The organism is Bacillus sp. EE-W1 (assembly GCF_009760835.1).
GTDB classification, from domain to species: Bacteria; Bacillota; Bacilli; order Bacillales; family Bacillaceae_G; genus Bacillus_A; species Bacillus_A wiedmannii.
Genome location: NZ_WIPE01000054.1, coordinates 1 through 230,686 on the forward strand (window position 1 = coordinate 1; position 230,686 = coordinate 230,686).

The window sequence follows — 230,686 nt, forward strand, 5'->3', positions numbered from 1 at the left end:
AGGTACAAGGGTTATTCCCGTTGTACCTACACTCTACTAAAGAGCCTTGTAGGTATTTTGTCTACAAGGCTCTTTTTATTTTCGGTTTAGGTGAATGAAATGAGCATACATTAGAAAGGGAAAGGTGTGAGAATTTAGATGACAAAATGGAAACGGGCAAACCCAAATGGAACGAGAGACTATTTATTCGAAGAATGTACGTTAATTGAAGAGGTGGAGCAAAAATTAAGACGTACTTTTTTAGGGCGAGGTTATGAGGAAATAAGGACACCTACAATTGAATTTTATGATGTTTTTGCCTTTCAAAATAGACCGATAGATGAAGAAAAGATGTATAAATTTTTTGATGAAAAGGGACGGATTATCGTGTTACGTCCAGATATGACAATTCCTTTAGCGAGAGTGATGGGAACGCAGAGGTGGGATACGCCGCTTAAACTGACGTATGGCGGGAATGTATTTCGGGCGAATGAGTCCCTTACTGGAAAATATAATGAAATTGTACAAAGTGGTATTGAAATTATAGGTATTGATAATGTAAGAGCTGAAATTGAATGCGTCATAAGCGTCATTCAATCACTTCAAAAGGTGAAGGTACAATCTTTTACAATAGAGATTGGGCAAGTGCAATTATATAAATGTATTGTAAAAAAACTCTCCATTCATGAGGAAGAAGAGAGAGTACTTAGGACATACATTGAAAGTAAAAATTATGCGGCTCTATCAAATTTTATTAGAGAAAAGAAATTAGATCGATGTGATGAAACAGTAAGATTACTTGAGAAGTTACCAAGACTATTTGGGAACTTAGAAGTGATTGAGGAAGCAGAAAAACTCGCCTCAAGTAATGAAATGAAAATGGCGATTGCAAGAGTGAAAGAAATATATGAAGCAATTGAAAGACTAGGCTATGGATCTTACATATCAATTGATTTAGGTATGATCCAACATTTAGATTACTATACGGGAGTTATTTTCAAAGGGTATATATATGAAATAGGAGAAGAAATTGTTAGTGGCGGAAGATATGATGAGTTAATTGGAAATTTTGGAGAGATGCTGCCGGCTGTTGGACTCGCGGTGCAAGTCAATCAAATTGTGAAGGCGCTGCAAGAGCAACAAGAACCATATGAACAAAAGGGAATAGATATTATTATTCATTATGAGTTAAATAGATTAGCAGAAGCGGAAAGATTACGAAATTTACTTCAAAAGGACGGGAAAAAAGTAGAGCTATCCTTATTCTCTAATGTAAATGACACCTTTCAATTTGCAAGAAAAAATCAAATAGTAACGGTCGTTGAGGCGAAGAACGAATCATTAGTGGAATATGTATGGAAAGAGAAATGGGTAGTCCAGAAAGAAGGAGAAACTTCATGCGTAACATTCAAATTGCGTTAACGAAGGGAAGATTAGAAAAACATGTGATTCCGCTCTTTGAGCAGATTGGAATTGATTGTTCGGAGCTCAAAAATAAAGGACGAAAGCTTGTTTTTCAAAGTAAAAATACAGATATCTCATTTATTTTAGTGAAAGCAGTAGATGTTGCTACTTATGTAGAACATGGAGTAGCTGATATTGGGGTCGTTGGAAAAGATATTTTAATGGAAAACGAGAAAGATATTTATGAAATGTTAGATTTAGGAGTGGGCGTGTGTAAGTTTTGTGTTGCTTCTATTCCTACGTATAATCCGAAGAGCTACCGAAAGAAACGCATTGCGACGAAATATCCACATATTACTTCTAACTATTTTCATGATAAAGGGGAGGATGTAGAAATTATTAAAATAGAAGGTTCTGTAGAAATCGCTCCTATTCTTGGATTGGCAGATGCAATTGTTGATATTGTGGAAACAGGAAAAACATTACAAGAAAATGGGCTCATTGTATTTGAGGAAATGTATTCTATATCTGCTCGGATGATTGTAAATAAGGCTGCATTAAAAACTAAAAAAGACGAAATATTCAGTATTGTAAATATGATGGAGCAAGAAATTTTGTCAGGAAAATAGGGGGACTTGTAATGGAGATAGTTTGTGAAGATTTTCAAAAGGCGTTATCGAAAATAAAATTGCTACGAGAAAACGCTAATATAATAGAAGAAACTGTTCAAAGAAGTGTAAGCGAAATCGTTCGAAAGGTAAGGAAGAGTACGGATGAGGCTCTATCTTTTTATACAAAAAAGTTTGATGGTGTGGAGATTAAAGAGTTTCGTGTAAGTGAGGAAGAAATAAAACGAGCGGGTATGTTTGTAGAGAATTCATTTTTAGAAGCGTTACAAGAGGCGAAGAAAAACATTATTTCTTATCACGAAAAGCAAAAAAGACAATCCATGTTCGATTGCACGAGTGAAGGCATTATTAGAGGGCAAATCATTCGGCCGTTAGAAAATATAGGGGTATATGTGCCGGGCGGAACTGCTTCGTATCCTTCGTCAGTATTAATGAATGTATTGCCAGCAAAACTCGCTGGTGTGAAAAAGATTGTAATGGTAACACCACCAAGGCAAGGGGGGATTGATCCACATATTTTAGTTGCTGCAAGCCTTGCAGGAGTAGATGAAATTTATACGATAGGTGGTGCGCAAGCAATTGCTGCTTTAGCATATGGGACGGAATCGATTCCAAAAGTAGATAAAATAGTTGGACCAGGAAATTTGTACGTCGCTCTGGCGAAACGAGAAGTATACGGAATAGTAAATATCGATATGATTGCTGGACCGTCAGAAATTGTAGTTATTGCTGATGAAACCGGTAATGCAAAATATATCGCTGCTGATTTATTATCACAAGCAGAACATGACGAGAGAGCAACAGCAATTTGTATTACAACGAATATAGAGTTAGCAAAAGAAGTAGAAAGAGAGATAGAAAGACAGTTAGAAACATTACCAAGAAGCGAAATTGCACGTGAATCGATAAATAGAAATGGAGCTATCTTTATCGTTCCTTCTTTATATGAGGCGCTACAATTATCGAATGAAATCGCTCCAGAACATTTAGAGTTACATATAAAAGAACCGATGAATGCTCTAGCTTATGTGAAACATGCAGGATCTATCTTTCTTGGTCCATATGCACCGGAACCGCTCGGTGATTATTTAGCAGGACCGAATCACGTGTTACCGACAAGTGGAACGGCAAGGTTTTTCTCACCGTTATCAGTCGATGATTTCGTGAAAAAATCAAGCTTTCTGTCTTATACGGAGGAAGCGTTAAGAGATGTACAACATCATATTGTAGAACTTGCCAATAAAGAAGGATTACATGCGCATGCGAGAGCAATTCAAATAAGATTTGAGGAGGAAGAATAATGCGTGAGTGCAGTCAAATACGTGAGACGACAGAAACAAAAATCAAATTAAGTTTGCAGCTTGATGAAGGCAAGAACGTTTCTGTACAAACGGGAGTTGGATTTTTTGATCATATGCTAACTTTATTTGCAAGGCATGGAAGATTCGGTTTACAAGTGGAGGCGGAAGGCGATGTATTCGTTGATGCGCATCATACAGTTGAAGATGTTGGAATTGTACTCGGAAATTGTTTGAAAGAAGCATTGCAAAATAAAGAGGGGATTAACCGTTATGGCTCCGCATATGTACCGATGGATGAATCTTTAGGTTTTGTCGCAATTGATATTAGCGGGCGCTCACATATTGTATTTCAAGGAGAATTAACGAATCCGAAGCTAGGGGATTTTGATACAGAACTAACAGAAGAATTTTTTAGAGCAGTTGCTCATGCTGCCAATATTACATTACACGCTCGCATTTTATACGGAAGCAATACACATCACAAAGTTGAAGCGTTATTTAAAGCGTTTGGTAGAGCGCTTAGAGAAGCAGTCGAAAGAAATGCCAGCATTACTGGTGTAAATTCCACGAAAGGGATGTTGTAATTGATTGCTATTATAGATTATGGAATGGGAAATATTCGCAGTGTGGAACAAGCATTACAATATATTGGAGCAGAGTACATCGTAACGGGTGATAAAGAAAAGATTTTTAGAAGTGATGGAGTGATTTTACCAGGAGTAGGTGCATTTCCGAAAGCGATGGATGTATTGGAAGAAAAAAATTTAGTGCGTGTGTTAAAAGAAGTCGGGCGTTCAGGAAAACCGCTTCTGGGCATTTGCCTAGGGATGCAGCTTTTATTTGAAAAAAGTGAGGAACTACAAGACTGTAACGGATTAAGTTTATTGCCAGGTGTTATTCGAAAGTTAAAGGTTCCTTATAAAATTCCACATATGGGATGGAATGAGTTAAAGAAAGAGGGAGAAATAGCACTTTGGAATGGAGTAGAGGACGGTTCTTTCGTATATTATGTTCACTCTTATTATGCAGATTGTCCAAATGAAATTGTGTATGGGATAAGTGAATATGGAGTGAAAGTACCTGGTTTTGTAGCAAAAGGAAATATATACGGCGCACAGTTTCATCCTGAAAAAAGCGGTGACATTGGAATGCAAATGTTGAAAAATTTCAAAGGGGTGGTAGAGGCATGGAAATCTTCCCAGCTATCGATTTAAAAGAGGGGCGATGCGTTAGACTTTATCAAGGAGAGTTTAGTAAAGAAACCGTAATGAATGAAGATCCGGTTGCGCAAGCGATTATATTCGAAAAATTGGGAGCGAAAAAGTTGCACATTGTTGATTTAGATGGCGCAATTGCTGGCGAGTCAGTAAATTTGCTCGTTATTGAAAGAATTTGCAAGGCAGTACGTATTCCTGTGCAAGTTGGAGGAGGAATTCGATCACTTGTAGCGGTAGAGAAGTTATTGTCAGTGGGTGTAGATAAAGTGATTTTAGGAACAGCTGCTCTTTATGATAAGGAATTTTTAGAAGAAGCAGTTCTTCTATATAAAGAGAAAATCATTGTTGGAATTGATGCGAAAAATGGTTTCGTAGCAACGAGAGGCTGGCTTGATGTGTCTGAAATTTCTTACATTGATTTAGCAAAGCAAATGGAGAATGTAGGTGTTCAAACGATTGTGTTTACAGACATTTCGAAAGACGGGACACTTGCAGGACCGAATTTAGAGCAATTGGAGTTACTACAAAAAAGCGTGAGCATTCGTCTTATTGCTTCTGGAGGAGTGGCATCTATTCAAGATGTGAAAAAATTAAATGATATGAATATATACGGCGTCATAATTGGTAAGGCTCTTTATGAGAAAACGATTGATTTAGAAGAAGTGTTAGAGGTAACAAAGTTATGTTAGCGAAACGCATTATTCCATGTCTAGATGTGAAAGAGGGCCGAGTCGTAAAGGGTGTAAATTTTATAGGGTTACAAGACGTCGGTGATCCTGTTGAAATAGCTGCTTTATATAATGAGGCGGGAGCAGATGAGATTGTATTTTTAGATATTACGGCAACGCATGAAGGACGAAAAACAATTATAGATGTTGTAGAAAAAACAGCTTCGAAAGTATTTATTCCTCTTACAGTTGGCGGGGGGATTTCAAGTGTTAAAGATATGTACAATTTACTAAGAGCTGGAGCGGATAAAGTTTCAATCAACTCAGCGGCAGTGCGAAATCCAAAGCTAATTGAAGAAGGGGCAGAACACTTTGGCTCACAATGTATTGTCGTAGCAATTGATGCTAGAAAAGTAGCAGAAGAAAAGTGGAATGTTTATGTGAACGGCGGAAGAGTTGATACGGGTATGGATGCAATCGGGTGGGCAAAACGCGTTGCCGAGCTAGGGGCAGGCGAAATTTTGTTAACGAGTATGGATGCAGATGGAACGAAAAACGGGTATGATCTTCGTTTAACAGAAGAAATTTCAAAAAGCGTTTCCGTACCAGTCATCGCGTCAGGCGGATGTGGTCACGTTGATCACATTATAGAAGTTTTTCAAAAGACAACAGTTGATGCAGCACTTGCGGCATCCATCTTTCATTATGGTGAGGCGACAGTGCAGGACGTAAAGAGAAAATTAAGAAATGCAAATGTTGAGGTGCGGTTATGAAACCTAACTTTTCAAAAGGATTATTACCAGCAGTTGTAATTGAAGAAGGGACAAAAGAAATTTTAATGCTAGCTTATATGAATGAAGAAGCATATGAAAAAACGCTAGAAACGAAAAGAACATGTTTTTATTCTCGTTCAAGACAATCGTTATGGAATAAAGGAGAAACATCAGGAAATGTCCAATATGTGCAATCTCTTTATTTAGATTGTGATCAAGATTCAATTGTTGTTGTCGTAAAGCAAGTGGGACCTGCTTGTCATACAGGAGAGAAAACATGTTTTCACTACCAAATTATATAGGGGGATACATATGGAAAATGCCTTTAAATTACTATTTGAAACAATTGAAGAACGAAAGGGAAATCCACTTCCTGAATCGTATACAAATTATTTATTTTCAAAAGGCGAAGATAAAATTTTAAAGAAAATTGGTGAAGAATGCACGGAAGTAATTATCGCATCTAAAAATAATGACAAAGAAGAATTAGTGAAAGAAATGGTTGATGTATTGTATCACTGCTTTGTTTTATTAGCTGAAAAAAATATATCATTAGAAGATGTTATGGAGGAAGTGACAGAAAGAAATGGGAAGCTTTCGCGAGTAGGGGACAGAAGTGAAATAGATACATTATAAGGGGGAAATGTAGATGAAGGTGGATTATCACATTCATTTAGAAGAAGGGCCATATTCAATAGGATGGCTAGCTAAAATAAATGAAGTGTTACAACATTATGAACCACTTAAAGAAGAAAAACATTCTATGGAATGGCTTGTGAAAACACAAGAACGCCTGCAAAGACGTGTGAAAGAAGGGCCATTTACAACGAAATGGATTGATTTATATTTAGAAGAAGCTTTGCGAAAAGGTATAAAAGAAGTTGGTATTGTCGATCATTTATACCGTTTTTATGAAGCGAAAGACTACTATGAAAGATATGTCGATATTAGTGATTCGAGGCTTGGTCGTTTACAGAAGGAATGGTTAGACCAAGTAAGGGTAACATCACTACATGATTTTACAAAGGCAATTGAAGAGGCGAAAGAACGGTGGAGTAAAAGAGGTGTTACGCTTAAACTTGGAATTGAAGCGGATTATTTTATTGATGGTGAACAAGAATTACAATCTTTACTCGCATTAGGAGATTTTGATTATGTAATTGGTTCTGTTCATTTTTTAAATGGCTGGGGATTTGATAATCCAGATACGAAAGAATATTTTAAGGAACATGACTTATATGTTTTATATGATACGTTTTTCAAAACGGTTGAGTGTGCAGTTCGCTCTAATTTATTTGATATTATAGCTCATCTTGATAACATAAAAGTATTTAATTATCGGTTAGATGAAAATGAACAACTTTCTTATTATAAGGAAATTGCGCGTGCGTTAGTAGAAACAAATACGGCAACGGAAATAAATGCAGGATTGTACTATCGCTATCCTGTACGCGAAATGTGTCCGAGTCCGCTATATTTACAAGTATTAGCTAAGCATGGCGTTCCGGTTACTCTTTCCTCAGACGCTCATTATCCGAGTGATTTAGGAAAATATGTGGCAGAGAATATAAAGACGTTACGTAATCATGATATTTCTCACATAGCTACATTTACGAAACGAGTAAGAACGATGAGATTACTGGAAGAAGAAGTAACAATTTCAAAATGATCACGATTTTTTGATGAAAACCACCCTTTTTGTTCAAAATAAGAAAGAATAAAAAGGAGGGTAAGAAATGGCGAAACAACAAAATAAACAAAATGTACAAGGTGCACAACAACAAGCTCAAACTTCTGAAACGAATGCTACATCTCAATCCGTTATTGAGGAACAAATTAGTGATACAGTTGCAGAGGGAACGATCGATGTGAAGCTTGGAAAACAATCGCAAGAAAAAGCATAAGAAGAGGGGGAGACTTGCATCTCCTCTTTTTTTGTGGAAAAGTGTCGATTTTCAAAACTATAATCAAATTCCTTGGTTTTTATATGTGGATTTCTTACAATAAAAGATAAGAGATATCTTATTTTCTATAGAAGAGGTGTTAGTAGTGGCAAAAATATTAGTAGCAGGGAAAATTCCAGCAATCGGATTAGAACTATTAAAGGATCATGATGTAGAAATGTACGATAAAGAGGCGTTAATTTCTTTAGATGAATTAACAGAGCGTGTAAAAGACAAAGATGCATTGTTAAGCCTACTTTCTACAAAGGTGACAAAAGAAGTGATTGATGCGGCACCTAATTTGAAGATTGTTGCAAACTACGGTGCTGGTTACGATAATATTGATTACTCGTATGCTGGAGAAAAAGGGATTGCGGTAACGAATACACCAAAAGTATCAACTGAAGCGACAGCAGAATTAACATTTGCACTTCTTTTAGCAGCTGCACGTAGAATTCCTGAAGGCGATACATTATGTCGTACAACTGGATTTAATGGATGGGCACCATTATTTTTCTTAGGCCGCGAAGTACACGGTAAAACAATTGGAATTATTGGCCTTGGAGAAATCGGAAAGGCAGTTGCAAAGCGTGCGAAAGCGTTTGGAATGAATGTTTTATATACAGGACCAAACCGAAAGCCTGAAGCTGAAAGTGAGCTGGAAGCAACATATGTAACATTAGAAGAATTATTACAAACAGCAGACTTTATTACAATTAACTGTGCGTATAATCCGAAATTGCACCATATGATTGATGAAGAACAGTTCAAAATGATGAAGAAAACAGCGTATATTATAAATGCTTCACGTGGACCAATCATGCATGAAGCAGCACTCGCTCATGCATTAAAAACGAATGAAATTGAAGGGGCGGCTCTTGATGTGTTTGAATTTGAACCGAAAATTACTGAAGAGCTAAAAGGGTTAAAGAATGTAGTACTTGCTCCTCATGTAGGAAATGCAACATTCGAAACGCGTGATGCGATGGCTGAAATGGCAGTAAGAAATATTTTAGCAGTATTAAACGGTGAAGAGCCTGTAACACCTGTAAATCAAAAAGTATTCGTTACAAAATAAAAAGAAACCTTCCGGTTCCGGAAGGTTTCTTATTTGTCTTTATTTGCTCTTTTAGATGGTATTTGTCTAAGAAATTGAGATAGCATATACAAAATATATAGTGGAATAGCAATGAATAAGAAAACAGAAAAATTACCGAACCCTGTTTGGTACATTGTGATAATGATTCCAACTAAAAATAGTGTAATAATGATGCTATATCGTGGAATTGGTACATCTTTTAAACTTGGGATACGAATGCGGCTCACCATTAAAAATGCGAACGTTACAAATACTGTAATAAGAACGATTTTTGGAATGGTATGTGAAAATAATGTTAAGAAAGCAACAAGCCCTCCCGCTGCTGTAATCGGTACCCCAGTGAAATATTTCATTGAAGTAGAAGATGGTGTAACATTAAATCGAGCTAAACGATATGCTCCGAAAAGAGGGAATAGTCCCGCTATGTATAGTCCGATGATTCCATAATTGGAGAAAGATGTGTAATACATGAGAACAGCAGGTGCTGCACCAAATGTTACGACATCTGCAAGCGAGTCAAGCTCTTTTCCCATTTGTGAATCAACGCGTAATAATCGAGCAACACGCCCATCAAGACTATCTAACATCATCCCGATAAGTACTAAAATAGCAGCTGATTTATAATATCCTAAAGATGCATAGCCGATTGATAAGAATCCACTATATAAATTTCCGAGCGTAAATAAGTTTGGAATAGCTGCTCTATACAAAATCTGATCCCTTGCTTTCTGTAATAAATTCTTAATTAGTTTATGAAATTTTACTTATTTTATCATACCATAAATTTCTTCCTCATACGAAAAAAATTCCCAATTTGTGAAAGATTTCATAGCGGAATGATTTGAAAAATAAGTAAAAAAAGAAGCAACTTTTATAAAAGTTGCTTCTGGCGCTATTCAAATTTCGTTGTCATTGTTCCGGTTTTATAACGATTGTTAGGATCGAAACGTAATAAGTCTCCATAAATGAGTTTGTCGGAGAGTTTCAATTCAGTTTTTGCTTTTTCAATATTTGGTTGACATAATGAAATGTCCGCTTCTTCACCTGTATTTCGTTTATAGCACATGTTTTTTGTATAAACATAGTTTTCCGAAACGAAGCTACCATCACGCATTACCATAAGTGGATCTTCTTCTTTAATAAATAGGTCAGTTCCAAATTCAACTGATTGATTTGTTTTAATACCAAGTAAATGAAGTAGCGTTGGTTTAATATCAATTTGACCAGATACTTTAGAAATGACTTTTCCTTCTTGACCAGGTACATGAATAATGAGAGGGACGCGTTGTAATTGCATAGAATCAAACGGTGTAATAGCGTCTTTACCAAGGAACTGAGCCATAGCTGCATTATGGTTTTCAGAAATACCGTAATGATCTCCATAAATGACAATAACGGAATTATCATACAGTCCTTCCTCTTTTAATTGTTTAATAAATAGTTTAAGAGCTTCATCCGTGTAACGAACGGTTGGGAAGTAGCGGTTTACAACACCACTTTCCGAATTAAACTCATCAACATATTGATCTTCTGGATTTAGAAGAAATGGAAAATGATTTGTTAAAGTAATAAATTTTGTATAGAACGGTTGTGGTAAAGATTTTAGCTTTGGAATCGATTGTTCAAAGAACCCTTTATCTTTTAATCCCCAACCGACAGACATTTGTTCTGTGCCTACGTAATCATTTAAATTAAAGTAACGATCATATCCAAGTGCAGGATACATTACATCACGATTCCAAAACGTTTTATCGTTTGAATGGAAGACAGCAGAAGAATATCCGTATTTTTTTAATTGTTCTGGTGTAGCTGTATATTCATTTGTTGCGTGAGTAAAGAATACAGAACCGCGGTCTAACGGATAAAGTGAATTTTCAACGATAAATTCAGCATCAGAAGTTTTACCTTGTCCCGTTTGATGATAGAAGTTATCGAAATAAAAACTATCTTTAATAAATTCATTTAAAAATGGAGTGATTTCTTTTCCATTTATTTTTTTATTAATAACAAAACTTTGTGTAGATTCCATTGAAATCAAAATTACATTTTTACCTTTTGCAGCTCCAAATAAGTTTTTATCAACTTGCTTATCTTTTGAGTCTGTATAGTTTTTAATTTCAGAGAACCCGTCACCACTTGCAAATACACGTTCAGCCGAAGATTTAGATTGAAGTGTAATATCAAATAGATGATATGTGTATAAACCTAAATTTTTCACGACAGTTTGACGATCAAATGAGCGTGAGAACATTTGTGGCTTATAAATAACTGAAACGACAATTTGTAATGCTAATAGAGCTGTTACACCGCTAAAGAAAGTTCGCTTCTCAGAGCGAGAAAGTGGCGTCTTGTCGCAAAATGCTGGGAATTTACGTGAAAGAAACATTAAAATAATTGCATCTGCAAATAAAAGTAATGTTTTGTACGTAAAGAGTTCTTTTATACTTGTCCCTAAATCAGCCATATTATTTGTTTGAAATAAAACTGGGAACGTAACGAAATCGTTATAAAACCCATAAAACATTGCATTTCCAAATAAAATAAAGGACAGTATAAAACTGATTCCAACTATAATACGGTTTCGGTGTTTAGATGCAAGTAAAGCAAAACCGAAAAATAAAAGTAACGCAGCTAGTGGATTAATAAAAAGCATAAATTCTTCAAAGAAGTTATCAATTTTAATATCAAATGCTAGCTTGTACACAATATATGTTTTTATCCATAATAAAACGACTGCAACGAGTGCAAATCGCAGTTTTGGAAACAGACGTTGTAGCATAATATACTCCTCTCCTAAAAAGCATGACAGTTCTTGTGAGCCGGTTTGATTAGCGCCTCATTTTATATATACGAACAGTCCTTTGTTATTATGTTTATTATACTATGAGTATCATTATACGAAAATAAAAGAGAGTTGTGGACTTTTTTATAATAATTGAGTAGAAAAAGGGCAGTGGGAGACAATAAAACGGAGTTTCTATGTATGATAATTATCGTGCGCAGAAAGAATCGTGTAATAATACGGAGGTTATAATGCGAAAATTATTATATTTTATAGTATGCAGTAGTGTTATACTTTTTGCTTCACCGAGTGTGTCGGTAGCCCAATATGATGCACCTCTTATGGAAGATGCCCTTTATTCTGTTTTATTTCCGAAAATAAATAAAGCAATTGAAAAACAATATGGGAGCTTGAAGCCTTATCAATGTCCTAAAATTATTAGTTTAAAAAAAGTGTATAGCGGTACATATTTATTTCAAGCAAGTATTGAAGTAACGAAGTATGAACGAGTTGCTGGGAAAATTGCTCCACCATTTGAGAAGGTAACGATTACATTTAATAATGAAGAAGGCGAATGGGAAGTGTCAAAGATTTCAGTAAAGCGCTTACCAAATGATACGAAATTAAACTGTAAAAAAACAATATAAAAAATTGTTTGACAAATAAAATGGTCCTTTGGTATTGTTAATAGCAACAATTAGATGTTTGAAAATTAAATAGACTTACCTCATCTACTCTCAAAGGTAGAGGCCGCGATAGGAAAGAGTAAGCTATGGGAGATTTAATGGAATCTGTGATCATAGGTTGAAAGGGACTATTGCCGAAATATAAGAATAACCATCTTATTCATATATTGGGACTGCATTGAATAAATGTAGTACTGTCATAATATTTATTTTATGGAGAGCTATTTGGAGATGTTGATGCGGTTTCTTATTTTGAGGAGATAACAACTCGTTTATTTTTTCAATATATATTTTTCCTAATAAGAAACGCGTGTGAACATTGTTCCGCGCGTTTTTTGTCTATCTAAAAGCGTGCTGCAATGAATAGAAGATTGGGGTTATGAGTTTTAGAGGAAATAAGGGAGGAATTCAAATGTATTTACACGGCACGAGCCGAATCAATGGGCAAGGACACTTAGAAATTGGAGGATGTGATACGACGCAGCTAGCAAAACAATACGGAACACCACTTTATGTATACGATGAAGAGTCAATTCGAGGAAAGTGCCGCGCGTTTCATCGTGCGTTTAAAGAAAGTGGTTTCTCTTATCAAGTAGCATATGCAAGCAAGGCGTTCTTGTGCATGGAGATGTGCCGAGTGGCTCGTGAAGAGAATATGTCATTAGATGTTGTTTCTGGAGGAGAATTATATACTGCGCTGCAAGCAGGATTTCCGGCATCACGCATTCATTTTCACGGCAATAATAAAACAGAAGAAGAAATTGTGATGGCTCTTCAGGCGAATATTGGTTGTTTTGTCGTAGATAATTTCTTGGAATTAGAAATTTTGCATGATTTAGCAGTGCAACATGGGAAATTTGTGAACATATTAATTCGTGTAACGCCCGGAGTAGAGGCGCACACACATGAATATATTACAACAGGCCAAGATGATTCGAAATTTGGATTTGGCGTGTCAAATGGTCAAGCGATGCAAGTAATTGAGATTGCTTTACAAAAATCAAATTATAATGTGTTAGGAATTCATTCACATATCGGATCACAAATATTTGAAACGGCCGGCTTTGTGCGAGCGATTGAAGTTCTTCGTCAATTTTTAGAACAAGTGAGAGAGCGAACAAACTATGTAGTAAAAGTGCTAAATGTAGGCGGAGGATTCGGAATACGCTACACAGAGTCAGATACACCATTAACTCTTGAGACATATGTGCGAGCTGTAACAAGTGCTGTGAGGGAACAATTTACAGTATGTAATTATCCCCTGCCAGAAATATGGGTTGAACCAGGCCGTAGTATTGTAGGGGATGCTGGAACGACAATTTATACAGTCGGATCTGTGAAAGATATTCCTGGTATTCGGAAATATGTATCAGTGGATGGTGGGATGACTGATAATTTAAGACCTGCTTTATATAACGCTCGTTATGAAGCGATGTTAGCGAATCGAGGGAATGATGAGAATGAGGAACTTGTCTCGATTGCTGGGAAGTGCTGTGAGAGTGGAGATATGTTAATTTGGGATATCACTCTACCGAAAGTTGCTTCAGCCGATTTATTAGCAATTTCTTGTACAGGGGCATATGGATACTCGATGGCGAATAATTATAATCGGATTCGTAGACCAGCTGTCGTCTTCGCGAAAGGCGGCACATCACAAATTGTTGTAGAGCGTGAAACATATGAAAATATTATTGGGAACGATCGCATACGTATTAAAGAACTTGTGTGAATGGGAAAAAGGAGTTGTTCGGATGGGCAATTCCTTTTTTATAAAACAAAATAATTAAAATATATCGGAAAACTAGGATTGAAAAAAATCAGAATTGTGATAAAATACAAATACAAAGCTTATCAAGAGAAGCGGAGGGAACTGGCCCGAAGAAGCTCGGCAACCTGCTTATAGAAAGCAAGGTGCTAAATCCAGCAAAATGGAATCCATTTTGAAAGATAAGGTAAAATATATTACCGAACAGTCTTTTCGAAATGGGAAAGATTTTTTTTATGAATAAAAAGGGGGGCTGTTCGCGTGAGCGTACGGGAACATTTTGAGGAAGTATCTGAGAAAATTCAAGCGATGCTTGCTGATATGAAATATGGTTCAATTACAATTGTTGTGCAAGATGGGAAAGTCATTCAATTAGAGAAAAGTGAAAAGGTACGTTTAAAGTAAAAAGCGCTGACTAGAAAAACTAGAGGCGGTTTTAACCTATTATATTAGGTTAAAACCGTCTTTTTGCTTTTACAGGGGGAAAGAACATGTTGACGTATGAAACGTGGGAAGAAAATAATGTTTCATTTTCAGAAGAAGATGAAACGAAAGGCGCGCTATCTGTATTAAGTTGGGCTTATAAAGAATATAAAAGTGAAATTGTATACGCATGTAGCTTCGGAGTGGAAGGGATGGTATTGCTGCATCTTATAAACCAAGTAAATCCATCTGCTAAAGTTGTATTTTTAGATACGAATGTTCATTTTCAAGAAACGTATGAATTAATTCAAAAAGTGCGGAAACGATTTCCTTCATTAAATATTATAGAAAAACAGCCGGAACTTACGCTTGATGAACAAGCGAAGTTGCATGGTGAGAAATTATGGGAAAGTAATCCGAATCTTTGTTGTAAAATTAGAAAAATTTTACCGTTAGAAAAATCATTAGCAGCGGAAAAAGCTTGGATATCGGGCTTAAGGAGGGAACAATCAGAAACACGTAAGCATACAAAGTTTATAAATCAAGATCATCGCTTTCAATCTATTAAAGTTTGTCCACTCATTCATTGGACGTGGAAAGAAGTGTGGCGATATGTATACAAACATAGCTTACCGTATAACCCGCTGCATGATGTTGGATATCCAAGTATTGGGTGTGAGAAGTGTACGTTACCTGTAGGTGAGGGTGGCGATTCGAGAGATGGTAGGTGGTCTGGGAAAGTGAAAACAGAATGTGGTCTTCATTACCAATAAGATGAATTTGAAAATAAAGCTAAGAGAGGAAATAGAAAATGAGTACAAGAAACGAATTAATAAATCGTATAGACGAGACTTACGACGTATCACAAATCGAAAAAGAAATTGAACTAGACAACATTGCGTTAAGTGATTTAGAGCTATTAGCGACAGGGGGATATAGCCCACTTACTGGTTTTTTAGGAAAGAAAGATTATGATTCGGTCGTAGAAACGCTTCGCTTAGCAAACGGGAGCATATGGAGTATACCGATTACATTACCAGTAACAGAAGAAGTAGCAGAGAGTCTAAAAGCTGGAGAGGAAGTAAAACTTGTTAATGCTGAAAATGTATATGGTGTCATTCAAATAGAAGATATTTTTGTGCCTGACAAGGAAAAAGAAGCGTTACTTGTGTATAAAACGACGGATGAGGCTCATCCAGGAGTGAAAAAATTATATGAACGACCGAACGTTTATGTCGGGGGAGCTATTATTCTTACAAAACGCTTTGAAAATAATCCGTTTCCTTCTTATCATTTAGATCCAATTGAAACGAGAGAAGAATTTAAAAAACGTGGTTGGAAAACAGTGGTTGGATTTCAAACGAGAAATCCGGTACATCGTGCCCATGAATACATTCAAAAATCTGCCCTTGAAATTGTAGATGGTCTCTTTTTAAATCCACTCGTTGGGGAAACGAAATCGGACGATATTCCTGCTGATGTAAGGATGGAAAGCTATGAAGTATTACTTCAAAACTATTATCCGAAAGATCGTGTCTTTTTAGGTGTATTTCCTGCAGCAATGCGTTACGCAGGACCGAGGGAAGCGATATTCCATGCAATAGTCAGAAAGAATTTTGGATGCACCCACTTTATCGTAGGGCGTGATCATGCAGGAGTAGGAGATTATTACGGGACTTATGAAGCACAAGAAATTTTTACAAACTTTACAGTGGAAGAGTTAGGGATTACACCATTATTTTTTGAACATAGTTTTTACTGCACGAAGTGTGAAGCGATGGCTTCGACGAAAACATGCCCACACGGAAAAGAGGATCATGTCATTTTATCAGGTACGAAAGTAAGAGAACTATTAAGAAACGGTGAGGTTCCGCCGAGTACATTTAGTCGTAAAGAAGTAGTGGAAGTGCTAATTAAAGGTTTGAAAAAAGAAGTAGTAACAGAATAGGGAGAGAATGACATGGATACGAATATTACTTGGCATACAGCATCTGTTTCAAAAGATGAGAGAAGAGTAAGAAATGGGCATCATAGTTTTGTAGTTTGGTTTACTGGTCTATCAGCTTCAGGTAAATCTACGGTGGCGAACGCGGTTGCTCGTAAACTATTTGAAAAGAATATTGGAAACTATGTACTAGATGGAGATAATGTACGCCACGGTTTAAATAAAGACTTAGGTTTTTCTGAAAGTGATCGTATGGAAAATATAAGACGGATTGGTGAAGTGGCGAAGCTATTTGTAGATCAAGGTACTGTTGTTCTTACAGCGTTTATTTCACCGTTTCGAGTAGACCGAAAACAAGTTAGAGATCTATTAGCAGCAGATGAGTTTATAGAAGTGTTTGTAAAATGTCCAATTGAAGAGTGTGAAAAACGTGATCCAAAAGGGTTATACAAAAAGGCAAGACAGGGTGATATTAAAGAGTTTACTGGTGTTGATTCACCGTATGAGGAGCCAGAGAAAGCAGAGTTAATTGTAGAAACGCACAAGTATTCTATTGAAGAATGTGCAGAACAAATCGTGAAGTACTTACAAGAGCGTAGTTTTATATAGGGGGATAAAAAATGAGTTATGAAAAAGTATGGGCTAACAATGAAAAATTAAATCAGACTGAGAAAAATAAATTGAAAAAAGATGGATTGGAAATCTTTAATGATATTCCTTACTATGCAGAAAATGGCTTCGAATCTATTCCGAAAGAAGAGTGGGACGCATTCAAATGGGCAGGGTTATATTTACAAAGACCGAAAGAAGCTGGATATTTTATGATGCGTGTAAATATTCCTTCAGGGATTATTACGAATGCACAGGCAGAAGTGCTTGCTTCTATCGCTGAGGATTATGGGCGTGACGTAATAGATATTACGACAAGACAGGCGATTCAGTTTCATTGGTTAGAAATTCATCAAATTCCAGATATTTTTAAAAGATTAGCAAGAGTTGGGTTATCTTCAGCGGGGGCGTGTGGTGATATAACGCGTAATATTACAGGGAATCCACTTGCTGGTATTGATGCAAATGAACTGTTTGATACAACGGGTATTGTGAAAGAGGTATATGATTATTTCCAACATAATGAAGAGTTTTCTAACTTACCGCGTAAATTTAAAATGTCTATTAGTTCTAACATTTATAATTCAGCAAACGCAGAGATTAACTGTGTTGCATTTACACCTGCAACGAAAGAGATAGATGGTGAGAAAAAAGTTGGTTTTCATATAAAAGTAGGCGGTGGATTATCAGCCCGTCCATATTTAGCTGATGAATTAGATGTATTCGTTTTACCAGAAGAAGTGAAGGCGGTAGCAATTGCGATTGCTACGATATTCCGTGATTTTGGATACCGTGAAAAACGTCATTTAGCTCGTTTGAAATTTCTAGTTGCAGACTGGGGAGCAGAGAAATTTAAAGAGAAACTAATAGAGTATATAGGACCATTGCAAAGTAAAGGAGAAAGTGCTCTCAAAGGATGGAATGCGGGATACTTTTATGGTGTTCAAGATCAAAAACAAGATGGACTAAAATATGTAGGTTTTAATGTGCCGGTAGGACGTCTACATGCAGAAGAAATGTTTGAGATTGCAAGAATTGCTAAGCAGTATGGAAATGGACAGATTCGTACATGTAATTCGCAAAACTTCATTATTCCGAATGTTCCGCCAAAAAATGTAACAGGTTTACTAAATGAGCCGTTGTTTAAAGCCATATCAGCAAGTCCTAAATCATTTATTGGTCATGCGGTTTCCTGTACCGGTATTGAGTATTGCAATCTTGCTTTAGTAGAAACGAAAGAAAGATTACGCAAAATCGCAGAGTACTTAGATACACAAATTGCACTCGATGTTCCAGTTCGTATTCATATGGTAGGATGCCCGAATTCATGTGGGCAACGTCAAATTGCTGACATTGGATTGCAAGGGGTGAAAATGAAAACGAAGGAAAAAGGAATTGTTGAAGCATTTGAAATATACGTAGGTGGAACGCTGTTAGATGGCGGTGCTTATAACCAAAAGTTAAAAGGGAAAATAGATGGCGAGGATCTACCTGATGTACTTGCATCATTTATAAGCTATTTCAAAGAGAATAAATTACCAGCTGAAACATTTTATGATTTTGTCAGCCGTGTTGGTATAGAGACATTACAAATAGCGTTAAATACTGTGTTAGAAGAAGTAATAGCGTCTTAGGAGGGACAATATGGATTTATATCGATTTGAAGCTGTGTTAGTAAATAGTATTGTTCCGATTGTTGTTGTTGCTCAAAGTGAAGAACAGGCATTTAAGCTCGCGGAGATAGAGCTTGAAAAGCATTTTTTACCGTTACCAGAAGTAAAGGAGATTTCTCTATTTGAAAAAAAGAAGATTCGAAAAGGTGCAGCATTTGTTATTCATGAGTAGGAAAAAGGTAATACGAAATAATGAAAACTTCCATTCGTATATAAGGATGGAAGTTTCACTTTAATAGTAGAAATGAGGAGAGATGATGGGGAAGGTTTATATCGTTGGTGCAGGTCCTGGTGATCCAGATTTAATTACTGTGAAAGGGTTGAAATGTATTAAGAAGGCAGATGTTATTTTATACGACCGTCTCGTGAATAAAGAGTTGCTTTCCCATGCAAAGCCTGAAGCGGATTTAATTTATTGCGGAAAACTACCAAATTATCACACGATGAAGCAAGAGACGATTAACACGTTTCTTATTAAATATGCGAAAAAGGGAAAAGTTGTAACGAGGCTAAAGGGCGGGGATCCATTTGTATTTGGTAGAGGAGGAGAAGAAGCTGAAGCGTTAGCAAAGCAAGGGGTACCATTTGAAATCGTTCCTGGTATTTCAGCTGGAATAGCTGCTCCTGCTTATGCTGGCATTCCAGTGACACATCGTGATGCAAGTGCAAGTTTTGCTATTGTGACAGGGCATAGGAAAGAAGGTGCTGAAGAAGAAGTGAAGTGGGAAAATTTAGCGAAAGGTGTAGAGACTTTAGCTGTATATATGGGGGTTAGCAATTTACCCTACATATGTGAACAACTGATGAAGCATGGAAAAGACAAAAGTACACCTGCTGCTATTATTGAACGGGGAACGACATCAATGCAGCGCACAGTTGTTGGGACGTTAGGAACAATTGTGGATGTTGCAAAAAAAGAACAAATTCAAAATCCGAGCATGATTGTAATTGGAGAAGTGGTCCGTTTTCGAGAAAAAATCCATTGGTTTGAGAAACAGACAGAAAGTACCTATCAAGTAAGTGGAGTGTTATAAAATGAAAGCCATCTTATATATATGCCATGGAAGTCGTTTGAAAGCAGCTAAAGAAGAAGCGGTTGCATTTATTACGTCATGCATGAACCGTGTAGAGGCAAGTATTCAAGAAGTTTGTTTTTTAGAGTTAGCGAGCCCAACGATTAAGGAAGGGTTCCGTACATGTGTGAAGCGTGGTGCTACAGAGATTATTGTTATTCCAGTTTTTTTATTAGCGGCAGGTCATGTGAAAAAAGATATACCGTTTGAATTGGAAAAGTTAAATAATCAATTTTCGAATGTTAAAGTGACCTACGGTAACCCGTTTGGTGTATCAGAAACACTTGTGAAATCGGTGTATAGTGGAAGTGGCATTGAACAGGAAGATAAGAATGAAGTGACGCTACTTCTCGTAGCAAGAGGGAGTAGTGATCCTGAAGTATTAAGAGATATAAACTGGATTGCTTCTTTATTTCAACATGAAGAGAAAATTAAAAAAGTAGAGGTTTGTTATTTAGCGGCTGCCGAGCCGAAATTTGAGGAGAAGTTAAAGGAAGTTGTTGAACGAAAAGAAAAGAATATCGTTGTACTGCCTTACTTATTATTTACAGGTTTACTTATGAAACATATTGAAAAAGAAGTGCGCCAATATGAGTTGGATGAGATAAAAATAAGTCCGTATTTAGGAAAGAATGAAGCATTTCAATATATGTTAATTCAGAAAACGAAGAAATTATTGAAGGGAGATCAATATGTATCCACTTACAGTGCGAGTTGAGAAGAAACGTATTGTTGTCATTGGTGGAGGAAAAGTCGCGGGATTCAAAATTATTCCTTTACTAAAACAAGGTGCGGATATAGTTGTGGTAAGTCCTGAATTGGATGCGAATTTAGTGAAACTTGTGGAAGAAAAGAAAATTCGTTGGTATCAAAGGGAGTATGAAAAAAGTGACATTAAAGGTGCTTTTTTAGTCGTTGCAGCGAGTAGTGATGCCGTATTAAATGAACAAGTTGCTGAAGATAGCGCAGAAAATCAGTTAGTAAATGTTATTACGAACCCGGAAAGTGGTAATGTTCATTTTCCAGCGGCAATTCATCGTGGATTATTGAATGTGGCTGTTTCTACCGGAGGAGCGAGTCCGAAACTTGCAAAAAAAATTCGTGATGATATTGCAAATAAATATGATGAGGCGTATGAATCGTATCTTGATTTTTTATCCGAAGTTAGAATAAAAGTGAAAGAACTACAAATAGAGAAAAGAGAGAGAAATATATTGTTGCAAGAAGTATTAAAGTCGGTATATGTTCAAAATGAACAAAAAAGAGAATTGTTTTTACAAGAATTAGAGAGAAGAGTTCATATAGGATAATGAATAAATTGTACTTTACAACTATAAAAATATAATTTATAATCACAAGTAACTTCAATAGATGAAATCGATGAGCAAGAAGAGTATGTATATTTGATACGTTCAGAGAGCTGGGGGAAGGTGTGAGCCCGGTACGATAAAATATACAGAATGGGCTTGCGAGAGGTATGTTGAACATTGTAGTAGGCAACCCGGGTTCCGCCGTTAAAAGGATAGAGTATCGGAATTTTCCTGTACTTGAACAAGTGGGATTTATCAATCCAATTGAGGTGGTACCACGGTATTTACATTACATATATCGTCCTCTACATGCATATTTGCGTGTAGGGGACTTTTTTATTTTCTAAAGGAGGTGTGCGAGTATGAAATGAAAGTGTATAATTAACAAAAGTTTAAATATTCAGAAAAGGAGAATTTATGATGAAAGAAACACAGCAATGGACGTCGAAAATAGGCTTTGTACTCGCAGCAGCCGGAGCCGCAGTAGGTCTTGGTGCCATATGGAAATTTCCATATGTTGCAGGTAATGGTGGGGGAGGCGCATTCTTCCTTGTATTTTTACTATTAACTTTATTTATAGGTATGCCTCTTCTAATAGCGGAATTTGTCATTGGACGTAGCACCCAAAAAGAGGCAGTTACAGCTTATAAAGTACTAGTACCAAATAGTAAATTATATCCTTGGATTGGTCGTATGGGAGTTGTAACTTGTTTTAGTGTACTCTCTTTCTATAGTGTCGTAGGTGGATGGATTTTACTGTACTTATACTATAGTGTTACAGGAAGCTTTTGGAATGGTGTTGTTGATTATGGAAAATTATTTGGTGAAACGATTTCAAATCCAGTAAGTGCGATTGGAGCGCAATTTATCTTTATGCTTTGTACTATTTTTGTAGTAAGTAAAGGTGTAGAGAAGGGAATAGAAAAGGCAAGTAAGTATATGATGCCACTATTATTTATTTTGTTTATTGCAATCATTATTCGTGCGTTAACACTCGATGGTGCTTTTGCTGGGGTAGAGTTCTTTTTGAAACCAGATTTTTCAAAGCTGACAGCAGATACGATTTTATACGCGATGGGACAATCGTTCTTCTCGCTAACAGTAGGTGCCTCAGTAATGGTCACGTATAGTTCGTACTTGAAGAAAGAAGAACATTTAGCTAAATCAGCAACGTCTATTGTAAGTTTAACTGTTTTTATTACAGTACTTGCAGGATTAGCAATTTTCCCGGCGATTTTCGCATTAGGCGTTAAGCCGACTGAAGGACCAGGACTACTGTTTATCGTCCTTCCAGCAGTATTTGCGAAAATACCATTTGGACAATTTTTCTTCATTATGTTTTTAGTTTTATTTTTCTTTGCAACTTTAACATCTGCGATTTCCATGCTTGAAATTGTAGTAGCATCTGTTGCGAAAGATAATGAGAAAAAGCGTCCGTCAGCATCATTATTAATTGGTATTCTTATTTTTGCAGTTGGAATCCCGTCAGCATTATCGTTTGGAATTATGAGTGATGTGAAAATATTTGGTAAGACATTCTTTGATTTCGTCGATTTTTCGGTAAGTAATGTATTACTGCCGCTCGGAGTACTAGCCATTTCGCTATTCGTACCAAATAAAATGAGTAAAGAAATGTTAATGAAAGAATTAGAAGTTACGGAAACGAAAGGGAAAACATTATTTAATATTTGGTTCTTCTTGCTTCGTTATGTTATTCCAGTAACGGTAATTATTGTATTTTTAAATGCGATAGGCGTATTTAAAATGTTTGCATAATAAAAAGACGGAGATTTCTCCGTCTTTTTATTATGTTGTAGGTGTATTCAATAAACGATTATACGCTTTATAGGCTGTGACGACTGCAATGAATGAGCCGATTAAAAATAATGCTGAGCCGCCAAATGTAAATAACCGGCCAATGTAAGTTTCTCTAGCTTCTTCTATTTTCTGTTGTAATTGTGTATTCATATGATTCACCTCGTAAAATATGGGCATTTAGTTGTAGTCTATGTGGAATGCCTATAGTGTGTGAAGTGGAAATAAAAAAACTCGGTATGAACCGAGTTTTTTTTATAATCCGATATAAGGAGATGGATCCACTGCGTTTGTCTTACCGACATTCCATTCTCCAAGGTGAAGTTCGAAGTGTAAATGCTGCCCGTATGATTGGCCAGTATTTCCCATGAATCCAAGTTGAGTGCCTTGTTTTACAGTTTGTCCATTTGATACAGAACGGCTACTCATATGAGCATATACTGTCGTATATGTTTTTCCGTTTATACGGTGAGATAAGTACACAACGTTTCCGTAACTAGATGATAATTCTGAGCGAATAACAACACCATCAGCAGCGGCAATAATTGGAACGGTTCCTGAGGCTGCGATATCGATTCCTTTATGGTTATCTATAGAGCGCACGCCAAACCCAGAAGTTTTTGATCCAGCTGCTGGCTTAATAAACCCGCCAATATTTGTATCGTGTGGTGTTGGAGCTGCTTGAGCTGTTTGAGCAGATGTAGTGGCTTGTTTACGAGCTTCTTCTGCCTTGCGAGCTTCTTCAGCTTTACGAGCCTCTTCGGCACGTTTTTCTTCTTCAATTGCTTTTTGAACAGCTTGACGCTGATTTTCTAAAATGCCTTTAGATTCTTCTAATCCTTCAATCTCTGAATCTACTTTTGCTACTTTCGTATGTAGATCGCTAATAAAGGTTTGCTGCTGTTGTTGGTTATTTTGTAATTCTTGCTGTTTTTGTTCTAATTTTTGCTCGGATTCTTTCAGTTGTTGCTCTTTTTTCTCAACAGCCTCTTTTTCTTTCGTCACAGCATTTTGGTCAGTTGTTTGCTTTTTAACAATATCTGTATCATTGTTTAAAATTAAACTTACAGAGTACATATTATCAACAAGATCAGCAATGTTTGTAGAATTTGTTAATACCTCTGTGATGATGTTTGTACGAGGTTTTTCTTGCATAGATTGTAAACGTTGTTTAATAACTTCCTGACGCGTATCTATGTTTGTTTGTAATTGCTCTATATGTTTCTTTTTTTCAGTAATTATTTGTTGTGTTTTACTAATTTCTTTTTTTGTATCGTTTAATTCAGCTTCGTTTTTATTAATAGAAGTAGTTAAATCGTCGATTTTCTTTTGTAATTCTTGAATTTCTTTTTCTATTTGTTCTTTCTCAACTGATTTATTTTGTAAGTCATTTTGTTTTCCTTCTAATTCAGATTGAATATTAGATAATTTATCTTGATTCGTTTCAGCGTATACGGGTGAAAGTAACGGAGAAACAAAAAGTGTTCCTGCTGCTAAAACACTAAACGCTGCAAATTTCTTTTTCATGGTTGTCTGGCTCCTTTCCCTATGAATGTTATATATCATAAGAAGAAGAGTGTCTATCGTTGTAACCATAATGTAAAGAAAATTTTATAAAGTTGCTAAGTTTTGTCGGAATTTATCATTTTTCAACAGTATTTGTAATGGTGATTTTACTTTTTTAGTTTGTGCAACAAAGGTGTATTCTAGATTTTATCTGTAAAATAAAGGGAAAAAATCATGATTTTATATAGTGAAATTCAAGTTGAAAACCCACTAAAATACTAGTGAGGAATCGTTCTCATGTTAGGTTTTCTGACATGGGTTTTATTTTTGTCAAGAAAATTATTTGTGTTCAGGAAAAGTTATTTTGTTGTCAGATTTAATTTTTTGATTTATGATTTTTAACAGGGACAAAATGTAGTGAATTGTCGAATAATATGTAATACTCTTAATTTCAAGTTTTATAGATATAGAATGAGAGGTAGAGTGACACATCGAAGAGGGGGTTACAACAAATATGAAAAGAATAGGACTTGCATGGCAAATTTTAATTGGACTTGCCCTAGGTATCGCGGTGGGGGCAATTTTTTATGGCGATAGCACAGTTGTAGGGTACCTAAAACCAATTGGTGATATTTTTATCCGATTAATTAAAATGATCGTTGTGCCGATTGTTGTAGCAAGTATTGTTGTTGGAGTTGCTGGTGTTGGCGATGTTAAAAAACTAGGCCGATTAGGCGGGAAAACAATTCTTTATTTTGAAATTATTACAACAATTGCAATTGTTGTTGGTCTACTGGTAGCGAATATTTTCCAACCAGGAAAAGGCGTGAATATGGATCAATTAACAAAGACTGATATTTCTAAATATGCAGAAACAACAGCTCAAGTACAAAGTCATTCGTTTGCAGATACATTTGTGAATATCGTTCCAACGAATATTATGAAATCATTGGTTGAGGGCGATATGCTTGCGATTATCTTCTTCTCTGTACTATTTGGTTTAGGAGTTGCGGCGATTGGTGAAAGAGGAAGACCGGTTCTTCAATTTTTCCAAGGTGTAGCAGATGCGATGTTTTACGTGACTAACCAAGTTATGAAATTTGCACCGTTTGGTGTATTCGCATTAATTGGTGTAACAGTTTCGACGTTTGGTTTATCTTCATTAATTCCATTAGGGAAATTAGTCATAGTTGTATATGGTGCGATGATTTTCTTCGTTGTAGTCATACTAGGACTTACAGCGAAACTATTTGGAATTAACATTTTCCAATTCTTTAAGATTTTAAAAGACGAGCTGATCTTAGCATATTCTACAGCAAGTTCAGAAACAGTTTTACCAAAAATCATGGAGAAAATGGAGAAATTCGGTTGTCCGAAAGCAATTACATCTTTCGTTATTCCGACAGGTTATTCATTTAACTTAGATGGATCAACTTTATATCAAGCAATTGCAGCAATTTTCTTAGCGCAAATGTACGGTATTGAATTATCCATTACACAACAAATTACATTATTACTTGTATTAATGGTTACATCAAAAGGTATTGCGGGTGTACCGGGCGTATCATTCGTTGTATTATTAGCAACACTTGGTACAGTAGGTATTCCAGCTGAAGGTTTAGCCTTTATCGCTGGTATTGACCGTATTTTAGATATGGCTCGTACAGCAGTTAACGTTGTAGGAAACTCTTTAGCAGCTGTAGTTATGTCTAAGTGGGAAGGTCAATATGACGCTGAAAAAGGACAAGCTTATTTGAAAGAGATTTCTGAAAAAGGTCAAGCAGCTTAATTATAATTTGAACAAGCTCTCACATAATATGTGGGGGCTTTTCTATATAGAAGGGGAGCGGACGTAATGAAACGTAAATATGGTGACGGTTCTTCGTGGAAGCGACTAATAGAGAAGGATTATACGGTTAAGCAAGTGGAAGAAGGAATGCTAGGAATATTAGAAATAAAAAAGGTAAGAGAACCTAGTTGTAAAGAATATGATAGTAAAGAACTTTGTATCGCAGGGAATCAATATACGTGGATTCAATATTTCATAGACGGGAAAAACTTTGCGATTACAGCTATGTTAGATGATCAGAAAAAATTAGTGCAATATTATATCGATGTGGCGAAAGAATATAAAATTGACGACCGTGGTTTACCGTATTTTGATGATTTATATTTAGATGTAGTGTTATTACCGAACGGTAAAATGTATATATTGGATGAAGATGAGCTAGAGGATGCTTATAAAAGTGACGATGTTACAAAAGAAGAGTATGAGTTAGCTTGGTACACTACGAAATGGATAATAGATGCAATAAAAAATAGTGAATTTTATTGGATTTCAATATTGGAAGAAGAAATCAAAAAGTTAAAATGATTGTTGTATTCAAATTTTTGTATAATTACCAAAAAAATCTATACAAAAAATAATTGACTTTTGTTTTGTAAGCGAGTAAAGTTAGGGAAGAAATTATTATTAAAAAATAAATATGAAACCTTCTTATAAAGAGAGGCGGAGGGACTGGCCCTACGATGCCTCGGCAGCGGACTCGATTTCAGAGTGCTGTGCCAAATCCAGCAAGCATGTGCTTGAAAGATGAGAAGAGCGTTCCTTATAGATGTATAAGACCTCTTCTCATTGGAAGAGGTCTTTTGTTATTCATTAGAAAAAGGTTGAAACTAGGGAGAGATGGTACTTTGAAAGAAACGAGAGGAAATGGTTTGGCTTTATTACCACTTGGGATATTTTTGGCGCTATTTATTGGTTCTGGAATTATTACAGGTGATTTCTATAAATTGCCGATACTTGTAGCAATTTCAATTGCTGTAGGAGTCGCTTTAGCAATGAATCGTAAAGAAAGTTTTAATGTAAAAGTAGAACGATTTGCTAAAGGTGCAGGGAACCCGGATATTATGATTATGGTTCTGATTTTTGTACTTGCAGGAGCATTTTCTGAAACAGCAAAAGGGATGGGCGGCGTTGATTCTACAGTTAATTTAGCGTTATCCATTTTACCGCAAGGATTTATCGTAGCTGGAATTTTTGTTATAGGGGCATTTATTTCATTAGCGATGGGAACTTCAATGGGAACAATTGCTGCATTAGCACCAATTGCTGTAGGTATTAGTGGGCAAACTGATATCTCTATTGCACTTACGATGGCTACTGTTGTTGGTGGGGCGATGTTTGGGGATAATTTATCATTTATTTCAGATACAACAATCGCAGCTGTACGTTCACAAGGAACAGAAATGAAAGATAAGTTTAAAACGAACTTTTTAATTGTATTACCAGCAGCTATTATTACAGTTGTACTATTAGTAATCGTTACTTTAGGAAGTGACACGCAGATTAAAGCGCATAGCTTTGACTGGATAAAGATTTTACCGTATGCAGGAGTACTTATTACAGCATTGCTTGGTTGGAATGTACTTATTGTGTTAACTGGTGGAACTGTACTATCCGGCGTTATAGGTCTTTTAGATGGGAGTTACACGTTAGAGAGTTTCTTTAAAAGTGTAACGACTGGAATGGGCGGTATGATGGAGTTAGTATTACTTGCTATTTTAATTGGTGGTATGGTCGAACTGATTCAATATAATGGTGGTATTCAATATTTAATGAATATTTTAACTCGTAACATTCGTTCGAAAAAAGGAGCAGAGTTCGGTATCGCTGGCTTAGTGAGTATGACGAATATGTGTACAGCGAATAATACGATTTCTATTATTTTTACAGGTCCACTTGCGAAAAACATTGCAGATCAATATGAAATTGATCCTCGTAAATCAGCGAGTGTATTAGATCTTTTCTCATGTTGTGTGCAAGGGTTAATTCCGTATGGTGCGCAAATGTTAACGGCAGCAGGATTTGCGGCGTTATCTCCGATTGAATTGTTACCATATGCGTTTTATCCTATCTTAGTTGGAGTATGTGGAATTATTTCTATATTAATTGGTTTCCCGAGGTTTTCTAAAGTAGCGGGAAAGAAAGAGTATCACAAAACAGCATAATTTAAAATGAAGTTTATGAATAGTAATGAAAGCCGTACAGAGAATGTTCTCTGTACGGCTTTTTATGTGCGATAAAAGAGTGAATCATCCTATCCTACCGCATATTTTTACAAAAGGCTGAATGCAACTCAGTCTTAAGTCTGAGTCGAAAACGGTTCTTAAGCTCGTTATGGAAAAGTGAAAAAATAGTTAAGATAAGAGTATCAAATCGAAGGGAGGCAAGCACAAGATGAAACAATTTCTAGCGTTTATCGCGGCTGGTATTTTAGCTTTAATTGCTCTTGGCAGTCTTGCTGGTATTATAGGATTCGCAATTGGAGCAGGAGTTGTGTACTGGAGCTATAAATCATTTGTGCGAGCACAATCATTTTTTGGAAAGTTAGCTTGGGGTATTGTTGGTTTGATCGGCTTGTCCATCGCCCTTTCTCATTCCCCAGCATTAATCGGTATCGCAGCATTAGTAGTTTTATACTACGGATACCGTGAGTGGAAAAAAGAAAAAAATGTAGTTGTTGATTCTGCACCAGAAAGTTCTAAACCATATAGCAACTTTGAAGATGAGTGGAACAAGTTAATGAAAAACTAATAAAAAATTAATAAAAACCAAATCAAATTGATAAAGTAGAAGAGAGGAAGATTATAATGAAACAATCTTTATTCGGACGTGTACGCGATGCAATTTTAGCAGATTTTCATAATGTGTTAGATGAGAAAGAAAGAAAAAATCCAATCGCGATGTTAAACCAATATTTACGCGATAGTGAGCGTGAAATAACAAAAATTGAGAAGTTAATTGAGCGCCACAAAACATTAAAATCTAATTTCGCTCGTGAGCTTGAGCAAGCACGTTATTTCGTTAATAAAAGATCAAAGCAAGCGATCGTCGCTCAAGAAGCAGGCGAATTACAGCTACATGAGCGTGCGCTAGAAGAAGTAGCGTATTATGAAGGGCAAGTAACTCGATTAGAAGAAATGTATGCAGGTGTTGTAGATCAAATTGATGAGTTAGAGCGTCGTCTTGCTGAGATGAAAAATAAATTAAAAGAAATGCACGCAAAACGTATGGAATTAATGGCACGTGAAAATATGGCACATGCAAATCGTCGTATGAATACAGCGATGCATAAAATGGATGAAAATAATCCGTTCTTACGCTTTGAGGAAATTGAAGATCATATTCGCGACTTAGAATCTCGTATAAATGAGGAGCATGAACGTGACACATTTGATATGAAGATTGCAAAGCTTGAGCGTGAAATGAAAGAGAAGAATGATGTATCGTTAACGAAAGAGTTAACAAAATAATAGTAGTATATTATAAAACAGGCTTATGATATAGTGATAGGAGAAAAGGTGTTGGAAAGCAATGCCTTTTCTTCTATGTATATGTAACAAGAAGGGGGGAGCTGAAATGAAGAAACAATTTTCAAAAACACAATTAATGGGGATGCTCCTCATCATATTTGGATTCGGTCTTTTTCTTGATATGATACTTGGACATTTTGAACCAGGTGGTCTCATTTTTGCATTTATTATGCTTATGTTTGGAAGGCATTATCGTAAGAAGAATCGTTATGTAAGGGGAAATGTCTTTTTATTTGTTGGTGGTATCGTATTTTTATTCTTCTTATTTTCATCAGCAGCATTTGTTCTTGTCGTATTTGCTTGTTTAGCTTTAATTGGTTATCAACTGATTCAACAAGGACATCAGCAAAAAGCAATGAAGGTTGAAATTAAAGAAAAAGGGATTATAGACGAAGAGAAGCAAATATATCGTACAGAACCATATTTAAAAAATATGTTTGTAGGGAATATACGAATGATGGATCATATTTATGAACTTGAGGATATTAATGTTCAATATGGTGCTTGTGATGTGGAAATAGATTTAACAACTGCTATGATTCCAGAAGGAGAAACGGTAATTGTTATCCGAGGTGTCGTTGGTAATATTCGTTTATATGTGCCATATGATATTGAATTGTCTTTAAATCATTCTGTTATTGTCGGACGTGTACTCCTGCCAGGACATGAAGAGACAGGATTTAATCGCAATGTTACATTTAGAACAGAGCAGTATAAAGAAGCGCCTCGTCGTATTAAAATTATTTCTTCGCTTGTCGTAGGCGATACGGAAGTGAGGAAAGTATAATGAAGAAACAAAAAAATATTTCGTGGATGTATATTCGTTATTCTATGTTGTCTTCTGTTAGTATTGCACTCATTTGTACAATTGTATATGTATGGAAAAGCGAGCAACAAGTGTATGATTTATTATGGAAGGAATCCATCGCTTCTGTTCCAATTGGCTTGTTTATTATGACTACAAGTTTACTTATCGGGGGAATTGTAGGATATGCAATCGGTTACTATATAGAGCAGCGTATACAAGGATTAAATACTTTTCTATTTGAAGTGGAGCGAGGGAATTTTCCGAGTGATGTTTCGTTTACTGCAGATGATGAATTTCATGAAGTAGAACGAAAAGTAATCGGTCTTGCTCGTCGATTAGAGGAGCAAGCTGGACTCTTTCAAAAAGTAACGAATGAACGAGCTCATTGGAATGAAGAGATGAGACAAGAAGCGATATCTCAAGAAAGGCATCGATTGGCGAGGGAGCTGCATGATTCTGTAAGTCAGCAGCTTTTTGCAATGTCGATGATGATGTCGGCTATTAATGAACAAGTAGCTGAAATTCCAGAAACGACAAAAAAGCAGTTGCAGCTCGTTGAAAATATGGTTGTAAATGCACAATCAGAAATGAGAGCGTTGCTTCTTCATTTACGGCCTGTACAATTAGAAGGTAAGAAACTGACACAAGGTATAGAGGAATTATTGACGGAATTATCGCGAAAGCAACATATGAAAATTGAATGGCTAATCGAGCCAATAGAATTGAAAAAAGGTGTAGAAGATCATTTATTTCGTATTGTGCAAGAAGCTTTATCCAATACTTTACGACATGCGAAAGCGAAGAAAACGGAAGTACGTCTTCGGAAAATTGATCAATATGCAATTCTAAAAATTATTGATGATGGCGTTGGATTTGAAGTCGGAGTGAATAAGGCTGGTTCATATGGTTTAAGATCAATGCAAGAGCGTGTTCATGAAATTGGTGGGACATTAAAAGTACTTAGTTTCCCCGCTAAAGGGACACAAATAGAAGTAAAAGTACCGATTATGATTGAGAGAGGGGGAGAATCATGATAAAAGTGTTACTTGTCGATGATCATGAAATGGTTCGAATGGGTGTATCAGCATATTTATCAACGCAGCCAGATATCGAAGTAGTTGGAGAAGCTGAAAATGGAAGAAAAGGTTCAGAGTTAGCACTGCAATTAAGACCAGATATTATTTTGATGGACCTTGTCATGGACGAGATGGATGGGGTTGAAGCAACACGTGCTATTATTCAGGAATGGCCAGAAGCGAAAATTGTAGTTGTAACGAGCTTTTTAGATGATGAGAAATTGTACCCTGTTATTGAGGCGGGAGCGACAAGTTATTTATTAAAAACATCAAGAGCAAGTGATATAGCAGACGCTGTACGAGCTACTTATGATGGAGAAACTGTATTAGAGCCAAAAGTTACTGGTAAAATGATGTCTCGTATGCGTCAGAAGAAAGAACAACCTTTGCATGAGGAGTTAACAGAAAGAGAGTCTGAAATTTTGTTATTAATTGCAGAGGGGAAAAGTAATCAAGAGATTGCAGATGAATTGTTTATTGCTCTCAAAACAGTAAAGACACATGTGAGTAATATTTTAAATAAGCTAAATGTAAGTGACCGGACACAGGCAGTTATTTATGCGTTTAGACATCAATTGACGAAATGATAAAGTGAAACTTTAATCAGTGGGGGGTATCTCCGCTGATTATTAGTTTACGCCAAATCTTTTTATTGACGTTAACGAATGTAAGCGTTATCATTAAGTTGTTAACAGTACATACAAAGGGGAGAGAGTGTATGTTAGTTCAAACGATATTTGGCATGGATAAGTCTAAAAAATTAGGGGATTATGTGAACGCATTACAAGCGCTTTGTGAACAATATAATGTTGAAACAGATAAAATTGCAATTGTTGAGGCGACAGAAGAGTACTATTTATTTTTAGTAAAGCAAGAAGATTGCTACGATGTTATCAAAGTAGAAACAGTGGATACAAATATCGAATATTATACGAAAGCGTATAAAATAAGCAGTTTTAATCATACTGCTTATCAAAAGTAAAAAAACTCCCTTTCGGGAGTTTTTTAGGATGCTTTTACTTCGCGGGAATCGGTTATTAAGGGAACTTTTTTCGCACCGCTTAACTTAGCGATTGTAAGGCCGATAATAGCCCCGGCTAATGCTGGTATTAGCCAGCCAATTCCTTCATTATATAAAGGGATAAATTCAAAATATGGTGTGATAAATGAAACTGAAATGCCACCTTGTTTTAATCCGTCAAATACGCTTACGATTGCTGCTCCAATTAAAGCACCTACATAAACAGAGCGATATCCACCGAAATATTTATGAAGTAACGATAGTAGAACGAGTACAATTGCAACTGGATATACAACAAGTAGAATTGGAACAGAGATGGAAATAATTTTCGTTAAACCTAAGTTGGCAACTAATAATCCTAATGCACAAATGATACTCGCGAACATTTTGTATGAAAATTTAGTCAATAATGTTGAGAAATATTGACTACACGCAGATACAAGTCCAACACAAGTTGTTAGACAAGCGAGTGTAACGATTAGAGATAATAGAAGTAAACCGTATGGACCGAATAATTGCTGTACGATAACAGTAAGTAATTTTCCGCCATTTTGTGCATATCCGAGCGAGACGCTAGTTGCACCGAGCCAGCCAAGTGCACCATATACAAGTACGAGACCAGTAGCGGCAATAAGTCCTGCTTTCGCTGTTGCGATGGCAATGGATTTACGATCCTTCACACCTTTAGAGCGAATGGCATTTACAACGATAATTCCAAATGCAAGCGCAGAAATGGTATCCATCGTTAAGTATCCTTCCATAAAACCTTTGAAGATTGGAGAAGTTTGATACTCTTGCATTGCTGGTCCTGATTGCCCGAGTGGTGTAAATACACTTTTAACAAATAGTAAGAAAATAGAGAGTAATAAAATAGGTGTTAAAATATTTCCGATGCGATCGACAAGTTTAGATGGATTTAAACTAAGCCAAAATACGATAGCGAAGAAGACGACTGTGTATAAAAATAGTGCTAGGTTACTAGAACGAATTGTTTCTGGTAAGAAAGAACTAACACCCATTTCATAAGCGACATTTGCAACGCGTGGAATTCCCATAGAAGGACCGATTGCGATATATACAACTACAGTAAAGAAAATTCCGAATAATGGGTGAACATGACTTGCGAGTTGTTGCATGCCGTTTCCTGATAAAGAAATTGCAATAACAGTTAATAATGGTAAACCGACTCCTGTTAGTAAAAATCCAATCATTGCCGGCCAAAAGTTTTCACCTGCATTTTGTCCAAGCATGGGAGGGAAAATTAAATTACCTGCCCCAAAAAATAAAGAAAATAGCATAAGACCCGTGAAAAAAATATGTTTTTTTGATACAGTGTTCATTGTTTTTCCTCCTTTTTTAAATTCATTTGTAAGAACACAAAAAACTCGTCCCTAAAGAAAGGGACGAGTTATATTTACCCGCGATACCACCCTAATTTATACATGTAGAAATGAGTCTATATGTATACGGCTTTACAACGTACAACATGATACGTGTTCCTTGTAACGGGGGACAGCCGGTAAGAACTTACTGTAACATTCGGTTCTACTTCTCGGAGATGATTTTCGGTTACGCACTGAACGTTGGCTTTCAGCAAATCGCCAACTCTCTGGGGGACAGTCCTATAACGTACTCGTTCTCGTCAATGAATTTTTATTCAAGTATTCTGACAGTATTGTCACATGTTTTTTTTTGAAAGTCAACATTTTTTTGAAAGATATATTTATATATGGAAATATTGAATGTGATATTCGTTGTTGTAAAGGGAATGGTGAATTGTAAAATGGGAGTAAAAATTTGTAGAGAATTGTAAAACTTATAGAGAAAGTTGATATTTATAGCAGTAAAGAAGGTATTGTTTGAATTTACAGAGAATAATACAACAATCCACTTGCTGGAAAGAACAAACCAAAAGAGGTGACTGGAATGCTTGCGATGGGAGTATTATTTGGCATTATTGCTATAATTGGTTTTATGTGGTTATATTATTCGCGTTCGTTTAAACAAGCAGAAGTTTTACTCTTTCAAAAAGGTAGTTTGTTGACAAATCAGTCTAGATATTTAGTATGTCCGAAGTGTGGAAGTGCACAGGCCAGAAGTGGAGGATATCAAGAGTGTTGCAAAATTAGATTATGAAAGAAGGAAGCCTCACATTATGTTGTGAGGCTTCCTTCCTTACAATTTCATGGCGCTCCAAATTGTCCACCGATCTCTTTCGATAATAGGAGAGATGCTTTGTAATGCGGTCTGGACCTGTTGTAGAAGTTGAGAAAGTTCATGATCTGTTAATTCATATAGAATGGATCGACCTGTTCGAGGTGATAAATCTTGTAGCAATGCTTCTACAGAATCATGTATTTTTCGTACTTCCCATTGTGTTTGAGAGGGGAATACGTGAAGAAAATATTTTTGTAATTCTTGCTGTATCGTGGTGGTTTTTGGCCGCCTTTTTGATTCTATTTCAATGAGTTTTGGAAAGGTAGAGAAAAAATATCCACGAATGTGTTCGGGGCTTCCAGGAATTGTACAATCTTCAATAGTTCGGTCTTGTACAATAAGTACAACGTTTTTCTTTAATATACGAGAAGCTTCACGTAAAAATGTAGGAATGTCTTGTAAATGATGAATCACTGCGCGCGAAATAACAATGTCGAATGTATCATTAGGATATGGGACGTTATGTGCATCACCGTGAATGAATGAAATATTTGGAAAGCCGCTACAATTTTCTTTTGCAGCTTGTAATATTTCTTTTGAAAAATCAAGTCCAATGACATTTTTGGCCCCCATAAGAGCAAGTTCTTTCGTATAAATCCCGCCACCACAGCCGATATCAATTATTTGCTTGTTTTGTATATTTGTAATACTTTTTATCATTTCTCCCCAAGAAATATGGGCGTTTCGCTGTGCGTATGTGTATTTATTATTTGCATCGTGAAAATTAATGGACATGAAAAAGACCTCCTTTCAATACTTAGTATAGCGTATTTTATAGTGTTTCACGTTTTTGTTTTTTATATGAAGAGTATAAGAATTTCTTATTGTAAAAGGAGGATTAAGTTGAAAAGGAAATATGTATTGTTGTTATTTGCTACGTTACTAGCATCTTGTGGTCAAGTAGAGCAAAAAAAAGAAACAAAAAAAGTGGAAGAGACGGTGAATGAAGTGAAAGAAACGATAGGGGTAACCGTTATACAAAAAAAACATAAAGAGAAAAAGTTACAGGAATCAGAAGCTAAGTTAGTAATAGACATTATAGATAAAGCGGAAAAACAAGAAGTAACAGGTAGTTTTGGTGAACCGGAATATGAAATACAAATTAATAGGGATGGAAAAAAAGAAACATATTATGCGTGGCTAAGAGGAGAAGACAGACGAGGATGGGTACAATATAAGAAAGCTATGTATATGCTGAATAAAAAAGATACGGAAAAGCTTTTGGCTATATTTCCAAATGTTTCAGAACAAAAAGAAGACGAGATGCAGGTAGGTCCTTTAACGGATGTAACAAAAAAAGATTTGCAGATTACTGCGTTTCATATTAAAGCAGGCGATCAAAAAGTGAATTATACGGTGCGGTATACGATTTCACAATCACTATACAACAAGTTAGAGAAGGAACAAGAGTATTATTTACAAGTCGTTTTCCCAGAAAAAGTTCAAAAATTAATTGGAGCAAAAGAGAGTGAAAAAATTTCAGGTGAAAATGTAAAGGAAGGGTATAAACAATATGAATTGCATGCTACTGTTCCGGTAAAAGATGCTTCAGAATCACAATTAAAGTCATTAGAAACATATTATGAAAATTATGATTTGAAAATATTAAATAGCAAAAAAGAAAAAATAGGTGTTTTTCAAAATATCATTCAAATTGTTAAAGAGTATGGTGAAAAAATGGATTTACAAAGATAAAATGAAACTTTAATTAGCCCTGACAGATCGGGATGAAGGTAATTAGTAAAGTTTATATGCCCTTTCCTAGGAAATGATAATAGAGAGGGGAAAACACCCCCTCTCTATTATTTTGCTTTTGCAGATGGCTCATTCATTGATTTTCGTGTAATAAGAAAAGAAATCATAAGAGCGGAAAGGATGACAAGGGCAATAAATACGTGATTGGGCAACAAATCTAATAATAATACGTAACTAACGGTATAAAAAATAAGAGTTGAAGCTAAAAACGATAGAGCGCCTATTATGAGAGATTGTAAATTCATTTGCAAACACCTCCTTATATTTATACTTATATTTTTGGCTAAAAATGGATTAAATAAACATTATTTCTAACGATAGAAAAAAATATGTCATAATAGAGAAAAGAATAGTTTTGATGAATAAATATGATTCATTAATGAGAGATAAAGGAGAGGAATATGAAAAATAATAAAAAAGGATTATGGGGAATTATTGTTGCAATAGGGCTATTTTTACTTTCTAAGTTAAAGTGGGTATTTGCAATTTTTAAACTAGCAAAGTTTTCAACGGTATTTAGTATGTTTCTATCACTTGGTGCATACGCGGTTATATATGGTTGGAAATTTGGGGTAGCGCTCATTTATTTGTTGTTTATTCATGAAATGGGCCATTTATGGGCTGCGAAAAGAAAAGGTATACCAACATCGCCAGCAATATTTATTCCATTTATGGGCGCTCTTATTGGGATGAAAGAGATGCCGAAAAATGCAAAAGATGAAGCTTACATCGCCTTCATGGGACCTCTTTTCGGATTGTTGTCATTTTTACCTGCGATTCCACTTTATATAATAACGAAAGAGCCATTTTGGGCATTAATTATTTTACTTGGAAGTATGATTAACTTCTTTAACTTGATTCCGGTTTCTCCATTAGATGGTGGACGAATTATCTCAGTTGTAAGTACAAAGATTTGGGGAGCGGGTCTTATTGTATTGCTCGGTTATGCCATTTACTTTAAAAGTATTTTGGGAGGATTTATTTTTATTATCGGCTGTATGGAATTATATAGAGTAATAAAGAGAGATGAGCCAATTAAGGAATTAGGATATAGAATTGATGGAATGAAAGAATATGTTGCAAGACTTGAAGAGGAGTTAAAAGAAACAGGTGCGGTGCATCGAAATATATATATGATGCAACATGAAATAAATATATTAAGGCAAAAAGAAAGAGAGAAAGAATTAAAAGTAGGAGAACTTCAAAAGATTGAAGTGTTAGAGCATCTTTTACCAAAGTTTGAGCCGCTTGATTACGTTCCATATGAAGATGAAAAAGAAACGCATACAATTCATATAAGAGAAGCATTTGAAATGTCAGAAAGAAAATTACAGGAATGGGAGACGGAAAAGAGACAACAGGAAAACTATTATAAAGTTGATATGAAAACAAAATGGACAGTCTTTGCTTGTTATATCGGATTAATGGCTATACTCGGTTACACAGCTTATGAAGGGTACATTGTTTTACAAGAACATTTACCAACGAGAAATGTATAGAAAAATATTGTCGAAATGATAGGAAGAATTTATACAGGAATTATATTTCTACGAGAGAATGTTACAAGTATAGTCATACTTTGTAATATCTTTAGTAGAGAAGGAGTTCTGTATATGAAGAAATTGTTAATTGTATTCGGGATTATTATCGTAATGATCATTGCGAGCTATAGTCTTATGAAATTGCTATTACATTATGCGAATAAGCCTGCTGAGGTAAGTACAATAGCTCAAATAGAAGATGTGCAAGAGGAGACAAAAGTGCTAGATTTTATTCGTATGACGCATGAAAGTTATAATAATTTCTTAAATTACGGTAAAGCAGAGAATTATACAGAAGGGGACTGGAACCAATTTAAACAATGGTTTCAACAACAAGAATCGTCTTTAAAAAATATACATACAGAAATAAAGAATGAAAAAATAAAACGTGATGTAAATAGAAGCTATGAAATTGTAAAAAAAGGTGTGGAACTTCAAAATATTGAGTATGTAGTTTATGCACATCGTGTATACCATGACTTAGATATTATTGTAAATAATTATAGAGGTGAAACGAACATCTGGGGGTATACAGAGTTTGGAGATGGAAAAGATATAAGGGTAATTCAACAAGCTATACAGTCCAAATAATAAGCTAGCTAGAATTCTAGTTGGCTTATTTTCTTTTGTAAGTGCAATGTTCATATATTATTCACAAAAACACCGTGTTAATAGTGATTAAAATCACAATATGTACTATACAATTCAGTTAAACTAAAAACAGTTAAGGAAATAGAGGAGTGGGATACAATGTTAAGTGCAAAAACAATTGAAATCGTAAAGTCAACAGTACCATTATTACAAGAAAAAGGCGTTGAAATTACAACGAGATTTTATCAAATTTTATTTTCGGAACATCCGGAGTTATTGAATATTTTCAACCATACAAATCAGAAAAAGGGAAGACAACAACAAGCGCTAGCGAATGCTGTTTATGCAGCTGCAACGTATATTGATAATTTAGAAGCTATTATTCCAGTTGTAAAACAAATTGGTCATAAGCATAGAAGTTTAGGTATTAAAGCAGAGCATTACCCGATTGTAGGTACATGTTTACTACGTGCAATTAAAGAGGTCGCAGGTGCACCTGATGAAGTTTTAAATGCATGGGGAGAAGCTTATGGTGTCATTGCTGATGCATTCATTAGCATTGAAGCAGAGATGTATGAAGAAACGGCACATAAAGAAGGTGGATGGAAAGATTTCCGTAACTTTGTGGTTGTTAAAAAAGTGAAGGAAAGCGACGTTATTACATCATTTTATTTAAAACCTGAAGATGGTGGGCAAGTTTCTTCATTCATCCCAGGACAATATGTAACGATTCAAATAAATATAGAAGGTGAAACGTATACACATAATCGTCAATATAGTTTATCAGATGCTCCTGGAAAAGAATATTATCGTATTAGTGTAAAGAAAGAAAAAGGTGTAGATACACCGGACGGTAAAGTATCTAACTACTTACACGATCATGTAGAAGAAGGGGATATGTTACCAGTAAGTGCACCAGCAGGAGATTTCGTATTAAATATGGATTCAACATTACCAGTTGTGCTAATTAGTGGTGGAGTAGGTATTACACCAATGATGAGTATGCTAAATACGTTAATTGAACAAAACTCAAAACGTAATGTATGTTTTGTTCATGCAGCGATAAATAGTAATACACATGCAATGAAAGAACACGTTGAGACAGTAGATAATGAATACGAACAAGTTAAAGCATACACTTGCTATTCTGCACCAACTGAAAAAGATATGGAAATGAAGAACTTTGATAAAGAAGGTTTCATTGAAGCTGAATGGTTACAAACTATTATTCCGACAACTGAAGCAGAATTTTATTTCTGTGGTCCCGTACCATTTATGAAGCATATAAATGCTGCACTAACTAATTTAGGTGTGGAACAAGAGCATATTCATTATGAATTTTTCGGTCCAGCAGCAAGCTTACAATAGATGAAGTTTGAAATAAGTAAAAAACGAGGTATTATTTTACCTCGTTTTTTATTTGTTCTCGTAACAGCCGATTTACCGTTTCACGGCGTATACCTATGAGTTGACCGATTTCAGTTTGTGTTAATATTTCATATATAGGAATGTCACCTAAATATAGTGTGAACCATTCTTGTAAACGATGTAGACGTTCTTTCGGAGAGACGGTTGTCAATTGATCGATACGCTGTTGCATCATTCTTAATTTTGATTGTAGTTGCATAGCAATATTTGCATATGATGCAGGATTTGCCTGAAGTTGATCGTACCATTCATTACTAATTATAGGTTCAACTTCTGTTTTCATTAAAGCGATTGCTGTACCGTGATATTCCTTCGGTGAAATTAAAGAATGGTGAGGTATCGTTTCACCTGGAACGATAATGTTGAATAGAAATGGTGTTCCATCTTCTTCTATCCGTACTACTTTTAATAAACCTGTTTTTATAAAATATAAAGGACCGTCCTCGCCTTGACGGAATAGTACATCTCCTTTGTGTAGAATCAATGTTAGCCCCCCATTTAAACATTTCTATTTCTTCTATTTTAGCGTATATGTATAAAGACAATATGCTTTTAAATAGCAATTTCATTGACGAAATATATGCTATTACAGTAGTATACTATTTAGTGTGTAATAGTACTAGCAATGAATACGCTGTAGGGGGTTTAGTATATTGTTAGATGCGATAAAAATGACGGATATGAGAATTCCGGCGAATGCTATCATTCATGTAGAAGAGATGAAAGGTGGAGTCGTGTTATCCGTTGAAGTAGACGGCCAAATTATTTATACGATGGCTTATGATGAAGAAACAGATAGTTATGCTGAATTATATGATCGAAACGATAAGAGGGCGTGCCAAGTACATGAGGATTTTATGGGATGGTCACTTCTTCACTAAAAAAGATGTCAATATGACATCTTTTTTTATTAAAACGATAGAATATACAAAGAAATGAAATATAAGGATAAAATTTGTAATAAATGATTTTGCATTGTTAGCACTTTGTAACTGCAAGTGAATTATTTTTTCGCTATCATAAAGATAACAGTCGCAGTTATAGGAGTGGTCAACTTGAAGAAAGTACATATTTCCAATTATATGTTATTATGTGTTTGTTTAATTTTATTTGTTCTCTTAGGAGGATTTTTATATTCATGTGTATAAGAAAAACGCATTCTAAAAAGAACGCGTTATAAAAAAGAAGTAATGATTAATCTAGTTCCAAGAATGATTAATGTGATACGTAATAAATTAATTACGGCATTACCACTTAATTTTGTATTAATATAAGCCCCGATTTTCCCGCCAATCCATGCACCAGGAATAAGAATTAATGCGTAAACCCAGCTGACATTTCCAAGGGAGATGTGAGTTGCAGAACTTACAATTGCTGATAAAAAAACGATAAACATCGAAGTTGCTACAGCAATATGTGCTGGGAATGCAAAAAGTAGCATCATTGCTGGAACAAGTAAGGCACCGCCGCCAATTCCAAATAATCCAGATATAAAACCAACTATAAAGGCGATAAAGATAGCGAGAAGCGGTGGAAATTGATAGTGTACAGTGTTTCCTTCGTTATCTGTAAAAGAACGCTTAATTACCGTCATATTTGATAAAGAAAGGGGGTTTAATTTGTCTCGTAACATAAGAAGGATGGAGACAAAAATAAGGAAAATCCCAAAATATAAAGAAAATGTATCTTGGTTTAAAAATTTGTTTGCCCACGAGCCGATGATACCACCAGGGCCACTCCCGATAAATAAAATAAGTCCACTTTTGTAATCTACTCGTTTATGCTTCATATAAGTAAGGGTGGAAGATAGTCCTGTAAAAACGACTGTTACCATTGAAGTTCCTACTGCAAGTTGTGGTGATAGACTGTGTAATCCGATTAATAACGGAACAATAATAATTCCGCCACCAAGCCCGACTAGACTCCCGACTGTCCCGGCGATTAACCCGATGAAAAGTAACATGATGTATTCCAAAATTTCCAACTCCTCTATATAACTTATCCACCAATTATTATACACGCTTTTTAATAAGAAAAAGGTTTGTTCACAAAAAAGTCGTCTTCCTAGAAAAATAAGGAAGACGACTTTTAATTAAAAGATTAAGTGTAATAAAGCGTAAAATAATGCAGCTAACGAAGCTGAAATAGGAAGTGTAATAACCCATGTAATTAACATACGTTTTGCAGTTCCCCATTTTACACCTTTCACACGATGTGAAGCACCAACCCCTAAAATAGAAGAAGAGATAACGTGCGTTGTACTAACCGGTAAGTGAATGAATGTTGCGCCGAAAATAACAAGTGATGATGATAAATCAGCAGCTACACCATTTACAGGACGAATTTTCATAATTTGTCCACCGACAGTTTTAATAATTTTCCATCCGCCAACAGAAGTACCAAGACCCATTGCGATTGCACAACATAATTGTACCCAGAACGGGATGTCGTCAGAAGTATGATAGTTATTGGCCATAAGAGCCATCGTAATGATTCCCATTGCTTTTTGTGCATCATTCGTACCATGTGTATAAGCTTGTAATGCTGCAGTGAAAATCTGGAATAAACGGAAGTTTTTGTTCGTTTTCGTTAAATTAAAGTTTTTAAAGACCACTTTAAAAATACTGTATACGATATAACCAATAACAAAAGCGATAATCGGTGAAATGATTAAAGCTTCAAGAATTTTTATGAACCCTTTAAGATTTAATGAGCTAATACCGGCAGCAGCGATAGCTGCACCTGCGATTGAGCCGATAATTGCATGCGAAGAACTACTTGGAATACCGTAGTACCAAGTAATTAAATTCCAAGCTATTGCCGCAAGCAAAGCAGCTAAAATTACAAGAGAACCATTTTGCAAGGCAAATGGATCAACGATATCTTTTGTAATCGTTTTTGCTACACCTGTAAATGTCATCGCACCTAAAAAGTTCATAATAGCTGCCATAATAATTGCATGTCTAGGCTTTAGAGCTTTCGTTGAAACAGCCGTTGCAATAGCGTTTGCTGTATCGTGAAATCCATTGATAAAGTCAAAAGCTAAAGCGCAAATGACTACTAAAACGGTCAGTATCAAGAGTGTATCCATGATCAAACTCCTTACGCGTTCTTCATAATAATTGTTTCTAATACGTTTGCAACGCTTTGGCAGCTATCCGCTACTTCTTCAAGCTCTTCGTAAATCTCTTTGTATTGAATAATCTTAATCGGATCTTTCTCACGAGAGAATAAGTGCTTAATTGCATGACGGCGAATATCATCACATTGTGATTCGTAATCCTTAATCTTAATCGCGTTCGTACGAATGTCGACTAACTTCTTTTTAGACAGTAGTTCAACAGAATTTGCAATCTCAATCGCACATTGATTAATTGCTTCAACGAATTTAATCATGTATTCATCAGCTTCTGTAATAGAATACATTTCGAATAGACCAGCACTATGATCTAATCCGTCTAATACATCATCCATACTCATTGCAAGTTGTAGGATGTCCTCACGTTCAATTGGAGTAATAAACGCTTTGTTTAGCTCCATAATGATTTCGTGAATAAATGAGTCACCTTTTGACTCATACTCTTTCATGCGCATAGAAAACTCTTTTAAATCGCTAGCATTTTTAATTTTATACTCCACGAAAAACTGCGCGCCTTCTTTTAAATTTTCTGAAACATTCATTAACATTTCAGAAAATTTATCTTTTTTTGATTTAAATACCATTATTAGTTACCCCCACAAAAGTAATATATGTAAAATATATTGGCTAATCAATTCTAACAAAAAACTGTCGTTTTTTAAAACATTTTATCGAAAAGTTTACAAAAACTTAACATAACTCTCATTGTTGTATTAATAATATTAATAATCAATAGTGAATATCTTACTTGTAGAATGTCCTTTTCTTGCAAAAAGTATGAATGTGAAAGAAAAGCTTTACACTATAGGAACGACTACGTTATTATAATAAATTTAAAAGGAGGTATATTCTTCCTTTTGAAAAGAAGAGTGTAAACAAACGAAGGAAGTGAACGAATGAAATTGAAGAACACTCACTTAAAAAAAATGCAGGAGTGGTTCAACAAGAGGAAGAAACTTCGTAATTCATTAATTGTATTAGGGAGTTTACTCGCTACTCTATTTGTTGCTATAAATATAATAATTTCCATTCAAGACATATCTGAATTAAAACAAGCTGTTCCGCAACCGACCTTAATTTATGATGCAAATAATGAAGTTGCGACTAAATTAGCTTCTTCTAAAACAGAAGGTGTTAAAAGGAAAGATATTCCTGACATTATGGTTCAGGCAATTGTTGCAGTAGAAGATAAGGAGTTTTTTAACCATCACGGTATTTACTATAGTGGAATTATAAGTGCAGTTTTTAAAAATATTACAGCAGGAGAAGTTGTAGCAGGGGGAAGTACAATTACACAACAACTTGCGAAAAATGTATTTCTGACACAAGACCGCACATACTCTCGAAAAATAAAGGAATATTTTTTAACAAAAAAAATAGAGCGTACGTATACGAAAGATGAAATTATTGAAATGTATATGAACCAAATTTATTTTGGCGAAGGTGCTTGGGGTATAAAAAGGGCAGCTAAATCTTATTTTGATAAAGATGTAAAAGATTTAACGGTTTCAGAGGCTGCAACGATTGCTGGCTTGATTAAAGCACCGTCTGCATATTCACCATATAAAAACTTTAATAAGTCAATCGAACGACGTAATGTTGTATTAAGTTTAATGAAAGAGCAAGGATATATTTCTGACGAACAGTATAATAAAGAAAAAGAGAGCGGTCTTGTGTTAAAACGTGGTGTGGATGATAAATACAAAGGGAAATACTCTCAATATGTAGATTATATTGTTAGGGAAGCTATGGACAAGTACGAATTAACACAAAATGAAATTTTAGCAGGTGGTTATCGTATTTACACAGAGCTTGATCCGAAAAAACAACAGGCTGTAGAAGACGTTGTGAATAATGAGAGTTATTTCAAAGATAATGGCTCAGACCAGCTTATGCAAACGGGTGTAGTTCTTATGAATCCAAAAACAGGTGGTGTACCAGCTTTAGTTGGAGGTAGAGGACCGTATCAGTTTTTACAGTTTAACCATGCAACCCAATTAAAAAGACAACCTGGCTCAACGTTAAAGCCTCTGGCTGTATATGTACCAGCTTTAGAGCAAGGGTATGAAGTATACGATATATTAAAAGATGAACCATTTAATATTAAAGAATATAAACCGCAAAATAGTGATCACACTTTTCACGGTGATGTGACAATGTATGAAGCCGTGGCAAAGTCGTACAATGTTTCGGCTGTTTGGCTATTGGAACAAATTGGATTGGATAAAGGATTGAAATCTTTAGAGCGATTTGGTATTCCATTAGTGCCAGAAGATCGTACGTATCCAATTGCTTTAGGCGGGATGCATGTTGGGACCTCTCCATTTGTAATGGCTCAAGCATACAGTACATTTGCAAATGACGGTGTCCAAGTGGAAGCTCATGCGATTAGAGAGATACAAAATGCTGAAGGTGAAACAATTGGAAAGTGGTATAAGAAAGAGACACGAGTGACGAGCGAGAAAATTGCTCAAAAGATGACATATTTATTAAAAGGTGTTGTCGAAAAGGGAACGGGCGAAAAGGCGAAAGTTAATAATGTTGATACGGCCGGTAAGACAGGAACTACTCAAATTGTAAATGGACCAAGCACCGGTGCAAAGGATTCATGGTTTGTTGGATACACACCAGATTTAGTAGGTGCGATTTGGGTAGGATTTGATAAAACAGATAGCGATCATTATGTTCCAGGGGGGAGTCAAATTACGACGACAATGTTCCGGGATATTATGAAAAAAGCGAATGCCAATCCAGCTCAAAAAGCATTCCAGTTATCGCTCATATCTGAGGCTGATTATAAAAAACAATTGAATACAATAGAAGAGGAAAAACGAAGAAAAGAAGAAGAGAAGAGAAGGAAAGAAGAGGAACAGCAAAGAAAAAAAGAGCAACAAGAGTGGCTCGACAAAGTGAAAGAATGGATTCCTTCACTTTGGTAAAAGAAAGAGGCGAATAACGAAATTCGCCTCTTTTTCGTATGAGAAATTAAGTGAACTTTTAATCGGTGGGAGGAGCTGTATCTATCCCTACGAGTTGTTAGCCCATATTAATTGGGATAAATAGTATTACTCGTTAAGTGTAACATTTGTACTGCCAAAGGATTGAGAATCGTATGTGATGATTATTTTTCCTTTACTAATAGGTTCGTAAGGTAATTCTTCTTCGTAATTACCATTATTTTCATTATGGATAGAAAGCGTGATTTCATCAATTTCTTTATTTGTATACTGAACTTTAATCGTTTCAGCAATTTGAAGTAACGCTTCGGAACTAGCAGCTTTCGTAATAAGCATTCCTTTTATAACTTTTTTTTCATTATTTGAGGTATTGGAATAAGGGATGTTGCTTTGTTTTGCATACAAAAGTTTGTATGGAACAGTTTTTCTCTCTGCTTTTGATATAGTGGAATATTTTAGAGTTAAAAAAAATCCTACACATAAAATAATGCATACCATAAGAGCAATCCAAATGCGTATTAGTGACATAACTCTCATTTTCATCCCTCTTTCATATCTTTGACTTCACTATTTATCATACAAAATGAGGATTAAGACAGAGTAAATTTGAGGTAAAGAAACGTAAAGAAGGAGCACTTATCCTCCCAAATAAGTGCTCCTTTCTATATAAAGAGAGATTTAATGCACGGTTAAACGATACATATTATTATAAATATACTTATTGATTGAAAATTAGTAAATTCGGAATACGGATAGTGTTGCAGTTGTATCGCCTGTGTTAGGAATAGAAATAGTGTTTGCTGTAGGCTGTACAGCAATCGTTGTACCAGCTTGTAAAGTAACGATTGTAGAGAAAGAAACAGCACTACCGATAACGTTAGTTGAGAAGTTACGATTAGGTGGTTGGCCATTGAATGAAATACCGAATCCGAATGGTGAAGATCCTGGGAAAGTTGTAGACGCTGAGAAACTAATATCATATACGCCTGTTTCTAAAATTGTTAAAGTATCTGAAGTATCGTTGAAAGAGATATTAGTTAATTCAAAAACTTGATTGAATTGGATGTTTGTTCCAGGGGATATAGTTTGTGGATTTGAGTTTCCGATAGCTGCGATAGTTACAGGAATTGGAGTACCCGCTGCTCCTGTTGCGCCAGTAGCACCTGTTGCGCCAGCTGGTCCTTGAGCACCAGTAGCACCTTGAGCGCCAGCCGGTCCTTGAGCGCCAGTAGCACCTGTTGCGCCAGCTGGTCCTTGAGCACCAGTAGCACCTGTTGCGCCAGCCGGTCCTTGGGCACCAGTAGCACCTTGAGCACCCGCTGGACCTTGAATACCTTGAGCACCCTGAGGTCCAGTAGCGCCTTGAGCACCCGCTGGTCCCTGAGCACCTTGAGGTCCTTGAGCGCCAGTAGCACCTTGAGCACCAGCCGGTCCTTGAGGTCCAGTAGCACCTGTTGCTCCTCCTCCAAGGCAACCTGACCCGTATTGAACTAGGATAGTTTGGATCTCTGTTATGAGTTTAACTAGTTTGTCGATAGTGCAGCAATCTACTTTGAATAACTTAGCGATATACAATAAATAATTAAGCAAGCTTTGTAGCTCAACGTACAATGCTCCGCATGAGAAAGGTTTTGTTTTTAAAATAGTTAATAGATTAGCGATAATAGAATTTCCAATTTGTTTTTGTGCTGGAGATAAATCTAAGCAATTGAGGAATTTGTGTAGGTTATTTAGGGCAGCAATCAAGTTATCGATATTATTTTGAGAAGGGTTTTGAAAGACAGCTTGAATAGCTTGGCCAAGAGCTTGAAGAAGTCTAACGAATTCTGTAAGTTCGGACTTAGAGATGTTAATATAACTACAAGCTCTGACTTCGCAACAATCATTACCATAAAATACTTTTCCTTTCTTTCATAGAATCAATAGTCGTTACTATATATTAAAATGAAATTTATACTAAATTCGTGATGGACAAACTACCATTTCTAAAAAAATAAGAAATTGGCCCTCTTAGCAAAAATAAGTAAGATAAAGAGAAGGTTTATATAATGTAAAGACGAAAAATTCAGCATAAAAAACTGCATGCTAATTGTTGTAGGTATTTAACAATTGGCATGCAGTTTGTGGAGGAGTACCTCATTTGTAGTCATTTAATCTTTCAAGGGTTGTTTTAGGTAAAATTGGAATTGAAATAGTGAAAGTTGTACCATCTTGATTACTGGTCATTTTTAATGTACCGTTATGATTTTGAATAATTTTCTTCGTTACTGACAAGCCCAGTCCTGTGCCCGAATCTTTTGTTGAGAAGAATGGATCAAAGATATACTCTTGAATGGCTGTTGGAATACCAATTCCATTATCAGTGAAAGTAATACGAACAAAATTATCTAGGCGATAACTAGTAATTTGGATAGAAAGTTTTTTTTCACCTTGAGCATCGACAGCATTCTGAAATAGGTTTAAAAAAACTTGTACAAGTTCATGACGATCAATATGGACTAATACATCATCTAATTCGGTAGAAAAATTATAATCAATTGAAATATTATGTAAAAAGACTTCACTAGCTAGTAACTGTTGAATATACTCACGTAAAAATGTATTAATAGGAAACGGTTCTCTTGTAAATTCGCGTGTTTTTGAAATAGCTAAAAATTTTGTAATAATACTATTTGCGCGGTCTAATTCAGGAATAAGTAAGTTTTCAAATAATTCTTTATTAGATGGAGAAACAGTTTCTTGTAAAAATTGTAAATAACCTCGTACGGTTGTAAGAGGATTACGTACTTCATGTGCAATCCCAGCTGCAATTCGCCCTGCTAAAGAAAATTTCTCTGCATCACGTTCTGTGTTTAAATAATGAAAGACACTAATAACTCTAAAAATCTCTCCGTTATAATCACGAATAATTCGGTTATTTAAAATGCCATAGTTTTTGTCTAAAACTTCTTCATTATATATTTCTGTTCCCGTTCTTAATGTTTCAAGAGCTTTAATTTTTTCTTCTGGCAATTGTAGTAATTGTTGAATTGGCTTTCCGATTATATCATTTCGTACTACACCAAAATCATCTGCTGCAGCTTGGTTACATAAAGTGATATTTCCTTTAGCATCAACAAAGGTTACATGATGTGAAAAAGCATCAAAAATATGAATGAAGTATGTTTCAAGTTGCTCAAATAAAAATAATGAATCGCAAGTAAGTTGAAAATCAGCCTCTTTATTCTCTTTTTTTATGTTTTGAATGGAATGAGTCGTTCTCGTTTTCTTTATTTGTAAACCAATATGTGGATTTTTGTATGTGAAATGATGTGGTAATTGATTCACAAGTTCTTCATAAAAACGTACTTTATTTTCTAATTCTTCTATTCGTTTTTCATGAGATACAATATCATCGTTTGGAAGCATAAATAAATAACCCCTCAATTTAAAAATTCTTCCATCTAGTATATCATATTTTTATACGGATACTCTTAAAGAAGGGGCTACTTAATAAAATTGATTAGCTGAAGTGTTCGGGAAGTGAGTAGAATGAATAGAAGGTGAAGTTAAAAAGGGAGGGATATATTTGCTTTTCATTGGAGTGACAGGGTGGGGAGATCATGATTCTTTATATATAGATCCCTATGAAAATAGAAATAAATTACGAACATATAGTGAGTATTTTCCTATAGTGGAAGTGGATAGTTCATTTTATGCGATGCAACCTGCACGAAACTATACAAAATGGGCAATGGAAACACCGAAAGATTTTGCTTTTATAGTAAAAGCATATCAAGGAATGACAGGACATATGAAAGGTGAAATCCCTTTTTCTACGTTTGATGAGATGTTTGATGTGTACAAACAATCTATTCTGCCTTTAATAGAAGCTGATAAATTAAAAATGATTTTATTTCAATATCCACCATGGTTTGATTGTAAAAAGAAAAATGTGGATTTTCTTCGATATACGAAAGAAAAAATGGAAGGTTTACCGTGTGCCATAGAATTTCGAAATCAAACATGGTTTTATCCCGAAATGAAAGATAAGACGATACAGTTTCTAGAACATGAGAAATGGATTCATACCATTTGTGATGAGCCGCAGGCCGGGATAGGTTCGGTACCGCTCGTATTAGAAGTAACGAATGCAGAGATGGTGTTAATACGTTTTCATGGTAGGAATGTTCATGGGTGGCTTGATAAAGGGGAAAATTGGAGAGCGGTTCGTTGCTTATATCGCTACAACAATAAAGAATTAGAAGAATGGGTAGAAAGACTAGAGCAATTAAAAAAGAAGACAAAGGACATATATGTACTATTTAACAATAATTCGGGCGGAGATGCAGCGGATAATGCGAAACAGCTTATGAAAATGATGAACGTTACATATGGTGAGCCGAAGCCTGAGCAATTAAATTTGTTTGAATGATAATAAACAAGAAAGGCACTGTACAAACAGGGGGAATGTACAGTGCCTTTCTATATGAAAAAGAGGGGTAACAATGTTACTGAGCGTTTGGTTGATTCATCAATTGTTGGCTTCGTAATAAATGATAATGGTTATCATTATCATTGTCAATAGTTTTCCGAAAAATAAATAAAAAACTTTTTATGAGACATTACCGGGTAGGAAGATTCCTGATAAAAGGTTTGGCTGAAGCAAAGAAGTTTTTCGGGGGAGAATGCTAGTAAACTCCTAATAAAGTATCAAAAAAAAAGAACAGCAATTAATGCTGTTCTTTTCCAGTGACGAATTGTTGTAAATCAAAAGGAGTTATCGCTTGGATAAACTCTTTTGAGATAAGTGTTTGAACAAGAGTACTTTCAGAAATGGAAGCACCTGTTTTCTTTTCATAAGCTTGTTTTAATAAATCAAGTTTTTCAGCCGTTTCTTTCGGTAATTCAATTGTTAATGTGTTCATAATTTCTCCCCCTTACTATTAGAGTACCACTACAATATAGGAGAGACAAGAAAAGAGAATGTGAAACATAAAAAAGGTTACCATTTATAAATGGTAACTTTTTTTATGTATAAGAGTTATTAAGCAATACCGATATACTTTAAAGTTTTTGATGGAGTACTATGATCAAAGAAGTGTTGTAAAAATGCGATATCAACACCTGATTTGTATGCACAATATCCCCAAGTTTTTCGAAGTGTATGTGAGCTAATCCCTTCTAATCCAACTTCTTTTGCAGCTTTGTTTAAAATGTACCATGCATGTTGTCTCGTAATAGATTTCGTTCCTTTTTGAGACTTTAATAATGGTTCATTACGTTTCCAAGTTTTACGTTCTTTCATGTAGTCTTCGATCGCGTGCTGCAAGTCTTCATTTACAGCAAACCATTTATGTTTCTTTACTTTTTCATTGTAAAATAAAATGGAATGGCGAACATTTTCATGTTCATCGATTACATCACTAACTTTTAATTGTAAGATTTCACTTACTTTTAAGCCAGAATTTACAGCTAATACGAATAATAAGCCATCACGTTTCGAAGATTGTAAAAGTATATTTTTGATAGTTTCTAATTGTTTTTCATTTTGAATAGGTTGTCCTGCTTGTTTCATTTCACGCACTCTCCTCTTTTATGTGTGTAAAGGAAAGGATTAACTTGTTTCCTACTATAAAGGGAGAGTGTGAATTTCATGTGAACTCCTAGTGAAATTAAGACAAATTATTTGACTTCTTTTACTTTTTGTAAATTAAAGTAGAATACAACACTATTAGTCGTGTTATATACACCGTACTCGGCATGGTGGAGGTCTAAAATGTTTTTTACAATAGATAACCCGAGACCGGTACCTCCAGTATGACGGCTACGAGATGCATCTAAACGGTAGAAACGATCCCAAATTTTTTCAAGACTTTCTTCAGGGATAGGGTTTCCTGTGTTTTCGATTTCGACTTTTACTATATCTTCCAGTTCTATAACGGAGACGTGTATTTTTTCTCCATCTGGCGTATAGCGAATTGCATTGCTAAGTAAGTTCACAACGACTTGCTCAATACGACTACGATTCGCTTTAACGAATATAGAAGAGTCTACATCTACGTTCACTTGTAAATGCTTTTCCTCCATGCTAAATAATAACTTTGTATAGACTTGTTGAATTAATTCACCGATTGAGAATGTCGTCATATCTAGTTTGTACGTACCAGATTCTAGTTTTGCTAATTCTAACATTTCAACAATAAGTCTGTTCATGTTTTCTGTTTCTTCTAAAATAACATCTGTGTAATACGTCGTATCTTTACTAACGCCATCTTTAATTCCTTCTGCGAAACTTCTAATTACACTAAGTGGTGTTTTTAATTCGTGTGATACACCAGAAATGAATTCTTTTCGCGTTTTCTCTAATTGACGTTCACGTTCAATATCTTGTTGTAATTTTGTATTGGCAACATTTAATCGATCGATTCGGTCTTTTAAGTTTACAGATAACGTATTAATACTACCGGAAAGCCCGCCAATTTCATCGTCTGCTGTCACAGGTAATTTTTCACTAAAATCAAAATTGGCCATTTTTTTTGTAACGCGATTCATTTTAATTAATGGTTTCACAATGATTTTTGAGTAGTAGAAGGATAATAAAATAATTACGAGAAATACGATGATTAAGGCATAGACATAATAATCCTTTAAAACGAGCATCGCTTCATTAACAGGTTGTAAAGATGCTATCGCAAAAGCGTACTCTGTAATTTTTCCATTTTCCACAATAGGTTTTACAAAGATACTATTTTTTATATTCTCTCCACCATCTATTATATAAGTGTTTAATTGGTGTGAGTTAGCAGTGCCATTTCTAATAATCTCTGCAAAATATTGAACGGCTTGTAATGTTTCAAAATCATTTGCAAGACGAACATCCGCTTTGGATGGAAGCTGTAACTTAGATACGATACCAGTAAACTCAATTTGAGTCACAGTTTTGGATCGGCTTGTAAGTCTATTTTTAGCAGGGTTTCCATTAATGGATTGAAAATCTGAGTTGACATTTTCGTTTTGCCATCGATTATAGTTTGTTGTCAATTCTAGTGGTGTTATGGTGGAATCTTGTACAAAACCGACGACGTTTATCATCCCATCTTTTTTCAATCCTAAGTTTTCGAATTTATTATATTCTTCTGGCGTTAAAACATTATTGAGTGGAATGGAATATGCTTTATTATTTTTAGGATTAATTACATCAATGTAGAAATTATTGTCACTTTTAATAATGCCGTTCGTATTTAAAAACTGCATTTCAGCATTTGTTTTGTCATGAAATTCTTGTTTTAGTTTTCGAATTTCCTCATAAGTTTTACCACTTTCTTCGTAAGTATTTACGAACTTCTCAAAAGCAGTTTGAACTGTTTTTACTTTTTTATTAATGTAAAATTTCTCTAAAAATAGAGATTGTCCTAAGAAAAAAAGGAGGAATATGATTGTAAATAATGTTGATGTTAATAAAAATAGTTTAAAGACGATACTTCTGTTTTTCACTGCGTCACCTCTTGTGAGAAATACTGTAAATGATTTCTTAATTATAACAAACGTTACAAAAAAGTAGAGGAGAAAATCTGTCTCTTCTGAAAGTAGTTTTTAATAAAAAGTCACATAAAAAGAACTCGACAGACGTATGACGAGTTCTTTAATGTATTATTGTTGAATTGCTGCATCTAAAGCGATTTCAATCATTTCGTTAAATGTAGTTTGACGCTCTTCAGATGTTGTTTCTTCACCAGTGAAAATGTGATCGCTTACTGTTAATACAGATAACGCATTTACACCGTATTTCGCTGCTAATGTATAAAGAGCAGTTGTTTCCATTTCTACTGCTAGTACACCATAATCTCCAAGTTTTTTAACCATGTCCATGCTTTCGCGGTAAAATACATCTGCTGTTAAAACATTACCAACACGAACGTGTAAGCCTTTTTCAGTTCCAGCATCGTAAGCTTTCTTTAAAAGGTCAAAGTTTGCAGCTGGTGCAAAATCAAAACCTGGGAATGTTAAACGGTTCATATTAGAATCTGTACAAGCTGTCATTGCAATAATAACGTCACGTACTTTTACGTCTTTTTGAATCGCACCGCAAGTTCCAACGCGAATTAAATTTTTAACTCCGTAGCTTTGGATTAATTCGTTTACATAAATAGAAATAGAAGGTACACCCATACCTGTACCTTGAACAGATACGCGTTTTCCTTTATAAGTTCCAGTGAAACCTAACATACCACGCACGTTATTATAGCAAGTAACGTCCTCTAGAAATGTTTCAGCAATATATTTTGCACGTAATGGATCACCAGGTAATAGAATAGATTCAGCAATTTCGCCTTGTTTTGCTTCAATATGTACACTCATGAAAAGTCCTCCTTATAATGTATTGATAGAAATCAATATCATTTGCATTATACACTATCAATCCTTTCAATTAAAATCTTTTAATTATTTGTAATATGTGCAAAGCAGGAGGATTTCATAAATCATAATCTAGAATATATATGTAAGAAGTTTTGTATAAACAGAGACAATAAAAATGGTAGGTGATATTTTGAAAAATCTTGTCATTGGACTTGTTGCTTTACTATTTATTGTAGTAGGCGGATTTTACATAAAAAAGTATCAGGAAACTACAGAGACTGTAGGTGATGTTCAGGAAGTAAAATGGGATGTGTCAAATGGAAAAGGAAATGAGAAAGTAGATATTTTGTTTCAATTGCTAAATAATAAAAATAACGAAGTTCGTGGTGTGAATGATCAAATTCGGGCAGTTATTGTAGACGGACAATTAAAACATGTACAACAAATGAAACCTACATTTGCAGGGAATGGATCATATAAGGTATCTTCCAAAATAGCGAAAGATGAAAGGTATACAATATTTTTATATGAAGACAAAAACAAGTCTGTGAAATCATTTGCGAAGAATGATTTTGGGAGAGAAATAGAGGAGAAAAATAAGAAAAAAGTAAAATTTCCAATTGATAGTGTGCTTACAAAAAAAATAGGGGAGTATGAAGTTTCTCTATTATTTGGTGCATTGCATCCGAATGAACCAGCGACGTTAACATTTCAATTCCAAGCGAAAAAGGGTGAGAAATTGAAATTACATTCAGAGAGAGGAGAAGTGGAAGCGCTCTATATCGTGGACGAAACGAGAGAAAACTTTTTATACGCAATACCTGTTGATACAGATGAGCAATTACAATACCGTATTACATTTCCTATAGAAGGAACGTATAAAATATGGGGAGATTTCTATATAAATGGTAAGAAATATGAAAAAGAATTTATTGTACAAGTTCAAAAAAGAAAAAACAGCTAAATGTTTAGCTGTTTTTTCTTTTTCCTATTAATTTTGTTACAGAGAGCATTGTAATTGGTAAAGAATGATTCTTTCTAAATGCTAAATATTTACCGCTCCATGCTGGTTTATATTTTTCTTTAAAATGACGTAGCCCGCTGAAGCTATACGTATAACGAACATTATTAAAGATGGCAGCAGCAACTCGTTCGGACCAAAAAGATTGTGTCGATAAACCTACATTTGAAAGTGGTGCCATACCAATATTAAAGGAGTGGTATTCATTTTCTTTTGCCCACTGGAATAGGTGGATGAAAATTGCATCCATAATGCCGCTAGGTGCATCTGGATAATAGCGCATTAAATCAACAGACAATGATCCGTCTTGATATACGGGCATAAAGGTTGTAAATGCAATGATTTTTCCATCAGCATCACATAATGTAGCGATAGGTGCTCGGCTAATATATTCACGATCAAAGTATCCGAGTGAAAAACCTTTCTCTTTTTTTCCGCCGAGCCACGCATCTGAAACTTTTCTTAACTCTTCAAATAATTCGTTTGAGAATGGTGGCTGATGAATAGAGAATGTATAGCCTTCTCGTTCGAAACGGTTGAAAGTCGCTCGCATACCGGCTCGTTTTTTTCCTGTTATTGTAAATGTGTTCAAATCAACGACAGCTTCTTCACCAAGTTTAAAGAAGTTGTAACCAAAATCATGATATAAACTCATCCATTTACTTTCTATTTGGTAGAATACACAAATGTATCCAAATCGATCAGCCTCAGCTAAAAACTCTTGTAACACAGTACGGTAGGAGGAAGGATCCCCAATTGGATCACCTAGCACAACGAGACGTTTTCCAGTTATAGAGAAGAGAAGGAGCGCTTTCCCATCACTACTGAAGAAAAATTGTTTATCTCCTAAAAATCCTAAATGACTAAGTACATTACCATCATGTTCATCTAAAAAGTTTTGCAACCTTTTATCATTAGCTGGTTGCCCGGGAAATTCATTTCGATAACGATTGGCAATGAGTGAGCCAATCAGTAAAAATGTAGGAACGAAAAAGGCAGCTGCTAAGGCACTTCGTTTCACTTGTGTAATATTACGAACGACAAAATCAGGTTTAAAAGCTTCTTTTGCACCTGCAAATAAAATACCTAAGTTTTTATATAAATATAAAGTTATGAGTAAGAATATAAAAACTTTTACCATATCAGAAAGTGAGACTTCCATTTTCTCGCGTACAAATCTTTTACGAAGCATATATAATACAGCGAGTACGATTAATAAAATAAACGTCTCTTCAATATCAATCCCTTTTAGCGTATTAAAGATGGCTGCTCCGATTAAAGAAATAATCGTCATATAGTAAGAACGCTTTGTTCCATAATATATCCCTCGCGAAAGGATCAGGAGGAGAATACCAAATGTTAGTGATAAGCTAAAAGAAAATTGAATAAGATGTTTTGGAGCTAGAATATGTAAGGCGTGTGCCCTGTTTATACTTGTCGGTAGAATGGTCGATAAAATAACCATTAATCCAGCAAATACTGTTAAAGCAGCAGAGGCCCATGAACCTAGTTTTCCTAGAAAATCACGCTGCAAAGTCCATATAACACCAGTTGTTTCTAATGCAGGCGCAATAAAAGGTTTATCTTCAAACTTTTTAATGGCCACGCCTGTCATTTCAAAAGCTGCAAAAATAAGACCAAGGCAGAAAGGTAAAATGTAATAGACGAGGCGATATAATAACATAGCAGGTAGTAATACGCCTGTATCAATGCCGTATTGTCCGAGCCCAGTTAAAAAGACAAGATCAAATGAACCAAGTCCACCAGGAACGAGACTAACAACACCAGCTAAAGCAGCAATTACATACACACCTAAAAACTTTTGAAATTCGATATCGATACCAAATAATATTAGTATGACGTACATAACAATACCGGCAGATACCCACTCAACTAATGAGACTAATGAGTATAAAACAGTTGGATTTTTTTCTTCTTCCCCTTCTTCTTGCCCTTCGATTTGCTTTGGTTTTCTATTTTTTAGTTTAGAAAAGCCAATGTATATAGGGACGAAAAGGGCGAAGAAAATAAGAACAGGCCATAGCCACGGTTTTTCATGCAAAATAAAACTTGTGTCTAATATTCCAATAAGACCGAGGAAAGAAAGAATTGCGAGTCCGTTAATAAAAGCAGTTGTCATCCAGGCGATACTTTTAATAAGTTTGCCATTTTCTTTTATGTATGGACGATAAAGCATTGTGCGTACACCAGCTCCAACGAGACCACCAAACCCAATAAATCCATTTAAAGTATTAGCAATCCATGAGATACGAAAAATCTTTTGGACTGGTATATCAGCTTTTAAATAACGAAGCATAACATAGTCATAAAAGAACATTGTTGATACGGCAAATGCACCAAGTGTAATTGCTAAAAAGACTCCTCCGGTTGGAATGTTTTTAATTGTATTGATTGCTTCTAAAAAAGAAATGCCTGCTAATTCTTTTTTTGCTTGAAAGAATACAATTGTTAATACAACAAATGGGAAGATAATTTTCCCGATTTGTAAGAAACGTTTCCATGAAAACGACATAAATACAACTCTCCTTGTATAAGAAAACTGAGACAATAATATTATTATGACAAACTTCAAGAAAAATAAAAAGGTAAATTCCTGTATAGGGAAGCTATTTTTTATATGGGTTATATTTAAAAGAGTATTTCGTTTGTCAGAAAATTAAGTTAAAATGAATTGAAAGAAGGAAGAGAGGGGAAGTAGATGATTATAATAGGTTATGCGGGATATGAGTTAGAGAAAGCGAAACCTAATACATCAGAAGATTTCTTTAATAGATCTGAAGTGACATATATATTAAATAATAAAGAGAGAACTTTTTCCGTTTTATACGTTCGATATTTTGAAGAAGTTTTACAAGAAATTACTCCTTTTGAAGGAAATCCAGTATGTAAAGTAGAAGAACAAGACATATATTTACGGGATATTGTAGCGATATGTTGTTTACTGAAAGAGAATGAGCATCGCATGCAAAAACGTTTATATTTAAATAATATAGAAGCATTCCAACAATATTTTGATGAGGAAACAGTGGTGAAAGTACAAGAAATATTAGCTGAATTACATAAAAATAAAAGAGTAGAAATAGCGTGAAATGGCAAAGGAGAGGGAAAAAATGTCTAATCTAATGGTTGAAAATCAAACAGAACAAGTTTCTATGTTTTTAGAAGATGTTATTACTTTAATAACCAATTATGTAAATTATCATACGTTGCCTTCTTTATTAGAAGAAAAACCAGCAGGGAACGAGCAATATTATAAAGGGTTATTAGCATCAATAAGACGTCTTCTCGTTTTTTGTGAAGAAGGACATGATGCATGTTTTGTTTTGTTAAATAGCCAGCCATTTCGAAAAACAGCAGCTGAGAAAATTTTATATAAAATTTATCATCAAGTAATTGCAGAGTTTTTCTCACCAAAGAGTGATCATTGGTATGAAAATAGTCGGTCTGCCTATACAGGGAAAAACTCCATCGTTTTTCAACAAACGCCACCAGCATCTATAGAGCAAGTGATGAAGAGTTTAGAAGGAAAATTTCAATTGATGCGTGAAGAACTAGAATATTATGAGACGGATTACCAAACAAAGATGTTACACAAATATTAATTGCGAAAAAGAAGCTAAGGGGACTTAGCTTCTTTTCCTTTTGTAAAGTTATATAAGGGATTTCCTTTGAATATATTTATGGGGATAGCATTAAGGAGGTGTAACATGAGTCAGCAAGGTGTATTTACAGATTACTTTCATGAAGTAGAAAGCTGGTGTGAAAGTGTTCTTCACGTATTAGATAGCCGTGCAATGGAAGTGTATGATGTCCATATGCTTGCTTATAAAATTCAAACGTTATTAGATCGTATGAAAGAGCATGAGTATGATACAGATGCAGAGTTTATGTATGAAATAAGTGATGATGTAGAACATATTCAGCATCATTTGCAGGAAGTATTCGTGCAAGGAGAAGAGGAATATGAACTATATGAAAGAGGGGATAGTGAACGAGCTGTTCCAATTGGAGGGCATACACTTCCACCATTACCTTATCCGTATAATGCGTTAGAACCGTATATTTCTAGAGAAATTATGATGTTACACCATGATAAACATCATCGCAGTTACGTGGAAGGGTTAAATAAGGCAGAGAAAATGATGGAAGAAGCGAGAAAAACAAATCAATTTGATTTAATTAAGCATTGGGAAAGAGAAGCGGCTTTTCATGGATCAGGTCATTACTTACACACGATATTTTGGAATAACATGAAAAAAGATGGTGGCGGAAGTCCAAGAGGGGCTCTTTCACAACAGATTGAACAAGATTTTGGGAGTTTTTTACGTTTTCAAAAACATTTCACAGAAGCAGCTTCTAAAGTGGAAGGATCAGGCTGGGCGCTTCTCGTTTGGGTACCACGATCCGGAAGATTAGAAATTTTGCAGAGTACACTTCATCAATTATTTACACAATGGGATACGATACCGCTCCTCGTGCTAGACGTGTGGGAACATGCGTATTATTTACAATACCAAAATCGAAAAGATGAATATATTAAAAACTGGTGGAATGTTGTAAATTGGCCTGATGTAGAAAAAAGATTTGAAAGTGCGAAACAAATTGAATGGACACCGTATTAGACGCAGGTTCTCTGCGTCTTTTTTATTAGAAGGAGAAAGAGATTTCGTTCATATTTTAAAAGGCCAAGCATACACTTGTACAAAAAGTGCCAAAAGGACGTGGGGGGAAATATGAGACGAATTTGTGTAATAATCACGCTTCTTATTATGTACGCAAGCGTTATACCAATTCCTACATATGCAAAGATGAACAGTAATGTCAGTGCTCGAAATGCTGTATTAATGGAGCAACAGTCCGGTCGTGTATTATACGGAAAAGCAGAACATGAGCCACAAAAAATTGCTAGTATAACAAAAATTATGACAGCCTTGTTAGCTGCTGAATCAGGAAAAATGAAAGAAATGGTATCGGTTAGTAATGAAGCGGTGAGAGTAGAAGGATCAGCAATTTATTTAAAGCCTGGACAGAAAGTGAAGTTAGAGGATTTAGTATACGGACTCATGCTTAGATCTGGTAATGATGCAGCACAAGTAATTGCTGAAAATGTAGGAGGAAGTATAGAAGGGTTCGTATATTTAATGAATGAAAAGGCGAAACAAATTGGAATGAAAGATACTCACTTTTCAAACCCACATGGTTTGGATGGAGATGGATCCCATTATTCATCAGCCTATGATATGGCACTTTTAACAAAGTATGCAATGGGGAACGAAACCTTTAAGAAGATTTTTGGGACAAAAACGTATAAATCAGATTCGTGGGATTATCCGTGGAAAAACAAACATAAACTCGTGACATCTTATTATGAATTTGCGACAGGAGGAAAAACAGGTTTTACGAAGAAAGCAGGACGGACACTTGTTACAACAGCATCAAAAGATGGACTAGATCTAATTGTCGTAACTTTGAGCGCTTCTAGTGATTGGGATGATCATATGAATTTATTTGATAAAGGTTTTGAACGTTTCAAGCAAACGAACGTTGTAGGACAAGGAGCTCTTGCTGAAATAACTGAAAAGAAATATGCCAATCATGTATATACAAAAAATAGTTTTGCGGTGCCATTAACTGAGCAGGAAAGAAAGAATGTCGTATTAAAAGTTGAACTTGATAAAAGTGCAAAACTTAAAGATGGAGTAAAGGTTGGGAAGACGGAAATTTATGTTGGCAATGAGAAAGTTGGAGAACGGAATTTATTTTATAGTAAACGAAAGTTAGTAGCTACAACGGGAATGTATTGGAATAATGTGAAAGAAATTTTTTCTCATATGATAGGTGTTGGGAGCGATGGTTAATCTCGTATGGGTAGCGATGGCAGTCATAGGGATTGTATATGCCATGATAAATGGAACGATGGAAGCAATAAATAAAGCCGTATTTGACGGAGCAAAAGATGCAGTAACAATTTGTATAGGACTTATTAGTGTATTAGTATTTTGGCTCGGTTTAATGAAAATTGCAGAGGAAGCAGGGTTGTTAAAAAAGTTAGTGTCACTTTTTATGCCGATAGTAAAAAGGTTGTTTCCAGAAATACCGAAAGATCATCCGTCAATGGGATTTATTTTATCGAATATGATGGCGAACTTTTTTGGGTTAGGTAATGCAGCAACCCCTCTTGGTATTAAAGCGATGGAACAATTGAAAGAGTTAAATGGAGGGAAGGATTCGGCGAGCCGTTCTATGGTAACGTTTCTCGCGTTAAATACATCAGCGATTACTTTAATTCCTACTACTGTCATTTCGATTCGAATGACGTATGAATCAGCGAATCCTACTGAAATTGTTGGGGTAACATTCATTGCACAAGTACTCTCTATGATCGGAGCGATTTGGATTGACCGCTATTTTTACCGAAGAAGGAGTAGGAAGGGGCGGAAAAAATGAGTATTGTCAATACGATATCATTATGGGTAATCCCTTGTGTAATTGGTTTTATCCTTTTATATGGCACAATAAAGAAAGTGCCGACGTATGAATCGTTCGTTGAGGGGGGAAAAGAAGGGATTCAAATTGCGATCTCTATTTTACCGTTTATGGTTGGAATGCTTGTATCTATTTCGATTTTTCGGGCGTCTGGAGCGTTAGATGCAATGATATCAGTAATGAAGCCGATGTTAGATTTAATTCATGTCCCAGCAGAAATTGTTCCACTAGCACTTATACGCCCTATTTCAGGCTCTGCTGGTTTAAGTATTACGACCGATTTAATTGCCACATATGGGCCAGACTCGTTTATTGGAAGATTGGCTTCTACGATGCAAGGGAGTACAGATACGACTTTTTATATTTTAACAGTATACTTCGGAGCTGTTGGAATTAGAAAAATGGGAGATGCATTAAAAGTAGGACTTTTTGCCGATTTAATCGGGATTATTTGTTCAATTGTGTTTGTTTCTTTAATGTTTAAGTAAGGCGGCTATTCATTTTTCATGCTATTTCGCTTATAATACGTATACGACCACTATTAAGGTGTTGCTTAATAGTGGTTTTTTTATGTGGTATTTTTGACAAAATGATGAACTTTTATTGTGAGCAATATGAAGAATATGGACAATAATAAAAGGTAAAAACATGATTTGCCCTTTATATGTTTATTATCATCGCTATGTTGTTTAAGTAAGATGAAGCGAATGGCCGTCAAGCGTATGCGGTTGCCAAGTCTTTCTAATGTAAGGTAAGATAAATTCGAGGTGAAAAAAAGAAATGGAACGATTACAAAAAGTGATTGCGCAAGCAGGTATTGCATCGAGAAGAAAGGCTGAGGAATTAATTCAGCAAGGAAAAGTAAAAGTGAATGGAAAAATAGTGAAGGAGTTAGGAACGAAAGTAACTCCTCAAGATAAAGTAGAAGTAAATAACATCCCTCTTGAAAAAGAAGAACCTGTTTATTTTTTACTATATAAACCAACTGGCGTAATTTCAAGTGTATCAGATGATAAAGGAAGAAGTGTTGTAACAGACTTTTTCCCTGAAATTAGACAACGTTTATTCCCAATCGGACGCTTAGATTATGATACGTCTGGCGTATTATTGATGACAAATGATGGGGAATTTGCAAATGTATTAATGCATCCGAGATATAAAGTTGAAAAAACGTATGTTGCAAAAATTAAAGGGCCATTAACAGGTGAGAAAATTCGCATGTTAGAACGAGGTGTTGCATTAGAAGATGGGAAAACAGCACCAGCACAAGTGAAAATTATTTCTTGGGACAAGCGTAAAGAGACTGCGATTGTACAATTAACGATTCATGAAGGACGTAATCGTCAAGTACGCCGCATGTTTGAAGCGTTAGATTGTAAAGTAGTGAAACTAAAGCGTGAACGCTACGCCTTTTTAGAAGTGGGTAGCTTGCGACCTGGTGATGCGAGAGAATTGTCACCACATGAGGTGAAACAATTACGTGCATTGGCTTCTACAAAGCCGCGCTAATCGATAGTGTGAAACTTTCACCAGTGGAATGCTCCGCTGGTGATTTATTAAAAAATACATATATTTATCACTCGTCGAAGAGAGGGGAGACAATATGAAAAAAAATCGCTTATTATTTCGCGTTATGATTCTACTCATTTTATGCGGTGCTGTAGGATTTACACTTTATCAAGGATATTTCACTAAAGAAGAGAAAATGCAAATCGGAAAAGAAGCACCTAATTTTGTTGTAACAGATTTAGAAGGAAAGAAAATTGAATTAAAAGATTTAAAGGGAAAAGGTGTATTTTTAAACTTTTGGGGCACTTGGTGTAAACCGTGTGAAAAAGAAATGCCTTATATGAACGAATTATATCCAAAGTATAAAGAAAAAGGCGTTGAAATTATTGCGTTAGATGCAGATGAAACGGATATTGCTGTTAAGAATTTTGTGAAACAATACGATCTTAAGTTCCCAGTCGCAATTGATAAAGGTGGAGAAATTATAAAAACGTATGGAGTAATACCGTTACCAACAAGCTTCTTGATTGATAAGGATGGTAAGGTGATTCAAGAGATTAAAGGTGAACAAACGATAGAACAATTGGAAGAGTATTTAAAGAAAATTACTCCGTAATAAAGAAAGCCTTTACATACGAGGCGCTTACCTATAGCGTCTTTGATTTAAAAATTCTGAGTATTGCGGTAACTTGAGGGTAGAATATACAATAGTACATATAGATATAGGGGCGGTGAGAGTGTTGAAAGAAATTAAGTGTGAATGTGGACACGTTAATCCGATAGGAACTGTTTTTTGTGAAGCATGTGGGAAACCATTTGAAAGCAATGAAAATATAAAACTATTGGATATGCGCTATGAGGGGAGTGCTCGGAGATCTCTCACGCAAACAAAAACGATAGTCGATAAAATTTGGAGCTTTTTCTCTTCTGTAAAAGTGGGTGTATGGCTCATTGTAATCACTTTAGCTGCATCAGCGATAGGAACTATTTTTCCACAAGAAATGTACATAACTCCAGGAATTGCACCAGCTGAATATTATAAGCAAGAATACGGATTTTTAGGGCAATTATACTATCAATTAGGATTTAATAATTTATACGGTTCATGGTGGTATATGATTTTAATTGCTTCAATTGGTATTTCACTTGTGATATGTAGCTTAGACCGTGTCATTCCACTTTATAAAGCTTTAAAGAAGCAAGGGGTGAAAAGACACCCTAGCTTTTTAAAGAGACAAAGATTATACGGTACTGGTACACCGCAAGATGGTGATCTTGAAAGAGTGCAAAAGAATTTAAAGAAAAGAAACTATAACGTGAAAGTGGAAGACGGAAATATTTTGGCGGAAAAGGGACGGTTTTCACGCTGGGGTCCATATGTGAATCATATTGGTCTCATTATCTTTTTATTCGGTGCAATGCTCCGTTTTTTACCGAGTATGTACGTAGACGAAGCCCTTTGGTTACGTGACGGTGAAACGAAAGAAATACCAGGAACGGATGGTCAATACTATTTAAAAAACGAGAAATTTATTAAGGAAGTTTATGATAAAAGTAAGGACAAGGAAGTTTTTGATGAAGCGATTGATCGTGTAGGCGATAAAATGATTGCGAAAAACTTCCAAACGAATGCTGTATTATATAAAGCGGTCGGCGAAAATATAGCAGGACAAAAACCGAAATTAGAAAAAGTAAAAGAAGCGGAAATTCGAGTGAATGAACCGCTGAAATTTGATCAATTTGCTATATATCAAGTGGATTACAAAGAAAGTGAATTTAAAAGCATGTCATTCCATTTGCAAAACAAAGAAAATAATCAAAAGTGGGGACCGATCAAAGTTGATTTAACGAACCCTACAGAAAAATATGATTTAGGAAATGGTTATTCTTTAGAACTATTAAGCTATTTCCCTGACTTTTATTTTGATGAGAGTGGAAGACCAAATACGAAAACGAAATTACCAAACAACCCTGCATTTGTGTTTAAAATGTTTACGCCTGAAACACCAGATGGTGAAGTGAGTTTTGTTGGTATTCAGCAAAATATAGAACCTGATGGAAATAATAAATATAAAATGTCGTTTGCAGGTGTGGAAATGCAAAATGCAACAGCACTTACTGTAAGGAAAGATTTAACGCTTTGGATTCTCGGTATTGGAGGATTTATATTTATGGTTGGTGTCATTCAAGGGATGTATTGGAATCATCGTCGTATTTGGATACAACGCGTTAATGATGAATGGTGGATTGCAGGACACACGAATAAAAATTGGTTCGGTTTAAAGAAAGATATTGAAAGAGTACTAGAAGGTACGGCAATTCCGCAGCCAAGCGATAAAGTAGTGGATAAAAAAATTAGTTAAGGTGGGGAAACGATATGGTGCAAATAAGTAGTAACTTTCTCTTTACCGCATTTATTTTATATTTAATTGCAACTCTATTTTTCGGGGGAGCAATTAAAGAAAAAGGTCATAAATGGGCAAATATAGGAATAACGATTACAATTTTAGGGTTTATTGCACAAACAGTATATTTTGTTACAAGATGGATTGCATCAGGACATGCACCAGTTAGTAACTTTTTTGAATTCGGTACATTTTTCGGCATGATGCTTGTCGGAGCATTTATTGTCATGTATTTTATGTATCGCGTAAGTATAATCGGACTTTTTGCATTACCAGTTGCACTTTTATTAATTGCCTATGCAAGTATGTTTCCGAGGGAAATATCTCCGCTTATTCCTTCTTTAAAAAGTAATTGGTTGCATATTCACGTGACGACTGCAGCAGCAGGACAAGCAATTTTAGCAATTAGTTTTATTACGGGCGTTATGTATTTATTGAAAAATGTAGACCAATCAACGAGAAGCAAACGTACATTTTGGTTAGAAACGGTAGTGTTCACACTTGTTTGTACAGTTGGTTTTATTGGAGTGACAACGTTATTTTCTAGTATGAAATATGAAGCGAAGTTTCAATGGGTTGATAAAAATGAACAACAAGTGGAAATGAAGTACAATCTTCCAGCTTTAGTAGGACCGCACGAAGGAAAGTTATTGACAGAAAATAAATTAGAACCGACAGTTGAAGTTCCAGCGATTGTAAATGCGAAAAAATTAAATACTGTTATTTGGTCAGTGTTAGTTGGGACATTACTTTATATTGTATTAAGACTTGTTTTACGCAAACGAGTATCGGCAGCACTTCAGCCGTTAGTAAAGAATACAAATAGTGATTTACTGGATGAAATCGGATATCGTTCTATTGCAATTGGATTCCCGGTTTTCACATTAGGTGCATTAATTTTTGCCATGATTTGGGCTCAAATAGCGTGGACACGTTTTTGGGGTTGGGATCCAAAAGAGGTTTGGGCGCTTATTACTTGGCTCTTTTATGCGGCGGTATTACATTTACGCTTATCAAAAGGGTGGCACGGAGAGAAGTCAGCGTGGTTAGCGGTAATTGGTTTTGCAATCATTATGTTTAACTTTATTGTAGTAAACTTAATTATCGCGGGTTTACATTCATACGCATAGAGAAATAAAATAGGAGAGTGAATGTCACTTTCCTATTTTATTTTTGTCAACTTTTCTTCTTTTTTGAGAAAAACATGACAAAGTAGCGGTTGATTTTGTAAAATGATGTCGAGGACATTATATCCTGTTCAAAAAAAATACATAGTTTTGGAAAAAAATTGAACAAACTTTATTATTCTTGTGAAGCATAATATGGGAAGTGAAACATTTAGAAGATTGCTTAAATAAACGAGAATAGCGCAACATACTAGTGTAGAAGGGTAGGTGTAAACCGTTGTGGTAAAAGTACGCAACGGGTAGAAATGGAAAATGAATCAAGAATTTTAATTGTAGACGATGAGGATCGTATTCGTCGTTTGTTGAAAATGTATTTAGAAAGAGAACAATACACAATTGAAGAAGCGGACAATGGTGATACAGCTTTAGAAATGGCGTTACAAAATGATTACGATTTAATCCTATTAGATCTTATGATGCCAGGTAAAGATGGTATTGAAGTGTGTAAAGGGGTTCGTGAGAAGAAAGCGACGCCAATTATTATGTTGACGGCAAAAGGTGAAGAAGTAAACCGAGTACAAGGGTTTGAGGTAGGAACTGATGATTATATTGTGAAACCATTTAGCCCACGTGAAGTAGTGCTTCGTGTGAAAGCGGTCTTACGCCGTTCTGTACCAACAACGTTCTTTACACAAGATACAACGACAAAAGATGTTACTGTGTTCCCTCATTTAACAATTGATAATGATGCACACCGTGTTACAGCAGATGGTAATGAAGTAAACTTAACACCGAAAGAGTACGAATTACTATTATTCTTAGCGAAAGCGCCTGATAAGGTATTTGATCGTGAGCAATTGTTAAAAGAAGTATGGCAATATGAATTCTTCGGAGATTTACGTACAGTTGATACGCATGTAAAGCGTTTACGTGAGAAGTTAAGCAAAAAATCACCAGATGCTGCGAAGATGATTGTTACCGTTTGGGGCGTAGGTTACAAATTTGAGGTTGTGAACGACTGATGCTTTGGAGAAGTGTAGTAGGGAAGTTATGGATGACTATATTACTTCTCGTTTCGTTTGTGCTCGGATTTGTTGCGATTTTACTTTCACAGTTTTTTAGAACATATTATGTTGATATGAGTGAAGCTAGGCTTCAAAAAGTTGCAACAAGTGTTTCAGAGTTAATTGAGGAAGGTGCCGATGTAAAAACGATTGAGAATATCGCGTACAAATTCTCTGATCCACTTTCAAGGATCATTATTGTAGAAGATGGTAAAGAAATATCTTCTTCGCCGAAACAAGAAGGATTAGTCACTCTTACAATGGATGATTTGAAAGAAGACAAAGAATTAGCGGCTGTTTTTACAGACAAAAAAGAAATTAAGAATAACATTAGAAAAGCCTCTAATAGTAGAAAGAATAAAAACACTGAAAATGATATTATGATTGTCGGAAAACCAGTGCATTCAAAAAATCAAAGTGCAGTGTTCGTATACGAATCTTTACAAGTACCGATACAAGGTATGGAGAGAACGACTGATTTTATATTCTTATCAGCAGGGATTGCGATTATATTAACAACGTTCTTTGCATTCTTCTTATCTACTCGAATTACAGCACCACTCCGTAAAATGCGTGAGGTTGCTTTTGAGGTCGCGCGTGGGAAGTTTGATGCGAAAGCACCTATGGTATCTCAGGATGAGATTGGTGAGCTTGCAACGGCCTTAAATCAAATGGGGAAACAGTTGAAGTTTAATATGAATGCCCTGCAGCAAGAAAAAGAACAGTTAGCTAGTATTTTAAGTAGTATGGCAGATGGGGTTATTACGTTAAATCAAGAAGGTGAAGTCGTTGTAATTAATCCGCCGGCTGAACATTTCTTACAAGTTTGGCAAGAGGAAAAGGAAGTAGAGCTCAGTAAAAAACTACCTTCTGAACTTGTTGAACTATTCCATCTCGTTGTAGAAAGTGAACAACAACAAGTGGTTGAAATTAATTTACAAAAAGGGAACTATGTAGTTCTTATGACGCCGCTTTACAATCAAACGAAAATTCGTGGTGCTGTAGCTGTATTACGTGATATGACGGAAGAGCGCCGTCTTGAGAAGATGCGTCAAGACTTTATTGCGAACGTATCACATGAACTTCGTACACCGATGGTAATGCTTCAAGGGTATAGTGAAGCGATTTTAGATGATATTGTGCAAACGAAAGAAGAAATTAATGAGTTTGTTCAAATTATTTATGATGAATCCGTTCGTTTAGGTAAACTTGTAAATGAACTATTAGATTTAGCGCGTATGGAAAGTGGTAATGTAGAGTTACATATAGGTGAAGTTGATATTCATCCTTTCGTTGAAAAAATAGGTCGTAAATTCCAAGGAATTGCAAAGGATAAAGAAGTCGCATTAACGGTTGATTTCCAGAATCCAATTGAACAATACCCGTTTGATGCAGATCGTATGGAACAAGTATTGACGAATTTAATTGATAACGCAATTCGTCATACGAATGCAGGCGGACATGTAACGCTTGTAATTAATACGAAAAATAATGGTCTTACTTTTGAAGTACAAGATTCGGGCGCTGGTATTCCAGAAGAAGATATTCCATTTTTATTTGATCGTTTCTACAAAGCTGATAAAGCAAGAACACGTGGGAAAAAAGGTGGAACGGGGCTCGGGCTTGCGATTGCAAAAAATATTGTGCAAGGCCATGATGGTAAAATTGCTGTTTCAAGTGTTGTTGGAGAGGGAACTACATTCTCTGTATATTTACCGAATCGTATAATTTAGATATACGTTTTTAAAGTTGATAATGAATAAAGTTCTACTGTTTTTTATTTTTTTGTAAAATCAATTAAATAAATAATAGTAGAACTTTTTTTCTATCTTAGTCGAATGAAGAATAGCAAGAGGGGTGTCGTGAAGCGATGAAATTATATACGAAAACAGGAGATAAAGGGACAACAAGTGTAATAGGCGGCAGAGTGGATAAAGATAATATCCGAGTTGAAGCATATGGCACGATAGATGAGGCGAATTCTCATATTGGATATGCAATGACTAAGCTACAAGGCGGATCTTTTGGAGATATTTACAATGAACTTGAAAATATTCAACATGAACTATTTGATTGCGGGGGAGACTTGGCGATAGTAGAGGGGAAAATTCCTTATAAAGTAACGGTTGAAATGGTTGAAAGCTTAGAAAGAAGGATTGATTCGTATATAGAAGAAGCACCGCCGTTAGAGCGTTTTATTTTACCAGGTGGAAGCGAAGCGGCAGCTGCTATTCATATTGCACGTACAGTTGTAAGGCGAGCAGAACGATGTGTAGTGTCCTTGCAAAAAGAAGGGAAAATAAATGAAGTTGTTCTAAAGTATGTAAATAGATTATCTGATTATTTGTTTGCGGTAGCTAGAGTAATAAACGCTCGATTACAAGTAAAAGATGTGGAGTATAATCGCAGTGCAATCGTTTTTCGTGATAAAAACGAGAAGGAAGTGGAGTGATTCACTTTCTTTTTTTGTATACTTTTTTCTGTAATATACCAAAATAAGAGAAGGTATGGTGTTAATTAGAAAACGGAGGATGTATATGAAAGTGTTAAAATGTGGCGTCATGTTATTGACGGTATTGTTTTTTTCTCAATTACATGTGTACGCAGAGGGAAATCAATGGACATGGCCTGTTGAAGGGCAGATAAGTGATTATTTTGGGACAAGGCATGGAAAACACTACGGTATAGATATAGCGGCACCGATTGGCACGCCTGTGGCAGCTATTCAAGAAGGTAAGGTAACAAAGTCTTACTATTCAAGTAGTTATGGAAACGTTGTATTTATTAAACATGGAGAATATGAGGCCGTGTATGCGCATTTAAATAAGAGATATGTAGTTCAAGGGGATTATATTTCAAAAGGAGAAATAATTGGAGAAGTAGGAAATACAGGAGAATCGAGAGGTGCACACTTACATTTAGAAGTTCATCAAGGAAGATGGACGATGGCGAAAAAGAATGCGATGAATCCATTGCTTGTTCTAAATGAACAGAGAAATGAAGTTGTTTCCTCATCCTTATATGTCGTCCAAAAAGGGGACACTTTAGTTAGTATTGCACGGAAATTTAGTATGTCAGTTAAGGAAGTTAAAGATAAAAATGGACTGCAGCAAGATAGGATTTATCCAAATCAACAATTATACGTAAAGTAAAAAAAGAGCTAGTTAAACTAGCTCTTTTTTTACCAAAAAATAAAGACACATATAAATCCAGAAATAGCTAAGTAGCTATATAAGTAAAATACTTTCGTTCTTGTTTTTTCGTTCGTTCGAAATAGTACAATAGTCGGTTCAATTAAACCGATTGTCAAACAAAGTAAACCAAGAAGCATACAACCGATTGAAATGGAGTACAGGGCGATTTGTGGTGCTTGAAATGGAATCATCCATTTTAATAAAAATGCAATAAGTGCAGTGTAGCAAATGCTGCCGATGTATTTATTCAACGGTGCATTAGAACGGAACCCTGGAAGTTTTTTCAAGAAGGAGCGGGAAACAACTTCAGTTTGTAAAGATGTGTGCTCTTCAATTATTTTTTGAGCTTCTTTTCCTTTTTGGAAAAGGGATAATATCCAGTTTCGCTCACCTTGAAAAATAAATTGAGAAGTTGTCAAATAATGATCCACCTTCACTTTATTCCAACTTTTCCATGGGTGACGCTCACACAGTTTTAATTTACTCTCTGTTTTTTTATCATACTGATAAATACTGATGCCATCTTCATCGAAAGCAGCATAGTATGTCTCGCTTGAGAATGTGCCTAAATCAATTGGACAGTAGAAAAGTAATTCTTTTTTTAAGTAAAAGTATTCTTTTCTTAAGTTTTTTTTCATTGCTTCTCGAATAGAGTGTCTCTTTTCTTTTTTCATGACATTTCCTCCATAATCCAGAAAATGTTCTTATCTTAACAATTCAACATCTTATCACTTTTCATTATATATGACTAGGGGATTCATAGGGGAAATGCCGAATACTAAAAAATCTGGGGTGTATTGTAAAATATAGTGATTGGTTTTAATTATATAAAATTAATAACTTATTTTTAGTAAGTTACACTTTTTTTGTTCACAATACGATTATGTTGTTGTATAATAAAGTGGAAAATAGAATATCGGTCTATCTTCGGGGCAGGGTGAAAATCCCGACCGGCGGTGATGAACTATATGTGATTTTGTTCTAAGCCCGCGAGCCGTTAAGGCAGGATTTGGTGTGATTCCAAAGCCGACAGTATAGTCTGGATGGGAGAAGATGGAGGTTCAAGCGTTCAAAAAAGATATGGATTTGAACGTCTGTTTGATGTGCCTTAAATTCTCCCTTTGTGTAAAACACAAAGGGTTTTTTCGTTCTATGAAAAAGTAGGCATAGCAGAACCTTTCCACTTTCCATGAGAAGATCGATGGAAAAGGAGAGAGAAAGATGAAACAAAAAAACAGTGTAGTGCAGATGGTGAGTGTAGCGATGCTAAGTAGTATTGCATATTTACTGATGATGTTGGATTTCCCGTTTCCAGGGCTTCCGCCATTTTTAAAAATTGATTTTAGTGATGTACCAGCTCTAATTGCAGCAATTATTTTCGGGCCAGTTGCAGGGATAATTGTAGAGGCGATAAAGAATATTTTACATTACGGAATTCAAGGGAGTTTAACGGGAGTGCCAGTTGGAGAAATTGCTAACTTTATTGCAGGATGTTTATTTATTGGACCGGCAGCTTTCTTATTTAGAAAGTATCGTACTGTTAAGAGTTTAACGACAGGATTAATGCTAGGGACAATTACAATGGCGCTCATTATGAGTGTATTAAATTACATCATTATATTCCCAGCTTACACTTGGTTTTTAAATTCACCAGCTATGTCTAGCGAGGCTATAAGAACAACGGTTGTAACGGCAATCTTACCATTTAATTTGATTAAAGGAATTGTTGTGACAATTGTATTTGTAGCGTTATTCTCACGCCTGAAAGTATGGGTGTTTGCAAAAATGAAAAATGCATAAAATATAAAATAAAACCATTAGTAGTATGGAACTATTAGTGGTTTTTTATTAAGTAGAATGAAAATAGAAAACAAAAAATATCCCTCATATGAATGAGGGATATTTTTTGAAGTTAATAAAAGACTATTCGAATTTTAAAGAGTCGCCATCAAATGATTCATCAGCAACTTTAATTGAGTCAGTTGGACAACCTTCGAATGCATCCATCATATCTTCAATTAATACATCTGGAATTTCAACGATACCTTGGTTATCGTCTAACGTTACAAATGCAATACCTTCATCATCATAATCATAAATGTCTGGTGCAGCAGCGCCGCAAGCACCACATGCGATACAAGTATCTTTATCAACGATTGTATATTTTGCCATCTTTTTTCCCTCCTGATAATATGTATGTGAAAAGCTCGCCATAAAAATTATAACCTTATTGTAAAACGGTTTTTAAAACTTTTCAACATAAAATTATAATGATAATCCTTATCAATTAGAGTGTCAACTAATTTTTGCATTATGTCATAAGATTTTCAAAATACGTAAATGTTATTTCGTTTGGTACAATATACTATATACAAGTACATAGTGCCGATATGATAAGTTTAATGAGTAAGTGCAATCATACTAAAAAGTAATTAAGCTAGATTGAAAGGTGGAAGCGGTAATGCAACTACAATATACTTTATTGTATTGTTTAAAACAATTGAATGGTGAAAGGACCGTTTCTTCTATTTATTATTTATTAAAAGGAAAACGATCTTCGCAAACGTTACAAGATGGAAACATGTTCCGAATTTCATTTTTGTTTGGAATATATAAATCGTTAAATAGAACAGACTATGATCGTGAAGTTGCAAAGTTGTTGCAAGCAGATTTGATTCGAGAAATACATGAAAATACATATTTGTTAACATCTAAAGGTAAAATGCAGTTACATACATGGGAGGAAGTGTATGCTTTTCCCGCGCATTTACATAGTTTACACTATGGTGAATTAGGTGAAACATTTTGGAAACGTTTATCATTAATTATTCAAACTATATCTAATTTACAACAGAATAATACGAAATTTATTCCCATTCAACAAGATACAGAAATAATGATGTGGGTAAAACGCTTTTTAACAGGTATACCATATAGGCGAAGTGAATTGGCTAAAAGATTATGGAAAGAAATACATAATCTTTTAGGAAAAGGTGATGTAGTAGAAGCGACGATTGTAACATATAGATTAACAGGATATGAACGTATCGGTTGTACATTGCAGCAATTAGCGGAAATTACGAAACAAGATATATTCCGGGTGTATTTTTTATTTTGGGGTACGATTCACTTCTTTATACAAGAAGTTCACGATAAAGAAAATGAATTTCCGCTATTGGCTGAGATTATCTCTTATCCAAATGAGAGAGCTGAATTATTTAGTTTATCAACGAAAAAAACATATAATTTTTGGAGACAAGGACGCTCTTTAGATGAAATAGCGACAATTAGAAATTTAAAGGTTGCAACGATAGAAGATCATTTTGTTGAAATTGCTTTGCGGGAAAAAGAGTTTTCAATCGAGATGTTTATGGAAAAAGACAAAATAGATAAAGTAACAAAAGTAATTGAGGCATTACAAACACGTAAGTTGCGTGAGTTGAAACAAGCGGTTGGAGAGGGTATCTCTTATTTTGAAGTTCGTCTTGTATTGGCGCGGATGGAGGGTATAAATGAAGCTTGAGGAATATTTATATAGATGGTTTGGATATTCTGAATTTCGTACAGGGCAAAAAGGGGTAATTACAGATTTATTAGAAGGAAAAGATGTTATAGCAATGCTCCCGACTGGAAGAGGGAAGTCTATGTGCTATCAACTTCCAGGGCTAATGCAAGAAGGAACCGTGCTTGTTGTATCACCATTATTATCTTTGATGGAAGATCAAGTTACACAATTAAAGTATGTTGTGAAAAACCGAGTAATAGCACTTAATAGTTTTCGGACATTACATGAAAAAAGAGAAGCGATGAAAAAATTAGCTTCATATAAATTTATTTTTGTTTCACCAGAGATGTTGCAGTCGGAAGTGTTAATAAGAGAATTGAAGAAAGTTCATATTTCATTATTTGTTGTGGATGAGGCTCATTGTATTTCACAATGGGGTTATGATTTTAGGCCAGACTATAAAAAACTAAATGTAGTCATTGAAAATATCGGGTCTCCTACGGTGCTAGCATTAACGGCAACAGCGACAAAAGATGTACTCCGAGATATAGCAGAGAGTTTAGATTTGAAGAAAGTGACGCAGCATGTATACTCTATTGATCGTCCAAATATTGCGATGGAAGTACAATTTGTGGAGACGATAGAAGAGAAGAAAGAAGCGCTTTTGAACCAGGTGATGTATTTACAAGGGCCAGGGATTGTATATTGTTCAAGCAGAGCGTGGACAGAACGTTTAACGGAGTATTTAAGAGGAAAAGGCGTGACTGGTGTCGCTTTTTATCATGGTGGTATGGAACATGAAGAGCGTATGTTAATTCAACAGCAGTTTATGAATGACCAGTTGCAGCTTGTAATATGTACAAGTGCTTTTGGTATGGGAGTAAATAAGTCGAATACGAGCTATATTATTCATTTTCATTATCCGACTAATATAGCTTCCTATTTACAAGAAATCGGAAGAGCTGGAAGAGATGGTGAACCGAGTATAGCTATCTTACTATGTAGTCCGTTAGATCACGATTTACCAATTTCAATAATTGAAGATGAATTGCCAAGTCAGTCGCAAATACAATTTTTATTCTCTTTACTACAAGAAAGAATGTTTCAAACGAAAGAATTACCAATAGAAGAGGTAGAAGAAATTTGTTATAATGCAGCAAGATTTAATGAACAATATTGGCGTTTCATCCGCTATCATCTTGAACAGCTTGGAATCATACAACAGCGAAAATTAAAATTAGAGAGCTTGTCAGATGAAATTATGAACAGATTAATAGTTGAAGTAGAAATAAGGCTACGTAATAAATATAGTGAGCTAGAAAACATGAAATCGTGGATACAAGTGAAAGAATGTAGGCGTGAATATTTGTTACAACAGTTCGGTTATAGAAAAGAGAACGAGTTGAAAAATTGCTGTGACTATTGTGGTATTACAAAAATAGATTATAAAAAAAGACAAGCGCAACAATCGGATTTCGACTATAATTGGGAAACAGAGTTACAAAAGCTTTTCGGTCTAGAAAAGATGGGGGAATGATGAACATTCAAAGGCATAATATTGAAGATATGAGTCCGAAAGAAATAAGGCTGAATCTGTATATCACACAGTTCATTATTATCGGTATCGGTTGTTTACTAGCATATGTATTATTCCGAGATATAAAATCGGTGTATAGTCTGTGGAAGTGGGAACCGGTGTCTATACTTATAATAGGTGGCTTGTTGGCGATTGGTATTGTGTTATTAGATTATGTTGCAATGCGAGTATTTCCAGAGTCTTGGTTTGATGATGGTGGTATTAACGATAAGATGTTTCAAGGAATGTCAGTTATGCACCTACTCGTTATTACGTTCATTATCGGCTTTGCAGAAGAATTTTTATTTAGAGGTGTAGTGCAGACGCACTTTGGAATTGTAATAGCGAGTTTAGTATTTGCAGTGTTACATATTCGGTATATAACAAAGCCATTTTTGTTTTGTTTCGTCTGTTTCATTAGTTTTGTCTTTGGTTATGTGTTTGAATGGACAGGAAATTTATTTATAACAATCTTTGCACACTTTCTTGTTGATTTTATAATGGGACTCCAATTAAGAAAATAAATGGAAGGTGGTGGTGAACAACATGAGAAAACGAATTCCTGATTTCGAAGAGGAATTAGAAGTTGAGCGAGTGGAAGAAAAAGAAAGTTTACCGCCGCGTAGTGAAATTCATAGAAATAAAGAGAAAAAAGAAAAGTTTAAAATGAATCATATTTTCGTCCGAGTTTTAACATTTCTATTCATATTACTACCAATTAGTATCTTATGGTATACAGATAAATATATTCAGGTGAAAAGTGATGGTAATAACGCTGGGAAAAGTGCGTTTGAGGTCATTTTCTTTGATTCAGCTAAATCTGAGTCTGAGGCAACATCTGAGAAAGTAGTAACGCATACGGTAAAAGAAGGAGAAACTTTAGAAAGTATAGCGAAGCAATATTTTTCAGATGAAACTGGGATTGAAGTGATTAAAAAGTATAATGATTTACAAGAAGATGAAGTGAATGTAGGTCAAGAAATAAAAATTCCGATAAAAGATAAGTCCGCAAAACAGGATAGCTAGTAGCATACCTACTATAAAAACTGAGGATTATCTTTATGCGGAAGGGAGTGAAAAATATATGATATGGATTATCTTATTAAGTGCTCTCATATGTATTGGTATTATATTTCTTCTTGTAATGGTAATGTATACAGAAGCGATGCGTAATACTGTGTTAGAACATACTTTACTTTTTGAAGAATTTCCGAAAAGTTTTCAAAAAGTAAAGGTGTTTTTTATTTCTGATATTCATAGAAGGGTCATTTCAAGTTCATTAATTGAACAAGTAAAAGGAAAAGTAGACCTTGTAATTATTGGCGGTGATTTAGCGGAAAGAGGCGTCCCTTTATCGAAAATTTCTGCAAATATACAAAAGTTAAGAGCGATAGCTCCTGTATATTTTGTGTGGGGAAATAATGATTATGAGATTGAATATCATGAATTAGATGCTTTGTTATTAGAAAATAATGTGAAAGTTTTAGATAATACAAGAGTTGTATTTGAGTCTGAACTAGGAGAAAAAATTTGTTTGCTCGGTGTAGATGATGTTGGTTTGAAGCGTGATCGTTTAGATTTAGCTTTGGCTGATTGCAAAGAAGATGGTTTTCGCATATTAATTAGCCATAACCCTGATATAATAAATAAAATGTCTGGAAAAGAACAAATTTCACTTGTGTTAAGTGGACATACACATGGAGGACAGATTCGATTATTCCCATCTAAAAAATATTTAAAAGGTGGCGTATATAAGCATTCAAATATGACTCTTTTTGTTAGTAATGGGTATGGAACAACGTTGATTCCACTTCGCTTCCGAGCACCTGCTCAAACACATATTATTACGTTATGCGGAGGGAAATGATGCCAACTCTAAACGGGAAATATAACATAAAAGCTGTTTCGAATATAATTGGAATTCAGCCGAGTACGCTTCGTGCATGGGAAAGACGATATCAAATTATTGCCCCGAAGCGGAATCATGCGGGGCATCGATTATATACAGAAGAGCATATTCAAATTTTGAAATGGTTAATGGACAAGGTTTCTTCCGGCATGATGATTGGACAAGCAGTTCAATTATTAGAAGGGAATCGTTTGCAGAGTAATGTTCAAAAAGAAATACATTACGATAGAGAAGTTGTTTTAGTGGACGATTTACTGCAAGCTTTGTTAAAATTTGATGAAATTACAACTTCTGCATTGTTAAACGAGGCTTTCAGTATTTATGCAACAGAAAAAGTCATAGCAAGTATTGTTCTTCAAGTGTCAAATAAATTGTTAACGTTAAAAAATAATAATGAAGTTACAATGGTGCAATTCCAATATGTCGTATCATTTTTACAAACTCGTCTAGGAATGGTGTATCATAATGCATCATCATTTTCTTCTATACACAAAGTTGTCGTGTTAGAAAATAATATGTTGAAAGGGTTTGTTTTCTCAACGTATTTACGCTTAAAAGGATATGAGGTGATATATATTAGGTCAAGCTTAGCGGAAGATGGTATTTTGTTAGCTGTTGAGCAAATACAACCTACATATGTAGTAGTCTCTTTTGATGGGGAACGAGAACTTAAGAACGCGATAAAGGACATGAATTTGTTGCAAGAAAAAAGTGAGAAACTTTCTGTTGGGTTTATAGGAGAAATAGGTGCTCGAGATCAGTTGAACATTCAAACATGCCTAATTGGTGATACGAAAGAAGAATGGGATGATTGGTTAAAAATGTTAGAATAGTTGTTCGAAAAGAACCATCTATTTTCTATTTCATATAATAAAAATTATATTCATTGGTTACGTAGGGAGGGTATGAGATGAGGCTGGAACGATTAAATTACAATAAGATAAAAATTTTCTTAACATTTGATGATTTATCTGAACGAGGATTAACGAAAGAAGATTTGTGGAGAAATGCACCGAAAGTACAGCAATTATTTCGTGATATGATGCAAGAAGCAAATAAGGAACTAGGGTTTGAAGCGGATGGTCCAATTGCAGTTGAAGTATTTTCTCTACAAGCGCAAGGAATGGTCGTAATTGTAACGAAAGAACATCAAGATGTGGATACAGATGATGAGTTCCGTGACGAGTTTATTGAAATGCAAGTGACTCTAGATGAAAGCGAGCATATACTTTATGAGTTTGCTACACTAGATGACGTAATTAACCTGTCGAATCGTTTATATAACCTTGATGTAACTGGCGGAAAACTATATACGTGGGATGGGCGTTTCTATCTTTGGATGGAAGAAGAGGAGCAGGTTCAATTACTGAAGGCAGATTTTATAGCTATTTTAGCGGAATATGGTAATCCGTCTACAGCAACTATTTATCGTCTAATGGAGTATGGTAAAGAATTAATGGCTTCTCAAGCAATTGAACAAATACACAATTACTTTGTGAAAAAACAAAACCTTAGCTAATATAACAAAGCTAAGGTTTTGTTTTTTATTTGGAGAAACCTAAAATGTTGGTCTGAAAATGTCAAAACAATTAATGGTATAGCGGGAATCATAAATATTTGGGCGCTCTTTACTATACTTAAAAATATCTTCTTAAGTTGTTATATATAAGTAAAATAAAAAACATTTAAATATTTAAGTATTTTACTTTTCTAAAAGCAATAAAAGGACTATAATGATAGTGAAAACGCTTGCAACAGGAAATAGTTTGTATATATTTGTTAGCGTTTTCTATTGCATTCCAAATTTAACGGTGTATACTAGGCAATGAAGGTTTACTAAACAAGTGAAATTACAGGGGGTTTACTTACTATGGTAGCCGAAAAGGGAACTCAAACAAAAACACAACAACAAAGGGAACAACATTTTGAACTATTGAATTCGACACAAATTGTTATTAGTGAAGCATTAGAAAAATTGGGTTATCCAAACGAAGTATATGAATTATTAAAAGAACCAATTCGTATGATGACAGTGAAAATACCAGTTCGTATGGATGACGGGACTGTTAAAATATTTACAGGATATCGTGCACAACATAATGATGCTGTTGGTCCAACGAAAGGTGGAATTCGCTTCCATCCGAATGTAACAGAAAATGAAGTGAAAGCACTTTCAATCTGGATGAGTTTAAAATGTGGTATTGTTGATTTACCATACGGTGGAGGTAAAGGTGGAATTATCTGTGACCCACGTGAAATGTCATTCCGTGAGTTAGAAAGATTAAGCCGCGGTTATGTACGAGCAATTAGCCAAATCGTAGGACCGACGAAAGATATTCCAGCTCCAGATGTATTCACAAACTCTCAAATCATGGCATGGATGATGGATGAATATAGCCGTATTGATGAATTTAATTCACCAGGATTTATTACAGGTAAGCCACTTGTATTAGGTGGATCACATGGACGTGAAACAGCAACGGCGAAAGGTGTAACAATTTGTATTCGCGAAGCTGCAAAAAAACGCGACATTGATATTAAAGGTGCACGCGTTGTTGTTCAAGGATTCGGTAATGCTGGTAGCTTCTTAGCTAAATTTATGCATGATGCAGGCGCGAAAGTTATTGCAATCTCGGATGCTTACGGTGCATTGCATGATCCAAACGGATTAGATATTGATTATTTATTAGACCGTCGTGATAGCTTCGGTACAGTAACAAAACTATTTAATAATACAATTTCAAACAAAGAATTGTTAGAACTTGATTGCGACATTTTAGTTCCAGCTGCAATTGAGAACCAAATTACAGAAGAAAATGCTAATAATATTAAAGCAAAAATCGTTGTTGAAGCTGCAAATGGTCCAACAACATTAGAAGCAACTAAAATTTTAACAGATCGCGGAATTTTACTTGTTCCAGACGTATTAGCAAGTGCTGGCGGTGTAACAGTATCTTACTTTGAGTGGGTACAAAATAACCAAGGTTACTACTGGACTGAAGAAGAAGTAGAACAACGTTTAGAAAAAGTAATGGTAAGATCATTTGATTCTATTTATGAAACAGCACAAGTTCGTAAAGTGAACATGCGCTTAGCTGCGTATATGGTCGGTGTTCGTAAAATGGCTGAAGCAAGTCGCTTCAGAGGTTGGGTATAATATTATATCGTGAGAAAACGTGATTCCTTTCGAGGGAATCACGTTTTTTTGTTGAAGTATTAGTGTGAGGTGTTGTATATGGAAAATGAAATGATGGAACGAGTAGAACAATTAGAAGAAAAGGTTAAGAGGTTAGAGGGAGAACTCTCAAGAACGATGAAAGCCCGAAAAACAAGTAACGTTCGGATGTTCGGAGAAGGACTACTGTTTTTAATATTTGGTGCAGTTGTAGTAGGGCCGATTATCGCTTTTGTAATCTCAATTCTTACTTGGATTGTTGAAAAATAAAATAAAAACAAAAAAAGAACGCTTGTTCTACACGAACAAACGTGCTATACTTTCCTTAGATAAACAAAACGGAAATGATTTTAAGGAGAGATAAATGATGAAAATGACAGTAGACCAAAGGTTTATGATGCCAGCAGATGTTGTAGAACGAGTGGAAGTATTAAGAAACAAACAAAGTAAGCGCGGCACATTATTACAATCTGTAAATAAATTTTTCGGTTTAGATACGAAAGAAGATTGTGTTTGGTTTTACGGTTTTTATGGAGTTGCTGTAAGTATTTTATTATTTATGGTGTTCACATCAAATATTTTCGATTTTCTCTTCGCGTAAGAAATATGCGATAAGGACATTGCTACCGAATACATATATAAAGAAGTAAGGTAATCTTCTGAAGCGGGAGTTGGTAGTAATGGCGATGTTTCCTATAGAGCGTAACTATATTGGGTATGGAAGTTCACGACCGGGAATTCCTCTTTCTAAAGTAAGGTTTATTGTAAGTCATGATACGGGGAACCCTGGTAGCAATGCGATAGGGAATCGGGATTATTTTAATGAAATACAACCGAAAGCTTCGGCACATACATTTATAGATGATAAAACAATATTGGAAATTGTTCCTATAAATGAAGTTGCCTATCACGTTCGATATGGTGTGCCGACAGATAATGACTTATATGGTTATGATGCTAATAAGGCTGCCATTGGAGTGGAACTTTGTTATGGCGGTGATGTTAACTTTTGGGAAGCATATACCCGTTTTACGTGGTATCATGCGTATTTATGTCAAAACTTCGGCTTGAATCCGAAGAAAGATATCGTATCACATAAAACACTTGACCCAGCTAGAAAGATTGATCCTGAAAATGTATTAGGGAAACAAGGTATTAAATTTCAGCAGTTTTTAGCAGATGTCTATCGGATGTACGTTTCGTTTAGATGACAAATATATGAAAAATGAATACAATAAAGATAGGTGCCTACTGCTGTAAGTAGGTTTTTTCTTGTTTTTATAAATAGCGTATTGGTAGAAGACTAGGAGTGAGCTGAGTATGCAGAAAGAAACAGCTATCATAATTGGAGGCGGTCCGTGCGGATTAGCAGCAGCAATTTCGTTGCAAAAGGTAGGGATAAATCCGTTAGTAATTGAAAAAGGAAACATTGTAAATGCGATTTATAATTATCCAACTCATCAAACATTTTTCTCTTCTAGTGAAAAATTAGAAATTGGTGATGTAGCTTTTATTACAGAAAATCGTAAGCCAGTTCGAAATCAAGCGCTTGCGTATTATCGTGAAGTAGTAAAGCGTAAATCTGTACGTGTAAATGCTTTTGAGCGAGTGGAAAAAGTACAAAAAGATGGAGAAGTTTTTCATGTTGAGACAAGAAAGCGTGACGGAAGTACAGAAATATATATAGCGAAATATGTTGTTGTAGCAACTGGATATTATGACAATCCAAATTATATGAATGTTCCCGGCGAGGAACTGAAGAAAGTAGCTCACTATTTTAAAGAGGGACATCCTTATTTTGATCGAGATGTAGTAGTTATAGGTGGGAAAAACTCGAGTATAGATGCCGCGTTAGAACTTGTTAAAACCGGTGCGTGTGTAACGGTTTTATATCGCGGAAGTGAGTATTCACCAAGCATTAAGCCGTGGATTTTGCCGGAGTTTGAGGCGTTAGTACGAAGCGGCACAATTCAAATGCATTTCAGGGCTCACGTGAAAGAAATTACTGAACATACATTAACGTTTACAGTCGATGATGAGGCATATACAATCCAAAATGATTTTGTATTTGCGATGACTGGTTACCATCCTGATCATAGTTTCTTAACGAAGATGGGTGTTCGGATTGATGTAGAAACAGGACGTCCGATTTATGCAGAGGATACAATGGAAACGAACGCTGAAAATATTTTCATTGCAGGTGTAATTGCTGCTGGAAATAATGCGAATGAAATATTTATTGAGAACGGTCGATTTCATGGGGATGCGATTGCGCAAACCATTGCGTCAAGGGAAATATAAAAAGAAGCTGTCGAAATAAACTTCGACAGCTTCTTTTTAATTGTGCATAAACATATTTTGGATTGTTTCATGAGAATTTGTATTCTCTAATGCAACTAATAATTTAATACGTGCTTTTTGAGCATTTAAACCGTATGTGAATACAATACCCATATCTTTTAATTGTTTGCCGCCACCTTCATATGAATATACATCTTGCACGATGCCATTGAAACAGCGAGAAACTAATACGACAGGGATTCCTTTGTCGATTAATCGTTCTAGACTAGGAAGTGTTCTTGGAGGTAAATTACCTTGTCCAAGTGCTTCAATAACAATCCCGTCTACTGGAAGGTTTTCAATTGCTGCTAACAATGTATCGTCCATACCAGCGTATGCTTTTAGAACAACTACGTTTTTAGAAACCTTATTTACTGAATATGTTTCATGGTGTACTAAAGCGTGATGGAATACAACGCCGCGCTTTGTTACCATACCGATTGGTCCATACTGTGGACTCTGGAATGTTGCCACGTTACTTGTATGTGTTTTCGTTACATTTGTAGCGCAATGGATTTCGTCGTTTAATACGACTAAAACACCTTTTTCAGCAGCTTCACTACAGCTAGCTACTTTTACAGCCGATAAGAAGTTATATAGACCATCAGCACCTAATTCATTACTAGAACGCATTGCACCTGTTACAACGATTGGAATAGTTGCTTGCACTGTTAAATCTAAGAAATAGGCTGTTTCTTCTAATGTATCCGTACCATGCGTAATGACTACGCCATGAATGTTGTCTTGTTTTACTTTTTCATCAATGATGACTTGTAATTGTAACATTTCGCTCGGTGTCATATGAGGAGATGGTAGATGGAACACGTCTTCAACGATTAAATCAACATCGCCTTCTAAATCAGGAATAAATTTTAAAAGAGGATTTTTTTCACCTGGTTGTACGACCCCAGTTTCTTTATCTTCCTCCATTGCAATTGTTCCACCTGTGTGTAAAACTAGGATTCTTTTCAATGCTTATACCCCTTTCAAGTTGAAAAATACATTTAGAACATAACATGTTTTGAGTAAATTCGACAATGGAAATGTATAAAAGTATGCCTCGGAAATGACAATAAAGTTAGCTGCTATATATACGATGTATAAAATCACGAAACGAAATGTGTAAATGTAGGATAGGAGGGAGCAATTACATTGAAAAAGATGGAGAAAATTTTTATTCGTATATTAGTAATACAATTCATTTGTCTTTCTGTTGTGCAATTGTTATTTATACATAAGTCATCAGTGAAATATTTATCTAAAATTGTTTATTATGAAGGTGTCATGGTAAAAAACAAAGCAGAAATCTTACAGGTGAATAGGTAGTTTTCATTTTCTTCTATGAAGGATTATGCTACAATAATTGAGGATTTAATGACGTGAAGCAAATGAGAAGAAGCAGGAGAATACCTGCTTTTCGTTTTGTTTTATAAGTGAAAAAATGAGGTGTTACAATGGATAAACGAATTTCAATTGCTATAGATGGTCCAGCAGCTGCTGGAAAAAGTACGGTTGCAAAAGTTGTGGCAAAGAAACTTTCTTACGTTTATATTGATACAGGCGCAATGTACCGCACGATTACATATGCAGCCCTTGAACAAAAAGTGGACATTGAAAATGAAGAGAAGTTAATGGAAGTTGTAAAGAATGTAAATATTGAGTTTCAGCAAGGAGAAAATACACAACTTGTATTTTTAAATGGACAAGATGTTTCTGAAGTAATTCGTACACCTGAGGTGACGAATCGAGTATCTATTGTTGCGAAACATCGCCTTGTTCGTGAAGAAATGGTGCGTCGTCAACAAGAGTTAGCGGAAAAAGGCGGCGTTGTAATGGATGGCCGTGATATTGGTACACATGTGTTACCAGATGCTGAAGTGAAGATCTTTATGCTTGCTTCTGTTGAAGAAAGAGCAGAAAGAAGACATTTAGAAAATATAAATAAAGGTTTCGATTCTAATTTAGAGCAGTTAAAAAAAGAAATTGCTCAGCGTGATAAATTAGATTCAGAACGCGAGGTTTCTCCTCTAAAGAAAGCTGATGATGCATTGGAATTAGATACAACTTCTTTATCAATTGAAGAAGTTGTCCAAAAAATTATGAGTATTGTTTCAGGAGTGTTTGCAAAATAAAGAAAGGGGATAACCTCTTTCTTTTTTTGTTTATATAGAAATGTAAAGGATGCGTGAATTGTGAGTCTCTTTCCTTGACAAATGCTCGGATTTGTAAGAAGTTAGTAAAAGAAGGATAAAACTTTCAGAATATATTCGCTATTATATTTCAAAACATACTTTCTTCAAGATGATTTTGCTGTATACTATTTATATAGGTTTAATATATTTTCTAGTGAAATGTATGAAAACTGAGTATGTGATGATAAATTCTTAAACATGCAAATGAAAACATATGTTTTCATTTCGTATATACATAAAAAATGCTTTGTCAATTCTGTAGGGAGGTATTTCCATGGTAGAGAAAATGAATGAAGAAGTTATGGATTCAAAAGAATTACAAGTTGGTGACGTTGTTACAGGTTCTGTAACGAAAGTTGAAGAGAAACAAGTGCTTGTAAATGTTGGATACAAAACAGATGGCGTAATTCCAATTAGTGAATTAGCTAACGTTCATATTGAAAAAGCAAGCGATGTTGTAGAATTAGATCAAATACTAGAATTGAAAATTATTAAATTAGAAGAAGATGATCTTGTCTTATCTAAACGTGCTGTTGATGCAGAAAAAGCATGGGTAGAATTACAGGAGAAATTTACTTCTGGTCATGTGTTTGATGTTACTGTAAAAGATATCGTGAATGGTGGATTAGTTGTGGACCTTGGTGTTCGTGGTTTTATCCCAGCTTCACTTGTAGAAGTACATTATGTAGAAGATTTTACTGACTATAAAGGCAAAACATTAGCCGTGAAAATTGTTGAATTAGACCGCGAAAAAAATCGTGTAATCCTTTCGCATAAAGCAGTAGTAGAATTAGAACTAGATTCTAAGAAAAAAGAAGCGATTTCTTCATTAAAAGAAGGAGACGTTGTTGAAGGAACAGTGCAACGATTAACGGATTTTGGTGCTTTCGTTAACGTTGGTGGTGTGGACGGTTTAGTTCATATTTCACAAATTTCACACGAACGTGTAGAGCAACCTTCTGAAGTATTAGAGCAAGGTCAAAAGGTAAAGGTAAAGGTATTATCTGTTGATGCTGATACACAACGTATTTCTTTATCAATTAAAGCAGCTCAGCCAGGACCTTGGGAGAATGTTGCTGGCGAAATAAAAGCTGGAGATATTCGTGAGGGAGTAGTAAAACGTCTTGTTACATTCGGTGCATTCGTTGAAATTTTACCTGGCGTTGAAGGTCTTGTGCATGTATCTCAAATTGCAAATCGTCACGTGAAAAATCCAAATGAAGTATTGGAAATGGGACAAGAAGTAAAAGTGAAAGTGCTTGAAGTCCATGTTGCAGAGAAACGTATTTCTTTAAGTATAAAAGAAACGCTTGAGGAAAATAATGTAATTGAGGATTACAGTCAGTATGAACCAAATGCTGATTCTGCTACTTTCCAATTAAGTGATATTATTGGTGAACAACTGAAAAAATTAAAGAAATAAAGAGGGGTACAAGTGGTAAGGGCAAAACGTAAATTAGATCATATTGAATACGCTCTTTCTACTGGTCAGTCTCGTACGCATGGATTTCATGATATTGATTTTGTGCATCAAGGATTGCCAAATTCAAGTTATGACACAATAACATGTGAAACAAAAATCGGCGAACTTTCACTAAGTTCGCCGATTTTTATCAATGCGATGACTGGTGGTGGGGGAGAGAAAACGTTACATATTAATGAGCAATTAGCATATGTAGCGAAACATCATAATCTTGCTATGGCTGTAGGGTCGCAAATGGCGGCGTTAAAAGATGAAAGTGAGGCTGCTTCTTATACGATTATCAGAAAAGTAAATCCAAATGGTATTTTCTTTGCTAATTTAGGTAGTGAGGCAACTATCGAACAAGCAGAGCGTGCCGTTGATATGATTGAAGCGAATGCATTGCAAATTCATTTAAATGTCATACAAGAGTTAACGATGCCAGAAGGAGACCGTGACTTTACTGGTGTACTTCAGCGCATTGAGAAAATTGTATTAAATAGTAAAGTTCCTGTCATTGTGAAAGAAGTTGGATTTGGGATGAGTAAGGAAACAATACAACAGCTAGCGAGCATAGGTGTAACGGCAATTGATATTGGTGGACAAGGTGGTACAAATTTTGCTGCTGTTGAAAATGAAAGAAGACAGCGAATGCTTTCTTATTTTAATAACTGGGGCATACAAACAGCAACCTCGATTATTGAAGCAACCTCTACAAATAATAACCTCTCTTTTATTGCATCTGGGGGTATACAAACAGCGCTTGACGTAGCGAAAGCAATCGCATTAGGGGCGAATACAACTGCGTTTGCTGGATACTTTTTACGTATTTTAATGCAAGATGGTATCGAGAAGTTAGTGGATGAAATTGATCTTTTACATACAGATTTGAAATTTATTATGACAGCTCTTGGTGCAAAGACGATAGAAGAGTTACAGGCTGTACCTCTTGTTGTAAAGGGCGAAACGTATCATTGGTTAACGCAGCGTGGTATTGATACGACGCATTATAGTAGAAGATAAAAAAATCAACCGTTTGGTTGATTTTTTTGTTTTTTGTTCGTTTTAGTAATATAAAGTGAGGAATGGAATTAATATTCTATCAAAATAAAATTATTCCTATATAAACACTATCTTGTGCAAGTTGCGACTGAAAAAGAGGCTGGAAAATGTAGATAGTTTGCTACTGAATTATTAGGGAGGGTTTAATTTCGTAAAGGAAAAATAGGTGGAGATAAAAATAAACCATAGAAAAATTCGGATGTTAAATATTATTTTGATATAAGTAAAAATCATTAAAATAATTATGTAAAAGACGGTTTCGTACAATATCGAAACCGTCTTTTTGTGTTCATTAGTGCTGATTTTGTTTTCGGGCTTGCTCTGGTGTATCCAGTCCAGTTGCACCCGGATATTGTAGTGATTGGTCACGATCAGATTCAACGCGTCGTGATTCTCTTAGTTTTCGTTCTTGACGATCTTTACCCATAATGAATAGCACCTCCTTATTAAAAGTGTTGCTGTTATATGAAAAAACTATGCGCGAAGAAAGTGGATTAACTTTCATAAAAAGTTCCCATAATGGAAAACATAGGAGGTGAAATGATGGAAGGGAGTACTTTTTATTTTTTAGCTTGGATAGGGTGGATTGTTGTAACTTTTTTTATGAAAAAGGACTCTATGCGGTGGAAGATAAGCGCTTGTATATTGATTTTTATTATTTGCTCTCCGTTACATGTAACGATTGCTTCATTCACGGTATCAGTAAATGCACTTTTGCTTTGTATTGTTGCTTTTATAGGAATCGCACTATATTCTATTTGGAAAAAATTATATAGCTTACTTTCGGCACTTATTATTGCAATGTTATATACAAGTTTTCATTTGTTAGAAGTATATGATCCGATTTGGATTGTGGTGGACAGGTTGTTTTTGGTAAGTGGTGCTCTTGTGTATGCATCGGTTTTATTGCATGAGGATCGCATATTACGATTATGTTCTCTTTATATAGGAATGTTACAGGGGGAATTGTTAGTGACACTTATTTTTCGAAAACTACATTTCCCTTATGATTACGGAAGTTTAGCGTTTTTTGATATCGTCGCCGTTGCTACATTTTTCATGGCAATTTTGTTTTGGATTGCAAAAGCATCAGTATACATGGAACAGTTCAAGAGGAAAGCACGTAAAAGAAAGGCGAGGGTAATACATGACTGAATATACACCGGCCATTTTATGCGGAGTAATAGCGGGGACAGTAACGAGAGTGCTAATGCTCCGGACAGATACGCGTCAATATCCGACGAGGCTCCACGGAAAAATTATTCACGTTGCGATGGGGTTAATTGCAGCGGCTTTAGGAGCAATTGCGATTCCGTCAATTTTGAAAAAAGATTTTTCTGCTATTACATTTCTTACATTAGCAGCAACACAGTTTCGTGATGTGCGTAATATGGAAAGAAATACCCTTCAACAATTAGATGGATATGAGCTCGTACCGCGTGGAAATACATATATTGAAGGGATTGCATTAGTTTTTGAAAGTCGAAACTATTTGGCGATGTTAACGTCGTTTGCAACGACGTTTGCGTATATAGGGTTCCATTCGTGGATTGCTGGAGTAATTATGGCTATAATCGCATTTATTATCGCGAAAAAATTAATGTCTGGCAGAAGGTTACATGATCTTGTTGATATCGAGCATGTTCCACTTCGTTTTGAAGGAGCGGGGCTGTATATTGATAATATTTACATTATGAATATTGGATTGCCAGCAAGGCAAGAGGAAATTATGAAATATGGAATGGGCTTTATTTTAAGGCCGAAAACAATTGATGCGATGGTGACAATCTCAAACTTAGGACAACGACAAGCTATTTTACATGATGTTTCTGTTGCTTTAGGGATTTATAGAGATTCTGGTACGCCAGCGCTTGTGCCGCTAGCAAAGCGTGATTTAGAAGATGGTAGGGTTGGGATTTTTGTCTTGCCACAAGATCAAGATGCAGAGAAAGCGATAGGTGTCATAGGGAATGTGCCGACGTTAGAAAGTGCTGTTCATATGTCATCGGAAGCCCCGAAAGGAAGGGGAGATAAAAGATGATGTTAGAAAGTGTAATTCTCGCGGTTATTACAACAACGCCGGAGAAATTTGCTGGTGGTGCCCCTTTGTTTACTTGTGAATCGACAGATGAGTTAGAATTTGTTGCAAATAATTTAGAGGCAATTTTAGATGGTATTGCGCATCGCTTACAAGAGAATGTATATATTATTGTGAAACATTAGTAACGTGTGGTATAATGTGAGGTGTTTTGATACGCTGAGAAATATTCTGGAATGCAAATCCCTTCTTGCACAAAGAAGGGTTTTTTACATAATAAACAGAAGCAAGTTGAAAGGATGAAAGTATATGCCGAAACCAGTAATAGCAATAGTAGGCCGCCCGAACGTAGGAAAATCTACTATTTTCAATAGAATTGTTGGAGAAAGAGTTTCAATCGTAGAAGATATACCAGGTATAACGCGAGACCGTATTTATAGTGCGGGAGAATGGTTAAATCATGAATTTAACATTATTGATACAGGTGGAATTGATATTGGAGACGAGCCGTTCTTGACACAAATTCGTCAACAAGCGGAAGTAGCGATTGATGAAGCAGATGTTATCATTTTTATGACGAATGGTCGCGATGGTGTAACTGCAGCAGATGAAGAAGTTGCTAAAATTTTATATCGTTCTAAAAAACCAATTGTACTTGCGGTAAATAAGGTTGATAATCCAGAAATGCGTAGTGATATTTATGATTTTTATGCATTAGGATTTGGCGAGCCATTCCCGATTTCAGGTACACACGGTTTAGGACTTGGTGATTTGTTAGATGAAGCTGCAAATCATTTTCCAAAGATTGAAGAAGAAGCGTATGATGATGAAACAATCCGTTTCTCTTTAATTGGACGTCCAAATGTAGGGAAATCATCACTTGTAAATGCACTTCTTGGTCAAGAACGTGTAATTGTAAGTAATATAGCGGGAACGACACGTGATGCTGTTGATACACCATATAGTAAAGATGGTCAAGATTATGTAATCATCGATACAGCTGGTATGCGTAAAAAAGGGAAAGTATACGAAAGCACAGAAAAGTATAGTGTACTTCGTGCACTTAGAGCGATTGAACGTTCTGACGTTGTTTTAGTCGTTTTAGACGGAGAAGAAGGAATTATTGAACAGGATAAAAAAATTGCTGGATATGCTCATGATTCAGGACGTGCTGTTATTATCGTCGTAAACAAATGGGATGCAGTGAAAAAAGATGAAAAAACAATGAAAGCATTTGAAGAAAACATCCGTGCTCATTTCCAATTTTTAGAGTACGCGCCGATTGTATTCTTATCTGCGAAAACGAAAAAACGTACACAAACATTATTACCAGTTATTAATGAAGTAAATGAAAGCCATAGTATCCGTATTCAAACGAACGTATTAAATGATGTAATTATGGATGCGGTAGCGATGAATCCAACACCAACTCATAATGGTAGCCGTCTGAAAATCTTCTATGCGACACAGGTTGCGGTAAAACCACCAACATTTGTTATATTTGTAAACGATACAGAATTAATGCACTTTTCATATGAGCGCTTCTTAAAGAATCGTTTACGTGAAGCGTTCGGTTTTGTAGGAACGCCGATTCACATTATCGCTAGAGCAAGAGACTAATGGAGAGGATGTGATTTTATGACAAAAATCACAGTAGTTGGAGCAGGTAGCTGGGGAACAGCGTTAGCGATGGTATTAGCTGACAATGGACATGATGTACGTATTTGGGGAAATCGTTCTGAACTTATGGATGAGATTAATACAAAACATGAGAATAGTCGATACCTTCCAGGAATTACATTGCCAAGCACAATCGCAGCCTACTCTTCTTTAGAAGAAGCATTAGTAGATGTAAATGTAGTACTTCTTGTAGTACCAACGAAAGCGTATAGAGAGGTATTACAAGATATGAAGAAATATGTAGCAGGTCCGACTACTTGGATTCATGCAAGTAAAGGGATTGAACCTGGTACATCAAAACGTATTTCGGAAGTGATTGAGGAAGAAATTCCAGAGGACTTGATTAAAGATGTTGTTGTACTATCTGGACCGAGTCATGCTGAAGAAGTTGGTTTACGTCAAGCGACAACTGTTACGTCTGCAGCAAAGCGTATGGAAGCGGCTGAGGAAGTACAAGATTTGTTTATGAATAGTTACTTCCGTGTATACACAAATCCAGATATCGTTGGAGTTGAGCTTGGTGGTGCGTTAAAAAATATTATCGCATTAGCTGCTGGGATAACTGATGGACTTGGATTAGGTGATAATGCGAAAGCGGCATTAATGACACGTGGTTTAACGGAGATTGCTCGTTTAGGAAGAAAAATGGGCGGAAATCCATTAACGTTTGCTGGTCTAACTGGTATGGGAGACTTAATTGTAACTTGTACAAGTGTTCATAGCCGAAATTGGCGCGCTGGAAATATGCTTGGAAAAGGACACTCTTTAGAAGAGGTGTTAGAAAGCATGGGTATGGTTGTAGAAGGTGTAAGAACAACGAAAGCTGCTCACGAATTAGCAGAGAAAATGGAAGTTGAAATGCCGATTACAGCTGCTTTATATGACGTGCTATTCAATGGGAATAATGTGAAAGATGCAGTAGGCTCATTAATGGGACGTGTTCGAAAACATGAAGTGGAAGCTATACCGGACTTACTTTAAAGAAAAGCGACAGAAGTACATTTGTACTTCTGTCGCTTTTTATTTTTATGGGTCTTTTCACCATTTTTTTAATTTTGCATAGGATGAAGAGTAACTTGAGGAGAGGGTGAAAAGAATGGATAATAACATTTTTAATAACATTGAAAAAGAAGCGAAAGTGAATAAAGAAGATATTTTTAAATTAGCATCATCTGTACAGAATGCGAATTTACGTGATGAGACTGTGCTTCGTCAATTGATTCATCAAGTGGCTCTTATGGCAGGACGTGAAGTGCCGAAAGAACAAGAGGATCAAATTGTAAAAGCGATTATTAACAATAATATGCCCGCTGATTTTGGTTCGTTAAGCAAAATGTTTAAAAAATAAGATATAAGAAACAAAGAGTTTGTAGATTGCATATGATAGCCATGAAAGTATGGGAATAGAGCTGTTTTGGGCATATTTGGTCAACCGAAGCGAGAGATACACTCGCTTCGGTTTTATTTTTATTTAGATTAGTGGAAGATGCGAAAAAACCTGTTGATTAAAGTTATATATTCTTAATTTGTAGTAAAATGTTCTTTTTGTATTTGTTTAAAGATTTTAATTTGTTAAAATAGTATAAAAATAGATTAATAAAAAGGGGTGTGTATATGTCAGAAGGGCTCATAAAAATGTGGTTTGCTTTAGGAGCAATTGGATTTATGTTTTTTGCAGTAAGTTTTATTTTACTAAGTAGATACAAAATAAAGAATAAATTTTTGAAAGGGATTACAGCGTTAGTAGCGTACACCCTTATGATTGTGTCAGGAATTGTTATTTTTCTTGTTGTATTTAGTGGACCTGTACAGCAGTAAAGGGAATGGTCTCGAAAATGCTACATACGGAGCAAGTTATATTAGTATGAAAAGGTGATTGCTAGTGAAAAAAGTCCATATTATTTTAATATTTTGTTGTATGAGCCTTTTAACAGGATGTCTGTATCCGAAAGAAAATATGAAACAAAATGCCGTTCCTTATGAAGATCAGATACAGGTTGTTCAAAAAGCTGTAGTGACATTTAAGGAGCAAAATGAGGGGATATTGCCAATTAAGACGCGGGATATGAGTACGCCTATTTATCAAAAGTATCCAATTGATTTTCAAAAGATTGCTCCGCGTTACATACAGGAGGCGCCAGGAAATGCGTATGAAAGCGGAGGAGTATACCAATACGTATTAATAGACGTTGAAACAAACCCGACAGTAAAGTTAACTGATGTTAGGATGGCTGAACAAATCCAGGAATTATCATTAAAGCTTAGGATGTATCGGGATGAACATCAATATCCGCCTTTTAAAAAGGTAATTTCAGATGGTGTATATGAATTAGATTTCAAAAAACTAGGATATAAAGATGTGCCGCAAGTGACAAGTCCGTATTCTGGTAAAGGGCTTCCTTTTGTAATCAATGAAAAGGGAGAAATTTATGTTGATTATCGAATCGACTTATATGAAGCGTTGAAAAAAAATGAAGGGCAATTTAAGGAAGGGGAAGATATTCGGAATATACTTTCGAAAGATTCTCCATTTGTACCTGCGTATTCTTTACCGTATACGGTAAAGAATGGAGAACCAATTTTTTTAAAATCATAAGTCATGAACCTTTCTTTTAGTGAATAAGTTCTAGAAGAAAGGTTTTTTATGTTACACAACTTGCGATGCAAACAAAAGGTATTTTTTAATAGTCATATGAAATTGGACAAAATTATATGATATATTGTCCGAACTTCTAGAATACCATTATATTATATCAGATATTATAGGCAACGTTAGAGAAGGTATTAGTTGACTATAAATGTGGAATTATTCCCAAAAATATTGAGGGAGGGAATCACTTGGAAAAGGTAGATATTTTTAAAGATATTGCGGAACGCACAGGCGGTGATATTTATTTTGGAGTTGTAGGAGCTGTTCGAACAGGGAAATCAACATTTATTAAAAAATTTATGGAACTTGTAGTTATTCCTAATATTGAGAATGAGTCTGACCGTCAAAGGGCGCAGGATGAACTGCCTCAAAGTGCTGCTGGTCGTACAATCATGACGACGGAACCGAAGTTTGTTCCAAACCAAGCGGTTTCTATCGAAGTAGATGAAGGTCTTGAAGTGAATATTCGATTGGTAGATTGCGTTGGATATACGGTTCCAGGAGCAAAAGGCTATGAAGATGAGAATGGCCCGCGCATGATTAATACTCCTTGGTATGAAGAACCTATTCCATTCCATGAAGCTGCAGAAATCGGAACACGTAAAGTAATTCAAGAACATTCCACAATTGGTGTTGTAATTACAACAGATGGAACGATTGGTGAAATTCCAAGAAGAGATTATATAGAGGCAGAAGAACGCGTAGTAAATGAGTTAAAAGAAGTCGGAAAACCTTTCATTATGATCATTAACACTGTACAGCCGTATCATCCAGATACAGAGCAATTGCGCCAAAGTTTATCTGAAGAATATGATATCCCAGTCATTGCGATGAGTGTAGAAAGTTTAAGGGAAACAGATGTGTACAATGTGCTTCGAGAGGCTTTATTTGAGTTCCCGGTTTTAGAAGTGAATGTTAACCTTCCGAGCTGGGTGATGGTGTTAAATGAAGGGCATTGGTTGCGCCAAAGTTATCAAGAAGCTGTTCAAGAGACTGTGAAGGATATAAAACGTCTTCGTGATGTGGACCGTGTCGTTTGGCAGTTTAGTCAGTATGAATTTATTGATCGAGCGAGCTTAGCTGGCATTGATATGGGGCAAGGTGTAGCAGAGATTGATTTATATGCACCAGATGAATTATATGATCAAATTTTAAAAGAAGTAGTAGGAGTAGAAATTCGAGGGAAAGATCATTTATTAAAGCTTATGCTCGATTTATCTCATGCGAAAATAGAATACGATCAAGTGGCGGATGCCCTGCGTATGGTAAAGCAAACAGGATATGGTGTAGCAGCGCCTGCGTTAGCTGACATGAGCTTAGATGAGCCAGAAATTATTCGTCACGGTTCAAGGTTTGGTGTGAAACTAAAAGCTGTAGCTCCGTCTATTCATATGATTAAAGTAGATGTGGAGTCAACGTTTGAGCCAATTATTGGTACTGAAAAGCAAAGTGAAGAATTAGTTCGTTATTTAATGCAGGATTTTGAAGATGACCCATTATCAATTTGGAATTCTGATATATTCGGACGTTCACTTAGCTCTATTGTTCGAGAAGGCATTCAAGCGAAACTATCTTTAATGCCAGAAAATGCAAGATATAAATTAAAAGAAACGCTAGAAAGAATTATTAATGAAGGATCTGGCGGATTAATTGCGATTATATTATAAGAAAAAATCCCTCTCATCGTAGAGGGATTTTTTTTGATTTTCGCGTATAGAATAGCAAAATAAACAGTCATTATCTAATATATTGTTGTAAATTGTCAAGTTTCATCAGATTTTCACATTTTAAGAGTAACAATTTCCTTAAAAATATTGAATTATAAAGGAGAATCGTATAATATAGGCGTTGATAATGATTTATCTACATCTTTGTAGTATAGAATTTGTAAAAATTGCCTACAAATGAAAGTAAGACTCATTTTATGATCATTATACAGTCTTATCTTTGGGAGGAGGTGAATGGCATGAACAAGACAGATTTAATCAATGCTGTTGCAGAAGCAAGTTCCCTTTCTAAAAAGGACGCAACAAAAGCAGTAGACGCTGTTTTTGATTCTATCTTAGAAGCTTTAAAACAAGGTGATAAAGTACAACTGATCGGATTCGGTAACTTCGAAGTTCGTGAGCGTGCGGCTCGTAAAGGTCGTAACCCACAAACAGGTGAGGAGATTGAAATCGCTGCAAGTAAAGTACCTGCATTCAAACCTGGTAAAGCGTTAAAAGATGCGGTTAAATAATCCTTACATATTAACAGGGAAGAAGAGTTTCCTTTTTGGGAACTCTTCTTTTTGCTTTTAAAAACATAAATATGCTAGAATGTGTTCGTATCACTTTTAGGTTTTCGGGAGGGCTAGCGGATGGCAAAAGTTAATTTAGAACAAATTGAACATGCAGTACGCCTTATTTTAGAGGCAATCGGAGATGACCCAAATCGTGAGGGAGTACTTGATACACCAAAGCGTGTGGCAAAAATGTACGCAGAAGTGTTCGCGGGTATGCATGAAGATCCGAAAGAACATTTGCATAAAGTGTTCGGAGAAGATCACGAGGAGCTTGTACTAGTAAAAGATATACCGTTTTATTCGATGTGTGAGCATCATTTAGTTCCATTCTATGGAGTTGCTCACGTTGCATATATTCCGCAAGGCGGAAAAGTGACAGGGTTAAGTAAATTAGCTCGAACTGTAGATACAATTGCACGTCGTCCACAACTGCAAGAACGTATTACATCAACAGTAGCGAACTCTATTATGGAAGTACTAGAACCGCATGGTGTAATGGTAGTAGTAGAAGCGGAACATATGTGCATGACGATGCGTGGTGTGAAAAAGCCGGGCGCGAAAACTGTAACAACTGCAGTACGTGGTGTGTTAGAAAATGATGCAGCGGCACGTAGTGAAATTTTATCTTTTATTAAAAAAAGTAAAGAAAAGTAGGAAACTGCTTTTCTTTTTTTTTTATGTAAATAAATGATATAGTTTTAGCAAGGCAGAGTGAGAATAGAAAGACTACTAAAAAGAATGGAAGATGTTATTTAGTTCGGTGGAAGTTTGGAAAGAGTAGCCAAGTTTTGGTTATAGAAAATAGAATGTATGTGTTATAATAAGTTTTATGAATTAGAAAACAAGGGTGATTTTTGTGTGTGACATCTACGGAGGGTATGCGGGTATAAGAGAGAAATTGATGGAGAAATTACGCCATCCTTATTTTATAAACTATATTGAAGAACCATTTATTGATGAAGAAAAAATAGCATTGTTGTATGGTGCTTTAAAAAGTGAAAATTTACATATAGAACAAATTGAGCATTATGTAGTAACGATTATGCTTGTGCAAATTGCACTTGATACACATGAAAGAGTATCAAATAAAGCAGGGGAAGAAGCAAATGAATCGCATAAACGTCGCCAGTTAACAGTGCTTGCTGGTGATTACTATAGTGGGTTATATTATTACTTACTGTCTATGAATTGTGATATTGTTTTAATTCGTGCGCTTGCTGAAGGAATTAAAGAAATTAATGAACACAAAATAATGTTATATCAAAAAGCGCATGAAACGATGGATGACATAATGGAAAGTGTAGTAACGATTGAGTCTGCACTCTTGCAAAAAACATGTGATCATTTTCATTTATCGCATTGGAAGCCGTTTATAACGTATGTACTAGGAAAAAACCGTCTTCAAAAAGAATATGAACTGCACGCTGATAAACAACATTCACCTGTTTTTCAAGCAGTTCAAGGGATTATGAAGGATAAAGCGGAGGTAGAAACAGTTATTCATGGATGGATGATGGAACTCAGAAAGAAAGAAAATCAATATTTGGAAAACCACACAGATATAAGCGAAATAAACTCTGTGTTAAGAGATAAATCGAAGACATAAGCAATTTTACATTGGAAGAAGGTACGAGCATGCAACAATCAAAAGAAGAAAGAGTACATGATGTATTTGAGAAAATCTCTGATAAATACGATGTGATGAATTCTGTCATTAGTTTTCAAAGACATAAAGCGTGGCGTAAAGAGACGATGCGCATTATGGATGTAAAACCAGGTAGCAAAGCTCTTGATGTATGCTGCGGGACAGCGGACTGGACAATTGCGCTAGCTGGAGCGGTAGGTGAACAGGGCGAGGTTGTTGGTTTAGACTTCAGTGAAAATATGTTATCTGTCGGTAAGCAAAAGGTAGAGGCGTTACAATTAAAACAAGTAGAACTTTTACACGGGAATGCAATGGAACTTCCATTTGAAGATAACACCTTTGATTATGTAACGATTGGATTTGGTTTACGTAACGTACCGGATTATATGCACGTATTAAAAGAAATGACGCGTGTAGTAAAACCAGGTGGAAAAGTGATTTGTTTAGAAACATCTCAACCAACAATGATTGGTTTTCGACAAGGGTATATTTTATACTTTAAATATATCATGCCGTTATTTGGAAAGTTATTTGCGAAAAGTTTTAAAGAATATTCATGGCTGCAAGAATCTGCTAGTACATTCCCAGGTATGAAAGAATTGGCTAATATGTTCGAAAAAGCTGGACTTGAACGTGTACAAGTGAAGCCGTTTACTTTTGGGGTAGCAGCGATGCACTTAGGTATGAAACCAGAATCAAAATAGAAAAAAGAAAAAAGAAAAAAGAAAAAAGAAGTTTTAGGTTAAGGTGAACAATATGAAGTTACAACTTATGTACTCTTTTTTACGATCGGATATTAATGTGATAGAAAAAGAATTAAAAAAGACAGTTGCTTCTGAACAGCCATTGGTAGAAGAGGCGGCATTACAACTTATTGAAGCTGGTGGGAAGCGAATTCGTCCTGTATTTGTGTTGCTTGCGGGAAAATTTGGAGATTATAAGTTAGATGCAATTAAACATGTAGCTGTTGCGTTAGAACTTATTCATATGGCTTCTCTTGTTCACGATGATGTTATTGATGCTGCATTTTTACGACGTGGTAGTGCAACTGTGAATGCGAAATGGGGAGATCGTATTGCAATGTATACAGGGGACTATTTGTTCGCTAAGTCTCTTGAATGTATAACAAATATCGAAATTCCAGAGGCGCATCAGGCGCTATCGCATACCATTTTAGAAGTGTGTAAAGGTGAAATTGAACAAATTAAAGATAAGTACAATTATGACCAAAATTTACGAACGTATTTAAGAAGAATAAAGCGAAAAACAGCCTTATTAATTGCTGCGAGTTGTCAACTAGGAGCAATTGCTGCTGGCGCTAATCGTGATACGGTAAATCGACTATTTTGGTATGGGTATTTTGTAGGAATGTCGTATCAAATTATTGATGATATTTTAGACTTCGTTTCCACAGAAGAGAAGCTTGGAAAACCTGCTGGTGGTGATTTGTTACAAGGGAATATTACGCTTCCTGCCCTATACGCTATGGAAGATCCCGTGCTTCGTAAGAAAATCACATCTGTACATGAAAATACAACAGCGGACGAAATGAAAGGAATTATTGAGGCTGTAAAAAATAGTGACGCTATTGATCAAGCATTTGCGTTTAGTGAACGTTATTTACATAAAGCATTAGAAATCATAAAACCACTTCCGCGTGGACAAGCGAAGTATGCATTACAAAATGTAGCAAAGTATATTGGGAAACGAAAATTTTAGTGTTTTTTCTAAAAAATAAAATAATCTCTCTATTTCAAAACTATTGCGCAATTGTGATAAGGGTGTTAATATGTGTGTGGGGATATACAATTACATACATAATTCAGAAGTGGAGAGATTTTTTATGGAAAAAACATTTCTAATGGTAAAACCAGACGGTGTACAACGTGCCTTCATTGGGGAAATCGTAGCTCGTTTTGAGAAAAAAGGCTTTCAATTAGTTGGTGCAAAATTAATGCAAGTCACTCCGGAAATTGCTGGACAACACTATGCTGAGCACACAGAGAAACCTTTCTTTGGTGAATTAGTAGACTTTATTACATCTGGACCTGTATTCGCAATGGTATGGCAAGGTGAAGGCGTAGTAGATACAGCTCGTAACATGATGGGTAAAACAAGACCACATGAAGCAGCTCCTGGAACAATTCGTGGAGATTTCGGTGTAACTGTTGCGAAAAACATTATCCATGGTTCTGATTCGTTAGAAAGTGCAGAGCGCGAGATTGCTATTTTCTTTAAGGAAGAAGAATTAGTTGACTACTCAAAATTAATGAATGAATGGATTTACTAATTATTTTGAAATAATTTGTAAACGCTTTAATCACTGTGATAATAGTAGAAAGTGCAAGGAGAATAGGGGTATTCTTCTTGCACTTTTTTTGTTTCAATTAGTTACGAAGTTAGAGCTGTTATGATATATTGATATGTAAAGTAAAAGGCCTATCGGAGAATAAGCGAATGGCTGATCAAATATATAATTTCTTTCATATTTTTAGAGTAAGGAAAGATAATATCATTGCTTAATATAGCGGGATAAATACATATACGAAAAGAGGAATAACGTATGCGATATATTACAGCTGGTGAATCTCATGGTCCACAACTTACAACGATTATAGAAGGTGTTCCGGCAGGACTGCCTTTAGTAGCGGATGATATAAATGAAGAGTTAGCTAGAAGGCAAAAGGGGCATGGGCGTGGTAGACGCATGCAAATTGAAACAGATCAAGTGCAAATTGTAAGTGGTGTTAGACATGGAGAGACATTAGGTTCTCCAATTGCACTTGTTGTTGAAAATCGTGATTTTGCACATTGGACAAAAATTATGGGCGCAGAGCCTTTAACGGAACAAGAAGAAAAAGAAATGAAAAGGAAAGTAACAAAACCAAGACCTGGGCATGCTGATTTAAATGGTGCGATTAAATATGGTCATAGAGATATGAGAAATGTACTGGAGCGTTCTTCAGCACGCGAAACGACAGTGCGTGTTGCTGCTGGTGCGGTTGCTAAAAAAGTGTTAGCAGAACTTGGTATTACAGTGGCGGGCCATGTAATTGAAATTGGCGGTGTACAGGCTCAGGAATTTACCTATAGTTCAATTGAAGAATTAAAAAGTATTACAGAAGCATCACCTGTACGTTGCTTAGATGAAGCAGCAGGTAACCAAATGATGAAAGCAATTGATGATGCGAAAGCAAATGGTGATTCAATAGGTGGAATCGTTGAAGTGATTGTGGAAGGAATGCCAATTGGGGTCGGTAGCTATGTGCATTATGATCGAAAACTGGATGCAAAATTAGCAGCTGCAATTATGAGCATTAATGCTTTTAAAGGTGTCGAGATTGGAATTGGTTTTGAAGCAGCGCATAGACCGGGAAGTGAAGTGCATGATGAAATTCTGTGGAATGAGGAACATGGATATACACGAAGAACAAATAATGCAGGTGGATTAGAAGGCGGTATGACGACTGGAATGCCAATTGTTGTGCGCGGTGTGATGAAACCGATCCCTACACTATATAAACCTCTTCAAAGTATAGATATTGATACGAAAGAGCCTTTTACAGCAAGTATTGAACGTTCAGATAGTTGTGCTGTGCCAGCAGCTAGTGTCGTTGCAGAAGCGGTTGTGGCTTGGGAATTAGCGACAGCTTTAATAGAACAATTCGGATTAGATCGTATGGACCTTATTCGTGAAAATATTGAGAAACATAATGAATATGCGAGGGGATTTTAATGGGAAACATACATATTCAAACGAAATCAAAAGAATATGATGTACATGTAGGAAAACAATCGTTGTCAAAGTTGACAACGATTGTTCAAAACATGCAGCCATCTGTGTCAAACATCATGATCATTTCAGATGAAGCTGTTGCGTCTTTACATTTACAGACAGTTGTAGACGCGTTGCAAATAAAGCAAACAGTATTTTCATTTGTCGTACCGAGTGGCGAAAAAGAGAAGTCTTTTGAAAATTTCTATGCGGCTCATACGTCAGCTCTTGAAAATAAATTAGATAGAAATTCTTTAATTATTGCACTTGGAGGCGGGATGATTGGAGATTTAGCTGGTTTTGTTGCTGCATCGTTTATGCGTGGAATTCGCTTCGTTCAAGTTCCAACGACTTTATTAGCTCACGATAGCGCAGTGGGTGGGAAAGTAGCGATCAATCATCCGTTAGGTAAAAATATGATCGGTGCATTCCATCAACCGGAAGTAGTTGTATATCATACGCCGTTTTTACAGTCACTTCCTGAAAAAGAGTGGCGTTCAGGTTATGCAGAAGTGATAAAACATGCTCTTATTGGTGATGTAAAGCTGTATCATTGGTTAAAAGAAGAAGTGCAAACATTAGCGGATCTTCGTGATGAGAAGTTAATCCATATATTAACGAAGGCAATTCCTGTAAAGGCAAACATTGTATCGCAAGATGAAACAGAAAAAGGTGTACGTGCTCATTTGAACTTTGGACATACGTTAGGCCATGCTCTTGAAAAAGAACTAGGATATGGAAATATTACTCACGGTGACGGAGTAGCGGTTGGAATGTTATTTGCCTTGTTTTTAAGTGAGCAAGTGTACAAGGTTAATCTTTCTTATGAAGAGATGAAGCAGTGGTTCTTAAAGTACGGATATCCAAAAATGCCAAGTGATTTGAGTGTAGAGCGTCTCGTTCAATTGATGAAACAAGATAAGAAAGCGAACGCTGGAGCAATTCATATGGTGTTAATGCAGGAATATGGGGTAGTGAATGTCGTATCTATTCCAGATGAGACTGTTCATATTGCGTTAGAGGCATTTCAAAAGGATATGGTTTAAGAGCTAAGAAGTGCTTGTTTAAAGGTATCCTCGTAATAGTGACGGTTAAGATAAACGATTACAGTGAGAAATTACAACCTTATTGTAATTGAATTGAATAAAACGACTGGGGGAAGAAAAATGAGAGTGAAAGAGCAATTGTTAACTTTGAGAGCATATGTACCTGGGAAAAATATTGAAGAAGTAAAAAGGGAATATGGATTATCAAAAATTGTGAAATTAGCATCGAACGAAAATCCATTCGGTTGCTCAGCACGCGTAACAGAAGCATTAACTTCTTTAGCGAGTCAATACGCTCTTTATCCAGATGGATATGCATTTGAACTTCGGACAAAAGTAGCAGAGCAGTTAGGTGTCAAAGCAGAACAACTGTTATTTGGTAGTGGATTAGATGAAGTCATTCAAATGATTAGTCGTGCATTACTACATGAAGGAACAAATGTTGTAATGGCGAATCCAACATTCTCGCAATACCATCACCATGCTGTTATTGAAGGAGCAGAAGTTCGTGAAGTACCACTTAAAGATGGCATTCACGATTTAGATGCGATGTTACAGCAAGTAGATGATAAAACGAAGATTGTATGGATTTGTAACCCGAATAATCCGACAGGTACATATGTAGAGAAACAAAATTTACTTTCATTTTTAGAATCAGTTCCTAAGTCAGCGCTCGTTATTATGGACGAAGCATATTATGAATATGCTGTGGCAGAAGACTATCCGCAAACATTACCATTTCTTGAACAGTATGAAAATCTTATGGTTTTACGCACGTTTTCAAAAGCATATGGTTTAGCTGCTTTCCGTATCGGATATGCGGTTGGTAATGCGAATTTAATCGGGCAGCTAGAAGTAGCAAGGTTACCATTTAATACATCGACTGTAGCGCAGGCTGTAGCACTCGCTGCATTAGAAGATCAAGTATTTTTACAAGAATGTGTGAAAAAGAATGAAGAAGGATTAAATCAATATTACGCATTTTGTAAGGAATATAACGTATTCTATTATCCATCTCAAACAAATTTCATTTTCTTAAAACTCGGTATTCCTGGTAATGAGGCTTTCGAACGATTAATGAAGAAAGGATATATTGTTCGTTCTGGTGCTGCATTTGGTATACATGATGGTATTCGTATTACTGTCGGTTTGAAAGAAGAAAATGATGAAATTATAGAATTATTGAAAGAGCTTGTAAACGAGCAAGTAAAGAAAGAAGAAACATACTCTTAAGAGTTTGTGAAGGCTCCTAATATAGGAGTCTTTTTTATTTAAATGAAGGCCTGTAAAGCTTGATCCGTGCGTGTTAATAATTAATAAGGGAAGTTATTTGCACGGTAATGAAAGAAAACGGTACAATAGAAAGTAGTAATGCGGTATCGGTGTCATGTTTGAATCGTTGTCAGTGAAAGTACAAGATGAAGTATGCTCATTCTAAAGGTTGCGTTCGTACACCTAGTTGCTTATGATAAAGTGAAACTTTAATCAGTGAGGGGATGCTCATCCCCTCACTGATTATTAGCCCGCACCAATCGGGGTAAATGAACAGAAAATAATATTTGTTAGAATTAAAGGAGACGTTTATGCAAAAGTTTGAACAAGCTGTTTCATATATTGAAAATGGTGAAGCGGAAAAAGGATTACAATTATTAAAAGAACAATTAAAAATTGCGAATGATGAAGAGAAGTATGATATCGCTCGCTATTATCATACACTTGGATTTACGGATGAAGCGTTAGCTATTACAGAAGACTTGCGTTTATTGTATCCGGAAGAAAGTGAATTCACTGTATTTTTAGCAGAATTATATATTGATCTAGACAAAGAAGATGAAGCGATTGAAGTGCTTCATGATATTCCAGAAAATGATGACTTATATGTTCAATCGTTATTACTTGTTGCAGATTTATTCCAAATGCAAGGTTTCGATGATGTAGCAGAACAAAAACTATTAAAGGCGAAAGAAATGATGCCTGACGAACCTGTTATTACGTTTGGATTAGCAGAGTTATATAGTAGTAAAGGTGAAGAACAAAAGGCAATCACTCATTATGAGTCGCTATTAGCAGAACATAAAGTCATGGGTGGTGTTGGCATTGCACTTCGCCTCGCAGAAACGTTAAGTGCGATTGGAAATTGGGAAGAAGCGATCTCTTACTATGAAGCAGGTTTAGAGGAACAAAAAGATATCCACTCATTATTTGGATATGCCTTCACATTATACCAAGGTGAAGAATATCAAAGAGCAATTGGTGCTTGGCAAGAACTAAAAGAATTAGATCCGGAGTATGCATCGCTGTACATGTATTTGGCGAAAAGCTATGAAAAAGAAGGAATGCTTCAAGAAAGCTATGAAACACTTCAAGAAGGAATTAAAGTAGATGAGCTTTCTGTACCATTTTATGTAGAATTAGCGAACATTGCGGCGAAATTAGGAAGAATAGCGGAAGCAGAGGAAGTGCTTCAAAAAGCGCTTGAGTTAGATCCAGGACATTTAGGTGCGATATTAAAATATGCGTATATCTTAAAAGAACAAGAAAAATATGAAGAGTTAATTGCAGTTGTAGAGCGTGCGATTGATAGCGGAGAACCAGATACACAACTACTTTGGGATCTTGCGTTTGCAAAAAAACAATTAGAAATGTATTCGGATGCATTAAAACACTATGAAAGTGCATATACTTCTTTTAAGAATCATCCAGACTTCTTGGAAGAGTACGGTTATTTCTTATTGGAAGAAGGTATGCGAAAAGAGGCGAAAGAAGTATTTACTCAGTTAATACAACTAGACCCGACACAAATTCATATTGAAGAATTGTTATATAATTTAGAGGATTTTTCATAAGTTGGAAGGAAACTGAATACCGCTTCTTGAATCTAAAAAGAAAAGAGAAAGACAGAGGAGGGACTTAATTGCTATGAATACCCCTGTTTCTGTAAACGAGAAGAAGGATTTTGTAAAATGGTTTTTGAATAATTACCAACTGAAACAGCGTGAATGTGTATGGATTTTGAATTATTTAATGAGTCATGACCAATTGATGCATAAAGTCCACTTCGTAGAGCATGCAAAATATTGTCCGCGTGGTTTAGTGATGTCCGCGAATTGTGTGAAAGACACACCATTTCACTTTTTTAAACAAAATGTTATGACAACAGATGCTGAAAAATCGTTTCATGATATTCGTTTAAATCGAGATGAAGATATTTATATTCAACTCAATTTTAAATCATCGTTTCAAAATGCCAATTATGTAGCTGTATTAGAAGAAAACCCGTATTTACCAAAGCATATTGAAGTAAATGAAAAAGATCGTTTACTTGCAGAAAGATTTTTAGAAGAAAGTGTATTTTCTTTTAGAAGAGAACGTCTTTTGAAACAAATTGATGAAGCGCTGGATAAGCAAGATAAGGAAGCGTTTCATAAGTTAACAGCTGAGTTAAAGATGTTATAGAATTCATTTGGATTCATAAAATTTTACAAATTTCAGACTTTTTTAAGAAAAACTACCTTAATATAGGTAGTTTTTCTTTTTTTACCTCTTTTAGTATGGTTTAATATATATAAAGTGAAAGTTCTGTCATTTGAAAATGAAGGGAGGGAAGACATTTGAAATGGAGTGTAAAAGATGTGGAGCAGTTTGAGCAAGCAAGAGATTATGTAGATACTGGTGTTATACCACTTTTATCAATTTCGGCAGCAAAAGAAATGAAAATGGTAGTAGAACAAGGTGAATTTATCGAATTGTTGAGTATGGAGTTGGAAAGAGAATATAAAGGAAGAGTACTTTTACTACCTGCATTTACGTATTTAGTAGAAAGTCAAAAAAATGAAAAAGGTCGTTTGCAAGAATGGACAAATCATTTGCAAAAGCAAGGTTTTAAGCATATTGCTTATGTTACAAGTGATTTTTCATGGAAAGAAGATATGCAAGAGTTACAAGGAGATTTATTTTGGTTTCCTTCATTAGCGTTAGAACAATTTAGTGATCAAGCGAAAAGAGAAGTTATTCATGCACATATAAAAAATATAATGGTGATGTTAGAAGAAAAATGGGGAAAGTAGTAATAAACAGAAAGTTCTTATTATTATGAGTAGTATGATATTGACCTGTACCTAAGCGTATTATATCATGATAGTGTCCTAGTTTTTATTTTTTATATAATTTATCACGAGGGGACAATTTCTGATAGAGGGGGGAAATTTTCGTGAGCGAGAAAGAACATCGTGTATCAAGAAGACAGTTTTTAAATTACACCCTTACAGGGGTAGGAGGCTTTATGGCAGCGGGTATTTTAATGCCGATGACGCGATTTGCGCTTGATCCGGTGTTAAGAAAAGAAGCGGGAACGGATATGGTTGCTGTTGCACAAGTAAAGGATATTACAACAGAGCCGAAACGTTTCGACTTTAAGGTGAAGCAGGTTGATGGTTGGTACAAGTCCGAAGAGCCAAAATCAGCTTGGGTTCATAAAGATGAAAGCGGAGACATTGTTGCGTTCTCTCCAGTATGTAAACATTTAGGATGTACAGTTAACTGGAATTCGGACAAAGCACATCCGAATCAATTCTTTTGTCCATGTCACGGGGGCCGTTACACAAAAGACGGGATGAACATTAAAGGCACGCCGCCCCTTGCTCCGCTTGATGTATACGAGTCCAAAGTAAAAGATGGAACGCTGTATTTAGGCAAAGCGAAGCCAAAAGGGGGTGCAAAGTAGATGCTAAATAAAATTTATGATTGGGTAGATGAAAGGTTAGATATTACACCAATATGGCGTGATATCGCTGATCATGAAGTACCTGAACATGTAAACCCGGCACATCACTTTTCTGCATTCGTTTATTGCTTTGGAGGACTTACCTTTTTCGTTACTGTAATTCAAATTTTATCAGGAATGTTTTTGACGATGTATTATGTGCCTGATATTAAAAATGCTTGGGAATCGGTTTATTATTTACAAAATGAAGTTGCATATGGGCAAATTGTTCGTGGTATGCACCACTGGGGCGCTAGTCTCGTCATTGTAATGATGTTTTTACATACACTTAGAGTTTTCTTCCAGGGTGCGTATAAAAAGCCTCGTGAGTTAAACTGGATTGTTGGTGTTCTTATTTTCTTTGTTATGTTAGGTCTTGGTTTTACCGGATATTTATTACCGTGGGATATGAAAGCATTATTTGCTACGAAAGTAGGGATTCAAATTGCAGAGCAAACGCCGCTCATTGGTCCTTATATTAAAACATTACTCGCTGGTCATTCCGAAATTGTTGGCGCTCAAACATTAACTCGCTTCTTTGCTATTCACGTCTTCTTCTTACCAGCAGCACTTCTAGGTTTAATGGCCTTCCACTTCATCATGATTCGCAAACAAGGTATTTCCGGTCCGCTATAAGAGATTGCTAAATTAAAGGGGAAAGAACTAAAGGAGGGAGATTATGCATCGAGGCAAAGGGATGAAGTTTGTAGGAGATTCTCGGGTACCAGTAGCTCGGAAACCAAATATTCCAAAAGACTATTCTGAATACCCAGGAAAAACAGAAGCGTTTTGGCCGAACTTTTTGTTAAAAGAATGGATGGTTGGTGCAGTTTTTTTAATCGGTTATTTATGTTTAACAGTGGCGCATCCGTCACCACTTGAGAGAATGGCGGATCCAACTGATGCCGGATATATACCACTTCCAGATTGGTATTTCTTATTCTTGTATCAGTTATTAAAGTATTCTTATGCTTCTGGTTCATTTACTGTAATTGGAGCGTTTATTATGCCAGGGATTGCGTTTGGCGCATTATTGTTAGCTCCATTTCTTGACCGAGGCCCAGAAAGACGCCCATTGAAGCGTCCTGTAGCAACTGGATTTATGCTTTTAGCAATTGCATCGATTATCTTTTTAACTTGGGAATCTGTAGCACACCACGACTGGGAAGCTGCAAAAAAACAAGGAGCAATTGTAAAAACAGCACCAGTTGATAAAAATGATGACGGCTATAAATTAATGCAAAAAAATACTTGTTTAACATGTCACGGTGACAATTTACAAGGCGGGGCAGCAGCACCGGCACTGCAAAATTTAACTTTAAAGCCAGAAGAAATTGCTAAAATTGCGAAAGATGGAAAAGGTTCAATGCCTAAAGGAGTATTTAAAGGTACAGATGAGGAACTGAAGAAACTTTCGGAATTCGTTGCAAAGTATAATAAAAAATAATAAAAAGCTGACTACAAAAATTTGTAGTCAGCTTTTTATTTTGATGAAAGAAAGTTTACTATATAATAGAGTAGAGTTTGAGGAAAGAATGACTTTGTTTGAAAGGTGTTGGACATACAGCTTGGTTTATTTGTATGCAATGTTAAGACAACGCTCTATATTATTATTTTTATTAGTTGTTAACATATTAGGTACAATATACGGATTTATATGGTATGGAAATCAATTAAAAGAAACCTCACCTATATTTTGGCCGTTTGTACCCGATAGCCCGATGGCGAGTCTCTTTTTTGTCTTTGTTTTAATTGCTTTTTTTAGAAAGAGAAATTGGGGATTAATAGAGGCGCTAGCGATTGTTACTTTAATGAAATATGGTATATGGGCTGTTGTTGTAAATGCAATTATGATCTATGTAAAAGGTCCTATTGGTCTTATGGGGTATATGTTAATGCTTTCGCATTTTGCGATGGCAGTACAAGCAGTGCTATATGCGCCGTTTTACCGTATAAAAAAATGGCATTTTGCGGTAGCAGCTATATGGACATTACATAATGATGCAATTGATTATTTATTTTGGCAAATGCCGAGATATGGAATTATGCATTTGTTTGTAGAAGAAATTGGTTACTTTACGTTTTGGCTAAGCATCGTCACACTATGTCTTACATATTATTATTGCTTACGTGAGAACCGAAAACAGTTTTCTTTATGAACATTTAGGGGGAGAAAATGAAGAAGAATAAGAGTCGTACAAAAATATTGGATCGATTGATTACTATAGTTGTTTCATATAGCATAGCATTTTCTATATTTGCACTTGCAACAACAGCGGTTGTATACGGAAAATGGCTATATTATTTTGAAATTGATTTTTTAAACATTCCAGATTTAGCGGATATGACGAAGGATGATATTAAAAGAAATTATGATGTGCTTATTACATATTTATCGCCGTTTTATGATGGAGCATTGCAGTTGCCAACATTAGATATGTCTACAAATGGCCGTATTCATTTTGTAGATGTTAAAAATATTTTAGTAAAGATTCAATATGTAATGTATGCGACAATTATGATTGCAATAATAGGCGGGATTTATTTATTAAAAAAGAAAAATGAAAAGTTTTTACTGCACGGATCAATTTTAACAATTATCTTACCGATAGCGCTCATGTTACCGATCGCTATTAATTTTGAAAAGAGTTTTGTATTATTCCATAAACTTTTATTCAGTAATGATTATTGGATGTTTGATATTGAAACGGATCCAATTATATTAATGTTACCAGAAGAATTCTTTATGCATGCTGCGTGTGCTATTTTATTATTTATTTTATGCGGCAGCATAATTTGTTACAGTTTGTATAGATATTTCGTAAAAAAGAAAAGGGTTTCAAAGGAAAAATTCTCTGTTTAAAGAGAATTTTTTTGTTTGTAAAATGATAATATATTTTTCGGTCCAGTTCTGTTCTATTCTTGTCCAAATTAACATATTTTGTACTAGTAGTTATAGGGGGGACCGTGATGAAGAGAACATTAATTGGATTAATAGCATTTCTAATTATAATGTTTCCGTTACGTATATATGCTGAAGAGTGGAGTGAACTAACAGGGTTGTTAGACGACTCATTACAATTAGTGAAGCGTAATGAAGATGGAAAAGCAGTACAAGTATTACAACATTTCTCCGAGCAGTTTGTTATAAAGGGGAATGAAAAGAAGCAAGAAGTAACGCCAGATCAGGTTAGAGTTATTTCTTTAGCTTACGACAAGGCGAAACAATCTCTCTCGGAAACAGATTTAGGTAAACAAGTTAAAATTGATAATGTGTTAGCCCTGCAGCTCGCTGTTGATGCGCAAGTGTCGAAATATCAACCGCTTTGGATGGAAAGAGAAAGAAAAGTAATGGGTGCCTTTTCTCAAATGGAAAAAGCGATGAAAAAAGAAGATACGGGACAGTTTCAACAAACGTTAAACACATTTTTACATGAATTTAATATTATTTATCCAAGCTTAATGATCGCCCTGCCAGAAAATGAAGTGCAGCGTGTAAATGCCCATTTATCTTATTTGGATGAATTTCGTAACGTTATGTTAAATACGAAAGGGGGGCAAATGCAAGTAGGAATCATTAAAGGGGATTTGCAAAAAATATTTCACACAGTAAAAAAAGATGAAATTGCACCCTCACTCATTTGGTTTATGACAATTACTGGAGGTCTTATTTTATTCACATTAACTTATGTTGGATGGAGAAAGTATAAAGGAGAGAGAGAAAAAAGAAAAAGTAATGTACACTCTAAGAATAGATAATGCAATAAATAAAGATACGGATTGTAAGGTTTATTCATTGACAATGATGTCAGAAGAAAATAGAATGAGAAGTACTATAATTAAAACTTCAATGGAGGTTCAGAGGTTCATGATGTTTTATTTAATTTACTTCGCGATCATAATGATCATACCGTTGTATGCACAGTCAAAAGTACGTAGTGCCTATAGCAAGTATTCACAAGTTTATTCAACTTCAGGTATGACAGGAGCGGAAGTGGCTCGAAAAATTTTAGATGAGAACGGATTATACAACGTAGCTGTAGAAGAAACACCAGGTCATTTATCAGACCATTATGATCCAACTGCCAAAACAGTTCGATTATCAACAGATAACTATTACGGTCATTCAGTTGCTGGTACAGCAGTTGCAGCACACGAAGTAGGACACGCAATTCAAGACGCAAAAGATTATAACTTTATGCGTATTCGTCATTCGTTAGTGCCAGTTGCAAACTTTGGATCGAATATTTCTTGGGTATTTATTATGATTGGTGCCTTTGCATCTATGTCTAACTTGTTGTTATTAGGTATCATTTTAATGGCAGCAGGTGTTGTGTTCCAACTTGTGACATTACCTGTTGAGTTTGATGCATCAAAGCGTGCAATGCAACAAATTGAAGCGTTAGGTATCGTATCAACAGATGAATATGGCCAAGCTCGTAAAGTATTAAATGCGGCAGCATTAACATATGTAGCGGCTGCAGCTGTAGCAGTATTTGAATTATTACGTCTCGTATTAATGTATACTGGTATGCAGCGTAGCGACGACTAAAGACTATCAATTTTGATAGTCTTTTTTGTTTTGTGGATTGAATTATATAATGTATTGCAAATAGAAATAATAGAAGGAATAGAAGTAATGCGGAAAGGCGGTGGGGGAAGTGAAATATCCAAGTCGTTTAGTAAAACAAGTGAAAGAACAAAGCGCTTCTTATCAGTTAGAAGGCTTTTTAAGTGGACAAGGTCCTGAAAATCCAAAATTTATGCTGTTAGGAGAAGCGCCTGGTGAAACAGAAATTCATAATGGGATTCCGTTTAGCGGGAGAGCGGGAAAACAATTAATGGGTTTTTTAGAACGGATTCATGTTACAAGGGAAGAAGTATATATTACGAGCGCTGTCCGAAGTAGGCCTTATAAATGGCGAGAGAAAAAAGAACGAAATGGTGAAATCATACAGAAAAAATATAATAGAACACCAAATCAAGGAGAAATACTTGCCCATGCGCCTTTGTTAGATTATGAATTAGAGAAAATAAATCCGAAGCTTATCGTCACCCTTGGAAATATCGGTCTTCAACGTTTAACAGGAAAAAATAAAAAAATAACAGATGTGCACGGACAATTATTAAAACAGCCCATTCAAAAATTAAAGGATATGCAAAGTGCAGTGTTTACATGGTCAGAGCAAGAATATCATATCTTTCCGACCTTTCATCCTGCTTCCATTTTTTATAATCGGAGTTTATTGGAGCTTATTTATGAGGATTTAGATAAACTTAAAAAATATGTAATAAAAAACTAGAAAAGCTAGAGAGCTTTTCTAGTTGCGTTTATTTATGTAACGGATTTTTATTTTCATCTAACGTAAAACCTTCACCAACTACATCATGTACATCACTTACAGCAACAAAGGCATGAGGATCTACAGAAGTAATAATATTTTTTAATTTCACGATTTCATTTTTAGCAACAACGCAATATAATACGTTCCGTTCCACTTTCGTATACGATCCAACAGCTTTTAAAAAAGTAGCTCCGCGTTCCATATCAGATAAAATTTTGGCAGCAATTTCATCGTTTTTATCTGAGATAATAGTTGCTCCTTTTGCCGCATAGGCTCCTTCTTGCATAAAATCAATGACTTTCGCCCCGATAAAAACAGCAACTAACGTATACATGCCCTCGCGGTATGATAAATAGGTAAGAATAGAGACGATAATGACGATAGCATCAAACATAAACATCGTTTTCCCCATACTCCAGCCAACATATTTATGAGCGAGTCTTGCGATAATATCTACACCGCCAGTAGTCCCGCCATATTTAAATATTATGCCAAGACCGACACCGATAAATGCCCCGGCGAATAAAGCCGCGAGTGTCATATCATTTTGTAAGTTTAAATGTAAGTTAAGAACTTCGTAACGTTGAAAAATCCATAGAAATAAAGATACGCTGAAGGTGCCGATTAGTGTATAGATAAATGTCGTTCTTCCAAGTAACTTCCAACCAATAAAAAATATAGGGATATTTAAAATTAAGTTTGAATAAGAAGGATCAAACTTAAATAGAAAATACAATAATAGTGTAATACCGGTAAATCCACCTTCTGCAAGGTGATTTTCAATATTGATATTCACAATACCGAAAGAAAAAATAGCGGAACCGATTAAAATGAAAATGATATTTCGAATCTTCAAATTTGATGTCATATAGAAATCCTCCTAATTATGTAAATTGCATTGCTCCGCTGATACGGTAAAACATAATGATAAGTAATTTCTAGTTGTTAGTAAAAATAGAGAAGGCTGTAAAAAAACGCAAAAGAAGTTTCTATTTACCTCGTTCCAACGGCTGGTAGGAGATAAAGCTCTGAAGAAGGACAAACCAGCCGTAGGAACCCGATTGGTTCTGGCTGATCTTTTGCAAAAAACGCAAAAGAAAGTTTCACTTTATTATAGTCTATCCAAAAAAGGGTCGCAAATAGGTGTTTGGCGGGGAATAATATTTGTCAAATCGCGATGAATTGGCTAACATGAAAGAGGAAGGATTAGAGGTGAATTGTATGGAAGCAAAAACGATGAAGGATATGCAGAAAGAAGTAGATGCATATATTGGTCAGTTTAAAGAAGGTTATTTCAGTCCACTTGCAATGATGGCTCGTTTAACGGAAGAAATGGGGGAGCTTGCAAGAGAGGTAAATCATTATTATGGTGAGAAACCGAAGAAAACAACTGAAAAAGAACGTAGTCTGGAAGAAGAGCTTGGAGATGTATTATTTGTTATGATTTGTATGGCAAATAGTTTAAATATTGATTTAGAAACGGCACATAACATTGTAATGAATAAATTTAATACACGTGATAAAGATCGCTGGACACGTATTGATGAGGGAGAGAAAGAATAATGAAAGAAATTAAAGTAATTATCGCTGGACCAAGAGGACGTATGGGACATGAAGCAGTCCTTCTTATGGAAAGAACGGAACATTTTAATTTGGTAGCAGCAGTGGATTATAAGCATGGTGGAGAGAAAATTTCTGATTTACCGGGCATGCCAGCGTTACAAGCGCCAATTTACGCAGATTTACATACTTGTTTAGAGGAAGTAGAAGCAGATGTGTTGTTAGATTTAACAACGCCAGAAGTTGGGAAACAACACGTTACACTAGCAGTTGAGCGTGGACTTCGTTCTGTTATTGGTACAACTGGATTTACAGAAGAAGAACTAAAGCAATTAAGAGAGAATGCGAAAGAAAAAGCAGTAGGAACAATTATCGCTCCAAACTTTGCAATTGGTGCAGTTCTTATGATGAAATTCTCACAAATGGCAGCGAAGTATTTCCAAGATGTTGAAGTAATTGAATTGCATCATGATCAAAAGTTAGATGCACCATCTGGTACAGCAGTAAAAACAGTAGAATTAATTCGTCAAAATCGTGAATCAAAGCAGCAAGGTCATCCGAATGAAGTAGAACAACTAGAAGGTGCTCGTGGTGCAAATGTAGACGGCATTCACATTCATAGTGTACGTTTACCAGGACTTATTGCACACCAAGAAGTAATGTTTGGTGGAGATGGACAAATGTTAACGGTTCGTCATGATTCATTCAATCGTGCATCATTTATGTCGGGTGTAAAACTATCAATTGATACAGTAATGAATCTAGATCATCTTGTGTACGGTTTAGAAAATATTATCGACTAAAGGGGAGACAACGGATGAAAATTGCCTTAATCGCACATGACAAAAAGAAAGATGACATGGTTTCGTTTGCATACGCATATAAACCAATTTTTGAACAACATGAATTATTTGCAACAGGGACGACAGGACTTCGTATTATGGAGGCAACTGGTTTAGTTGTAACAAGATTTCAGTCGGGTCCTCTTGGTGGCGATCAAGAAATTGGTGCCATGATTGCAAAAAACGATATGGATATGGTGATTTTTTTCCGAGATCCACTAACTGCTCAGCCGCATGAACCAGATGTAAATGCATTGCTTCGTTTATGTGATGTATATGCGATTCCACTTGCAACGAATATGGCAAGTGCTGAAATGTTAATGCACGCATTAGAGCGAGGAGATTTAGATTACCGCAAGTTTAGAAAATGAGGGGAACAATTATGAGTGGATTACATATATTAGCGTTTGGTGCTCATGCCGATGATGTCGAAATCGGCATGGCTGGTACCATTGCTAAATATACGAAGCAAGGGTATGAAGTAGGTATTTGTGATTTAACAGAAGCTGACCTTTCTTCTAATGGAACGATAGAATTGAGAAAAGAAGAAGCAAAGGCGGCAGCTCGTATAATGGGAGTAAAAACGAGACTGAATTTAGCGATGCCAGACCGTGGTTTGTATATGAAAGAAGAGTATATACGTGAAATTGTAAAGGTGATTCGTACATATAAACCGAAACTAGGTTTTCGCGCCGTATTATGAAGATCGTCATCCAGATCATGCAAATTGTGCAAAACTTGTGGAAGAAGCTATTTTTTCAGCGGGAATTCGTAAATATATGCCAGAGGTTTCGCCACATCGCGTGGAGTCTTTTTATTATTATATGATTAATGGTTTTCATAAACCGAATTTTTGTATAGATATAAGTGAGTACCTTTCTATAAAAGTGGAAGCATTAGAAGCGTATGAAAGTCAGTTTTCAACAGGGAGTGATGGTGTGAAAACGCCGTTAACAGAAGGTTACGTTGAAACTGTGGTCGCTCGAGAGAAAATGTTTGGAAAAGAAGTTGGAGTCTTATATGCCGAGGGATTTATGAGTAAGAAACCGGTTTTATTACATGCTGATTTAATAGGGGGGATGTAAATGAAATTAAAAATAGGTATTACATGTTATCCTTCTGTAGGTGGTTCTGGAGTTGTTGGAACAGAATTAGGAAAGCAATTAGCGGAACGCGGGCATGAAATTCATTTTATTACATCGGGTTTACCATTCCGGTTAAATAAAGTGTATCCAAATATTTATTTTCATGAAGTGACGGTAAATCAATACTCTGTATTTCAATATCCACCATACGATTTAGCGTTAGCGAGTAAAATGGCAGAGGTTGCACAAAGAGAGAACCTAGATATTTTACATGTGCATTACGCAATACCACATGCCATTTGTGCTTATTTAGCAAAACAAATGATTGGAGAGCGTATTAAAATTGTTACAACCTTACATGGAACAGATATTACTGTGTTAGGTTCTGACCCTTCGTTAAATAATTTAATTCGTTTTGGTATTGAGCAATCTGATGTTGTGACGGCTGTCTCGCATTCATTGATTAACGAAACGCATGAGCTTGTAAAACCAAATAAAAACATTCAAACGGTATATAACTTTATAGACGAGCGTGTATATTTCAAGCGTGATATGTCTCAATTAAAGAAAGAATACGGTATAAGTGAGAGTGAAAAGATACTGATTCACATTTCAAATTTCCGTAAAGTGAAACGTGTGCAAGATGTTGTTCAGGCATTTGCTAAAATTGTTACAGAAGTAGATGCGAAGTTGCTTCTTGTTGGAGATGGACCAGAATTTTGCACGATTTTACAGATAGTAAAAAATTTACATATTGAAGATCGCGTCTTATTCTTAGGGAAGCAAGATAATGTTGCAGAGCTACTTGCGATGAGTGATCTAATGTTGCTTCTTTCAGAGAAGGAGAGTTTTGGTCTTGTTTTATTAGAAGCGATGGCGTGTGGTGTACCTTGTATCGGAACAAGGGTTGGAGGTATTCCAGAAGTCATTCAACATGGTGAAACAGGATATTTATGTGAAGTTGGCGATCCAACAGGAGTGGCAAATCAAGCCATTCAGCTATTAAAGGATGAAGAACTTCACCGTAATTTGGGAGAGCGAGCAAGAGAAAGTGTTTACGAGCAGTTCCGCTCTGAAAAAATCGTCTCACAATATGAAACGATTTACTATGATGTACTAAGGGATGACAAAAATGGAAAGATTTAAAAAAGCTAGTTCTATTATTGAGACTTTAAAGCAACAAGGACATGAGGCCTACTTTGTCGGTGGAAGCGTACGAGATCTTATTATCGATAGGCCGATTGGAGATATTGATATTGCGACATCTGCTTTACCAGAAGAAGTGATGGCTATATTTCCAAGACATGTTCCTGTTGGTCTTGAGCATGGAACTGTAATTGTGGTAGAAAATGGTGAACCTTATGAGGTAACCACTTTTCGAACAGAGGGCGAATATGAAGATTTTCGAAGACCTAGTAGTGTTCAATTTGTTCGTTCATTAGAAGAGGATTTAAAACGTCGTGATTTCACAATGAATGCAATTGCGATGACAGAAGAAGGCAAAATGGTTGATTTATTTGCTGGACAGCAAGCGATTCAAAAGAGAGAAATTGTGACGGTTGGCAATGCTGCGGATCGTTTTCAAGAAGACGCCCTGCGAATGATGCGTGGTATTCGTTTCGTAAGTACGTTAGGTTTTTCTTTAGAAATGAAAACGAAACAAGCAATAGAAACATATGGACATTTGCTAGAACACATTGCAATTGAGCGAATTACAGTGGAGTTTGAGAAACTGTTAACTGGTACATATTGCGTGAAGGGCTTGCAAGAATTAGTAGAAACGAAGCTATTTTCTCATCTGCCATATTTACAAATGTCAGATGAGAGATTATTAAAAGCTACGCAGTATAACTGGGATTCTTTTGAAACGGACATTGAGGCATGGGCATTCTTCTTATATTGTATTGGGGAAGAGCATCCATCTGTCTTTTTACGTCAATGGAAGTTTTCAAATAAAAAAATAAAAGATATCGTCGCAGTTTTATTAACACTCCGTACGAGAAAGGAGAAGGATTGGGATACAGTCTTTCTTTATAAAACGGGAATTCATATCGCTGAAATGGCAGAAAGAGTATATGAAGCGATGATTGAAAGCTATGATAATACATCTGTGAAACGAGTACAAACGTTGTTTGAAGCATTGCCAATCAAGAATCGACAAGAAATGAATGTGACTGGGAATGATTTATTAAACTGGGCAAATAAAAAGCCAGGTCCGTGGGTTGCTGAAATGATTCAAAAGGTTGAAGAAGCAATCTTACAAGGAAACGTAGTTAATGAGAAAGAGTGTATAAGGGAGTGGCTGCAAGAATGCAATCTACTATAAGAAAGCAGTTATTGCAAGTTTTTTCAGAAGCGGATGGCGCGTTTGTATCTGGCCAAACGATTAGTGATAAACTTGGTTGTTCAAGAACCGCTGTGTGGAAACATATGGAGGACCTTCGGAATGAGGGATATGAACTTGAAGCTGTGCGTCGATTAGGTTATCGAATTGCGAGTAAGCCAGACAAAGTGACTGCTAATGAAATTCAGTTAGGGTTACAAACGAAACATATTGGTAGAACGGTATATTTTGAAGAGTCTGTTGAATCTACGCAGCATATTGCAGCAAAACTTGCTTATGAAGGTGCAGAAGAAGGAACGATTGTTGTTGCAGAAGAACAAACAGCCGGCAGAGGTCGTTTAAGTAGGAAATGGCATTCACCAAAAGGAACAGGAATTTGGATGAGTATTATTTTACGTCCATCAATCCCGGTTCATCATGCACCACAACTTACTTTATTAGCGGCTGTTAGCGTTGCACAAGCAATTGAAAAGTGCACGGGTGTAAACGTAGGAATAAAATGGCCGAATGATATTTTAATTCAAGGTAAAAAGGCTGTAGGTATATTAACAGAAATGCAGGCTGATCCTGATAAAATTAATGCTGTCATTATGGGTATTGGTATTAATGCAAATCAAAAGCAAGAGCATTTTGATGAGGAAATTCAGCATATTGCTACTTCTTTAGCGATTGAATCCGGTGAGCCAATTGTTCGTGCAGAGCTGATGCAACAAATCTTTTTACAACTAGAAAAATTATATGAAGAGTATTTACAAAATGGTTTCTCTGTCATTAAAATTCTTTGGGAAAGTTACGCTGTGAGCATCGGGAAAGAAATTACCGCTCGAACGATGAGAGAGACAATTACAGGCGTAGCAAAAGGAATTACAGAGGATGGTGTATTGCTTCTGGAGGACCATGAAGGGAAAGTACATCACATTCATTCTGCGGATATCGAAATTAAGTAAAAGAAGTTCCTTTTGGGAACTTCTTTTTATTTGACTATTACTTTGCCTTCCATTCCTTTAAGAAGGTGGTACCGGCATATTAATTCATATGTACCAGTATTTTTAGGTTTCACGGTAATGTTTTTTTCTTTTCCTGACTCGACTACGACATCAATGCCGAGTTTTTTTACTGTAAAGGTGTGTTCATTCTTACCTTTGTTTTTTAATAACAATGTTGTTGACTCTTCAATTGGAATGGTGATGACGTTTGGATGAAAGTAATCATCATTCAGTTCGACCTCAATTACTTTCGTTGAATCGATAGGTTGTGTTACGACGTTAACTGAGGCAAATGCATGGAAGGAGCTAAAAGTTATCATCCCTACAATCATCAGAAGCAAACCGGTGAATGGAAATAACCATTTGTTCATAAACATGCGCAATTCTCCTTTTGTAAGTACTTTTCTCAATTAACCTGCATCATTAGTTTAAGAGTTATACGAGGCATTTTAAACAAAGCTGTATCTTTCTATGATTGAGTTATTTATAAAAATTTCACATACCGTAATAGGAATAAAAAATTATTTTTTCAAAAAAATGTAGTAATCCCTTTTTGGAGTTTGCTATAATTAGTTCGAATGTGGGCAGTATCAGAGCGAACTGCACCATGATTCGAAGCAATACGAAAAATAATAACTTGGATTCTGCCTTGATCCAATAACGGACTGGGACAGAGGGATGAATAATGCCGACTAACACACAACCCTTCTGCCCTTTTATGGCCAGAGGGGTTTTTTATATGATTTCGGCCATCTCCTCTCTCCTGTATAAAGGAGGAGTAGTTTTTGAAAACAAAAACAGATTTTTTGAAGATGAAAGAGCAAGGTGAGCCGATTACGATGCTAACGGCGTATGATTATCCATCTGCTAAGTTAGCAGAAGAAGCTGAAGTTGATATGATTCTAGTTGGAGATTCCCTTGGGATGGTTGTGCTAGGCTACGATTCAACAGTACCTGTAACAGTAGAGGATATGATTCATCATACGAAAGCTGTACGCCGAGGAGCGAAAGAGACGTTTATTGTAACTGATATGCCATTTATGTCGTATCATGTGTCGCCTCAAGATACGATGGTGAATGCACGCCGCATTGTTCAAGAGAGTGGTGCTCATGCACTGAAGGTAGAAGGTGCAGGGGAAGTGGTATCAACTATTCATTACTTGACGAATGCGGGAATTCCTGTTGTGGCACATTTAGGCTTAACTCCTCAATCTGTAGGAGTACTAGGTGGGTATAAAGTACAAGGAAAAGATGCTGAAAGTGCAAAAAAATTAATAGAAGATGCGAAGAGATGTGAGGAAGCTGGTGCGATAGCGCTTGTGTTAGAATGTGTGCCAATGCAGTTAGCGGAATTAATTTCGAAGCAACTAACAATTCCGACGATTGGAATTGGAGCAGGGAAAAAAGTAGATGGGCAAGTACTTGTTTATCATGATCTTATCTCATACGGCGTAAATCGTGTTCCGAAATTTGTAAAGCAATATACGTCTGTTCAAGAGGAGATTGTGCGAGGGATTTCACAATACGTTACTGAAGTAAAGACAGGGCAATTTCCAGAAGAAAAACATTCATTCACAATGAAAGAGGAAGAATGCTTAGCGTTATACGGAGGAAAACAATAATGAAAATCGTAACTACAGTGCAAGAGATGCAGCAAATTACAAACGAACTTCGTATAAGTGGAAAAAGTATTGGTTTTGTTCCAACGATGGGTTATTTACATGAAGGCCATGCGACTTTATTACGTAAGGCAAGAGAAGAAAATGAAATTGTGGTTTTAAGCGTGTTTGTCAATCCGCTACAGTTTGGGCCGAATGAAGATTTAGATCGATACCCTCGTGATATTGATAGAGATGAAAATGTAGCAAAAGAAAACGGTGTAGATTATTTATTTTATCCGAGCGTAGAAGAAATGTATCCAGCAGAACAAACGACAACAGTAGCAGTTGTGAAGCGTACCGATGTATTATGTGGCAAACAAAGACCTGGTCATTTCGCTGGAGTTGCGACTGTACTAATGAAACTATTTAATATTACATTGCCAACGCGTGCTTATTTTGGTATGAAAGATGCACAGCAAGTTGCTGTCATTGAAGGATTTGTCGCTGATTTTAATATTCCGGTTACGATCGTACCAGTGGATATTGTAAGGGAAGTAGATGGATTAGCGAAAAGTTCTCGTAACGTGTATTTATCACAAGAAGAGCGTGAAGAGGCTCCTCATTTATACCGCAGTCTATGTATAGCGAAAGAAAGAATTGAAGCAGGCGAACGTAATGCAGAAATCATTACAACTCTTGTGAAAGAGTATATTGAGACGTATACGAAAGGCACTGTAGATTATGCTGATTTATATGCCTATCCTTCACTACAAGTAATAGATAAAATTGAAGGACGAATGATTTTAGCAATTGCAGTTAAATTTGAGAATGTACGATTAATTGACAATATAACATTAACGGTTAAATAAGGGGGAGCATCTATGTTTCGCACAATGATGAGAGCGAAGTTACATCGCGCAACGGTAACAGAAGCAAATTTAAATTATGTAGGTAGTATTACAATTGATGAAGATTTAATGGATGCAGTAAATATTGTAGAAAATGAAAAAGTACAAATTGTAAATAACAATAATGGTGCGCGCTTAGAGACATATGTTATTAAAGGAGAACGCGGTAGCGGTGTTGTTTGTTTAAATGGTGCAGCTGCAAGGCTTGTACAGCCAGGGGATAAAGTTATTATTATTTGCTACGGTTTAGTGGCAGAAGAAAATATTCATAACCAAGAGCCGAAAATTGCAGTATTAGACGATGATAATCAAATTATCCAAATGTTAGGCACTGAAAAAGCGGGTACGATATTATAAGTAAGAAGGCTATCTCTATTACGGAGATAGCTTTTTTGTGCATCTTTTCATTAAGATGAGATAAAACGTGGTATAGTAACATTATATAATTTTGTGATTGATAGGTAAGAAATTGAGGTGTTACATATATGAGTAAACGTTATGTCGTTGTGGATTTAGAGACGACAGGGAACTCCTGGAAGGACGGGAAGGATAAAATTACCCAAATCGCAGCTGTTGTAGTGGAAGATGGAGAGATACTAGAGATTTTTTCATCTTTTATTAATCCGAAGAGAGAGATTCCGCCATTTATTACAGAATTAACAGGGATTGATGAGAGTATGGTTAAGCAAGCCCCGTTATTTCATGATGTAGCCCCGATGGTTGTTGAGCTATTGCAAGGTGCAACTTTTGTTGCACATAACGTTCACTTTGATTGGAATTTTTTAACGGAAGAATTAAGGTGGGCTGGATATACAGAAGTACATTGTCCCAAAGTTGATACAGTGGAGTTGGCGCAAATTCTTTTGCCGACAGCTGATAGTTATAAATTACGTGATTTAGCTAAACAACATGAATTAGAGCACGATCAACCGCATCGTGCGGATAGTGATGCTCTTGCAACAGCGGAATTATTTTTACAATTTTTAAATGAAATTGAAAAGTTACCACTTGTCACCTTGCAATCGCTTTATGAATTGAGCGATGTTTTTCAAAGTGATATAGCGGATGTACTTTCTGAAAATATTTTAAAGAAAATGATGCATGGTAGAAAAGTGGCAGAGGGGTATGAAGTGTATCGAAATATTGCGCTTCGAAAACGGAATTATGCTTTAAATCTCAGTGAAACATGTTCATCTAAATTTGATGCTTTCTTGCACAAGGCAATCGATAAACTTGAATTGAATATGCCAAGGTTTGAAAAAAGAGAAAGCCAACAGATTATGATGAAGGAAATATATACAGCACTAAGAGATTCTAGGTTTTCACTAATTGAAGCAGGAACAGGAACAGGAAAGACTCTTGCATATTTACTTCCAAGTATTTATTTTGCAACGAAAAAAGAAGAACCTGTCATCATAAGTACCCAAACAGTACAACTGCAACAACAAATATTAGAAAAAGAAATTCCATTATTACAGAAAATAATGCCATTTTCATTTGAAGTAGCTCTTTTGAAAGGAAGAAAGCATTATCTTTGTCTACATAAATTTGAATATGCTTTGCAAGAGGAAGAGAAAAATTATGATATGGCGCTCACAAAGGCAAAAATTTTAGTGTGGTTATTGCAAACAGAAACTGGCGATCGTGATGAATTAAATATTCCTGAGGGTGGAAAGTTACTTTGGAACCGTATTTGTAGTGATGTACATAGTCCAGGCGGAATGCAAAGCAACTGGTATAGCCGTTGTTTTTATCAACGAGCAAAGAATAAAGCATTATTTGCAGATATCGTTATTACAAATCATGCGTTATTATTTCAAGATTTTTCAAGTGAAGAACCACTATTTGCTTCATGTGAACATATTATTTTTGATGAAGCTCATCATATCGAGGAAGCGGCGAGCAGAATATTAGGTGAACAGTTCTCCTGTATGTATTTTCAATTAGTTTTATCTCGTCTTGGTACGCTAGAAACAGATGATGTACTTTCTAAAGTATATAAAATGATGAAAAAATCAGAGCAAGCCTCTCGTTCGACTTTCCGTATGGTGAGTCATAGTTTGAAGGAATTGAAATTTGATGCGGATGAGCTATTCCAAATGTTACGTGCTTTCATCTTTAAACAAACAAAGCAGGAACAAGGGATAAGCAATATGCCACTCATTTATCGATATAACACGGAAGTAGAGAAAGGTAAGTTATGGGATAGCATTACCGAGTTAACAAATCGTTTTGTATACGATGTAAGAAAATTATTGACTATACTTGAGAAGCAAGTTGATATATTGCAAAGTAAATTAGAATGGGAGATGCATGTTATTACAGGTGAATTTATGCATTTAATTGAGTTGTTGAGAAAGATGGAAAAATCTTTACAATTACTCATTTTAGAAAAAAATTCATATGTGACATGGATGGAGACTGAAACGAAGGGAACAATTCATTCAACCGTTTTATATGCACAGCCTGTTCATATTGGTGAAAGGCTTGCGGATGAATTTTTAACACAGAAAAAGAGTGTTATTTTCACATCAGCAACGTTAACAGTAAACGATTCATTTGACTATATAAAAGAGGAGCTAGGTTTACATGATTTTGCTCCCAATACATTACAGGTTCCATCACCATTCCGTTTTGAAGAACAGATGAAATTAATGGTTTCAACAGATGTGCCTTTTATTAAGCAAGCAAGTAATGAAGAATATATTGAATCTGTGTCGGCACATATTGCAAAAATCGCGAAAGCTACAAAAGGTAGAATGCTTGTTTTATTCACTTCGTATGAAATGTTGAAAGAAGCGTATACGAATTTGAAAAATGATGAGGAATTAGAGGGGTATTTATTATTAACGCAAAGTGTAAATAATAAGAGCCGAAGTCGTCTCATTCGTAAATTTCAAGAGTTCGACAAATCGATTTTGTTAGGAACAAGTAGTTTTTGGGAAGGGATAGATATACCTGGAGAAGCCCTTAGTTGTCTTGTTATTGTACGGCTTCCCTTTACGCCTCCTCATCAACCGATGATGGAAGCAAAAGGAGAGTGGTTAAAAAATCAAGGAGAGGACGTATTCGCTAAGTTAGCACTCCCGCAAGCAATCTTGCGTTTCAAACAAGGATTTGGTCGTCTGATTAGAACAAGTACAGATACCGGAACAGTATTTGTATTAGACCGTCGTTTGATAAGCGCTTCTTATGGAAAACGTTTTTTACAATCAATCCCAACTGTTCCGCTTTATGAAGGCCCTCTAGAAGAATTATTAGAACAATTAAAGGCATGGCCAAATAAATAAAATTGGAAGAAAAATACGCCTGAAGTACATTTAAGCTTCAGGCGTAAAAAATGTGGGTAGGAGGAATTTTATTTTTCTTACTTCTTGTATACAAAATGTATTGGTTTTCGACTTGAAACCTTTTTTTGCAGTACATGTCCTGCTATAATAGATGGGTGATGAAGCAGGGGTTGTAAAGAATGTACTCTTATTGTAACCGTATTGCGTTCTTCTATAATTAGAAATTTTTGTGTAACGGAGGAGTTTTTTCATGGATAAGAAAATCGAAGTCCTATCAACGACGCGTATTAAATATTCGTCTGACTTGTATAAAATTGTTGATAGTTTGAATCGTACGTTAAAAGAACAGGACCTCATGTTCGGATTAGCATTAGACGAAAAAGATAAAGAAATAGCTGTATTTACGATTTACAGAACGTAGTGATACAATGAAAAAGTGGATCTTTGCAATCGTTATCGTAATCGTTGCTAGCGGAATATATGGGGCGTATGTTTACAATAAAGCAATGGAAAAGAAAATCCCTAAAGAGGCAAAATCTGTAGAAATTGCGAAAGAAAAGGCAAAGCTTACAAAAGTAAAATCTGTTGATTATTATAATGGAAATTCTTCATATACAGTCGTACAAGGTGTAGACGAAAAAGGAGAACAAATTATTGTTTGGGTGCCTAATAAAAAAGGGAATGTCCTTGTGAAGAAAAAGAGTGAAGGTATTCCTGAAAAAGAAGCTTTGCAAAAGTTGGCTGAACAAGCTACAGGAAAAGGTGATGAGCCAAAGCCAAAGCCAAAAGAAATTATAAAAGTAAAATTAGGTGCTCAAAACGATATTCCGTTGTGGGAAATTACATATATTGATCAGGAAGATCGTTATACGTATTATTATTTAGAGTTTCAAAATGGGGCTTATGCTGGTCACTACAGCATTGAAAAATAGATGTAGGGGGAACTACAAATGAAATTAGCAAAGCGAGTAGCTGCTTTAACACCATCTGCAACTTTAGAAATTACAGCAAAGGCACAAGCATTAAAAGCAGAAGGTCATGATGTAATTGGATTAGGGGCAGGAGAACCTGACTTTAATACGCCAGAACATATTATGGATGCTGCACATAAAGCGATGTTAGAAGGACATACGAAGTATACACCAACAGGTGGATTACAAGCGTTAAAACAAGAAATTGTGAAGAAGTTTACACGTGATCAAGGAATTGCGTATGATCCATCTGAAATTATTGTATGTAACGGTGCAAAGCATGCATTATATACATTATTCCAAGTGTTACTTGATGAAGGAGATGAAGTTATCATCCCAACTCCTTATTGGGTAAGTTATCCTGAGCAAGTAAAGCTTGCTGGAGGTAAGCCAGTTTACGTAGAAGGCCTGGAAGACAATGAGTACAAAATTACAGCGAAGCAGCTGCGTGAGGCAATTACAGAGAAAACGAAAGCAGTTATTATTAATTCACCGAGCAATCCAACAGGAATGATTTATAGCAAAGAGGAATTACAACAGCTTGGAGAAATATGTTTAGAACACGATATTTTAATCGTTTCAGATGAAATTTATGAAAAATTAATTTATGGTGGAGCAGAATATACTTCGATTGCCCAGCTTTCTAATGCATTAAAAGAACAAACACTTATTATTAATGGTGTATCTAAATCTCATTCTATGACAGGATGGCGTATTGGATATGCAGCAGGAAATAAGCAGCTTATTAAAGCGATGACGAACTTAGCGAGTCATAGTACGTCAAACCCTACTTCAATCGCTCAATACGGCGCAATTGCAGCATATGCAGGCTCACAAGAACCTGTAGAAACAATGCGTCAAGCATTTGAAGAAAGATTAAACATTATTTATGATAAATTAATTCAAATCCCTGGCTTTACTTGCATTAAACCACAAGGTGCATTTTACTTATTCCCTAATGTAAAAGAAGCTGTAGCTTTATCAGGATACGAAACTGTGGATGATTGGGCAAAAGCTCTATTAGAAGAGGAAAAAGTGGCTCTTGTACCAGGTACAGGATTTGGTGCTCCAAATAACGTTCGTTTATCATATGCGACATCTCTTGAACAAGTAGAGAAAGCATTGGAACGCATTCATACGTTTATGAAAAGTAAAGTGCAAGCTTAATTGTATATTTTATTAACGCAATACAAAAAACCTTCCTACATAATAGGAAGGTTTTTTTGACGAATTGTGGCAAAAAGAAATAGCGAAAGGTGTGTTATACTAGAGAGCGAGGTGTTTGGTGATGAAAAAGAAAATGATGTTACAGTGGTTTGAGCAGGGAAGCATTGCAATTCCAAAATTACTTATGATGCATTATAAAAAATTAGGGCTAAATGAAATGGAATTTATGGTTGTACTTCATGTACACACATTTTTAGAATCGGGCAATTCGTTTCCGACTCCGTCAGAGATTTCAGAACGGATGACGATTACTGAAATGAAATGTATGGAAGTAATTCAGACATTGATTCAAAAAGGTTTTTTATCACTAGAAGGTGGACAAAAATCAGAAGCGATGATGTGTGAAAGTTATTCTTTACAACCGCTATGGGAAAAAATATTGCATTTCTTAATGAACGAATCAATAGAGGAAGAACAAAAAGAAATAAAACAACTGCAAGTAAATTTATATACAGTATTTGAAAAAGAATTTGGAAGACCACTTTCTCCGTTTGAATGTGAAACGTTGGGTATGTGGGAAGATCAAGATCAACATCATCCGAATTTAATTCAAGCGGCCCTCAGGGAAGCTGTAATGAGCGGTAAGCTTAATTTCCGATATATTGATCGTATTTTATTTGAGTGGAAAAAGAATGGTATTAAAACAGTAGATCAAGCCCAAAACCAAGGACGGAAATTTAGAGCAAATCAACAACGAACGCAGCAAACGACAAAACAAGAGACGAAATTTACTGGGAAAGTGCCTTTTTATAATTGGTTGGAGCAGTAATGTAGGAGGAAGTATATGTTAAATAAAACGCAAATTCGCTATTGTTTAGACACAATGGCGGATATGTATCCAGAAGCACATTGTGAATTAATTCATGATAATCCATTTGAATTAGTAATCGCGGTGGCGTTATCTGCACAATGTACAGATGCACTTGTAAATAAAGTGACGAAAAATTTATTTCAAAAATATAAAACACCAGAAGATTATTTAAGCGTGTCTTTAGAAGAATTACAACAAGATATACGTTCCATTGGATTGTTTAGAAATAAGGCGAAAAATATTCAAAAATTGTGCCAGATGTTGCTAGATGATTATAACGGGAAAGTTCCAGAAGACCGTGACGAGCTGATGAAATTACCAGGAGTAGGAAGAAAGACAGCGAATGTAGTTGTTTCGGTTGCATTTGGAATTCCAGCGATTGCTGTTGATACGCATGTAGAGAGAGTGAGTAAACGGTTAGCGATTTGTAGGTGGAAAGATTCGGTGTTAGAAGTAGAAAAGACATTAATGAAGAAAGTTCCGATGGATGAATGGGGCGTTACACATCATCGTATGATTTTCTTTGGGCGTTACCACTGTAAAGCACAGCGACCACAATGTGAAGAGTGCCGATTACTAGAAGTGTGTCGTGAAGGAAAGAAGCGAATGAAGGGGAAATAAAGGATGGAGCGAGTTATAGAAATACCGAAAGAATTTCGGTGCTTACCATTTTTTACAGAAAGCGTAACTTCGATTACGTATCATACAGATCAGTCTTTTGAAGAAATAATACAAAATACTTACTTTATATTTGATATTGAAAGACAATATGAGCCGTGGAATGAAATTGAAAATAGTATTCCTGTACTGTTGAATGTATGGAAAAGTAAGCATGAAGACATTGCTACACTATTTCGAAACAGAAATAAGCAAGAAGTTGAAGGTCCAATGATTCTTTTTGCAGCGCATTTGTTATCAATTGTATATTGGTTAAATGAGCAACCTATCCATAGTTTGAACGAAATGGAAGATTACACGAGTATATTGGAAGTACAACCAGTTAATTTTGTAGAGCGATATTCGTTCATTATAAAAAAACCGAATAATTATCATTCTTATATTCAGTTAGCGCAGTTGTATATTGAAATAGAAAAGCTATATGTAAAGAAAATGATAACAAAAAAGAAGTCCTTTTCTCGTTAAGAGAAAGGACTTCTTTTTTGTATTAAGACTCTGTTATAACAGCATTTCCGTCTGCGTGAGGTGTATCTCCTCCGGTATTTTGTTGTTGTTCTTGTTGCTTGTGTTGTTCTTCTTCAGCTTTTTTTCTAGCAGCCTCTTCTTCAGCTTTCTTTCTAGCAGCTTCTTCATCGGCTTTCTTTCTAGCGGCTTCTTCTTCAGCAGCCTTTTTCTGAGCTTCTTCTTGTTGTTTACGTTGTTGTTCTTGTTGTTCTTGTTGTTGCTCTTGTTGTTTACGCTGCTCTTCAGCAGCTTTTTTCTTAGCTTCTTCTAGTTTTTGTTTATCTTCATTAGCTTTTTTCTGTACTTCCTCATCAGCTTTTTTCTTAGCTTCTTCGTCAGCCTTCTTCTTAGCCTCTTCTTCAGCTTTCTTAGGGTCTGGAGTTCCGCCAGGTGCAGTGAAGGATGCACCAACTGCAGGGCTTGTTCCAGTACCTTTTTTCGCTACCACAGAGAAGCTGTAAGTAACGCCTGGTTTAATACCACCAAGAGAAGCTGTCGTACCATTTATTGATAAACTACCACTTGAACCGTCAGTTGCTTTATAGCTTGCTGCATACGCATCAACTTCTGCTGGTCCAGACCAGTTTAGTGTAACGGTGCTAGCCCCATCGAAAGTAACATTAAGACCACTAGGTGCATCTACTTTAATTTGTTTAATTGCATCTTTTTTCGCACCTTTTACGTATAATTCTCCGTTTATTTCTTGTACAGAAGAAGGACGTTCAAAGCGAGATTTATCTGTAGCAAATTTGCTCATCATTACTTGGAACATTTGTTGTGCAATTCTAGTAGAGCGATCACCAATGTAATTTTCTGGACCATCCTTTTCGTAACCAGTCCAAACAGCCATTGTATATTGTGGTGTATATCCAGCGAACCAGCTATCTCTGTTTGCATCAGCTGGAATACCATATTTTTTAAGAACGTCTTCATCAAAGTTTTGTGTCCCTGTTTTACCAGCTACGTCAAAACCAGAAACGTATGCTGTTGGACCTGTACCACCAGAACCAGGTTTTACTACGTCACGAAGAACGTCAGTAACCATGTAAGCTGTGTAGTCTTGCATTGCACGTTGTTCTTTCGGTTTAAAACTTTTCTTTTTACCGTCTGGGAAGATGACTTCTTTTACGAAGTGCGGTTTATTATAGTTACCATCATTACCAAAGGTTGCATATGCACCTGCTAATTCTAATGGAGAACTATCGTTACTACCAATTGCTGTTGATTCATATGTTTTGCCGTCTTTAAATGTCATACCTAAGCCTTCAGCAAACGCTTGTGACTTAGGAAGACCAACCGCTTGAGCTGTCTTTAAAGCTGGGATGTTTAATGATTTTTTCAAAGCTTCACGTAGTGAAACGTCACCTTTGTAACTTTTTGTTGCATTTCGTATTTTCTTACCATTGGAATACGTATACTCTGAGTCGTTTAATTGATGGTATGTAGACCATTGTAAATTCTCAAATGCTGGACCGTAGTCGAAAATTGGTTTCATCGTTGAACCGACTTGGCGTTTTAAATCAGTTGCCATATTATGACCTTTGAAAGTAGACTTACTTTCTTTACGCCCAGCTCCAATTGCTCGAACTTCGCCAGATTGTGTATCCATAAATACGAATGATCCTTGGAATTGATCGTTCGGATACTTAATAAGGTTGCCATCCATAATTTTTTCAGCGTAATCTTGCGCATCTTGATCAATTGTTGTATGAATTGTTAAACCATCTGAACCGATATTTACATCGGGATATTCTTTTTCAACTTCTTTTACAACAGCATCTAAAAATGCTTGATACTTCATCTCAGTTATTTCTGAAGACGGTTGAAGACCCTCAGTTACAGAGATTTTCATTGCGTTATTCATTTCATCTTTTGTTATATAACCATGTCGATTCATTAATGATAATACGACGTTACGACGTTGTGTAGCTCGTTCAACGTTGTCTTTTTTTGTTGGATCATAAATATTAGGACCTTGTGGTAAACCTGCAAGCATTGCAGCTTCATGTAACTGTAAGTCTTTTAAATCTTTGTTATAATATTTTTTGGCTGCTGTTGCAATACCGTACGAACGGTTACCTAAGTTAATCTTATTTAAGTACATTTCTAAGATCTCATGTTTAGAGTATTGTTGCTCTAATTTGTAAGATAGGTACCATTCTTGTACTTTTCTCTTCGCAGTTTTGTCCATCGTTAGAAAATAGTTTTTGACTACTTGTTGTGTAATCGTGCTACCACCTTGAGATCCGAACCCTCCAGTGACATTTTCCATAACTGCTTTTGTAGTTCGTTTAAAATCAATTCCATTATGATCATAGAAACGTGAATCCTCAGTTGCAAGGAATGCACTTTCAACTACCTTTGGAATTTGATCATACGTAACGTGGGTTCGTTTTTCAGCACCGTATTCATAGAAAAAGTTCCCATTCTTATCAAGAAACTTTGTTGATAAAGGATTGACAAGTTTGGATTTGTCTAATTTTGGAGCGTCCTTCACCATAACAAAGAAAGCGGAAACGCTAGCTATAAGACCAACGATACCAAGAAGTAGACAACCTATAAGGAATTTTTTAAAAAAGGAGCCTTTTTTCTTTGGTTTTTTTTCTTTATTTGTTTCTTGCTTTTGATTTTGATTTTTTACATGATTTCGTTCTGTACGAGAACGATAATTATCTGACATTATACTTTCTCCTACCTTTCATTCTCTCCCCAAAAGTCGAAAAAAGAGCCTTAGTGATGACTCTATCACGAAAAATAAACCGTGTCTAGTACACGGATATAATCAATCCGAGGGTGATAACCGCATGATAATAAAGATCCATGCTCTTCTATTTCTTCTTTCGTAATCGATTTCCGTCCACCAGTATTTTGACGATTCCAAAATGCAATAATATGTTTTGCATCTAGTAAATAAAGTTCATCAAAAAGTGTAAATTTAATAATAACAAATGCAATTCCATCATGAACGATTACTTGCTTCATATGTTCAATTTGATGAAGGTGGAAGTTTTGAAGTGGAAAGCTGGTTTTATTTTTTGTTTCTTTCGCTTCAAAATCGATGTATTTCCCTTTGTATACACCGTTGTAATCTGTTGTAGAAGGTTGTTTAAAATACGCTTCTTTTACCACTGCAGCACTTCGAGCGGGGTAATCTACTTTTACAATTTGAAGAGGTGTAGGTTTTTTATGTACACATGCAATATTATGGGTTAAGTAATATTCATTTGTTTCATTCAATTCCTCTTCAAGGGACATACCTCTATTACTATAAGTATGTTTTTTAATTGGTGTTTTATGAGGTTGTGAAGCTTGATTGTACCGTTTTCCGTTTGGGTAACGAATGGTCATAGTGTGTCCACTCCCAACTTGCTAAGAATTACTTACAAAGGTGATTATAACAAAAAATGAAAAAAGATGTGACCTTTTTGAAGAAAGGCATGATGACTTATTTATGTTTACATGGAATGATTATGAGAAAATTAAACAATATCGTAAAAATATGGTTTGTACAGACGAAGAAAAAACAATCGTTTATAACATTAAGAGGAAAATAGAAATGGCTAATATGGACAATATTTCTCGAACACAGTCTTATCAAGAATATTATGTAAGGAACAGTGAAATTAGGTGGGCCTTTTTAGCAAGTATGGTCTCGAGAAATGCTGGATGGAATATGACTGATTTAAAAGGGAGATATTATGCTACTGTTTTACCTCAAACAGTAAAAAAACATTTGTTTCTGACTTATGAAGAAGCGAATTGGATTATTTTTTTAGATGCATTTCCTCAGCTATTGTTATACGAAGAAAGTAAGAGGAGGCAGGTACCACTATTCTATTTGTTACAATATTTTAATGTATCAATTTTTATGGAAAAAGAATGGATTTATTTTTGGGAAAAAAAAGATATAAATAGGCTCATGACAGCGCTTATTATAAATGAGCAAAATAAAATTCAAAAACCAGTTATTGAGAATACATATTTTAAAAAACATGTATTCCATACTGCACTTTTTAAATTGCAAGAAATGCTTCATATTAGTGCTGTTATTTTTCCGACTGTTGAAGGGAGGTTGTATGGTTTTTCAGTTTATCAATTTGAAACGTTACAAAAGCGTATAGAACTAGGGCAGAAATTAGCGGAGTTACTGTTTCATCCGAATTATAAAAGTTTATTCCATAGGTTTGCATTGCAAACTATACACACAGGATCAAGAGCAGATTATGAATATTATGAAAGAGAAGCTAGAAAATCTTGTACGCCAGCCCTTAGAGAGGTTTATCCTGTCGTTGCACATAAGGAAATAAGTATGAGAGATTGGTTTTGTAGAGATATGGAAATAAATGAGTTGTTTCTACTGGAAGAGTATAAGGGTGAAGTTGATATAACAGAATGGTATAAAAGAAAGAGGGAGCAAATCTATGTTGCTTCTATCGTAAATCGTTTTGTTAAAAGGATGGATGAGTTCGTGATATAATAAAAAAGAAGTCCCGTCTTCATAAATGAAGACGGGACTTCTTAATGTGAAGTAATCCTGCCGTGTATGCTAACAATTTAATCTCAAAACGTAATGAATATAGGAGATTAAGGATGCTTCAGAAATTAGCTTTTTGTAAAAGTGCTAAAGTTTCACTTTATCCCGCTACTTGCCGGGCAGTAAGACCCACGTCTCAAAATTCAGTGAAAGCAAAGAATTTAGGTGTGGATCAACTGCCCGTAAAAGCCCGATTGAGAAGGCTAATAATCAGTGGGGATGAACAAAACCCCCGCTGATTAAAGTTTCACTTTATGTAGCAGGGAAGTTTGGACCATCTAACTTAGGGTTGCCAGTCTCGGGTTTATTTTGTTTGTTTTGTTTTTTCTTTTTGTCGTTTTTGTTCTTTGTCATTTTCATACACCTCCTTTTTGTATTGTTACCATTTCTATAAATGACATACAAAATGATTTCTTTGACGAATAACAACTAGTTTTGTCATGTGAGCAGGAGTGAGGAGTCATTCGGCGAAATTACATGACAAAGGAAAAGCAAAGAAGGGGGCGTTTTGTATATGGCGATGGTTCAGAAGGAAGATGTAATGAAAACAATGGATCAAATGTTAAGTTCTCTCGATTTGCTGGAAATGAATATAGGGATTAGAATGAATCATGCATTGAAGGATACGGGTGAAAAAATATGCAATAAGATAGAAATAACAGAAATGCATATTGAGCATATGGAAAATAAATTAGTGCATCACGAAGAAAAAGGGAATTGGGTGAAGGCATTTCAAAACGTCGTAGTGAGTGCATAATAAGGTGGGAATAAAATGAAGTATGAAGCATTGATACAATCTTCAGAAAAACTCATGCAGTATAATAATGAAGCGAATGTGAAAAAAAGAGAAATGATTGAGTACGATTTTTATAAGGATATGAAACCATTTGTAGATATGGTAGATGAGGAATTAAAAGTGTGGAAAGAATTAGCTTATAAATGGATTAAGGAAGAAAAACCGAAGTATATACATGTACAGCAAATTGATAAAGTGTACGATAATTTACAGACAAATGTGTTGCAATGTTTTGTAAATAAAGGTAAAGGTAAGCGATTCTTTGAAACACATCAAGCCATTTCGTATACTTTGCAAAATATAATTGAGCAATGTAAGTAACAAGAGGGGAAACCCTCTTGTTTTTTTTTATGCTTCTGTCATTGTTGTAGGTTTTGTTGCACCGTTTATTTCTAATTCTTTTATTAATGTTCGGTAATCTGAAATGCATATTTTCCCTTCGAGATACCAATGTCTCGCAAAGTCTAACAATTCATTTACATTCTCTGTGTAATACCCCTTTTTTTGAGAAAACGCTTGTTTTAAATCCCCTAATACCATGTTGATTCCTCCCCCATGAGAATCTTCTTCTTCACTATCATAGCATGGAAGGGTTTTCTTTTTTAATTTTTTAAAAATTTAAACTTCCGACAAAAATAGACAGATACTCCGTCACACAAATTATTTTACAAGTACATATTATATATGTAGAAACTTATGTGAAGGAGGAGAGAATGCATGTTTCAACAATCTAACGTATATCAGCAATCTTATCCATATGCACAGCAAAATATGTACCAATATAATACGGATACATATTTACGGTATAATATGTATCCTTTCGAGCCTAATTATGGAAATCAAAATTATTACCAGCCATTTGAAGTATCGTTTATGAATCAACCACAACAACAGCAGCAACCCTATACGAATCAACAACAGCAGCCCTATATGGAGCAACAGCAACAACCCTATACGAATCAACAACAGCAGCCTTATATGGATCAACAACAGCAACCTTATATGAATTCACAATACTATATGCCACCACCATCTCCCTATGGAAATCAACAAGCGATGTTTTATCCACCAAAACAACCGTACCCGACGCAGAATAAACAAAAACAACAACAGCAACCGAGTCAATTTTCTAGTTTTGTTTCCCAATTTAAAAACTCAGATGGTAACTATGATGTAAATAAAATGATGAATACAGCTGGACAAATGATGAATGCGATGAACCAAGTGACAGGTATTGTAAAGCAAGTTGGAGGTTTTTTTGGTAAGTAATTTTGGGGGGTGTCTATAAAAAGCATTACGTATAAAGCAGAAGGCTAGACAAATTTCCTTGTAATAAATGGGTATATATAACAAACGGCTTTCTCTCTTTTCTCATATTGTAAAGTGTAGTCAGATTTTTTTAACGAGAGAGGAGAGAAAAAACTATGCATCATTGTCATCCTTGTTTTGGAGGGCATAAGCCTGTAGGACCTATTTGTACAACTGCTCCTGTCATTCATCCGACGAAACAATGCGTAACACACTCTTTTTCAACAACGGTGGTGCCACACATTTTCCCAACGCATACAACACATGTACACCATCAACAAATTAAAAACCAAAACTTCTTCCCACAAACAAACTCGAATGTAAATGTGGTAGACCCAGTTGATCCAGGATTCGGCGGCGGATGTGGACCATGTGGTCATGGACATCATGGACATTTTGGACATCATGGACATTTTGGACATCAAATATCTCCATTTGGTCCAGGACCAAATGTATCACCATTCTTACCGAATAATGTATCACCAGTAGGTCCGAATATTGGACCAAACGTTGGTGGAATATTTAAAAAGTAAATGATATGTTAGAACTAGCGAAATGCTAGTTCTTTTTTTGTAATTGGAGTGTTGATATGAAAGTTATTGCTGTAACGGGATATAAGCCATTTGAACTTGGTATATTTAAAAATGATCATCCAGGGGTGGAATGTATAAAAAAAGCATTGCATCGAAAATTAACTACTTTTGTAGAAGAAGGTTTGGAATGGGTGATAATAAGTGGGCAGTTAGGAGTCGAATTATGGGCTGCTGAAGTTGTTTTTGAAATTCAAGTAGAATATCCAGATCTAAAATTAGCGGTATTTACTCCGTTTTTAGAACAAGAAGAAAGCTGGAAGGAAGATAACCGTGAATATTACGAATGTATTCTCTCTCAAGCAGACCATATTGATAGTATTACGAAACGGAAGTACGAAAGCCCGGAACAATTTAAATTAAAAAATCAATTTTTTATTGAAAAAAGTGATGCACTTTTAGCTGTATATGATGAAGAAAAACCAGGGAGTCCCAAATATATTGTAGAAGCAGCAAAGAAAAAAGGAGAAATAGAAAATTATCATAGTTATTTTATTCTTTTTTCTGATTTACAAGATATAATAGAAGAGGAACAGTGGAATAATGCTGAGTGATATGTAATATAGTACTCGTATATATGATTGACAAAAGGCATTGTTTCTGAAAAAATTTAGGTAATGAAAGTTTTGGCAAAAATTTGAGGTGAAGAAAATGATTTCGGATAAAATTAAATTAACGGCGAAAGATATTTTAGAAAAAGAATTTAAAACAGGCATGAGAGGCTATCAACAAGAAGAAGTAGACAAGTTTCTTGATATGATCATTAAAGACTATGAAGCTTTCCACAAGGAGTTTGATCAATTAAAGCAACAAAATGCTCGTTTAAAGCGTGAATTAGAGGAACAAAAATTAGTAGCAACGCAAGTGCCACAACAACCAGTTGTACAAACACCAGTTGCACAACCTGTATATAACAACACGAATACGGACATTTTAAAACGTCTATCTAATTTAGAAAAAGCTGTATTTGGAAGTAAGTTATACGAATAATTTCTAGTGGTAAAAAGGTTAAAGCATTTTACATAGAAAAAAACATTGCAAAATCTTTTTGTTTCCACTATACTAATGGATGTCATAACGTTTGGGTAATCGCTGCAACGCCAACGTTGTAGAGGAAAGTCCATGCTCGCACGGCCTGAGATGGCTGTAGTGTTCGTGCCTAGCCAATTCATAAGCTAGGGTATTCTGGCTGTAAGGCTGGTTTAACGGCAGGGAAAAAACCTAAGTCCTTTCGGATATGGTTTGACTACCTTTAAAGTGCCACAGTGACGAAGTCCTTGAAGAAATGATAGGAGTGGAACGAGGTAAACCCCACGAGCGAGAAACCCAAATAATGGTAGGGGAATCTTTTCCAAGGAAATGAACGATGGGAAAGGACAGGTTGTATAACCTGTAGATAGATGATTGCCACCGGAGTACGAGGCGTGGGCCGTTTGCAGTACAAAGGAACAGAACATGGCTTACAGAACGTTATGAACCAACTATGAAATAACTCAGCTCTCCTTTGTTAGAGGAGGGCTTTTTATTTGTATGAAGTTATAAATTATGAGTTAAAATGGTTAATGAGAAAATTCTTCGTAAAATGTAATGATTAATAGGACAAATTGCTATTAATTATTGTTTAACTATACATAAGAGGTGAATGCAAATGGGAAAAGTTACTTTAATTGCAACAGCGGCAATGGGTATTGAAGCGTTAGTTGCCCGAGAAGTTCGTGATCTTGGTTATGAATGCCAAGTGGAAAATAGCAAAGTAACATTTGAAGCAGATGAAAAGGCGATTTGTCGCACGAACTTATGGTTACGTACTGCGGACCGTGTGAAAATTAAAGTTGGCGAATTCAAAGCGACAACATTTGATGAGCTGTTTGAAAAGACGAAAGCATTAAACTGGGGAGATTATATTCCAGAGAATGGGGAATTTCCTGTAATTGGTAAATCGTTAAAATCTGAGTTGTTCAGTGTTTCAGATTGCCAACGTATCGTTAAAAAAGCTGTCGTTGAAAAATTAAAAACAACATATAAACGTACAACTTGGTTTGAAGAAGATGGTCCGTTATTCCGTATTGAGATCGCAATGCTCAAGGATATTGCAACATTAACAATTGATGCAAGTGGTGTTGGACTTCATAAACGTGGATACCGTATGGATCAAGGGGAAGCCCCATTAAAAGAAACATTGGCTGCGTCTTTAATTAAGTTAACAAACTGGAAGCCGGATCGTCCTTTCGTGGATCCTTTCTGTGGATCAGGTACAATTCCGATTGAAGCAGCATTAATTGGACAAAATATTGCACCAGGATTTAACCGTGGCTTCGCATCAGATGAGTGGGGCTGGGTTGGTAAACAAAACTGGCGTGAAGCTCGTCAAGAAGCTGAAGATTTAGCGAATTATAATCAACCACTACAAATCATTGGATCAGATATTGATCATCGTATGATCCGAGTTGCTCAAGATAATGCAGAAGAAGTGGGCTTAAGTGATTTAATTACATTTAAACAAATGCAAGTAAAAGATTTCACGACAAAAGAGGATTATGGCTATGTTGTAACGAATCCTCCATACGGAGAACGTTTAAGTGAAAAAGCACTCGTTGAACAATTGTACAAAGAAATGGGACAAGTATTCCGCCCATTAGATACATGGTCAGCGTATGTATTAACAAGCTACGAAGCATTTGAAAAGTGTTATGGAAAAGATGCATCGAAGAAACGTAAACTGTTTAATGGATTTATCCGTACAGATTACTACCAATACTTCGGAAAACGTCCACCGCGTAATTCATAGTATAAAACTCCTCCAGCGCGCATATACTGGCTATTATGTAATGCGTAAAGGAGGACGTGATATGGATAGTTTCCAATTATCTATGATTCAAAAAGCTATTCATCGTACGTATGATGAGATCGGGAAAGAAGTGGATAGCCAAGGTGCGATTGTAGAGGAAATACAAAAAGCACAAGAAGAATATTTATCAGCTCTTTCACACGAAACAGCGATTGATAAACGGTATTTAAAGTCATTAATATAGAAAAAAATTTTCCTTTTTCGAAAGGAAAATTTTTTTTCGTGTATTTCTATGTATGGCAACAGGGGAAAGTGGCTGCACACATATGAGTAGCAGTTGCTATATCTTTTTATAGAAAAACTTTTTGGTTGGAGGCTAAGGATGTTTACTGAGAAGAGATTACCATTTGAAGTAGGAAAACAAGATAATTTTTATGATAAGTTGAATGAATGGATTGGAGATGTGTTTTACGATATCCTTCCGGAAAAAGGCTTTGAAGAGCGTGATGAACAAATTTTTATGGCGTTTCAATTAGAGCGTGCTTTCCAAGAAAAGAAAGTAATGTTCGCAGAAGCGGGTGTAGGAACAGGGAAAACAATTGTATATCTTCTATATGCAATTTGCTATGCGCGTTATACTGGAAAACCAGCTATTATCGCTTGTGCTGATGAAACGTTAATTGAGCAGCTTGTGAAAGAAGAAGGAGACATTGCTAAGTTATCTGAAGCATTAGGACTATCTGTTGATGTTAGACTTGCGAAATCAATGGATAATTATTTATGTTTACGTAAACTTGAAGATGTTATGAGTGGACGAGCTCCAGAAGTAATTGAAGATGTATACTACGAATTACCACAGTTTGTATTCGATCATGGTACGATGCAAAACTTTACTCACTACGGTGACAGAAAAGAATTTCCACTTTTAAATGATGAGGAATGGTCAAAAGTAAATTGGGATTACTTCCAAGATTGCTTCACTTGTGATTCTCGTCATCGTTGTGGTCAAACTCTTTCTCGTGAACATTATCGTAAAGCGGCAGATTTAATTATTTGTTCTCAAGATTTCTATATGGATCATATTTGGACGTACGATGCTCGTAAGCGTGAAGGGCAAATTCCGTTATTACCTGAAAGTAGCTGCGTTGTATTCGATGAAGGACATCTTGTAGAATATGCAGCTCAAAAAGCTTTAACATATCGTTTAAAGCAAACGATGATGGAGCAACTTTTAACAAGATTGTTGCAAAACGATATTCGTGAAGAGTTTGCACATTTAGTAGAAGAAACAATTTGGCAAACAGAGCGATTCTTTGATGTGTTACAAGAAAATAAAAAGGAAATCGCCGGTTCTGATCGTTTAGAAATTACTGTGACAGAAAAAGTAACAGCTGAAGCGAATAGACTTTATGCGAAAATTGGTGAAGTCGGTGATGCATTAGTATTTGAAAGTGAAATGCATACAGTAAACACGTATGATTTAAATATCGTTGATGAACATTTAGATGTATTAGAACATTCACTTCGTCTGTTCATGCACGAGAAAAATGTAATTACATGGGGTGAAGAAGGTGATGGAGCCTTCACGTTAGTGATTATGCCACGTGCAGTTGAAGAAGTATTACAAGAGAAAGTATTCTCGAAGAAAATCCCGTATATTTTCTCTTCTGCTACATTATCTAACAACGATTCATTCGCATTTACAGCAAATAGCCTAGGGGTAAAAGATTACTTATCATTCTCAGTTGCCTCACCGTTTGATTATGAGGAGCAAATGGCAGTAAACTTACTATCGCATACGAAAGAGAACGAATGGGAAAGAAAGTGTCAATATACACTTGAAAATATACAGAAAACAAATGGACGTACACTTGTATTATTCCGTACAACACAAGAACTTGCAGCGTTTAAAGAATATGTAAGTAAAGAACAAATGTCCGTTCCGTTCCTATATGAAGGGGATCAAGAAATTAGTCAGCTCGTTTCTCGTTTCCAAAATGAAGAAGAGACTGTACTTTGTGCTGTTCATTTATGGGAAGGTTTAGATATTCCTGGTTCATCATTATCGCATGTTATTATTTGGTCATTACCATTCCCTCCAAACGATCCTGTGTTTGAAGCGAAGCGTAAACATGTAAATAATCCATTCTGGGATGTAGATGTACCGTATATGATTTTACGTCTTCGTCAAGGGATTGGACGTTTAATTCGTACGAGCGACGATAAAGGGGCTATATCAATCTTCTTATCTGATACAGAAGATGAGAAAGTGATAGAAGCGGTGAAAAACGTACTACCAGTAGAAGGTAAAGAATTATAAGGAGAAAGCTTGGCGCTTGCCAAGCTTTTTTTCTATTATAAAAGGAATTTAGGTTTCCATGTCGAATTAAGTTTGAGGTAGAAAAGGGAGGTTTTATACGATGACAGTAGCTACATATGAAGTAGAAAAACAATTTTTAACATATGTGAAGAAGATACAAAATTACGGTGAAGCATTAAGCTTAATGTTTTGGGACTTAAGAACAGGTGCGCCTAAAAAAGGTGTAGACCAGCGTTCAGAAGTAATTGGTATGCTTTCATCAGAAGTGTTTGTTATGTCGACTTCAGATGAGATGGGAAATTATTTAACAGAGCTTGAAGCTTTAATAAGTGAAGATAAACTTTCTGAAACGACGAAGAAAATGGTTGAAGAGTGTCGTAAAGAATATGATAGAAATAAGAAAATTCCACAAGCGGAATACGAGGCGTATGTGAAATTAGAAGCGAAAGCGGAAAGTGTGTGGGAAGAAGCTCGGGAAAAATCTGATTTCGAAATGTTCCGTCCGTATTTAGAACAAATAGTTGAATTTAAAAAGAAATTCATTACATATTGGGGTTACGAAACATATAAATATAATACATTGTTAGATATGTATGAGCCAGGTATTACAGTAGAAGTGTTAGATCACGTATTTGGTCAACTTCGTGAGCGTATCGTTCCGCTCGTAAAAGAAATATCGGAGTCACAAAAGAGATTAAAGACAAGTGCTTTATCAGAACATTTTTCAAAAGAAAAACAAAAGAACTTTACATTAGAGTTATTAAAGCAATTGAATTATGACTTTAAAGCAGGTCGTCTTGATGAAACGGTACATCCATTTGAGATTACATTAAATAGAGGGGACGTTCGTATTACAACACGTTATGATGAAAAAGATTTCCGTATGGCAGTGTTTGGAACAATTCATGAATGTGGCCATGCTGTATATGAACAAAATATTGCAGAGAAATTCGAAGGTACACCGCTATGTAGTGGAACTTCTATGGGTATTCATGAGTCACAATCATTATTCTTTGAGAACTTTATCGGTCGTAATAAATCATTCTGGAAGAAAAATTATGATTTATTAAAAGAGTATAGCGATGGTCAATTCAATGATATATCAGTAGATGAGTTTTATGATGCGATTAACGAATCGAAGCCATCGTTCATTCGTATAGAAGCAGATGAGCTTACATATCCGCTTCACGTCATGGTTCGTTATGAACTTGAGAAAGAATTATTTGATGGTACATTACAAGTGAAGGATTTGCCAGTGGCTTGGAATGATAAGATGGAAGCATATTTAGGAATTCGTCCGGAAAGCGATGCACAAGGTGTATTGCAAGATGTTCACTGGGCTGGTGGTTCATTTGGATACTTCCCATCTTATGCGCTTGGTTATATGTATGCAGCGCAATTTAAGCAAAGAATGTTAAAAGACATTCCGAACTTTGATGCATTATTAGAAGAAGGAAACGTAACACCAATTCGTGAATGGTTAACAGAAAATATTCACCAATACGGTAAAACGAAAAAGCCACTTGAAATTTTAGAAGATGTGACAGGTGAAGGATTAAATGCAAACTACTTAGCAGATTATTTAGAAGCGAAGTATAAAGAAATCTATGAGTTATAAAAAAGAGCTGCTTAATTGCAGCTCTTTTTTATAAGGGGGATAGAAGAATGGCTTATACATATACAGTAATGACGCAAGAAGAAGCAGAAGAAATTGCATATAACTGGCATTATGAAGGGAGGTATTCCTTTTACGATATAGGTGCAGATGAAGAAGATTTAGCTGAGTTTTTACATGATGAGAGTAGAGGAAATCATACATTTTCTGTGAAGGAAAATGGCACTCTCATTGGTTTTTTTACTGTTTGTAAAATAAATGATGGAACGGTTGATATAGGTCTTGGAATGAGACCTGATATAACTGGAAATGGATTTGGTTTACAGTTCGTAAACGCTGGACTAGCTTTTAGTAAAGAAAAATATGGTTGCAATTATATAACACTATCAGTAGCGACATGTAATGAGAGAGCGATTAAAGTGTATAAAAGAGCAGGATTTGAAGCTGTTGGAACGTTTATACAGAAAACAAATGGTAGTTGTTTTGAGTTTTTGAAAATGAATTATATATGTAAAAATGATTAAGAAACAGAGGGGATCTTCTGTTTCTTTATTTTGATTTAGAAGTATAGGATACATATTTTTGTACTTGTTGTAATTGAGAGTTTTGAAATTTTGACAGAGGATGTGTATGATTGAACTTTAGTAGCAAATAGCAGGTTTAGCAAGGAGAGGTAGAATGATTACAATTAAAACGAAAAATGAAATAGATTTGATGCATGAATCTGGGAAATTACTTGCTTCATGTCATAGGGAAATTGCCAAAATGATGAAACCAGGTATTACGACAAAAGAAATTGATACGTTTGTTGAAGCTTATTTAGAAAAGCATGGTGCAACATCTCAGCAGAAAGGTTACAACGGGTATCCATATGCGATATGTGCATCTGTAAATGCTGAAATGTGCCATGGGTTTCCCGCCGATGTTCCTTTAACTGAGGGAGATATTGTAACAATTGACATGGTAGTAAACTTAAATGGTGGTCTTTCAGATTCTGCTTGGACGTATAGAATTGGAAATGTTTCTGATGAAGCAGAAAAGTTATTGTTAGTAGCTGAGAATGCTTTATATAAAGGGATTGGTCAGGCGGTAATCGGTAATCATGTAGGAGACATTGGCTATGCAATTGAAAGTTATGTAGCTACTGAAGGTTTTTCGGTTGCAAGAGACTTTACGGGGCACGGGATTGGTAAAGAGATTCATGAAGAACCAGCAATTTTTCATTTTGGGAAACAAGGACAAGGGCCTGAACTACAAGAAGGAATGGTAATTACAATTGAGCCTATTGTCAATGTAGGTATGCGATATTCAAAAGTAGATTTAAATGGATGGGCTGCAAGAACGATGGATGGGAAATTATCAGCGCAATATGAGCATACAATTGCGATTACAAAAGATGGGCCGATTATTTTAACGACACTTTGAAATAATATGTAAGAGTTTACAAAACTCGAACAAAAATGATGTTTTTATAAAATTTGTACGTGTTTTATTAAGAAATGCTTTTCAAAGTATAAAAAGTGCGTTATAATCCTTCTATAAAATAAATAGTTAGCTACACTCATATAATCGCGGGGATATGGCCTGCAAGTTTCTACCGAAGTACCGTAAATACTTTGACTATGAGTGAGGACGAATATATTTGCTTGTTTAGCATTCTTTTTTGCGAAACTCCAAAAGCGCGTCTCTCACTTGTAACGAGTGGTGGCGGCTTTTGGAGTTTTTTATTGCATAAGAGGGGGAACAAACATGAAAGTATTACAAGAAAAGATTTTGAACGAAGGAAAGGTTTTATCTGGTGACGTATTAAAGGTAGATGCATTTTTAAATCATCAAATTGACCCAGTACTTATGCAAGAGATCGGAAAAGAATTTGCTAAACGTTTTAAAGAAGAGAACATTACAAAAATCGTGACGATTGAATCTTCAGGCATTGCACCAGCAGTTATGGCTGCATTAGAGCTTGGTGTAAAAGTAATCTTTGCAAGAAAACGTAAATCGTTAACGTTACAAGATAATATGTACGTTGCAAACGTATATTCATTTACGAAACAAGAAACGAATGAAATTTCATTATCTCGAAATCATATCGATGAAAATGATCGTGTTTTAATTATCGATGACTTTTTAGCAAATGGTCAGGCTGCTTTAGGTTTAATGAGTTTAGTAGAGCAAGCAGGAGCAAGTATTGCAGGAATTGGTATTGTTATTGAAAAAGCATTTCAAGATGGAGGAAAGAAGCTTCGTGAACAAGGAGTTCGTGTTGAGTCACTAGCAGAAATTGCATCACTTGATAACGGCACAGTTACATTTGTACAGCAAGAAACTGCGGAGGTGAAATAAACGATGAAGCAACATCCATTTAAAATCGCATCGCTTGGTATGCAGCATATGCTGGCGATGTATGCTGGCGCAATTATCGTTCCGCTTATTGTGGGCGGCGGACTTGGTTTAAATCAAAAAGAGTTAACATATTTAGTCTCGATTGATTTATTAATGTGCGGCGTTGCGACGATTTTACAAGCATTATCAAATCGCTTTTTCGGTATTGGACTTCCCGTTGTACTTGGTTGCACATTTACAGCGGTTGGGCCGATGATTGCAATCGGGAAACAATACGGTGTGTCTTCTATTTATGGAGCGATTATTGCTGCCGGGTTATTCGTTGTTATTTTTGCGAAATTATTTGGAAAGCTTGTAAAACTGTTTCCGCCTGTTGTAACAGGATCTGTCGTTACCGTAATTGGAGTTACACTTGTTCCAGCAGCGATTAATGATATGGCTGGGGGAGTAGGAAGTAAGGATTTCGGTAGTCTTGAGAATTTAGCGTTAGCATTTGGTGTATTATTATTTATCATCATTATGTATCGTTTCTTTGACGGGTTTATTCGTTCAATCTCTATTTTACTAGGTCTATTGTTCGGTACAATTGTTGCAGCGTTTATGGGGAAAGTAAGTTTGCAAGCGGTTGGAGAAGCGGATTGGTTCCACGGTATTCAGCCATTTTACTTCGGTACACCAACATTTGAATTAACGCCAATTATTACGATGATTTTAGTTGCTTGCGTAGGGATTGTAGAAGCAACAGGTGTATATTTCGCATTATCTGATATTTGCAATAAAAAGATCGGTGAAAAAGAATTAACAAAAGGCTATCGAGCAGAAGGATTAGCGATGGTGTTAGGTGGTATTTTTAACGCGTTCCCATATACAACATACTCTCAAAACGTAGGACTTGTTCAATTAACTGGAGTAAGAAATCGCGTTATTATTTATACTTGTGGTGGTATGTTAATCGTTCTTGGGTTCATTCCAAAAATCGCAGCTATTACAACTATTATCCCGAAATCAGTACTTGGCGGTGCAATGTTAGCGATGTTTGGTATGGTAATGGCATATGGTATTAAAATGTTAAGTAGCGTTGATTTTGGTAAACAAGAAAACTTATTAATCGTTGCATGTTCTGTCGGAATTGGGCTTGGGGTTACAGTTGTTCCGACATTATTCTCACAACTTCCTGAAAACATTCGTATTTTAACAGATAACGGAATTGTACTTGGAAGTGCGTCAGCAGTACTTTTAAATATCGTATTTAATATGGTGCCGCAGCGTAAAGTGAAAGTAAAAGAAGAGCCAGTGTCTATGCAAAGTGCAGTAAGAGAAGCGTAAAAAAGCAAGGTCTCATTATGAGACCCTGCTTTTCTTTTTAAGTGGCATCATTTTCCCATACGTACCAAGACGCCAAATGTACTCAAGTGGCCCGTATTGATAACGTGACAGCCACCAGCGGCTAATAAAGATTTGTAACGTATAGAAACTAATGCAAAATAGAGGACCTACCCATAATGGAGCAAGATAATCATTTTTGAACAATAGTCCGAATACAAGCAATGTAACAATTGTATGTGAAATGTAGTTTGTTAACGCCATTCGACCAACATACTGGAACGGACGTAATAATGTTTGCCATCTTTCTTTTTGTAATAAACGCATTAACGTGACAATGTAGAAGATGAACAATGTCTTTCCGCTTATCATCGTAATACCCATAAGTGAAAATGGTGTGTATGGTTGATTGTTCATAAAGAAGTAAACCATAATAAACCACATCGGTAATGTTAAAATGAACATAATGATTTGCCATTTTTTAAGTTTTAGATCTAATTCTTTAGCACGGCGGAAAATGTCTTTTTTACCGGCATATAATCCTAGTAAAAACAATCCTAGTGTTTCAGGAAGCATAATAAGACTGTTACTTATTGCTTCAGAATAGAAAGAATGGAATCTGTCTGTAATTTGTAAGCCCCAGTTTTCTAACGGCATAATGGCTATGGAAAGGCCTAGTTCATCTACCGGCACTAATAACATGAGAAGAGAACCTACTAATGTGAACAATTGCATGAAACTTAATAGTACAATTGACCATATTAAAATAGTACGTGGCTTTCTCTTGTAAAATAAAAACAAGAAAAATCCGGTAATTGCATAAGTATGTAAAATGTCCCCGTCCCATAAAAGAACGTAGTGTAAGAAACCAAATAATAATAAAATAAGTAAGCGGCGAACAAACAAAGTTTTTGGACGATCGGTTTTCGCCTCAGCACGATTCATAAAAATATAAAAACCTAATCCGAATAAAAACGAAAAAATTGTATAAAATTTCGTTTGAATAAACATATCGTAAAATAGGCGAATATAGCTGTCTATCCCTTCGTAAATTCCTGTAATATCACGTGAGTCAACCCCGGCGATAATTGGCCAGTTAACAAGAAAAATACCTAGTACAGCTATTCCTCTAATAATATCTATGGAATGTATCCTCTCGCCTTGTGAAATATTTTGTGTCATTATTTTCCTCCTTGTTAAGTAATTCCCTTTTATTATACAAAATGTAAAGAGGAGGGTATATAGGTAATTTCCAATTTTTAAAACTGTTAAGATATGTATTATGAGATATAATAAGAGTGCACAACAAGTTTTAACCTTCTTCAAAACAGGCAGTAAAGCTCCTTTCTATAAGGGGCTTTCTTTATGAAAAGTATTGATAATGATTCTCTTTAATGATAAAATGTATTTAAAAGTGATAATCATTATCAAAAAAGGTTGGTGCATGAGTATGGTATATGCATTAGTAGCAGGTACAGTCACTGTATATGCAGTTATTGCAAAGTATGTTTTAAATGGAGTAGGAACAGCAAAATGAGTGATATGACATAAAATCCCTTTCATTTGTAAAAAGAATGAAAGGGATTTTTTATTTTTAATGAGAATATGCTGAAAATTTAGTATGATAGTAAAGTGAAACTGTAATCGATGAGGGGATGTATCTCCTGATGATTATGAGCTCGCAAATAGCGGGAAAAAGTATATACATCTTGGATAAAGGGGAACAAGGGGATGACAAACATAGTACAGACAAACGGTATGAAAAAACTTGTTTGTTTTTATGAAGAGTGGCAAAAACACGGCGATGCAGAGAATAGTGTAAAGTTGTTTGAGGTGATTCAAAAATATAAACAAGAACAGCTTATGATAGCGTTCTGCGGTCACTTCTCTGCAGGGAAATCAACGATGATGAATCATCTATATAAAGCGCAGTTGTTACCAACAAGTCCAATTCCGACAAGCGCTAACGTTGTCAAAATTGAAAAAGGAATGGATCGTGTTGTTGTAACAGTTAAATCTGGAGAACAGTACGAATATGATGGTGCATATTCAGCTGAAGAATTAAAACAAATTTGTAAAGACGGTGATGAGGTAATTGGTGTTCATATTTATCGGAATGATGCGCCAATTCCTGAGGGTGTTATGTTAGTTGATACACCAGGGATTGATTCAACAGATGATGCCCATCAATTAGCGACAGAATCAACGCTGCATCTAGCAGACGTGATTTTTTATATGATGGATTATAATCACGTCCAATCGGAAGTGAATTTGCAATTTGTTAAAGAATTGAAACAACGTAATAAAACGGTTTATCTCGTTGTAAATCAAATAGATAAACATAAAGAAAATGAATTATCGTTTGAGGATTATAAAGATAGTGTAAAACAATCGTTCTCTAACTGGGATATTGAAGTAGATGGAGTGTATTATACTTCATTACGAATGATGAACCATACACATAATGAAATTGGGAGCTTAGAAACATTAATTACTTCTATTATGAAAGAAAAAGTGCAGTATGTAAGAGATGGAATGGAGCGAGAAACAGAATATTTAATGGGGGAACATTTTTCATTTATTCTTTCAGAAAATGAAAAAGCTCTTTTGAAATATGAGGAAGAGCTAGCATCGCCGCTTTCTATTTCAGAGATAGTTGAAAAGAAAGAAGAGCTAACGGAAACTAAACAACGCGAGGCTAGTAAAGAATCTCATGTGAGAAACGAATTTATAAAAGGCTTACAAGCTATATTAGATAACGCGTATTTAATGCCATTTGAAATGAGAGAATTGGCAAATGCGTATTTAGAAACGAAATTAACTAAATTTAAGGTCGGTTTGTTGTTTGCGAAAGGAAAGACGGAGCAAGAAAAACAGAGACGTTTAGATGCTTTTTATTCTGCTTTGCAAAAGACTGTTGAAACGCAACTTGATTTTCATGTGAAAGAATTTATTGTTGCCTTCTTAAAAGAAGAAGGATTGTTCACAGAGGAAATTGGGAAAGACATATATGCTTTAGAAATTGCTTTTGGACCAGAAATGTTAGCTGAAGTCATTAAACAAGGTGCAGGTTTCACAGGTGATTACTTACTTCTTTATACAGCGGATGTAGCGAATGAACTGAAGAAACGTTATTTTACAAAAGCGCAGCAAATTTTTGATAAAAGTGCAGTCGTTTTAAAGCAAAAGGTGAAGGAAGCAGTTGCACGCATTGAAGAAGAGATTGAAAAATATATGATGTTGCAAACGGCAAAAGAAACGCAATTGCAATACAGTAACAATTTAGAGACATATGAAAGTTATTTGCAAAATGTTTGGCACGAGCGTGTTGCTACACCAGAAGGCTTGCAAATAGAGGAGATATTGCAAAGTAAAATACAAATTGTTAGTGAGAAATTCACACTACAAGAGCAGGAAAGCGTAAACGATAACGTAATGGCTTGTGAGGAAGAGATAAAAGGAACAGCAGCTTTAAATATTCAGCGTATATTAGAGAAAGTGAAGAAAGCTGAAACGATATTAGAGCCATTGCCAGCGCTGAAACATGTACAGCAAGAGGTAATAGAAAAAAGGCGTCGTGTGGAAACGAAACAATTTACAGTAGCGTTATTCGGAGCTTTTAGTGCTGGGAAATCATCATTTGCCAATGCATTGCTTGGTGGGAATGTACTTCCTGTATCACCAAATCCGACGACGGCAACGATTAATCAAATTTTGCCGGTTACAGAGGAAAAACCACACGGAACAGTAATGGTTCAATTCAAATCAAAGCAAGCTCTATTAGAAGATATGAAAGCTGTTTATAAGTTGTTTCATTATGAGATTACTACGTTAGATGAAGCGTTAGCACAAATTGATAAAGTTATGAAATATCCTTCACCAACTGGGAAGCAAAAAACAACATTTAGCTTTTTAAGAGCGGTACAAAAAGGGTATGATACGGTTTCTGCTCATTTAGGGGAGCAAGTACAAGTTACATTAGAAGAGTTTTCTGATTATGTAGCGAATGAAGAAAAATCATGTTTTGTTGAGTACATGGAGCTTTATTATGATTGTGCTTTAACAAGGCAAGGAGTAGCGCTTGTAGACACACCTGGAGCGGATTCTATTAACGCCCGTCATACGGACGTTGCGTTCCAGTATATTAAAAACGCAGATGCTATTTTATTTGTAACGTATTATAATCATGTGTTCTCTCGTGCTGACCGTGAATTCTTAATCCAGCTTGGTCGTGTAAAGGATACTTTTGCACTTGATAAAATGTTTTTCTTAATTAATGCGGCCGATTTAGCAGAGTCTGAAGAAGAACTTGAAATGGTAAAAGGTTATATCGCAGACCAGCTACTGCAATACGGTATTAGAAATCCGCGTTTATTTGCAATTTCAAGTTTATGTGCACTTGAAGAGAAGCAAGGAAAGAATATTGAAAAAGAGAAGTACGGTATTTTACAAAACTCTGGGATTGCTAAGTTCGAGGAATCATTTACATCCTTTATGATGAGAGATTTAATGCTCGTATCTGTTCATGCTTTATATGGTACATTGCAAGGAGCAGATCAGCTTTTAGTAAATATGATAAACGGTGCAAAGCAGGGGAATGAAGAGAAAGAGAAGCAAACGAAAAAATATGAAGCAGAGCGTGATCAGCTACTTCATATTATTTCATCATATAGTGTGCTTGCTGAAGAGCAGGCGATGCAAAATGAAGTGAAAGAATTGCTTTATTACGTGCAACAGCGTCTATTCCTACGCTATAACGATGTGTTTACTGAATTTATTAATCCAGCATCGCTGCGAACGGATGGGAATGTGAAAGTGCAGTTGCAACAGTGCGTTATGGAATTAGTGGCATTTATTCAGCATGATTTACTACAAGAAATGCGTGCGACATCATTACGCCTTGAGAAATGGATAGATGAAGCGATGAAGCGTGCAAAGAATGAAATTGTGGTGAACTGTAAAGTAGAAAATGAATCAATTTCTATGAGTGGAACAGTGGATTATGAATATAAAGATATTGCACATAAAGAACCGTTCCCTTCAGTTGAAATAAAAGATTTCAAAAAAGCACTGGCGCATTTTAAAAATGAAAAAAGCTTTTTTGAAAAAAATGATAAAGCTTTCATGCAAGAAGAGGCTAAAGTTGTATTAGAGCCTTTCGTATCAAACTATGTAGCTGATGAAAAAGATTTATTTGTTCATCATTATAAGCAAGAGTGGGATTTGAAATGGAACTTATTCCAAAAAGTGATGCAGCAAGATGTGATGAATTATTATGAAAGTGTATTATTTGCATTGGCTGAAACAATTGATGTATCACTATATGAACAAAGTAAAGAACAATTGCAAAAGCAGTTAGTAGAGATTGAAAAAGAAATTTATGTGATATAGTCGTTATGAGAAAAAGATTCGTTCAATTTTCTTTTGCAATACTGTATCTAAAGATTTGACAAACCCAGCAAATTCATCGGTAGAAATCATATGAGTAAGAACGAGGCGTCTGCCGTCTGGTGTTTCACCGCATAAGACGAATGAAGAAAATTCATATGTTTTGTTTTCTACTACTAATTTTGGGTAGGAATACGTGTCGCTTTTCTTCTTCTTTCCATCAATAGAGATGACGTTGCACTTTTTCTCATTGTTGTCCATGGTGAATCCCTCCTTTCTATTATTTATGGTAGACAAGGAGGGTTTAGAACAATAGAGAAAGGGGAGTTTTTTATGTGTGTAGTAATAGAGTATATTTCGAAAGAAGCTATACCGAAACCTTTATTATTGCTTGCTGATCCAAGTGAGGGGCAAATTGATACATATGTACAAAGAGGGAAAACATATGTAGCTAAGCAGGAGGAGAGAGTTGTCGGTGTATATGTTCTTTTGGAAACAAGGCCGAAGACGATGGAAATTATGAATATTGCGGTTGTAGAGCATTTGCAAGGAAAAGGGATTGGAAAGCAGCTATTAAGTCATGCCGTAGAAACTGCTAAAGGATATGGTATGTCAAAACTTGAAGTTGGTACGGGCAATTCTAGTGTTTCACAACTTGCTTTATATCAAAAATGTGGATTTCGTATTTTTTCTATTGATTTTGATTACTTTTCGAAGCATTATGAAGAAGAGATTATTGAAAATGGGATTGTATGCCGTGATATGATTCGGCTTGCAATGGAATTGAATGAGAACGTATAACTTATTTAGGGGGAAGAGAAGATGGAAGTACATAAAGCAATTACAGCACATTCTCGTAAACAAAATGAAAGTGTAAAAGCATGTTTACAATTAGATGCGCAGCGTGAAGCAGCTATTGAAGCAGCCGTATCTCTTGCGTCAAATGGGAAAGAATTTTCGGTTGATGTCATTAATGTTGTAACAAAGCAAATTAATGATCTTGCAAAAAATGGTGTTACACTAGAGCGTAAATATGTTACAGAAGAAATGGTTATGGAGTATGTAAGTCGTTTGCAAGAGAAAGAAGGTCGTTAAAGATGATAGTTACAGTCGAATGGTTACGTGAGCATATAGAAGATGAGAATGTCCGTATAATCGATTGTCGTTTTGATTTAGCGAATCCTAATTGGGGTAGAGAAAAGTATGAGGAAGAACATATTCTTCATGCATTATATTTTGATTTGAATTTAGATTTATCAAGTCCTGTAACAGAACATGGTGGTCGCCATCCATTGCCGAATATTGAGGAGTTTGCAGACAAGCTTTCACAAGCTGGTATTGATGAACATACGACAGTAATTGCATATGACAGTCAAGCGGGTGCAAATGCTTCTCGTCTCTGGTGGTTATTAAACTATGTAGGACATGAGAAAGTATATATATTAGATGGTGGATTTCCAGCTTGGAAAGAGAATGGACTACCGATAACAATGGAAATTCCTGTTGCTATACGAAAAACATTCAAAGCAAATGTACAAGATCATATGCTTGTAACGATGGAAACGGTGAGAGAGAATATTCATGCAGGTGCAGATGTTACGTTAATTGATTCTAGAGAGCCAAAACGTTATGCTGGTGTAGAGGAACTAGTTGATCCAAAAGCAGGACATATTCCGACAGCAGTAAACTATTTTTGGAAGGATGGAATTGTACAATCAGGGCAATTTAAGAATGAAGCTGGGCAACAAGAACGATTCCGAAATCTTTCGAAAGATAAGGAAACAATTGTATATTGTGGTTCTGGTGTTACAGCCTGTCCAAATATCCTTGCATTGAAATTAGCTGGATTCCAAAATGTTAAATTGTATGCAGGTAGCTGGAGTGATTGGATTTCTTATCCAGAAAATCAAATTGCAAAAGAAGAAGATTAATCACTTGCATGCAAAAATAATTTGTATTAAAATAAGGTCACAAGCAAGAAATTGCTCGAAAAACTTTGTATTTTACACATTGGAAACAATGTGATAATATAACGACAAGTAAATAATACATCCTGCGGTGTACGTAACTTATTTATGTCTAAAACCGATGTTAGTTATACGGAAGCTCAATATTTAGCGACCATCATCAAGCCTTCCTTGTGGAGGAAGATGTACGGTAACTGTGAGGGCATCCACTTGCGAGTAGCGGGTTTTTGGACATTTACGAGGAGCGGCACGTGCGGGGGTCTTATTGCAACTAACATTATATAAAATTCCTACGGTGTACGTAGCTTATGCATGTCTTAAACCAATAAGTTTAATATGGAAGTTCAATATTTAAATGTAGCTAACATGCCATCTTTTTAAGAAGGAAGTTACAAACATTTGTGAGAGCATCCACCTGTGAGAGCAGGTTTATGGACATCTAGAGAGAACGGCATATGTGGGGCTATATAAAAACCTTACGTTTTATACGTAAGGTTTTTTTGTTGCATACATATATCTATTTTATCTGGATTCACCTGTGAAGTTTCCATAATAAATATAGCACTTTCTATCTTCATCAATCTCTCTTGAATCTAAAGCGAACTCCATATGCATGCCGTCGCGCTGAATATATATAAGGTCTGAATGAAGAGATGGCAAAATTTCTTCATAGTTCCATACATCTTTCCGATCTATTATGCTTGAACTCGTTTCACTTAGTTCTCTAACCTCAAAACCGATGTGAGAGTATGTAGGATCTGAAGGGTCATTTGCAAACTCTTCTTTTTGAATATATATAACTGCTGTTCCGTCTGGATCTACTGAAGTAGCAGTAACAACATATGTCTTGTTATCCTTTATAAAATATTCACACGTCATGCGTGCGATGATTTCAGAGTTAGAAATATTTGCGTAGCTCCATAAAGCAGGATATCTTTTCGTTTCATCATTAAGTCGATATTCTAAGCGCATTTTATCCCTCTTCTTCCTTTTTCTTCTACTTTATCATGCTATCTTATATAATAGGAATAGAATTTAAAAAGGGGAGTGCGAAGGTGACAAAAACGAAATGGCTAGTAGGTGGTGTCGTAACGTCTTTAATGACTGGCACCTTATTTGGCTGCGCACAAGATCTTCCCCCAAAACCGAATGATAATAGTTGTTCAGATTGGGATTGGGATGATGAACTTGGGGTATGGCAGTGTGATGATAGTAGGTCAGGTTATCGTGGGCATTATTTTTATGGTGGGAGTTACTATCAAAATAAATCCACTTTTAAAAATTCATCGGCGTTTAAATCTTATCAATCGTCTGCGGAATTTAAAGGTGGAATTGGAAGCGGTTCAAAGGGAGGATTTGGGGGCTAACATATGTCGCAATACATAAGAGAACGAAAAGCGTTTTATTCGAAATATCCGAATTTTTGGTCGGATTTATATGAATGTGAGTATAGTTTGTTTCATGTTTTCTCTATAACAAATCAGACTATGAAACAATTGCAATTAGCAACTGAACGAATGGGGAAAATATTTTTTAAGACTGCTAAACTTTTGCGGAATTTAAGTGACGAACAGCTTCTTGAACTTGGGTATCCTCCTGCAAGCTTATCATTTATTAGAATGAAAGGATTATATCCTGAATCTGTTATTTCACGATTTGATTTCGTTTTAACAAGTGATAACCAAATTAAAATGCTTGAGTTTAATAGTGATACACCAACTTTTATTATGGAATGCTTTCAAATGAATGGAAAAGTTTGTGGAAAACTAGGCTATGATGATCCAAACTTGGGTCAAGAACGATTACTATCTTCTGGTGTTACAAAGGCCGTAATGGAAGCGACAAAGGGAATAGATAACCCAAATGTTGTTTTTACAGCACATCATGAACATATTGAGGATTGGAATACGACTATGTATTTGAGTCAGTTATGCCATGTTGAAAATAAAGTAGTGCCAATGTCAGAACTTAGAATTACAAAAGATGCTTTAGTGGATAGGGATGGAGTACAGATTGATATTTTATATCGCCAAACATATCCGATAGAAGATTTAATTGAGGATCAAGATCCTGAAACAGGAGACTTCGTAGGTGTGGAACTGTTGCAACTTGTAAAAGCCGGAAAGCTTTTTATAATAAATCCTTTGTCAGCATTTTTACTTCAGCCAAAATCAATTCAGTGTCTTATTTGGGGATTAGCAGAAGAAAAGGCCTTTTATACAAATGAGGAACAACAGTGGATTAAAGAATATATGTTACCTACATATTTAGAACGAGATTTATTTTTGGGAAAAGGTTCTTTCGTTCAAAAACCTTCATTTGGTAGAGAAGGAGACACAATTACCGTTCGCGATAAGGACGAAAATATTATGATTCAAAATGCACACCAAACGTATAAAGCGTCACTGCCGATATTTCAAAAGTATACAGAACTTCCAGTCGTATCTTTGGAAACAGAGAAAGGGATGGAGAAACTGTCGTATGTGTTTGGTTCGTTTTTAATTGCTGGAAAAGCGAGTAGTATCGGTATTCGCGCTGGGGAAAAAATTACGGGGAATGAATCGTACTATTTACCGGTAGGTATAAAAAAGGAGGAAAGTATATGATTAATTTTTTATTATATTTAGCAGTAACACTGGGCCTTTTATGCATTGGTCTGTTCCTCATGGAAGTGACAACGAAAGTAAAAGAATTTAAGTTAATGGCCCAAGGGAATAAGGCGGTAAGCTATGTACTTGGAGGACGATTACTTGGGTTAGCTATTGTTTTATATTCGACAGCAGCTAATTCCATTTCACTTCTTGATATGGTTTCGTGGGGAGCCGTTGGGATTTTGGCTCAAATTATCGTCTTTTATTTAGCTGAGTGGCTTACACCACGCTTTAATATAAACAAAAGTCTTGAAGAAGATAATCAAGCAGTCGGTCTTTTTCTTATGTTTTTATCGCTTTCCATTGGGATTGTAATTGCTGGTTGTATAACTTATTAAAACCTTTACGTTTAGACGTAAAGGTTTTTATTTTATATACGTTAGTTCGCCATACCTTTCGAAAAAATTGTAGGCTACTGTTGACATCTATTTTAAATAAGAGTAACATTTTCTATGTAATAAAAATAAGTCTCTGTTAGGTGAGGCTCCTGTATAGAGAAATGCTACTGCCCAAAAATGTCGAGAGACGCCAATGGGTCAACAGGAATGATCGAATTAAGGTTTTTCTTAACGTAGCTGGTAATGTACCTATGCTATACAGTGCTAAAACTCGGTGAGGGAGAGGTCCGTAGATTTCTAATTGTTTAGGAATCGTTTATTTGTGTATGCCATGACCTTTACTCTTTTCGGAGTAAGGGTCTTTTTGTTACAAATCTATGAGTAACTTCATAGTATAAACTATAAAATTAAACGAGGAGGTGAGGAGCATGTCAAATTCTGACTCGGTTCCGTTACCCATATACTTCAAATCAAAAATATATGATGTAGGCAGGAAACGACTTGTTCCTCCCTCTATATTTATCATAATGTAGCGTTTATATGCATGTTTAAGCGCTAAACACTGTTACGGTAAAGTGGATAAATTGAGAAACAAAGCGTTTCTTCCTATGTTGTACAGGAGGAGACGATAATATGTTATATGCAAACAAAACTGTGGGTAACACGTCATATAAATTAAGTAAAAAATCAATGAAAGAACAAACAATGCTTCAAAAAAATAAAGATTTATTAATTGAAATCGCAACGAGAGATGTAAAATCTGTATTTGCGTATTTTAAAACAACAAGAGACGGATTATCTATGAAAGAGGCACAAAAACGCATTCAAGTATACGGCCGAAACGAATTAATTTCAAAAAGAGCGCGTATTGCGGAAGTAATGATGAAGCTAAGTGGAATGATTCCAGGTTTTTCAAAACAACATGTGCGTGATGGATTACAATGTGAGAAAATTACTGTGTCTCGAGTAGAATGTTCTAGTGTAACAGGTTTAAACGGTGAATTAAAAATGATGAATGTGCCAGTACAAGAGCTTGTTCCTGGGGATATGATTTTTCTTTCAGAAGGTGATACAGTACCAGCAGATGTACGTATCATTTACGCGAATGATTTATTAGTAAATGAATCCGTGCTAACAGGAAAAGATGCAAGTATTGAGAAATTTGAAAGTTGCTATCACCTTGAGCGTAAACGATTTATTCCTTTAAAACGAATGAAAGACTATAATCCACTTGAACTTGAAAACGTATGTTTCAAAGGGACTCATATTGTTGGCGGAAATGCAAAGGCTGTAGTTGTTTCGACTGGGAAAAATACGTATACAGGAATTCTTCATACTTGTTGTAGTAGAACGTCTTAATGTGTAAATGATGCTAAATATACAAAAACAATGTATAATAGACAAAGTTGAAAAAACGTAGAATGGTAATCTATTTATATAACCTTACGTGATGACGTGGGGTTATTATTTTTTTGGTAGGAGAGGGATTATGAAAAAAGTATTATTAGTTGATGGTATGGCACTATTATTTCGTGCTTTTTACGCAACAAGTGTCTACGGACAATTTATGAAACGACAAGATGGTACCCCTACAAATGGGATTCATGGTTATATGAAACATTTATTAACAGCTATGCAAGCAATTGAACCGACACATATCGTAACATGCTGGGATATGGGTAGTACGACATTTAGAACAGAATCGTTCTCGAATTATAAAGCGAATCGTGTAGCGCCGCCTGAAGAATTAATTCCGCAATTTGATTTAGTTCAAGAAATGACTGCGAAATTGTCTATTCCAGTTATCGGTATGAAAGGGTATGAAGCGGATGATTGTATTGGTACGCTTGCAAAACAATACTGTAATGAAGCGGAAGTTTATATTTTAACAGGCGATACGGATTTACTTCAGCTTGTTGATAAGAACGTTACAGTTATGCTCTTGCGCAAAGGAATTGGAAATTACGAATATTACACACCAGAGAAAATCATGGAAGAAAAAGGCGTAGAGCCGTGGCAAATCGTGCATGCGAAAGCGTTTATGGGAGATACGAGTGATAATTACCCAGGTGTAAAAGGTATCGGCGAAAAGACAGCGTATAAATTGATTCAAGAGCATGGAACAGTAGCAACCGTACTAGAAAATGTAGCAACATTAACGAAAGCGCAGCGTACAAAGATTGAAAGTGATTTAGAGAACTTAAATATTTCATTACAATTGGCACAAATTCATTGTGAAGTTCCAATTTCATGTTTACTAGAAGAAGGATTACACACAATGGATGAAGAAAAACTTAGATTCGTTTGTGAAGAAATGAATTGGGGAAGACCTGAAATATTAATCAATATGCTATAAATAGTTTTGAAAGAGGGGTGTTATATAAGTCAAACTTTGACTTATATAACACCCCTCTTTTTGTTTTTAAGAACAGTATAGTAGTAAATAAAATTATATCGAACTCAATTTTAAATATATAAATGTTTCGACAAAATATATTGATAGAAGTTGATGACAATAGCAACTTTTATAATGAAATGAAGCAATTTCAAAATGGTTTTAGGATGATCACATTTTTGTATGTTCACAAAGTTGTCAGAAAATAAAAGAAATTTTCATATGAAGTTCAAATGGAATTCACAACAATCAATTATTATAAGGGCACACAGATAATTCCTTATCTTTTATATAAACCATCCCCCAAGGAGGACAATGAAAATGAGAAAAAAAGTGAGAAAATCTTTTAAACAATTATTAATTGAAAATAAACAATTACTATTAAATAATAAAGAAAATATGAAAGAAATTGAAGAGAGAATTGAGAAACGACATGTAGCATATAGTGGTGCCAATAATTAAATAAAATAAAAAAGATAGCCTTTAAAGGCTATCTTTTTTATTTTATATTGAAAAACTCTATTCCTCTCTTTAATTTTGTAACTATGCAAGACGTTTTTATAGTGTTTTTCTGTCAATATTATTCATTTTTCGAGGTTGTAATTGGTATATATCAATTTTGGAGATTCACTATTCATAATATTACAAAAAATGTTACAATACATTCAAAATTACGCTATAAAATCATTTTAATATGAAAAATTGGAATGAAAAGAAAGGAGAGGAATATGAATAATGGTGTCGCTTTGAAATGATTATTATCATTTCAGTAGGAGTTGATGTAAAACGATGGATAGGTATGAAGAACTGGATTCTATACGAGGAATTTCTTCATTGATAGTAATGATTGGCCATCATTTAATGATTTTTTCAGTATTTCAAAATTACAGTTATGAAGATAATAAACCATTTGTTATTTATCTATTAAAAGAAACACCTGCTCGTCTAATTTTTAGTAGTGGTAACGAATCTGTTATTATCTTTTTTGTTTTGAGTGGATTTGTTTTGTATAGATCCATTCAAAAAAACTACGATAGCTACGGATCATTCCTTTTAAAGCGTATATGTAGAATCTATATTCCATATATCGTAGCAATAATTATAGCTATTTTATGCCAGACTACAATGAGTAAATATGGTATTTCTAATTTAAGTGAATGGTTTAATCGCTCATGGACGATTGAAAGTTCTTTAAGCTTAATAGCGCAACATATTTTATTAATTGGGAAATATAATACAGATGCATATAACGGCGTAATTTGGTCACTTGTTCATGAAATGCGAATATCGATAATTTTTCCGTTAGTTTTGATGGTTTGTTTACGAAAAACGTTGAGGTATTCATTATTGTCATTGTTTAGTTTTAGTATATGTTCTGTCGTGATTTTATTTTTATTTCACTCAAGTTTAACATTAACTAGTTATGCATTAACTCTGCATTACACAGTGCTGTTTTTACTAGGAGCACTAGTTGCGAAATATAAAAATAATTTAATAGTTTTTTATAGTAATCGTACTAAAAATGAGAAAATTGCATGGTTTTTATTTGCGGTTTTACTTTATATGTATGAAGGGCTTGTTGGAGAAATTAATTTGCTTAATAATTTTATATTTCGAGACTACGTAGTAGCGATAAGTGCATGTTTATTTGTCATATTAAGCTTGTCAGTATCAACTTTGTCATCCTTGCTACGTAATAAATACTTGTTATATTTGGGGAAGATTTCTTACAGTCTTTATTTATACCACATCATATCTTTATTTTCCCTAGTGTATATGCTTCATGAAATATTTCCGTTACCTATTGTTTTAATGTTATCGCTCATTCTTTCGTTTATACTAGCAATAATTTCTTATTTGTTTGTAGAAAAATTTGCATTCAGGATCGGAAAGTATATAACAAAGCAATCGAATTTAGAAAAGAAAAGACTATCTGCAGAAAGTGAGTTGCAGGATGTCATTCAAACAAAGGCGGTGAAATAATTGAAGCAAGAAATTAGTATGAAGGATTTTCAGCAGCTATTGAAAAGAAGAGTAGTAACAATTATTTTGACGATGTGTTGTGTAACAGGTTCTTTAATTCTTATTTCTATGTATATATTAAAGCCTTCGTATCAATATTCAACGCAAATTCTCGTTGGGAATTTAGATGGGTTTAATAAGGAAAATGCAGTGAATAAAACACAGGAAAATAAGCAACTTGTAACGTCGTATGTTGATATATTAAAAAGTCCACTCATTATTTCAACGGTTAAAAAAAATTTAAAATTAGAGCAATCAACTTATGAATTAGCACAAAAAATTTCAGTGGTGAATATGGACAACTCACAAATCGTTACTGTCACAGTAAAAGATTCGGATCCTACAATCGTCAAAGAAATTGTAAAGTCATTGGCAGAACAATCTCAAAAAAGCTTTCAACAGTATACGAATGTACAGGGGATAAAAATATTAACTGACCCTGAGTTACAGGAAAAAGCTGAAAAGTTGTTTCCGAAATTTCAACTTATCATTCCTATCTCTTTAATTGTTAGTTTTTTTGTTGGGATAGGTTTAGCTGTATTTCGAGATTATTTTGATGAGCGTATATACGTGGAACAAGATTTAGAGAAAATAACAACAGTATCTGTTATTGGTCACATAAATATGAAACCGAATAGAAAAAAGAAATCTACAGAAGTTGATGCGCAATCATCTATATATCGAGGTGAACATGTCGATGTTTAAGACAAAGAAAAAGCTGCCATTTAATCCGCATGATGCTTTTATGAAAGAGCAGTTTTATACGGTGTATCACGAGTTGAAAAAATCGGGGAAACAAGTGTTCACAGTTACTTCAACGAAGGATAGAGGTGTTATCGCGTCGCTTATAGTAAATCTAGGGGTAGTGTTTGCAGAGATGAAAAAAAAGGTGTTACTTATCGACGTGAATTTTTCTGATCCTAAACTACATCTACTATTACAAAGCAATTATACGAAAACAGTGAACGATATAATAAACGATTCCCCTTGTAGTTATGAATCTTTTTCTAGTAATTTATCTAAATACTTATATTGTATTCCTGCCCAAAAAACAGTACACACCGGAACGCCTTTAGTTGCTACGGATGAATTTGATCATGTAATGGCGAAGTGGAAAGAAGATTTTGATTATATTTTCTTGTATTCCTCTGAAGTATTTGAGCTTCCTGCTACGCACATGATTGCAGGGAAATGCGATGGAGTGGTCTTAGCAGTCAAAAAGCGAAACGATTCCCTACGTAAGGTGCAAAAAGTGATAGCAAATATAAAGAGGAAAGAATGTGAATTAATAGGTATAGTTTTATATTCTTGAATGTGGGGGTAACGATCTATGATTCGTGAAACAAATCAAGCCAAGTTGTATACGATTCCGGCTCAAGAAAAGACCAGTATTTTGAATCGAAGTATAAAGCGCTTGTTTGATATTATATTTTCACTCATATTGTTACTATTAACGCTACCAATTATGTTGTTCTTTTGTATTATGATTGCTTTCGAAACAGCAGGAGCTCCAATTTATTTTCAAGAACGTTTAGGGATTAATGGAAGGAAATTTAATGTATTTAAATTAAGATCGATGGTAAAAGATGCTGAAATAAATGGACCACAATGGGCAAATGAAAATGATCCAAGAATTACTAAAGTTGGATCGTTTATAAGGAAAACGAGAATTGATGAGTTACCGCAACTTTTAAATATTTTAAAAGGTGATATGTCTTTTGTCGGACCAAGACCAGAGAGAGAGTATTTTTATAAACAATTTGATACGTATATTCCAGAATTCAAGGATCGTTTAATAGTGAAGCCAGGGTTGACAGGATGGGCACAAATAAATGGAGGATATAATCTTGATCCGAAAGAAAAGTTGAAATTGGATATGGAGTATATTGAATTGAAAACGATTAAGATGGATATTCGGATTTTATGTAAAACTGTTTTAATAGTATTGAACGGTAATGGTGCAAGATAAATATATGTAAGTAGGTTGCTTGCAAAGGAGAGCAGGTATGGGGAGATCTATTTTAAATAATATTATCCATCTATTTTATAGCACAATTTTAGCTAATCTTCTTCAGGCTGTGAGTTTAATTGTTTTAGCAAATTTTTTTAATGCACAAAATTATGGGATGTTTAGTGTTGCCATAGCAGTGACGTTTGTTATGTTATTTTTTACAGATTTAGGACTTACGAATACGTTTCTTCGAGAAGGGGCAAAAGATGGAGTAGACTTAGAGACAATTTTATCGTCGTATATAAAAGTAAGGATGATTCTACTTATTTTTATTTCTATAATCGGCTATATTGCTATTCATTATATGTATGCGGATAGAAATTTGATTTATATGATGATAAACGTAATGTTTTTCATGTTAATAGGATTAACTTGGCAAAATATAGGGATTGCCTACTTTCAGCTGACGGAGCGTATGAAGTATATAGCGCTTATTAAAGTTGTATCAGCGGCAGTTGTCATTATCATTACATGTTTTTGTATTTTCGTAGAGTTACCAGTTTATATAACTGCTCGTTTATATGGATTTGGTTATATGATTGGTGGTGTATTCAGCATATATGTAATGAAAAGAAAGACGAGTATGAATATGAAGGTCGTAATTCATAAAGCGTTATTTTGGCAATTGACACCTTTTATTATTAGTGGTTTTTTAATAATGAGTACGCCACAATTAGCACCTATCTTACTTAACTATACATTGCCATTAAGTATGGTAGGTGTTTTCGCAGTGGCGTATCGGATGCCAGCAGCTTTATATCAAGTGCCAGGGGTGATTGCAGGTGCATTTTATCCAGTACTCTTTAAGCATTATAATCAGAATAATTTAGAAGAGCATACGAAATTAAACTTACTTCAAATAAAATCAATGGCGATTGTGGGAATATGTATGACGATAGGTTTATATCATTTAGCGCCATACTTTATTTCTATATTTTTTCAGGAGGAATGGAGAAATGCAGTAGAACCACTCCAAATATTATCATTTCTCATTGTGCTGCAAAGTTTAAATATTGCTATAGCTGACGGCTTAACAACGAGTGGACGTCAAAATAAAAGAACGGTGGTGCAATGTATAGCATTAGTGATAGGTGGGATTATGCTTTATAGCTTTAGTAGTATTGGTGGAGTGATAGGAGCGGCTTACGCTATGGTTTTATTTGAAATTGTGGCTTTAGTTGGGTATATAGCGGTAAGTGTAGTGAAGAAAAAAATTGTATTCCAAATTGTAATACCGTATACAATTTATTTTGGCGTAACTTTTATTGGAGTGCAATATATATTGCACACATATCATTTCATTGCGCTCGTTCTGAATACGTTAATCGTAGTAGTTGGTATATTCCTATATGATTACGAGCTGAAAAAACTTCTTCTTTCGTTTATAAGAAAAACACGCAAAAAGGATTATATTACGAAACAGGGGATATAGCCTATGGAAAATAATATAAAGATATCGATGAAATGGATTATGCTCTTAATATTATTTGTCATGTTAAGTAAATACAACATATATATTGGATTTTCGCTGAAGATATATATGATTTTTTTAGTTATATATTTTTGTTTAACAATTAAAAACTTTCATATTCAAAAGCTATATTTTCATGAAGTTGTATTTTTACTATTTTATTTCATCTATTGTTTGAGTGGAATTCTTTCTATATATTTAAATGCTAGTATTCGTATGATTCTTGGTGTGCTACTTGTTTTAGGGTGTTATTTTATAATGAGAAATTTATTAGGAAATGTTGAAATAGCAACACTCGAATCATCTATCGTCTATGTAGGATTCGTATTTAATGTTGTAAGCCTAATACTTTATATAGTCGGTTTACAGCACTTTGGATTATACGGTGGAGAAGAGAGAGAAATTTTTGCTGGACTATTAGTTGATAGAGGGTATCCAAGATTAATTGGTTTGCTAGATGATCCTAACATTTTTATTTTTTATAATACAATATTTTTTATGTATTATATGACAAATCTACATAATATGACGAACATTATAGGATTGATTTTATGTGTTACGACAAGTTTATTAACTTTTTCAAGAGGAGGGATATTAGCACTTATGCTTGTCGTTTTTGTATATATATGTACATCTAGTTTTGCAAAAAAAATAAAAATAATGATAAGTTTACTATTATTTGGTGTAGTGATTTTTAGTTTATCAAATAGTGTAATGGGTGGCCAATTGGATGACATATTGAATAAACGAATTTCTGATTTTTCGCACGATAATGGAAGTGGTAGATTTACATTATGGGAAGCTGCTTTTAAATATTATTTATCCAATCCATATATCGGAATCGGTGCGTTTAATTTTTCGAATTATTATGAGTTTCAATTTAACGAAAAATTATATGTACACAATACATTTTTAGAAATTTTATCTGAATCGGGTACAATTGGTTTTCTTTTATATAGCGCTTTTTTATTCATATTAATGTTCAAGTTAACGCAGTATACTTTGTTTCGTGAAAAACCGTACCTTTTATTGACTATAATTGCATTTTTATTTCAGATGATGTCATTGTCACTTATTATTAACGAAGCGTTCTTTTTATTTTTAGCAATGGTTGTGAAGTACATTTCAATATATGAAGGAAGGGGAAAGGTAGATGGTAAAATGTCTATCAGTACATAATAAGGCGCCTCATGTTTCTGTAATAACACCTTCTTATAATAGTATACGATTTATAGGTGAGACGATTTTATCTGTACAGAATCAATCATATGAAGATTGGGAAATGATTATCGTTGATGACGCTTCAACTGACCAATCTCTTGAAAAAATTAAAGAGATAATAGAAGGAGACTCGCGTATTAGATTATTCTCATTAAAAGAAAATGTTGGTGCTGCTAAAGCTCGGAATATAGCGATTGAAGAGGCGAGAGGAAGGTATATTGCCTTTTTAGATAGCGATGATATATGGTTGCCTCATAAATTGAAGACGCAATTGTTATTTATGGAAGAAATGAATGCGGCCTTTTCATATGCATCGTATAGTTTAATCGATGAAAACAGTAATGAACTAAATCGTGAAGTGGATGTACCAAAATTTGTTGACTATCATTGTTTGGCAGGAAATACAATTATCGGTTGTTTAACAGTAATGATTGATCGTGAAAAAATTCCGCATATTGAAATGCCTAGTGTACAGCCGGAAGATACAGCGTTATGGCTGAACTTATTACATGAAGGACATGAAGCGAAAGGGATACAGCAAGTGTTAGCGAAGTATAGAATTGTAGCAAATTCTGTTTCGAGAAATAAAATTAGAGCCGCTTTTCGTTATTGGAAATTATTAAGGGAACAAAAGCGACTTAATGCTGTGCAAATCCTTTACTATTTTAGTAAGTATGCTTATCATGCCTATAGAAAAAATAAAATCAATGTAGTTGGGAAGACGCAATTATGAATATATTGTTGATGACAGATAAATTGATAACTGGAGGAGCCGAGAGTTATTTCTGTAAATTGGAAAGCAATTTGCGTGATGAGAAATTTACGGTTTATACAGCTGCAGGTGATGGAGAACTATATGAGTCTCTTACTAGAAAAGAAAATTTCATGTTACTTAGTCGATGGAATCATTTGAGAAATATTCATTACTTACGAAGTGAGATTTGTAAACGAAAGATAGAACTTATTCATGCAAATAGTTTGCGAATGGTATTATATGCCTTTTCAATTCAAAAGTTCATGAAAAAAAAGATAAAAGTCGTGTATACGAAACATAATGTAACGATATTAGAAAAGAAAATGCCAACTCTTTTTCGTTATTTTATAAATAAATATGTGAATAATATTATTACAGTAAGTGAGTTTGAAAAAAATAATTTAATTTCAATGCATGTAGCAGAAGAGAAAATAAAGACAATTTATAACGGTGTGGATATTGAAAAGTTTTTATTCCAGCAGAAAAAGACAGAATCTATTTATAAAATAGGGATATTAGCAAGACTATCCAAGGAGAAAAACCATCAATTATTTGTAAAAATTGCAAATGTGTTAAAAAAAAGAGATGACTTTTTGTTTTATATTGCTGGTGATGGACCAGAAAAAGAATCTATTATGAAAGAAATAGAAAAGTATGGATTGCAGCAAAGTGTAAAGATGTTAGGGAATATTTCAGAGCCACATAGGTTTATAGGAAATATGAATGCCCTACTTTTATTATCTTTTCGTGAAGTGTTTCCAATGGTGGTAATTGAAGCAATGGCTACAGGAACACCGATTGTTTCAATAGATGTTGGCGGAATAAATGAAGCGGTAATAGATGGAGAATCAGGTGTTTTGGTATCTGAATATTGTGAATTAGGGTTTGCAAGTGAGCTTGAGGAACTACAAGGAAATGAGGAAAAGGTGAATCGTATTAGACTGAAAGCACGAGAGAAAGCAGAGAGATATTTCTCATTAACTAAAATGATAGAAGAAACGAAAAGTATATATGAATTAAACAAATGACCGTGCAAGTCGTTTGTTTTTTTTATTAGAGAAACTTTTAAGAGAAAACTCACATATTATATGAAAAAGGTAATATGAGGAGTGAATTTATTTTGTCAGAATATATTTCTTCCCAAGAAGATTGTGCACCAGAAAATAGTGTCCATATTGATTGTTTTGGTGCAGTTCCGAACTCAGGGAATGATAGCTCATTAGCAATTCAACAAGCTATAAATTATTGTGTAGCGAACCGAATTTCGACGGTTAGAATTACAGGGATTAATACGTACAAAATTGTAAAACCGATTGTTATTAAATCAAATGTAAGATTAGAGCTAGATCCTACTGTTACGTTGCAAATTGATGGAGATTTTAATGCGTTTGAACTGCAACAAAATGCGTCTATTACAGGTGGTACAGTTCAAGTTATAAACCCAGTGTTTCAATCTGCTGTCATTTATGTTTCCGGTTCACAACAAATAGAAGTTCCTAATCACTCTCTTATATCAAATATTAATATAATAAATGCAACGTCGTCATATAAAGGTAAGGCTATACACTTTTATTGTCAAAAAGCATGGGATTATATTAGTTTCTTTCAAGTTAACTTTATTCAAATTAAAAACTTTCAAACTGCAATACATTTGAAGACAGAATATATAGATGATATAAATACACCTTGTTGGATTAACGCAAATGTATTTCAATCTATATTTATTGATGGATGTCAGTATGGGATAGAAGTTGATGGAAACAGTGATTTACCAAATGAAAGTTCAGGAAATACGTTTCATGATATTCAAGTACAATGTAGACAGCAAACGAAAAAAGTCATTCGTTGTACGGGTGCCTATAATACATTTGATTGTATGATTTGGGATACGTACCGGATGAGTAGTGAACAGATTGTCATTGAATTTTCTTCTAATTCACATCGTAACTACCTTTTTTCAAATTTACTTTCCACAACTATTGTAGATAAAGGGCAATACAATGTTTGTACGTCTACCTATGAAGAATCTCTTCGAATTCAGTTACCGATTACGTTAAATAAACCACATTTAATAGGGAATCAAGATGATATTTTAGTAAACGCTCCGCAGAAGTATACTGTTAAGCAAGTAAGTGGGAAATTACCTTACGGGGGGAATCTCGTAAATTGCTTTAATTTAATAGATGAACAAAGTGTAAACTATATCGATGTTCCAGATAGTAATCCAGTTGTGATTGAGCTAGATTTTACGAAAAATCCAATCAAAATGTTAAATTGTTTTGGAATGTATTTTGGATGGGGAGAGAGCCCGAAGAAAATTAAAATTGAATATGCATTAAGTGCAACTGGAAATTGGGTTGTTGCATCGGATGTTCCATTAAATGTAGGCGATACAATTATATCGAATATGAAGGCGAGTCAACTATATAAAGTAAGAATTACATTGAGTGGTTATTCTCAAGACCATAAGCGTTTTCGGATTAATCGTATGTTTGCAAGATCGTCGATGGAAAATGGGAATGCTTGGTTAGCGACAACTGGTGGAAGAATGTTTGGAGATATTGAAATAGAAGCAAGTAAAGGTATCATTATGAAGACTGCTAGTGGAGCGAAATGGAAAGTAACGATTAATGAGGCTGGTCAGCTTATTACGACTAAAATAACTTGAGATGATGATTGGTTGTAAATGCTTGGACGAGTTATTAGGTATTACGATAAAGGGAATAAAAAAGAGATTGTAATTTGGTTTCAACCAAACTACAATCTCTTTTTGTTTAAATTAACGCCACCAAATCCAAGTCCAAAAGTAATTTCGTATATTTCGAGGAGTAATGCGTATAAAACGTTCGCCGTCAAAGAAACAATTGGAATTTGGAAGTGTTTCATCAGGATTTTTTGGAATAAAAGTGACGATGTTTTCGTTGCTTGTAACGGTTACTGTAATTGGTGGATCGGTAGGCGAGACTTGAAGTTGTAAAGAAATATCCGCCGTATTTTTAAATTCATTATTAACAGGTGGACTTATCACTTGTACTGTGAATAATACGATAATTGTTTCGTTTGGTTCCAAATTAGTAGCGACTAGGAAACCGATATTCGGATTCGCTAGTGGAGAGCGTTCGCTGTTAATAAAGACAGTACCGTTCATAAATTGTAAACCTGCTGGAATGGTATCTTGTAATGAAACATTTGAAAGTGAAATATCAGAAGTATTCGTAATACGCATCGTATAATCAAAATATTGGTTTAAATAAGCTGAGCTGACGGAAGCATCTTTCACTACTGTTGCAGTTATAAATTGAACTGGTATACGAACGATATTTGAATTGTCAATGAAAGTAATAATTGGGTCCTGTGGTGTCAATTGGAAGGCGGCTGTGACGGAAGCAGAATTGATAATTGTGCTGTTTGAAGGGATAGACGTGACGAGAACTTTAAATGCTATCTTTGCTACGGAGCCAGCTGGTAAAGCACCGATATTCATACCAGTGTCTGGACGGACATTTAGAACAGGAGTGCCGTTAATGGTTACGCTGTTTTCTATAAATGTTGTACCAGTTGGAATGATATCTAAAATAGAAGTACTTATCGTAGGAATCGGGGAATGGTTCAATACCTCTAATGTGAATGTAATCATATCACCTATAACGGCAATAGATGTGTCGGCTGTTTTGTTAATACGAACCATAGGATCAACTACTGTTGTTGTAACGACATTTGTTTGCTTTGTAATTGTAATAGGTGGTTCATTCGGGTCAATGGTAACAGTATAGGAAACAGAAGCATCGTTATTAATTGCTGGTTGAAGAGTTGTAGGAGATATTGTTACTTGGAAAGTAATGATAGTAGATTCATTAGGAGTAAGGCTTCCTAATGTAATACCATTTTCAGGATTTTCATTAGGCTGATTGATTCCGTTAATTGTAACGCTGCCTGTAACGAAGGTTGTATCTACTGGTGCGGTGTCTATGGCAATAATATCTTCAATCGTTACATTACCACTATTCGTAATCGTAATTGTATACGTTACAGTTTGACTAGGTAAAGCATTCGTAGCATTAACAGACTTTATGGCAACGACATTATCATTTTGGACAGTTGTTGTGACGGTATTTGTTGTAGTCGTGTTTGTAACAGGTAAATTATTTGGATTGACTATATAGTTAAAAGTAGTAATGGCTTGGTTCGTCAATTCATTTGGTGTTGGGATAGAAGTCACGGTTACTTGGAATGAAGCGACAGCGTTTCCGCCGACAGTTATAGTATCAATTGGTATACCACTTACTGGATTAACTCCCGGAAGGGCTTCTCCGTTTACAATGACGCTATTTTCTATAAATGTAGTACCTTGAGGAATCATATCTTGAATGGTTACATTATTCGCTGCAACATTACCAGTTTGATTGAGTGTAATCGTATACGTTAACGTGTCACCGACTGTTGCAAATGCAAGGTCAACAGCTTTATTACTATTTAAATTTGCGTGATGAATTTCTGTTACGGCAGCTGATGAAATGATAGTTTCGGTAATAGGCGGCTGGTTTGGTATGGTGTATTGGTATTCGATTGTACTCGTGTTAGAGATTGGATTTGTTTGCGGAATCGAAGTAACCCGTACTTGAAATAGAATAGTTGCTGTCGTATTAGGCGGAATGTTATCAATTCGTATCCCGTTAAGTGGATTGTCACTTGGACGGGCGTTTCCATTCACAATAACACTATTATCTATAAAGCTCGTATTCGCCGGAATAATATCTGTAACGATAATGTTTTCAACTTGTATATTCCCATTGTTCGTGATGGAAATTGTGTAAGGGATAATCGTTTGTAGGTCAGCGTATTGGATAGGTGTTGTTTTTGTTGCAATTACATGAGCAGAAATAACTTCAGTGATAGTAATATTACTAGTCGATATTTGTTCTTCGCTATTAATTGTATAACGAGAAGTTGATTGATTTTGAATACGACCACTAGCTGGAAGAGCTACCACAGTAACGGAAAATGTGACTGGGATAGAAACGTTAGGAGCAATCGTTCCTACAAGTATACCAGTACTTGGATTCGCGTTAAGCTGAGGAATATTATTTACTAAAACGCTACCTTCTATAAAGGTTGTTCCGTCAGGTATATTGTCTGTAAATACAACAGTAGTAGCATCTGCATTTCCTATATTCGTTAAAGTTGTTGTATAAGTTAAAATGTCACCAATCGTTACAGAAGTTAAATCAACAGTTTTCAGTGAAACGATATCAGCATCATTAATTTGGACGAAAGTAGTATTGGAAGTAGTAGATTTTTGAATTGGTGCAAAGTCAGGATTGAAAATAAAGTCGTAGACGATGTTTGCAGTATTAGGCGTTGGATTTAAAGCTGGCAAATTCGTAACGGAAACTTGTAACGTTATTGTAGTCGCTTGCCCTGACGCAATATTAGGAATGAAAAAGCCGATATTCGGATCTGCTGCAGGAAGTACAGTGTTGTTAACTGTTACACTTCCCGGAATAAATACTGTTCCATCTTCTATAGTATCTGTAAAAAAGATGGAGTTAGTTGTAGTAGATCCGTTATTTTGAATGAATACTGTATATTCAATGGTGTCATCAATATTAGCTAATACTTTATTAGCAGATTTTGTAGCGATAAGAATCACATCAATAAATTGTATATTTGTAGTATTGGAAGAGGTTGTTTCTGAAATTGGTGGTGCGCTTTGTTCCGGTTTATATTCATAGTGTATAACAGCGATATTATTAATAGTATTTTGTGCAGGTATAGAGACTACATTTACTTGGAACGTAACAATAATCGTATTATTTGGAAGGATAATACCAAGATTGATACCGGTAATTGGATTTTCGTTAGGTCTTGGTATGCCGTCTACAAGGATGCTATTTGGAACGAATGTAGTGCCAGCAGCAATTGCGTCAATTAGGATAGTATTTGTAATAGGTACTGTACCAGCGTTTGTAACTGCGACTGTATATGTGATGATTTGACCGATACGTGTAATAGATCTGTTAGCAGATTTAATTGCACTAACATTTGCCGTCCGCACTTCAGTATTTACTGCATTTGATAATGATCTACGCTGAATAATCGGAGAACTAGGGTCAATTTGGTATTCATACGAAGTGTCTGAAATGTTAATGACTGTGTTGCCCACTGGTATATTTGTAAGTTGTACTTGGAATGAAATAGTGATTGTTTCATCTGGTTGTATCGTGCCAAGAGTTACTCCATTTTGAGGATTTGCACCAGGCTGAATCACATTATTTATTGATAAGCTATCTTCAATGAATATAGTACCTTCTGGAATGTTGTCAATGAACACCGTATTGTTCGCTGGAACAGTTCCTATATTTTGTAGTGTATTTGTGTAGGTAATATTTTGCCCAATGGCTACGAAAGTAACATCCGCCTGTTTAACAGAAATAATATTTGCATTTTGAAGTGATGTTGTAACGATATTAGAATTTGCAGAGCGATTCACTGGTGGAGCTGTAGGAATACTTACATATTGATAATTTACAGATGATTGATTTACAATTTCGGTTGCAGTTGGTGGATTATTTGTTTGTACTTGAAATAGTATTGTTTTGGAACTGTTTGGTGGAATCGTTCCAATTGGAATTCCGTTTTCTGGATTTACACCTGGTTGAAGTACACCGTTAATTGTGACACTGTCGGGAACGAATGTAGTCCCAGCTGGAATAGAATCTGTAAAAATAATATTTATTGCGTCAACGTTGCCGATATTTTTCACTTCAGAAATATAAAGTATAGTTCCGCCAATATCTACAGTTATTGGATTGGACGTTTTTGTAACTGTCAATTGTGCTTGCACGAAATTTGTAATGACAATATTACTTGTAGATGTTTCGGTAATAGGCGGTTGTCCTGGGTCTGGTTGAATTGTATATGTTGTATTAGATTGATTTGTAATCGATTGTTGCGAGAATGAATCGTTAATAAGAATTTGGAACGAAATAAGGTGAGTAGCGTTTGCTACTAGGTTAGGCAAAGTAACACCTGCATTTGGATTTGCACCAAGTATAGCTGTTCCGTTAAGTGTAAAACTATTTTCTACGAATGTAGTCCCTTCTGGAATCGTATCTGAAAATATGAGATTAGTAGCTGGAATATTTCCGGTATTTTCTAGTGTTATCGTATAGGTCAAAATGTCACCGGTTGTTGCTTGTTGTGCATTGACAGCTTTTAAAGAAAGAACATTCGCATCCGAAATTTGTGTGAAAGCTGGATTAGACGTAATTGTTCGAGAGATGATAGGAGCAGTTGGATCGGCGATAAAAGTATAGTCAATACGGGCTATATTAGAAATTGGATTCACGCTTGGAATGGATTGAACGATAACTTGGAATGTGACGGTGACGATTTCTGAAGGTGCAATGGCGTTTAAGGAGATTCCTACGTTTGGATCAGTACCCGGAGCTGAAACGCCATTTATGGTTACACTATTCGGAATAAATGCAGTTCCTTCTGGGACCAAATCTGTTAAAGTAACTGTATTTGCAGTTGTATTTCCGTTATTTTGAACGACTACCGTGTAAGTGATTGTACCGTCAGTAGATTGTACGAGAGAATCTGTATTTTTAATTACAGATAGCGATGCATCAACGACAGCTGTATTTACCGTATTAGATGAAGAGGTTGCTGTAACTGGAGGTTGACTTGGGTCGACAATATAAGTGTAACTTGTAAGTGCTTGATTTATAATCGCTCCTTGTGGTGGAATAGAACTTGCAAGAAATTGGAACGTAATAGTAGCAGAATCACCTGGTGCGATAATACCAACTGGAATACCGAGAGTTGGACTTGCATCTGGAAGTGAAATCCCGTTAAGCGTGACACTATTTGGAACAAATAATGCACCTTCAGGAACTCCGTTAATGAGTAATACAGAATTTGCAGGGAAGTTTCCAGTATTCGTTAATGTTGCTGTATACGTAATTATATCTAAGGTAGATACGATTGTACGATTTGCTTCTAAAACAGTTGTAACAGTCGCGTTATTAATTTGTGTGGAAGCACTATTAGAATTTATTGTGCCGGTAACAGGAGGAGAGGCCGGATCAACTATAAATTCGTATTGAATAGATGCAACGTTTGTAATTGGGTTCGAAGGTGGAGTAGATGTAACTATGACTTGGAAAGTAGCAGTTAAGGAACTACCCGCGTTAACGGTTCCGATATTCACTCCGTTATTTGGATTTGCACCTGGAATGGTACTTCCATTTACAGTAAAACTATTTTCAACAAAGGTCGTTCCTGCTGGAATGAGGTCTGAGAAATTTACATTCGTAGCGTTTGTATTGCCGCTATTTTGAATCAAAACTGTATAAGTGATCGTGTCTTCGATATTTGCAAAGGCTGTATTAGCAGTTTTTACGGCTGAAAGTATTGCTGAATTAATAGAAGTAACGAAGACGTTCGTTTCCACATTGCCAGGCTGAGGTTGTAATGCATTTCCTACGTTATATTGGAAGTTCACAAATCCTAAGTTTTGGAGTTCAGGTGTGAACGTTGTTGGGTTGCTTATGATTTGCACTTGGAACATAATTATTACGATTTGATTGGGAGTTATTGTATTTATGCCAACACCGTCAATGATAGAAGCGGATGGTAATGAAGTGCCATCAACAATGACTGATCCTGCAACAAATTGTGTCCATGTCGGTATAGGGTCTGAGAAAACAACATTGTTAGCAGAGATATTTCCTGTATTCGTAATAGTGGTTGTATACGTAATCGTATCACCGATCGTTGCAAAAGCTTTATCTCCTATTTTAATAGTGTTTAAAATAGCACTTTCAATTTTTGTTGTAACGCTATTAGAAGTAATATTTTTTGAAACAGGTGGATTAGCCGGATTAACGATATGCTGGAAGCTAGCGCTAGCTTGATTGGTAATTGGATTTATAGGTGGAATTTCATTGGCATTAATATGAAATGCTACGATGACAGATTCGTTTGGCGCGATATCACCAATTGGAACGCCTGTAATGATATCTGCATTTGGGATGGTAGTTCCGTTAAGTGTAAAACTATTCGGTTCAAAGGAAGTTCCGTCTGGAATTAGGTCGGTAAAAATAACATTCGTCGCACTAACATTGCCGCTATTTGTAATCGTAACTGAGTATACAATATCTTGCCCGATATCTACTGTTTCCGCATTTGAATTTTTTTGTGCAGTAAGGATAGCGCTATTAATTTGTGTTGTCGTTGTATTGGATTGATTGGAAGTTGTAATAGGTGACTGGCTAGGATCAACGACATAATGATATGTGGTAGAAGCAAAATTAGAAATTGGATTAAGTGTTGGAAGTGTAGTAACAGTTGCTTGGAATGTAACGATTGCCGTATTACCATCATTAATTGAACCTATGTTTACACCAGTAGACAAATCAGCGCTTGGAATGGTTTGCCCATTAACTGTGAAACTATTTGGAATGAAACTTAAATTGCTATCAAGAATATCGATAATAGTTACATCAGTAGCAGCAACATTCCCGGTATTAGGAAGGTTAAGTGTAAATGTTATTGTATTACCAACATCTGCAAAAGTAAGATTTGCTGTTTTTGTGCTAATAATATTTGCGTTGTTTATTTGAAGAAGTGTAGTGTTGGAGCTAGCTGTATTCGATACCGGCGGATTACCTGGATCAACACTAAACTCATACGTCGTTGATGCTATATTTGGTGCAGGGTTAATAGGTGGGATGCTGTTAACCGTAACTTGAAATACGATACTATATATTTCATTTGGTGGAAGTGTTGCAAGTAATACACCTGTATTTGGATTCGCGTCAGGTTGTAAAACACCATCAACAGTTAATGTGTTAGGAACAAATGTGAGTCCACTTGGTAATGCATCTGCAAATACAATATTAGTTGCATCTGTATTTCCTATATTCGAAATAGACGTAGTATAAAAAACAGTTTGCCCGATATCTGCAAAGGAGACACTTTCATTTTTCGTCATGGATAATATAGCTTCTTTAATTTGTGTTGAAACAGGATTACTAATTGAAGTTTCTGGATCAGGCGGTGAGACTAATTGGTACGATGTCGATGAGAAGTTTACAATTGTATTTTCAGTTGGTAATGAGTCCACGTTTACTTGGAATGAAACATTTACTGTAGACCCAGCTGTTATAGGCCCAATATTTACACCGTTCGATGGGTCCGCACCACTTTGAGGAACCCCGTTAATAGAAAATGAGTTTGCAATAAATGTAGTTCCGCTCGGCATTGTATCTGAGAAAATAACATTTTGTGCGGATGAATTTCCATTGTTTGTTAAAGCAACAGTATAGGTGAGTGTGTCTCCAATACGACTAAAGGATTTATCGACTTGTTTTAATGAAAGAATGATAGCTGTGTTAATTGTAGTGAACACTGTGTTTGAAGTAACATTCCTTGAAACAATAGGGGCATTAGGGTCAGTGATAAATGTGTAAGAAGCACTAGCCGAATTGGCAATAGGATTTTGAACAGGAGTAGAAGTAGCGGTAACTTGAAATGCTATTGCTATTGAGCTGTTAGGAGCAATTGATCCAATTGTAATACCTGTATTAGGATTAAGACCAATTTGTGTGATGCCATTTATTGTGACACTATCCAAAACGAACGTTGTACCGTCTGGAATAAGGTCAGTGAACGTAATATTCGTAGCATTTGTATTCCCACTATTCGTTAAAAGTGTCGTATAGGTAATAGTATCACCTAGTGTTACAAGTGTTTGATCAACTGATTTAATCATCGTTATCATAGCATCTAGTACAGGGTTTGTAACGCTGTTCGTTGAAGTAGAAGTAGTAACAGGAGCTGCGCTTGGATCAACGGTATAAGAGTATAAAATTGTATCGTTATCCATAATTGAACTTGAAGGGGGAATAGAAATAACAGTTACTTGGAAAGTAACGGTTACTGTTTCGCCAGGAGCGATATTGGGTATATTGACTCCAAGTGCTGGCCGTGCACCAAGTTGCTGCATACCATTGATTGTGACCGAATTTGGTATAAATGTAGTGTTGGCTGGAATAGCGCTTGTGAAAGTAATATTCGTTGCTGCAGTATTTCCTGTATTTGTAATAGTAGTTGTATACGTAATCGTATCTCCGACAGAAAGAATGGATTTATCAGCACTTTTTGTAGTAGTTAATATAGCACTATTAATAGTTGTCGAAACAGTATTAGATATATTCGTTTGTGATACGGCAGGTTGGCTAGGATCGACCACATGTGAATACTGTACAGAACTAAAATTTGAAATTGGATTTATACTTGGAATGTTTGTTACAAGTACGTTTATCGTAATAGCAATCGTACTGCCAGGATTTATATTTCCAACTTGAATTCCGTTAGCGGGGTTTCCAATTTGCTTAGCACCAGAATCATTTACAAGAGTACCAGATATAAATATTGTTCCATCAGGCAAAATATCCGTGAAAAGTATATTTTGTGAAGTGACATTTCCAGGGTTGCTTAATGAAATTGTATAGGAAAGTGTATCCCCGATCTTTGCAAAAGTTTTATCTACAGATTTAATTGCCAAAATTTCTCCGGAATTTATTTGTGTTGAAACCGGATTAGATGTTGTACTTCGTGAAACGAGTGGTAAATTAGGCCCTGTCATAAATTGATAATTAATAGAAGCTCCGTTTACAACGGGTGAGTTTGGTCCCCCAGGTCCGATTGTAAAAATAGGATTTGGGATGCTAACTACTTGCACACGGAAGGTGACGTTTATAAAATCTCCTGCAATAATATCCCCAATTGGTATCCCGTTCGCCGGATTTACTCCAGGTAATAAAACCCCACCTACTCGAACGCTATCTTCTATAAATACTGTATTATTTGGAATCGGATCTGTAAAAGTGATATTAGTAGCAGTTGTGTTTCCTATATTATCCAATAAAACTGTATAAGTTAAAAATGAATTTCCGGGTGCGATGTCAGAAAATAGACGATCGACACTTTTTGTTGCTTGAATAATAGCTTCGTTAATTTGCACTAAAGTTGGATTACTTGTAGCTGTTTCTGTCACTGGCGGCTGGGTAGGATCCACAATGATAGAATATGTCGTACTGGATTGATTCAACGTAGGATTTGTAGCTGGTATTGAGCCAACGATAGCTTGAAAGCTAATTGTTGTTGTTCCCCCAACTGGAATGGGGTCTAAAGAAATCCCGCTATCTGGTCTAAATCCAAGTTGTGGGATGGTATTAATTTGTAAGCTATCAGGAACGAATGAAAGTTCAGGTGGTAATATATCGATAAAAACAGGTGTGTTTGCGGTAGTATTTCCGCTATTAGTGAGAGTAGTTGTATACGTAATTGTATCTCCAACAGCAGCAAATGTACTGCTTGCAGTTTTTGTTGCGATAACGGAGGCAGTATTTACTTGAGTAAAAGTTTTATTGGATTGAACGGTTCGTGAAACAGGCGGTTCATTTATATCAACAATAAAGCTATATTGAAGCGATGATTTGTTAGGAATTGGATTAGGATTTGGGATTGTTGTAATGTTTACTTGAAAGCTGAGTATAACTGATGCATTTGAATTTATGTTCCCGATATTAATACCGTTTTGTGGATTTGTATTAGGAATAGTTATTCCATTTACTGTAAAACTATTTGGGATAAACGTCGTACCATCTGGCAGTAAATCTGTAAAAATAACATTGTTTGCGGTAGTGTTCCCGGAATTAATAATGGTAGAAGTGAAAGTGAGTGTATCTCCAATAGTAGCGAATGTTGAATTGACAGTTTTATTTATAGATAGAGTAGCATCAATAATTGGAGTAACCGTCGTATTCGTAATTGTACTACCAACAGCAGGTGATTGGTTTGGATTCACGTTATATTCATAATTTACAAGAGCGTTATTTGTTAATGTGCCACTAGGTGGTATCGCTAAAATTTGTGCTTGAAAAGTAATGAATATAGTATCTCCGGGAGGAATATCTGCTAAGTGAATACCAAGTGAGGGATCTAATCCTGGCTGTGGAACATTATTAATAGTTACAGAATTCTGGATAAATGAAGCCCCTGCGCCAAGTCCATCCGTTAAAACAGTTGCACTAGCGGGAATATTTCCTGTGTTCGTAACTGCAATCGTATAGGTAACGATATCTCCAATTGCAGCAGTCGGTGTGTTCACTGATTTCGTAGCGATGATTGTAGCGTTATTAATTTGAGTTGTTATTACGTTACTTAACGCATTGGAGGATGTTGGAGGTAAGTTAGGATTTACGAAATATTGGTACGTTGTGTTACTTTGGTTCGGGATAGGGTTCGGATTCGGAATGGAATTTACTTGCACTTGGAACGAGATGGTCGTATTTGCATTAGGATTTATCGGATCAATTGCTATGCCATTTGCTGGATTTGCATTAGAGAGCGTAGTACCATTTACTGTTACGCTATTTGGAATAAAAGATGTCCCGCTTGGAATGGTATCTGTAAATACTATACTTGATGCAAGTGTGTTCCCGTTATTTGTTAAAGTAGTCGTATACGTAATAATATCATTTACGTTCGCAAACTGTTTATCAGCAGATTTTGCAGAGGTAAACGTAGCGTTATTAATAGCTGTTTGTACAGTGTTAGAAGCAACCATCTGCATGATGGCTGGTTTGGATGGATCGTACGTGTATTGGAATGTAGTGCCTGATTGATTCGTAATTGGATTTACAGCAGGAATAGTTGGTACAAAAATTTGGAATGAAACGGTACGTGATGAATTTGCCCCAATCGTACCGATCAAAATGCCGTTAGCAGGATTTGCATTTGCTATAGGGACACCGTTAATCGTTACAGTATTAGGAAGAAAGATGGTACCATCTGGAATGATATCTGTAAACGTTACATTAGTGGCAGGGATATTGCCGTTATTCGTTAAAATTGTTGCATAAGTTATGACATCGCCAACATCAGCGAAATTTGTACTTGTTAGTTTCGTAGCAACAAGATTTGCGGTGTTAATTTGTGTCGTTACGATATTGCTAGTGGCATTTCTAACAACAGCAGGTAAATTTGGATCTGCGATAAAGCTATATTGTAGTGCAGCACTATTTTGAACTGGATTTGGTGAAGGTAAACTATTTGCACTAATTTGAAAAACAATGGTTGTAATTCCACCTGCGGGAATTGTTCCAACTTGAAGACCAACACTTGGATCAGCACCTAGCTGTAAAGCGCCGCCTATAAAAATACTATTTGGTACAAGAGTCGTACCAGGAGGGAGTATGTCGGTAACAACTACATTATTCGCTGGAGTATTCCCAAGGTTCGCTAAGGCAATTGTATATGTGATTGGTTGCCCAACATCAGCAATAGTTAAATCTACCTGTTTGACAATAACTACATTTGCTAAATTAATTTGTGTGCTTACAGTGTTACTTAAAGAGGTTTCTATAGTTGGTGGATCGCCTGGATTTAGAATAAAGCTATACTGTGTACTAGATGAATTTGTTGTTGGATTTTGTGTAGGTAAAGCAGTGACGGTTACTTGATAAGAAACAGTAATTTCACCGTTAGCAGGAATGGAAGGTAACGGAACACCGGCGTTTGGATCAGCGTTATTTTGGAGTACACTATTAATAAGGAAAGTGTTTGGAATAAAGGTAGTACCGTCTGGATTCGTATCAACGAAAGTAGGGCTATCAGCAGTAACACTTCCTGCATTCGTTAAAAGAATAGTATAAGTTAATACATCCCCAACAGTAGCAAATGCCCGATCCACTGTTTTTGCTGAAATGACATTTGCATCGTTTACTTGAGTAAATGTAGTGGTTGAAGTAGTGTTCTTACTTACAGGTGAAGCGTTTGGATCCACGATAAAGTTATAGGGAATAGAAGCGCTATTTGAAATAGGATTTGGGTTTGGGATGCTAGTTATTAATACTTGGAATGAAGCTGTAATTGTAGTATTTGCATTGATGCTACCAATATTGATGCTAGCTGGTGTAACACCTGGCTGAGCAACATTGTTAATTGTAACACTGTTTGGTACAAAGGCAGTACCATTCGCAATTGAATCGGATAGTACTACATTGTTCGCCGCAACATTTCCATCGTTTGTAAGAGCAAAGGTATAAGTTAATACATCTCCAACTTCCGCAAATGTTTTATCTACAGACTTCGTAGCTTGAAGGTTTGCTAGTCTAATTGTTGATGTAACAGAATTAGAATTTGCTGTTTTTGAAGTTGGTGGCAGACTTGGATTAACAGTATATAGATAAGAAGCGAAAGCATTATTAATGATAGGATTTTGGGCGGTAATATTAATAACTGTTACTTGGAAAGAAAGAGTAAAAGTAGCTCCGCCAGGAATTGTTCCGATAGGTAAAGCGACGAGAGAATTTACATTTTGCAAAACTCCATTTAGTGTTACAGTACCAGGAGTCAATATCGTTCCATTTGGAAGTGGATCTGTTAGTTGCACGTTAGTTGCGGCTGTATTTCCACTGTTTGTAATGAGGATTGTATAACTTATCGTTTCGCCAATTGTAGCAAATTGTTTGTTTGTTGATTTTGTTAATGTTAAATTCGCGTTGTTAATTTGAGTGGAAACAAGATTAGAAGAGATATTTTTTGTAACGGGTGATTGGCTAGGATTGACGGTATATTGATAAGAAGCGCTTGATCCATTAGAAACGACATTTGACGCGGGTATTGTGTTTACTACTACTTGAAACGAAACATTTTTTGTTGTGCCAGTTGGGATGGATCCTACATTTACACCGTTAGCAGGATTTGCTCCAACTTGTGTCGTTCCATCTATTGTTAAACTGTTGAGAACAAAAGTTGTTCCAGTAGGAATGATATCTGTAAAAATAACGTTATTCGCATTAGTATTACCTGTACCTGTAAAGGAAACAGTGTACGTTAGTGTATCACCAATATCTGCAAAATTTTTATCTACCGCTTTCGTCATTGTGACAGTAGCGTTATTCACTTGAGTAGATACGATATTGGTCGTATCAGTCCCGCTTACTGCTGGCTGATTTGGTACAGGAATGTATTGATATGTTGTTGTGCCACTATTTAATATTGGATTTGTTTGCGGGATAGAAGGAACGAATACTTGAAATGAAACAGTAGTCGTAGAATTAGCAGCAATGGTTCCAATGAATATACCATTAGCGGGATTCGCTCCAGCTTGAGTAACGCCGTTAACAGTTACACTCCCTGGAATGAAAGTTGTCCCGCTAGGAATCGGATCCGTATATATAACGTTCGTTGCCGCGATATTTCCTATATTAGCTAAGGCAATACTGTATGTTAACGTTTCTCCAATATCAGTAAAAAGTTTGTTAACTGATTTTGTACCATTAATATCTGCAAGATTAATTTGTGTTCCTGCAGAGTTGCTTGTTGCAAGACCGTTAAAAGTTGTTCCACCGGCAATTGGTGTATATTGAAATGTAATATTCGCAGTGTTAGAAATTGGATTCTGATTTGGAAGGGAAACGACAGTTGCTTGGAAAGTTACTGTACGAGAAGCGTTATTATTAATGGTTCCAAGAGATATACCAGCAGCCGGGTTTGCATTTGTTTGTGGTATGCTATCTACTGTTACAGTGCCAGGTATAAAGGAAGTGCCGTTAGGAAGACTGTCTATAAAAATAACGTTATTGGCAGGAAGAAGCCCGGTATTAGGGATAGTAACGGTATAAGTGAGAACATCTCCAATTGCTGCGACGCTTTTATTCACGCTTTTCGTTGCTTGTATGTTAGGCGAGTTTATATTAATTTGTAATCCGACTGTATTTAACATATATGCATCTCCGTTAGTTGTTAAACGGATCGCGGCGGATACTTGGGAATTTGTTAAATAAGGAGAAATATCAATAGAAGTAATGTCCCAGCCTTGCCTTCCTGCGGAGATATTTGTACTTGTAGAAGCACTTTGATTTCGTGTTCCAAATGTCCCAGTTGTATCTAAATTTCCAGCAGCATTATTCACTTGAGAACCGAAGAAATTATTTACAGCATTATTTGGCCCGGATAATGCATTTAATGAACTGAAATTTGGTCCAAATAATGCTTGATCCCCAGTTAAATCAGCATCCCCTTCAGTAGAACTTATAAATAATCTCCCGCTTACAGGTCCTCCGGCAGGTGTTAAAAACCCTGAGACAGATACATCTGCACTACCAGTTTCTACAGAAACACGGTTACCAGCTACGTAAATTGTTAAATTTCTTGCGGGTAAGGAACCGTTTTGATAAGCGACAATGAGCGTCCATCCAGAAGAATTGATAGCTCCGTTAGAAGCATCTAAAGGATCAACAAGTCCAGGGACAGAACCGGTTGTATAAGAGCCAGATCCTCCAGCTTGAACGAGGGATGTTACATCTGCAGAACGTGTATAAAATCCAAATGTGACAGATCCGGAAACGAATGTTTGATTTGAAGCTGTAACAGCTGAAGGGGTAATCGAGTATGTTGAAACAGGTGTTGTAAAAGAAACCGAGTTTCCTAATACACTCGTAATGTTTTGATCACGAGATAAGTAGTTTCCACCCCAAACGAGTTCTGCGTAAAGAATAGTACTACCAGCAGGGATATTTAAAATAGCGGTAGAACTATTTTGTGTATAACTTAATGTTGTACCAGCAGGAAAACTCGGTACTTGTAAAGCGGTATTTGTAGTTATAAATGCACCAATTGCCCCGATTGTACCAGCCCGGTTTTGATTACTAATTTTACTTAAGCCTAAAGTATTACCTGTAATCGCGAGTGCGCCGTTAGTGGTGGTAGAAAATCGATTCGTAATGGGCATGTTGTCACCTCATTTATAATATAGTCTTGGTCAAAATAGGATATGTGTGTGACAAATAAAGGGAAACATGTACAAGTTGATTTAATAATAATGATTTAAATGTCTAGAGAAGGGGATGAAGTATGCTTGAATTGGAAATTAAGGTGGAGCGTCTTAGGGACGAACAAATAGGCGATATTGTAGCATTATCTTCTTATATTGGGTGGGATTATAATAAAGAAGAAATTGAGACTATTTTTGACTCAGGTATTATATACGGTGTGTGGAATAAGAGAAAGGAACTTATTGCTAGCGCGGCAATTATATTATATGGGGAGAAATTAGCGTCTATCGGAATGGTCATTGTACATCCGAATTATAAGGGAAGTGGGATTGGAAAGGTGATAACGAATACATGTATTAAGAGCGTATCGGCTCAAACCCCAATTATGCTTATTGCTACGGATGAAGGAAAGCCGTTATATGAAAAACTAGGATTTAGGGCAGTAAGCTATGTTTCTAAATACATATGTAACTCTTACAATGTGAATGATTATTGTGTAGGAAATGAAGATTATATGATGAATTATGAAGAGTGTGATTTAGAAGAAATAATAAAATTAGATGAAAATGCGTTTGGAACAAATAGAAAAGCATTTTTAACGAAAAGAATTATACAAAGTGAACAGTGCATCGTTGTAAAGGGCAACAACCAAAATGTATTAGGTTACGGTTTAAGTATACAAACACCAGAAAATAAAATAATAGGTCCAGTCGTTGCGAAAAATGATGCGATGGCAATGAGAATTGTGCATGATTTAGCAAGAGAGCATCATGGTAAATTAAGAATTGATGTATCAGAAGGAAAGAAAGGTTTCATGAAAGAATTAGAGATTACTGGTTTTCAAAAGGTTAATACACCTCCAATTATGATGAGAAATAGTGATCAATTTTTGAAAAGAAATGGGGAACTATACAGTATTGCAGCGCAAATTTTTGGATAAAAAAGAATCCTTCTAAATGAAGGATTCTTTTTTATTAATCACGATATTGGTCGTGAGTTGGTTGGAAGAGGTCTTCCTCGATATCTCTCACCATAGAAAAATGATCCACATTATAATGACCGTGTAGAACTTTAGTATGGTGCTCAATAATTTGTTCTGCAGATAACACGTTAGAATCAGTTGTGGAATGACCGTTTTTAATTAATGTAACATCAAATCCTTGTACAGTAGCTGTTCTAACTGCGGTGTCGATGCAATGTTCTGTTTTACATCCACCGATAACGATATGATTAATTTTTTCTTCTTTTAAAAGTTCAAGTAGAGAAGTGCCATAGAATGCGTTTGTTGCTGCTTTATTAATAAGGATTGCAGACTGAGGTACTTTGATTTCATTATGTACTTCAAATCCTTCTCCGCTACCAGAAGCAACATCGATATCTCTTACGAAAACAATAAGGGCATTTGCATGTATTGCTTTTTGTACGGCTGTATTTAGTGTAGATAATAACTCTTTTTTGCGAAAAACTTCTTTTTCTTGTTCATTCCCATCCATTAATTCTTGCTGCGCATCGATAATTAATAGTGCTTGTTTCATCGTGTCTCCCCTTTAATATGAAATAAGTTCCACTATACATATTCATTCATATTGCAAGGAAATCCTTTATTGTCTATGCAGTAGACGATAGATTTACAAAGTTGTCAAAGAAATTTCATTCTCATAGCGTGTAAAAACATGTATGATAGGAGATGGAGAATTTTTGAGTAGGTGGGAATATCATGCAAACAGTAGAAGATTATCTTTCATTCTTACATACGAAAGGATTTAAACTATCAGAGGAAGCACAAGGGTTTATTATGTTTGGACAAGGATATACTGGTGCATCTGATGGAATTGTGAACGCAGCAATAGAAGCGACAATTAAACATCAATTACAGTTTGATGGGAGTTATTTTGTTGCGTTATTAGAACGTTTGAAAGAAGAAGAAATTACAGATAAAAAAAGCGCTAAGGCTTTTATGCGGAAGTTACAAGCGTAACTTCACGCAGCCTGCGCTTCTTTTTTTGTTTTGGAAGGTAATTCAACAAAAACCATGCCTAGGAAAATACATAGGCATCCGATAATAGCGGAAATAGAAAGTTGTTCGTTTGCAACGAGAATGCCTGTTAATGCAGCAAAAACAGGCTCCATTGCGAAAATAATTGCTACTCTCGTTGGAGACGTATGTTTTTGTGCTGATGTTTGAATAAAAAAAGCAATGGATGTCGCAAATAGGGAAGTTAGAAATAGAGCGAATAAAAAGGAAGAATTCGTCCATAGTGCTACTGAAAATAATTTTTCCCAATCTTCAAACAAAAAGGCGCAAATAGAAGAAAACATACCGACAGCTAATACTTGCGACGTGCTTAATAATAAAGGTGATATTTTCTTAGAGAAGAAGCCGTTAACAAGAATATGGGCAGCGAAAGCAACTGCGCAACCGAGAACGAGTATATCTCCAATGTTTAATTGAAAAGAATCACCAGCAGTTAATAAGTATAAACCTGCTGTTGCTACAGCAATGCCCATTACGATAAAAATGGTAGCTTTTTGTTTTAAAAAGATAAAAGACAAAATTGGTACCATAACGATACTAAGACCTGTTAAGAAACCAGCTTTTGAAGAAGTTGTATAAAGTAAGCCGAATGTTTGTAATACATAGCCAACGCATAAAAAAAATCCAACGATTAATCCAGCGAGACTACTCTGTTTTATATCTTGTTTTGAAGATTTTTTTGAGAAAATCATTTGAACGAATAATAAAATAATTCCAGCGAATAAAAAGCGAATACCATTAAAAGTAAATGGACCAACGAAAGACATAGCATTTTGAACGACAACAAATGTAGCTCCCCAAATAAAAGAGACAAATAATAAAGCAAGAGGAGCAACCCAATCTTTTTTCACACTCATACCCCCGTTAATTTTGTAAGATAGCTTTTCTAGCTAACTCATCAGCAACTTTATTTTGACTACTTGGAATCCACTTAATAAAAAAGAGATCGAAACTTTTTATGTACTGTAATGCTTCTTCTAATAGTGGTGCAAACATTTTATTTTTTGCGTATTCTTTTTCGACAGCTCGCTCGACAAGTTGCGAATCTGTACGAAAAGAGACAATGTTATAATTATGCTCCGTGCAATATTTTAATGCCGCAAGTAAAGCGTGGTATTCTGCTTCATGATTGGACATTGTCCCAAGGGGCAATGATAATTGTACAGCTGGTTGCACCCCTTTAATAAACACTCCAGCACCAGAAGGACCAGGATTTCCTTTTGATGCACCATCAATATATACTTCAATCAAAATGAGAAACCTCCAAATTATAAGATGATCCCCTACTTATATGTTTCTTTGAAGTAGGGGATAGAGTAACTTAGCCGATTGTAATACTATAACGACATGTAAATGTTTCATTCGCTTGTAAAGATTGAATTCCTTTTTTTTCCTTGAAATCTTTTGCTGGATTTACTTCATCAGCAATACCGTACCAAGGTTCAATACATAAGAAAGGTGCGTTCTCACCTGGTGTCCATACGCCAACAAATGGGAAGCCATCAAATTCTACTTTTACAAATTTATTATGTTTATGAGAACGAATAGAGATTTCATCCGTATTCATATTTTCAAAAATAAGCGCATCATTTTTGAATAAATCGTATGTAAGTGGTAATTCATTCGTATTTTCAGCGATTAATTGTTTTTTACTTGAAAGGTAAGGTCCTTCTAATACGCTTGTTTCTAAGCGTTCAGAACCATTAAATGATAAATGATAATCTGTAAATGATTCGCCCTCTAATAAGGGGAAGTTGAAACCAGGATGTGCTCCGATTGAGAAGAACATCTCTTTTGAAGTAGGGTTATTTACTTCATATGTTACATGAACGATTTGTCCGTCTAGCTCATAAGAAACGAGTAATTCGAATTGGTATGGGTATTTTTTTAATGTTTCTTCATTACTAGTTACAATATAAGTGATTTTCGTTTCACTTTGTTCTTGTACAGAGAATGTAAGATCACGAGCAAAGCCGTGTTGTGTTAAAGAATATGGTTTACTATCTACGTAGTATGTATTATCTACTAATCGGCCGACAATTGGGAATAAAATTGGTGCGCGGCGCCCCCAATAAGAAGAATCGCCTTGCCATAAGTATTCAGTGTTATCTTCTTTTAAGCGAACGCTTTGTAATTCTGCACCTTTGTCAGAAATGGAAACGACCACTTTTTCATTTTGAATTGTTGCTGTCATGAAGTGAAACCTCCTAAAACTTTCATATGTTTTATTATACGTTGTCTAAAAGAAAAAAGGTAGTTAATGATAGGAATCTATTGACGAGAGAGTGTGTATTGCGTAGAATGTATTCTTGTTGCTTAAAAAACGAATAACGTGGTTCGAAACCATCCCACGTAAAAAAACTAAGGAGATTTTGTCATGAATATAAGAACATTAGTCGGTAATGGTATTTTAGCGGCATTATATATTGCTGTTTCTATGCTTATTCAGCCATTTGGCTTTACGAGTGTACAGTTTCGTATTTCAGAGATGTTTAATCATCTTGTTGTATTTAATAAGAAAGCAATTTACGGAATTGTATTAGGTGTATTTTTAACAAATCTCTTTTTCTCACCTATGATCGCTTACGATTTAGTATTTGGAGTAGGGCAATCTATTCTTGCATTAGTTGCAACGATTATTTCTATGCGATTTATTAAAGGTGTTTGGGCTCGTATGATTTTTAATACAGTTATTTTTACAATTACAATGTTTATGATTGCAATTGAGCTTCATCTTGCATTTGATTTACCATTTATGTTGACTTGGTTAACATGTGCCATCGGTGAATTTGTTGTCATGGCAATTGGTATGCCTGTAATGTACTGGATTAATAAACGAGTACAATTTGAAAGATTTATGCAATAGATGAAAGAGCTATTCCTATAGGGATAGCTCTTTTTGTATGTAATCATATTGAATATAATACTGTGACTCTTGATACAATATAATAAAATAAAGTGAGGCTTTCATTAGCTGACTACATATAAGAAGTCTTATATAAGGGGAATCTAGTATGAAATATAAAATTCATTGGTTGTATAAAACAAAGAGCGGATTGCAGACGAAATTAACGACAGATTATATGAACATAGACGATGTATTGCAATTTGCAGAGGATTTCGAGAAAACAGGAAGAGTGAAAGAACTATCATTTTATGATGAAATGGATGCAGAATGGTCATTAAAGGAAATGAAAAAGCTGAGTAAACAAGTGGAGGAAGAGCCCCAAGAAATCCTCGTTTATTTTGATGGCGGTTATGATGTACAGACGAAAGAAGCTGGAGTAGGTATATGTGTATACTATAAAAAAGGAAATACAAAATACCGAATTCGCCGTAATGCATATATAGAAGGTATATATGATAATAATGAAGCGGAATATGCATCATTACTATATGGCATGAATATACTCGAGGAATTCGGAATTAAGTATGAAGCAGTTACACTTCGCGGCGATTCTCAAGTTGTACTGCAGCAATTGGCTGGAGAATGGCCTTGTTATGATGAGCATTTAAATCATTACTTAGATCAAATTGAACAAAAAGCGAAGCAAATGAAATTAAAACTTGTATGTGAGCCGATATCTAGAAAACAAAATAAAGAAGCGCATCAATTAGCTACGCAAGCATTAGAAGGAACAGTCATTGATAGTCATAAAGAAATAACCGAATAGAGAGGTGCAAAGGTGGATAAAAAGCAACTCATTACAGAGGTAAATGACTTATTAGAAACGTATTGTGAAGGATGTTTCTTGCGAGAACATAATCGAAAGACAAATAGTAAGTATTACGCTCATTCATTTTGTATACGACAATGTACAGTTGGAGAAACATTGAAAAAGTATGGGGAACAGTTATCATGAAAAACATCCAGAGAAAATTCTCTGGATGTTTTTTAGTGTCTTGCTTCATTTAATTGATGCTCGCATTTACTTAATTTCTTTTCCTCATTCATTAAAAATGGCTCATCTAAATCTGTCGCAACAGATTTCATAATTTCAAGCTGAGAGCGAGCGGCTTCTACAGCAGTAGTCGCATGCTCTAATGTATCTGGATCCATTGAAATTGTCGCTGACCCTACCATTTTTTGTGCTGTTTCTACACGGAATTTTACTTCTTCAAAATCATTTACTTCTGATCCCATTATTACTTCCTCCTTTGTATATTGCGCATTTCACATAGTTTTTGCTCTGTAAAACGGAAATATACAAAGGAATAACAAAGGAGGTTACCAAGTAAGGTAACCTCCTGTTATATGTTGGATTAAAGTTTTACTACGTTAGCAGCTTGAGGTCCGCGGTTTCCTTCAGTGATATCGAAAGATACTTCTTGACCTTCTTCTAAAGCTTTGTAGCCGTCACCTTGAATAGCAGAGAAATGTACGAATACATCGTCAGCGCCTTCCATTTCGATAAATCCAAAACCTTTTTCGTTGTTAAACCATTTTACTTTTCCTTGCATGTTACAATTCCTCCTAAAAACATTTGCTTTTTTCATTTAGTGAAATTCATTTGAAAGATAATATAAACTAAAAATGCTATAATCTTGAATATTCTGCTAAATGATTAATTTAAATATACACGAATTGGTAGAAATTAGTCAAGTAAGCGGTTTTATTTTTTTGTATTTTTAAATAATTTTTCAGCCGAATTTTAAATAGGTATAGGACAGGCCGAGTATGTAATATTCTTAATTGAATGCTATACATAATGAGGTGAAAGAAAGAATGAACGAGTCTTATTTATTAGATAATGAAGGAATGAGAACGAGAACTGACATACCAAATTGGGTTGCAAAAGAATTTCAAAATTTTTCGAGTGTCGTGCTAGAACCAACTTTCCCATGTTATTTCGGCTTAACAGCTTTGAAAAAGAATGAACTTCGTTATTCATTTCTCTCTCATAATGATTGGAGTCATTTGCCACATACAATGTTATCTTTTTTAGAGTTAATGAAAGAGCGCCCAATTGTAAGAAGAGGATTCTTTCTTTTTGTGGAACCGGAATGTGAGGAACAATCACTGGAATATTATCGTGATTACTTTTGGAAAGTACTACAATATTTACATGAAAACGATGACCAAACATGGCCGAAGCAAATTCCTGAAGACCCAGACCATTACTTATGGGAATTTTCATTTGGTGGTGAACCGATATTCGCATTTGGAAATGCGCCAGCTTATAAACAACGAAAAACTAGGCATTTAGGAAATTCTCTCGTTATTGGATTTCAACCGCGTACCATCTTTGATGGATTAGAAGGGGATCGCCCTAAAGGAGCATATTCAAGACAAACGGTCCGAGATCGAGTTGAAAAGTGGGATCAGCTGCCGAAACACCCTAACATTAGTCATTATGGTGATCCAGATCATCGCGAATGGAAACAATACTTCATAGGAGACGATGTAGAGCCGATAAAAGGAAAATGTCCTTTTCTTCATAAGTTAGAAAAGTAAGAGCCATCATCCAGATGGCTCTTTTGCATATTTTGGATAAAAAAGGGTATTTTAGTAGTAAATATTTTGATGAAAGCTAGTCTATTTTTAATCATTACATCATTACTTAATAGTAAAGGAAGTAGAAAGGATAGAGCGATGTTTGGAGCGATTATACAACAAATTGTATTAGGTATTTCATTAGCTGCGCCAGTAGGTCCGATTAATATTGAAATGTTAAAACGAGGAATTGAACGAGGTTTTTGGCATGCATGGGTTGTTGGAATTGGTGGAATGACTGCAGATATTTTGTTTATGCTTCTCATTTATTTCGGTTTATCTTCTGTGTTTATGTATACATATGTACAAGCTTTTATGTATTGCACAGGGTTTTTCTTATTATTTTATTTAGGATTTCAAAGTGTAAAACAAGGAATTTCCCACTCGAATATGGAATATAAAAAGGAAGAGGTAGGTGGCCTTAAACAATCGTTTATGGCAGGTTTTTTAATTGCGATATCCAATCCATTAAATCTTGTTTTTTGGTTTGGTATATACGGAAGTACACTTAGCTCATTGCTTACGAAGGTAACGAAACAAGAAGCCTTTTTATACAGTCTTTGTATTATCGTTGGCATTATTTTATGGAATTTAAATATTGCTTTTTCTGTCCATTTTGGCAGAACTTTATTAAAGCAAAAAGCACTTGGCTATATAACAGCCGGAGCCGGTATTATTTTAGTAGGATATTCTATCCATTTTGCATACAAAGCTTTACAGTTGTTCACATAAGATTGAAGGGGAGATTTTTATGTATCGAACCACTATTGACGGAAAAGAAATTATTATTACGTTAGCACCCAAAATCCGAAAAGAAATTACTGATAGGAATCCACTATATGAAGCGGTATTTCATAATGCAGCAAGATTACTGCAAACAAAGCAACCAACGTTTGCGCTAAATCATGAAATATTTGGGCTCATTATTGGAGAGGTACAAAGAGGAGAAGTAACAGTGTTTGCGGTGGAACATATTATTCCAAAGCAAAATATATTTGGATCGAACAATTTTTTCTCGACAATAGAGCAGCAGGCAAATTTGTAAAGTGAATAGAATAAAATAAAAAATAAAAGAAATAGTCGTAACGATATGTTGCGGCTGTTTTTTTGGAAAAGGGGGAAGGAAGATGAAGAGAGTGGGGAAAGAGTTCTTTTTACAACATGATATCGTTATTATGTATAGTATTTTATTTATTTTCATCATTATTTTAAAAATGCAATTTTTCACATGGATCGGTATGTTCGCGTGTTTGTTTGGGATTGTTTTTTATACGCTTAACGAATATATGACACATCGGTTTTTATTCCATTTAAAGCCACCTAAAAACGTATTTTTATTAAAAATGTTAAGAAGATTACATTATGATCATCATGTATATCCAGATGATTTAAAACTATTGTTTTTGCCTGTATGGTTTAGTATACCTAGCTTTACTATATATTTACTTATAGCATATGGTATAACAAAAAGTGCTACTATTACACTTTCATTCGGAATTGGAATGATTATCATGCTTCTCGTTTATGAATGGAAACATTATATTGCACATAAGCCGATTCGTCCGTTCACTAAGTTTGGAAGATGGCTAAAAAAACAGCACATATTACACCATTATAAAAATGAAAAGTTTTGGTTTGGTGTTTCAAATCCAGTATTCGATTTCATATTTGGAACGCTTAAAGATGGGAAAGACGTTGAATTAAGTGAAACAGCTCGTAATTTAGAAAAAGAGAAAAAGACAGAAGTAGTGCGATAAGCACTACTTTTTTTATTTGGAAATTTGCCGGGTGGTAAAACTCCCGCCTCAAAATCCGGCAAATATGAGGAAGTTAGATGGAAGATAACTTCCTGTAAAGCTTGACTGGTGAGGAATTGAAGTGCGTAATTTTTATGTTGAAAAAGTATATTAAAAACTTAGGAGAAATTGGCGAAAAATGTCTATCGAAAAATCTTTGCAGGAATGTATGGATTGTCTAAAATAGAAATAAGTTTCTGAATATTTATAAAATTTAGTCTTTAGGTATACAAGGGAGAATTGTATTTTCAGTAAGAGAGGGGAATGGGAATGAAAAGAGATGATACATCAGCACGTAAGTTACAAAATGAAGTGAATTATACAGAGGTTGTACAGTCAGAAGAATTTCAATTGCTATTAAATACGAAAAAGAAGTTTATCGTTCCGATGAGTATTTTCTTTTTAAGCTTTTTTATTGCATTACCTATTTTAACATCGTATTCAAAGGTGCTCAATACACCAGCATTTGGGGATGTTACGTGGGCATGGGTGTTTGCATTTGCGCAATTTATCATGACGTGGTCATTATGTATGATTTATAGCAAAAAAGCAGAATCCTTTGATAAAATCTCGCAAAAAATTCTACAAGATATGCAAAAAGGGAGGGGCTAACTTTGAATGTAACCGCTTTTGCATTATTTTTAATCATCGTTCTTGGTACACTCGTCATAACTTATTTTGCATCGAAGAAAACGAAAAATGCGAGTGAGTTTTATACAGCTGGAGGGGGATTAACTGGTTGGCAAAATGGTTTGGCCATTGCGGGAGATTATATGTCTGCTGCGTCTTTTCTTGGTATAGCCGGAGCCATCGCATTAACTGGTTTTGATGGGTTCTTTTATAGTATCGGTTTCTTAGTTGCTTACTTAGTTGTATTATACTTAGTTGCAGAGCCACTTCGAAATTTAGGGAAGTACACGTTAGCAGATATGATTGCGGCGCGTTTTGATGCGAAAAAAGTTCGCGGCGTTGCAGCGCTTAATACAATGACGATTTCGATTTTTTATATGATTGCACAATTAGTTGGGGCTGGTGCACTTATTAAATTATTATTAGGGATCGAATATACGACATCCGTTTTAATCGTTGGTACATTAATGACAGTGTACGTTATTTTTGGCGGAATGACTGCGACGAGCTGGGTACAAATTGTTAAGGCTGTATTACTTATGGCTGGTACATTTATTATTTCTGTTATCGTTTTCTCAAAATTTAATTTTAGTGTGACTGAAATGTTCGCGCAAATGAAAACAGCTACGCCATTAAAAGATTCATTTTTAAATCCAGGGGTAAAGTATAAGGATGGTCTTGATACACTGTCTTTAAATTTAGGACTAGTTCTTGGTACTGCCGGATTACCACATATTCTTGTTCGCTTTTTTACAGTACGTGATGCAAAAACGGCACGGCAATCTGTTGTGTACGCTACGTGGTTAATTGGCGCATTTTATATTATGACAATCTTCTTAGGATTTGGGGCAGCAGCATTTGTAGGAAATGAGGCAATTATGAAAGCAAACCCTGCTGGTAATATGGCAGCACCTTTATTAGCTAAAGCGTTAGGTGGAGATTTCTTATTTGCTTTCGTATCAGCAATTGCCTTTGCAACTATTTTAGCTGTAGTGGCAGGCCTTGTATTAACAGCAGCATCAGCATTTGCACATGATTTTTATAATGAAATTATTCGCAAGGGGAAATCAACGGAAAAAGAGCAAGTGTCAATGGCTCGCTATGCGTCTATTGGGGTAGCGGTATTATCCATTATACTAGCGTTATTTGCTCAAACGTTGAACGTAGCATTTTTAGTTTCATTAGCATTTGCAGTTGCAGCGAGTGCAAATCTACCAGTTATATTATTCACAATATATTGGAAGCGCTTCAATACAACAGGTGCCATTTCGGGTATGGTCGTTGGTCTTGTATCAGCAATTGTTCTCGTAGCCTTAAGTCCAAATGTTTGGAACCCTGTAGCTGGAAAAGCTATATTTGTTGGGGAAGCGATATTCCCATATACGACACCTGGAATTATTTCAATTCCGCTTGGATTCCTTGCAGCATATTTAGGAACCGTGTTATCTAGTAAGAAAGAAGATGCTGCGAAATTTGATGAGATTCTTGTGAAATCTAATACAGGTCATGGTGTTAGTGATGCATCGTCACATTAAAAAGAGAAGGGCTTTTCGATATATAAGAAAAGCTCTTTTTTTCTTGTAAATATTACTGTATTGTAAGTAGGATTTTGTCTTAATTTTGTGGAATGAAAATAAGCAGGGAGAAAATTAAATCATCATGGCACCAGCACAGCTTTTGTGAAAAATAAGTTGTTATGGAAGGTGGAAGAAATGATGAAAACGAAACAGACTGATGAATTATTAGCAAAAGATGAGCAATATGTTTGGCACGGAATGCGTCCCTTTAGTCCAAATAGTACAATGGTAGGGGCAAAAGCAGAAGGGTGCTGGGTTGAAGATATAGAAGGGAAAAGATATTTAGATGGTATGAGTGGTCTTTGGTGTGTGAATAGTGGATATGGCAGAAAAGAGCTCGCAGAGGCGGCTTATAAGCAATTACAAACATTATCATACTTTCCAATGTCACAATCGCATGAACCGGCTATAAAGCTTGCAGAAAAATTAAATGAGTGGCTTGGAGGAGAGTATGTTATTTTCTTCTCTAATAGTGGCTCGGAAGCGAACGAAACAGCTTTTAAAATAGCAAGACAATACTATGCTCAAAAAGGTGAACCGCATCGTTATAAATTTATGTCACGTTACCGCGGGTATCATGGAAATACAATGGCAACGATGGCAGCGACTGGACAAGCACAGCGTAGATATCAATATGAGCCATTTGCTTCAGGATTTTTACATGTAACGCCGCCAGATTGTTATCGTATGCCTGGAATAGAAAGAGAGAATATTTATGATGTAGAATGTGTAAAAGAAGTAGATCGCGTTATGACATGGGAATTAAGTGAAACGATTGCAGCTTTTATTATGGAACCAATTATTACGGGCGGAGGCATTTTAATGCCGCCACAAGACTATATGAAAGCTGTTCATGAAACGTGTCAAAAACACGGTGCCTTGCTCATTAGTGATGAAGTGATTTGCGGTTTCGGACGTACAGGAAAAGCATTTGGATTTATGAATTATGACGTTCAGCCAGATATTATTACGATGGCAAAAGGGATTACGAGCGCATATTTACCGTTATCAGCGACAGCTGTGAAAAAAGAAATATATGAAGCATTTAAAGGGAAGGGAGAATATGAATTCTTCCGTCATATTAATACATTTGGTGGAAATCCTGCAGCTTGTGCATTAGCGCTTAAAAACTTAGAGATTATGGAAAATGAAAATTTAATTGAGCGATCTGCACAAATGGGCTCGCTTTTATTAGAGCAATTAAAAGAAGAAATTGGAGAGCATCCACTTGTTGGGAATATTAGAGGGAAAGGTCTACTAGTTGGAATCGAACTAGTAAATGATAAAGAGACGAAAGAACCAATTGATAACGACAAAATTGCAAGTGTTGTAAATGCTTGTAAAGAAAAAGGTTTAATTATTGGACGAAACGGCATGACAACAGCAGGATATAATAACGTCTTAACATTAGCACCACCACTTGTTATTTCAAGTGAAGAAATTGCCTTTGTTGTTGGAACGTTGAAGACGGCGATGGAACGTATTTAATGAATCGAGCGAGCTGTAATATACAGCTCGCTTTTGTTTATTATGTGAAATATGATAAATTTTCAAAGGGAGGGAACTTTTATGAAGAAATATGACCCTAGTCAACATTATCACATCGGGTATTATGAAGATGGATACGATTTAGAAGTGACGGCGTACAAAAGAATAAATGAACCAGTTTGGGACGCTTATATTCCGCACTATGAGGTAGACAATTTTTATAAGAAAGTGGAGAAAATGAAGCTAGGTGAATATATAGATGATTACGGCATTATGGTGTATTCATTTAGTAATGATATTGATGATGAAGAAGCACGAATTATTTTTGAAAAATGGTTAAAAACGAATAAAATTGTTTAAAGATAAAACGAAAAAGGAGATTGCTATCTTATAAGATAGCAATCTCCTTTTTTATTAAACTTATTTACTTGCTTTCATTGCTTTATCTTTTGCACCAAAAGTGTATTTTAACATTGGTGGTGTAATCATTGTAGTTAAAATAACGACAATAACGATAGCTGTAAAGTAATCTTGTGCTAGTAGACCTGAAGAAAGTCCTGTTCCTGCGATGATAAGTGCAACTTCACCACGAGAAACCATTCCAGCACCGATAATTGCAGAAGACTTAGCGTCAAATCCAGTCATTCGTGCACCAAATCCACAACCAATTAGTTTCGTTAATACAGCGATTACTGTTAATGCTAGGATGAACCAAATTTGATTGCCAATACCGTCAAATGTAATATTCATACCGATACTAACGAAGAATACTGGAACGAACATAGCGTAAGCGATTGGTTCTACTTTCTTTTCTACTTCATGTTTGTAGTTCGTTTGAGAAATAGCGATACCAGCGGCGAAAGCACCGATAATACCAGCAATTCCTAATAGTTCGCCGAAATATGCGAATGAGAAACAGATGATAAGAGCCGCGCTCACGATAGACTCAGATACGCGTAGTGGTGATAACCAGCGCATAATCGCAGGAACACCTTTCCATCCGATTAAAATAATAGAAGCGAAGAATACAACTTTCTTCAAGATAACCATTGTTAAGTTAACATCGTCTGTACCTAAGAAGCTCATTGCAAATGCTAATAAAATAACAACAAGAATGTCATCAAATACAGCCGCGCCAAGCATAGTTGTACTTTCACGTGTTTTCATCTTTCCTAAATCACGAAGTGTTTGTACGGAAATACTAACACTTGTCGCACATAGAAGTAATCCTAAAAATACAGCATTTCCTTGTTCCATTCCCATAACAAGACCAGAAACGTAACCACCTACGAATGGTAGAATGATACCTCCAAGGGCAACAGCTAAAGAAGAATTACGATTTGCATTTAATTCCTCTAAGTCTGTTTCAAGTCCTGCCATAAACATTAAAAGAATAACACCGACATTACTTAATTGTGTTAGAAGCTCTGAATTTTCAATCCAACCTAATATAGCTGGACCGATAACGATACCGACAATTAATTTACCGAGTACAGAAGGTTGACCTAGTCTAACACTAAGGTCACCAGCAAGCTTTGTACTTAATAAAATAAGTGCAATTTGAAAGAAAAATTCGAAATCCATCGGATCCTCTCCTCATCATTTTTATTTTTATCATACGATTTCTCGGAATTTGCCTAATGAAAATATGTAAAACCCATTAAACAAAGGGTCTGATTACAAGTTCTTTTGAACTCGTAATTTGAACCTGTAATTAATATATAATATATTTTACAAAAAATCAATGAAAAAATGGGAGCTTTTTTGGAGAGAAAAGGTGTTATTAGGGATATACATATAAGAATAGTGTGTGAATTTTTATATGTATGAAATAGTATGAAGCCCTTTTTCATTACAAATAATAAAGCCTAAATACGATTTCAAGAATTATAAATGTGAAAGGGAGGGCTTATCATTTGAAGTCATTAAAAAACAATTTGTCTATCGTTGCTTTAGGTGGAGTAAATGAAATAGGAAAAAATATGTACGCTATTCAATATGAAAATGATATTATCGTTATTGATTGTGGATCTAAATTTCCAGATGAAAGTTTATTAGGAATTGATTTAATAATTCCAGACATCACATACTTACAAGAAAATAAAGAAAAAATTCGCGGGTTAGTCGTGACGCATGGACATGAGGACCATATTGGTGGAATACCATATTTTTTAAAACAACTAAACGTACCAATCTATGCGACGAAGTTAACGTTAGGTTTAATTGAAATTAAATTAAAAGAGCATAATCTTCAAAATGATACGGAATTAATCGTTATTCACGCAGAATCAGAAATCGATCTCGGTTCTATTAAGGCGACATTCTTTAAAACGAATCATAGTATTCCAGACTGTCTCGGTATTGTGTTTCATACACCAGAAGGTACTGTAGTACACACCGGGGATTTTAAATTTGATTTAACACCAGTAAATAACCAACATCCTGATATTCATAAAATGGCTAAAATAGGTAGTGAAGGTGTACTAGCTTTACTATCTGAAAGTACAAATGCAGAACGACCAGGTTTTACTCCATCAGAGAGATCGGTAGGGGAACGGATAGAGGAAATATTTATGAAAGCAAATAGAAAAGTAATTATTTCTACATTTGCTTCTAATGTGAATCGTGTTCAGCAAATAGTTGAAGCTTGCATAAAAACAAATCGAAAACTAGCTCTGCTCGGGAGAAGTATGGTAAATGTAGTAGAAGTTGCTCTAGAGAAAGGGTATTTACATATTCCAGACGACATGTTAATTGAAGCGAGTGAAGTAAATCGTTTAGATCCAAAGCAGGTAGCGATACTTTGTACAGGAAGTCAAGGAGAACCGATGGCAGCTTTAGCGCGTTTAGCGAGTGGAAACTATAGACAAGTTGATGTTTTAGCAGAAGATACGGTTATTATAGCGGCGACTCCGATTCCAGGCAATGAACGTAACGTTTCAAGAATTATAGATAATTTATTTGCTTTAGGAGCAAAAGTAATTTATGGATCAGGTAGTTCTACTGGAGTTCATGTATCTGGTCATGCGTATCAAGAAGAATTGAAATTAATGCTCACTTTAATGAAACCTAAATATTTTATCCCAATTCATGGAGAGTTTAGAATGCTACATCACCATAGCTTGTTAGCAGAATCAATTGGTGTCGAAAAAGAAAATATCTTTATCGTTCGTAATGGAGATGTTGTAGATATAAGTAATGAAGTGGCCATTCAATCTAGAAAAATACAGGCTGGAAATATATATGTAGATGGTTTAGGAATTGGTGATGTTGGAAATGCCTTATTACGTGATCGAAAACAACTTTCAGAAGATGGAATGCTCGTAATAGTTATTACCTTTAATAAAATGGATGGAGAAATTATTTCCGGTCCTGATATTATCTCTCGTGGATTCGTCTATGTTCGTGATTCAGAAGAATTTTTGAAGGAATTAAATAAATTAGCTGTTATTACGATTAATAATTTAAAGAAAGAGAATGTGAATAGCTGGGGTATTTTGAAAAGAGAAGTAAGAGAGGCTTTAGGGAAGTTTATATATACTAACACGAAAAGAAAACCGATGATCCTTCCTATAATAATAGAGGTTTAAGATTTAATAAAAAGAATTCTCTTAGGGGAATTCTTTTTTGTTTTGAAGACAGAATGAACATATAATGAAATAAATAGAAATGGAAGGAAATAAAAGATGTTATTAAATAAACGTTTTACAATTGGAGAAATGGCAAAAATGCATAATATAGCGGAATCTACTTTACGCTATTATGATGAAAAGGGGATTTTTCATCCGTCCATTGTGGACCCGCAAACAAATTATCGCTATTATACGATCGATCAATTTTCACTATTAGATACGATTAAATTTTTACGCCAATTAAATATTCCATTAAAGGAAATTAAGAAATATATTGATGAAAGAAATCCGGCATACGCACTCAATTTACTGGAAAAACAACAAGAAATGATGTTGAAAAAACAAAGAGAAATTGAGTATGCTTTGGCGAAAATGGAACATAAAATTCATTTAATTAAGGAAGCGACAAAAGCAAAAGCTGAACAAATGGTAATTAAAGAGATCCCGCAGCGAAAAATTACAGCAATTGCGGTTGCCCCGAATACGACGGATGATATGTTTGAGTACTATATTCATTCGTTGCAAAAAAATATGAAACAAATGGATGATAGCTTATTTTCTGGAGATATCGGTGTAACAGTTGCGAAAAAAGGATTAATGCAAAATGAGTTTCAAGCATATAGCAGTGTTTTTATTCTTTTGGATTACATGCCTTTTCAAATACATAGTTCAGATGAAATTAAAGAAGGCATGTTTGCCTGTGTATATCATCATGGACCATATGAAGAAACGGATGAAACGTATAAGAAGTTAATGAAATATATTAATCAAGAAGGATACGAAGTAAGTGGAGATGCGATTGAGATTGCATTAATTGATTGGTCTGTAACAGATAATCCAGAGGAGCAAGTAACAGAAATTCAAATTCCTATAATGAAAAAACAAAGCAATAAGTTGTAGGACTCGTATCATTACAAATTGGCATCAAACACGATAATTAAGTTACCTATTTTTTAATTCTCTATTGACCTTCAAGTAACTTGAAGGTTTAAACTGTGAACAGAGCATTGAAAAAGGAGCATTTATATGATGGAAACAACAGAAAAGTTAAGAGAAAAACCGATAAAAAGTTTATTTATTTCTTATTTAATACCAGCCGTTCTAGGAATGGTGTTAATGTCAGTTAATATTGTGATTGACGCGGTTATGATTAGTAGGGGAGTTGGAGCGAACGGATTAGCAGGAGTAAACGTGGCTATTCCAGCGTTTTCAATTTTCTTCTCTATTTCATTATGGATTGGAATGGGCGGGGCAACGTTATATTCCATTGCACTAGGTGAAAATAAATTAGATAGGGCAAGATCTATTTTTACTCAATCCATGACGGTAGCAGTAATTATCGTAGGTGTGTTAGCAGCGATTTGCTTATGGAGAATAGAAGATTTAGCATACTTATTCGGTGCAAACGAAGTGATTTTACCGTATGCGTTAGACTATTTACACGTGTTATTAACATTTGGAATGATATACGTTTTAGAAAATATTTTAAGTACATTTATACGAAATGACGGAAATCCTAATTTAGCAATGGCAGGTCTAGTTGTAACTGCTGTATTAAATATAGTGTTTGACTATATCTTTATTTTCATCTTTGGATGGGGTGTAACAGGTGCTGCTTCAGCGACTATTCTTTCAGCAGCAATTGGTTTCCTTGTATTATTAACGCATTTCTTTAGAAAAAGTAGTATTTTAAAGTGGACGAAATTCCATTTTGAATGGGATACAGTTAAACAAATTATGATTATAGGTTTTCCTAGTTTTACAGCAGAAAGTACAGTAGCGATTGTTACGATTGGTTTTAATATTGCATTCGTTCAATATGCAGGAGAAGTAGGAGTCGCTTCTTATGCGATGGTGAACAGTATTCATGCGATGACATTACTACTATTCTTCGGTGTTGGAGCAGCGTTACAACCGATCGCTAGTTTCCATTACGGGGCAAATTTACCAGAAAGATTGCGTGAAGGATTAAAGTTCGCTGTAAAAATTGCGGTAGTACTCGGTGGTATTGCAATAGTTATCGGATTATTCTTCGGGAAATATATTATTGGTCTATTTGATGTCCAATCTCCAGAGTTATTGGAGTTAACATTAACGGGTATTAGCTTGTTCTTTATCCAATATGTATTTTTAGGATATAACATTGTGTATGGAGAGTACTTCCAATCAGTGCGACAAACGACAAAATCAGTGCTGATTATAATGAGCCGAGGGTTACTATTTATTATTCCATTATTATGGATTATGCCAAAAGTATTTGGGATAAATGGAATTTGGCTCGTTATGCCAGTAGCTGAAGTATTGACAGCGATTATCGTATTTACGATGAATCGTATGAAACATCCTGTTCCATTAAATATGGCGGGAGAGAAAGAAGCGATTTAATGAAGAAAATCCCCTTGAGCAAGTAAGGGGATTTTTTTACTCTTTTAAACTAATCGCAAAAGATCCATCTGTTTCTTGAACAGACGCGAAAGCAACGCTTTTAATATTAGTGATGCCCTTTTCTTTTAATTCTTTATATAACCATTTTTCGTCTTTATGAATTAACTTTAAGTTATCGTATTGAATTTGCGAATCAACGATAAGGGCAATTGGTAATCCAGCATACGTAACATCTATGTTTAAATCTTTTGGAGTTAATGGTACAAGTTCACGCTTTGGTAAAATGCTAATGGCTCCGTTCGCTTCTAAAATAGCATATTCAATTTCGTGAACACTTGGATATCCTGCGACGCGAAGGTTAGACAGTAGTTCAGCGATTGGATATCTACTTTTTTGTAAGTTTTCAAAAATAATATCACCATGTTTAATTAAAATGATAGGGTGTCCGAGAATAAAACGATTTAGTTTGTTTAGTAAGCTTAATTTTGTAAGAAGCAAATGCAAACATGTAATAACGACCATACCGAGAAAAGCTTGCAAAGCACCAGAGACAGGTATGGCCTGAAAAGCTAAATAAGATAAAAAGATAATAGCACCAAAATCATGAGGAGTTAGTTGTGCTAAAGCTGATTTACCGAGCATTTTAAGTGATAGTAAAAATAAGATGAAAAAGAACGATACGTTACATAAAAAGAGAAGCAATAGAGACACTCCTTCGTGCAAAGTTGTACTTACTGTTCCCGAAAGAAATATAAATATTACTTTCCAGAGGATAAATTAGGCTGAATTGGAATTTGTCTGTATACAAACAAATAAATGGATATTATCATGAAAGAAGCAAAGAACATAGGAGTATATGGATATGAAAAAGAAGAAAATAATTAAGTATATGATAGGCATTATAATCATTTGCACCGTTTATGCAGGATTTTTACAATATAACATTTATAAGCATGGACAGATGAATGCAACCTACGATGCGGATTATATAATTGTATTAGGATCGAAAGTAAATGGAACGAAACCGTCGTACTCATTGCAATATCGTATTGATAAAGCAGCTGAGTATTTACAATCACATGAGAAAACAATTGCTATAGTATCTGGAGGGAAAGGAAAAGGAGAAGATATTTCAGAAGCATTAGCAATGAAAAATGGATTAATGAAACTAAAAATTGCAGAAGACCGCATTATAATGGAAGATAAGTCAACGAGTACAGAGGAGAATATTAAATTCTCAAAACCGTTAATTCCAGACAATATGAAAAAAGGAAAGATCGTAACAAACGATTTCCATATGTTTAGAGCGAAAAAAATAGCAGCCAAGCAAGGTTTACAATTAGAAGGTCTTCCGGCTGAAACACCGAAGCGAATTGTCATTCCATCGAATATACGAGAGTATTTAGCCATTACGCAATATTGGTTTATGAATCGAATATAGAGAAAAGTAATCCCGTCTGGAAGTCCAGTCGGGATTATTTTTGATGAAAATCTTACAAATATGTCATGTTCATGAAAGGTAAAGCGATAGTTTCTAGAATCGATTCCTGACATAATGAAGATAACAAAAACTATTTAGAGGTGAATCGGATGAAAGGAAATAATATATTATCTTCACTATGTTACTTTAGTATCTTTTTTGCACCATTTTTACTGCCAATTATCGTCTACTTCGTTGCGGAGGATGAAGTGAAATACCACGCGAAAAAAGCATTTTGGTCACATATTTTCCCGTATGCGGTTTTATTTGGTGGATTAGCAGTATCCGGCATATATGGTTTAAGCTTCAATCAATCTGATGGTGCTGGAATTGGAATGATGATCACATATGCAGTATTCATTCTTGTAGGGATTTATTACTTCATTTGGAATATCGTAAAAGGTATTAAAGTTTTGAAAACAACGTAATAAGACAAGAAATAATTTGATGTAAACCTGTCGGTATTTGTTGATAAGTCGATATATTTGAAAAATCGTTGATATAATGCAAGGAATCGTCGATATAATTTCATTTACCGTACTAATAGACGTTTTAAAAAAGAGCAATTCAAAAAGAATTGCTCTTTTTGTGCTTATAAGTTGTGAATATTGAAAAAGATATGTTAATTTTTCATTATGAAGAGAAAAAAGGAGTGTTTTTCATGAATGAGATCATACATAAAATGGAGCAACACGTTTCAGTTCGTAAATATAAAGAAGAATCAATTCCGAAAGATGTAGTAGAAAGAATGGTGCAAGCTGCGCAGCATGCTGCTTCCTCGCATTTTGTACAGGCGTATTCTGTTATATATGTAACAGATCAAGACCTAAAGGTTAAACTAGCAGAGCTATCCGGAAATCGTCACGTGAAAGACTGTGCAGCATTCTTTGTTTGTTGTGCAGATTTAAAACGACTTGAAATGGCGTGTGAACAGCATGGTACAGAGATTAAGCATGAAGGAGTAGAAGACTTTATCGTTGCGACGGTAGATGCTTCACTGTTCGCGCAAAACTTAGCGTTAGCAGCAGAATCGTTAGGATACGGTATTTGTTATATTGGTGGTATTCGTAATAACCCGAGAGAAGTAAGTGAATTGCTTCATTTACCAGATAAAGTATATCCTATATTCGGAATGACAGTTGGTGTACCAGATGAAAATCATGGAGTGAAACCGCGTTTACCAGTAGCAGCAATTCTTCATGAAAATGGGTATGATGAAAAGAAATATGATGAATTATTAAACGAATACGATGAAACGATGAGCTCGTATTACAAAGAAAGATCAGCAAACAAGAAAAACGTAACATGGACGGAATCAATGAGTTCGTTTATGGCTAAAGAAAAAAGAATGCATATGAAAGAGTTTTTAAGTGAAAAAGGATTTAATAAGAAATGAGAAAAAAGGCAGACCTGCATGCAGGTCTGCCTTTTTTGGAGGAGAAAAATGAAGCAAGCTTTAATCGTTTTATCTTGAAAAACTTACTTATAATAAATGCAAACTTTCAATAAGAAGATACATACCTGTACAACTCAAAAGGATGTACGTAAATATTTTAAAAATCCGTTGATTAAGCCATTTGAAAATAATTTGACCTATATACAAACCTAGAAATATGATTGGAATAGCATATAAACTGGATTCCCAAATTGTTTTGTTTGTCCCAGTGAAGAGTATTTGAGTTAGTAGGCTAATGAAATATATAAATAGATAAAAAGCCAATGTAGTTGCTCGTAACTTCTCCTTTTTCGTATCAGTTCCTGTAAAATAAAGTAACAGTGGAGGTCCTGGCATACCGATACTTGTCGTTAAAAGACCAGATAATCCGCCAACTATGAAATCTCTAGATTTTGTTGATTGAATCTTAAAGTTGCATATTAGCATCAACGTTAATAGTAAGAGAAGGATGCTAATTGCTAATTTAAATGTGTTGATGTTAATGGAAGTGAAAATGATAATACCAAAAGGAACACCAATTATACTTCCGAAAATTAATCTTTTCAGTAGAATAAAATCAATGTCCATTCTTATTTTCCAGATGAGTGATATAGAAATAATTAATGATAAAATGATATTTATTTGTATAGCTTCTTGTGGTAGAAATAGCATGAGTAAGAAAGGTGTTGCCATAATAGAAAAGCCAAAACCTGTACTTGTTTGTAAAATAGAAGCTACTAATATAATACATATGAAAGTGAATATAATCTCCAATATAGTCCTCCTACATAATTAGGTCCAATACATATTTTAACATAAAGTGAAACTTTAATCAGTGGGGCTTACTGTCCTTTAAAACGGGAAAAAAGCGGCTAAATAGCCGCTTTTTTCTCGCATTTAATATTCCAATGATGACCCTGTAGCCTTAAAATATTTTTCTCGTGAAGGCGTCATTACCCGGATTGCTAATAAACAGGAAAGGAAAAGAATGAGTAATGAGCTGCTTATTACAGTGATTTGAACGGAAAGAAATTGTGCGGATGCCCCAATTGCTAAAATGAAAAAGATTTGGATGAAATTTTTTATGGAATCAAATACGCTATCAATACGTCCCATCATATGTACAGGGATGTTATTTTGATAAAATGTTATAAAGCCAGTACCAGCAAATGATGAAGAAATGCCAAGTAAAATGAAACCACTCGCTGCAACTATAAATGAATTTGAAAAGGCGAAAATTACATAGCCTATTGCTGTGAAAATCATACCTAATCCGATACAATGTTGAATTGGTAATCGTTTAGCAAAGAGAGAAACAAGAAATGAACCGAAAACGTAAGCAGCACCAGTTATACTAACAAGCATGCTATATTCTATATTGGATAAAAACAGTACTTGATTTGTGAATACAACTTCTTGTGAATCGAGTGCCATAGAAACAAGCATAGTGGCTTGAAATAAAACGAATATGAGAATGATGTAAGTTTCAGTTCGAGCGAATGAAAAAACTTGTTTCCAATCACTTCGTAATGTTTGTACGAAAGTATTTGCAACTTCTTCGTCTTGCTTTGTTTGTAACGTAATGTTTGGCAAGAAGTAAATGAGAATGGTAGAAAGTAGAAAGGAAAGTGAGTTGCAGTAAATTACAAAGGATGCTGAGTGCGTGGTGAGAAGTATTCCGGCAAGAGCTGGACCGATAATGAAAGCTCCGTTTGTAAATAAGCTATTCCAAGCGTTAAATTGAGCGCGTTCTTCAGCTTGTATGAGCATTGTTTTATAGGTGAATGAAGCTGGATCGAAAAATGATGTAGCGATGCGAGTTAAAAAGATAAAAATATAAATGGCCCAAATAGAATCAAATAGTGGAATACAGCCAATAAGAGTTGCCCGAATTATATCTGTGATGAGCATAATGGACCGTTTGTTTAATCGATCTACTATACTACCAGACCATATTTTTGTAACAACGGTGGCAATTGGACCTACAATCCATAATCCTGCTACAGCAGCAGGGGAGTTTGTACTATTTAACACCATTAAGTTTAGGGCGATGAGATACATAAAATCACCTAAACGAGAAATTCCTGTTCCCGACAATAATAATAATTTATTTTTCATAAGCAGTTGGACCTTTCTTTCATTGTTTTTTAATCCTGCAGGAAATAGCGTATTCCTCTTCGGAGTTTGATTGACGAGCGGTTTTGTTTTCCCAGCGTAATAAAACTTGTGTAACTTCCCAAGTAAGCTGTTGTAATTCCTCTGGAGTTAAGAATAAATGAGATACAATATGACTGCCTGTATTCGTTCCTTCTGTGCCGCTTTCTTCAATATAGAAATGAGCAGATTTTGCCTTGTAATATTTTTCAATAATTCCTCGTTTTTCTTTCGTGTCTACTAATTCAAGTAACCCTCCATCATATAAAATTTGAACGTGATAATGAACGCTACCAGCAGATTTATTTAGTTTAGTAGCTACTTGTTTTGCAGTGAGTGCCTCGTCTTTTAAAAGGTGAAGAATTTGAATGCGAGTTGCATTAGAAATGAGCTTCTGCTGCTCAGCTGAAATAGTAAGTCTATCGTCAAACATTATGATATCTCCTTTCTGATGATCTAAATTTATTGTACATTCTAAAAAATTAGAACATAAGGAAAATAAATCGCCTTTTTCCTTTATATTTCGACATAAAGAAAAATAGCATGTACATAAACATGCTATTAAGTGTTAGTAGATTCTTCACTCAGTTTCCCGCGATAAAACAGGTAAAGCCATATAAAACTAACAAAAATACAGCATAGAGCTAATAGGCTACCAATAATTTGCGGAGAAAGAATTTCTAAAAGCGCTCCTGTAAAAAACATGGATAACTGAATAAGAGATCCGTAAATGGAATAATGGAATGAAAAAACTTTACCCATCATATTTTCCTTCGTATAAGTTTGAAGTAATGTCGTATCAAGTGGAACGATAATTCCTCCTGCTATGCGCATTCAAAGCAATGTAATGATACCGATAATAAGTTGATCGGACAAAATGAATCCGAGAAAGAAAATTCCTTGTAGGAAATAGGCCCAACCGAATGCTTTTTTCATTTTTTCTTCATTTTTAGATATATAAAGGTTAACGAGGAGGCTTCCAATCATAAGCCCAGCCCCTTGAATCGTATATAAAATTCCAATGTTGGTGTGGAAAATCTTTTCGGCATAGATCGTTAGAAGTAGCTGATAAGCGCCTCCAATAATACCCCATGAAATGCCGACAAGAATTAACGTTAAAATGATTTTTGTTTGTAATATGTATGTGTAACCATCTTTTATATCAGTAAAAAATGCTTTTTTCTTGTTACAAGTATCATGAGAAGGGACATTCATAGTATAAATAAAATAGGCTGAAATAAAGTATGACAGGCTATTTACTAAAAAAGCGAACTCAATATGTAAAGATTGTGCAATTATCCCGCCCAAAGAAGCACCCATAATAGACATAAAACCATTAATTGTACTAGAAAGAGAGTTAGCAGTTACGAAATGATTTTGGTGTACGATATTTTTTAAGGTTGCTTGTTTAGCTGGTTCAAATAAACAAGAAAGTACGGATAAACATATGTTAGAAATGAAAATAATCTCAATTTTATATAATGCAAATAAGTAAGTGAGGACGATCATGCCTCGTAAAAAATCGGTAAAAATCAGAATCTTCTTTTTAGAAAAACGATCTACAACTCCGCCTATAAAAGGGCTAAGAAGTAGCTGTGGTAAGCCTTTACTTATAAAAGTGAGTGCAATCATAAATGGCGATTCCGTTAGGCTATAGACGAATGTTACTAAAGCTACAGTATGAAACCAATCTCCAAGTACACTTAATGTTTGACCGTAAAATAGTTTTTTGAAGTTACTATTTGTTTTAAGAAGTGCGGAATAAGAAACTGACATAAAAAGATTAATCCTTATGTAATGATGATGCTTGAACTTGTTTTTTCCACTCGCTTAAATACACTTTCTCCGCTGTAGGAAGTCCAACAGGTAATTGTGCGATCAATTCTAAACTATTTCCGTCAGGATCATTAAAGTATACGGCGGCATGTGCTAATTCTGGAAAAACAATCGGCTCAATTGGTTCCATTCCAAAATCTTTTCTTGCTGAAATTCCTTTTTGGTTTAGCCAGTGTATTGCATTTTCTAAATCATGTAAGCTTACTTGAAAGGCGATGTGTCGTAAAGAAGGGTGATAATTAACTTTGTATTCTGTGCCTTCCCAAAGACCGAGCCAACTTTCGTTTTCTTTAATCCAAAAGAAAGCAATATCATCTCCTCTTTTATATAATTTCAGTCCAAGTGATTCATAAAAAGATATTGATATCTCTAAGTTACTGACAGGTAAGTGTGCTTCGTAAAGACCTTTAATCATTGTAATCCTCCTTAGTAAAACATTTCTTATTTCATAGTAAACGTTTTTTTATTAGTTGAAATCACAAAAAAGAGGGATATCACTTCATACGAAAGTATGAAAAAACAGCTCGAATATGAGCTGTTTTCGTATAGTTTTTCGTTCATTTGTTAAGGATAGGATATATTAGTATCCGTATCCGCCGCCACCCCAGCAGCTACATCCGATGATGATTAGAAGGATGAATAGTACGATAAGCAAAGCAAATCCACCGCCGAAACCAGAGCAACTTCCACCATAGCTCATAAGTTTTCCTCCTTTTGAGTAAGTTAATCTATATAATTCATGGACTACTATATACAGTATGTTTTTTGTATGGAAAAGGAGCCAGTCTCTTTTGTAATTAGACAAACGCCTGTATGGTTATTTTGATTGTATATTGTGCTAGGGGTATGTGAAGAAATCATTATATATTTTGCAATTTGTTCATAAAAAAATATAAAAATTGTAAAAAAAAACATTTTTATATTTTTTTATGAGAGGATTTGTACTATAATTTTACAAGTAATATTATGGGAAAAGGGAGTTTTAGTAAAGAGATGGAGATGGGAAAATTACACAATAAAATAGAAAACAAAAAGAAAGAGCTAATCCAACTTGTTGCTAGACACGGATTGGATCATGATAAAGTTTTGTTATTTAGCCGAGATTTAGATATACTTATTAATAAGTTTATGAATGTAAAAGATAAAGTACACAAATAAATAATTTGTAGTTTTTTATATTAAGATATTTTGTAAAAAAGGAGAGAAAAGTATTTGGAACATTTACAAGAAGAGTTATATAAACAAATAAAAGAAGAAAAAGGTATTATTACAATTTTTTTAAAGAGTGGCGTTAGAATAGTAGGAGAAGTTGTTGCGATAGACAAATTTACCGTTTTAATGTTAGTTGATGGAAAACAACAGCTTATATACAAGCAGGCTATATCAACGATAATAAAATAAGACACTCATATTGAGTGTCTTTTCATTATCGTTTGCAAGCTTCCACATCAATGCCAGCAGCTAGTAATTTCTTTTCGCCATCTTGTTCAATCATTTTTTGTAATTTAGATAGGAAAGAATCAAAGTTTGTATGCTTTGCTACTTGGAATGTCATTTTATGCTCAATTGGTAGCCACGTATCAATATCAGCTTCGTTATGCTGAATTTTCACCTCAAGCTTATCAAGTGCGTTAGCTACTTTTGCCTCGTACGTTTCTTTCGCTTCAAACTCCATCCATAAATCATATAATTCCTCACCGAGAGAACCTTTTAATGTTCGTTTAATATTTAAAATGGCTTCTTGCTCATTTATTTGTTTTTGTAATTGTAATTCATGACTATTCATTGTATCAAAAGCAGGAATATCACCAGCTTCAGCTTCGACTAGGTCGTGAATAATAACCATTTTAAGTAATTTTTCAATATTTACTTTTTGATCTAAATAAGGCTCAACTAAAATGGCCATTAGAGACATGCGCCACGTATGTTCAGCAACACTTTCTTGACGTCCGTTAGAAAGCCAGCTATGTCGCATTTCATATTTTAGTTTTTCTGCTAGTGCAATGACTTGTAAAATGTTATGTTCCATTGTGATCCTCCTCATATTTCCATACTATAATTTTAATATGGAAATGAAATGTGTCAATTTTATGAGTATATTGCGATAAACAGATGATAAGCGTATAATACTTATTATATGTGAAAACGCATTATTAAAATAAAAAAATGTTTTATAAAAATGAAAAGGAAAGGGCAGGAATATGGGAGACGAAAATCAAGGATTTGCTAGACCACAAAGAAGAAAAAGGAAGTTTGACATTTCTAGCCCAGTCGGCATTATAGTAGGTTTTGCTATAGTGATAGCGGCAATTATGATTGGCGGCGGCGGAATAAAAGCTTTTAAAAACTTTTTAGATGTTTCATCTATTTTAATTGTCATAGGGGGAACTACAGCGACAATTGTTGTGGCATATCGATTTGGAGAAATAAAAAAATATACGAAAAGCATTTTTACTGTTTTACATAGAAAAGAAGAAAATTTAGAACAGTTAACGGATTTATTTGTTGATTTTTCAAAAAAGTCTAAAAAACACGGCCTACTTTCTTTAGAAGTTGATGGAGAGCAAGTAGACAATCCTTTTATTCAAAAAGGAATTCGATTAATGTTAAGTGGTTACGATGAAGATGAATTAAAAGAAGTGTTAATGAAAGATGTTGAAACGGAAGTGTATGAGTTAAGAAAAGGGGCAGCATTATTAGATAAAATTGGCGATTTCGCTCCAGCTTGGGGCATGATAGGGACTTTAATCGGTCTTATCATTATGCTTCAAAACTTGCAAGACACATCGCAAATTGGTACAGGGATGGCAGTTGCGATGTTAACGACATTGTATGGGTCAGTACTTGCAAATATGATTGCAATCCCTCTTGCTGAAAAAGTGTATCGTGGTATTGAAGATTTATATACAGAGAAGAAGTTTGTTATTGAAGCGATTTCAGAATTATATCGCGGTCAAATTCCTTCTAAATTAAAGTTGAAACTCGATACATATGTATACGAAACAAAGGTAAAAAAAGTAAAACGAGCAGCCTAATATTTCAAGGAGTGGTATGGTTATGATGAAACGACCGCAAAAGGGATCGCCTCGTTGGATGACGACTTTTACAGATTTAACGATGTTATTATTAACTTTCTTTGTATTACTAGTTGCTACATCAAAGCAGGATGCAGTAAAATTGTCAAAGATGCTTGAAAAGTTTAGTGACGTGGAGCAAGTAGATGCGAAAGTAATGGAAAATACAATACCAGATATTTCACATGAAAAAAATGATGAAAAAATGGTCTCTAAAAAGAGAATGGACGAATTATATAAAAAGTTAAAAGCATATGTAGATAATAACGGTATTAGTCAAGTGAATGTATATCGAGAGGATACGGGAGTAAGCGTCGTTATAGTAGATAATTTAATATTTGATACGGGTGACGCGAACGTTAAACCGGAAGCGAAAGAGATAATAAGTCAATTAGTTGGGTTTTTCCAATCAGTACCAAATCCGATTGTTGTTGAAGGGCATACAGATAGTAGACCGATTCATAATGACAAATTCCCTTCTAACTGGGAGCTGTCTTCAGCAAGAGCAGCAAATATGATTCACCACTTAATCGAAGTGTATAATGTGGATGATAAAAGGCTAGCTGCGGTAGGATATGCAGACACAAAGCCAGTTGTACCAAATGATTCACCGCAAAATTGGGAGAAAAACCGTCGCGTTGTCATTTACATAAAAGAATAGTATATTATCATTTTAATAATAAAATAATGAAAATACGAAAATTCTTTTAAAAAAATATTAAATTTTATCATTTTATTTTGTATAATGAGTGAGAATGATAAGGTGAAATATTAAGATATATTTATACATAGAAGGAGAGAATTAAAAAGAATGGCACATAAAATTTTAGTTGTAGACGATGCGATGTTCATGCGAACGATGATTAAAAACTTATTAAAAAGTAATTCTGAATTTGAAATTATTGGTGAAGCAGAGAATGGAGTAGAAGCAATTCAGAAGTTTAAAGAACTTCAACCGGATATTGTAACATTAGATATTACTATGCCAGAAATGGACGGACTTGAAGCGTTAAAAGAAATTATTAAAATTGATTCAAGTGCAAAAGTTGTTATTTGTTCTGCAATGGGACAACAAGGTATGGTATTAGATGCAATTAAGGGTGGAGCAAAAGACTTTATTGTAAAGCCGTTCCAAGCGGATCGAGTAATTGAAGCTTTAACAAAAGTAGCAAACAGCTAATATAGAAGGGGTGCCACAAGGAATCTAAACATTGATAGCGGATATGCGTGTGGCCCCCTTTTTTCTTGCTTTAAAACACTAAATTGTTATACATAAATGAAATGTTTGTTAGACAGGTAGGGGATGAAAATGCAAACAGATCTATTAAATATATTTTTTGAGGAATCAGAAGAACATTTACAGTCGCTAAATGAAAATGTGCTAATTTTAGAACAGAATCCTGCTGATATGAGTGTAGTAGGAGAAATATTCCGCTCAGCCCATACATTTAAAGGTATGTCAGCGAGTATGGAATTTACGGAAATGGCGGATTTAACGCATAAAATGGAAAACGTTTTAGATGAAATTCGTCATGGGAATATAGTTGTAAATGCAGAGATTATTGATGTGATTTTTGAGTGCATTGATAATTTAGAGAAGATGGTTGCAGATGTGCAACAAGGCGGAATGGGCAATATTGATGTAATTACAACTAAGCAGAAATTAGAAGCATTATTGAATGGCAATGTAGAAACTCCTGCGGAATATATTGAGCAAGAACCTATAAATAATGATAATGCAGTTTCGCATGAAGTGCATATAACTGTTGAGCAACATGCTATTTTAAAAGCAGTACGTGCAATTATGTGTATTGAAGCACTGCAAAATGTAGGTAATGTACAAAAAACAGTTCCAAGTATTGAAGAAATTGAAGCAGATGCTTTCGGTTTTGAGTTCACAGTATTTATGGATACTGATCAAAGTGAAGAAGAATTAAAACAAGTAGTGCTTCATGTTTCTGAAATTGAGAAAGTAGAAGTGAAGCAAGGACATACATTAAAAGAAGTAGTCTCGAAAGAATTGGGTACACAAGAAGCTATGCAGGAAGGTTTACAAGCGGCTACTCATGTGGAATCAACTAAAGAAGTATCGAAGCAATCTGCTAATGCTACACCTGCTAAAAGCGCTGCAAAAACGAAAAATGGTAAAGTGGAAAATCGTTCCATACGTGTTCAGTTAGAAAAAATTGAAAGATTAATGAACATGTTTGAAGAAAGTGTAATTGAGCGTGGTCGTATAGATGAATTGGCACAAGCAATTCAAAACAAGGAATTAATTGAGCATTTAAATCGATTAGGTGATATTTCAAAAGATATTCAAAATGTACTATTAAACATGCGTATGGTACCGATAGAGACTGTTTTCAATCGTTTCCCGCGTATGGTACGTATGTTAGCGAAAGATTTAGGAAAGAAAATCGATTTACAAATTACAGGTGAAGACACCGAAGTTGATAAAATTGTTATTGATGAAATCGGTGATCCACTCGTCCATTTAATTCGTAATGCAATTGATCACGGTGTTGAAACTGTTGAACAACGTCGTGATGCAGGGAAAAATGAGACAGGTACAATTAAATTAGAAGCGTTTCATAGTGGAAATCATGTCGTAATTCAAATTATGGATGATGGAAATGGAATTCATAAAGGGAAAGTACTAGAAAAAGCGATTAAAAATGGTGTTGTAACAGAATCTGAGGCAAATAAATTAACGGATCGTGAAGTATTTGATTTGATCTTCCAACCAGGATTTAGTACAGCTGAAGTTGTATCCGACCTTTCTGGGCGTGGCGTTGGATTAGATGTAGTGAAACATACGATCCATAGTTTAGGTGGACATTTAATTATTGATTCTGAAGAAGGGAAAGGTAGTACATTTAGAATTGAACTGCCATTAACGTTGTCCATTATTCAATCTATGCTTGTTCAAACGAATGATAAACGTTATGCTTTCCCTCTTGGTAATATTGTTGAAGCAATTCGGATTAAGAGAGAAGACATCCAATCCTTACAAGGAAAAGATGTGTTAAATTACCGTAATCAAATTATTGAAGTGAAGCATTTAAGTACTGTATTTGGTGAGAAAACAGTAGATGAGGCGTTTGCGTCATATGATGGTCAAATGGTTCCTGTGTTAATTGTTCGTAATACACATCGCAGCTATGGACTTATTGTAAACACAATTATCGGTCAAAGAGAAATAGTCTTAAAGTCATTAGGTGACTTCTTTGCAGAGAGTTCTAATTATTTCTCTGGTGCGACAATTCTCGGTGATGGACGAGTGGTCCTCATTTTAAACCCAGAAGGTTTATAATAGGAATGAAGGAAAGCTCCCCACTTGTATACAATTGGGGAGCTTTTTGGTTAATCGTTACTAATCTAAAAATGGGAATAAATACATATTAACGTTTTATATAATAAGTTTGTTAAAATAAAATGAGAGTTTATAGCATTTGATAGAAAAACAGAAATGAGGAGGCAGAGAAAATGCCTGAGCAACACACAAAAGGGGATACGAGCACAATTGTGCTAGAAAAAGAAAATGAGCATTTAACGCCTCAAGAATGCGATATTCTTGGCGAAATTGCAAATATATCATTTGGTTCAGCTTCGACTGTATTATCAACAATCTTAAATAGGCAAGTAAGTATTACTGCTCCTCGCATAGAATTGGTAGATTTATATGATTCAAGCGACGTCGAAGTTCCACACGTTGTATTAAACATTCATTTTACAAAAGGATTAGATATGGAAAACCTTCTCGTCCTTAAGCAAGATGTTGCATTATCCATTGCTGATTTAATGATGATGGGAACAGGTGAAGTGGAAGACGGAAAAGAACTTGGTGAATTAGAGCTAAGTGCTGTACAAGAAGCGATGAATCAAATGATGGGGTTCGCAGCTACATCTATGTCAGAATTCTTTCAAGATACAGTAGATATGTCTCCGCCGACAATTAAAGTTGTAAAGTTATCAGAAGAAATGGAGAAAATTTCTGAGATTGATGGTAATCAAACGATTGTTAAAGTATCGTTTGATTTAAAGATAGATAATCTTGTAAACTCTAAACTTGTGCAAATTGTTTCAGTTGAACATGCGAAACGAATGGTAAATAAATTAATGCAATTATCTGGTGGAGTAGAAGAAAAAGATGAGCCAGCAGAAATAGTGGAAACTGAGATTGTAGAAGAACAAGTTGAAAAAGAGCATTTAACACAAGAAGAGAAAGATGTCCTTGGTGAAATTGCAAATATTTCAATTGGTTCAGCTTCAACAGTATTGTCAACACTATTAAATCAGCCAGTTACAATTAGTACGCCCAATGTAGAATCAATCAATGTTCGTCATTATGACGGAGTACCAGTCCCGTTTGTTATTTTAAATGTTGATTTTGTTGAAGGGCTAAAGAATGAGAATGTATTCGTATTTACGAAAGATGTCGCTTTAACAATGGTAGATTTAATGATGATGGGAACAGGAGAAGTTGATCCAGAGAAGGAGCTTAGTGAATTAGAACTGAGTGGTATTAAAGAAATCATGAACCAAATGATGGGGCATGCTGCGACGGCGATGTCAGAAATGTTTCAAGAAAAAATGGACATGACACCACCAAATGTTAAATTCGTAACGTTAAAAGAAGAAATGGAATATTTGGGAGAGTCAATGAAAGTGGACGAACTCGTCCAAATTACGTTCAACCTTGAAATTGGCGACCTGCTTCAATCGAAAATGTATCAAATTTTACCGATTTCAGAAGCGAAAGAAATGGTAAGAAGACTTCTATATCCAATGGTGGAAGAGGAAGAAGAGATTGTTACGGAAGAAATTGAAGAAGAAAAAATTGTAGAACCGGTTGTGCAAACTATTGAATTTAAAGAAGTAAAACAAATGGAACCAGTATACATGGACACATCCATCTTACAAAATGTAGAAATGAATGTGAAATTTGTATTTGGAAGCACAGTGAAAACAATTCAAGATATTTTAAGTTTACAAGAGAATGAAGCGGTTGTACTAGATGAGGATATTGACGAGCCAATTCGTATTTATGTAAATGATGTATTGGTGGCGTATGGTGAACTTGTAAATGTAGATGGATTTTTCGGAGTAAAAGTGACGAAATCGCTATAAGTCGTTGAAATAGGAGTTTGAGCTAGTAGATGAAAAACGTAAAGTTTTTTCTAATGAGCTGGTTATTCATAAATGTGTGTCTGTTCTTCCCTCTGCAAAGTCAGGCGGAAGAACAAATTGAGCCAGATCAAAAACTAAATGAAATGAATGTACAAGAAGAAAACAAAGAAGTTCAAGAGCAGCCAGAGCAAGTGGAAGTGAATCAAGGTAAAGAGGAACAACAAGAAGTAGCAAATGAACAAGAAATCGAAAAAAAGATAGAAACGGATCAAGGGGTTATTACAGTAAATAAGCCAGAATTAAAAGTTGGCGAAGAAGTGCGGGTTATTGTAGAGCCGAAAGAGCAAAATGTTCAAAGTATAAAAGGTATTTTGCGCTTGCCAAAAAACGGCGATCAGTATGAACAAGAAAGAGTGCTATCGTTTAAGTATGTAGAGGAAACGAAGCGATGGATTGCTAACTACAAGGTCGAGACTTTTGATTTGCAAGGTGATTGGAATCTTCAGCTCATTCAAAGTTCTAAAGAAACTGAGAAAGAAGAGCTTATAGAAAATGAAGTGAAAGTCCCATTTATTCGTATAAATAATGACACGCCAACAATAGATAAAGAGCTACCGAAGTTGCGTAAAGTTACTGTTGACGAGGCGAAAGAGAAGCTAATTGAACGGAAACAAGGCGATTCTATACGTGTGCGAGTGAAGGCGACAGACGTAGAATCAGTTGTGAAAGAAGTTCGTGTTACATTAAAAGGGAAAGAAAATAAAGAGATTACATTTTTATTAGATTACAATAAGCGCGACATGGATTGGCAAAAAGTATTTGAAATAACGGATGCGTTGCCAATCGGGACGTACGAAATATTTGTAGAGATAGTGGATGCGGCCGGCAATAAACTGGTTGAAGAAAGTGAGTACATCGTTTCTATTTTAGAGCAAAAACCAGAAGATAATAAAAAGGTAGAAGAACGAGAGAATGAAGATAAATTAGAAGATAAGAAAGAAACTGAGAAGCAGGAAGACTCGAAAGTAGAAATCCCGCTTCCAGAAGAAAAACCGCCAGTTGTTCAAATTCCGAAGCAAGAAGAGAAAGTAAACGATCTTATAAAAGAGCCGCTGAAAGAGAAAGAAGAAATTACTTACTTTATAAAAGAGCCGTTGGAAAATCATAAGGAAGTAAGTGATGGAAAGGCTCAAAAAGAGAACAAAAGTAGAAATGACAATGGAGTCGTTTCGAAAAAGAAAGAACAAATAGAAGAACCGCAAAAGAAAAAAGAAGACAGTAGCGAACAAGGAATACAAGCTTCTAATGTATTTGCTATCATGTCAGGTTTATTCGTATTGTTTTTAGTTTTAAAAAGTAATAAAGAATGGGGCTAATAATTTCATAGTAGTGGAGGCGCTTAGATGGAGATTAAACGTACGACAATTGAAAATAAGACGCTACAACCATTAAAACAGCCTGCAGCTATTTCGGAACATGAAATCCAGAAAGAACGAAAGCATAGTAATCTAGTGTTTACTGGACAGTCTAAGATTATTTCGAGAAATAATGAAATAGGGATTTTACTTGCGAGTTTAGGTGATGGAAAGGTTATGAAGGAAATGCTTTCTAAAGAGATGGATACAGTATTACAACTCTTTAAAAAGTTACATACGTTATCTGGTGAAGGAAAGCAAACAGAAAAAGTATTTGAACAAGTAATGAGAAGTTTACAAGGGCTTGTTAAACAGGCGCATATAAAAGAACTTCCTTTGTTAGATGGAACGTATGATTTCGCAGAAGTACAACTATCATTTGGTAGAAAGGTACATATTCCGTTATTAGATGTAAGTGCACTCATTTCTAGAGTGGAAAGTGATTCTTCAGAAGGAAATATAAATTTAATGGTAACGGTTATTACTGCTTACATAACGAAATTGTCTAACGAAACTATTTTAATTAGCGTTACAGATCGCACAGCTAAAGAGCGGGATGTAAGTGTATGGAGAGCGCTCGCAGAAATGAATATGACACAATTATCACAGGCCCTGAAACAAACGATGCAAGAACATAAATGGTCTATGACATTTCTTTTTCTCTTTGTATGGATTGTTGCTATTATTTTAATTCGAGTTATATAAAAAGGTCGTCACTTTACATTGTGACGACCTCTTTTATATTTTTTCGTAGAAGAATGTATCAAATCTCTGAAGATTATAACGTTCAGGTGTTAAAATTTGTTCGGTACTACCAACAAATAGTACGCCGCCTTTTCGTAAAGAACGACTAAACTTTTCATAAAGTTTTACCCTTGCTTCTTCAGTAAAGTATATCATTACGTTGCGACAAATGATTAAATCGTAATTTGTATCGAACGACTGCATTAACAGGTCGTGTTGTTTGAACGTGACGTTTTGCTTAATATTTTGATGTAATGAATATATATCATTTTCTTTTGTGAAATGACGCTCTTTCAAATCGATAGGTAATTCTTTTAAAGAACGTTCTGTATATTGACCGCGTTTTGCAGTTTCTAAAATGTGAAAATCAAGATCTGTTGCTTGTATTTCAAAACGAAATGGAGCTAGATGCTTCGATAAAATCAAAGAGAGTGTATATGGTTCTTCACCGGCAGCGCAAGCGGCACTCCATACTTTTAATTTTCCGTTATTTTGTTCAAGTAATTTTGGTAGTGCTTTCGTCTCTAACGTTTGCCAACGTTCTTTATTTCTAAAAAATTCTGAAACGTTAATTGTAATATAGTCAATAAAACTTAAAAATAAATTTTGATCGGTACGTAAATTGCTTAGAAAACTAGTGTAGTTCTCAAAGCCCTTTCTCGAAATAAAAGCATCGATTCTACGACGCATTCTATCTTGTTTATATGAAGCGATATCCATATTGAATTGTTGTTTAAAACTCGCGATAAAATGATCATAATCTTGTTCAATTATCATATTTATAATAGGCACAATAACGATATTGTGCCTCCCCCTTTACATCATACGGATTTTTTGTTCAAAGTTTTTTTTCATCTGTTTTTCATGTAAACCTGGTAAATCATAAATAACAGCATCAATTCCTGCTTCTTTTGCAACGTCAACGGGAATGACAGAAGTATGCTTGTCCCCATTATAAAAACAGAGAACTAAATCGGTATCTTCGATTATTTGTTTTACAAAAAACATATAATCTGATCGGTAAATGGAGTCGGAAGGATGATCAAAAGCGACATACTCGGCTCCGTGTTTTTTTAAGTAATCAACGACCTCTTGAAATTCATCTGTTAATGCTTGTAACGGCTGTAGCGTGTAAAGGCATAAATTTTGAGCGAGTCTTTCGTTTTCGATGAAAAAACGAAGAATCTCATTTTCGATAGATTTATAACATAATATGTAAATTTTATGTTTGTGAGCATAGTCAGTTAAAAATTTTTTTATTTCTTCTTGATCTAATGCTGTTAATTGATTTGAACCACAAAGAAAAATATTCATAGATTTGTGCCACCTCATGCTAAATTGTAACATATCTTTTATAAAAAATAACTGCAAAATATTAGTGTTCAGAGTATAATTATAAATAACTGGATTTTACGATTAAGTTTAGGAAGAAATAAAAAAATAAATAGGTGATATATATGCTGCGTTCGATCTCGCATAATCCAATTTTATCGCATATACCGCCTGCTACTCAAATGCCGAAAGAAGCAAATGTCAGGACAGGACTTGCATTTTCGGATAATTTGCATGCAGATCCGAAAAAAGATAAATTGCTAGAACAAATGGAAGCATTTGTCGATAACATTGGAGAAATTAAAGAGAAAATTGAAATGGAATTAACGCTTGATAATGTAATGGAATACAAAAATACAGTAAAATCATTTTTGAATTTTTACGTAGATAATGTATTGCAATATAAAGATGTCATGTCTCGTCATCCGCGTTACGGATATTCACAGAAAATGACGATTGTGAAACAGGCGGAAATGGGATTAAATGAGTTAGAAGATGTTATGAACTTAATTAATACGAAAACAGGACATTTAGAAATGTTAAATCAAATTGGAGAAATCCACGGTTTAATTGTAAATTTAGTCTTGTAAAAGGGAAGGAAGCTATATGTACATACAATTATATGAAAAGCTCGTTATTATTCAAAAAGCATATGAAAACATTCAAATACTTGGAGAACAAATATATGAGAATTTAAAACATAAAAATGTAAATGCAGTTCAAAAGTTACAAGTAGAGCAATTGCAGTACATTGATGGTTTAAAAAAGTTATCAAGTTCATTTGAAGAAATGGTTGCTCAGTTTTGTAAAGAACAGGGAGTGGAAGCATTTCGCGTAAGTGCGTTATTTTCGTATTTTTCTCATGAAGAAATTGAAAAAATGGAAGAATTACAAAAAAACCTAACAGAATTAGAAGAGAATGTAAAAATGATTCTTTTGAAAAATCAATATTACTTAAACGTACTATTAAAAACTACAGAAAGTATTGTGGATTCCGTTTCTGAATATAATTTAGAGCGAAACAATAATTCACAAATCTTTATGAACGAACTATTGTAAAGGGGAAGTGAAACATTATGAGACTATCTGATTATAATACGCCGTTATCGGGTTTGTTAGCGGCACAAATGGGATTACAAACGACGAAACAAAATTTATCAAACATTCATACGCCTGGTTATGTGCGTCAAATGGTGAATTACGGATCGGCTGGAGCAAGTCAGGGCTATTCACCGGAACAAAAAATAGGTTACGGTGTACAAACGTTAGGCATTGACCGTATTACAGATGAAGTGAAGACGAAACAGTTTAACGATCAATTATCTCAACTCTCTTACTATAACTACATGAATTCGACTTTATCACGTGTAGAATCTATGGTTGGAACGACAGGAAAGAATTCATTATCTAGTTTAATGGATGGCTTCTTTAATGCCTTTCGTGAAGTTGCAAAAAATCCAGAACAACCAAATTACTACGATACATTAATTTCTGAAACTGGGAAGTTTACAAGTCAAGTAAATCGTCTAGCGAAAGGCTTAGATACAGCAGAAGCACAAACGACAGAAGATATTGAAGCGCATGTAAATGAATTTAATCGTCTTGCTGGCAGCTTAGCGGAAGCGAATAAAAAAATTGGACAAGCAGGTACACAAGTGCCAAATCAACTTTTGGATGAACGTGATCGTATCATTACAGAAATGTCTAAGTATGCAAATATAGAAGTGTCTTATGAATCTATGAATCCTAATATCGCGAGTGTTAGAATGAATGGTGTTTTAACAGTAAATGGACAAGATACATATCCACTTCAATTAAATAAAGAAAAAGAACCAATGACTGCTGAAATTTACGGTTCGGAAATTCCTTTAACTAGTGGAGCAATCCAATCAGCGATCGATACGAAAGCGAAGATTGCTAGTTATAAGAAAAACCTTGAAGAATTAATGATTTCTGTAAAGAATGAAGTGAACACAGAAATGGGAAAAGAGTTCTTTGTGGAAGATCAAGCGAAAGATATGAAATTAAACCCTGAATTTGCAAAAGATGTTTCGAAAATGAAAATATCTGCTGAAACAGCAAATAACCTAGCAGCAATTACGAATGATGATTATAAAGAAGGACTTACATATAAACAAGCATTAGACCAATTTATAGTTGGTGTAGCATCTGATAAAAGTGCAGTGAATGCTTATCAAAAAATCCATGGGGATTTATTAGAGGGAATTCAGCAAGAAAAGATGGGTGTTGAAGGCGTTAATATGGAAGAGGAAATGGTTAATTTAATGGCCTTCCAAAAATATTTCGTCGCAAACTCTAAAGCTATTACGACGATGAATGAAGTGTTTGATAGCCTATTTTCGATTATTCGATAAGTGATAGTAGTTGATTGGAAATATATAAGGAGGAGATAAAAATGAGAGTATCTACATTTCAAAATGCAAGCTGGGCAAAGAATCAGTTAATGGATTTAAATGTGCAACAACAATACCATCGAAATCAAGTAACTTCAGGGAAGAAAAACCTTCTTATGAGTGAAGATCCACTTGCAGCAAGTAAATCATTTGCGATTCAACATTCATTGGCGAATATTGAACAAATGCAAAAAGATTTAGCGGATTCGAAAAATGTGTTAACACAAACTGAAAATACTTTACAAGGTGTTTTGAAATCTTTAACAAGAGCAGATCAATTAACAGTACAAGCATTAAATGGAACAAATAGTGAAAAAGAATTGAAGGCTATTGGTGTAGAAATTGATCAAATTTTAAAACAAGTTGTATATTTAGCGAATACGAAAGAGCAAGGCCGTTATATTTTCGGTGGTGATAGTGCAGAGAAGCCGCCGTTTACAGAAGATGGTACATACCAAGGTGGAAAAAATGATGTGAACTGGCAACTAAATGACGGTTATGAATTCAAAGCGTTTCGTAACGGAGAAGCATTATTATCCCCAGTTATAAAAACGTTAAAACAGATGAGTGAAGCGATGCAAAACGGTGACCCAAAAGCGTTAAAACCGTTATTAGAAGGAAATAAGCAAAACTTAGATGGCATCATTAATCGTACAACTGAAGTTGGTTCGACAATGAACACAATGGAGACGTTTAAAACAATTTTAAGCGAGCAAAATGTAGCACTTCAAGAAAACCGTAAAGAAATTGAGGATGTTGATTTAGCGGTCGCAATTTCTGATTTAGCTTATATAAACGCAACGTACGAAGCAACATTAAAAGCTGTTAGTACGATGAGTAAAACGAGTATTTTAGACTACATGTAAATGATAAGGAGTGAAAAATATGGCAGGAACAATATCTGATTATGGTGGCAGACAACAAATATGGAATTTAGGAAATAACATGATAGATACAAAGAAGTTAGTAGATTTAGAGTTACAAGCATTGGAAATGAAAAAAACACCCTATACTACACAAAAACAAACATTAACAAACGAAAAAAATGTGTATGCAAGCATGAAAAAAGAATTTGCAAATCTTGTACAAGTGTTCAAAGATTTATACGCATTTAAAGGTGATGAAAAGAAAACAACTCTATCCAAAGATGGTTTTATGAAAGCACAAGCTGACGCTGCTGCAATTCCTGGAACATACACAATTACAGTAGAACGAGTAGCTGAAAGACATCAAGTAACTACAGCTCCACTTACTCCTTCAAAAACTCCTGAAGGTATGGAGCAACAATTTAGTTTAGATTTAAAACTCGGAGTAGATGATGTATTTCAGATAAATGGAAAAGAAGTTAAAATCTCAAAAGATATGACGTATAAAGATCTTGTCAATAAGATAAATAATGGAAATTATGGTGCATCAGTATATACTTTAGGGGATCAACTATTTTTCACATCGACTACTGCAGGAGAAGCTGGAGAGCTGAAATTAACTGATGGCGCCAATGGTTTTTTACAAAATATAGGGCTAGTTACTTCTGCGAAAAATACGGATGGAACGAATGTTGTTGCACATCAAGTGACAGGAGCAATAAATGCTGAGTATACAATAAATGGAATAAAAGGAACTAGTAAAACAAATAAGATTGATACAATTCCAGGATTAACTATTAATTTAGAAAAGGAAACTACAGAGCCAATAAAATTAACTATTGAAGATTCTGATATAAAAAATTCGATAGACTTAATAAAAAAAATGAAAGACGAGTATAATAAGGCTGTTAAAAGTTTGGATTTATTTGCTGGGGAAAATGGAGTAATGCAAGGGAATAATGTGTCATTTGCTATCAATAATGCAATGACAAGTATTTTTAAATTTTCTCAAGATGATAAGTATTTATTTTCTTTTGGAATTCAAATTGATAAAAAAGGTAATATGACTCTTGATGAGGAAAAATTGAAAACAGCTTTTAAAGAGAGTCCAGAATCTACGAAACAATTTTTCTTTGGCTTGAATGGCTTAGGTCATGATACAGAGAAAAAATTAGACGGGATATTTGGCGATGAAGGGATTATTGGGAAACGTTCTAAAAGTATTGAAAAGCAAGTAACTGATTTAGAGAGAAAAATTCAAGATATTGATACGGTTAATAAGGAAAAACAAAAAACAATTATTGATAAATATGCAAAATTAGAAAGTCAGTTAGCATTGCTTGATAGTCAGTTGAAGACAATTCAAGCAATGACAAAAACAAAAAGTGATGACTAATGAAAGCTGAGGAAGTGATTGTATGCAAGCATGGCAACGTTATATGCAAAATGATATTATGACGAGTAATCCGATTAAAAATACAATATTTATTTATGAAAGATGTATTATCGAGTTTCGTAAATTGGAAGAACTTTTAAATACATTCAAAATTCAAGATGGTGATGAACTTCTTGAAAAGTTAGAACGTATTTTTGAAGAATTAAAACTTCAATTAAACCCTGAGATTACGAAAGATTTATACGATAGTTTATATGGCTTATACGATTGGATTAGCATTCAAATTCAAACGATGAAAGTAACACGTGAAGCAAAAGATGTGGATGCGATTGTGAAAGTGTTACAAGATTTAATAGACGGTTACCGCGGAGCACTTGAAAATGAACAATGATATTTATCGGACGTTTGTCGGCTGTTTTAATGAAATTGGTGAATTACAAGTTTCAGATGAAGAGTTTGCTGAGAAGAGTGAGATGTTAAATCGTTGGATGATGACACTAGATGAAGAAACGCGTGCGCAAGTTGCAGCAGAAGTAAGCCCATTTATTATTAAAGCGGCACAGCATATTCGAGATAAGCAAAAGATTTTGGAAGAAATGATTATGACAAATGATGGGCGCATGAAAGCTAATTCATTTTACGGTAAATTTTAGTGATAGAGTTTAGAAACGGATTCCCCTTTTAAGAGGGGATCCATTCCTTTGTTTAAATAAAGACTTCCGCTGGTTGAGGTTTCATTTTATGACTGTAATGAAAAAATAGTAGTAATCTAAAAAATGTGAAAATGAACTTTAGTTTGTAGATCATATATTGAAATGTTTCATAGATTATTGCGTGTATACAGTTTTTTTGTATTCTTTTTTATATTTTTGTATTTTTCTAAAGACAACAATGGAAAAATGGAATAAAATATGTAAGGGTACATGATTGTAAATATTTTAATAAACACATATAAGAAAATAAATAATGAAGTGAAACTTCCATCAGTGGATCATTAAGTTAGAAAAGAAAGGGTGTGGAATATGCCAGATTTAGTGAGTGATGTAGGCCATTATATGAATTATTTAGTGACGAAACGAAATACTGTTTCTAGTAATATTGCAAATGCGAATACACCCGGCTATAAAGCACAAGATGTAACATTTGCTGAGCAAATGAATAAAAGTAGTGCATTATATAAAAACAATGCTGCGGACTTAAAGAGTAATCCAAATTTATATCAAACGAATGAAATGCACTTACCGACAGTGAATACGAAAAATACATATGCAAAGATGCAAACAAAATCAATGCAAACGAATAAAGATGGAAATAGTGTGGATGTAACGACAGAAATGCTAGATTTAATGAAAGCAAATCAGTTATACGGTATTTCAATTAACGCAATTAATACACAATATGCAATTAACCAAGCGGCACGCGGACGTTAATAGTAGAAGGAGAGACAACGATGTTTCAGGCAATTAATGCAAGTGGCTCAGGGCTAACGACAGCGAGAAAGTGGATGGAAGTTACTTCTAACAATATTGTAAATGCAAATACAACGGCTGCTCCGGGGGCGGATTTATATGAGCGTCGTAGTGTAGTGCTAGAATCAAACAATAGTTTTGCAAATATGTTAGATGTGTCTCCTACAAATGGAGTAAAAATAAAAAGTATTGAAGCAGATAAAACTGAAAACTTAGTGTATGATCCAACACATCCGCATGCAAATGAAGAAGGATATGTACGCTATCCAAATATTGATGTGACTG

Annotated in this window: 237 protein-coding genes, 3 other RNA genes, 3 pseudogenes, 7 riboswitches and 2 other annotated features (1 of these 252 cut by a window edge); of the genes and pseudogenes, 193 read left to right on the top strand and 50 right to left on the bottom strand. The window is 35.2% G+C overall.

All coding sequences use genetic code 11. The features are described from left to right. Positions 1 to 138 precede the first annotated feature (138 nt). From hisZ to GFJ36_RS06450, 12 genes are all read left to right on the top strand, one after another. Complete coding sequence (gene hisZ / locus GFJ36_RS06395) at positions 139 to 1,401, top strand: ATP phosphoribosyltransferase regulatory subunit (protein ID WP_088608739.1); 1,263 nt, start codon at positions 139 to 141, stop codon at positions 1,399 to 1,401. Beyond that, positions 1,377 to 2,012 carry an ATP phosphoribosyltransferase gene (gene hisG, locus GFJ36_RS06400; protein WP_088062646.1) on the top strand — a complete coding sequence of 212 codons (636 nt, stop codon included), beginning with the start codon at positions 1,377 to 1,379 and terminating at the stop codon, positions 2,010 to 2,012. The genes hisZ and hisG overlap by 25 nt, the downstream gene beginning before the upstream one ends. Positions 2,013 to 2,023: 11 nt before the next feature. Then, positions 2,024 to 3,313 carry a histidinol dehydrogenase gene (gene hisD / locus GFJ36_RS06405; protein WP_097889758.1) on the top strand — a complete coding sequence of 430 codons (1,290 nt, stop codon included), beginning with the start codon at positions 2,024 to 2,026 and terminating at the stop codon, positions 3,311 to 3,313. Further along, positions 3,313 to 3,897: an imidazoleglycerol-phosphate dehydratase HisB gene (gene hisB, locus GFJ36_RS06410; RefSeq protein WP_088608741.1), complete on the top strand. Its 585-nt coding sequence runs from the start codon at positions 3,313 to 3,315 to the stop codon at positions 3,895 to 3,897. The genes hisD and hisB overlap by 1 nt, the downstream gene beginning before the upstream one ends. Further along, positions 3,898 to 4,527, top strand: coding sequence for an imidazole glycerol phosphate synthase subunit HisH (hisH, locus tag GFJ36_RS06415; RefSeq protein WP_000560363.1), 630 nt, complete (start codon positions 3,898 to 3,900; stop codon positions 4,525 to 4,527). Next, the gene (hisA, locus tag GFJ36_RS06420) at positions 4,500 to 5,219 is read left to right on the top strand and encodes a 1-(5-phosphoribosyl)-5-[(5-phosphoribosylamino)methylideneamino]imidazole-4-carboxamide isomerase (RefSeq protein WP_000402304.1); all 720 of its coding nucleotides are present in this window, start codon (positions 4,500 to 4,502) and stop codon (positions 5,217 to 5,219) included. Before hisH ends, hisA begins: the two co-directional genes overlap by 28 nt. Beyond that, positions 5,213 to 5,971 (top strand): imidazoleglycerol phosphate synthase cyclase subunit, encoded by a 759-nt coding sequence (gene hisF, locus GFJ36_RS06425; protein ID WP_046955256.1) that lies wholly within the window; start codon positions 5,213 to 5,215, stop codon positions 5,969 to 5,971. Before hisA ends, hisF begins: the two co-directional genes overlap by 7 nt. After that, on the top strand, positions 5,968 to 6,273 hold the full coding sequence (hisI, locus tag GFJ36_RS06430) for a phosphoribosyl-AMP cyclohydrolase (RefSeq protein ID WP_088608742.1): 306 nt from the start codon (positions 5,968 to 5,970) through the stop codon (positions 6,271 to 6,273). The genes hisF and hisI (GFJ36_RS06430) overlap by 4 nt, the downstream gene beginning before the upstream one ends. Before the next feature lie 10 nt (positions 6,274 to 6,283). After that, positions 6,284 to 6,607, top strand: coding sequence for a phosphoribosyl-ATP pyrophosphatase (gene hisI, locus GFJ36_RS06435; RefSeq protein WP_000426349.1), 324 nt, complete (start codon positions 6,284 to 6,286; stop codon positions 6,605 to 6,607). Positions 6,608 to 6,620: 13 nt separating this feature from the next. Then, positions 6,621 to 7,640, top strand: a complete 1,020-nt coding sequence (locus GFJ36_RS06440; RefSeq protein WP_097889757.1) for a histidinol phosphate phosphatase domain-containing protein — start codon at positions 6,621 to 6,623, stop codon at positions 7,638 to 7,640. A 67-nt stretch (positions 7,641 to 7,707) separates the two neighbouring features. After that, positions 7,708 to 7,875, top strand: a complete 168-nt coding sequence (locus GFJ36_RS06445; RefSeq protein ID WP_097889756.1) for a DUF4025 domain-containing protein — start codon at positions 7,708 to 7,710, stop codon at positions 7,873 to 7,875. Between the two features lie 145 nt (positions 7,876 to 8,020). Next, positions 8,021 to 8,992 carry a 2-hydroxyacid dehydrogenase family protein gene (locus GFJ36_RS06450; protein ID WP_097889755.1) on the top strand — a complete coding sequence of 324 codons (972 nt, stop codon included), beginning with the start codon at positions 8,021 to 8,023 and terminating at the stop codon, positions 8,990 to 8,992. A 29-nt stretch (positions 8,993 to 9,021) separates the two neighbouring features. Here GFJ36_RS06450 and pssA read toward each other — a convergent pair whose 3' ends face one another. Next, complete coding sequence (gene pssA, locus GFJ36_RS06455; protein ID WP_060489528.1) at positions 9,022 to 9,723, bottom strand: CDP-diacylglycerol--serine O-phosphatidyltransferase; 702 nt, start codon at positions 9,721 to 9,723, stop codon at positions 9,022 to 9,024. A gap of 182 nt (positions 9,724 to 9,905) precedes the next feature. Continuing rightward, the gene (locus GFJ36_RS06460) at positions 9,906 to 11,792 is read right to left on the bottom strand and encodes an LTA synthase family protein (RefSeq protein WP_046955254.1); all 1,887 of its coding nucleotides are present in this window, start codon (positions 11,790 to 11,792) and stop codon (positions 9,906 to 9,908) included. 254 nt (positions 11,793 to 12,046) lie between these two features. On the opposite strand from GFJ36_RS06460, the gene GFJ36_RS06465 reads away from it, so the two are divergent. From GFJ36_RS06465 to GFJ36_RS06520, 12 genes are all read left to right on the top strand, one after another. After that, complete coding sequence (locus GFJ36_RS06465) at positions 12,047 to 12,442, top strand: DUF3888 domain-containing protein (RefSeq protein WP_001228833.1); 396 nt, start codon at positions 12,047 to 12,049, stop codon at positions 12,440 to 12,442. Between the two features lie 89 nt (positions 12,443 to 12,531). Further along, a riboswitch (Lysine riboswitch) is annotated at positions 12,532 to 12,713 on the top strand. Between the two features lie 180 nt (positions 12,714 to 12,893). Beyond that, a complete protein-coding gene (gene lysA, locus GFJ36_RS06470) occupies positions 12,894 to 14,210 on the top strand; it encodes a diaminopimelate decarboxylase (protein WP_000280662.1) in 1,317 nt (438 codons plus the stop codon). A gap of 116 nt (positions 14,211 to 14,326) precedes the next feature. After that, positions 14,327 to 14,435: riboswitch (SAM riboswitch) on the top strand. A 72-nt stretch (positions 14,436 to 14,507) separates the two neighbouring features. Next, a complete protein-coding gene (locus GFJ36_RS06475; protein WP_000116163.1) occupies positions 14,508 to 14,651 on the top strand; it encodes a YezD family protein in 144 nt (47 codons plus the stop codon). 86 nt (positions 14,652 to 14,737) lie between these two features. Next, entirely contained in the window at positions 14,738 to 15,442 is a 705-nt protein-coding gene (locus GFJ36_RS06480; RefSeq protein WP_075308704.1) for a phosphoadenylyl-sulfate reductase, read from the top strand. Between the two features lie 38 nt (positions 15,443 to 15,480). Next, positions 15,481 to 16,617 carry a sulfate adenylyltransferase gene (gene sat / locus GFJ36_RS06485; RefSeq protein ID WP_088062662.1) on the top strand — a complete coding sequence of 379 codons (1,137 nt, stop codon included), beginning with the start codon at positions 15,481 to 15,483 and terminating at the stop codon, positions 16,615 to 16,617. Positions 16,618 to 16,629: 12 nt separating this feature from the next. Next, positions 16,630 to 17,223 (top strand): adenylyl-sulfate kinase, encoded by a 594-nt coding sequence (gene cysC / locus GFJ36_RS06490; RefSeq protein ID WP_048561381.1) that lies wholly within the window; start codon positions 16,630 to 16,632, stop codon positions 17,221 to 17,223. A gap of 11 nt (positions 17,224 to 17,234) precedes the next feature. Next, positions 17,235 to 18,857: a nitrite/sulfite reductase gene (locus tag GFJ36_RS06495; protein ID WP_097889753.1), complete on the top strand. Its 1,623-nt coding sequence runs from the start codon at positions 17,235 to 17,237 to the stop codon at positions 18,855 to 18,857. A 10-nt stretch (positions 18,858 to 18,867) separates the two neighbouring features. Beyond that, the gene (locus GFJ36_RS06500; RefSeq protein WP_000366913.1) at positions 18,868 to 19,068 is read left to right on the top strand and encodes a DUF3906 family protein; all 201 of its coding nucleotides are present in this window, start codon (positions 18,868 to 18,870) and stop codon (positions 19,066 to 19,068) included. Between the two features lie 85 nt (positions 19,069 to 19,153). After that, positions 19,154 to 19,930 (top strand): uroporphyrinogen-III C-methyltransferase, encoded by a 777-nt coding sequence (gene cobA / locus GFJ36_RS06505; protein ID WP_088062666.1) that lies wholly within the window; start codon positions 19,154 to 19,156, stop codon positions 19,928 to 19,930. A 1-nt stretch (position 19,931) separates the two neighbouring features. After that, the gene (locus GFJ36_RS06510) at positions 19,932 to 20,687 is read left to right on the top strand and encodes a sirohydrochlorin chelatase (protein WP_088062668.1); all 756 of its coding nucleotides are present in this window, start codon (positions 19,932 to 19,934) and stop codon (positions 20,685 to 20,687) included. Then, complete coding sequence (locus GFJ36_RS06515) at positions 20,662 to 21,279, top strand: NAD(P)-binding protein (protein WP_088062670.1); 618 nt, start codon at positions 20,662 to 20,664, stop codon at positions 21,277 to 21,279. Before GFJ36_RS06510 ends, GFJ36_RS06515 begins: the two co-directional genes overlap by 26 nt. Before the next feature lie 61 nt (positions 21,280 to 21,340). Next, positions 21,341 to 21,588, top strand: a binding site (T-box leader). A 111-nt stretch (positions 21,589 to 21,699) separates the two neighbouring features. Next, entirely contained in the window at positions 21,700 to 23,055 is a 1,356-nt protein-coding gene (locus tag GFJ36_RS06520) for a sodium-dependent transporter (protein WP_046958187.1), read from the top strand. A 30-nt stretch (positions 23,056 to 23,085) separates the two neighbouring features. Here the strand turns inward: GFJ36_RS06520 and GFJ36_RS29040 are convergent, their stop codons facing one another. Then, a complete protein-coding gene (locus GFJ36_RS29040) occupies positions 23,086 to 23,247 on the bottom strand; it encodes a hypothetical protein (RefSeq protein ID WP_001096003.1) in 162 nt (53 codons plus the stop codon). Between the two features lie 102 nt (positions 23,248 to 23,349). Beyond that, complete coding sequence (locus GFJ36_RS06525; RefSeq protein WP_097889752.1) at positions 23,350 to 24,621, bottom strand: murein hydrolase activator EnvC family protein; 1,272 nt, start codon at positions 24,619 to 24,621, stop codon at positions 23,350 to 23,352. A 493-nt stretch (positions 24,622 to 25,114) separates the two neighbouring features. On the opposite strand from GFJ36_RS06525, the gene gltP reads away from it, so the two are divergent. The 9 genes from gltP (at position 25,115) to GFJ36_RS06570 (ending at position 32,842) form a co-directional block, all read left to right on the top strand. Beyond that, the gene (gltP, locus tag GFJ36_RS06530; RefSeq protein ID WP_087985514.1) at positions 25,115 to 26,389 is read left to right on the top strand and encodes a glutamate/aspartate:proton symporter GltP; all 1,275 of its coding nucleotides are present in this window, start codon (positions 25,115 to 25,117) and stop codon (positions 26,387 to 26,389) included. Between the two features lie 66 nt (positions 26,390 to 26,455). Next, on the top strand, positions 26,456 to 26,974 hold the full coding sequence (locus tag GFJ36_RS06535) for a ribonuclease FAU-1 family protein (RefSeq protein WP_097908613.1): 519 nt from the start codon (positions 26,456 to 26,458) through the stop codon (positions 26,972 to 26,974). A gap of 120 nt (positions 26,975 to 27,094) precedes the next feature. Continuing rightward, positions 27,095 to 27,200, top strand: a riboswitch (SAM riboswitch). Positions 27,201 to 27,294: 94 nt separating this feature from the next. After that, positions 27,295 to 28,611: a Na+/H+ antiporter NhaC family protein gene (locus tag GFJ36_RS06540; protein WP_088062675.1), complete on the top strand. Its 1,317-nt coding sequence runs from the start codon at positions 27,295 to 27,297 to the stop codon at positions 28,609 to 28,611. A 229-nt stretch (positions 28,612 to 28,840) separates the two neighbouring features. After that, positions 28,841 to 29,197: a lmo0954 family membrane protein gene (locus GFJ36_RS06545; RefSeq protein WP_000808634.1), complete on the top strand. Its 357-nt coding sequence runs from the start codon at positions 28,841 to 28,843 to the stop codon at positions 29,195 to 29,197. A 56-nt stretch (positions 29,198 to 29,253) separates the two neighbouring features. Further along, positions 29,254 to 29,916: a PspA/IM30 family protein gene (locus tag GFJ36_RS06550; RefSeq protein WP_075308722.1), complete on the top strand. Its 663-nt coding sequence runs from the start codon at positions 29,254 to 29,256 to the stop codon at positions 29,914 to 29,916. Between the two features lie 106 nt (positions 29,917 to 30,022). Further along, positions 30,023 to 30,763: a cell wall-active antibiotics response protein LiaF gene (liaF, locus tag GFJ36_RS06555; protein WP_075308724.1), complete on the top strand. Its 741-nt coding sequence runs from the start codon at positions 30,023 to 30,025 to the stop codon at positions 30,761 to 30,763. Continuing rightward, complete coding sequence (locus GFJ36_RS06560; protein WP_064476649.1) at positions 30,763 to 31,818, top strand: sensor histidine kinase; 1,056 nt, start codon at positions 30,763 to 30,765, stop codon at positions 31,816 to 31,818. Before liaF ends, GFJ36_RS06560 begins: the two co-directional genes overlap by 1 nt. Continuing rightward, complete coding sequence (locus GFJ36_RS06565) at positions 31,815 to 32,447, top strand: response regulator (protein WP_000598709.1); 633 nt, start codon at positions 31,815 to 31,817, stop codon at positions 32,445 to 32,447. Before GFJ36_RS06560 ends, GFJ36_RS06565 begins: the two co-directional genes overlap by 4 nt. A 98-nt stretch (positions 32,448 to 32,545) precedes the next feature. Further along, positions 32,546 to 32,842 (top strand): DUF3922 domain-containing protein, encoded by a 297-nt coding sequence (locus GFJ36_RS06570; RefSeq protein ID WP_131932946.1) that lies wholly within the window; start codon positions 32,546 to 32,548, stop codon positions 32,840 to 32,842. A 23-nt stretch (positions 32,843 to 32,865) separates the two neighbouring features. Here the strand turns inward: GFJ36_RS06570 and brnQ3 are convergent, their stop codons facing one another. Beyond that, entirely contained in the window at positions 32,866 to 34,221 is a 1,356-nt protein-coding gene (gene brnQ3 / locus GFJ36_RS06575) for a branched-chain amino acid transport system II carrier protein BrnQ3 (protein WP_097889749.1), read from the bottom strand. A 56-nt stretch (positions 34,222 to 34,277) separates the two neighbouring features. Then, positions 34,278 to 34,536: a binding site (T-box leader), on the bottom strand. A 271-nt stretch (positions 34,537 to 34,807) separates the two neighbouring features. On the opposite strand from brnQ3, the gene GFJ36_RS06580 reads away from it, so the two are divergent. Beyond that, complete coding sequence (locus GFJ36_RS06580) at positions 34,808 to 35,017, top strand: hypothetical protein (RefSeq protein ID WP_000880630.1); 210 nt, start codon at positions 34,808 to 34,810, stop codon at positions 35,015 to 35,017. Between the two features lie 39 nt (positions 35,018 to 35,056). On the opposite strand, the gene GFJ36_RS06585 is transcribed toward GFJ36_RS06580, so the two are convergent. Beyond that, on the bottom strand, positions 35,057 to 35,833 hold the full coding sequence (locus tag GFJ36_RS06585) for a class I SAM-dependent methyltransferase (RefSeq protein ID WP_157349516.1): 777 nt from the start codon (positions 35,831 to 35,833) through the stop codon (positions 35,057 to 35,059). 108 nt (positions 35,834 to 35,941) lie between these two features. Here GFJ36_RS06585 and GFJ36_RS06590 point away from each other — a divergent pair, with 108 nt between their 5' ends. Next, positions 35,942 to 36,793 (top strand): YhfM domain-containing protein, encoded by an 852-nt coding sequence (locus tag GFJ36_RS06590; protein WP_097889747.1) that lies wholly within the window; start codon positions 35,942 to 35,944, stop codon positions 36,791 to 36,793. Between the two features lie 107 nt (positions 36,794 to 36,900). Here the strand turns inward: GFJ36_RS06590 and GFJ36_RS06595 are convergent, their stop codons facing one another. After that, positions 36,901 to 37,098, bottom strand: a complete 198-nt coding sequence (locus GFJ36_RS06595; RefSeq protein WP_001053356.1) for a hypothetical protein — start codon at positions 37,096 to 37,098, stop codon at positions 36,901 to 36,903. Positions 37,099 to 37,254: 156 nt separating this feature from the next. On the opposite strand from GFJ36_RS06595, the gene GFJ36_RS06600 reads away from it, so the two are divergent. The 3 genes from GFJ36_RS06600 to hmpA all read left to right on the top strand — a co-directional run bounded on the left by GFJ36_RS06600 (position 37,255) and on the right by hmpA (position 40,353). Continuing rightward, entirely contained in the window at positions 37,255 to 38,352 is a 1,098-nt protein-coding gene (locus GFJ36_RS06600; protein WP_075308733.1) for a site-2 protease family protein, read from the top strand. A gap of 114 nt (positions 38,353 to 38,466) precedes the next feature. After that, positions 38,467 to 38,985: a hypothetical protein gene (locus GFJ36_RS06605; protein ID WP_097889746.1), complete on the top strand. Its 519-nt coding sequence runs from the start codon at positions 38,467 to 38,469 to the stop codon at positions 38,983 to 38,985. Between the two features lie 159 nt (positions 38,986 to 39,144). Then, on the top strand, positions 39,145 to 40,353 hold the full coding sequence (gene hmpA / locus GFJ36_RS06610) for an NO-inducible flavohemoprotein (protein WP_097889745.1): 1,209 nt from the start codon (positions 39,145 to 39,147) through the stop codon (positions 40,351 to 40,353). A 31-nt stretch (positions 40,354 to 40,384) separates the two neighbouring features. Here the strand turns inward: hmpA and GFJ36_RS06615 are convergent, their stop codons facing one another. Further along, positions 40,385 to 40,897: a Crp/Fnr family transcriptional regulator gene (locus GFJ36_RS06615; protein WP_000600574.1), complete on the bottom strand. Its 513-nt coding sequence runs from the start codon at positions 40,895 to 40,897 to the stop codon at positions 40,385 to 40,387. A gap of 169 nt (positions 40,898 to 41,066) precedes the next feature. Between GFJ36_RS06615 and GFJ36_RS06620 the strand changes: the two genes are divergently transcribed. Beyond that, positions 41,067 to 41,294 carry a hypothetical protein gene (locus GFJ36_RS06620; RefSeq protein WP_000882907.1) on the top strand — a complete coding sequence of 76 codons (228 nt, stop codon included), beginning with the start codon at positions 41,067 to 41,069 and terminating at the stop codon, positions 41,292 to 41,294. Positions 41,295 to 41,587: 293 nt separating this feature from the next. Here GFJ36_RS06620 and GFJ36_RS06625 read toward each other — a convergent pair whose 3' ends face one another. The 3 genes from GFJ36_RS06625 to GFJ36_RS06635 form a co-directional block, all read right to left on the bottom strand. Beyond that, positions 41,588 to 42,388, bottom strand: a complete 801-nt coding sequence (locus GFJ36_RS06625; RefSeq protein WP_000455764.1) for a sulfite exporter TauE/SafE family protein — start codon at positions 42,386 to 42,388, stop codon at positions 41,588 to 41,590. 117 nt (positions 42,389 to 42,505) lie between these two features. Then, entirely contained in the window at positions 42,506 to 43,504 is a 999-nt protein-coding gene (locus GFJ36_RS06630) for an inorganic phosphate transporter (protein WP_048544857.1), read from the bottom strand. An 11-nt stretch (positions 43,505 to 43,515) separates the two neighbouring features. Further along, positions 43,516 to 44,136, bottom strand: coding sequence for a DUF47 domain-containing protein (locus GFJ36_RS06635; protein WP_000231446.1), 621 nt, complete (start codon positions 44,134 to 44,136; stop codon positions 43,516 to 43,518). Positions 44,137 to 44,448: 312 nt separating this feature from the next. Here GFJ36_RS06635 and GFJ36_RS06640 point away from each other — a divergent pair, with 312 nt between their 5' ends. After that, entirely contained in the window at positions 44,449 to 46,491 is a 2,043-nt protein-coding gene (locus GFJ36_RS06640) for a transglycosylase domain-containing protein (RefSeq protein WP_088062680.1), read from the top strand. A 126-nt stretch (positions 46,492 to 46,617) separates the two neighbouring features. Here the strand turns inward: GFJ36_RS06640 and GFJ36_RS06645 are convergent, their stop codons facing one another. The 3 genes and pseudogenes from GFJ36_RS06645 to GFJ36_RS06655 all read right to left on the bottom strand — a co-directional run bounded on the left by GFJ36_RS06645 (position 46,618) and on the right by GFJ36_RS06655 (position 49,917). After that, positions 46,618 to 47,046 carry a hypothetical protein gene (locus GFJ36_RS06645; protein WP_088608746.1) on the bottom strand — a complete coding sequence of 143 codons (429 nt, stop codon included), beginning with the start codon at positions 47,044 to 47,046 and terminating at the stop codon, positions 46,618 to 46,620. Between the two features lie 195 nt (positions 47,047 to 47,241). After that, a pseudogene (locus tag GFJ36_RS06650) lies at positions 47,242 to 48,417 on the bottom strand (Gly-Xaa-Xaa repeat protein); the annotation flags it as partial. 228 nt (positions 48,418 to 48,645) lie between these two features. Further along, positions 48,646 to 49,917, bottom strand: coding sequence for an ATP-binding protein (locus GFJ36_RS06655; protein WP_000937261.1), 1,272 nt, complete (start codon positions 49,915 to 49,917; stop codon positions 48,646 to 48,648). 160 nt (positions 49,918 to 50,077) lie between these two features. Here GFJ36_RS06655 and GFJ36_RS06660 point away from each other — a divergent pair, with 160 nt between their 5' ends. Then, complete coding sequence (locus GFJ36_RS06660) at positions 50,078 to 50,923, top strand: DUF72 domain-containing protein (RefSeq protein WP_000897338.1); 846 nt, start codon at positions 50,078 to 50,080, stop codon at positions 50,921 to 50,923. Between the two features lie 298 nt (positions 50,924 to 51,221). Here the strand turns inward: GFJ36_RS06660 and GFJ36_RS06665 are convergent, their stop codons facing one another. The 4 genes from GFJ36_RS06665 to deoD form a co-directional block, all read right to left on the bottom strand. Beyond that, positions 51,222 to 51,416 (bottom strand): DUF3924 domain-containing protein, encoded by a 195-nt coding sequence (locus GFJ36_RS06665; protein WP_001094861.1) that lies wholly within the window; start codon positions 51,414 to 51,416, stop codon positions 51,222 to 51,224. A 119-nt stretch (positions 51,417 to 51,535) separates the two neighbouring features. Next, on the bottom strand, positions 51,536 to 52,066 hold the full coding sequence (locus GFJ36_RS06670) for a tyrosine-type recombinase/integrase (protein WP_000806231.1): 531 nt from the start codon (positions 52,064 to 52,066) through the stop codon (positions 51,536 to 51,538). 107 nt (positions 52,067 to 52,173) lie between these two features. Further along, on the bottom strand, positions 52,174 to 53,985 hold the full coding sequence (locus GFJ36_RS06675; protein ID WP_088608747.1) for a sensor histidine kinase: 1,812 nt from the start codon (positions 53,983 to 53,985) through the stop codon (positions 52,174 to 52,176). A gap of 156 nt (positions 53,986 to 54,141) precedes the next feature. Next, positions 54,142 to 54,849, bottom strand: a complete 708-nt coding sequence (deoD, locus tag GFJ36_RS06680; protein ID WP_000110707.1) for a purine-nucleoside phosphorylase — start codon at positions 54,847 to 54,849, stop codon at positions 54,142 to 54,144. Between the two features lie 175 nt (positions 54,850 to 55,024). On the opposite strand from deoD, the gene GFJ36_RS06685 reads away from it, so the two are divergent. Then, positions 55,025 to 55,813 (top strand): hypothetical protein, encoded by a 789-nt coding sequence (locus GFJ36_RS06685; protein ID WP_141542768.1) that lies wholly within the window; start codon positions 55,025 to 55,027, stop codon positions 55,811 to 55,813. 4 nt (positions 55,814 to 55,817) lie between these two features. Here the strand turns inward: GFJ36_RS06685 and mprF are convergent, their stop codons facing one another. Then, entirely contained in the window at positions 55,818 to 58,403 is a 2,586-nt protein-coding gene (gene mprF / locus GFJ36_RS06690; RefSeq protein WP_098230164.1) for a bifunctional lysylphosphatidylglycerol flippase/synthetase MprF, read from the bottom strand. A 186-nt stretch (positions 58,404 to 58,589) separates the two neighbouring features. On the opposite strand from mprF, the gene GFJ36_RS06695 reads away from it, so the two are divergent. The 14 genes from GFJ36_RS06695 (at position 58,590) to GFJ36_RS06760 (ending at position 71,634) form a co-directional block, all read left to right on the top strand. Next, complete coding sequence (locus tag GFJ36_RS06695; protein ID WP_000583791.1) at positions 58,590 to 58,979, top strand: hypothetical protein; 390 nt, start codon at positions 58,590 to 58,592, stop codon at positions 58,977 to 58,979. Positions 58,980 to 59,001: 22 nt separating this feature from the next. Then, a complete protein-coding gene (locus GFJ36_RS06700) occupies positions 59,002 to 59,493 on the top strand; it encodes a YpuI family protein (RefSeq protein ID WP_000067570.1) in 492 nt (163 codons plus the stop codon). A gap of 105 nt (positions 59,494 to 59,598) precedes the next feature. Further along, the gene (locus GFJ36_RS06705) at positions 59,599 to 60,513 is read left to right on the top strand and encodes a superoxide dismutase (protein ID WP_000082674.1); all 915 of its coding nucleotides are present in this window, start codon (positions 59,599 to 59,601) and stop codon (positions 60,511 to 60,513) included. A gap of 111 nt (positions 60,514 to 60,624) precedes the next feature. Beyond that, the gene (dacB, locus tag GFJ36_RS06710) at positions 60,625 to 61,749 is read left to right on the top strand and encodes a D-alanyl-D-alanine carboxypeptidase DacB (RefSeq protein ID WP_001252621.1); all 1,125 of its coding nucleotides are present in this window, start codon (positions 60,625 to 60,627) and stop codon (positions 61,747 to 61,749) included. Continuing rightward, complete coding sequence (gene spmA, locus GFJ36_RS06715; RefSeq protein ID WP_000247806.1) at positions 61,742 to 62,338, top strand: spore maturation protein SpmA; 597 nt, start codon at positions 61,742 to 61,744, stop codon at positions 62,336 to 62,338. The genes dacB and spmA overlap by 8 nt, the downstream gene beginning before the upstream one ends. After that, positions 62,335 to 62,865 (top strand): spore maturation protein SpmB, encoded by a 531-nt coding sequence (spmB, locus tag GFJ36_RS06720; protein WP_000029511.1) that lies wholly within the window; start codon positions 62,335 to 62,337, stop codon positions 62,863 to 62,865. Before spmA ends, spmB begins: the two co-directional genes overlap by 4 nt. Positions 62,866 to 63,157: 292 nt before the next feature. Beyond that, positions 63,158 to 63,886, top strand: a complete 729-nt coding sequence (rluB, locus tag GFJ36_RS06725) for a 23S rRNA pseudouridine(2605) synthase RluB (RefSeq protein WP_000440552.1) — start codon at positions 63,158 to 63,160, stop codon at positions 63,884 to 63,886. Between the two features lie 94 nt (positions 63,887 to 63,980). Next, positions 63,981 to 64,502: a thiol-disulfide oxidoreductase ResA gene (gene resA / locus GFJ36_RS06730; RefSeq protein WP_000742211.1), complete on the top strand. Its 522-nt coding sequence runs from the start codon at positions 63,981 to 63,983 to the stop codon at positions 64,500 to 64,502. A 121-nt stretch (positions 64,503 to 64,623) separates the two neighbouring features. Next, the gene (gene resB / locus GFJ36_RS06735; RefSeq protein ID WP_000910540.1) at positions 64,624 to 66,249 is read left to right on the top strand and encodes a cytochrome c biogenesis protein ResB; all 1,626 of its coding nucleotides are present in this window, start codon (positions 64,624 to 64,626) and stop codon (positions 66,247 to 66,249) included. Between the two features lie 14 nt (positions 66,250 to 66,263). Next, entirely contained in the window at positions 66,264 to 67,421 is a 1,158-nt protein-coding gene (gene resC / locus GFJ36_RS06740) for a cytochrome c biogenesis protein ResC (protein WP_087985530.1), read from the top strand. 302 nt (positions 67,422 to 67,723) lie between these two features. Next, positions 67,724 to 68,440 (top strand): DNA-binding response regulator ResD, encoded by a 717-nt coding sequence (gene resD, locus GFJ36_RS06745; protein ID WP_000426862.1) that lies wholly within the window; start codon positions 67,724 to 67,726, stop codon positions 68,438 to 68,440. Then, positions 68,440 to 70,215, top strand: a complete 1,776-nt coding sequence (gene resE / locus GFJ36_RS06750; RefSeq protein WP_000964666.1) for a sensor histidine kinase ResE — start codon at positions 68,440 to 68,442, stop codon at positions 70,213 to 70,215. Before resD ends, resE begins: the two co-directional genes overlap by 1 nt. 137 nt (positions 70,216 to 70,352) lie before the next feature. Beyond that, entirely contained in the window at positions 70,353 to 70,934 is a 582-nt protein-coding gene (locus GFJ36_RS06755; RefSeq protein WP_087985531.1) for a cob(I)yrinic acid a,c-diamide adenosyltransferase, read from the top strand. Positions 70,935 to 71,019: 85 nt separating this feature from the next. Beyond that, positions 71,020 to 71,634 carry a peptidoglycan DD-metalloendopeptidase family protein gene (locus GFJ36_RS06760; RefSeq protein WP_088062685.1) on the top strand — a complete coding sequence of 205 codons (615 nt, stop codon included), beginning with the start codon at positions 71,020 to 71,022 and terminating at the stop codon, positions 71,632 to 71,634. Positions 71,635 to 71,663: 29 nt separating this feature from the next. On the opposite strand, the gene GFJ36_RS06765 is transcribed toward GFJ36_RS06760, so the two are convergent. Next, the gene (locus tag GFJ36_RS06765) at positions 71,664 to 72,350 is read right to left on the bottom strand and encodes a hypothetical protein (protein WP_000711800.1); all 687 of its coding nucleotides are present in this window, start codon (positions 72,348 to 72,350) and stop codon (positions 71,664 to 71,666) included. Positions 72,351 to 72,595: 245 nt separating this feature from the next. Beyond that, a riboswitch (FMN riboswitch) is annotated at positions 72,596 to 72,735 on the top strand. A gap of 162 nt (positions 72,736 to 72,897) precedes the next feature. Here GFJ36_RS06765 and GFJ36_RS06770 point away from each other — a divergent pair. After that, the gene (locus tag GFJ36_RS06770) at positions 72,898 to 73,476 is read left to right on the top strand and encodes an ECF transporter S component (RefSeq protein ID WP_000810851.1); all 579 of its coding nucleotides are present in this window, start codon (positions 72,898 to 72,900) and stop codon (positions 73,474 to 73,476) included. A 123-nt stretch (positions 73,477 to 73,599) separates the two neighbouring features. Here GFJ36_RS06770 and GFJ36_RS06775 read toward each other — a convergent pair whose 3' ends face one another. Further along, on the bottom strand, positions 73,600 to 73,848 hold the full coding sequence (locus GFJ36_RS06775; protein ID WP_001151994.1) for a ferredoxin: 249 nt from the start codon (positions 73,846 to 73,848) through the stop codon (positions 73,600 to 73,602). Between the two features lie 289 nt (positions 73,849 to 74,137). On the opposite strand from GFJ36_RS06775, the gene GFJ36_RS06780 reads away from it, so the two are divergent. From GFJ36_RS06780 to GFJ36_RS06835, 12 genes are all read left to right on the top strand, one after another. Further along, positions 74,138 to 75,199, top strand: a complete 1,062-nt coding sequence (locus tag GFJ36_RS06780; protein WP_088062686.1) for a YpbB family protein — start codon at positions 74,138 to 74,140, stop codon at positions 75,197 to 75,199. After that, the gene (locus tag GFJ36_RS06785) at positions 75,189 to 76,718 is read left to right on the top strand and encodes a RecQ family ATP-dependent DNA helicase (RefSeq protein ID WP_088608748.1); all 1,530 of its coding nucleotides are present in this window, start codon (positions 75,189 to 75,191) and stop codon (positions 76,716 to 76,718) included. Before GFJ36_RS06780 ends, GFJ36_RS06785 begins: the two co-directional genes overlap by 11 nt. Continuing rightward, positions 76,718 to 77,281 carry a CPBP family intramembrane glutamic endopeptidase gene (locus GFJ36_RS06790; RefSeq protein ID WP_001025770.1) on the top strand — a complete coding sequence of 188 codons (564 nt, stop codon included), beginning with the start codon at positions 76,718 to 76,720 and terminating at the stop codon, positions 77,279 to 77,281. The genes GFJ36_RS06785 and GFJ36_RS06790 overlap by 1 nt, the downstream gene beginning before the upstream one ends. Positions 77,282 to 77,303: 22 nt before the next feature. Further along, positions 77,304 to 77,783, top strand: a complete 480-nt coding sequence (locus GFJ36_RS06795; RefSeq protein WP_001231546.1) for a LysM peptidoglycan-binding domain-containing protein — start codon at positions 77,304 to 77,306, stop codon at positions 77,781 to 77,783. 58 nt (positions 77,784 to 77,841) lie between these two features. Further along, positions 77,842 to 78,624 carry a metallophosphoesterase gene (locus GFJ36_RS06800; protein ID WP_088062688.1) on the top strand — a complete coding sequence of 261 codons (783 nt, stop codon included), beginning with the start codon at positions 77,842 to 77,844 and terminating at the stop codon, positions 78,622 to 78,624. Further along, on the top strand, positions 78,624 to 79,499 hold the full coding sequence (locus GFJ36_RS06805) for a MerR family transcriptional regulator (RefSeq protein WP_141542767.1): 876 nt from the start codon (positions 78,624 to 78,626) through the stop codon (positions 79,497 to 79,499). The genes GFJ36_RS06800 and GFJ36_RS06805 overlap by 1 nt, the downstream gene beginning before the upstream one ends. Before the next feature lie 77 nt (positions 79,500 to 79,576). After that, on the top strand, positions 79,577 to 80,185 hold the full coding sequence (locus GFJ36_RS06810) for a genetic competence negative regulator (RefSeq protein WP_001235391.1): 609 nt from the start codon (positions 79,577 to 79,579) through the stop codon (positions 80,183 to 80,185). Positions 80,186 to 80,536: 351 nt separating this feature from the next. Continuing rightward, the gene (gene gudB / locus GFJ36_RS06815; RefSeq protein ID WP_000225171.1) at positions 80,537 to 81,823 is read left to right on the top strand and encodes an NAD-specific glutamate dehydrogenase; all 1,287 of its coding nucleotides are present in this window, start codon (positions 80,537 to 80,539) and stop codon (positions 81,821 to 81,823) included. Between the two features lie 78 nt (positions 81,824 to 81,901). Further along, complete coding sequence (locus tag GFJ36_RS06820) at positions 81,902 to 82,111, top strand: hypothetical protein (RefSeq protein ID WP_000426773.1); 210 nt, start codon at positions 81,902 to 81,904, stop codon at positions 82,109 to 82,111. Positions 82,112 to 82,205: 94 nt separating this feature from the next. Further along, the gene (locus tag GFJ36_RS06825; RefSeq protein ID WP_001983018.1) at positions 82,206 to 82,442 is read left to right on the top strand and encodes a DUF3961 domain-containing protein; all 237 of its coding nucleotides are present in this window, start codon (positions 82,206 to 82,208) and stop codon (positions 82,440 to 82,442) included. A gap of 79 nt (positions 82,443 to 82,521) precedes the next feature. Continuing rightward, positions 82,522 to 83,052, top strand: a complete 531-nt coding sequence (locus tag GFJ36_RS06830) for a peptidoglycan recognition protein family protein (RefSeq protein WP_001240648.1) — start codon at positions 82,522 to 82,524, stop codon at positions 83,050 to 83,052. Positions 83,053 to 83,161: 109 nt separating this feature from the next. Beyond that, positions 83,162 to 84,142 carry a YpdA family putative bacillithiol disulfide reductase gene (locus GFJ36_RS06835; RefSeq protein ID WP_157349517.1) on the top strand — a complete coding sequence of 327 codons (981 nt, stop codon included), beginning with the start codon at positions 83,162 to 83,164 and terminating at the stop codon, positions 84,140 to 84,142. 36 nt (positions 84,143 to 84,178) lie between these two features. On the opposite strand, the gene ansA is transcribed toward GFJ36_RS06835, so the two are convergent. Beyond that, positions 84,179 to 85,153: an asparaginase gene (ansA, locus tag GFJ36_RS06840; RefSeq protein ID WP_087985537.1), complete on the bottom strand. Its 975-nt coding sequence runs from the start codon at positions 85,151 to 85,153 to the stop codon at positions 84,179 to 84,181. A 180-nt stretch (positions 85,154 to 85,333) separates the two neighbouring features. Between ansA and GFJ36_RS29045 the strand changes: the two genes are divergently transcribed. From GFJ36_RS29045 to GFJ36_RS06855, 4 genes are all read left to right on the top strand, one after another. Then, positions 85,334 to 85,507: a YpfB family protein gene (locus tag GFJ36_RS29045; protein ID WP_000738047.1), complete on the top strand. Its 174-nt coding sequence runs from the start codon at positions 85,334 to 85,336 to the stop codon at positions 85,505 to 85,507. A gap of 128 nt (positions 85,508 to 85,635) precedes the next feature. After that, positions 85,636 to 86,313: a (d)CMP kinase gene (gene cmk, locus GFJ36_RS06845; protein ID WP_000361262.1), complete on the top strand. Its 678-nt coding sequence runs from the start codon at positions 85,636 to 85,638 to the stop codon at positions 86,311 to 86,313. 334 nt (positions 86,314 to 86,647) lie between these two features. Beyond that, complete coding sequence (gene rpsA, locus GFJ36_RS06850) at positions 86,648 to 87,796, top strand: 30S ribosomal protein S1 (RefSeq protein WP_000229549.1); 1,149 nt, start codon at positions 86,648 to 86,650, stop codon at positions 87,794 to 87,796. A 12-nt stretch (positions 87,797 to 87,808) separates the two neighbouring features. Beyond that, positions 87,809 to 88,858, top strand: coding sequence for a type 2 isopentenyl-diphosphate Delta-isomerase (locus GFJ36_RS06855; RefSeq protein WP_087985539.1), 1,050 nt, complete (start codon positions 87,809 to 87,811; stop codon positions 88,856 to 88,858). A 331-nt stretch (positions 88,859 to 89,189) separates the two neighbouring features. Here the strand turns inward: GFJ36_RS06855 and GFJ36_RS06860 are convergent, their stop codons facing one another. After that, positions 89,190 to 89,324 carry a YpzI family protein gene (locus tag GFJ36_RS06860; RefSeq protein ID WP_000513900.1) on the bottom strand — a complete coding sequence of 45 codons (135 nt, stop codon included), beginning with the start codon at positions 89,322 to 89,324 and terminating at the stop codon, positions 89,190 to 89,192. Positions 89,325 to 89,440: 116 nt separating this feature from the next. Between GFJ36_RS06860 and GFJ36_RS06865 the strand changes: the two genes are divergently transcribed. The 29 genes from GFJ36_RS06865 to GFJ36_RS07005 all read left to right on the top strand — a co-directional run bounded on the left by GFJ36_RS06865 (position 89,441) and on the right by GFJ36_RS07005 (position 114,080). After that, entirely contained in the window at positions 89,441 to 90,052 is a 612-nt protein-coding gene (locus GFJ36_RS06865) for a YphA family membrane protein (RefSeq protein ID WP_088062691.1), read from the top strand. Then, positions 90,045 to 90,938, top strand: a complete 894-nt coding sequence (locus GFJ36_RS06870; RefSeq protein WP_000141603.1) for a YIEGIA family protein — start codon at positions 90,045 to 90,047, stop codon at positions 90,936 to 90,938. Before GFJ36_RS06865 ends, GFJ36_RS06870 begins: the two co-directional genes overlap by 8 nt. Beyond that, positions 90,935 to 91,120 (top strand): capping complex subunit for YIEGIA, encoded by a 186-nt coding sequence (locus tag GFJ36_RS06875; RefSeq protein WP_000979052.1) that lies wholly within the window; start codon positions 90,935 to 90,937, stop codon positions 91,118 to 91,120. Before GFJ36_RS06870 ends, GFJ36_RS06875 begins: the two co-directional genes overlap by 4 nt. A 124-nt stretch (positions 91,121 to 91,244) precedes the next feature. Beyond that, on the top strand, positions 91,245 to 92,555 hold the full coding sequence (gene der / locus GFJ36_RS06880) for a ribosome biogenesis GTPase Der (protein ID WP_001125888.1): 1,311 nt from the start codon (positions 91,245 to 91,247) through the stop codon (positions 92,553 to 92,555). An 18-nt stretch (positions 92,556 to 92,573) separates the two neighbouring features. Further along, positions 92,574 to 93,596, top strand: coding sequence for an NAD(P)H-dependent glycerol-3-phosphate dehydrogenase (locus GFJ36_RS06885; RefSeq protein WP_000161769.1), 1,023 nt, complete (start codon positions 92,574 to 92,576; stop codon positions 93,594 to 93,596). 115 nt (positions 93,597 to 93,711) lie between these two features. Then, positions 93,712 to 93,963, top strand: a complete 252-nt coding sequence (locus tag GFJ36_RS06890) for a stage VI sporulation protein F (protein WP_000369753.1) — start codon at positions 93,712 to 93,714, stop codon at positions 93,961 to 93,963. 266 nt (positions 93,964 to 94,229) lie between these two features. After that, on the top strand, positions 94,230 to 94,433 hold the full coding sequence (locus GFJ36_RS06895) for a DUF2768 domain-containing protein (RefSeq protein WP_001288995.1): 204 nt from the start codon (positions 94,230 to 94,232) through the stop codon (positions 94,431 to 94,433). Positions 94,434 to 94,497: 64 nt separating this feature from the next. Next, positions 94,498 to 95,211: a hypothetical protein gene (locus GFJ36_RS06900; RefSeq protein WP_157349518.1), complete on the top strand. Its 714-nt coding sequence runs from the start codon at positions 94,498 to 94,500 to the stop codon at positions 95,209 to 95,211. 242 nt (positions 95,212 to 95,453) lie between these two features. After that, positions 95,454 to 96,932, top strand: a complete 1,479-nt coding sequence (gene spoIVA, locus GFJ36_RS06905; RefSeq protein ID WP_000416519.1) for a stage IV sporulation protein A — start codon at positions 95,454 to 95,456, stop codon at positions 96,930 to 96,932. Between the two features lie 299 nt (positions 96,933 to 97,231). Continuing rightward, on the top strand, positions 97,232 to 97,504 hold the full coding sequence (locus GFJ36_RS06910; protein WP_001043860.1) for an HU family DNA-binding protein: 273 nt from the start codon (positions 97,232 to 97,234) through the stop codon (positions 97,502 to 97,504). A gap of 120 nt (positions 97,505 to 97,624) precedes the next feature. Further along, positions 97,625 to 98,203 carry a GTP cyclohydrolase I FolE gene (gene folE, locus GFJ36_RS06915; protein WP_157349519.1) on the top strand — a complete coding sequence of 193 codons (579 nt, stop codon included), beginning with the start codon at positions 97,625 to 97,627 and terminating at the stop codon, positions 98,201 to 98,203. Between the two features lie 202 nt (positions 98,204 to 98,405). Beyond that, positions 98,406 to 99,155 (top strand): heptaprenyl diphosphate synthase component 1, encoded by a 750-nt coding sequence (locus GFJ36_RS06920; RefSeq protein ID WP_141542766.1) that lies wholly within the window; start codon positions 98,406 to 98,408, stop codon positions 99,153 to 99,155. 29 nt (positions 99,156 to 99,184) lie between these two features. Then, positions 99,185 to 99,898, top strand: a complete 714-nt coding sequence (gene menG / locus GFJ36_RS06925; RefSeq protein WP_097889741.1) for a 2-heptaprenyl-1,4-naphthoquinone methyltransferase — start codon at positions 99,185 to 99,187, stop codon at positions 99,896 to 99,898. Positions 99,899 to 99,950: 52 nt separating this feature from the next. Next, positions 99,951 to 100,913 carry a heptaprenyl diphosphate synthase component II gene (gene hepT, locus GFJ36_RS06930; RefSeq protein ID WP_000776075.1) on the top strand — a complete coding sequence of 321 codons (963 nt, stop codon included), beginning with the start codon at positions 99,951 to 99,953 and terminating at the stop codon, positions 100,911 to 100,913. 124 nt (positions 100,914 to 101,037) lie between these two features. Next, positions 101,038 to 101,484, top strand: coding sequence for a nucleoside-diphosphate kinase (gene ndk / locus GFJ36_RS06935; RefSeq protein ID WP_000415885.1), 447 nt, complete (start codon positions 101,038 to 101,040; stop codon positions 101,482 to 101,484). A 273-nt stretch (positions 101,485 to 101,757) separates the two neighbouring features. Then, the gene (gene aroC / locus GFJ36_RS06940) at positions 101,758 to 102,930 is read left to right on the top strand and encodes a chorismate synthase (RefSeq protein ID WP_087985544.1); all 1,173 of its coding nucleotides are present in this window, start codon (positions 101,758 to 101,760) and stop codon (positions 102,928 to 102,930) included. Next, positions 102,930 to 104,015 carry a 3-dehydroquinate synthase gene (gene aroB / locus GFJ36_RS06945; protein WP_097889740.1) on the top strand — a complete coding sequence of 362 codons (1,086 nt, stop codon included), beginning with the start codon at positions 102,930 to 102,932 and terminating at the stop codon, positions 104,013 to 104,015. The genes aroC and aroB overlap by 1 nt, the downstream gene beginning before the upstream one ends. 120 nt (positions 104,016 to 104,135) lie before the next feature. Beyond that, positions 104,136 to 105,248, top strand: a complete 1,113-nt coding sequence (gene hisC, locus GFJ36_RS06950; protein ID WP_088608751.1) for a histidinol-phosphate transaminase — start codon at positions 104,136 to 104,138, stop codon at positions 105,246 to 105,248. 350 nt (positions 105,249 to 105,598) lie between these two features. After that, positions 105,599 to 106,861, top strand: coding sequence for a tetratricopeptide repeat protein (locus GFJ36_RS06955; RefSeq protein WP_088608752.1), 1,263 nt, complete (start codon positions 105,599 to 105,601; stop codon positions 106,859 to 106,861). A 73-nt stretch (positions 106,862 to 106,934) separates the two neighbouring features. Continuing rightward, positions 106,935 to 107,471: a ReoY family proteolytic degradation factor gene (locus GFJ36_RS06960; protein ID WP_001095922.1), complete on the top strand. Its 537-nt coding sequence runs from the start codon at positions 106,935 to 106,937 to the stop codon at positions 107,469 to 107,471. A gap of 155 nt (positions 107,472 to 107,626) precedes the next feature. Further along, a complete protein-coding gene (locus tag GFJ36_RS06965; protein ID WP_048543535.1) occupies positions 107,627 to 108,082 on the top strand; it encodes a YpiF family protein in 456 nt (151 codons plus the stop codon). Positions 108,083 to 108,225: 143 nt separating this feature from the next. Further along, positions 108,226 to 108,738, top strand: coding sequence for a menaquinol-cytochrome c reductase iron-sulfur subunit (qcrA, locus tag GFJ36_RS06970; protein WP_001290419.1), 513 nt, complete (start codon positions 108,226 to 108,228; stop codon positions 108,736 to 108,738). Continuing rightward, entirely contained in the window at positions 108,739 to 109,413 is a 675-nt protein-coding gene (qcrB, locus tag GFJ36_RS06975) for a menaquinol-cytochrome c reductase cytochrome b subunit (protein WP_000932700.1), read from the top strand. A gap of 43 nt (positions 109,414 to 109,456) precedes the next feature. After that, positions 109,457 to 110,224, top strand: coding sequence for a menaquinol-cytochrome c reductase cytochrome b/c subunit (gene qcrC / locus GFJ36_RS06980; protein WP_000554601.1), 768 nt, complete (start codon positions 109,457 to 109,459; stop codon positions 110,222 to 110,224). A gap of 121 nt (positions 110,225 to 110,345) precedes the next feature. Further along, the gene (gene lhaT, locus GFJ36_RS06985) at positions 110,346 to 110,936 is read left to right on the top strand and encodes a lipoprotein heptaprenylglyceryl N-acetyltransferase LhaT (protein WP_097889739.1); all 591 of its coding nucleotides are present in this window, start codon (positions 110,346 to 110,348) and stop codon (positions 110,934 to 110,936) included. 17 nt (positions 110,937 to 110,953) lie between these two features. Beyond that, positions 110,954 to 111,640 (top strand): lipoprotein intramolecular transacylase Lit, encoded by a 687-nt coding sequence (gene lit, locus GFJ36_RS06990; protein WP_060489613.1) that lies wholly within the window; start codon positions 110,954 to 110,956, stop codon positions 111,638 to 111,640. 107 nt (positions 111,641 to 111,747) lie between these two features. Continuing rightward, positions 111,748 to 112,536, top strand: coding sequence for a sporulation protein YpjB (ypjB, locus tag GFJ36_RS06995; protein WP_088062706.1), 789 nt, complete (start codon positions 111,748 to 111,750; stop codon positions 112,534 to 112,536). A gap of 112 nt (positions 112,537 to 112,648) precedes the next feature. After that, positions 112,649 to 113,329: a zinc metallopeptidase gene (locus GFJ36_RS07000; RefSeq protein ID WP_002096760.1), complete on the top strand. Its 681-nt coding sequence runs from the start codon at positions 112,649 to 112,651 to the stop codon at positions 113,327 to 113,329. A gap of 109 nt (positions 113,330 to 113,438) precedes the next feature. Beyond that, a complete protein-coding gene (locus GFJ36_RS07005; RefSeq protein ID WP_088608754.1) occupies positions 113,439 to 114,080 on the top strand; it encodes a uracil-DNA glycosylase in 642 nt (213 codons plus the stop codon). 28 nt (positions 114,081 to 114,108) lie between these two features. Here GFJ36_RS07005 and GFJ36_RS07010 read toward each other — a convergent pair whose 3' ends face one another. Next, entirely contained in the window at positions 114,109 to 114,990 is an 882-nt protein-coding gene (locus GFJ36_RS07010) for a YitT family protein (protein WP_000203306.1), read from the bottom strand. 353 nt (positions 114,991 to 115,343) lie between these two features. Between GFJ36_RS07010 and GFJ36_RS07015 the strand changes: the two genes are divergently transcribed. The 7 genes and pseudogenes from GFJ36_RS07015 (at position 115,344) to GFJ36_RS07045 (ending at position 120,900) form a co-directional block, all read left to right on the top strand. Then, the gene (locus tag GFJ36_RS07015; protein WP_048543622.1) at positions 115,344 to 115,685 is read left to right on the top strand and encodes a nucleotide pyrophosphohydrolase; all 342 of its coding nucleotides are present in this window, start codon (positions 115,344 to 115,346) and stop codon (positions 115,683 to 115,685) included. Next, positions 115,685 to 116,485: a dihydrodipicolinate reductase gene (gene dapB / locus GFJ36_RS07020; RefSeq protein ID WP_048543525.1), complete on the top strand. Its 801-nt coding sequence runs from the start codon at positions 115,685 to 115,687 to the stop codon at positions 116,483 to 116,485. Before GFJ36_RS07015 ends, dapB begins: the two co-directional genes overlap by 1 nt. 14 nt (positions 116,486 to 116,499) lie before the next feature. After that, entirely contained in the window at positions 116,500 to 116,895 is a 396-nt protein-coding gene (gene mgsA, locus GFJ36_RS07025; RefSeq protein WP_046955216.1) for a methylglyoxal synthase, read from the top strand. An 11-nt stretch (positions 116,896 to 116,906) separates the two neighbouring features. Next, positions 116,907 to 117,609, top strand: a pseudogene (gene bshB1, locus GFJ36_RS07030) (bacillithiol biosynthesis deacetylase BshB1). Beyond that, on the top strand, positions 117,610 to 118,755 hold the full coding sequence (gene bshA, locus GFJ36_RS07035; RefSeq protein WP_087985552.1) for an N-acetyl-alpha-D-glucosaminyl L-malate synthase BshA: 1,146 nt from the start codon (positions 117,610 to 117,612) through the stop codon (positions 118,753 to 118,755). Beyond that, positions 118,742 to 119,935, top strand: coding sequence for a CCA tRNA nucleotidyltransferase (locus GFJ36_RS07040; protein WP_088608755.1), 1,194 nt, complete (start codon positions 118,742 to 118,744; stop codon positions 119,933 to 119,935). The genes bshA and GFJ36_RS07040 overlap by 14 nt, the downstream gene beginning before the upstream one ends. Next, positions 119,920 to 120,900 carry a biotin--[acetyl-CoA-carboxylase] ligase gene (locus GFJ36_RS07045; protein ID WP_046955213.1) on the top strand — a complete coding sequence of 327 codons (981 nt, stop codon included), beginning with the start codon at positions 119,920 to 119,922 and terminating at the stop codon, positions 120,898 to 120,900. Before GFJ36_RS07040 ends, GFJ36_RS07045 begins: the two co-directional genes overlap by 16 nt. Before the next feature lie 26 nt (positions 120,901 to 120,926). On the opposite strand, the gene GFJ36_RS07050 is transcribed toward GFJ36_RS07045, so the two are convergent. After that, positions 120,927 to 121,316, bottom strand: a complete 390-nt coding sequence (locus GFJ36_RS07050) for a cupredoxin domain-containing protein (RefSeq protein WP_078183454.1) — start codon at positions 121,314 to 121,316, stop codon at positions 120,927 to 120,929. A gap of 408 nt (positions 121,317 to 121,724) precedes the next feature. Here GFJ36_RS07050 and panB point away from each other — a divergent pair, with 408 nt between their 5' ends. The 10 genes from panB (at position 121,725) to GFJ36_RS07100 (ending at position 130,890) form a co-directional block, all read left to right on the top strand. Next, positions 121,725 to 122,561 (top strand): 3-methyl-2-oxobutanoate hydroxymethyltransferase, encoded by an 837-nt coding sequence (gene panB / locus GFJ36_RS07055; RefSeq protein WP_000853116.1) that lies wholly within the window; start codon positions 121,725 to 121,727, stop codon positions 122,559 to 122,561. After that, positions 122,561 to 123,409, top strand: a complete 849-nt coding sequence (gene panC / locus GFJ36_RS07060) for a pantoate--beta-alanine ligase (protein ID WP_088608756.1) — start codon at positions 122,561 to 122,563, stop codon at positions 123,407 to 123,409. The genes panB and panC overlap by 1 nt, the downstream gene beginning before the upstream one ends. Positions 123,410 to 123,421: 12 nt before the next feature. After that, positions 123,422 to 123,805: an aspartate 1-decarboxylase gene (panD, locus tag GFJ36_RS07065; RefSeq protein ID WP_088608757.1), complete on the top strand. Its 384-nt coding sequence runs from the start codon at positions 123,422 to 123,424 to the stop codon at positions 123,803 to 123,805. A 128-nt stretch (positions 123,806 to 123,933) separates the two neighbouring features. Further along, positions 123,934 to 126,738 carry an ATP-dependent DNA helicase DinG gene (gene dinG / locus GFJ36_RS07070; protein ID WP_097889737.1) on the top strand — a complete coding sequence of 935 codons (2,805 nt, stop codon included), beginning with the start codon at positions 123,934 to 123,936 and terminating at the stop codon, positions 126,736 to 126,738. A 250-nt stretch (positions 126,739 to 126,988) separates the two neighbouring features. Further along, positions 126,989 to 127,159 carry a YpmA family protein gene (locus tag GFJ36_RS07075; RefSeq protein WP_000358351.1) on the top strand — a complete coding sequence of 57 codons (171 nt, stop codon included), beginning with the start codon at positions 126,989 to 126,991 and terminating at the stop codon, positions 127,157 to 127,159. 7 nt (positions 127,160 to 127,166) lie between these two features. Next, positions 127,167 to 127,670, top strand: coding sequence for a cell wall elongation regulator TseB-like domain-containing protein (locus GFJ36_RS07080; RefSeq protein ID WP_088608759.1), 504 nt, complete (start codon positions 127,167 to 127,169; stop codon positions 127,668 to 127,670). Between the two features lie 18 nt (positions 127,671 to 127,688). Continuing rightward, positions 127,689 to 128,876 (top strand): aspartate transaminase AspB, encoded by a 1,188-nt coding sequence (gene aspB, locus GFJ36_RS07085; protein WP_088062716.1) that lies wholly within the window; start codon positions 127,689 to 127,691, stop codon positions 128,874 to 128,876. Between the two features lie 121 nt (positions 128,877 to 128,997). Beyond that, positions 128,998 to 129,705 carry a DNA replication protein DnaD gene (gene dnaD, locus GFJ36_RS07090; RefSeq protein ID WP_000728534.1) on the top strand — a complete coding sequence of 236 codons (708 nt, stop codon included), beginning with the start codon at positions 128,998 to 129,000 and terminating at the stop codon, positions 129,703 to 129,705. Positions 129,706 to 129,720: 15 nt separating this feature from the next. Beyond that, a complete protein-coding gene (nth, locus tag GFJ36_RS07095) occupies positions 129,721 to 130,368 on the top strand; it encodes an endonuclease III (RefSeq protein ID WP_097889736.1) in 648 nt (215 codons plus the stop codon). Between the two features lie 3 nt (positions 130,369 to 130,371). Continuing rightward, on the top strand, positions 130,372 to 130,890 hold the full coding sequence (locus tag GFJ36_RS07100; RefSeq protein ID WP_088608761.1) for a YpoC family protein: 519 nt from the start codon (positions 130,372 to 130,374) through the stop codon (positions 130,888 to 130,890). 22 nt (positions 130,891 to 130,912) lie between these two features. Here the strand turns inward: GFJ36_RS07100 and GFJ36_RS07105 are convergent, their stop codons facing one another. Together GFJ36_RS07105 and recU are read right to left on the bottom strand one after the other, a co-directional pair. Continuing rightward, entirely contained in the window at positions 130,913 to 133,609 is a 2,697-nt protein-coding gene (locus tag GFJ36_RS07105) for a PBP1A family penicillin-binding protein (RefSeq protein WP_157349520.1), read from the bottom strand. Between the two features lie 65 nt (positions 133,610 to 133,674). Next, the gene (gene recU / locus GFJ36_RS07110) at positions 133,675 to 134,277 is read right to left on the bottom strand and encodes a Holliday junction resolvase RecU (protein WP_046958934.1); all 603 of its coding nucleotides are present in this window, start codon (positions 134,275 to 134,277) and stop codon (positions 133,675 to 133,677) included. Between the two features lie 103 nt (positions 134,278 to 134,380). Between recU and GFJ36_RS07115 the strand changes: the two genes are divergently transcribed. Next, complete coding sequence (locus tag GFJ36_RS07115) at positions 134,381 to 135,406, top strand: DUF2515 domain-containing protein (RefSeq protein WP_097889761.1); 1,026 nt, start codon at positions 134,381 to 134,383, stop codon at positions 135,404 to 135,406. Positions 135,407 to 135,715: 309 nt separating this feature from the next. Here GFJ36_RS07115 and GFJ36_RS29050 read toward each other — a convergent pair whose 3' ends face one another. Continuing rightward, positions 135,716 to 135,892, bottom strand: a complete 177-nt coding sequence (locus GFJ36_RS29050) for a phage portal protein (protein ID WP_087985562.1) — start codon at positions 135,890 to 135,892, stop codon at positions 135,716 to 135,718. An 85-nt stretch (positions 135,893 to 135,977) separates the two neighbouring features. Here GFJ36_RS29050 and GFJ36_RS07120 point away from each other — a divergent pair, with 85 nt between their 5' ends. Both GFJ36_RS07120 and GFJ36_RS07125 read left to right on the top strand, forming a co-directional pair. Next, entirely contained in the window at positions 135,978 to 136,220 is a 243-nt protein-coding gene (locus tag GFJ36_RS07120) for a hypothetical protein (RefSeq protein WP_001252041.1), read from the top strand. A 15-nt stretch (positions 136,221 to 136,235) separates the two neighbouring features. After that, positions 136,236 to 136,580 carry a YppE family protein gene (locus GFJ36_RS07125; protein ID WP_157349521.1) on the top strand — a complete coding sequence of 115 codons (345 nt, stop codon included), beginning with the start codon at positions 136,236 to 136,238 and terminating at the stop codon, positions 136,578 to 136,580. 27 nt (positions 136,581 to 136,607) lie between these two features. Here GFJ36_RS07125 and GFJ36_RS07130 read toward each other — a convergent pair whose 3' ends face one another. Beyond that, on the bottom strand, positions 136,608 to 136,799 hold the full coding sequence (locus GFJ36_RS07130) for a YppF family protein (RefSeq protein ID WP_000242661.1): 192 nt from the start codon (positions 136,797 to 136,799) through the stop codon (positions 136,608 to 136,610). 177 nt (positions 136,800 to 136,976) lie between these two features. On the opposite strand from GFJ36_RS07130, the gene GFJ36_RS07135 reads away from it, so the two are divergent. The 13 genes from GFJ36_RS07135 to pbuX all read left to right on the top strand — a co-directional run bounded on the left by GFJ36_RS07135 (position 136,977) and on the right by pbuX (position 148,549). Continuing rightward, complete coding sequence (locus GFJ36_RS07135; RefSeq protein ID WP_097889734.1) at positions 136,977 to 137,528, top strand: YppG family protein; 552 nt, start codon at positions 136,977 to 136,979, stop codon at positions 137,526 to 137,528. A gap of 155 nt (positions 137,529 to 137,683) precedes the next feature. Next, positions 137,684 to 138,100 (top strand): CotD family spore coat protein, encoded by a 417-nt coding sequence (locus tag GFJ36_RS07140; protein WP_088608764.1) that lies wholly within the window; start codon positions 137,684 to 137,686, stop codon positions 138,098 to 138,100. A gap of 56 nt (positions 138,101 to 138,156) precedes the next feature. Beyond that, a complete protein-coding gene (locus tag GFJ36_RS07145) occupies positions 138,157 to 138,711 on the top strand; it encodes an SLOG family protein (RefSeq protein WP_000862919.1) in 555 nt (184 codons plus the stop codon). 97 nt (positions 138,712 to 138,808) lie between these two features. After that, a complete protein-coding gene (gene gpsB, locus GFJ36_RS07150) occupies positions 138,809 to 139,147 on the top strand; it encodes a cell division regulator GpsB (RefSeq protein ID WP_000622425.1) in 339 nt (112 codons plus the stop codon). A gap of 87 nt (positions 139,148 to 139,234) precedes the next feature. Further along, positions 139,235 to 139,625: RNase P RNA component class B (gene rnpB / locus GFJ36_RS07155), an RNA gene on the top strand. Between the two features lie 180 nt (positions 139,626 to 139,805). After that, on the top strand, positions 139,806 to 140,945 hold the full coding sequence (locus GFJ36_RS07160) for a THUMP domain-containing class I SAM-dependent RNA methyltransferase (protein WP_000521230.1): 1,140 nt from the start codon (positions 139,806 to 139,808) through the stop codon (positions 140,943 to 140,945). A gap of 61 nt (positions 140,946 to 141,006) precedes the next feature. Beyond that, positions 141,007 to 141,189, top strand: coding sequence for a DUF3921 family protein (locus tag GFJ36_RS07165; protein ID WP_000376888.1), 183 nt, complete (start codon positions 141,007 to 141,009; stop codon positions 141,187 to 141,189). A gap of 138 nt (positions 141,190 to 141,327) precedes the next feature. Then, a complete protein-coding gene (locus tag GFJ36_RS07170; protein WP_060489642.1) occupies positions 141,328 to 143,265 on the top strand; it encodes an ATP-dependent DNA helicase in 1,938 nt (645 codons plus the stop codon). Positions 143,266 to 143,365: 100 nt separating this feature from the next. Further along, positions 143,366 to 144,883, top strand: coding sequence for a carboxypeptidase (gene ypwA / locus GFJ36_RS07175; protein ID WP_088062731.1), 1,518 nt, complete (start codon positions 143,366 to 143,368; stop codon positions 144,881 to 144,883). 47 nt (positions 144,884 to 144,930) lie between these two features. After that, a complete protein-coding gene (locus GFJ36_RS07180) occupies positions 144,931 to 145,404 on the top strand; it encodes a GNAT family N-acetyltransferase (RefSeq protein WP_087985567.1) in 474 nt (157 codons plus the stop codon). A gap of 154 nt (positions 145,405 to 145,558) precedes the next feature. Next, the gene (locus tag GFJ36_RS07185) at positions 145,559 to 146,305 is read left to right on the top strand and encodes a type I methionyl aminopeptidase (RefSeq protein WP_088062732.1); all 747 of its coding nucleotides are present in this window, start codon (positions 145,559 to 145,561) and stop codon (positions 146,303 to 146,305) included. A gap of 116 nt (positions 146,306 to 146,421) precedes the next feature. Then, positions 146,422 to 146,523: riboswitch (purine riboswitch) on the top strand. 106 nt (positions 146,524 to 146,629) lie between these two features. Then, a complete protein-coding gene (locus GFJ36_RS07190; RefSeq protein WP_000866483.1) occupies positions 146,630 to 147,223 on the top strand; it encodes a xanthine phosphoribosyltransferase in 594 nt (197 codons plus the stop codon). A gap of 3 nt (positions 147,224 to 147,226) precedes the next feature. Then, a complete protein-coding gene (pbuX, locus tag GFJ36_RS07195; RefSeq protein WP_000809222.1) occupies positions 147,227 to 148,549 on the top strand; it encodes a xanthine permease PbuX in 1,323 nt (440 codons plus the stop codon). A 15-nt stretch (positions 148,550 to 148,564) separates the two neighbouring features. Here the strand turns inward: pbuX and GFJ36_RS07200 are convergent, their stop codons facing one another. Continuing rightward, positions 148,565 to 149,728, bottom strand: a complete 1,164-nt coding sequence (locus GFJ36_RS07200) for a DUF418 domain-containing protein (protein WP_097889733.1) — start codon at positions 149,726 to 149,728, stop codon at positions 148,565 to 148,567. Positions 149,729 to 150,277: 549 nt separating this feature from the next. Between GFJ36_RS07200 and GFJ36_RS07205 the strand changes: the two genes are divergently transcribed. Then, positions 150,278 to 153,937 (top strand): dynamin family protein, encoded by a 3,660-nt coding sequence (locus GFJ36_RS07205; RefSeq protein WP_097889732.1) that lies wholly within the window; start codon positions 150,278 to 150,280, stop codon positions 153,935 to 153,937. A gap of 3 nt (positions 153,938 to 153,940) precedes the next feature. On the opposite strand, the gene GFJ36_RS07210 is transcribed toward GFJ36_RS07205, so the two are convergent. Then, on the bottom strand, positions 153,941 to 154,195 hold the full coding sequence (locus GFJ36_RS07210; protein WP_000369740.1) for a DUF3931 domain-containing protein: 255 nt from the start codon (positions 154,193 to 154,195) through the stop codon (positions 153,941 to 153,943). A 72-nt stretch (positions 154,196 to 154,267) separates the two neighbouring features. Between GFJ36_RS07210 and GFJ36_RS07215 the strand changes: the two genes are divergently transcribed. The 5 genes from GFJ36_RS07215 (at position 154,268) to ssrS (GFJ36_RS07235) (ending at position 156,369) form a co-directional block, all read left to right on the top strand. Continuing rightward, positions 154,268 to 154,735, top strand: coding sequence for a GNAT family N-acetyltransferase (locus GFJ36_RS07215; protein ID WP_087985571.1), 468 nt, complete (start codon positions 154,268 to 154,270; stop codon positions 154,733 to 154,735). A 21-nt stretch (positions 154,736 to 154,756) separates the two neighbouring features. Next, positions 154,757 to 155,029: a YpbS family protein gene (locus GFJ36_RS07220; protein ID WP_000451816.1), complete on the top strand. Its 273-nt coding sequence runs from the start codon at positions 154,757 to 154,759 to the stop codon at positions 155,027 to 155,029. Between the two features lie 2 nt (positions 155,030 to 155,031). Beyond that, a complete protein-coding gene (locus GFJ36_RS07225; protein ID WP_000637539.1) occupies positions 155,032 to 155,865 on the top strand; it encodes a sulfurtransferase in 834 nt (277 codons plus the stop codon). A gap of 116 nt (positions 155,866 to 155,981) precedes the next feature. Further along, positions 155,982 to 156,164: non-coding RNA, 6S RNA (ssrS, locus tag GFJ36_RS07230), on the top strand. 21 nt (positions 156,165 to 156,185) lie between these two features. Continuing rightward, positions 156,186 to 156,369, top strand: a non-coding RNA gene (gene ssrS, locus GFJ36_RS07235) — 6S RNA. A gap of 54 nt (positions 156,370 to 156,423) precedes the next feature. Here the strand turns inward: ssrS (GFJ36_RS07235) and GFJ36_RS07240 are convergent. After that, positions 156,424 to 156,873, bottom strand: coding sequence for a hypothetical protein (locus tag GFJ36_RS07240; RefSeq protein WP_088062736.1), 450 nt, complete (start codon positions 156,871 to 156,873; stop codon positions 156,424 to 156,426). Positions 156,874 to 156,956: 83 nt separating this feature from the next. Between GFJ36_RS07240 and GFJ36_RS07245 the strand changes: the two genes are divergently transcribed. From GFJ36_RS07245 to GFJ36_RS07315, 15 genes are all read left to right on the top strand, one after another. Then, entirely contained in the window at positions 156,957 to 157,268 is a 312-nt protein-coding gene (locus GFJ36_RS07245) for a hypothetical protein (RefSeq protein WP_000169026.1), read from the top strand. Positions 157,269 to 157,271: 3 nt separating this feature from the next. Further along, a complete protein-coding gene (locus GFJ36_RS07250) occupies positions 157,272 to 158,507 on the top strand; it encodes a glutathionylspermidine synthase family protein (protein WP_088062737.1) in 1,236 nt (411 codons plus the stop codon). Next, entirely contained in the window at positions 158,504 to 158,890 is a 387-nt protein-coding gene (locus tag GFJ36_RS07255; protein ID WP_000606860.1) for a DUF350 domain-containing protein, read from the top strand. Before GFJ36_RS07250 ends, GFJ36_RS07255 begins: the two co-directional genes overlap by 4 nt. A gap of 125 nt (positions 158,891 to 159,015) precedes the next feature. Beyond that, positions 159,016 to 159,181: riboswitch (M-box (ykoK) riboswitch) on the top strand. Positions 159,182 to 159,523: 342 nt separating this feature from the next. Then, a complete protein-coding gene (locus GFJ36_RS07260) occupies positions 159,524 to 160,249 on the top strand; it encodes a P-type ATPase actuator domain-containing protein (RefSeq protein WP_000964966.1) in 726 nt (241 codons plus the stop codon). A 130-nt stretch (positions 160,250 to 160,379) separates the two neighbouring features. Further along, the gene (locus tag GFJ36_RS07265) at positions 160,380 to 161,246 is read left to right on the top strand and encodes a 5'-3' exonuclease (protein ID WP_087980021.1); all 867 of its coding nucleotides are present in this window, start codon (positions 160,380 to 160,382) and stop codon (positions 161,244 to 161,246) included. A 360-nt stretch (positions 161,247 to 161,606) separates the two neighbouring features. Next, positions 161,607 to 161,747, top strand: coding sequence for an FbpB family small basic protein (locus tag GFJ36_RS07270; protein ID WP_097889731.1), 141 nt, complete (start codon positions 161,607 to 161,609; stop codon positions 161,745 to 161,747). Positions 161,748 to 162,074: 327 nt separating this feature from the next. Next, a complete protein-coding gene (locus GFJ36_RS07275; RefSeq protein WP_087985574.1) occupies positions 162,075 to 163,268 on the top strand; it encodes an acyltransferase family protein in 1,194 nt (397 codons plus the stop codon). Beyond that, complete coding sequence (locus GFJ36_RS07280; protein ID WP_088062739.1) at positions 163,269 to 164,012, top strand: YveK family protein; 744 nt, start codon at positions 163,269 to 163,271, stop codon at positions 164,010 to 164,012. Next, entirely contained in the window at positions 163,999 to 164,619 is a 621-nt protein-coding gene (locus GFJ36_RS07285; protein WP_141555024.1) for a CpsD/CapB family tyrosine-protein kinase, read from the top strand. The genes GFJ36_RS07280 and GFJ36_RS07285 overlap by 14 nt, the downstream gene beginning before the upstream one ends. A gap of 18 nt (positions 164,620 to 164,637) precedes the next feature. Continuing rightward, complete coding sequence (locus tag GFJ36_RS07290) at positions 164,638 to 165,276, top strand: sugar transferase (protein WP_060489669.1); 639 nt, start codon at positions 164,638 to 164,640, stop codon at positions 165,274 to 165,276. A gap of 37 nt (positions 165,277 to 165,313) precedes the next feature. Beyond that, positions 165,314 to 166,750, top strand: a complete 1,437-nt coding sequence (locus GFJ36_RS07295; RefSeq protein ID WP_141542765.1) for an oligosaccharide flippase family protein — start codon at positions 165,314 to 165,316, stop codon at positions 166,748 to 166,750. A 3-nt stretch (positions 166,751 to 166,753) separates the two neighbouring features. Then, positions 166,754 to 167,968 carry an O-antigen ligase family protein gene (locus GFJ36_RS07300; RefSeq protein ID WP_088062742.1) on the top strand — a complete coding sequence of 405 codons (1,215 nt, stop codon included), beginning with the start codon at positions 166,754 to 166,756 and terminating at the stop codon, positions 167,966 to 167,968. Then, positions 167,943 to 168,743, top strand: a complete 801-nt coding sequence (locus tag GFJ36_RS07305; RefSeq protein ID WP_097889730.1) for a glycosyltransferase family 2 protein — start codon at positions 167,943 to 167,945, stop codon at positions 168,741 to 168,743. Before GFJ36_RS07300 ends, GFJ36_RS07305 begins: the two co-directional genes overlap by 26 nt. Further along, complete coding sequence (locus GFJ36_RS07310) at positions 168,740 to 169,792, top strand: glycosyltransferase family 4 protein (RefSeq protein ID WP_097889729.1); 1,053 nt, start codon at positions 168,740 to 168,742, stop codon at positions 169,790 to 169,792. The genes GFJ36_RS07305 and GFJ36_RS07310 overlap by 4 nt, the downstream gene beginning before the upstream one ends. Positions 169,793 to 169,884: 92 nt before the next feature. Next, the gene (locus GFJ36_RS07315; protein WP_141542764.1) at positions 169,885 to 171,432 is read left to right on the top strand and encodes a glycoside hydrolase family protein; all 1,548 of its coding nucleotides are present in this window, start codon (positions 169,885 to 169,887) and stop codon (positions 171,430 to 171,432) included. A gap of 111 nt (positions 171,433 to 171,543) precedes the next feature. Here GFJ36_RS07315 and GFJ36_RS07320 read toward each other — a convergent pair whose 3' ends face one another. Next, positions 171,544 to 186,576, bottom strand: coding sequence for a DUF7507 domain-containing protein (locus GFJ36_RS07320; protein WP_097889728.1), 15,033 nt, complete (start codon positions 186,574 to 186,576; stop codon positions 171,544 to 171,546). Positions 186,577 to 186,698: 122 nt separating this feature from the next. Here GFJ36_RS07320 and GFJ36_RS07325 point away from each other — a divergent pair, with 122 nt between their 5' ends. Beyond that, positions 186,699 to 187,559, top strand: a complete 861-nt coding sequence (locus tag GFJ36_RS07325; protein WP_098082112.1) for a GNAT family N-acetyltransferase — start codon at positions 186,699 to 186,701, stop codon at positions 187,557 to 187,559. A 34-nt stretch (positions 187,560 to 187,593) separates the two neighbouring features. On the opposite strand, the gene GFJ36_RS07330 is transcribed toward GFJ36_RS07325, so the two are convergent. Then, complete coding sequence (locus GFJ36_RS07330) at positions 187,594 to 188,154, bottom strand: cysteine hydrolase family protein (protein ID WP_088062747.1); 561 nt, start codon at positions 188,152 to 188,154, stop codon at positions 187,594 to 187,596. Positions 188,155 to 188,336: 182 nt separating this feature from the next. On the opposite strand from GFJ36_RS07330, the gene GFJ36_RS07335 reads away from it, so the two are divergent. Then, on the top strand, positions 188,337 to 188,597 hold the full coding sequence (locus GFJ36_RS07335; protein WP_001195212.1) for a DUF6123 family protein: 261 nt from the start codon (positions 188,337 to 188,339) through the stop codon (positions 188,595 to 188,597). A gap of 2 nt (positions 188,598 to 188,599) precedes the next feature. On the opposite strand, the gene GFJ36_RS07340 is transcribed toward GFJ36_RS07335, so the two are convergent. The 3 genes from GFJ36_RS07340 to GFJ36_RS07350 all read right to left on the bottom strand — a co-directional run bounded on the left by GFJ36_RS07340 (position 188,600) and on the right by GFJ36_RS07350 (position 190,848). Further along, entirely contained in the window at positions 188,600 to 189,505 is a 906-nt protein-coding gene (locus tag GFJ36_RS07340; RefSeq protein WP_142314794.1) for a DMT family transporter, read from the bottom strand. 13 nt (positions 189,506 to 189,518) lie between these two features. Beyond that, positions 189,519 to 189,905, bottom strand: a complete 387-nt coding sequence (locus GFJ36_RS07345; RefSeq protein ID WP_000573873.1) for a reverse transcriptase-like protein — start codon at positions 189,903 to 189,905, stop codon at positions 189,519 to 189,521. Positions 189,906 to 189,975: 70 nt separating this feature from the next. Next, positions 189,976 to 190,848: an aldose 1-epimerase family protein gene (locus tag GFJ36_RS07350; RefSeq protein WP_088062749.1), complete on the bottom strand. Its 873-nt coding sequence runs from the start codon at positions 190,846 to 190,848 to the stop codon at positions 189,976 to 189,978. 132 nt (positions 190,849 to 190,980) lie between these two features. After that, positions 190,981 to 191,025: riboswitch (PreQ1 riboswitch) on the top strand. A gap of 6 nt (positions 191,026 to 191,031) precedes the next feature. On the opposite strand from GFJ36_RS07350, the gene GFJ36_RS07355 reads away from it, so the two are divergent. The 3 genes from GFJ36_RS07355 to GFJ36_RS07365 all read left to right on the top strand — a co-directional run bounded on the left by GFJ36_RS07355 (position 191,032) and on the right by GFJ36_RS07365 (position 192,517). Then, positions 191,032 to 191,520: a QueT transporter family protein gene (locus GFJ36_RS07355; protein WP_001026482.1), complete on the top strand. Its 489-nt coding sequence runs from the start codon at positions 191,032 to 191,034 to the stop codon at positions 191,518 to 191,520. A 148-nt stretch (positions 191,521 to 191,668) separates the two neighbouring features. After that, a complete protein-coding gene (locus tag GFJ36_RS07360) occupies positions 191,669 to 192,328 on the top strand; it encodes a ribonuclease H family protein (protein ID WP_088062750.1) in 660 nt (219 codons plus the stop codon). Between the two features lie 12 nt (positions 192,329 to 192,340). Next, positions 192,341 to 192,517 carry a zinc-finger domain-containing protein gene (locus tag GFJ36_RS07365; protein WP_000358801.1) on the top strand — a complete coding sequence of 59 codons (177 nt, stop codon included), beginning with the start codon at positions 192,341 to 192,343 and terminating at the stop codon, positions 192,515 to 192,517. A gap of 32 nt (positions 192,518 to 192,549) precedes the next feature. Here GFJ36_RS07365 and GFJ36_RS07370 read toward each other — a convergent pair whose 3' ends face one another. Further along, the gene (locus GFJ36_RS07370) at positions 192,550 to 192,798 is read right to left on the bottom strand and encodes a DUF2564 family protein (RefSeq protein ID WP_000534395.1); all 249 of its coding nucleotides are present in this window, start codon (positions 192,796 to 192,798) and stop codon (positions 192,550 to 192,552) included. Between the two features lie 119 nt (positions 192,799 to 192,917). Further along, positions 192,918 to 193,115 (bottom strand): cold shock-like protein CspB, encoded by a 198-nt coding sequence (cspB, locus tag GFJ36_RS07375; RefSeq protein WP_001161731.1) that lies wholly within the window; start codon positions 193,113 to 193,115, stop codon positions 192,918 to 192,920. Between the two features lie 265 nt (positions 193,116 to 193,380). Here cspB and GFJ36_RS07380 point away from each other — a divergent pair, with 265 nt between their 5' ends. From GFJ36_RS07380 to GFJ36_RS07415, 8 genes are all read left to right on the top strand, one after another. Further along, positions 193,381 to 194,109, top strand: coding sequence for a YqcI/YcgG family protein (locus tag GFJ36_RS07380; RefSeq protein WP_001005942.1), 729 nt, complete (start codon positions 193,381 to 193,383; stop codon positions 194,107 to 194,109). 138 nt (positions 194,110 to 194,247) lie between these two features. Then, the gene (locus GFJ36_RS07385) at positions 194,248 to 194,880 is read left to right on the top strand and encodes a LysE family transporter (protein ID WP_000466560.1); all 633 of its coding nucleotides are present in this window, start codon (positions 194,248 to 194,250) and stop codon (positions 194,878 to 194,880) included. Positions 194,881 to 194,899: 19 nt separating this feature from the next. Then, positions 194,900 to 195,193, top strand: coding sequence for a hypothetical protein (locus GFJ36_RS07390; protein WP_000286360.1), 294 nt, complete (start codon positions 194,900 to 194,902; stop codon positions 195,191 to 195,193). Positions 195,194 to 195,275: 82 nt separating this feature from the next. Continuing rightward, complete coding sequence (locus tag GFJ36_RS07395; RefSeq protein ID WP_000832138.1) at positions 195,276 to 195,905, top strand: sterol desaturase family protein; 630 nt, start codon at positions 195,276 to 195,278, stop codon at positions 195,903 to 195,905. 309 nt (positions 195,906 to 196,214) lie between these two features. Then, positions 196,215 to 196,556, top strand: a complete 342-nt coding sequence (locus GFJ36_RS07400) for a DUF485 domain-containing protein (protein ID WP_062822009.1) — start codon at positions 196,215 to 196,217, stop codon at positions 196,554 to 196,556. Between the two features lie 2 nt (positions 196,557 to 196,558). After that, positions 196,559 to 198,109 (top strand): solute symporter family protein, encoded by a 1,551-nt coding sequence (locus GFJ36_RS07405; protein WP_001103252.1) that lies wholly within the window; start codon positions 196,559 to 196,561, stop codon positions 198,107 to 198,109. Positions 198,110 to 198,289: 180 nt separating this feature from the next. Beyond that, positions 198,290 to 199,639 (top strand): aspartate aminotransferase family protein, encoded by a 1,350-nt coding sequence (locus tag GFJ36_RS07410; protein ID WP_000850952.1) that lies wholly within the window; start codon positions 198,290 to 198,292, stop codon positions 199,637 to 199,639. 81 nt (positions 199,640 to 199,720) lie between these two features. Further along, the gene (locus GFJ36_RS07415) at positions 199,721 to 199,999 is read left to right on the top strand and encodes a DUF3986 family protein (RefSeq protein ID WP_088062751.1); all 279 of its coding nucleotides are present in this window, start codon (positions 199,721 to 199,723) and stop codon (positions 199,997 to 199,999) included. Positions 200,000 to 200,059: 60 nt separating this feature from the next. On the opposite strand, the gene GFJ36_RS07420 is transcribed toward GFJ36_RS07415, so the two are convergent. Then, on the bottom strand, positions 200,060 to 201,223 hold the full coding sequence (locus GFJ36_RS07420; RefSeq protein WP_048543422.1) for a cation:proton antiporter: 1,164 nt from the start codon (positions 201,221 to 201,223) through the stop codon (positions 200,060 to 200,062). Between the two features lie 332 nt (positions 201,224 to 201,555). Here GFJ36_RS07420 and GFJ36_RS07425 point away from each other — a divergent pair, with 332 nt between their 5' ends. From GFJ36_RS07425 to GFJ36_RS07435, 3 genes are all read left to right on the top strand, one after another. Continuing rightward, entirely contained in the window at positions 201,556 to 203,229 is a 1,674-nt protein-coding gene (locus GFJ36_RS07425; protein WP_088062752.1) for a ribonuclease J, read from the top strand. Between the two features lie 96 nt (positions 203,230 to 203,325). Next, on the top strand, positions 203,326 to 204,171 hold the full coding sequence (locus GFJ36_RS07430) for a MerR family transcriptional regulator (RefSeq protein WP_088062753.1): 846 nt from the start codon (positions 203,326 to 203,328) through the stop codon (positions 204,169 to 204,171). A 129-nt stretch (positions 204,172 to 204,300) separates the two neighbouring features. Beyond that, a complete protein-coding gene (locus GFJ36_RS07435; RefSeq protein WP_087985632.1) occupies positions 204,301 to 205,656 on the top strand; it encodes an MATE family efflux transporter in 1,356 nt (451 codons plus the stop codon). A 36-nt stretch (positions 205,657 to 205,692) separates the two neighbouring features. On the opposite strand, the gene GFJ36_RS07440 is transcribed toward GFJ36_RS07435, so the two are convergent. Continuing rightward, positions 205,693 to 206,358 (bottom strand): DUF421 domain-containing protein, encoded by a 666-nt coding sequence (locus GFJ36_RS07440; protein WP_000923941.1) that lies wholly within the window; start codon positions 206,356 to 206,358, stop codon positions 205,693 to 205,695. Between the two features lie 160 nt (positions 206,359 to 206,518). Between GFJ36_RS07440 and GFJ36_RS07445 the strand changes: the two genes are divergently transcribed. The 3 genes from GFJ36_RS07445 to nfsA all read left to right on the top strand — a co-directional run bounded on the left by GFJ36_RS07445 (position 206,519) and on the right by nfsA (position 208,532). Further along, positions 206,519 to 207,097 carry a YdcF family protein gene (locus GFJ36_RS07445; RefSeq protein ID WP_098230166.1) on the top strand — a complete coding sequence of 193 codons (579 nt, stop codon included), beginning with the start codon at positions 206,519 to 206,521 and terminating at the stop codon, positions 207,095 to 207,097. A 149-nt stretch (positions 207,098 to 207,246) separates the two neighbouring features. Beyond that, a complete protein-coding gene (locus GFJ36_RS07450; RefSeq protein ID WP_087985595.1) occupies positions 207,247 to 207,564 on the top strand; it encodes a magnetosome magnetite crystal formation protein family in 318 nt (105 codons plus the stop codon). A gap of 233 nt (positions 207,565 to 207,797) precedes the next feature. After that, positions 207,798 to 208,532 (top strand): oxygen-insensitive NADPH nitroreductase, encoded by a 735-nt coding sequence (gene nfsA / locus GFJ36_RS07455; RefSeq protein ID WP_088062756.1) that lies wholly within the window; start codon positions 207,798 to 207,800, stop codon positions 208,530 to 208,532. Positions 208,533 to 208,619: 87 nt separating this feature from the next. Here the strand turns inward: nfsA and GFJ36_RS07460 are convergent, their stop codons facing one another. From GFJ36_RS07460 to GFJ36_RS07485, 6 genes and pseudogenes are all read right to left on the bottom strand, one after another. Next, the gene (locus tag GFJ36_RS07460; RefSeq protein ID WP_098649121.1) at positions 208,620 to 209,345 is read right to left on the bottom strand and encodes a sulfite exporter TauE/SafE family protein; all 726 of its coding nucleotides are present in this window, start codon (positions 209,343 to 209,345) and stop codon (positions 208,620 to 208,622) included. A gap of 123 nt (positions 209,346 to 209,468) precedes the next feature. Then, entirely contained in the window at positions 209,469 to 210,689 is a 1,221-nt protein-coding gene (locus GFJ36_RS07465; protein ID WP_088062757.1) for an MFS transporter, read from the bottom strand. 19 nt (positions 210,690 to 210,708) lie between these two features. Further along, positions 210,709 to 211,158 (bottom strand): ArsR/SmtB family transcription factor, encoded by a 450-nt coding sequence (locus GFJ36_RS07470; protein ID WP_000459087.1) that lies wholly within the window; start codon positions 211,156 to 211,158, stop codon positions 210,709 to 210,711. A 128-nt stretch (positions 211,159 to 211,286) separates the two neighbouring features. After that, positions 211,287 to 212,501: pseudogene (locus GFJ36_RS07475) on the bottom strand (MFS transporter). A 7-nt stretch (positions 212,502 to 212,508) separates the two neighbouring features. After that, positions 212,509 to 212,976 carry a VOC family protein gene (locus tag GFJ36_RS07480; protein ID WP_000589719.1) on the bottom strand — a complete coding sequence of 156 codons (468 nt, stop codon included), beginning with the start codon at positions 212,974 to 212,976 and terminating at the stop codon, positions 212,509 to 212,511. Between the two features lie 165 nt (positions 212,977 to 213,141). Continuing rightward, entirely contained in the window at positions 213,142 to 213,261 is a 120-nt protein-coding gene (locus GFJ36_RS07485) for a YjcZ family sporulation protein (RefSeq protein ID WP_000120183.1), read from the bottom strand. 239 nt (positions 213,262 to 213,500) lie between these two features. Between GFJ36_RS07485 and GFJ36_RS07490 the strand changes: the two genes are divergently transcribed. Further along, a complete protein-coding gene (locus GFJ36_RS07490) occupies positions 213,501 to 213,719 on the top strand; it encodes an aspartyl-phosphate phosphatase Spo0E family protein (RefSeq protein ID WP_002096752.1) in 219 nt (72 codons plus the stop codon). Between the two features lie 54 nt (positions 213,720 to 213,773). Further along, entirely contained in the window at positions 213,774 to 213,962 is a 189-nt protein-coding gene (gene hfq, locus GFJ36_RS07495) for an RNA chaperone Hfq (RefSeq protein ID WP_088062759.1), read from the top strand. 25 nt (positions 213,963 to 213,987) lie between these two features. Here the strand turns inward: hfq and GFJ36_RS07500 are convergent, their stop codons facing one another. Then, entirely contained in the window at positions 213,988 to 214,590 is a 603-nt protein-coding gene (locus GFJ36_RS07500) for an HD domain-containing protein (RefSeq protein ID WP_064476552.1), read from the bottom strand. Positions 214,591 to 214,762: 172 nt separating this feature from the next. On the opposite strand from GFJ36_RS07500, the gene GFJ36_RS07505 reads away from it, so the two are divergent. The 7 genes from GFJ36_RS07505 (at position 214,763) to GFJ36_RS07535 (ending at position 222,885) form a co-directional block, all read left to right on the top strand. Next, positions 214,763 to 215,596, top strand: a complete 834-nt coding sequence (locus GFJ36_RS07505) for a flagellar motor protein MotP (RefSeq protein ID WP_098230168.1) — start codon at positions 214,763 to 214,765, stop codon at positions 215,594 to 215,596. Positions 215,597 to 215,618: 22 nt separating this feature from the next. Continuing rightward, on the top strand, positions 215,619 to 216,296 hold the full coding sequence (locus tag GFJ36_RS07510; protein ID WP_000977943.1) for an OmpA family protein: 678 nt from the start codon (positions 215,619 to 215,621) through the stop codon (positions 216,294 to 216,296). A gap of 150 nt (positions 216,297 to 216,446) precedes the next feature. Further along, the gene (locus GFJ36_RS07515) at positions 216,447 to 216,815 is read left to right on the top strand and encodes a response regulator (protein ID WP_000940570.1); all 369 of its coding nucleotides are present in this window, start codon (positions 216,447 to 216,449) and stop codon (positions 216,813 to 216,815) included. A 129-nt stretch (positions 216,816 to 216,944) separates the two neighbouring features. After that, positions 216,945 to 218,948, top strand: a complete 2,004-nt coding sequence (locus tag GFJ36_RS07520) for a chemotaxis protein CheA (RefSeq protein WP_098230169.1) — start codon at positions 216,945 to 216,947, stop codon at positions 218,946 to 218,948. Positions 218,949 to 219,121: 173 nt separating this feature from the next. Then, positions 219,122 to 220,765 carry a flagellar motor switch protein gene (locus GFJ36_RS07525; RefSeq protein ID WP_088062762.1) on the top strand — a complete coding sequence of 548 codons (1,644 nt, stop codon included), beginning with the start codon at positions 219,122 to 219,124 and terminating at the stop codon, positions 220,763 to 220,765. 29 nt (positions 220,766 to 220,794) lie between these two features. After that, on the top strand, positions 220,795 to 222,141 hold the full coding sequence (locus GFJ36_RS07530) for a transglycosylase (RefSeq protein WP_098230170.1): 1,347 nt from the start codon (positions 220,795 to 220,797) through the stop codon (positions 222,139 to 222,141). Between the two features lie 27 nt (positions 222,142 to 222,168). Continuing rightward, positions 222,169 to 222,885 carry a hypothetical protein gene (locus GFJ36_RS07535; RefSeq protein WP_097817777.1) on the top strand — a complete coding sequence of 239 codons (717 nt, stop codon included), beginning with the start codon at positions 222,169 to 222,171 and terminating at the stop codon, positions 222,883 to 222,885. Positions 222,886 to 222,918: 33 nt separating this feature from the next. On the opposite strand, the gene cheR is transcribed toward GFJ36_RS07535, so the two are convergent. Both cheR and GFJ36_RS07545 read right to left on the bottom strand, forming a co-directional pair. Then, positions 222,919 to 223,701 carry a protein-glutamate O-methyltransferase CheR gene (gene cheR / locus GFJ36_RS07540; protein ID WP_000582890.1) on the bottom strand — a complete coding sequence of 261 codons (783 nt, stop codon included), beginning with the start codon at positions 223,699 to 223,701 and terminating at the stop codon, positions 222,919 to 222,921. Positions 223,702 to 223,740: 39 nt separating this feature from the next. Next, positions 223,741 to 224,238: a hypothetical protein gene (locus GFJ36_RS07545; RefSeq protein ID WP_001020094.1), complete on the bottom strand. Its 498-nt coding sequence runs from the start codon at positions 224,236 to 224,238 to the stop codon at positions 223,741 to 223,743. Positions 224,239 to 224,381: 143 nt separating this feature from the next. Between GFJ36_RS07545 and GFJ36_RS07550 the strand changes: the two genes are divergently transcribed. The 9 genes from GFJ36_RS07550 to flgC form a co-directional block, all read left to right on the top strand. Further along, a complete protein-coding gene (locus GFJ36_RS07550; protein ID WP_000946323.1) occupies positions 224,382 to 224,846 on the top strand; it encodes a YaaR family protein in 465 nt (154 codons plus the stop codon). A gap of 16 nt (positions 224,847 to 224,862) precedes the next feature. Further along, positions 224,863 to 225,315, top strand: coding sequence for a hypothetical protein (locus GFJ36_RS07555; protein ID WP_088062765.1), 453 nt, complete (start codon positions 224,863 to 224,865; stop codon positions 225,313 to 225,315). A gap of 17 nt (positions 225,316 to 225,332) precedes the next feature. Further along, positions 225,333 to 226,631 (top strand): flagellar hook-associated protein FlgK, encoded by a 1,299-nt coding sequence (gene flgK / locus GFJ36_RS07560; protein WP_088062766.1) that lies wholly within the window; start codon positions 225,333 to 225,335, stop codon positions 226,629 to 226,631. 41 nt (positions 226,632 to 226,672) lie between these two features. Then, complete coding sequence (locus tag GFJ36_RS07565) at positions 226,673 to 227,536, top strand: flagellar hook-associated protein 3 (protein ID WP_088062767.1); 864 nt, start codon at positions 226,673 to 226,675, stop codon at positions 227,534 to 227,536. Between the two features lie 19 nt (positions 227,537 to 227,555). Then, positions 227,556 to 228,932 (top strand): flagellar hook-associated protein 2, encoded by a 1,377-nt coding sequence (locus GFJ36_RS07570; protein WP_088062768.1) that lies wholly within the window; start codon positions 227,556 to 227,558, stop codon positions 228,930 to 228,932. Between the two features lie 22 nt (positions 228,933 to 228,954). Beyond that, a complete protein-coding gene (locus GFJ36_RS07575; protein ID WP_088062769.1) occupies positions 228,955 to 229,323 on the top strand; it encodes a flagellar export chaperone FliS in 369 nt (122 codons plus the stop codon). Then, positions 229,313 to 229,585: a hypothetical protein gene (locus GFJ36_RS07580; protein WP_001058076.1), complete on the top strand. Its 273-nt coding sequence runs from the start codon at positions 229,313 to 229,315 to the stop codon at positions 229,583 to 229,585. The genes GFJ36_RS07575 and GFJ36_RS07580 overlap by 11 nt, the downstream gene beginning before the upstream one ends. Before the next feature lie 369 nt (positions 229,586 to 229,954). Further along, the gene (gene flgB, locus GFJ36_RS07585; protein ID WP_001113102.1) at positions 229,955 to 230,362 is read left to right on the top strand and encodes a flagellar basal body rod protein FlgB; all 408 of its coding nucleotides are present in this window, start codon (positions 229,955 to 229,957) and stop codon (positions 230,360 to 230,362) included. Between the two features lie 20 nt (positions 230,363 to 230,382). Next, positions 230,383 to 230,686 carry the 5' portion of a flagellar basal body rod protein FlgC gene (gene flgC, locus GFJ36_RS07590; RefSeq protein ID WP_046955160.1) on the top strand. Its footprint extends 110 nt past the window's final position, so only the first 304 of its 414 coding nucleotides appear in the window; it begins with the start codon at positions 230,383 to 230,385; the stop codon falls past the right edge of the window.

Excerpts from the sequence above, each read along its gene's own strand:
- GFJ36_RS07075 (WP_000358351.1), top strand. The coding sequence starts at position 126,989 with ATGGATAAGAAAATCGAAGTCCTATCAACGACGCGTATTAAATATTCG.
- GFJ36_RS06895 (WP_001288995.1), top strand. The coding sequence starts at position 94,230 with ATGTCAGAAGGGCTCATAAAAATGTGGTTTGCTTTAGGAGCAATTGGA.
- GFJ36_RS07435 (WP_087985632.1), top strand. The coding sequence starts at position 204,301 with ATGGAAACAACAGAAAAGTTAAGAGAAAAACCGATAAAAAGTTTATTT.
- hisZ (WP_088608739.1), top strand. The coding sequence starts at position 139 with ATGACAAAATGGAAACGGGCAAACCCAAATGGAACGAGAGACTATTTA.
- dapB (WP_048543525.1), top strand. The coding sequence starts at position 115,685 with ATGAAAGAAATTAAAGTAATTATCGCTGGACCAAGAGGACGTATGGGA.
- GFJ36_RS07215 (WP_087985571.1), top strand. The coding sequence starts at position 154,268 with ATGTGTGTAGTAATAGAGTATATTTCGAAAGAAGCTATACCGAAACCT.
- GFJ36_RS06785 (WP_088608748.1), top strand. The coding sequence starts at position 75,189 with ATGAAGCTTGAGGAATATTTATATAGATGGTTTGGATATTCTGAATTT.
- GFJ36_RS07320 (WP_097889728.1), bottom strand. The coding sequence starts at position 186,576 with ATGCCCATTACGAATCGATTTTCTACCACCACTAACGGCGCACTCGCG.
- GFJ36_RS07265 (WP_087980021.1), top strand. The coding sequence starts at position 160,380 with ATGAAAAAAGTATTATTAGTTGATGGTATGGCACTATTATTTCGTGCT.
- GFJ36_RS07210 (WP_000369740.1), bottom strand. The coding sequence starts at position 154,195 with ATGGACAACAATGAGAAAAAGTGCAACGTCATCTCTATTGATGGAAAG.
- GFJ36_RS07160 (WP_000521230.1), top strand. The coding sequence starts at position 139,806 with ATGGGAAAAGTTACTTTAATTGCAACAGCGGCAATGGGTATTGAAGCG.
- GFJ36_RS06790 (WP_001025770.1), top strand. The coding sequence starts at position 76,718 with ATGAACATTCAAAGGCATAATATTGAAGATATGAGTCCGAAAGAAATA.
- GFJ36_RS06600 (WP_075308733.1), top strand. The coding sequence starts at position 37,255 with ATGAAAAATAATAAAAAAGGATTATGGGGAATTATTGTTGCAATAGGG.
- GFJ36_RS07505 (WP_098230168.1), top strand. The coding sequence starts at position 214,763 with ATGGGAGACGAAAATCAAGGATTTGCTAGACCACAAAGAAGAAAAAGG.
- panD (WP_088608757.1), top strand. The coding sequence starts at position 123,422 with ATGTTTCGCACAATGATGAGAGCGAAGTTACATCGCGCAACGGTAACA.
- GFJ36_RS06585 (WP_157349516.1), bottom strand. The coding sequence starts at position 35,833 with ATGTCCATTAATTTTCACGATGCAAATAATAAATACACATACGCACAG.
- folE (WP_157349519.1), top strand. The coding sequence starts at position 97,625 with ATGGCAAAAGTTAATTTAGAACAAATTGAACATGCAGTACGCCTTATT.
- GFJ36_RS07040 (WP_088608755.1), top strand. The coding sequence starts at position 118,742 with ATGGAAAGATTTAAAAAAGCTAGTTCTATTATTGAGACTTTAAAGCAA.
- GFJ36_RS07510 (WP_000977943.1), top strand. The coding sequence starts at position 215,619 with ATGATGAAACGACCGCAAAAGGGATCGCCTCGTTGGATGACGACTTTT.
- flgB (WP_001113102.1), top strand. The coding sequence starts at position 229,955 with ATGCCAGATTTAGTGAGTGATGTAGGCCATTATATGAATTATTTAGTG.
- GFJ36_RS07430 (WP_088062753.1), top strand. The coding sequence starts at position 203,326 with ATGTTATTAAATAAACGTTTTACAATTGGAGAAATGGCAAAAATGCAT.
- cspB (WP_001161731.1), bottom strand. The coding sequence starts at position 193,115 with ATGCAAGGAAAAGTAAAATGGTTTAACAACGAAAAAGGTTTTGGATTT.
- GFJ36_RS06955 (WP_088608752.1), top strand. The coding sequence starts at position 105,599 with ATGCAAAAGTTTGAACAAGCTGTTTCATATATTGAAAATGGTGAAGCG.
- qcrB (WP_000932700.1), top strand. The coding sequence starts at position 108,739 with ATGCTAAATAAAATTTATGATTGGGTAGATGAAAGGTTAGATATTACA.
- GFJ36_RS07580 (WP_001058076.1), top strand. The coding sequence starts at position 229,313 with ATGAACAATGATATTTATCGGACGTTTGTCGGCTGTTTTAATGAAATT.
- GFJ36_RS07520 (WP_098230169.1), top strand. The coding sequence starts at position 216,945 with ATGCAAACAGATCTATTAAATATATTTTTTGAGGAATCAGAAGAACAT.
- GFJ36_RS07485 (WP_000120183.1), bottom strand. The coding sequence starts at position 213,261 with ATGAGCTATGGTGGAAGTTGCTCTGGTTTCGGCGGTGGATTTGCTTTG.
- spmB (WP_000029511.1), top strand. The coding sequence starts at position 62,335 with ATGAGTATTGTCAATACGATATCATTATGGGTAATCCCTTGTGTAATT.
- GFJ36_RS06520 (WP_046958187.1), top strand. The coding sequence starts at position 21,700 with ATGAAAGAAACACAGCAATGGACGTCGAAAATAGGCTTTGTACTCGCA.
- mgsA (WP_046955216.1), top strand. The coding sequence starts at position 116,500 with ATGAAAATTGCCTTAATCGCACATGACAAAAAGAAAGATGACATGGTT.
- dnaD (WP_000728534.1), top strand. The coding sequence starts at position 128,998 with ATGAAAAAGAAAATGATGTTACAGTGGTTTGAGCAGGGAAGCATTGCA.
- GFJ36_RS06705 (WP_000082674.1), top strand. The coding sequence starts at position 59,599 with ATGAGTCAGCAAGGTGTATTTACAGATTACTTTCATGAAGTAGAAAGC.
- GFJ36_RS06820 (WP_000426773.1), top strand. The coding sequence starts at position 81,902 with ATGGAAAATGAAATGATGGAACGAGTAGAACAATTAGAAGAAAAGGTT.
- GFJ36_RS07050 (WP_078183454.1), bottom strand. The coding sequence starts at position 121,316 with ATGTTTATGAACAAATGGTTATTTCCATTCACCGGTTTGCTTCTGATG.
- GFJ36_RS07515 (WP_000940570.1), top strand. The coding sequence starts at position 216,447 with ATGGCACATAAAATTTTAGTTGTAGACGATGCGATGTTCATGCGAACG.
- GFJ36_RS07295 (WP_141542765.1), top strand. The coding sequence starts at position 165,314 with ATGGGGAGATCTATTTTAAATAATATTATCCATCTATTTTATAGCACA.
- GFJ36_RS07550 (WP_000946323.1), top strand. The coding sequence starts at position 224,382 with ATGCTGCGTTCGATCTCGCATAATCCAATTTTATCGCATATACCGCCT.
- GFJ36_RS07535 (WP_097817777.1), top strand. The coding sequence starts at position 222,169 with ATGGAGATTAAACGTACGACAATTGAAAATAAGACGCTACAACCATTA.
- hisI (WP_088608742.1), top strand. The coding sequence starts at position 5,968 with ATGAAACCTAACTTTTCAAAAGGATTATTACCAGCAGTTGTAATTGAA.
- GFJ36_RS07250 (WP_088062737.1), top strand. The coding sequence starts at position 157,272 with ATGTCGCAATACATAAGAGAACGAAAAGCGTTTTATTCGAAATATCCG.
- GFJ36_RS06460 (WP_046955254.1), bottom strand. The coding sequence starts at position 11,792 with ATGCTACAACGTCTGTTTCCAAAACTGCGATTTGCACTCGTTGCAGTC.
- GFJ36_RS07335 (WP_001195212.1), top strand. The coding sequence starts at position 188,337 with ATGCAAACAGTAGAAGATTATCTTTCATTCTTACATACGAAAGGATTT.
- GFJ36_RS07325 (WP_098082112.1), top strand. The coding sequence starts at position 186,699 with ATGCTTGAATTGGAAATTAAGGTGGAGCGTCTTAGGGACGAACAAATA.
- GFJ36_RS06825 (WP_001983018.1), top strand. The coding sequence starts at position 82,206 with ATGATGAAAATGACAGTAGACCAAAGGTTTATGATGCCAGCAGATGTT.
- GFJ36_RS07225 (WP_000637539.1), top strand. The coding sequence starts at position 155,032 with ATGATAGTTACAGTCGAATGGTTACGTGAGCATATAGAAGATGAGAAT.
- GFJ36_RS07400 (WP_062822009.1), top strand. The coding sequence starts at position 196,215 with ATGAAAAGAGATGATACATCAGCACGTAAGTTACAAAATGAAGTGAAT.
- hepT (WP_000776075.1), top strand. The coding sequence starts at position 99,951 with ATGAAGTTACAACTTATGTACTCTTTTTTACGATCGGATATTAATGTG.
- GFJ36_RS07180 (WP_087985567.1), top strand. The coding sequence starts at position 144,931 with ATGGCTTATACATATACAGTAATGACGCAAGAAGAAGCAGAAGAAATT.
- liaF (WP_075308724.1), top strand. The coding sequence starts at position 30,023 with ATGAAGAAACAATTTTCAAAAACACAATTAATGGGGATGCTCCTCATC.
- GFJ36_RS07565 (WP_088062767.1), top strand. The coding sequence starts at position 226,673 with ATGAGAGTATCTACATTTCAAAATGCAAGCTGGGCAAAGAATCAGTTA.
- GFJ36_RS07300 (WP_088062742.1), top strand. The coding sequence starts at position 166,754 with ATGGAAAATAATATAAAGATATCGATGAAATGGATTATGCTCTTAATA.
- resC (WP_087985530.1), top strand. The coding sequence starts at position 66,264 with ATGGTGCAAATAAGTAGTAACTTTCTCTTTACCGCATTTATTTTATAT.
- GFJ36_RS29040 (WP_001096003.1), bottom strand. The coding sequence starts at position 23,247 with ATGAATACACAATTACAACAGAAAATAGAAGAAGCTAGAGAAACTTAC.
- GFJ36_RS06655 (WP_000937261.1), bottom strand. The coding sequence starts at position 49,917 with ATGCTTCCAAACGATGATATTGTATCTCATGAAAAACGAATAGAAGAA.
- lit (WP_060489613.1), top strand. The coding sequence starts at position 110,954 with ATGAAGAAGAATAAGAGTCGTACAAAAATATTGGATCGATTGATTACT.
- deoD (WP_000110707.1), bottom strand. The coding sequence starts at position 54,849 with ATGAGTGTACATATTGAAGCAAAACAAGGCGAAATTGCTGAATCTATT.
- GFJ36_RS07100 (WP_088608761.1), top strand. The coding sequence starts at position 130,372 with ATGGAGCGAGTTATAGAAATACCGAAAGAATTTCGGTGCTTACCATTT.
- GFJ36_RS06605 (WP_097889746.1), top strand. The coding sequence starts at position 38,467 with ATGAAGAAATTGTTAATTGTATTCGGGATTATTATCGTAATGATCATT.
- GFJ36_RS07420 (WP_048543422.1), bottom strand. The coding sequence starts at position 201,223 with ATGGATTTCGAATTTTTCTTTCAAATTGCACTTATTTTATTAAGTACA.
- GFJ36_RS07125 (WP_157349521.1), top strand. The coding sequence starts at position 136,236 with ATGAAGTATGAAGCATTGATACAATCTTCAGAAAAACTCATGCAGTAT.
- panC (WP_088608756.1), top strand. The coding sequence starts at position 122,561 with ATGAAAATCGTAACTACAGTGCAAGAGATGCAGCAAATTACAAACGAA.
- GFJ36_RS06580 (WP_000880630.1), top strand. The coding sequence starts at position 34,808 with ATGCTTGCGATGGGAGTATTATTTGGCATTATTGCTATAATTGGTTTT.
- GFJ36_RS07165 (WP_000376888.1), top strand. The coding sequence starts at position 141,007 with ATGGATAGTTTCCAATTATCTATGATTCAAAAAGCTATTCATCGTACG.
- resA (WP_000742211.1), top strand. The coding sequence starts at position 63,981 with ATGAAAAAAAATCGCTTATTATTTCGCGTTATGATTCTACTCATTTTA.
- GFJ36_RS07260 (WP_000964966.1), top strand. The coding sequence starts at position 159,524 with ATGTTATATGCAAACAAAACTGTGGGTAACACGTCATATAAATTAAGT.
- qcrC (WP_000554601.1), top strand. The coding sequence starts at position 109,457 with ATGCATCGAGGCAAAGGGATGAAGTTTGTAGGAGATTCTCGGGTACCA.
- GFJ36_RS06630 (WP_048544857.1), bottom strand. The coding sequence starts at position 43,504 with ATGGATACACTCTTGATACTGACCGTTTTAGTAGTCATTTGCGCTTTA.
- resE (WP_000964666.1), top strand. The coding sequence starts at position 68,440 with ATGCTTTGGAGAAGTGTAGTAGGGAAGTTATGGATGACTATATTACTT.
- GFJ36_RS07170 (WP_060489642.1), top strand. The coding sequence starts at position 141,328 with ATGTTTACTGAGAAGAGATTACCATTTGAAGTAGGAAAACAAGATAAT.
- GFJ36_RS06805 (WP_141542767.1), top strand. The coding sequence starts at position 78,624 with ATGCCAACTCTAAACGGGAAATATAACATAAAAGCTGTTTCGAATATA.
- GFJ36_RS07555 (WP_088062765.1), top strand. The coding sequence starts at position 224,863 with ATGTACATACAATTATATGAAAAGCTCGTTATTATTCAAAAAGCATAT.
- GFJ36_RS07385 (WP_000466560.1), top strand. The coding sequence starts at position 194,248 with ATGTTTGGAGCGATTATACAACAAATTGTATTAGGTATTTCATTAGCT.
- cysC (WP_048561381.1), top strand. The coding sequence starts at position 16,630 with ATGGATACGAATATTACTTGGCATACAGCATCTGTTTCAAAAGATGAG.
- GFJ36_RS07380 (WP_001005942.1), top strand. The coding sequence starts at position 193,381 with ATGAACGAGTCTTATTTATTAGATAATGAAGGAATGAGAACGAGAACT.
- der (WP_001125888.1), top strand. The coding sequence starts at position 91,245 with ATGCCGAAACCAGTAATAGCAATAGTAGGCCGCCCGAACGTAGGAAAA.
- aroC (WP_087985544.1), top strand. The coding sequence starts at position 101,758 with ATGCGATATATTACAGCTGGTGAATCTCATGGTCCACAACTTACAACG.
- GFJ36_RS06510 (WP_088062668.1), top strand. The coding sequence starts at position 19,932 with ATGAAAGCCATCTTATATATATGCCATGGAAGTCGTTTGAAAGCAGCT.
- hisF (WP_046955256.1), top strand. The coding sequence starts at position 5,213 with ATGTTAGCGAAACGCATTATTCCATGTCTAGATGTGAAAGAGGGCCGA.
- flgK (WP_088062766.1), top strand. The coding sequence starts at position 225,333 with ATGAGACTATCTGATTATAATACGCCGTTATCGGGTTTGTTAGCGGCA.
- GFJ36_RS07045 (WP_046955213.1), top strand. The coding sequence starts at position 119,920 with ATGCAATCTACTATAAGAAAGCAGTTATTGCAAGTTTTTTCAGAAGCG.
- GFJ36_RS07570 (WP_088062768.1), top strand. The coding sequence starts at position 227,556 with ATGGCAGGAACAATATCTGATTATGGTGGCAGACAACAAATATGGAAT.
- GFJ36_RS06560 (WP_064476649.1), top strand. The coding sequence starts at position 30,763 with ATGAAGAAACAAAAAAATATTTCGTGGATGTATATTCGTTATTCTATG.
- GFJ36_RS06645 (WP_088608746.1), bottom strand. The coding sequence starts at position 47,046 with ATGAGAGTTATGTCACTAATACGCATTTGGATTGCTCTTATGGTATGC.
- GFJ36_RS07470 (WP_000459087.1), bottom strand. The coding sequence starts at position 211,158 with ATGTTTGACGATAGACTTACTATTTCAGCTGAGCAGCAGAAGCTCATT.
- GFJ36_RS07415 (WP_088062751.1), top strand. The coding sequence starts at position 199,721 with ATGAAGAAATATGACCCTAGTCAACATTATCACATCGGGTATTATGAA.
- GFJ36_RS06535 (WP_097908613.1), top strand. The coding sequence starts at position 26,456 with ATGAAACGTAAATATGGTGACGGTTCTTCGTGGAAGCGACTAATAGAG.
- GFJ36_RS07530 (WP_098230170.1), top strand. The coding sequence starts at position 220,795 with ATGAAAAACGTAAAGTTTTTTCTAATGAGCTGGTTATTCATAAATGTG.
- GFJ36_RS07445 (WP_098230166.1), top strand. The coding sequence starts at position 206,519 with ATGAAAAAGAAGAAAATAATTAAGTATATGATAGGCATTATAATCATT.
- nth (WP_097889736.1), top strand. The coding sequence starts at position 129,721 with ATGTTAAATAAAACGCAAATTCGCTATTGTTTAGACACAATGGCGGAT.
- GFJ36_RS07275 (WP_087985574.1), top strand. The coding sequence starts at position 162,075 with ATGGATAGGTATGAAGAACTGGATTCTATACGAGGAATTTCTTCATTG.
- GFJ36_RS07410 (WP_000850952.1), top strand. The coding sequence starts at position 198,290 with ATGAAAACGAAACAGACTGATGAATTATTAGCAAAAGATGAGCAATAT.
- GFJ36_RS07355 (WP_001026482.1), top strand. The coding sequence starts at position 191,032 with ATGAATATAAGAACATTAGTCGGTAATGGTATTTTAGCGGCATTATAT.
- resD (WP_000426862.1), top strand. The coding sequence starts at position 67,724 with ATGGAAAATGAATCAAGAATTTTAATTGTAGACGATGAGGATCGTATT.
- nfsA (WP_088062756.1), top strand. The coding sequence starts at position 207,798 with ATGAATGAGATCATACATAAAATGGAGCAACACGTTTCAGTTCGTAAA.
- GFJ36_RS06890 (WP_000369753.1), top strand. The coding sequence starts at position 93,712 with ATGGATAATAACATTTTTAATAACATTGAAAAAGAAGCGAAAGTGAAT.
- hisI (WP_000426349.1), top strand. The coding sequence starts at position 6,284 with ATGGAAAATGCCTTTAAATTACTATTTGAAACAATTGAAGAACGAAAG.
- GFJ36_RS07545 (WP_001020094.1), bottom strand. The coding sequence starts at position 224,238 with ATGAATATTTTTCTTTGTGGTTCAAATCAATTAACAGCATTAGATCAA.
- ypwA (WP_088062731.1), top strand. The coding sequence starts at position 143,366 with ATGACAGTAGCTACATATGAAGTAGAAAAACAATTTTTAACATATGTG.
- GFJ36_RS06910 (WP_001043860.1), top strand. The coding sequence starts at position 97,232 with ATGAACAAGACAGATTTAATCAATGCTGTTGCAGAAGCAAGTTCCCTT.
- GFJ36_RS07285 (WP_141555024.1), top strand. The coding sequence starts at position 163,999 with ATGTCGATGTTTAAGACAAAGAAAAAGCTGCCATTTAATCCGCATGAT.
- GFJ36_RS07000 (WP_002096760.1), top strand. The coding sequence starts at position 112,649 with ATGTTTTATTTAATTTACTTCGCGATCATAATGATCATACCGTTGTAT.
- GFJ36_RS06545 (WP_000808634.1), top strand. The coding sequence starts at position 28,841 with ATGAAACAATTTCTAGCGTTTATCGCGGCTGGTATTTTAGCTTTAATT.
- gpsB (WP_000622425.1), top strand. The coding sequence starts at position 138,809 with ATGATTTCGGATAAAATTAAATTAACGGCGAAAGATATTTTAGAAAAA.
- mprF (WP_098230164.1), bottom strand. The coding sequence starts at position 58,403 with ATGTCGTTTTCATGGAAACGTTTCTTACAAATCGGGAAAATTATCTTC.
- GFJ36_RS07200 (WP_097889733.1), bottom strand. The coding sequence starts at position 149,728 with ATGACACAAAATATTTCACAAGGCGAGAGGATACATTCCATAGATATT.
- GFJ36_RS07290 (WP_060489669.1), top strand. The coding sequence starts at position 164,638 with ATGATTCGTGAAACAAATCAAGCCAAGTTGTATACGATTCCGGCTCAA.
- GFJ36_RS06640 (WP_088062680.1), top strand. The coding sequence starts at position 44,449 with ATGAAATTGAAGAACACTCACTTAAAAAAAATGCAGGAGTGGTTCAAC.
- gudB (WP_000225171.1), top strand. The coding sequence starts at position 80,537 with ATGGTAGCCGAAAAGGGAACTCAAACAAAAACACAACAACAAAGGGAA.
- GFJ36_RS07185 (WP_088062732.1), top strand. The coding sequence starts at position 145,559 with ATGATTACAATTAAAACGAAAAATGAAATAGATTTGATGCATGAATCT.
- hisB (WP_088608741.1), top strand. The coding sequence starts at position 3,313 with ATGCGTGAGTGCAGTCAAATACGTGAGACGACAGAAACAAAAATCAAA.
- GFJ36_RS07310 (WP_097889729.1), top strand. The coding sequence starts at position 168,740 with ATGAATATATTGTTGATGACAGATAAATTGATAACTGGAGGAGCCGAG.
- spmA (WP_000247806.1), top strand. The coding sequence starts at position 61,742 with ATGGTTAATCTCGTATGGGTAGCGATGGCAGTCATAGGGATTGTATAT.
- GFJ36_RS07500 (WP_064476552.1), bottom strand. The coding sequence starts at position 214,590 with ATGGAACATAACATTTTACAAGTCATTGCACTAGCAGAAAAACTAAAA.
- GFJ36_RS06565 (WP_000598709.1), top strand. The coding sequence starts at position 31,815 with ATGATAAAAGTGTTACTTGTCGATGATCATGAAATGGTTCGAATGGGT.
- cheR (WP_000582890.1), bottom strand. The coding sequence starts at position 223,701 with ATGATAATTGAACAAGATTATGATCATTTTATCGCGAGTTTTAAACAA.
- rluB (WP_000440552.1), top strand. The coding sequence starts at position 63,158 with ATGGAACGATTACAAAAAGTGATTGCGCAAGCAGGTATTGCATCGAGA.
- GFJ36_RS07360 (WP_088062750.1), top strand. The coding sequence starts at position 191,669 with ATGAAATATAAAATTCATTGGTTGTATAAAACAAAGAGCGGATTGCAG.
- GFJ36_RS06865 (WP_088062691.1), top strand. The coding sequence starts at position 89,441 with ATGGAAGGGAGTACTTTTTATTTTTTAGCTTGGATAGGGTGGATTGTT.
- hisC (WP_088608751.1), top strand. The coding sequence starts at position 104,136 with ATGAGAGTGAAAGAGCAATTGTTAACTTTGAGAGCATATGTACCTGGG.
- GFJ36_RS07115 (WP_097889761.1), top strand. The coding sequence starts at position 134,381 with ATGTTTACATGGAATGATTATGAGAAAATTAAACAATATCGTAAAAAT.
- GFJ36_RS06665 (WP_001094861.1), bottom strand. The coding sequence starts at position 51,416 with ATGAACACATTAACAATTGAATTACCGAAAGAAACGGCTGAAAAACTT.
- GFJ36_RS06765 (WP_000711800.1), bottom strand. The coding sequence starts at position 72,350 with ATGAAAAAAGAAAAGAGACACTCTATTCGAGAAGCAATGAAAAAAAAC.
- dinG (WP_097889737.1), top strand. The coding sequence starts at position 123,934 with ATGAGTAAACGTTATGTCGTTGTGGATTTAGAGACGACAGGGAACTCC.
- hisA (WP_000402304.1), top strand. The coding sequence starts at position 4,500 with ATGGAAATCTTCCCAGCTATCGATTTAAAAGAGGGGCGATGCGTTAGA.
- GFJ36_RS06695 (WP_000583791.1), top strand. The coding sequence starts at position 58,590 with ATGATTATAATAGGTTATGCGGGATATGAGTTAGAGAAAGCGAAACCT.
- GFJ36_RS06960 (WP_001095922.1), top strand. The coding sequence starts at position 106,935 with ATGAATACCCCTGTTTCTGTAAACGAGAAGAAGGATTTTGTAAAATGG.
- GFJ36_RS06700 (WP_000067570.1), top strand. The coding sequence starts at position 59,002 with ATGTCTAATCTAATGGTTGAAAATCAAACAGAACAAGTTTCTATGTTT.
- GFJ36_RS07120 (WP_001252041.1), top strand. The coding sequence starts at position 135,978 with ATGGCGATGGTTCAGAAGGAAGATGTAATGAAAACAATGGATCAAATG.
- GFJ36_RS06795 (WP_001231546.1), top strand. The coding sequence starts at position 77,304 with ATGAGAAAACGAATTCCTGATTTCGAAGAGGAATTAGAAGTTGAGCGA.
- GFJ36_RS07450 (WP_087985595.1), top strand. The coding sequence starts at position 207,247 with ATGAAAGGAAATAATATATTATCTTCACTATGTTACTTTAGTATCTTT.
- GFJ36_RS06770 (WP_000810851.1), top strand. The coding sequence starts at position 72,898 with ATGAAACAAAAAAACAGTGTAGTGCAGATGGTGAGTGTAGCGATGCTA.
- GFJ36_RS06860 (WP_000513900.1), bottom strand. The coding sequence starts at position 89,324 with ATGGGTAAAGATCGTCAAGAACGAAAACTAAGAGAATCACGACGCGTT.
- GFJ36_RS06775 (WP_001151994.1), bottom strand. The coding sequence starts at position 73,848 with ATGGCAAAATATACAATCGTTGATAAAGATACTTGTATCGCATGTGGT.
- GFJ36_RS06440 (WP_097889757.1), top strand. The coding sequence starts at position 6,621 with ATGAAGGTGGATTATCACATTCATTTAGAAGAAGGGCCATATTCAATA.
- GFJ36_RS07130 (WP_000242661.1), bottom strand. The coding sequence starts at position 136,799 with ATGGTATTAGGGGATTTAAAACAAGCGTTTTCTCAAAAAAAGGGGTAT.
- GFJ36_RS06465 (WP_001228833.1), top strand. The coding sequence starts at position 12,047 with ATGCGAAAATTATTATATTTTATAGTATGCAGTAGTGTTATACTTTTT.
- GFJ36_RS07240 (WP_088062736.1), bottom strand. The coding sequence starts at position 156,873 with ATGCGCTTAGAATATCGACTTAATGATGAAACGAAAAGATATCCTGCT.
- rpsA (WP_000229549.1), top strand. The coding sequence starts at position 86,648 with ATGGTAGAGAAAATGAATGAAGAAGTTATGGATTCAAAAGAATTACAA.
- GFJ36_RS06480 (WP_075308704.1), top strand. The coding sequence starts at position 14,738 with ATGTTGACGTATGAAACGTGGGAAGAAAATAATGTTTCATTTTCAGAA.
- GFJ36_RS06685 (WP_141542768.1), top strand. The coding sequence starts at position 55,025 with ATGGTAGGTGATATTTTGAAAAATCTTGTCATTGGACTTGTTGCTTTA.
- GFJ36_RS06875 (WP_000979052.1), top strand. The coding sequence starts at position 90,935 with ATGATGTTAGAAAGTGTAATTCTCGCGGTTATTACAACAACGCCGGAG.
- GFJ36_RS07140 (WP_088608764.1), top strand. The coding sequence starts at position 137,684 with ATGCATCATTGTCATCCTTGTTTTGGAGGGCATAAGCCTGTAGGACCT.
- GFJ36_RS06550 (WP_075308722.1), top strand. The coding sequence starts at position 29,254 with ATGAAACAATCTTTATTCGGACGTGTACGCGATGCAATTTTAGCAGAT.
- aroB (WP_097889740.1), top strand. The coding sequence starts at position 102,930 with ATGGGAAACATACATATTCAAACGAAATCAAAAGAATATGATGTACAT.
- GFJ36_RS06800 (WP_088062688.1), top strand. The coding sequence starts at position 77,842 with ATGATATGGATTATCTTATTAAGTGCTCTCATATGTATTGGTATTATA.
- recU (WP_046958934.1), bottom strand. The coding sequence starts at position 134,277 with ATGACCATTCGTTACCCAAACGGAAAACGGTACAATCAAGCTTCACAA.
- GFJ36_RS07145 (WP_000862919.1), top strand. The coding sequence starts at position 138,157 with ATGAAAGTTATTGCTGTAACGGGATATAAGCCATTTGAACTTGGTATA.
- GFJ36_RS06885 (WP_000161769.1), top strand. The coding sequence starts at position 92,574 with ATGACAAAAATCACAGTAGTTGGAGCAGGTAGCTGGGGAACAGCGTTA.
- GFJ36_RS07205 (WP_097889732.1), top strand. The coding sequence starts at position 150,278 with ATGACAAACATAGTACAGACAAACGGTATGAAAAAACTTGTTTGTTTT.
- GFJ36_RS07255 (WP_000606860.1), top strand. The coding sequence starts at position 158,504 with ATGATTAATTTTTTATTATATTTAGCAGTAACACTGGGCCTTTTATGC.
- gltP (WP_087985514.1), top strand. The coding sequence starts at position 25,115 with ATGAAAAGAATAGGACTTGCATGGCAAATTTTAATTGGACTTGCCCTA.
- GFJ36_RS07270 (WP_097889731.1), top strand. The coding sequence starts at position 161,607 with ATGAGAAAAAAAGTGAGAAAATCTTTTAAACAATTATTAATTGAAAAT.
- GFJ36_RS06515 (WP_088062670.1), top strand. The coding sequence starts at position 20,662 with ATGTATCCACTTACAGTGCGAGTTGAGAAGAAACGTATTGTTGTCATT.
- hisG (WP_088062646.1), top strand. The coding sequence starts at position 1,377 with ATGCGTAACATTCAAATTGCGTTAACGAAGGGAAGATTAGAAAAACAT.
- aspB (WP_088062716.1), top strand. The coding sequence starts at position 127,689 with ATGAAATTAGCAAAGCGAGTAGCTGCTTTAACACCATCTGCAACTTTA.
- GFJ36_RS06830 (WP_001240648.1), top strand. The coding sequence starts at position 82,522 with ATGGCGATGTTTCCTATAGAGCGTAACTATATTGGGTATGGAAGTTCA.
- GFJ36_RS07220 (WP_000451816.1), top strand. The coding sequence starts at position 154,757 with ATGGAAGTACATAAAGCAATTACAGCACATTCTCGTAAACAAAATGAA.
- GFJ36_RS07105 (WP_157349520.1), bottom strand. The coding sequence starts at position 133,609 with ATGTCAGATAATTATCGTTCTCGTACAGAACGAAATCATGTAAAAAAT.
- GFJ36_RS06760 (WP_088062685.1), top strand. The coding sequence starts at position 71,020 with ATGAAAGTGTTAAAATGTGGCGTCATGTTATTGACGGTATTGTTTTTT.
- GFJ36_RS06595 (WP_001053356.1), bottom strand. The coding sequence starts at position 37,098 with ATGAATTTACAATCTCTCATAATAGGCGCTCTATCGTTTTTAGCTTCA.
- GFJ36_RS07370 (WP_000534395.1), bottom strand. The coding sequence starts at position 192,798 with ATGGGATCAGAAGTAAATGATTTTGAAGAAGTAAAATTCCGTGTAGAA.
- GFJ36_RS07190 (WP_000866483.1), top strand. The coding sequence starts at position 146,630 with ATGAAAGTATTACAAGAAAAGATTTTGAACGAAGGAAAGGTTTTATCT.
- GFJ36_RS07575 (WP_088062769.1), top strand. The coding sequence starts at position 228,955 with ATGCAAGCATGGCAACGTTATATGCAAAATGATATTATGACGAGTAAT.
- GFJ36_RS07390 (WP_000286360.1), top strand. The coding sequence starts at position 194,900 with ATGTATCGAACCACTATTGACGGAAAAGAAATTATTATTACGTTAGCA.
- GFJ36_RS07395 (WP_000832138.1), top strand. The coding sequence starts at position 195,276 with ATGAAGAGAGTGGGGAAAGAGTTCTTTTTACAACATGATATCGTTATT.
- GFJ36_RS06870 (WP_000141603.1), top strand. The coding sequence starts at position 90,045 with ATGACTGAATATACACCGGCCATTTTATGCGGAGTAATAGCGGGGACA.
- GFJ36_RS06495 (WP_097889753.1), top strand. The coding sequence starts at position 17,235 with ATGAGTTATGAAAAAGTATGGGCTAACAATGAAAAATTAAATCAGACT.
- GFJ36_RS07015 (WP_048543622.1), top strand. The coding sequence starts at position 115,344 with ATGGAAGCAAAAACGATGAAGGATATGCAGAAAGAAGTAGATGCATAT.
- hisD (WP_097889758.1), top strand. The coding sequence starts at position 2,024 with ATGGAGATAGTTTGTGAAGATTTTCAAAAGGCGTTATCGAAAATAAAA.
- GFJ36_RS07080 (WP_088608759.1), top strand. The coding sequence starts at position 127,167 with ATGAAAAAGTGGATCTTTGCAATCGTTATCGTAATCGTTGCTAGCGGA.
- GFJ36_RS06635 (WP_000231446.1), bottom strand. The coding sequence starts at position 44,136 with ATGGTATTTAAATCAAAAAAAGATAAATTTTCTGAAATGTTAATGAAT.
- GFJ36_RS06500 (WP_000366913.1), top strand. The coding sequence starts at position 18,868 with ATGGATTTATATCGATTTGAAGCTGTGTTAGTAAATAGTATTGTTCCG.
- GFJ36_RS06755 (WP_087985531.1), top strand. The coding sequence starts at position 70,353 with ATGAAATTATATACGAAAACAGGAGATAAAGGGACAACAAGTGTAATA.
- GFJ36_RS06810 (WP_001235391.1), top strand. The coding sequence starts at position 79,577 with ATGAGGCTGGAACGATTAAATTACAATAAGATAAAAATTTTCTTAACA.
- GFJ36_RS07465 (WP_088062757.1), bottom strand. The coding sequence starts at position 210,689 with ATGAAAAATAAATTATTATTATTGTCGGGAACAGGAATTTCTCGTTTA.
- GFJ36_RS07350 (WP_088062749.1), bottom strand. The coding sequence starts at position 190,848 with ATGACAGCAACAATTCAAAATGAAAAAGTGGTCGTTTCCATTTCTGAC.
- dacB (WP_001252621.1), top strand. The coding sequence starts at position 60,625 with ATGAGACGAATTTGTGTAATAATCACGCTTCTTATTATGTACGCAAGC.
- GFJ36_RS07135 (WP_097889734.1), top strand. The coding sequence starts at position 136,977 with ATGTTTCAACAATCTAACGTATATCAGCAATCTTATCCATATGCACAG.
- menG (WP_097889741.1), top strand. The coding sequence starts at position 99,185 with ATGCAACAATCAAAAGAAGAAAGAGTACATGATGTATTTGAGAAAATC.
- ndk (WP_000415885.1), top strand. The coding sequence starts at position 101,038 with ATGGAAAAAACATTTCTAATGGTAAAACCAGACGGTGTACAACGTGCC.
- GFJ36_RS07330 (WP_088062747.1), bottom strand. The coding sequence starts at position 188,154 with ATGAAACAAGCACTATTAATTATCGATGCGCAGCAAGAATTAATGGAT.
- GFJ36_RS07525 (WP_088062762.1), top strand. The coding sequence starts at position 219,122 with ATGCCTGAGCAACACACAAAAGGGGATACGAGCACAATTGTGCTAGAA.
- bshA (WP_087985552.1), top strand. The coding sequence starts at position 117,610 with ATGAAATTAAAAATAGGTATTACATGTTATCCTTCTGTAGGTGGTTCT.
- GFJ36_RS07305 (WP_097889730.1), top strand. The coding sequence starts at position 167,943 with ATGGTAAAATGTCTATCAGTACATAATAAGGCGCCTCATGTTTCTGTA.
- GFJ36_RS07480 (WP_000589719.1), bottom strand. The coding sequence starts at position 212,976 with ATGATTAAAGGTCTTTACGAAGCACACTTACCTGTCAGTAACTTAGAG.
- hmpA (WP_097889745.1), top strand. The coding sequence starts at position 39,145 with ATGTTAAGTGCAAAAACAATTGAAATCGTAAAGTCAACAGTACCATTA.
- cmk (WP_000361262.1), top strand. The coding sequence starts at position 85,636 with ATGGATAAACGAATTTCAATTGCTATAGATGGTCCAGCAGCTGCTGGA.
- ypjB (WP_088062706.1), top strand. The coding sequence starts at position 111,748 with ATGAAGAGAACATTAATTGGATTAATAGCATTTCTAATTATAATGTTT.
- GFJ36_RS06525 (WP_097889752.1), bottom strand. The coding sequence starts at position 24,621 with ATGAAAAAGAAATTTGCAGCGTTTAGTGTTTTAGCAGCAGGAACACTT.
- GFJ36_RS06445 (WP_097889756.1), top strand. The coding sequence starts at position 7,708 with ATGGCGAAACAACAAAATAAACAAAATGTACAAGGTGCACAACAACAA.
- cobA (WP_088062666.1), top strand. The coding sequence starts at position 19,154 with ATGGGGAAGGTTTATATCGTTGGTGCAGGTCCTGGTGATCCAGATTTA.
- GFJ36_RS07010 (WP_000203306.1), bottom strand. The coding sequence starts at position 114,990 with ATGACATCAAATTTGAAGATTCGAAATATCATTTTCATTTTAATCGGT.
- lysA (WP_000280662.1), top strand. The coding sequence starts at position 12,894 with ATGTATTTACACGGCACGAGCCGAATCAATGGGCAAGGACACTTAGAA.
- GFJ36_RS06780 (WP_088062686.1), top strand. The coding sequence starts at position 74,138 with ATGCAACTACAATATACTTTATTGTATTGTTTAAAACAATTGAATGGT.
- GFJ36_RS06835 (WP_157349517.1), top strand. The coding sequence starts at position 83,162 with ATGCAGAAAGAAACAGCTATCATAATTGGAGGCGGTCCGTGCGGATTA.
- pbuX (WP_000809222.1), top strand. The coding sequence starts at position 147,227 with ATGAAGCAACATCCATTTAAAATCGCATCGCTTGGTATGCAGCATATG.
- brnQ3 (WP_097889749.1), bottom strand. The coding sequence starts at position 34,221 with ATGAACACTGTATCAAAAAAACATATTTTTTTCACGGGTCTTATGCTA.
- GFJ36_RS06670 (WP_000806231.1), bottom strand. The coding sequence starts at position 52,066 with ATGAAACAAGCAGGACAACCTATTCAAAATGAAAAACAATTAGAAACT.
- sat (WP_088062662.1), top strand. The coding sequence starts at position 15,481 with ATGAGTACAAGAAACGAATTAATAAATCGTATAGACGAGACTTACGAC.